Source organism: Vibrio rotiferianus, from assembly GCF_002214395.1.
Taxonomy (GTDB): Bacteria; Pseudomonadota; Gammaproteobacteria; order Enterobacterales; family Vibrionaceae; genus Vibrio; species Vibrio rotiferianus.
Map to the genome: position 1 here is coordinate 921,845 of NZ_CP018312.1, position 230,686 is coordinate 1,152,530.

Consider the following 230,686-nt stretch of genomic DNA (forward strand, 5'->3'; position numbering starts at 1 on the left):
AATGGCTCGTGAAGTCGCTTCTCGTGGTGTAACGGTTAATACAGTCGCTCCTGGTTTCATCGAAACTGACATGACTAAGGCGCTAAATGATGACCAACGTGCAGCAACGTTATCGAACGTGCCTGCAGGTCGTCTAGGTGACCCACGTGAAATTGCATCAGCAGTAGTATTCCTAGCTTCACCTGAGGCAGCTTACATTACTGGTGAAACTTTGCATGTAAATGGCGGCATGTACATGGTTTAATGCACAGTTCGTGCAAAATAAGCTATTTTACTTTATGAAAAATAGCCTATAGTTGCTGTTAACTGTCATTAAGTTGTGATGGTCGTGCACAAGATTTGTGCATGATTTAAGTCAAAAATGTATTGAAATTCGGTTAAATTCGCTAATTTTGTGGTTTGACCAGCAAGGACCCCCTTGCAACTTTCCATAGTTCGAATAAACTACGGAATCATCGCATTAGGCGAAATCTGTAAAGGAAAAGAAAAATGAGCAACATCGAAGAACGCGTAAAGAAAATCATTGTTGAACAGCTAGGTGTAGACGAAGCAGAAGTTAAGAATGAAGCTTCTTTCGTTGACGATCTAGGTGCTGATTCTCTAGACACAGTAGAGCTAGTTATGGCTCTAGAAGAGGAATTCGACACTGAGATTCCTGACGAAGAAGCTGAGAAAATCACTACTGTTCAAGCTGCAATCGACTACGTAAACAGCGCTCAGTAATTATCTCTCCCAGGCGGTCTCCTAGACCGCCTGTGTTCTTTCTAACTTCTTCTATCCTCTCATAGAAACATTCAATTCCCGGAGAATTATATCGTGTCCAAGCGTCGTGTAGTTGTCACAGGCATGGGTATGTTGTCACCGGTAGGCAACACAGTAGAATCATCTTGGAAAGCCCTGCTAGAAGGTCAAAGCGGAATCGTTAACATCGATCATTTCGATGCAACGAACTTCTCAACTCGTTTTGCAGGTCTTGTTAAAGATTTTGATTGCACAGAGTACATGTCTAAAAAAGATGCTCGTAAAATGGATCTATTTATCCAGTACGGCATCGCAGCAGGTATCCAAGCGTTGGATGACTCTGGCTTAGAAATTACCGAAGAAAACGCAGCTCGAGTTGGTGTCGCAATCGGCTCTGGTATTGGCGGTCTAGACCTAATCGAAAAAGGTCACTCAGCACTTGTTGAGAAAGGCCCGCGTAAAGTTAGCCCATTTTTTGTTCCTTCGACCATCGTAAACATGGTTGCAGGTAACCTATCTATCATGCGTGGTCTTCGTGGTCCAAATATCGCGATCTCTACTGCATGTACTACAGGCCTTCACAACATCGGCCACGCAGCTCGTATGATTGCATACGGTGATGCAGAAGCGATGGTAGCAGGTGGTGCCGAGAAAGCATCAACACCGCTAGGCATGGCTGGTTTCGGCGCGGCTAAAGCATTATCGACTCGTAATGATGAGCCTCAAAAAGCGTCTCGTCCATGGGATAAAGGCCGTGACGGCTTCGTTCTTGGTGACGGCGCGGGTATGATGGTTCTTGAAGAGTACGAACACGCAAAAGCTCGTGGCGCTAAGATTTACGCAGAGCTTGTTGGCTTTGGTATGTCTGGTGACGCTTACCACATGACTTCTCCAAGTGAAGATGGTTCAGGTGGCGCACTAGCAATGGAAGCCGCGATGCGTGATGCAAACATCATCGGTACGCAAGTTGGTTACGTGAACGCTCACGGAACATCAACACCAGCTGGTGACGTAGCTGAAATCAAGGGTGTAAAACGTGCTCTTGGTGAAGAAGGCTCAAAACAAGTATTAGTATCTTCGACTAAATCGATGACTGGCCACCTACTGGGTGCTGCAGGTTCTGTTGAAGCTATCATTACGGTTCTTTCTCTGGTTGACCAAATCGTTCCACCAACGATTAACCTAGATGATCCTGAAGAAGGCCTAGATATTGACCTTGTACCGCATACTGCGCGCAAAGTTGATATGGAATACGCGATCTGTAATTCGTTTGGCTTTGGTGGCACAAACGGTTCACTTGTATTCAAAAAATTCGCTGAGTAAGAATCTCTAACACTGTTTTAGAGTAGCGATACTTGTATTCTAACGGCTCGATGCTTAGCATTGAGCCGTTTTGTTTTATTTGTCGATCAGAAATCAAAGGGTATCTGAATGTTCTGGGTAAATGGACTTCCACAAACGCATGTTTCGCTGGGTGATCGCTCATTTCAGTATGGTGATGGCTGTTTCACTACTATTAAGACTAAGTACGGTCAACTGGAGCACTGGCAAGCGCATATTGAACGTATGCAGGCGTGCCTAAAAACATTGCAAATACCTTTCCCAGATTGGAATACGGTTTTTGATTGGGCGATGCTCGCGGTCTTAAATGACGAGGCGGCAGGAATCAAGATTCATATTAGTCGTGGTTGTGGTGGTCGAGGGTACAGCCCAAGCGGTATAGATGGTCCGGTTGTGACTATTTCGAACTTTGCATTTCCTTTTCATTATGCTCTGTGGCAAGAAAATGGTGTGCAGTTAGGTATTTGTGAAACCCGCCTTGGCATCCAACCATTACTTGCAGGTCACAAGCACAACAACCGAATAGAGCAGGTTCTCGCAAAGGCGGAAATTGATGGTTCTGAATTTGCCGATGCTGTGACGTTAAATGTGCAAAATCATGTCATTGAAACTACAATGGCAAACCTTTTTTGGGTTAATGATAAAAGGGTATACACACCGGATTTGAGTTTGTCCGGTGTGGCCGGCGTAATGCGCCGTAAGGTATTGGAATTTCTCCAAGCTGAAGGTTACCCGGTGAAGGTAGCCCAATTCACACTGGCAGATTTGCTTGATGCAGAAGAGGTGTGGATGTGTAACTCACTATTGGGTGTAGCGCCGGTTTGCGGTATTTCAACACCAGAGAACAAGATTGAACTTCCAATTGGAAAACTGACTCGACGACTTCAAGGGAATCTAAATACGTGATTAAAAAACTGTTTGCTTTTGTTGTACTGATTGCCGTTATTGGTGCAGCAGGTGCTTTTTACGTTGTTTCACAGACTAAGCAATACGTTAACTCGCCAATCCTTATAGAACAGCCACAGCTGTTCACCGTTGAAAATGGCACCAGCTTTCACCGAGTCATGCGTGATTTAGCGAAAGATAATATTATTGAAGCTTCTGATTACACCCGCTTAATGCCTCACCTTTACCCAGAGCTTCTTCAAGTGCGAGCAGGCACTTACCAACTAGAGCCAAAGCTTTCGCTTTATCAAACGTTAGAACAGCTCAATACGGGCAAAGAACATCAGTTTGCAATAACATTTGTGGAAGGTAGTCGCTTTTCTGAATGGGTTGAACAACTAAGTTCAGCACCTTATGTAAAACATGACTTAACCGGATTATCTGAAAAAGAGATGGCTGAAAAGCTAGGTATTGAGCGCGAAAAGCTTGAGGGCTTATTCCTTGCCGAGACCTACCATTACACAGCAGGCACGAGTGAAAGTCAGATCTTAGAGCGTGCTCATACTAAGTTGAACAATATTCTTGATGCTCATTGGGAAGGGCGCCAAGAGAAACTGCCGATTAAAGACAAATACGAAGCTCTGATCCTTGCTTCAATTATTGAAAAAGAAACGGCAATCGACTCGGAGCGTGAACGAGTGGCGTCTGTATTTGTCAACCGTCTCAATAAACGCATGCGCCTGCAAACTGACCCGACCGTTATTTACGGAATGGGTGATGCGTACGATGGTAATATTCGTAAAAAAGATTTACGTACTCCAACGCCATACAACACATACACAATCAACGGTTTGCCACCAACACCAATCGCTATGGCAGGCGAAGCGTCGATTGAAGCTGCTTTAAACCCAGAAAACAGCAAATATTTATATTTTGTAGCAAGTGGAAAGGGCGGACATGTATTTTCGAAATCCCTTGCTGAGCACAACCGTGCTGTACGTGCCTATTTAAGAGAACTAAGAAAGAATAAATGATGAAAGCAAACTTTATTGTCGTTGAGGGCCTAGAAGGCGCAGGTAAAAGTACTGCGATTAAAACCGTTTTAGACACGCTGAAAGCGGCGGGTATTGAAAACATCGTCAATACTCGTGAGCCGGGTGGTACACCACTGGCTGAGAAAATGCGCGCGCTGGTTAAAGAAGAGCACGAAGGCGAAGACCTAAAAGACATGACCGAGCTGCTTTTGCTTTACGCCGCGCGTGTTCAGTTAGTTGAGAACGTGATTAAACCAGCACTAGCAAACGACCAATGGGTTGTGGGTGACCGCCATGATTTGTCTTCTCAAGCTTACCAAGGTGGTGGTCGTCAAATCGATGCGTTGCTGATGAAGAACCTGCGCGATACGACTCTAGGAGAGTTTAAGCCTGCTTTCACTTTGTACATGGACATTGATCCGCGCGTTGGCCTTGAGCGTGCACGCGGTCGTGGTGAACTCGATCGCATCGAGAAGATGGACATCAGCTTCTTTGAGCGTACTCGTGAGCGTTACTTGGAACTCGCGAATGCAGATGACTCTATCGTAGTTATCAATGCAGAGCAGTCGATTGAAGAAGTAGCACAAGACATCAAAGCCGCTTTGAACGAATGGCTAGCATCATTGTAAGCAGGATGTGGATTGAGGTGATTCATGCTAAATGACTTTCCATGGTTACAACCCGTTTGGGATAACCTCAAAACAAGTTTGGATTCAGAACGAGTTCCAGGTGCACTGTTATTACAAAGTGAGAAAGGCTTAGCCGTTGAAAAGTTGGTTGAGCTCTTTAGTCATTCACTTTTATGTCAAAACTACACCAGTGAAGCGTGTGGGTTCTGCCATAGCTGCCAGTTGATTCAGTCAAACAGCCACCCTGACTTACACTGGGTCAAACCAGAGAAGGAAGGGAAGTCAATTACGGTTGACCAGATTCGAGGGTGTAACCGTCTTGCTCATGAGTCTTCCCAGCTAAATGGCTACCGTGTGTTTATTATCGAGCCTGCGGATGCGATGAACGAGTCTGCATCAAATGCGTTGTTGAAAACACTCGAAGAACCGGGACAGAAGTGTTTGTTCTTGCTGGTGACGCATAATCAAGAGCGATTGCTTCCAACCATTCAGAGCCGTTGCCAGCAGTGGGTAGTTACGCCGCCTTCAACAGAACAAGCAATGAGTTGGATGAGCGAGCAGGGCACCTCGAAAGTGCCGCCGTACGCACTCAAGCTAAACATGGGGTCCCCCATAAACACACTAGAAGCGGTAAAAAACGGTGAGCTTGATGAGTACCAAGTGTTTGAGCGCTGCTTTATAGATACTTTGTCTTCTCCCGTTTCTGATGTGTTTCAATGTGCGTCTTTAATGGCTAAGAACCCGGACAAAACATTTGATTGGGCTTGGCACTTGTTAGCGGATGCACAAAAAGCGCAATTTGGTGTGGTCGAAGTGGACCAACTTCCGGGGGCTGATAAGTTTCCTCCGAGCAACTACAACGGCTTATACTTAGCAGCACAAAAATTGCTCGAATTAAAGGCTCAAATGCAAACCTTCCCAGGCTTAAACCTTGAGCTACTTTCTATGAATTGGTTAATTGAATCACGAGAGGCATTATGTTCGTAGATTCGCACTGTCATTTAGACAAATTGAATTACGATGATCTTCACATCAACGTTGAAGACGTTATTAATAAAGCAAAGCAAGCGAATGTCACAGAGCTTCTATCGGTTGGCGTAACGCTGGACTCGTTTCCTAAGATGCTGGAGTTGATCACACCTTATGAGAATGTTTATGCTTCTTGTGGTGTTCATCCACTCGACGTGGAAAGTGCGTTTTCATTAGAAACGCTACACCAACATGCGTCGCACGAAAAGGTGGTGGCGATTGGTGAAACGGGCTTGGATTATCACTACAAGCCAGAGATAGCTGCACTGCAAAAAGAACGTTTTGAGCAGCAAGTTGACTTAGCTGTCGAATTGAACAAGCCACTTATCATCCACACTCGTAATGCACGAGAAGATACATTAGAAATTCTTCGTAATGGTGGTGCCGAAAAATGTGGTGGCGTGATCCACTGTTTTACTGAAGATCTAGCATTTGCAGAAGCGGCGCTTGATTTAGGCTTCTACATCTCAATTTCAGGTATTGTGACCTTCCGCCAAGCAACAGAACTAAAAGAAGTTGTGAAAGCTTTACCACTAGAGAAGTTGCTCATTGAGACGGACTCGCCGTATTTGGCTCCTGTTCCTCACCGCGGAAAAGAAAACCAACCAGCTTATGTAGTGGAAGTTGCGGCCTATATTGCGCAGCTAAAAGGGTGTGCTTTATCTGAGGTCGGGCAAAAAACCACCGAAAACTTCCGAAATCTTTTTTTGCGTTAGAAATCATTAAATAGTTTAAAAAAGGGGCGTAAGCCCCTTTTTTGTTGATTAAAGCAACAAAACCACTAATTAATTTAATGTTTACTAAAAATGTTGATTTACTGAAGGCCTAAACCTACAAATGTAATTTTGTTACTAAAAATAACATCGTGGTTTATTTTATTTACGCACTAAAATTAATTTTATAGATATAAAATTAATTAAAAAACAATATCTTAGGTGTGGTGCAAACCTTTTCATTAGCTCGTTTTTCATGTGATCTAAGACTTGTTTTGAAACTAAATTTCGTAACTGTGTGGAAAGTTTGAGGGTCATCAATATATATTTAGAGCCGGAAAATATAATGCAACGTGTGGTTACATTTTCATTGGGTGCTAACATTTAGGCTACGGGGGTGTGCCGTTAGTGCCCAAATAATACTTATAATTTATCAGGAGCATAAACATGTTTAAGAACCTTTTTGCAAACCTGCAAAAAGTTGGTAAAGCTCTGATGCTACCAGTATCAGTGTTACCAGTCGCAGGTATCCTACTAGGTGTTGGTGCTGCCCACCTAAGCTTCATTCCAGAGATCGTTTCGAACCTAATGGAACAAGCTGGTGGCTCAGTATTCGGCCAAATGGCACTTCTATTTGCTGTTGGTGTAGCACTTGGCTTCACAAACAACGACGGTGTAGCAGGTCTTGCTGCAATCGTTGGTTACGGCATCATGACAGCTACACTAGGTGTTATGGCTGGCATCATGGGTGTTGAGAAAATCGATACAGGTGTACTAGGTGGTATCCTTGTCGGTGGTGTTGCTGCTTGGGCATTCAACCGTTTCTTCAAAATCCAACTTCCAGAGTACCTTGGCTTCTTCGCTGGTAAGCGTGCTGTGCCAATCATCACTGGTTTCGCTGCGATTATCCTAGCGGTAGTACTTTCTGTTGTTTGGCCTCCAATCGGCGGTGCAATCTCTGCATTCTCTGACTGGGCTGCGCATCAAAACCCACAACTAGCGTTTGGTATCTACGGCGTTGTTGAGCGTTCTCTAATCCCATTCGGTCTACACCACGTTTGGAACGTACCATTCTTCTTCGAAGCAGGTACTTGTGTGAACGCTGCTGGTGAAACTCAAAACGGCGTACTAACTTGTTACCTAGTTGCTGATGAAGCATCTCGTGCTGCTGGTAATGGCTTCGGTCAGCTAGCGGGTGGTTACATGTTCAAGATGTTCGGTCTACCAGCTGCAGCAATCGCTATTGCTCACTGTGCTAAACCAGAAAACCGCGCGAAAGTAATGGGTATCATGGCGTCAGCTGCACTGACTTCATTCCTAACTGGTATTACAGAGCCAATCGAATTCTCATTCCTATTCGTTGCTCCACTACTATACGGTATCCACGCTCTACTAGCTGGTTCTGCATACGTTGTTGCTAACACTCTAGGCTTCGTACACGGTACTTCATTCTCTCACGGTCTGATCGACTTCCTAGTTCTATCTGGTCACGCTCAGAAGATGGGTCTAATGATTGCTGTAGGTCTAGTTTACGCTGCAATCTACTACGTAGTATTCCGCACTGTAATTACAGCACTTGATCTGAAAACTCCTGGTCGTGAAGATGAATCTGAAGATGCAGTAGCGGCTACTGGTTCTGACATGGCAGGTGAGCTTGTTGCAGCATTCGGCGGCAAAGCTAACATCACAGGCCTAGACGCATGTATCACTCGTCTACGTGTTGCAGTTGCTGACACAGCAGCAGTTGACCAAGACAAGCTAAAACAACTAGGCGCTGCTGGTGTTGTAGTTGTAGCAGGTGGTGTTCAGGCTATCTTCGGTACTAAGTCTGACAACCTGAAAACTGAAATGGATGAGTGGATTCGTAACCACGGCTAATCTCAGTCATTCATAAAAAAGGAGGCTTCGGCCTCCTTTTTTTATTTTTGCTTTTCATTATCCCTTTCTTGTATGTGTCATAGTGGGTCGTTACTTAGCAATTAGCCACGTGATCTTGTTCTCAGACTTACGTTTGTAGCTTTTTTTGCACATCATTCTTACTCATTGCTGACACAATAAAACCGTATAATGTTTGAATTATGTACACTGTTTTTTAAGAGTAATGACGTGTATGAAAAAGAAAATAATGCTGGTCGCGGCACTGTTTCCCAGTGTTAGCATGGCAGCAGATCAACCGAAGAACTTTTCTGTAGGTATGGCAGTGGATCAGCAACTGAGTGTTGTAATTGAAATTGAAGACAAGTACCGCGGTATTATTGGTAATGATGGTATGGCATTTGATTACATCGCCAAGCGTGGCACATTCGACCAAAGCATGCCATTGACGTGGTATGTCGGTGTTGGTGGTTGGTATGAGTGGGATGATGAGTTCGGTGTCCGTGTTCCGCTCGGCTTAAACTGGGATTTATCTAAAGGCTGGGATCTGTACGCCCAAGTTCATCCGGAGATAGATTTTTATAAAGGACCAGATTTACAAATCGGTGGGGCGCTTGGTATCAAATACAATTTCTAATAGAGACAAAAATGCCGGCATTGAGCCGGCATTCGTTGTTGAAACTTATCTGTTCTAAGAATTAACGGCGTTATTGCTGTTTATTCATTGCTCTTTTGATGCATACCGCGGCTCCACCCCAAGTGATGCCAAGACCGATAATCATCATGATGATTGCACTTGTTGTCATTATGCTTTCTCCTTGCTCACGACGTTAATCAATACACCAGACACAAATAGTGCGGCGATCATTGCCCAACCAAGAGTTAGGTCGTAGCCACCGTAACCTTCTGTTAGAAGCGCATATAGCTTTGTTGTTAGGATAACGGCTAGCATGATAGGTGTGATAAAACGTAAACAGACTTCAAACCATTGACCAACCGAGAAATCAGAGCGCTCATTCACATAGCTATGAACTTCAGGGACTCGTTTTAGCAACCAAGTCATCAACACGATTTCAACTAGGCCACCAGCCATGATGCCGATGTTATTGGCAAAGTGGTCGACTAAGTCCAATAGAAGTAAACCGCCGTTGGTTGCAAATGCCATTGAGACAATAAAACCAGTGCCAATGACCACGTTTGCGGCTTTCTTACGGCTCCACTTTAGCTTGTCAATAACCGCAGATGTTACCGCTTCCATAATCGAAATATGTGAACTCAAGCCAGCAATAACCAATGCAAAGAAAAACAGTGGACCAAGAATATAAGGAGCTGGTAGCAGGTTAATTGCCGCAGGTAACGTTACAAACGCTAAGCCTACGCCTGCTGATACCACTTCTGTTAGCGGTTTCCCTTGCTCTTGAGCCATGTAACCCAATACCGAGAAAATCATGATACCAGCAAGGATAGAGAAGCCACAGTTGATCAAAACTGTCATGAAAGCGTTATTGGTGATGTCTGATTTCTCAGGCAAGTAGCTAGAGTAAGCCAGCATAATGGCAAAGCCGATACTCAGTGTGAAGAAGATTTGTCCGTATGCTGCTGCCCAAACTTTCACATCCCAAATCTTGCTGAAGTCCGGTTCGAACATATAGTTCACACCGTCTAGTGCGCCTGGAAGAAAAATCATACGTCCAATTAGGAAGAGCACCATGATGAACAATACTGGCATCATGATCTTAGAGGCGCGTTCGATACCCGACTTAACACCGCTAACGATAGCAATATAGGTAATTGCCCAAGCAATCAGCATAGAGAGTGCGATCTTCCATTGAATGCTGCCCAAGTTCGTCGGTGAGTTATCACCAAGCTTTAGGTATTCACTGAAGAAGAAAGCATTGGTATCGGCCCCCCAACTTTGGGTAAACGACATGCCAAAGTAAGAAATTGCCCAACCAATAACCGCAACATAGTAAACGGCGATGACGGCAGCAACGCCAACTTGGAACCAACCAAGCCATTCAAATTTTGCGTGGATTTTTGCCAATGTTTTTGGTGCAGAACCACGGTATTTTTGACCCATACTGAATTCAAGGATCATGAATGGAATACCTGCGGTGATCATGGCGAAAAGGTAAGGAATAAAAAACGCACCGCCGCCATTCTCATAGGCCATGTAAGGGAAACGCCAGATGTTACCCAAGCCGATGGCTGAGCCGACTGCTGCTAAGATGAATCCCGCGCGGGATCCCCATTGTTCTCGCTTCATATTTGACTCCTGTACAACTCCCTAAGGAATGAAGCTCTTCTCGGCAATGAGCAAAACCAGTAGAACAAAGGACAACTGTTATCCGTCAGCTTTCTGTCCGATATTCGGTGTTGGTATAAAATTCTGGTGTTTTGCTTTGCGTTGCCTAACAAGAAATAGAATTAAATGCTTTAAATTTTGATATGTGTTTGCAAAAGCTGAAATATTCTTCTGCTTTCTGTCTTCAGACTAACTTTTTACATTATTTAGCGCAATAGATTCTAAATGTTAATGACGATATTTTATCTGGTTTAAATATTGTTAATTAATCGTTTTGTAGGCTATTAGATCGAGGGGGAGGGTATCTTGTGAAATAAAATTGTGTTTGCTGGGTGTGATTTTGGTCAAATAATCTGTTTTTTAATATTAGGGCGTATCGCTATGTTCCCTACGCCCAATAGATGATTTTCCGTTAAAAGCCTTAACTAGAAGCGGAAGGTAAAACCAATATTTGATTGGAATTGGTTCATCCAGTCGGTTTCAAACTTGATTACACAGTTGGAACCGTCATCTGGCAGTACACACGCTCCGGACGTATCGTTATCAACAACAGTTCCAAGCCAACGGATTTGTGCTGTTAAGGCAAATTCCGGTGATATCGCGTATTCCATGCCTAAAAAAGCCGTGGCCGAAAACCCATATTTCGTATCAGCCCAATCTACATCGGTATAAGCGGCGCCTAAACCAATACCTAGCTGTGAAGACCAACCTTGGCTGATAGGGTACAAGATGCTGCTCTGAAAATGGAGATAGTGAAAATCAGAATTATTATTGACTCGTTCTAATTCTGTAGACTGGTAAGAGTAGAATAGACCCAATCGTCCATTCTCAAATGGCGTTTCAACAGCAAGTGCGTAGTTTGGCGATGGTTCAATGTCAAATTTTGCGCCATCCTCATCTTCAACATTTCCGCCGCCGGTAAAACCTATATAGGGAGTAATGATAACTTCTGCATGGCTGCTAATACTGCCCAGCAATAATGCACTCCCAATTAGCCACTTGATATTGTTCTTCATCTTGCTATCTCCCTATAGTAACTAGATTAATTGTGATGCCTTAGCCAAAATTGTGCGACTAAATTCGCCATTTCTTGAACATAATTCACACCGGTGTTATTAATTTGTTACAACAACAGGAGGTGTCTATGGAACACGATCTCAAATCTGCCCTACTCATTGTCGTAACAGTCTTTGCTGTCTTACTTACATTCGGCATCATAGCGATTACGACAGCTTAACCTAAGAGGTTGAGCCTATGATACGCAACAGCGGTATTATCACAGACAGCCACATAGAGCTTGAATTCTCAGTTTATGAGCACTATTGGCAAGGGAAAACAGCTTTGGTCGCTCAAGGTGGCGGCCAGAGAGGGATTTTTACCGCTGGTGTGTTGGATGCATTTCTACTCTCCAACTTCGATCCTTTCGATGAATTTTATGGTACTTCCGCGGGTGCTCTCAACTTGTGTGCATTTTTGTGTCGTCAGCATGGGATGGGAAAAGCGTTTATTACCGATCTTACGACTTCAACAGAATTCTTTAACTTATTCGGATATATCCGTAAGAAGCAGTACTTAGGGCTCGAATGGGCGTTAGAACGTATCCAAGAATACCCATATAAACTCGATCTCGATTTGGGACACCGCTCTCTTGGTCACCGAAAGGCATTTGCTGCGGTCACTGATACGCATTCTTTATCTGACCGTTATTTACCTATGCTAGGAAAACGCTGGTTCGAAACCATGATCGCGACTTGTGCGATTCCCAAGTTATATCAAGGAATCGTTAACATTGATGGCTCACAGTATGTGGACGGTGGGGTTTCTGCTTCCATTCCGGTGCAAGAAGCTTGGCGTCAAAATGCTCGCAATATCATTGTGATCAGGACTGAGCCATTCTCTCCGGCTCAAGCTAAAGAGAGTGAAACTGGTCAACATGTTGAGTGGTATCGAGAGTCATTCAATTCAGTTCAAGATACTTGGCAGCAGCGAGTTGAGCAATGGAAAGAAGATTGGAGCAACTTTTTACAGCAGAAAGTGGCGGCTGCTCATCAAACTAAAATGCCGGGGCATAAGTTATTAAACGGTGGGCGTTGGTTGTTTGGTGCAGATAACCTATATCGCCTGAGCCATTTGATTGGTGAACACTTTGACTCTGGCCTCGCAGACATGCTGATGATTCATTATCAGACATACGAATTGACCCAAGAATTTTTAGCGAACCCACCCGATGACACGTTTATTTTGCAAGTGGCTCCAAAAGAGGAATTGAGGGCTTCTTCACTGTTGAGTGAGCCCGAGGATTTGGAGCACGACTATCAACTGGGACTTCAAGCTGGGTTCAACTTAATCAGCCTCTATGATGAACTCAAATCGGATGGTTTGGAAAGGGCTTAAAATAGGCTCAATACTCGCTGAGAATATTGAGCCTAGCGAGAGGTGAGCCCTAAGCCGATAAGATTCGCATACAGTTCGTTGAGCCTACCACGTCCATTACATCGCCTTGGGTAATAATCACTAAATCACCTTCGTGTAATAGGCCTTGCTCTTTGAGAGTCTCAATCGCAGCATGTGCTGTTGTAAGCCCAACATCACCTTTGGAATCAAAGTATACTGGCGTTACCCCTCTGTATAACGCTGCGCGGTTGAGGGTCGATTCATTTCGCGAAAGAGCAAATATCGGCAGACCAGAGCTTAATCGAGACATCATCAATGCTGTTCGGCCAGATTCGGTTAATGCGATCATCGCTTTGATGCCTTCCATATGGTTGGCAGCATACATCGTCGACATTGAAATGGTTTCTTCAGCCGTTTCAAAAGTTCGGTCTAAGCGGTAGCTAGAGTGATTTGCTTCTGACATCTTCTCAGCACCCATGCACACCTCGGCCATGGATTTAACCGTCTCTACCGGGTAGAGGCCTGCTGCTGTCTCTCCCGATAGCATAACGGCATCTGTTCCATCTAACACTGCGTTGGCTACGTCCATGACTTCAGCACGTGTTGGCATTGGGTTTGCCATCATCGATTCCATCATTTGGGTTGCTGTAATGACAAGTCGGTTTAGGCTACGAGCACGGCGAATAAGTTTCTTTTGTACGCCAATCAGTTCTGGGTCCCCGATCTCTACACCGAGGTCACCACGTGCAACCATTACTACATCAGAAGCCTTGATAATGTCATCAATAGAGTCGTTGCTTGCGACAGTTTCGGCGCGCTCGACCTTAGCGACCAATTTTGCTTCCAATCCTGCGTCTCGTGCGAGTCGACGGGCATAGTGCATATCCTCCCCATTACGAGGGAAAGATATTGCTAAGTAATCGACTTTGATCTCCGCAGCCGTCAATATATCGGCTTTGTCTTTATCCGTAAGGGCATCGGCAGATAAGCCACCACCTTTTTTATTAATGCCCTTATTGTTCGAAAGAGGGCCACCTACGGTCACTCGAGTATGGACTTTATTACCTTCAACTTTCGTTACCTGTAGTTGTACACGCCCATCGTCCAATAAAAGAATGTCATTAGTGGTGACATCTTGTGGAAGCTCTTTGTAGTCAAGTCCAACAGCTTCTTGGTTACCTTCGCCTCTTGGGAGATCGCTGTCTAAGGTAAATTTGTCACCCACGGCCAGAGTGATTTTTCCTTCTTTAAACGTGGATACGCGGATTTTGGGGCCTTGAAGATCTCCTAAAATAGCAACTTGTCGCCCGAGTCTTGCCGCTATCGCTCTTACTTTTTCAGCTCTGAGTCTGTGGTCTTCGCTGGTGCCGTGAGAAAAGTTCATACGGACGACGTTTGCGCCAGCTTTGATGATATCCTCAAGGACGTTGTCTTTATCTGTAGAAGGGCCAAGAGTTGTAACGATTTTTGTTCTTCTTAGTGTTGAAGTCATAAATTCTCCGAGGAATGCGATGTAGGGACGAGATAAGTATATGCACAGTCTTTAGCTATTGTTCACTTTTAGCGCAAAGCTCTGTAGAAACACCATGCTTCAGACTTTGGTTCCTAGTTTGAGGAAAAAAATAAGTGTCTTGCCATTCAATTTATCAGCAGTTGATTTTCTGTTATTTGATTGAATACACAAACAAACATGTTTATACGTGACGCTTGTCACGGGGATCTATCAATTCACTTCACAATTACTTCGCAAAGTAAAAAAATTACCGAGTTATAGAATTTCGGAGTGCAAGATGTACATGGCTCAACCGGGCCATATTGATCATATCAAACAGGTCAATGCTGGTCGTGTATACAAACTAATTGACCTAAAGGGTCCAATTTCTCGAATTGATTTATCCAAGCAAAGTGAGCTTGCGCCTGCGAGTATCACAAAGATCACTCGAGAACTAATTGAAGCCCACCTTATCCATGAGACGACGGTGCAAGAAGCTACGAGCCGTGGACGTCCGGCGGTAGGGTTGCAGGTCAATAATGAAGGTTGGCAGTTCTTGTCGATGCGTTTAGGCCGAGGCTATTTGACGATTGCACTTCATGAACTGGGCGGTGATGTTCTTATCGATACCAAAATCGATATCCATGAGCGTGATCAAGACGACGTGCTTGAACGCTTGCTTTACGAAATTGATGAATTTTTTCAAACTTATGCCGATCAGCTTGATCGCGTGACTAGTATTGCGATTACACTTCCTGGCCTCGTGAATTCAGAACAGGGAATTGTATTGCAAATGCCGCATTACAATGTTGAAAACCTAGCGCTTGGTCCTGAAATCTACAAAGCGACGGGGCTACCAGTCTTCATTGCTAACGATACTCGAGCTTGGGCGCTAGCTGAAAAGCTGTTTGGTCACTCACAAGAAAACGATAACTCGGTTCTTATCTCTATCCACCACGGACTCGGAGCAGGCATCATCCTTGATGGACGAGTACTGCAAGGTCGTCACGGAAACATCGGTGAACTCGGGCATATCCAAATCGACCCGAATGGGAAGCGCTGTCATTGCGGTAACATTGGCTGTCTAGAAACGGTAGCAAGTTCGCAAGCTATCCGCGAAGAAGTGGTGAGCCGTATTGCGGATGGTGAGCCGTCTATTCTTGCTGAACAGGAAGAGATGAGTATTGAAAGCATCTGTGAGGCGGCAGCAAACGGAGATCCGCTAGCCGTTGATGTGATTGAAAAGCTTGGTCGTTATTTAGGTTCAGCTATCGCTATCGTAATCAATCTTTTCAACCCTGAAAAGATTCTAATCGGTGGGGTTATCAATCAAGCAAAAGATGTGCTTTATCCTTCGGTTCGTCGCTGTATTGAAGAGCAAAGCCTTCCTGTTTACCACCAAGATCTTGAATTAGTCGAGTCTCGCTTCTACAAACAGGCAACAATGCCTGGTGCTGCGCTAATTAAACAAGCCCTTTATGACGGTCAATTGCTGATGAAGGTGATTGAAGGTTAATCCTTTTTTCGTAGGTTTAGTGAGATAGCTACACCTACGAAACCGTGTTCATTGCTATATTCTCTCCATTCATGTAATTTCCTCTAATTATCAAGGCAACTTAACTTTTTCTCATTTGAGCCGATATTGTAAGAAAGTTGCTTGTCATTTTTTAAGGTAGTAGGAAGTCGTATGTCTGGAGTTTTAAATACCGTTGATCAGCGTACAAATTTAGTAGGTGAGAACCGACTGGAATTATTGTTGTTTACTTTAAACAGTCGACAATTGTTTGCTATTAACGTCTTTAAAGTAAAAGAAGTGATTAAGCTACCTCCGTTAACCAAGCTTCCTGGCTCACATTACAATATTCGTGGTGTTGCTTCTTTACGTGGAGAAGCTGTTCCGGTTATCGATTTACGTCAATCTATTGGTTTTCCTCCTCTGCGTGGTGATGCTGAGGAAGAGAACTTGATTATTACTGAGTACAACCGCTCTATTCAGGGCTTTTTAGTTGGTCCTGTACGCAATATCATCAATACGGCTTGGACCGAAATTCAACCGCCGCCGAAGACTTCAGGGCGTTCAAATTACTTAACTGCGATTACCCAAGTCAAAGAAGGGGATGGTTCGCAGATCGTAGAAATCATAGACGTTGAAAAGGTTTTAGCTGAAATCATTCATTATGATGTGACGATCTCTGAAGGTATTTTGGATCAGAATCTTGTTCAAGAAATGGTGGGTCGTAATATTCTGATTGTGGATGATTCTTCTACAGCTCGAAACCAGGTTAGGGACACCTTGTCTCAGCTTGGTCTAAATATCATCGAATGCTGTGATGGCCTTGAAGCCTTAACTTTGTTAAAGCGTTGGTGTGACGAAGGTAAGGAAGTATCTAAAGAGCTACTTATGATGATTACCGACGCAGAAATGCCAGAGATGGACGGATATAAGTTGACTCACGAAGTTCGTACCGACCCACGCATGTCCGATCTATTTGTTACTCTGAATACGTCATTAAGTGGCAGTTTCAATGAGGCAATGGTGCAAAAAGTAGGTTGTGATCGCTTTATTTCAAAGTTCCAACCCGATTTGTTGGTAGAAGTTGCCCAAGAGCGTTTACGTCAAGTCGTTTATCCTGAGGGATAAAGGACAGTTACAATTTACCGTATAAGCTGTGGTGATTAATCGCCCTGCTTTTGCTATGCTTTAGTTACATATTTTTTACAATGAAATATGTAAGGTATACCACGTCACTTTTCACCTACTAACATAGGGCAGTTCCTTTTAATGATATGGCTAACATCTAAAGTCGTTATGACTTTATCTTTGTTACTGTATAGGGAATACAAGAAAAAGCGTACGGAAGCGGAAGCTGATAATTAATTCAGCGGATTTGAGAAGGGAGGGCTAACCTCCCTTTTTTTGTCTAGCCCTTACTTTAGTGGCACAGCTCTTAAGGTATTATTTCTTAATGGAAATCACGCGATTTACTTTTTAGTTCAGCAAGATTGTGTGTGTAGTCGATGAGCTTCCCTGCGATTACGTGCGTCACTTCCCCTTCTCGTTCTAGAATACCTTTGACCATCAATACTTTTGAGGTGAGATAAGCCTGCTTTTGAGCACGTGCGGTTGCTCGCCATACCACCACATTAATGTTGCCCGTATCGTCTTCTAAAGTGAAAAAGGTCACGCCTGCTGCCGTGCCAGGAGATTGTCTGCCAGTGACGACGCCGACGACCGTTACTAAAGATTTGTGCTCTTTTTCTACCAACTGCTTCATCCGAGTAAAGCGTGGTAACTTGCCTGCCTCTTCCAGCAAAGTAATTGGGTGGCGACTTAGTGATAGTCCGGTACTGGCGTAATCTTCTATCAAGCTCTCGTATTCAGAAGGCTGAGCTTGGTAACTCATCACTGGCTCTTCCACATGAGTGAACAAGGGTAAGTCTGATAACGAATCCATCGCTGCCCAACGTGCGTTATAGCGATTGCCAGAAAGGATCTGAAATGCATTGGCAGAGGCGAGTAATTCAATATCGCGGCGGTTTCTTAAGATTTGTTTTACCTCTTGGATACTGCGATAGCCAGTTTTTGGTCGGCGTTCGACCAGTCGAGAAGCACTCTCTTGGTTAAACCCTTTCACTAATCGAAGCCCCAGTTGAACACCAAATCGACCATTAGGACGCTGAACCAAATGATGCTGATACGAAGAGTGATTAATGCAAACAGGCAGCACTTCCACGCCATGTCGGCGAGCATCTTGCACCAGTTGAGAAGGGCTATAAAACCCCATCGGTTGGCTATTAAGTAGGGCTGTATAGAACTCAGCCGGGTAATAGAACTTTAACCATGCGGAGCAGTAAGCCAGCACCGCGAAAGAGGCGGAGTGACTTTCTGGGAAGCCATACTCACCAAAGCCGCAGATTTGGTCGAAGATGCGCTCTGCAAATTCCAAGTCATAACCGCGCTCAAGCATCCCGTCGATAAGCTTTGGCTTGAACTTGGCGAGATCGCCGTTCTTTTTCCATGATGCCATTGCTCGTCGAAGTTGGTCGGCTTCTCCGCCACTGAACCCTGCTGCTACCATCGCGAGTTTGATCACTTGCTCTTGGAAAATCGGCACGCCCATAGTGCGCTCTAGTACGCTTTTTACTTCTTCCGATGGATAACTGATCGGTTCTTCACCGTTACGCCTTTTTAGAAACGGATGCACCATATCGCCTTGGATTGGGCCAGGACGGACAATGGCAATTTGCACCACCAAGTCATAGTAACGCGCGGGCTTTAAACGCGGCAGCATGCTCATTTGCGCGCGAGATTCAATTTGGAATACGCCAACGGTATCGGCTTTTTGGATCATGCGGTATACGTGTGGGTCATCTTGCAGGCGCGTGATCTCAGCAATCGATAGGGATCGCTGGTGGTGTTTCTCAACCAATTGAAAGCATTTACGGATCGCGTTTAACATGCCCAGTGCCAGTACATCGACTTTCAGTAACTTTAAGCTTTCTAAATCATCTTTATCCCATTGAATAATCGTACGATCTTCCATTGAGGCATTTTCGACAGGCACCAGTTCATACAAAGGGCCTGATGAAATCACAAAGCCGCCCACGTGCTGAGATAAATGGCGCGGAAAGCCGATGATCTCGTTCACCAACTGGATAAACTGCTGGCCTTTTAACGATTCTGGTTGCAGCCCTAATTCGATGATTTGTGCTTGCCAACCTTGGCTGCGATCACGTCGATTAACGTTTTTGATGAAGAAGTCCAATTGCGTTTCTTCTATCCCCAACGCTTTACCTACTTCACGCACGGCGCTTTTAAAGCGATAGCTGATGACGGTGGCTGCCAAAGCGGCACGCTCGCGCCCGTACTTCTTGTAGATATATTGAATGACTTCTTCACGGCGCTCGTGTTCAAAGTCGACATCAATGTCTGGCGGCTCTTTTCGCTCCCGGCTAATAAAGCGTTCGAACAGAACTGAGATTTGTCTAGGATCGACGGCGGTGATTTCTAAGCAGTAACACACCACCGAGTTTGCCGCAGAGCCTCGTCCTTGATAGAGAATGCCTTGCTGCTTAGCGAACATTACAATGTCGTGAATGGTGAGAAAGTAATAGTGATATTGCAGCTCTTCAATAAGGGCTAATTCATTCTCGATGGTTTGATGAATGTCTGCGGGTACGCCTTCAGGAAAGCGCAGTTTTTTACCATGCTCGACCAACATTCGCAGATAAGAGGTAGGGGTGTAACCGTTTGGTATCAGTTCGGTTGGGTATTCGTATTTTAGATCTGAGAGGTTGAAGTCGCACAAGTCCGCAATGTGGGCGCTTTCAACTAACCATTCGGATTTGTAAATTCGAGAGAGTTTGTTCAATGGACGCAATGCTCGTTCGGCATTGGATAAACGGCCAAAGCCCAACTTGTCGACGCTACAACCATGCTTAATTGCTGTCAGGACATGTTGCAATGGTAAACGCTCAACAGCATGCATCAAGACGCCACCACAAGCGGTAATCGGCAATTGAAACTCGCTTGCCAGTAACTCACAGTGTGTGGTGTAGGCGTCATCATCGCCACCTAAATGACGCTGAATCGAGACCCATAAGCGATGAGCGTGATGCTGCTGGAGCCAACGCCCCCAATAATGGTCATTCTCCTGATGAGTCGGAAGCCATAACACAAGGCAGTGACGAATTGACATTAAGTCCCATTCAGATAACTGATAGCTGCCTTTCTCGCTGCGGCGTCTCGCATTGGTGATGATCCGACACAGCTCAGCGTAAGCTTTACGGCAGGGGCAAAGTAGTACCACTTGGCACTCGCCATTGAGCCAAAACATGCTGCCGACAATTTGTTTGATGTCGAGTTTATGTTGCTCGATGGTCGCATGGGCTTTCACTACGCCCGCAACCGAGCACTCATCGGTGATCGCAATGGCTTGATAGCGATAAAATGCCGCCTGCAACACCAACTCTTCTGCATGAGAAGCACCAGTGAGAAAGGAGAAGTTGGACTGACAAAACAGTTCTGCGTAACTCATAACGACCTAACAAAAATAACCATCGATTTAACAAAAATAGCCATGGAGAAACCAATGCTTGTGCTGATCGCGAAATACCCATAACCAGCGGCCTTGTTTGGTGTGCGCGATGTAGTAATCACGCATGATCTCATCGCCATCCCACCACCCAGAGACAATCCGCTCTGGTCCATGCACTAGAGAGACTTGCTCTTGTAGCGCGATAGGGGCGGGTAATTGCATCGCTGGGCGCAGCAGAGCAGGGATGGTGTTAATCGGCACATCCGGCTCGTCAGCTGGGCGATATTGGCTGGCTTTCTCTGGCCTTGGATCGCAGGCAATATTGGGTTTGAGTACCGCGCTTTTGCCCAATTTAGCTTGCAGTAAAGAGAGCAGCTCTAACGCGTTCATTTGTCCTTTTTGCCCGGCAAAGAAATCGCGTGCAGAGCTTAAAGGTTCACCTTGGCGTTTTACTTGTAACGTCAGACCGATTACAGGACCGTTTAACGTGACGGATTCCAGACTCAAACTTGCGAGCTGTTGCCAACGTTGACACAAGTAATCGCCTTGCGCGGATGTGAGTAGAAGGTGCTGTGCTTGTTTGTCTCGCTGGTGGAGGGTTAAGCACAGTTCAAACGCGACTTTATCGCGTAGCTTGAGAAAGGTTTCGAGCTGACGAAGCAACTTAGCCAGTGGCTTTTCAATCCATTGGACGTTTTCGATCTCAAACAGTAGCTCCAAATAAACTTGGAAGGATTCGGTTGGATGATAAAAGTCGACAGGATGCTTGAACTGCCCAGTCAGTCGACCAACGTAATTCACCAAATCAATGTCGAATCGGCGTGCGATGTCTTGTAGCGGCAGTTCAAGCAAGCCTTGCAGTGTGGTAACACCAACACGCTGTAACTTTTCAACGGTAGTACTGGATAAATCCGTCAGTGTTAGGGGCAGTGGCGATAAGGCTTGCCGCATGGCCGATTTGTCTTCGCTGATGAAGTTCGTTCCTGCCAATGCCATCAACTTGGCAGAAAAAGGCGAAAAGCCACACCCGAATTGAAAACTCAGTTTCAGCTCCGATAAATGAGCGCTGACTTTAGTCCAATAGTTTTGTAACCCTTCATACAGATTAAGCATTGGGGTTGCGCGCAGTAAAATCCCTTGGCTTGGTATCAACACAACATCAGACGTGATCAAATACAGCCACTGGGCAATTTCTTGTAACTTGCTTAACTCAGTTTGCGGATGATAAGGGTGTACTTGGATATCTCGGCACAAGGACGCGGCACTGCCTAAACCCATGTTGGTCTTAATACCTTGTTGTTCAGCAATCTCATTGTATTGAATGATCCGACAGCGTTGGCTTTCTACAATTACCACTGCTTGCTCTTGGTTATCACCAAAGAGGGCATCTAACTGTAGGCGAGGGAAGTGCAAGTAAATCCACAAAGCCATATCGCTAACCTTGGCTCGCTAATGGGAAATTGACCACGGTCGATGGAATATGGGTTGTACTTGGCATTACTAATTGCGGGTAGTGGTGCTGGAAGTTGATATCGACGCTGCCTTTGCTCCAACCGCCTTTTCGTTTGAGAACTTCTACACTCACACCTTGCTCATGACCTTGTAGCTTCAGGCTCAATGAAACAGGTAAAGACAAACGATTGGTCATGTTGGGTTTGAGCATAAACAGAGGGCAAGAACCTTGCTCGCTCGCCACTTGCAGGCGTTTTACTTGGTGGATCTCTAGCTCATCTTGCCATAGCAAAACGTTGGTACACACGCCGCTCTTGAGGCATTGCTCTGCTGCCCATAATGCATCACGCTGATGTTCAGGTGTGATCACCCACACCTGGTTGATGTCCAAGCCAATGCTGTGGAGGAACAATGAATTTATCAACGCTGGTGGCTGAATGAATGCTGTTACCCCTCTCGAAAGAGATGCTTTTAAGTAAGGTGCAAGCAAACGCAGCTCACCAATGCTGCCTACGGATTCCATTTCTACCACACCGTGAGGAGGAAAGCCGCCGCAAAGCAGGGCATCTAGCTCAGGAAAACCAGAACTATGGAGGAACTGATGGTCGTCTGCTTTGGTTAAATTTGCTTGCCAAACAAGATGTTGGCTTTTTAAGTGTTGGATGATGTCTTGCATAAATAAAATACCTGTATGTATATACAGTATATTTCTGTAGGGAAAAGTCGCAAGATTTTTATAGGAAGAAATACGAAAAAAGGCAGCGTTTGCTGCCTTTTCAATCGATTATGTGAGGTAACCTGAGTTGGTTACTTACGCTTTGGCTGCGCGTCGATACATTGGCCGTTTACATCAGTGACCGCAGGATCCATTAAATGAAGGTACAGCGGCATGATATCCAGTGGAGTTTTTAGTGTATTCGCATCTTCACCTGGGTAGGCTTTTTCACGCATACGAGTGCGAGTTGCCCCCGGGTTAATTGCATTAACGCGAATTGGCGTGTCGCTCAACTCATCTGCCAATACCTGCATCATGCCTTCTACGGCAAACTTAGAAATAGCGTATGAACCCCAGAAAGCACGACCAGAGTGACCAACGGTTGAAGAGGTAAAAACAATACGCCCCGCGTCTGATTTTCGCATGATAGGTAGCAGAGCTTGGGTCATCAGCACTTCGGCTTTCACGTTAATCTGCATGATGTCATCGAAGTCTTCTTCATTGATTTGCTCAAACGGACACAGCGTGCTGAGAACGCCGGCGTTGTGCAATAGGCCATCCAAGCGACCAAATTGACCTTCGATGGTTTCTGCCATATCGATGTAGTGCTGCTTTGTTGCACCTTTCAAGTCAAGTGGGATGATCGCAGGCTGAGGGTAGCCCGCAGATTCGATTTCATCGTAAATGGATTCAAGGTTTTGAACGTTTCGACCAAGTAGAATCACAGTCGCACCGTGCTGAGCGTAAGAAAGTGCGGCTTGGCGACCGATACCATTGCCTGCACCAGTGACAAGAATGACTTTACCTTTTAGGGCATCTGCTGAAACGGAGTAGTTCACGGTAGTAAATCCTTATTATTGTATCTAGTTCCGACGTACAGGCTTCATGTTCGTTTGTGTAGAAATGCGCCTGTTTCTCAATGGAAAATCTTGGTAATCGTGACAAGTTGGTTACAATACACCAATTCATGTGTTATACCAATTCCAGAACGGTTGTCCGGTATGTTATTTGAACGCTATCAATCAGAACAAGAGGTTACTGATTTTCTTGCCTTCTCTCTGATTTTTCTACGTAATATATTGATGACTATCACTGGTATGAGATAGAGGAACTCTCATTGGAATTTTTATTAGATTACGGTCTGTTTTTAGCCAAGATTATCACCGTCGTAGCGGCAGTTGTTGTGCTGCTGATTATTGCAAAATCAGCAGGTGGTAAATCAGGCGCGGCAAAAGGCGAATTAGAAGTTACGAATCTTTCTGAGCGTCATAAAGATGCGGTAGAACAACTAGAGCATCACTTGCACGATGATGCTTTCATCAAAGCGCGTGATAAAGCGGTTAAGAAAGAAGAAAAAGAAAAGAACAAATCTCGCGAGAAAGAAATCAAACAAGCGAGCAAAGAAGGCTCTCTTGATAGCAAACGTGAACCACATCTGTTCGTTCTGGATTTCAACGGCAGTATCGACGCCAAAGAAGTAGCATCACTGCGTGAAGAGGTGACAGCAGTATTAGCCGTCGCTCGCGAAGGTGACGAAGTTCTGCTTCGTCTAGAGTCTGGTGGTGGCATGGTTCATGGTTATGGCTTGGCATCTTCTCAACTTGATCGAATCAAAGCAGCTGGTCTGCCTCTGACAATTTCTGTCGATAAAGTAGCAGCAAGTGGCGGCTACATGATGGCGTGTGTGGCTGACAAAATTGTGTCAGCACCGTTTGCGATTGTTGGATCTATTGGCGTTATTGCGCAGATCCCTAACTTCAACAAACTGTTGAAAAAGCATGATATCGAATACGAACAGCTGACTGCGGGTGAGTACAAACGTACACTGACCATGTTTGGTGAGAACACCGACAAAGCGCGTGATAAGTTCAAGCAAGAGCTTGAAGAAACGCACGTACTATTCAAAGACTTCATCCGTGAGCGTCGCCCTGCGCTAGAGCTTGAAAAAGTGGCAACAGGTGAGCATTGGTTTGGCACGCAAGCGAAAGAGTTAGGGCTGGTGGATGAAATCAGTACTTCTGACGACCTTGTGGTTGCGGCATGCAAAGAGAAAACAGTGTTGGCCGTTCAATACGTACAGAAGAAAAAACTGGCGGATAAACTTGCTGGCGTTGCTAGCAAAGTGGCTGATAGCGTGGTGCTGAAACTTGCAGAGCGCGGTCAAAAGCCGATTGTTTAATCAATAATACGGCTATTTAAAGTAAAAACGGCGAGGGTGAAAACTCTTGCCGTTTTTATTGGAACTTTCCCCAATAGCGTGAATCCAACTGCGCATTAGGTGTAATGCTTTACAGGACATTTTTCCTCGCCCCAGAGGGCAATTACCCGTATAATACGCGCCTCGAAAACCGAGCAAATTGCTGAAAAAGAAATTATAGGTGGAGAAGAACATGTCCTCTCAAACTCCGGTTGTTACCGTAGATGGACCTAGTGGTGCAGGTAAAGGCACTTTATGTATGTTGCTAGCAAAGAAGTTGGGCTTCCACCTTCTGGATTCTGGCGCGATTTATCGTGTACTTGCACTTGCAGCGATTCACCACGGTGTAGACACTGAGTCAGAAGACGCGCTTGTCCCACTAGCTACTCACCTAGACGTTCAGTTTGTTGCTGAAGGTGACCTAGTAAAAGTGATTCTAGAAGGCGAAGACGTTTCAGGTGAACTTCGTAAAGAAGAAACCGGCATGGCTGCGTCTAAAGTGGCAGCACTGCCACGCGTTCGTGAAGCATTATTGCGTCGTCAGCGTGCATTTGAGACCGCTCCGGGTCTTGTTGCTGATGGTCGTGACATGGGTACGGTTGTATTCACGGGTGCACAAGCGAAAATTTTCCTTGATGCAAGTGCAGAAGAGCGTGCAAATCGACGCCTTAAACAGTTGCAAGATAAAGGGTTAGATGTTAGATTTGCTGACCTTTTGAGCGAGATCCAAGAGCGTGACGACCGAGATCGTAACCGCCCAGTGGCGCCACTACGCCCTGCAGAGGATGCGCTTGTGCTAGATTCTACGTCGATGACTATCGACGAAGTGGTAGAAAAGGCACTACAATATATCGAATCGAAGCTAGCTGAGTAATGATACTCGGCTAGACTAAGAGCGTTGGTCGCAAGGATGATGACTGGCGAATTTAATAACCCCATGCGGTAGGATACCCGTGGACGTTTAATTTATTGAAGATTAAATAAATGACTGAATCTTTTGCTCAACTCTTTGAAGAGTTTCTAAACGAAACAGAATTCCAACAAGGCAGCATCGTTAAAGGTACTGTAGTAGCTATCGAGAACGGTTACGTTCTTGTTGACGCTGGTCTTAAGTCTGAATCTGCTATCCCTGCTGAACAGTTCAAGAACGCTGCTGGCGAACTTGAAGTTGAAGTTGGTGCTGAAGTAGACGTAGCTCTAGACGCTGTTGAAGATGGTTTCGGTGAAACTCAACTTTCTCGTGAGAAAGCTAAGCGTCACGAAGCTTGGATCGTTCTTGAGAAAGCTTACGAAGAAGCTGAAACTGTTGTTGGTATCATCAACGGTAAAGTTAAAGGCGGTTTCACTGTTGAACTAAACGGTATCCGTGCTTTCCTTCCTGGCTCTCTAGTAGACGTACGTCCAATCCGCGACACTGCTCACCTAGAAAACAAAGAGCTAGAGTTCAAAGTTATCAAACTTGACCAAAAACGTAACAACGTAGTTGTTTCACGTCGTGCAGTTATCGAATCTGAGAACAGCGTTGAGCGTGACGAGCTTCTAGAAACTCTACAAGAAGGTTCTGAAGTTAAAGGTATCGTTAAGAACCTTACTGACTACGGTGCGTTCGTTGACCTAGGTGGCGTTGACGGTCTTCTACATATCACTGATATGGCTTGGAAGCGCGTTAAGCACCCATCTGAAATCGTTAACGTTGGTGACGAGATCCAAGTTAAAGTTCTTAAGTTCGACCGTGAGCGTACTCGCGTATCACTAGGTCTTAAGCAACTAGGCGAAGATCCATGGGTAGCAATCGCTAAGCGTTACCCAGAAGGTCACAAACTAACTGGTCGCGTAACTAACCTAACTGACTACGGCTGCTTCGTTGAAATCGAAGAAGGCGTTGAAGGTCTAGTACACGTTTCAGAAATGGATTGGACTAACAAGAACATCCACCCATCTAAAGTTGTTAATGTTGGCGACGAAGTTGAGGTTATGGTTCTTGAGATCGACGAAGAACGTCGTCGTATTTCTCTAGGTCTGAAACAGTGTAAAGCTAACCCATGGCAGTCATTCGCTGAAGCACAAGCTAAAGGCGACAAAGTTACTGGTAAGATCAAGTCTATCACTGACTTCGGTATCTTCATCGGTCTAGAAGGCGGCATCGACGGTCTAGTTCACCTATCTGACATTTCTTGGAATGTTGCTGGCGAAGAAGCTGTACGTGAGTACAAGAAAGGCGACGAGATCTCTGCAGTTGTTCTAGCAGTAGACGCTGAGCGTGAGCGCATCTCTCTAGGCGTTAAGCAAATGGAAAACGACCCATTCAATGCTTACGTTGCTGATAACAAGAAAGGTGTTCTAGTTAACGCTACTGTAACTGCTGTTGACGCTAAAGGCGCTACAGTTGAAATCGCAGAAGGCGTTGAAGGCTACATCCGTGCTTCTGAAGTATCTCGCGATCGCGTAGAAGATGCTTCTCTAATCCTAAGCGCTGGTGATGTTGTTGAAGCGAAGTTCACAGGTGTTGACCGTAAGAACCGCGTAATCAACCTATCTATCAAAGCTAAAGATGAAGCTGATGAGCAAGAAGCAATGGCATCTATCAACAAGCAAGACGAAGCTGCTTTTGGTAATGCAATGGCTGACGCTTTCAAAGCTGCTAAAGGCGAATAATTTACTCGCTTAAGCTAAAAAGGAGCCGCAAGGCTCCTTTTTTATGCTTGTTACAAACTAAGTAGTAATACTAATGTCGATAAACTATCTTGGTAAAAGGCATTTTTTCATTACGCATTTTGCATAAAATTTGTCTAGAATTGATAGCAAGTGTTTGTTGGAATTAGTATTACTTACTATAATGAGTGATAAAAATACTCTAAGAGGGCAACTATGACTAAGTCAGAACTGATTGAAAGACTCTGCGCTGAGCAAACACACTTGTCAGCGAAAGAGGTAGAAGATGCTGTAAAAGATATTTTGGAGCATATGGCCTCTACACTAGAGACCGGTGATCGTATCGAGATCCGTGGCTTTGGTAGTTTTTCTCTTCATTACCGCGAGCCTCGCGTAGGTCGCAACCCTAAAACTGGCGATAAAGTGGAATTAGAAGGTAAGTACGTTCCTCACTTTAAACCAGGTAAAGAATTGCGTGAACGCGTAAATATTGGCAGTTAATTGTCAACTAACGGTTTGAAAAAGCGGCATACTCTACAGTATGCCGCTTTTTTATAGCCAAAAAGTGAGCAAGTAGAGTTGAATCTAGCACCTAGAAGTGACTTCGGTATAATATACGTGGTCTGAAGAAACATTTTCCTGCATAATCTTACCTACTTACTCCTCTAAGGGTGATGTAATATGAAAATTATAAAAATTATCGCTGTACTAGCTCTCTTTTTAATTGCACTGGCTTTAGGTTCTCAAAACCAAGAGATCGTAGCTTTTAACTACTTAATTGCAAAAGGTGACTTCCACCTTTCAACATTGTTAGGTGTTGTATTTGTGGTTGGCTTCGCATTGGCATGGGTAATCTTTGCTAGCATTCAGTTTAAGACGCAGCTTCAAGTTCGTCGTTTGAAAAAGAAACTGAAAAAATACGAGCCGATAGAAGCACAGAAACCTGCAAAACCTGCAGTAGAAAAACAGGCATAAGGATAAGGCCCAACTTTAATGCTTGAACTACTCTTCTTGTTATTGCCGATAGCCGCCGCGTATGGCTGGTACATGGGGCATCGCAGCGCTCAGCAAGACAAGCAGAAGCAATCTCATCAAATATCCCGTCAATACGTGACGGGTTTAAACCTGCTTTTGTCTGACCAGTCAGACAAAGCGGTTGATCACTTTATTGAATTGCTCCAAGTCGATAATGAAACGATAGATACCCATCTAGCGCTGGGTAATCTTTTCCGTTCTCGAGGTGAGGTGGATCGCGCAATTCGTATTCACCAAAATCTCATCTCACGTTCTGGCCTGACCTTGGATCAGAAAAATCTCGCTCTTCAGCAGCTAGCTAAAGATTATATGGCTTCGGGCTTTCTCGATCGTGCTGAAAAGATATTCGAGCAGTTAGTTGAAGAACCCGATCATAAAGAAGGCGCTTTGCAGCAGCTTGTCACCATTTATCAACAGACCCGAGAGTGGGATAAAGCAATTTTCTATGCCAATCAGCTTTCCAAGCTGGGTAAAAAGCGCACTCGAATTCGTGCCAATATCGCCCATTTCTGGTGTGAGCTTGCCATGCTTGATCAAGCTGACGGTAATACCAATAAAGCCATTCAACACTTCAAGAAAGCACTCTCGGAAGATCCGAAATGTGTCCGCGCCAGTATTTCGTTGGGACGACTGTATTTAGAGTCTGAAGACTATAAGCACACTATTAAGTATTTGACTGGCGTACTAGAGCAAGACAAAGACTTCGTCAGTGATGTACTGCCTACCATTGCGGAGTGTTACCATCACCTTGGTCAAGAAGAAGAGTTGGTAGAATTTCTACGTACCTGTATAGGTAAAAAAGCGGGCGTGTCGGCCGAGTTAATGTTGGCTCAGCTTGTTGCTCATCATGACAGTGTTGGTGCTGCTCAAGAACTGTTGACTAAACAGTTATTGAAAAATCCTACCATGAAGGGCTTTTATCGCCTTATCGACTACCATATTGCAGAGGCGGAGGATGGCCGTGCAAAAGACAGTTTGTCGACGCTTCAAGCAATGGTTGGTGAACAGTTAAAAGTTAAACCACATTACCGATGCAGGAAATGTGGTTTCTCCACTCATTCCCTTTACTGGCATTGTCCATCTTGTAAAGGATGGGGGACGATCAAGCCAATCCGAGGATTGGACGGTGAATAATTTTAATGCAGCTGGCAGAGTTTCTGTCCGCTGCATTTTTTTAACCTTTTATTTAATAAGAACCAAAACTAGTTAGGAGATGAAATGATCGACCAAAAAGTTATTGTCGCACTGGATTATGACAACCAAGCAGATGCACTTGCGTTCGTAGATAGAATTGATCCTGCGTCATGTCGCCTAAAAGTAGGCAAGGAAATGTTTACGCTATTTGGTCCTGATTTCGTACGTGAGCTTCATAAACGTGGTTTCTCTGTGTTCCTAGACCTGAAATTTCACGATATCCCGAATACGTGTTCAAAAGCAGTTCGCGCTGCGGCTGAGCTAGGTGTATGGATGGTGAACGTTCACGCGAGTGGTGGTGAACGTATGATGACGGCATCTCGTGAGATTCTTGAACCTTACGGTAAAGACCGTCCACTGCTGATCGGCGTGACTGTGCTTACAAGCATGGAGCAAAGTGATTTGGCAGGTATTGGCTTGAACGTTGCACCTCAAGAGCAAGTGATTCGCCTAGCAACGCTGACAAAGAATTCAGGTCTTGATGGCGTAGTATGTTCTGCGCAAGAATCATCGCTACTGAAGAATGAACTTGGCAAAGAGTTTAAGTTAGTGACTCCGGGTATTCGTCCAGCAGGCTCAGAACAAGGTGATCAACGCCGCATCATGACGCCCTTAGATGCAATCCAAGCGGGTTCTGATTACCTAGTGATTGGTCGTCCTATTACTCAAGCTGCTGACCCTTCAGCAGTACTCGCTACAATTAATGCAAGCTTGTTAAACATGTAAGTTTGAACAACATAAAATTAAGAAGGCGGAGTGGTAACACTTCGCTTTTTTGTTTACTGCTTTCCTCAAAAAGTCGAAAGGCGAGAGTCTTGATATTCACGAAGAAGCTAGGACTTCTAACTATAACGATCACACTTTAGTAACATAATGAGTTGTGATGATGGAAATGTGCAACCATGTGTTATTGATGGGTTGCGTTACAAATACGTAACGAATACTATGCAATAGATGCATTCACTGCGTTGTAAGGTCTAGGATGACCTAGTGAAACTCTCTGATTTTAATACTGAAATAGAATGGAACTTGCTTAGTATTATCTCCTTCATGATTTCTTGAACTGCGTTCACCGCATTCTCTCTGGGGTTCACTTGTTTTTTCCTAGTTTACGACGTAAACACAACAAGGAAGAATACAATGATAAGAAACCTGCCACTTACGGCACTGGCAACCTTGGTCGCTACGAGCTTTCAAATAAACGCTACGGAACTGCCAGCTGATATCGAATGGATTTCAAATAATAACGAACCATTATTTGCTTCAGAAGAAGCAGTAAGAGGCGGGACGCTGCGTACTTATATGCTGAGTTTTCCTCAGACTCTTCGTAGTGTAGGTCCTGATGCTAACTCTGGTCTTCGTCAGTACTTTATGGATGGTGCTCCAAAACTGGCTCAGCGTCACCCAAATACGGGTAAATGGATTCCTCAGCTTGCTAAAGAGTGGGCGTTTGGTGATGACAATAAAACCGTTTACTTCAAGCTTGATGACACAGCGAAATGGTCGGATGGTGAAAAAATCACCGCGGACGATTACGTATTTATGATGAAGTACTACACATCTAAAGACATTATTGACCCTTGGTATAACGACTTCTTCAAAAACAGTATCCTGAGCGTCGAAAAGATCGACGAGTATACCATTAAAGTTGATCTTGCCGTTGCGCAAAGCCATGACTCATTGATGGTAATGATAAACATGCCAAGTAATGGTTTTCAACCTCGTCCAGAGCATTTCTTTGCTAAAGAAAAAGATGAAAATAATGATGGTATGCCGGACAACTTTGTCCGTAAGTTCAACTTTAAGGCTGAACCTACGGCTGCGCCATACTACTTAGATAAAGTTAAGAAAGGTAAGAGCGTAACGTTTAAACATGTTGGTGACGATTGGTGGGGTTACAACAATCGTTATTACAAGAATCGCTACAATGTAGATAAAGTGCGTATTACAGTGATTCGCGATCAAGACATTGCGATGAAGCATTTTGAAAAAGGTAATCTAGATTACTTTGACATGGTATTACCAAACCTTTGGCATGACAAAACAAGCGGTGATGTCTATAAAAATGGTTATGTGCAGAAGTATTGGGGATTCAACCAAGCACCTCAAGGCGCTGGTGGCTTATGGATGAATACTGCTATGCCAATGCTAGACGACTTAGAAGTACGTAAAGGTGTCATGGCTGCAACGGATTATGACGGCATGATTGAAAACATCATGCGTGGTGACTACTCGCGTAAACCTCATGGTCTTGGCTTTGGTCATGGTAACTATGATGATCCTAATAACACACCTCCAAAGTTTGATGCCGCAGCTGCGATTAAGCACTTTGAGAAGGCAGGCTTTGATAAGATTGGCGCTGACGGTGTTCGTATTAATGACAAGGGGCAACGCTTAAGCTTTGCAATTACCTATGGTTACAACTCATGGACTCCACGTATTGCTTACTTAAAAGAGCAAGCAAAACTGGCTGGCTTGGAATACACACTGAATCTTGTTGATGGTTCATCGGCATTTAAGTATATCCTTGAAAAGAAACACCAATTAGCCTTCTTGAATATGGGCTCTGGTGAGATTCCTGCGTACTGGGAGTACTTGCACTCTGATAACGCGAACAAACCACAAACTAACGCGCATACGAATTACAGCAGTCCTGAGCTAGATAAGCTGATTGAAGCGTATGACAATGAGTTTGAGCAGCAGAAACGCTACGACCTATCACGCCAGATCCAAAAGTATGTATCTGAAGCGAATATCATTGTTCCTGGATACATGGTTCCTTACACGCGTGAAGCACACTGGCGTTGGGTTAAAGTACCAAAAGATGGTATGACGAAGAGCACAGAGTGGATGTTCCACCCAATGGATGTTGGTAACTTCTGGATTGATAAGACAGCGAAGAAAGAAACAGAAAAAGCAATGAAAGCGGGGAAAACCTTCCCAGAAGTCACTTTCATTGATGAGCGATACAAGCTGTAATCGAACAGAGAATAAAGAGCCCACCATTAGGTGGGCTTTTTATTTTAAGCAACTTTAGAACTGGGTACGCCGCTATGAAACTTAAAGTCGTCGTCTAGAGTGCTAATTAGTTCCGCTTCGATTTGGCCGAAATAAGTCACACGCTCACTAATATCTTTGCCAGCAATTTGCTCTGCGAGTATCAAGTAATCTTGATAGTGACGCGCTTCTGAACGTAGTAGGGATACGTAGAATTTTGCGATATCGTCATCCATGTGCGGGGCTAGTTTTGCAAAACGTTCACAAGAGCGAGCTTCGATGTACGCACCAATGATGAGCTTATCAATCAACGTTTCTGGCTCGTGTGTTTTCATGTGCGAAATTAGAGTTTTTGCATAGCGACTAGCTGGAATGTTTTTGTATTCCACCCCACGGCTCTCCATGATTTCCAATACTTGGTAGAAATGGTGCAATTCTTCTTTGATCAGCAAAACCATCTTATCAATTAGATCTTGGCTATATGGCGAATCTGATTTTGCAATGATCGCTTTAGAGATATTACTTTTACCCTTCAATGTCGCAAGTGAGCCCGTTTTGCGATAAGCGAAATCTTCGTAGGGTTTGAACCAATCGAGTAAGGTGTGGGCACTAGTTTGGTCTACTGCGTATTTACGGATCAAGAACATCGCTGACTGCCCAGCCTTGAGTTCACACAGTAGGTGATCCAACAAAATAGTTTGAAGGTTTTCTGGCTTTTTTGCTTCCTCAACCCATTCATCTGGGGTGCTGCATTGTAAGAATTGGTTAATTGGAGCAAGAAGATCCTGATAGGCATCGAGATTAATCATTTTAATTTTTAGCACTTTACATTCAAATTTTATCTATTCAGCTTATGCCTATTCAAAACGATAAGACGTAAAAAAGGCTGCAAACGCAGCCTTTAATCGAATAGGGTGGAAAGCTTTTATCGAGTTTACCACTTTTTCTTTTCACCGAAGAGTGCTTCCATATCATTGTCACGCTCTTTATCGGCAATTTGCTGGACCTCGGCATCATTCTTATCTTGACGTTTCTTATCTAAGTCACCAAGCATTTCTTCAAGCTTTTGTTTAGCTTGAACAGAGTAAGCATCATTTTTTGTGCTTAGAGCATCAATACCTTTACGAAGCAATTGTAGTGCAGTGCCAGGCTGACCTCGAGCGATAGAGTCATTCGCTCGTTTGATTACGTTTTCGATGTTGATGCGGATTTGCATTGTTTCTAGACGAGCGTTTTCAGTCACGTACGTCTGAGTATCTAGGCGGCCTTTGTTGTGCTCATTTCGGATAGTGTCACGTAGGCGCTTAACCAGCTTAAGCATAACAATCGCTTGCTTATCACTGGTTGGTAGCTTAAAGCTGGTGCTATCTCCACCTTTATAATTGGCTTTCAACTGGTCGATTTGTTGCTTCATATTTTCGATTCGTTGAACAAGCTGCTTATTCTTTGGATCTAGCTCTCGCATGCTTTCCAGTGCATCGAGAATGCGGTTATTAAGACACACTAAAAGTTCTTTACTGAAAGGAATATGGTGCGCATGTCCGATAAGTTCTTCAGTCCCATCTATGAGTGCTACATATCGAGCTGATTCCTGTCTTCTCGCAGTTTCAACTTTAACTTTATATTGCAGCATGATGTTATAGCCGAGCACCAACACCAATAAGATGGCAACTAAGGCAATGATTAAACCAATATTCATATCTTCTGTGTCTGCTTATATTTTTTTGATGGCTAGCGTTCAAGAATACATGAATCTTATCTTACTCGGCACCCCATTTGTTTGATTATTTTGCATTAGGCACATTTTGATGATGAATTGAACAAAGAATGCGGCCTAAAGAACAAATAAAGCGTTCTACGCGCAAGGATTTATGAACCTAACATCTCGAGGTTACTTGGGTGTATATGGGTATAAGTTAGAAAGATCTGTTAATTTAATGGTTAACACGTTATAACTAAAGATTATATCGTGCCAGCTAAATAGCTTGATGCGCTTATGCGTTCGGCAAGATGACACGATGTCCAATGTTCATCTCCATTTGAGTAAGGGATTACTATGAAACTGCAGCAACTGAAGTACATTGTTGAGGTTGTTAACCATAATTTAAATGTGTCTGCTACCGCAGAAAGTCTATATACGTCCCAACCTGGTATCAGCAAGCAAGTTCGTTTGCTTGAAGATGAGCTTGGTATTCAAATATTTGAGCGTAGCGGAAAACATCTAACTCAAGTGACGCCTGCAGGTGAGGAAATTATTCGAATTTCTCAAGAGATTCTTGCTCGCGTTGAAAGTATCAAGGCGGTCGCAGGTGAACATACACACCCAGAAATGGGCACGCTGAACATCTCTACAACTCATACTCAAGCACGTTATGCATTGCCAGATGTAATCAAAGGCTTTACGGCTCGTTACCCGAAAGTATCGCTGCACATGCACCAAGGTACGCCTTCACAGATGTCTGAAGCGATTGCCAAAGGCACGGCGAACTTTGCGATTGCAACAGAAGCGCTTCATCTCTACCAAGATGCCATCATGTTGCCTTGTTACCACTGGAATCGTTCTATCGTGGTACCTAAAGATCACCCTCTTGCGAAAAAAGAGACGGTAACCATTCATGATTTGGCTGCATATCCTCTAGTTACCTACGTGTTTGGATTTACAGGGCGTTCGGAGCTAGATACCGCATTTAATCGTGAAGGCCTAACGCCACGCGTTGTGTTTACGGCAACGGATGCAGACGTAATCAAAACTTATGTCCGTATGGGTATTGGTGTTGGTGTGATAGCAAGTATGGCTGTCGATGAGGAGCAAGACGGTGATCTGGTTGCGATTGACGCTAGCCACTTATTTGGTGCAAGCACTACGAGTATTGGTTTCCGTCGTGGTACCTTCCTGCGTTCATACATGTTCGACTTCATGGAGCGTTTTGCTCCACATTTAACTCGCCCTGTCGTTGAGCAGGCGATTTCACTGAAGTCGAACGCGGAAATCGAAGAGATGTTTAAAGACATCGAACTTCCGGTTAGATAACACTTCATTGATGTTTCGATTCCCTCTACAATGCGCTCGTTGTAGGGGGAGCTATGAAAACGCAATTTCAATTTATTAATGACTGCTTAATCGAAAACCAATCTTTGTGGCGATTCGAGCCATTTAAAAGCAGCATTCACACATCATTACCATGGCAAGAGCAACATCCCCAGTTGTGCCAGTGGCTAGCGTCTCTTAGTCCCTTTCAAATCGAAGAATACAAAGCAGAGCCCGAACTTGCGTTGAAAGCGCTTAGCCCGTTTTTACCTGAACTTGAGCAACTAGCTGATCTTACCCATTTAGAAACGTTGACTTTAAACGGTTTGGAGCTTGCCCGTGGTTTAGATAACGGCATCCCCGGTCGTAAATTGGAGCAAATTAGCTCTATGGGCGAAGCGGCGATTCAACATCATCACGGTGAAGAATGGCTAGAGTGGTGTTCAGGTAAAGGATACTTGGGACGCATCCTGACAACGCAAACCGATCAGCCTGTTACCAGTTTTGAATACCAACAAGCGCTGTGCGACTCGGGGCAACAAGCGGCGAATGAGCATCATTGGAAGATGACGTTTATTCAAGGTGACGCGTTCGATAGCAAAGCGAAGGCGGTGTTTAAGCCGACGCAACACGCGGTGGCACTGCATGCGTGTGGTGATCTCCATGTTCGTTTGATGCAGTATGGCAGCGAAAACGGTGTGGCAGCAATGACGATCTCACCTTGCTGTTATCATTTGATTCAGTCTGAGCAGTATCAGCCGATGTCGGAGCGGGGCAGAGCGTCTTCTCTCTCGTTGTCTAAGCAAGAGCTACGTATTCCGCTACAGCAAACTGTGACAGGTGGTGAACGTGTACGCCGTCATCGTCAGCAAGAAATGGTATTTAGGCTGGGGTTTGATTTAATCACTCGACAAGGTTTGGGTATGGAAGGGTATCAGCCGGTGCCAAGCATTCGTAAGTCGCAGTTAAGTGATGGTTTTGAGTCTTTGTGCCGCTGGGCGGCGGATCAGAAGGGCATCGATCTTTCTCAACAAATCAACTTCGATTATTTTGAAAAGTTAGGCGAGCAACGCTTTTGGCAAATGGAGCGTTTGAGCCTGGTTCAGTTGGTCTTTCAACGGCCGTTGGAGATTTGGCTTGCTTTGGACAAAGCACTTTATCTTGAAGAACGTGGTTATCGTGTTAGATTGGCAGAGTTTTGCGCTAAATCTGTCACACCTAGAAACATATTAATTTGTGCTTATAAGGTTTAGTTATTTTTTATAATTAAATGCTCTATGCAGAAAAGCCCACTTTAGAGTGGGCTTTTGTAAACAAAACGTGACAATTTATGCGTTATTTTGTCATTAGTTGAACATTGCGATAGCTTGCGCTGGTTCAACATATTCTAGGTCAAAGCTCTCAGCAACTTCTTTACAAGTCACTTTACCGTGGATAACGTTTAGACCTTCAAGGAAGCCGTTGTCTTCTAGAAGTGCTTCACGGTAGCCTTTGTTTGCAAGCTTCACGATGTATGGAAGCGTTGCGTTGTTCAGCGCGAATGTTGAAGTACGAGCAACTGCACCTGGCATGTTTGCAACACAGTAGTGAACCACTTCGTCAACGATGTAAGTTGGGTCTGCGTGCGTTGTTGCGTGAGAAGTCTCGAAACAACCGCCTTGGTCGATTGCTACGTCAACGACCGCCGCGCCTGGCTTCATCTTAGCAATGTGCTCTTTTGTTACCAGTTTAGGTGCTGCTGCACCAGGGATAAGAACCGCACCGATAACTAGGTCTGCTTCTAGAACATGCTTCTCAATAGCGTCTTCTGTAGAATAAACCACTTTAGCGCGACCTTGGAATTCCTCGTCTAGTTTACGTAGTGTGTCTACATTACGGTCTAGGATTGTAACGTCTGCGCGAAGACCAACAGCCATACGAGCTGCGTTTGCGCCAACGACACCACCGCCCACAACAACGACTTTCGCTGGTTCAACACCAGGAACGCCACCTAGAAGTAAACCACGACCCCCGTGTGATTTTTCTAGAGTTTGGGCACCAGCTTGGATAGACATACGACCAGCAACTTCTGACATTGGTGCTAATAGTGGCAAACGACCCATATTATCTGTTACAGTCTCATAGGCTATACAGACAGCTTTGCTCTTGATTAGCTCATCAGTTTGTGGAAAATCTGGTGCTAGGTGTAAATAAGTAAATAAAATCTGCCCTTCGCGGAGCATTGCTCTCTCGATAGCTTGGGGTTCTTTTACTTTGACAATCATGTCTGCTTTCGCAAACACGTCAGCAGCAGTAGGAAGAATGGATGCGCCTACAGCGATGTAGTCATCGTCTGAAAAACCGATGCCGGCACCTGCATTGGTCTCAACAAAAACTTGGTGACCATGTGAGATGAGTTCTCTCACGCTAGCTGGGATCATGCCCACACGGTATTCGTGGTTCTTGATTTCCTTAGGTACGCCAATGATCATCCTGTGTCCTCTTTCTATAATGGTTGTATTAACTGTTTGTAGGGTGTTATTGTCGAATTAATATCTAGTATAGATATTGTTTTACAAAATTTGGCCCTAAATATTAAAAAGTTGTAGTATATTTTTTTGCAAGGAAGTAATAAGGTGGAATAAAAAATGGCAGACAACTATAAAAAGCCGTCCAAGGAACTAGACCGTATCGACCGCAACATTCTTAATGAATTGCAGAAAGACGGTCGTATTTCAAACGTAGAGCTTTCAAAACGTGTAGGACTTTCTCCGACTCCATGTCTGGAGCGTGTACGTCGATTGGAGCGTCAAGGCTACATCACAGGTTACACTGCGTTACTAAACCCGCAGTATCTAGATGCATCTCTACTCGTGTTTGTAGAAATCACTCTAAACCGTGGTGCACCAGATGTGTTTGAGCAGTTTAATGCCGCTGTTCAAAAACTAGACGACATTCAAGAGTGTCATCTAGTATCAGGTGATTTCGACTATCTTCTAAAAACCCGTGTATCTGACATGGGTGCATACCGTCGACTACTAGGCGATACGTTACTGCGTCTTCCAGGCGTAAATGACACTCGTACCTATGTAGTTATGGAAGAAGTGAAACAAACTAACCAGCTAGTGATTAAAACTCGTTAAATTATTGCAAAGAAAGCGGTATATGCTTCCGCTTTCACCATTGAATAATTGGGTTTTTCTCTTTGATATGGTTAAATCAATTTACCGAGCGGCTTTTGCCGCTCGGATTGTTTTGCTTATTTATTACTCATATCGTATTCAAGTTGATTTATGTTCAAAGAGAACGCTAAGAAAGTCGAAACTATTATCAAAACCAGTGAAGAGCCTCAGTCTTCACGACTCAATGGCTTCCAACGCTTAAAAGAATGCTGCCTGATTGTTGGCGTTCTCAGTTCAGTTTTACTCGCCGTCGCACTATTCACTTTTAGTCCTGCCGATCCTTCATGGTCACAAACGGCTTGGGGAGGGGAGATTAATAATGCTGGCGGTGTGTTTGGAGCTTGGCTTGCTGATACCTTATTCTTTACGTTTGGTTCGCTCGCTTATCCTATACCTTTCCTATTGATCATCGGAGCGTGGGTTGCTTTTCGTAAACGCGGGGAGGATGACCCTATAGATCTGATGCTCTGGGGTACCCGCTTGCTTGGCTTGGTTATTTTGATCTTAACCAGTAGCGGCCTTGCGGATATTAACTTCGATGATATTTGGTATTTTTCATCAGGTGGTGTAGTCGGTGATGTTCTGACAAGCTTATCGCTGCCAACTCTAAACGTGCTAGGTACCACTCTGGTTCTATTGTTCTTATGGGGTGCCGGTTTTACCTTGTTTACTGGTATTTCATGGCTTTCGATAGTTGAATGGCTTGGAGATAAATCTCTAAGTTTGCTTTCTGCTATTTTGAACAAGGTTCGCGGAACAGAAAAAGAAACCATCGAGCCTCAGCTAGATGAAGTTGTTGCTGATAGTGTGCCTCAACGTCTCAATGAACAAGAGACTGAAACTGAGGATGAAGTACTTCCGCATCTTACTGCTTATGATATTGATGATAGTAAAGAGCCAGAGCCTGTACATGAATACCCAATCTACATGCCTCAATCGGCAGCAAAACCGTCTCAACCGCCAGAAGAAGCGCCAACTCCTGCTACGCCGGCGGTAATGGTCAATACAGATAATGTTGATCCAGAGGTTGAGCGAACTAAGCAGCTAAATGTCACCATTGAAGAGCTAGAAGCGGCGGCGCAACAAGCCGACGACTGGGCTGACGAAGTGCCACAAGTTCAACAGCCAGTTATTGATACTGTTGTTACTCAGCCTGAAGTCTCACAACCTGTTTCTCAAGATTCAGTTCTACAGCAAGCTGTTCCTCAACAAGCTATTCATAAACAAGCTATTCATCAGCAAGAATTGCCACAAGAACCGTTTGTTCAGCCTGAACCTGCTGTATCAGAACAGTACGATAACGAGCCAAGTTATGACGAATACGCTCAGTTTGCAGCAGAGCAAGCTCAGCAAGAACAGCCTTCAATTCATGCATCGTTTGAGCAAGAAAATACAGAGAAACCTCAACACGAGGAGCCTGTGATTAACGCAACAGCACTGGATAACATTGTTGAACAAACTGAGCCAAGCCAGCACATCGAACCAACTATTTCGAATCTAGATGTTTTAGATGAAGAAGATGAGTACCAAGCGCAGCAGGCTCAACCAACTTATATGGAGCCGCAACAAGCAGCTGTTAACCCACAAGAAGCTATGCAGGCTGTTCAAGAACAACCTGTGCAGCAACACGTTGCGTCTCAACCACAACCTGCATCGCCTTCAGCTACGTTTGAACCTGCACCTCAAGAAGTTGAGGTAGAAGAAGTTCAAGAAGGCGACCAAGATGTGGCCGCGTTCCAAAATATGGTATCGAGCGCTCAGGCGAAAGTGGTTGCTCAGCAAAATCCATTCTTGGTACAGCAAGAGCAAAACTTGCCAGTACCAGCAGAGCCACTACCAACGTTAGAATTGCTTTACCACCCAGAGAAGCGCGACAACTTTATCGATCGTGATGCTTTGGAAGAAGTGGCTCGTCTCGTCGAAACTAAGCTTGCAGACTACAAGATTAAAGCGGACGTGGTCGGCATTTATCCTGGTCCTGTTATCACTCGATTCGAACTTGATTTGGCGCCAGGCGTAAAAGTAAGCCGCATTTCTGGCCTATCTATGGACTTGGCACGTGCGTTGTCTGCAATGGCGGTACGTGTAGTAGAAGTGATTCCGGGCAAACCTTATGTCGGTCTAGAGCTGCCTAACATGAGCCGTCAGACGGTATTCTTGTCTGATGTAATCAGTAGCCCTCAGTTTGAACAAGCAACGTCACCAACAACGGTCGTTCTTGGTCAAGATATCGCCGGTGAAGCGGTGATTGCAGATATCGCGAAAATGCCTCACGTACTGGTAGCGGGTACAACTGGTTCTGGTAAGTCAGTAGGTGTGAACGTGATGATCTTGAGTATGCTTTACAAAGCATCGCCAGAAGATCTGCGTTTCATCATGATCGACCCGAAAATGTTGGAGCTTTCCATCTACGAAGGTATTCCTCATCTTCTTTCAGAAGTTGTAACGGACATGAAAGACGCGTCTAACGCACTGCGTTGGTGTGTGGGCGAGATGGAACGTCGTTACAAACTGATGTCGGCACTGGGTGTACGTAATGTGAAAGGCTTCAACGAGAAGTTGAAGATGGCAGCAGAAGCGGGTCACCCAATTCACGACCCATTCTGGCAAGAAGGCGACAGCATGGACACTGAGCCGCCGCTGCTAGAGAAACTGCCTTACATCGTTGTGGTTGTCGATGAATTTGCCGACCTAATGATGGTGGTAGGTAAGAAGGTTGAAGAACTGATCGCTCGCTTGGCGCAAAAAGCGCGTGCGGCAGGTATTCACTTGATCCTTGCGACGCAGCGTCCATCGGTTGACGTTATTACCGGCCTGATTAAAGCAAACATCCCAACGCGTGTGGCGTTTACTGTATCTACGAAGACGGACTCACGTACTATCCTTGACCAAGGCGGTGCAGAATCGCTATTGGGTATGGGTGATATGCTTTACTTACCACCGGGATCAAGCCATACGACCCGCGTTCACGGTGCGTTTGCATCGGATGATGATGTTCACGCTGTTGTGAACAACTGGAAAGCGCGTGGTAAACCAAACTACATCGATGAAATCATCAGTGGCGACCAAGGCCCAGAAAGCTTACTTCCAGGCGAGCAGATGGACTCGGATGAAGAAGTGGATCCACTGTTCGATCAAGTGGTTGAGCACGTGGTTCAATCGCGTCGTGGTTCGGTTTCTGGCGTACAGCGTCGATTCAAGATCGGCTATAACCGAGCGGCTCGAATTGTTGAGCAGCTTGAAGCACAAGGCATCGTAAGTGCTCCAGGTCATAACGGTAACCGCGAAGTATTGGCTCCTGCGCCACCAAAAGATTAATGAACTTGTGTTACTCACCTAAGTCCAAATGAGGTGAGTAACTTTAGGTCTTTGACCCTCTGATAGGTATTTGAATGAAAAAACTATTTTCAGCGAAACTTTTTTCTACGCTTGTTTTAAGCTTTTCTCTCTTCTCTACTGCAAATGCAGCGACACCTAAAGATGAATTAAACAAACGCCTTTCTATGAACGATGGTTTCAGTGCGGACTTCTCTCAGCAAGTTATCAGCCCTGAAGGCGAAACGGTAATGGAAGGAGAAGGCACGGTGGAGATTGCTCGTCCGAGCTTGTTCCGTTGGAGCACCACATTCCCTGATGAAAACTTGTTGGTTTCTGACGGTAAAACATTGTGGTACTACAGCCCGTTCATTGAACAAGTGAGTATCTACTGGCAAGAGCAAGCAACCGAGCAGACGCCATTTGTTTTGTTAACGCGTAACCGTGCAAGTGATTGGGATAACTACCAGATCTCTCAAAAAGGTGATCAGTTTACTCTTATTCCTACCGCGGTAGACTCCACACAAGGCCAATTCCAGATTAATATTGATGCTAAAGGTGTGGTGAAAGGCTTTAACGTGGTTGAGCAAGACGGTCAGAAAGGCTTGTTCACCTTTAACAATGTGAAGCTTGGTAAACCTAAGGCAGATAGATTCACATTCACAATTCCAGATGGCGTGGAAGTGGATGACCAAAGGAATTAATTGGCAGTGAGCAATTACACATTAGATTTCTCGGGGGACGAAGATTTTCGTCCCCTTGCTGCTCGTATGAGACCGGAAACGATTGAACAGTACATCGGTCAGCAGCATATTTTAGGTCCTGGTAAGCCACTACGCCGTGCGCTAGAGGCTGGTCATATTCACTCTATGATTCTCTGGGGACCACCAGGCACAGGTAAGACGACATTGGCGGAAGTGGCAGCAAACTATGCCAACGCTGAAGTTGAGCGTGTGTCTGCGGTGACGTCTGGCGTGAAAGAAATCCGTGCAGCGATTGAGAAAGCGCGAGAGAACAAAATGGCAGGCCGCCGCACCATCTTATTTGTTGATGAGGTGCATCGCTTCAACAAATCTCAACAAGACGCGTTTTTACCGCATATTGAAGATGGCACCGTTACCTTTATTGGTGCGACGACAGAAAACCCGTCGTTTGAGTTAAACAACGCATTGCTGTCACGTGCGCGTGTATACAAGCTAACGTCTCTCGATAAAGATGAAATCTCGTTGGCACTGAATCAAGCGATCAGTGACAAAGAGCGTGGGCTGGGTAATACGCCTGCACACTTCGTCGACAATGTTTTAGACCGCCTAGCAGAACTGGTAAACGGTGATGCTCGCATGTCTCTCAATTACCTTGAACTGCTTTACGATATGGCAGAGGACAATGCGCAGGGTGAAAAAGAGATTACATTGAAGTTGCTTGCGGAAGTAGCAGGGGAGAAAGTCTCTCGTTTTGATAACAAAGGCGACATTTGGTACGACCTAATTTCTGCAGTCCACAAATCCATTCGTGGCTCAAACCCTGATGCTGCACTTTACTGGGCTGCGCGGATGATTGCTGCAGGTTGTGACCCTTTGTATATTGCCCGTCGATTGCTAGCGATTGCCTCTGAAGATGTGGGTAACGCGGATCCTCGTGCAATGCAAGTGGCACTGTCCGCTTGGGATTGCTTCACCCGTGTTGGTCCGGCAGAAGGTGAACGTGCGATTGCGCAGGCAATTGTGTATTTAGCATGCGCGCCAAAAAGTAATGCGGTGTACGTAGCATGGAAACAAGCCCTCACAGACGCCCATAACTTGCCTGAATATGAAGTGCCGCATCACCTTCGAAATGCGCCAACCAGTTTGATGAAAGACATGGGTTACGGTGCAGAGTATCGTTATGCTCACGATGAGCCTGGCGCTTACGCCGCGGGTGAGCAATATTTGCCACCTGAAATGGACGATCGTAGGTACTATCAGCCTACAAATCGTGGTCTAGAGACCAAAATCGGCGAAAAGTTAGATTACTTGGCTACTTTAGACGCAAATAGCCCACAAAAGCGCTATGAAAAGTAGGCGTTTTTGGATACATTTGTTCAGTAAATTTTTTTAACGCGTACGCTTGGAAAGTGCGCGTGATTTCACAACACAAAGCATAGGATTAACAATGCTGGATTCTAAATTACTTCGTACAGAGCTGGATGAAACAGCTGCTAAACTGGCGCGTCGTGGCTTTAAGCTAGACGTAGATACTATTCGTAAACTTGAAGAACAACGTAAGTCCATTCAAGTAGAAGTAGAAAATTTACAATCCACGCGTAACTCCATCTCCAAGCAAATCGGCCAAAAAATGGCAGCTGGCGACAAAGAAGGCGCAGAAGAGATCAAGAAGCAAATCGGTACTCTAGGTAGCGATCTTGATGCGAAGAAAGTTGAACTTGAGCAAGTAATGGCTCAACTAGACGAATTCACGCTTTCTGTACCAAACATCCCTGATGATGAAGTGCCAGATGGTAAAGATGAAAACGACAACGTTGAAATCTCTCGTTGGGGTGAGCCAAAGTCTTACGACTTCGAACTGAAAGATCACGTTGACCTAGGCGAAATGGGTGACGGTCTAGACTTCGCAAGCGCAGTTAAGATCACTGGCGCGCGTTTCATCGTGATGAAAGGCCAATTTGCTCGTCTACACCGTGCAATCGCTCAGTTCATGCTGGATCTTCACACTGAAGAACACGGCTACACAGAAATGTACGTACCTTACCTAGTAAACTCTGACAGCCTATTCGGTACTGGTCAGCTTCCTAAGTTTGGTAAAGATCTTTTCCACACTGAGCCGCTAGTAGAAAAAGTAAACGATGAAGAGCCACGTAAATTGTCTCTAATCCCAACGGCAGAAGTACCAGTAACGAACCTAGTTCGTGACACGATTTCTGACGAAGCGGATCTACCGCTTAAGATGACAGCTCACACGCCATGTTTCCGTTCAGAAGCAGGTTCTTACGGTCGTGATACTCGTGGTCTGATTCGTATGCACCAGTTCGACAAGGTTGAGCTAGTACAAATCACTAAGCCAGAAGATTCAATGAACGCGCTAGAAGAGCTAACAGGCCACGCTGAGAAAGTTCTACAACTTCTAGAACTTCCTTACCGTAAAGTAGTTCTATGTACAGGTGACATGGGCTTCGGCGCTCGTAAAACTTACGACCTAGAAGTTTGGGTTCCTGCTCAAGAAACTTACCGTGAAATCTCTTCATGTTCTAACATGTGGGACTTCCAAGCTCGTCGTATGCAAGCGCGTTTCCGTCGTAAAGGCGAGAAGAAACCTGAGCTTGTACACACGCTAAACGGTTCTGGTCTAGCTGTAGGTCGTACAATGGTTGCTATCCTAGAAAACAACCAAGAAGCAGACGGCCGCATTGCAATCCCTACAGTACTTCAGAAGTACATGGCGGGCGCAACGCACATCGGTTAATGCATTAACCACTAGAACACCAAAACCCAGCCTTAGCGCTGGGTTTTTTGTTATCTGCGTCGAGTGAAAATACGTTGTTATGTAAATGCTGGATGAGGTACTGCATAGTTGACCTAAATTATTAAAACCAATTCTTAATGATATTTTTCTAATCTTTATTGGGCATGACAAGCTCCTCCAAGATTTAAAAAGGAGGTATTTTGTGGCTTCGATAAGATTAAGTGGCTCTGTTGGCTTAGGTGGTAAAAATTCGGATGTCGATATTCGAACGGTACAAAGGTCTATTAACCAATTGCTTGGTTCTTTAAAGGGAGTAAAGGAGCTTAAAGTGGATGGGAAACTAGGCTCTAGACCGGAAAACTCGAAGACTGTCGCCGCAATTAAAGCTTTTCAGAAAAAACTTGTTGGGATAGCTCGTCCAGATGGAAGGATAGATGTGAGTGGAAGAAGCCATCGCAAGTTGAATGAGTGTTTAAAACGAACACCTGAGACTGCGGCAGCATATACGTTACCTTTGGTTGGCTCAAGAGATGCGTTGACGGACTTGGATTATCGCAAAGTAGCTGAAACTCTTGGATGTGAAGTCGCTGCTATTAAAGCTGTGGCGGAAGTTGAGAGCCGAGGAGAAGCCTACTTTAGCAATGGTAAGCCAAAGATTTTGTTTGAGGCTCATATATTTTCGAGACTTACTTCAAGAGCTTACGATAACAGCCATCCAAGTATTTCAAGTCGGCATTGGAATCGAAGTCTGTATGTCGGTGGTATCTCAGAATACGTACGTTTAAATAAAGCTATTGAACTGAATTCAAATGCAGCAATCCGCTCCGCATCTTGGGGACGTTTCCAAATTATGGGCTTTAATTTCAAGTTGGCTGGTCATGTTACCGCTGAATCCTTTGTTAAAGCTGTATTCGAGTCGGAGAAGAAACAACTTGAGGCTTTTGTTACGTTTATCCAAAAGTCTGGCTTAGGTGAGCATATAAGAGATAAAAATTGGGCTGCCTTTGCTCGTGGTTACAATGGTTCTGAGTATCAGAAAAATCAATACGACGTCAAATTAGAAAAGGCTTACAAAAAATATGCTTCGATTAAAAATGCTGCGTAACATTTCTTTGCTTGGGCTTCTTTTTAGTTCATCTGCTTGTGTTTCCAGTCACACTAATACTGCGCTATTTAAGTGTGATGCTTCACATCCTAACCGTCTAGAAATATCAATAGAAAACATAAACAACCAGGTACTACTGTCGGAGCTTAACTTAGGGGGTAGCAGCATAGAAAGGGCCTTAGTTATAAAGGACTTTAAATTAGACCAGTATCACCGAGCATTGGTAGATGAGAAGTCACTGGAATTTAGTATTGGTGAGCGCGTTATATTAGTCAGTGAGTACTTTAGCGAGGAGTTTAATGAGGTAGAGAAGACACTCAGTGTTACGTTGAAGCAGTCAGGGCAAACGCAATATTATGAGTGTGAGGAAGGGAGTATGAGTAACCTTGCATTGCTTTTTCAAGAGAGTAGCGATTAACCGATGATATAACTATTATTACCAATACGTAATAGTGTTTTCTTATACGCCCTAATTATCTTGTTATTTGTAATCGATATAATCATCCACCTTACCACGGTAAGTAGATTTTCTCATTCAAGTAACGAGGAGGGCTTATGGCCGTAGGTTGGGCAAACGACGATAGCGTCAGCCAACAAATTCAAAACACAATAGACGACGAGATTTCCCGTGTTCGTGGCAGTATCACAAAGGGTGAAAGCGCCCATTACTGCGATGAGTGTGGCGATGAGATTCCGGAAGCGCGTCGTCTTGCGATGAAAGGCGTTCGTTTGTGTATCGAATGTCAGTCAACAATCGAATTGATGTCTCAACGCCAAGCATTATTTAATCGACGAGCCAGTAAAGACAGTCAACTTCGATAGCTTTACTGTTCAGGCAAATAAAGAGACGGTTTGAGCCTCATACTCAAACCGTTTTCGTGTTGAGTTGAACTATGAAGCGAAGCAATCTTCACGTTGCAACGCTGCATCAATCGCGTTAACTAGCTTCTCAATATCTTCCGGCGTGCTGATAAATGGCGGCATCATATAAATCAGTTTGCCAAATGGACGAATCCAAACTCCGTGTTCAACAAACAAGGCTTGGATGGTTTCCATATTCACTGGGCGATGCGTTTCTACTACGCCAATGGCACCCAACCAACGGGTGTTTTTAACCAAGTCGTATTCTTCAAGTTTTGGCAGTAACTCAGAAAACAGCGTTTCGATTTGTTGGGTTTGCTGCTTCCAATCACCTTGTTCGATCAACTCCAAACTTGCAGTAGCTACAGCACAAGCGAGTGGATTCCCCATAAAGGTTGGACCGTGCATAAAACACCCAGCGTCACCACCACAAACAGTATCCGCGACGTGCTTGCTCGCTAGGGTCGCAGAGAGCGTCATGTAGCCGCCGGTGAGTGCTTTACCGACACACAAAATGTCTGGCTGAATATCTGCGTGTTCGCAAGCAAACAGTTTACCGGTACGCCCAAATCCGGTTGCGATTTCATCTGCAATCAATAACAAACCGTGTTTATCACAAAGCTTACGTACGCCTTTGAGAAATTCTGGATGGTAGATACGCATACCGCCTGCTCCTTGAACTATAGGCTCTAGGATCACCGCAGCGAGTTCTTGATGATGCGTTTCAATCTTGTGCTCAAAGTCTGTAAGATCTTCTGGGTTCCATTCATCCCAATAACCACAAGTTGGAGACTCCGCAAAGATATGCTCAGGCAAAAAGCCTTTGTAGAGAGAGTGCATGGAGTTATCAGGATCGGTTACCGACATCGCCGCAAAGGTGTCACCGTGATAACCGTGTCGCAAAGTCAGAAACTTCGGTCGGCGTTCGCCTTTTGCATGCCAATATTGCAGTGCCATTTTTAAGCTGACTTCTACGGCAACGGAACCAGAATCAGCAAGAAAGACATGTTCAAGATTATTTGGTGCAAGGGACAATAGTTTCTTACACAAACTGATTGCTGGCTGGTGGGTAATCCCGCCGAACATTACATGCGACACCTTGTCGATTTGCTGGTGAGCCGCTTGATTTAAGTGCGGGTGGTTATAGCCATGGATAGTTGACCACCAAGAGGACATACCATCGACAAGCTCAGTCCCGTCTTCCAATTTAATGTGTACACCACTTGCTGATACCACTGGGTAGCAGGTCAGAGGTGTCAACGTTGAAGTATAGGGATGCCAGATGTGCTGGCGGTCGAAGGCGAGATCCATGTGCTATTCCAATAGTAATTAAGTTTAAAAAATAAACAGATGTAAACTTTGTTGTATTGCGTTGTGTTGACAGTTTATCGAGACTCAGTAGACTGTCAACACAACAAAAAAAGTGACTAAAGGAATACACGTGGAAGTTCGTCATAACTGGACGCATGCTGAAGTACGCGATCTCATGGAAAAACCATTCATGGATCTCCTATTCGAAGCGCAGCTTGTTCATCGTCAATATCAACAAACCAACCATGTTCAAGTAAGCACGCTTCTATCGATTAAGACAGGTGCTTGTCCGGAAGATTGTAAGTACTGTCCTCAGAGTGCTCGTTACACCACAGACATCGAAAAAGAGCGTCTGATGGAAGTAGAACGCGTACTCGACGCTGCGCAAAAAGCGAAAAACGCGGGTTCTACTCGATTCTGTATGGGCGCAGCGTGGAAGAACCCTAAAGAGCGTGATATGCCGCATTTGACCGACATGATCAAAGGCGTGAAAGGCATGGGTTTAGAAACGTGTATGACATTAGGCATGTTGACACCAGATCAAGCAAAACAACTGGCAACCGCGGGTCTGGATTACTACAACCACAACCTAGATACTTCACCTGAGTTCTACGGCAATATCATTACCACACGTACTTACCAAGATCGTTTAGATACCTTGTCTCACGTTCGTGATGCCGGCATGAAGATTTGTTCCGGTGGCATCATCGGCATGGGTGAAAGTGCCAATGACCGAGCGGGTTTGTTGGTTGAACTGGCTAACTTGCCAGTACACCCTGAAAGCGTGCCAATCAACATGCTGGTTAAGGTGAAGGGTACACCACTGGAAGAAGTGGACGATGTTGAGCCATTCGATTTCATTCGCCTGATTGCGATTGCGCGCATCATGATGCCTCAATCAGCGGTTCGTCTATCGGCTGGCCGTGAAAACATGAATGAACAAATGCAAGCGCTGTGTTTTATGGCGGGTGCAAACTCAGTCTTCTATGGCTGCAAACTTCTGACCACGCCAAACCCTTCTGAAGATAAAGACATGATGCTGTTCAATAAGCTCGGCATTAACAGCCAAGAAGTGTCTCAAAAACCTGATGAAATCGAAGAAAACGAGTTGCTGGATCGCGTTGTAGAGCGTGTTGCTGCTCGTCCAACAAAAGACGACCTTTTCTACGATGCCAGCGTTTAAATCTCGTATCGAGTCCGCCCTTGCCGCCCGTAAAGCGCAGGGGCTGAATCGTTCGATGAATGTGGTGTTTTCTGGCAACCAATCGATTTTGGAATACGAAGGCAGACGCTACATCAACTTCTCAAGTAACGACTACTTAGGCTTGGCCAATGACCAAGCGCTTGTTCGTGCTTGGCAGCAAGGCTTGAGTGTATACGGCAGCGGTAGTGGCGCCTCTCCAATGGTGACAGGCTTTAGTGCAGCGCACAGCAATTTAGAAGCGGCACTGACCGAATGGCTGGGTTACGAGAGGGCAATCCTGTTTGGCTCTGGCTTCAGTGCTAACCAAGCGCTGCTGTTTACTCTGCTAGAAAAATCAGACGTCCTCATTCAAGACCGTTTGAACCATGCTTCTTTGATGGAGGCTGGGATGTTGTCGCCAGCTAAAATGAAGCGCTTCAAGCATAATGACATCGAGCACCTAAAGTCGCTGCTGAATAGCGAAGACAACCATCTAGTTGTGACCGAAGGGGTGTTCAGTATGGACGGTGATTGTGCACCAATTCATGATATTGCCGAAGTTACACGAAGCCACGATACTTGGTTCGCCGTCGATGATGCACACGGTATTGGCGTTCTTGGTGAATCCGGTGGTGGGTCTTGCGAGCTGGCTTCAGTAAAGCCTGAGTTGTTGATCGTTACTTTTGGTAAAGCTTTTGGTATGTCTGGCGCGGCTATCTTATGTGACCACGCAACTGGGGACTTTTTAACTCAGTTTGCTCGTCACCATGTGTATTCCACGGCGATACCGCCAGCACAAGCGTATGCGTTGACGCATGCTGTCTCTATGATTCAAGAGCAGTCTTGGCGACGTGAAAAGCTTGCAGAGCTAAGTGAAGTTTATCGAGATAGCCTCAACGAACTCGACGGTTTTGTTGAAACGAAAACCTCGATTAAGCCATTTATGATTGGTGAATCCGAACTGGCTTTACAGGTTGCAAGCGCTTGTCGTCAAAACGGTATTTGGGTGACAGCGATTCGTCCACCGACGGTACCTAAAGGAACATCTCGTCTTCGAATTACACTCACTGCCAATCACACTAATGAACAAGTTAAAACGCTTTCAGTGGCACTGAAGCAAGCATTAGGAGCGCTGTAATGGGTAATGCAACCACCGCTTTAGCAAAAACGGCCGCATTGGAGAGTTTCTATCAAGACAAAGACGCGATTGCTTCCTCATTTGGCAAAGCAGCTGAAACATACGATAAGCACGCGGCGTTTCAGCGTGACGTTGGGCATCGCTTGCTTGATAAGCTTCCTGAGGACTTAATGGGTAAACGCGTTCTCGATTTGGGCTGTGGTACAGGCTACTTCTCTCACCTGCTCCAACAACGTGGCGCAGAAGTGGTTTGTGGCGATATCTCACAAGCGATGTTAGATAAAGCGCAGCAGCGTTGTGGTACACAGCGAATGCAGTACCAGTTAGCTGATGCCGAAAACTTGCCATTTGATGATGAGAGCTTCGATTACGTTTTTTCAAGTTTAGCTTTGCAATGGTGTGTGGATTTAAGCTACCCACTGCGAGAATTGCGTCGTGTGCTAAAGCGAGGAGGGACGGGATGCTTCTCTACTCTGGCGGATGGCTCGTTGTATGAGTTACGCGAGGCGTGGTCAAAAATTGACACACATCAACACGTGAATAACTTTATTACCCACAATCAGGTAAAAATTGCGTTAGCGCAATCTTGGTGCCACAACCATCATCTAGACTTGACCCCCATCACAGTTTGGTACGACTCAGCGTTTTCTGTCATGCGTGATCTCAAAGGCATTGGTGCAAATCACGTAAGCGGGCGCTCACATGGCTTGACGAGCCGTCGCACTTTGTTGCAAGTTGAGCGTGCGTACCAAGCATTTAGAAACGATCAAGGTCTTCTACCTGCAAGTTATCAGGTTTGTTTTGGAGTCATAGTTAAATGATTGATGCATTTTTTATTGCTGGTACGGATACTGATGTAGGAAAAACGGTAGCGTCTAAAGCTATTTTGCAGGCACTTGGTGCAAAAGGGCTTAACACCATTGGTTATAAACCAGTGGCAGCAGGAAGCGACAAGACGGCGGAAGGTTGGCGCAACTCGGATGCATTGCATCTGCAGAAAGCCGCGACGCTAGATATCGCATACGACGATGTAAACCCATATGCTTTGGAATTACCTTCTTCTCCTCACATCGCCGCTAAGCACGAACACGTAGAGATTAAGTACGAAGTATTGAGCGAAAAACTAGCTCAGCACAAAGAGCAGTCGGATATTGTTCTTGTAGAAGGGGCCGGTGGTTGGCGCGTACCTGTATCTGACACTGATAGCTTGTCAACATGGGTTCAGCAAGAGCAATTACCAGTAGTACTGGTTGTAGGTATTAAACTGGGTTGTTTGAGCCATGCATTGCTCACAGCTGAGATCATCAAAGCGGATGGTCTGAATCTAGTCGGTTGGGTTGCAAACCGCGTTAACCCAGGCACAGAGCACTATGCGGAAATCATCGATATGTTGGAAGATCGTATCGATGCTCCAAAGTTAGGTGAGATTCCGTACATTCCAAGTGCGAAGCGTAAAGAGTTAGGTAAATACATCAATGTTGAGCCACTGCTTAACATATAGACCTACGAATGAGCTGTAAATATCAAAAGGGCTGCACAATGCAGCCCTTTTCTCATGTAAACCTATGTGTCTAATCGTAAGATTCGACGTTTAGTTTATTTCTCTTGGCTAAGCCCCATCAAAGCTTGTTGTGTTTCAGCAACGCGCTTTGACATGTGAGCATCGGTTGAAATACCTAGCTGTTGTTTTGCCTCATCCTCTGAGATACCTAGATGACAACAAAGTAGATCGATAGCCATTTGATAGTCGTTAGTTTCTACCATGATTTTTCCCTCAAGACATGGAAGTTTGGAACTGCTTTTTTGTCCTTAAAGCTCGCCCCGTTTCGTTCATCTAAGCTGAATCTAGCACGTACGGATAGTCGCACAATAAGACCAAAGTCTATACCTAGGCTAAGGCGCTGTTTCTATGGGAGTTAAATTTTGCAGTTTGTGTAAATATTTCAATCTCGAAAACAAATGTTGCAATTTATTGCTTAACCTTGTTTTTATCGAGGATAGACTATATCTATAACGCAACGGAGCACGAAACCAAGCAGAGCGAGCTTTTCAGGCGTTCTGTTACTTAGATATAAATCTTGTTCCATATAATAATCCGTTTTAAAAAAACGATAAGCTTCCTCGGAGAAAAGTAATGAAGCGAATTATGTTATTCCTAGCAACTAACCTAGCAGTCGTGCTAGTGCTTAGTGTTGTTCTGAATATTGTTTACGCTGTAACTGGAATGCAGCCAGGCAGTCTGTCTGGTCTACTACTGATGGCAGCAGTGTTTGGTTTTGGTGGCGCATTCATCTCGCTAATGATGTCTAAGAGCATGGCACTACGCTCGGTAGGCGGCATGGTGATTGAGAGCCCACGTAACGAAACTGAACATTGGCTTCTAGAAACAGTTGGTCGCCAAGCTCAACAAGCGGGCATCGGTATGCCAACCGTCGCTATTTATGATGCGGCAGACATCAACGCATTTGCAACCGGTGCTAAGCGTGATGATTCGCTAGTTGCAGTATCTACCGGTCTTTTGCACAACATGACTCGTGATGAAGCGGAAGCGGTACTTGCGCATGAGGTTAGCCACATCGCTAACGGTGATATGGTGACCATGACGCTAATGCAAGGTGTCGTGAATACCTTCGTTATCTTCCTATCTCGTTTCATTGCTAACATTGTTGCTTCGAATGACGATGAGGAAGGTCAAGGCTCAAACATGATGGTTTATTTCATTGTGTCCATGGTGCTTGAACTGGTATTTGGCTTCCTAGCAAGCTTCCTAACCATGTGGTACAGCCGTCACCGTGAATTCCATGCTGATGCCGGTGCAGCACAACTAGTGGGCAAAGAGAAGATGATCGCGGCGCTAGAACGTCTGAAAATGAGTCACGAATCTCAACTGGATGGCACTATGATGGCGTTTGGTATCAACGGTAAGCGTTCAATGACTGAGCTTCTAATGAGCCACCCACCATTAGATAAACGTATCGCAGCGCTACGTGCTCAACAATACTAATCAATTCTTACGCTAACAGTTCAATTAGCTGTTAGTTAATATTCTGAAAAGGCTTGGTTTTTTAACCAAGCCTTTTTTTGTGTCTATTGATCGCTAGTGGATCTCGTCACGTATCACTTTACAGAAATAAAGTTATACAAAAATATTTTTGTACAACTTTTTACGATTGGTCTATCTTGTACATATAATAATTTTGTACAACTGTTGAAGGTGATATAGGAGCGTAAGAATGGACATTCAGTCAGTTGGCAACATTTATCAAAAGCTGAGCAAGGCAAATTTGCACTTGTTAGAAGAGATTTATCACCAGGATGTAGTGTTTGAAGATGCTGCTCATCGTTTAGAAGGGTGGCCTGCGTTATCCGATTACTTTCAATCACTTTACACCAATGTCATTCGTTGTGACTTTGTCATTCATGACCATCAACAAGTCGGGGAAACTGGCTTCCTTACTTGGACGATGGATTTACAACACCCAAAACTTCAGAAAGGCGCGCCTATTTCGGTGAACGGCGTTTCGCATCTTAAATTCTGCGACGGGCAGGTTATTTATCATCGAGACTATTTTGACTTAGGTGAAATGCTATACGAAAACCTGCCGCTACTTGGCTCTGTGGTTAAAACCATCAAACAGAGGCTAGGGCAATGAGTGGTTCGGTACTGATTACAGGGGCGACTTCGGGGATTGGACGTCAGCTCGCATTGGACTATGCAAACTCAGGCTGGAAAGTGATTGCCTGCGGACGCAATGAGGCCGTGTTGGCAGAGCTTGAGGGCGCGTCGAAGAACATCTCAACCTTACGTTTTGATGTGACGCAGTATGACGAAACGCTCCAAACACTGTCTGAATTGCCTTTTATTCCTGAAAACTGGATTTTCAACGCTGGCGACTGCGAATACATGGACGACGGCGTTGTTGACGCGAAACTCATGGCGCGCGTTATGAACGTGAATGTGGTTGGTGTAGCTAATTGTGTTGAAGCTTGTCAGCCTCGCTTCGAACGAGGTCATCGTGTTGTCATTGTTGGTTCCATTGCATCGGAAGTCGCATTGCCGCGAGCAGAGGCTTACGGCGCATCTAAAGCCGCAGTGAGTTATTTCGCACGCACGCTGGCAGTCGACTTAAAGAAGAAAGGGATCAAAGTCGTCACGGTTTTCCCCGGCTTTGTCGAAACGCCTCTCACCGACAAAAACACTTTTGATATGCCGATGATTGTATCGGTAAAGCAGGCTTCTGATGCCATCCGCAAGCAGTTGGATGCAAACAAAAGCCATATCTATTTCCCAGCGAGATTCACTGGCATTTTGCGCTTTATCTCGCTGCTTCCCTACAGCTGGCAAGCACGGCTAACCGCAAAACTCGTATCATAAGAAGGAAGAAGCATGAACGTTGCAGGAAGAAAGAAAATCGCCATTGTTGGTACCGGGATTTCTGGTCTCACTTGTGGCTATTACTTGCATAAAGAACATGACGTAAAGTTGTTCGAGGCGAACGACTACATAGGTGGGCATACGGCGACTGTTGACGTGAGCGTTGACGGAAAAGAGTACGCGATCGATACCGGCTTTATTGTATACAATGACCGGACTTACCCAAACTTCATCAAAATGATGAACGAAATTGGTGTCGAAGGTTTGCCGACCCAAATGAGCTTCAGCGTCAGAAACGACGGTAATGGTTTGGAGTACAACGGTCACACAGTGTCGACATTGTTTGCTCAAAAACGAAACTGGGCAAACCCAAAATTCTACCGCTTTATCTCAGAGATCCTTCGTTTTAACAAACTGGCGAAAAGCTTTGCTAACGAGAAATCGACAGATTCTCAGACGCTGGGTGAGTTTCTTGACGAACACGACTTCAGTCCATTTTTTACTGATAACTACATATTACCAATGGGTGCTGCAATCTGGTCATCGACCTTGGCAGACATGCGCGCATTCCCGTTAATGTTCTTCTTGCGATTCTTCCTCAATCACGGATTGTTAGATATCACAAACCGCCCGCAATGGTATGTGATAAAAGGCGGCTCACGCTCTTACATTGGACCGTTGACCAAAGGTTTTGCCGATAATATTCGTCTTAACAGCCCAGTCGAAAAAGTCATCCGTACTGATAACGGTGTTGGTATTGAAGTTCATGGTGAGATGCACTGGTTTGATGACGTTATCTTCGCTTGCCACAGTGATCAAGCAATGCGAATGCTGGGCGACATAAGCTCTAACGAGCAAGAAATCTTAGGCGATATGGCGTACCAAGCAAACGAAGTCGTGTTGCATACGGATATTGGCCTGTTGCCAAAACGCAAGGCGGCTTGGGCGGCATGGAATTACCTACTTGATGGCAGTCAAGAACAGCAAGAGCGTCTTCCTTCTCTGACTTATAACATGAACATACTGCAACACATTCAGTCTGAGCATACTTTCTGTGTCACGTTGAACAGTACGAAAAAAATCAACCCAAACAAGATTCTACGTTCATTCACTTACCATCATCCAGTGTTTACCACGGAGTCTATTGCCGCCCAGCAACGTAAAGACGAAGTCCAAGGCAAACAGAGTACATGGTTCTGTGGTGCCTATTGGTACAACGGCTTCCATGAAGATGGTGTTCGTAGCGCGCTTGATGTTGTTCAAGGACTAGAAGAAAAATACCGCGAGCAAAATGTGGTGCCTTTTGAAAAAGGCGCGGCGTGATATGAGTAGCCAGATGAACAGCCGATTGTTTATAGGCAATGTTCGCCACCGTCGATTCACGCCTGTGAGTCATGAGCTGAATTACTCACTATTTATGCCTGCCATCGACGTAGATGAACTCGAGGCGTTGGAGAAAAGAGTGTGGGGTTTTGGTTCTCGTTGGTGGCATTGGGCTCGTTTTAAGCGCAGTGATTACCTCGATGGTAAAGGATGCATTAAGTCAGCCGTGCAAGACAAATTGGAAGCGCTAACTGGCGTTCGTTTGACGGGTAAAGTGGTTGCCGTTTGTCACCTGCGTTACCTAGGGCTTTATTTTAGTCCGGTTAATTTCTACTACGTTTATAACAAGGAGGGCGAGTGGAAGTACCTGCTGGCAGAAGTAAGCAACACCCCTTGGAATGAACGTCATTACTATGCGATAGCGGCAAACGAACAGGATGAAAATTTTGGGTGGGAGCAAGACAAAGCCTTTCATGTCTCGCCTTTTAACCCAATCGACCAACGTTACCATTGGAAGATCAAACCTTTGACAGACAAGTTAAATATCCATCTTGAATGCCACAAAGGTGAAAAACATTTCGATGCCACCATGGCGATGAAAGCGCAGCCACTTTCAAGTAAAACCTTATTGAAGTGCTTGATCGTTACGCCGATTCAAACGGTAAAAGTCATGGTTGGTATTTACTGGCACGCTCTAAAACTTTGGATTAAAGGCGCGCCTTTTTACTCACATCCTAAATACGCTCAACCTGAAACGACAGAACCTGAGCAAGTGAGTAAAGAAGAAAAGAATAATAAGCACAAGGAGAACTCTGCATGTTAAATACGACTTCTATGGCAATGCCGCGTGAATTAACGACGACGCAAAAAGCGGCTCGTGGAGTTCTTTTTCAGTGTCTTCAAAAGATGGAAATCGGCTGCTTAACGGTTATTGAGAGCTTCAAAACAGAAACGACTGAGCGCAGTGAGAGATTCTCAACGCCAAATGGAGAATATAACGGTGAGCCAATTATGGCGACGATTGAGGTCAAGCATCCGGGCTTTTACTCACGCATTTTACAAGGTGGTAGTATTGCAGCAGGTGAAGCTTACATGGACGGCTGGTGGGATAGCCCAGATTTGACGGCATTGATGAAGTTGATGGCTCTCAACATGCGTGCACTGGATAAGCTCGAAGAGCAGGGCAGTTGGCTTACAAGGTTGTTGTATAAGTTCAGTCATTGGACTAACCGCAACTCGCAAGAAAACTCCCGTAAGAATATTCATGCTCACTACGACTTGGGTAATAACTTGTATGAAGCGTTTCTTGATACCAACATGCTGTATTCGTCAGCATTGTACAACGAAGTGGGCGACTCATTAGAACAGGCACAAATCAACAAAATGGATCGACTGTGTCAGCAAGTTGAGCTGAAAGCTAGCGATCATGTCATCGAAATTGGCACCGGCTGGGGTGCAATGGCGATTTACATGGCTGAACAATATGGCTGTCAGGTGACGACGACAACCATTTCTGAAGAGCAGCATGCGTACGCGGAACAGAAGATTAAAGAGCGTGGATTAGAGGGAAAAATTACACTGCTCAAAGAAGATTACCGCAACCTAACCGGAACTTACGACAAGCTTGTTTCTATAGAGATGATTGAAGCGGTGGGTAAGCAGTTTCTGCCTTCTTATATCAAGAAGTGCGAATCCTTGTTAAAGTCGGGAGGCTTGATGGCGATTCAAGCGATTACGATTGCCGACCAGCGCTACGATTACTACAGCAACAATGTCGATTTTATTCAGAAGTACATTTTCCCAGGAGGCTTTTTACCTTCAGTCACATCCCTTACTCAAGCAACGACGAAGTACAGTGACTTGGTTACCCGAGATCTGTTTGATATTGGGCTTGATTACGCCAAAACGCTTAATGAGTGGCATCATCGCTTTAATCAAGCCGAGAGTGAAGTGCGCTCGTTTGGTTACGATGATCGCTTCGTGCGCATGTGGCGTTATTACTTGAGCTACTGTGAGGGTGGCTTCTTAGCTCGCACGATCAGTGCCGTTCACATGACGTTTCAGCGCCCGTAGTTCGTTATGAGAGTGTTTGTTGCATCGACATGGTTCCAACTCTGCTGGTTTGCCGCGGTGCTTGGGACCTATCAATGGCAGTGGCTGACGTTAATACTCACGTTAATTACCTTGGTGTACTGCTGGAGAGCCGAACCCTTCGCTCTCAAGAATATCGCCATGATTGTATCTATTGGCTTGGTCTTAGATACCTTCAATAAGCAATTTTCCCTCTTTATATTCCCAACCCCTTGGTTACCCATATGGCTTGTTTGTCTGTGGGTTCTATTCTCATGGTATGCCTACCAACTCAAATCAATTTTGTACCGTTTTCCAAAAACCTACGTATCTATAGTAGGCGGTATCGGAGGAACAGCGAGTTACTTTGCTGGCTATAAACTCCAAGCCGTTGAATTTGGACTAAGCTCTGGCGCTACACTGGCGATTCTGTTCGTAGAATGGTGCTCAATGATGCTTCTGATACTCAAGGTGTACGGAAATGAAAAGCTTGAAGAGAAATTGGAGACGGAAACTGATTAGTAGTGTTATGGCAGCCTCCTTGTTCTATGCAGTGCCCTTGCAAGCTCAAAATGTGGTTGGTTTGAGTGAGATAATAACCACTAGCAATTGGCAACAATGGCAGACGGTGGGTGAGGCACAACTCACTTGGTTTGTTTTTGATATCTACAAGTCCCGCCTTAAAGCGCCCGATGGTCAGTACTCGGTGTCTAGAGACGTTTCTCCCCATCCTTTTGCTTTAGAGATCAACTACCAGCGCGATATCAGTAAAGAGCAGCTGCTCGATGTGACTGATGAGCAGTGGCAAAAGCTGGGCTTTACGGAGCCTTACCGACAAAAGTGGATCTTGGAGCTGGACACTATGTTTCCCAACATTAAGAAGGGTGATGAGTTGACTTACCTCACTGATGGTACAAATGGTCAGCTTATTTATCGCAAAGCCGGGAGTGAACCGTATCAAACCGTCGGATATGTGAAAGATGAGCGGCTTAATGATGCGTTTCTTTCGATTTGGTTATCACCGAAAACAGAGTTTCCTAAACTTCGTAAACAACTGATAGGGCAGGTAAGGTAGTGAAATTATTAAAACGAATGCTCAAAGCACCAGTGATTGCTGCGGTAACACTTCTTAGCGCATGCTCTGCTGATATTGATAACTATCAAGCGGCATCACCAGCCTTTGACCTGTTTGGCTACTTCGAAGGTGACGTCAAGGCCTGGGGAATGGTGCAGGACTACACTGATAAACAAACTCGCCGATTTGAAGTCGACATTGTCGGGACGGTTGAAGGTAATGAACTAACGCTGGTGGAAGACTTTGTCTTTGATGATGGCGAGCTCGACCAGCGTATATGGGTCATTACTAAACTCGAAGACGGCACCTATAAAGGCAAAGCGGATGACATTATTGGTGTTGCCACCGGTAAAGAGATGGGTAATGCGCTGCAATGGCAATACGACTTCGAGCTGAAAATGGATGATTCAACCATCACGGTGTCGTTCGATGATTGGTTGTACCGCCAGGATGATATGCACGTGTTTAACCTTACCAAGATTAAGAAGTTTGGCGTTGAAGTAGGGACGATTACTCTTTTCTTCCAGAGGCAATAGAAATAAAGAAACGAGATGCGGGAGCGCTTCGCTTTAGGAGTCGAGATTGAGGCGCGGTAAGTTTAGCGAAAGGAAGATGAATTTGGTGTGTGGATAGCAGTTGCATCTGGAATGGCTATAACCGAGCCTTATCCCTTATCCCTTATCCCTTATCCCTTATCCCTTATCCTGAAGCTTAGCGTTCCATAGGGAGAATCCCGTTCCCCCTAAACGAAGAAAGGGTTGACGCTTTCACGTCAACCCTCAAAATTATCCGATTCTCGATTCTCGATTCTCGATTCTCGATTCTCGATTCTCTTACAGCTTATCTGTCAGCTCGATTGCTTGACCGATGTAGTTTGCTGGCGTCATCTCTTTCAGACGTGCTTTCTCGTGTTCAGGAAGCTCAAGACCGTCGATGAAGTTACGCATTGCTTCGCCGTCTACACGCTTACCACGAGTTAGCTCTTTTAGCTTCTCGTATGGCTTCTCGATGCCGTAACGACGCATTACTGTTTGTACTGGCTCAGCTAGTACTTCCCAGTTCTTATCTAGTTCAGCAAGAAGTGCTTCGCGGTTTACTTCTAGCTTGCTGATGCCTTTAAGCGTAGAAGTGTAAGCGATGATTGCGTAGCCAACACCAACACCAAGGTTACGTAGAACTGTTGAGTCAGTTAGGTCACGCTGCCAACGAGAGATAGGCAGTTTCTGTGCTAGGTGGCCGAATACAGCGTTCGCAAGGCCTAGGTTACCTTCTGAGTTTTCAAAGTCGATTGGGTTAACTTTGTGAGGCATGGTTGAAGAACCGATCTCACCAGCAATAGTTTTTTGCTTGAAGTGGCCTAGTGCAATGTAACCCCAAACGTCACGGTCGAAGTCAATCAGGATAGTGTTGAAACGAGCGATAGCGTCGAACAGCTCAGCGATGTAATCGTGTGGCTCGATCTGAGTTGTGTATGGGTTCCAAGTAACGCCTAGAGACTCAGTGATGAACTCTTCAGAGAACTTGTGCCAATCTAGCTCTGGGTAAGCGGAAAGGTGTGCGTTGTAGTTACCAACTGCACCGTTGATTTTCGCTAAGATCTCAACGTTTTCGATTTGCTTGAATTGACGCTCCATACGGTACGCCACGTTTGCCATTTCTTTACCCATAGTAGATGGAGAAGCAGGCTGACCGTGTGTACGAGATAGTAGAGGAATATCGCGGTATTCCACTGCTAGTGCTTTGATAGCGTCGATTAGGTTACGGATTTCTGGAAGAATCACGTTCTCACGCGCTTCTTTAAGCATAAGAGCGTGTGAAGTGTTGTTGATGTCTTCAGAAGTACATGCAAAGTGGAAGAACTCGTTTACTGCGTGCAGTTCAGGAACGTCTGCTACTTTCTCTTTTAGGAAGTATTCAACCGCTTTAACGTCGTGGTTAGTTGTACGCTCGATCTCTTTGATACGGCGTGCATCTTCTTCAGAGAAGTTTGCAGCAAGGTCGTCTAGGAATTGGTTTGCTTCTGCGCTAAACGCTGGCACTTCTGCAATTTCAGCAGTAGCAGCAAGCTTTTGTAGCCAGCGGATTTCAACGATAGTACGGTATTTTAGTAGACCGTATTCACTGAAAATTTCGCGTAACGCAATTGTCTTGCTTCCGTAACGGCCGTCTACTGGTGAAACAGCAGTCAATGCTGACAGTTCCATGATGTTCTCCTGAATTGGGTTTCTAAATTTCGTGAGCTTTATACCAATAACTGTGGCAATTGTCACGAATATTGCGCAAACGTTTGCGCGAGATTTGTTTTGGTCTAAAAAAATGAGCTCGCGATAAACGCGAGCTGCTTACTAGATACCTTATTACATTCGAGCAAGAAGGATTTGCGCTTGCTCTACCATCTTTTTGCGTCCGAAGATTAGGTGGCGACGTTTACCGCCAACTTGACGCCAAAGTACTGCACTACGAATACCCGATAACAACAGCGCACGAACTTTGTGCTGGTTAGAGGTTTGTTGCAGTACCGATGGAGTACCAGTTACTTGAATACGAGGACCAATAGGGCTGACTACATCCAAGTAAATGCTTGCTAGGTTGCTGATCATTTGGTCATCTAGCAATTCAAAATGTTCCGTTTGACGCTGAGCCATTTGGATGCGATCACCAAGTTGTGACATTGCATCGTTACGACCCGATAGCTTGCGCTCTAATGCCATTAGGCTGATGATGTAGCGAGTGACTTCACTTCCCGATGGGGTGCTATCAATCCCTTTCACCAAGCATTCAAGACCCAGCTTAAGATCGGCTTCGCGACCGAAAACACCAATGGTGTTCGCTGGGCTAGTATTCAAAATGGCGTTAATTGACGTTTCAAAGGCATCTTGATCACAATGTCCGTCTCTCGCTACCTGCTGAACTAAAGCAACAGCTTGGCAGATACCTGCAAAAGCGATAGTACGGTCATAAAGTGTATTCGCCACGTAACGACTCCTAAGCTTGAGAATATTTAATGCGTTGCTCGATGATGCCGCCACCTAGGCACACGTCATCTTTATAGAACACAGCTGATTGACCTGGCGTCACAGCAATTTGTGGCTCGTCAAAGATCACTTTAATGTTTTCATCATCGATAGGGATGATTGTACAAGGAATATCTTCCTGACGGTAACGAGTTTTCACTGTGCACTTCATAACATCGCGAATTGGCTCACGATCTACCCAGTGAAGTTGTGATGCAAGTAGACCTTCTGATTTCAGCATTGGGTGGTCTTTACCTTGAACGGCAATCAAAACGTTACGTTTAAGATCTTTCTCGCCAACGAACCATGGGTCTTCGTTACCACCGCCGCCTTTACGGCCACCGATGTGTAGACCTTTACGCTGGCCTAGTGTGTGGTACATAAGGCCTTGGTGCTGACCAATCACTTCGCCCTCAGGTGTTTCAATATTACCTGGTTGAGCCGGAAGATATTTACCAAGGAACTCTGTGAACTTACGTTCTCCGATGAAACAGATACCCGTAGAGTCTTTCTTTTTCGCCGTGATTAGATCTTGTTCTTCCGCGATGCGGCGCACTTCTGGCTTCTCTAGATCACCCACAGGGAATAGGCTACGCGCAACTTGCTCGTGGCTTAGCGTGTATAGGAAGTAGCTTTGGTCTTTATTGCCATCTAGACCACGTAGCATCTGTGGCTTTTCACCGTTTTCTGGGAAAGAGCGACGCACGTAGTGACCCATTGCAATGTAATCAGCATCAAGCACTTCATCAGCGAATTCTAGGAATGCTTTGAACTTGATTTCTTTGTTACAAAGAATGTCTGGGTTTGGTGTACGGCCTGCTTTGTATTCAGCAAGGAAGTACTCAAATACATTATCCCAGTACTCAGCAGCAAAGTTGATGGTGTGTAGGTGAATGCCTAGCTTGTCACATACTGCCTGAGCATCAGCAAGATCTTCTGCTGCTGTACAATATTCTTCGTTGTCATCTTCTTCCCAGTTCTTCATGAACAGGCCTTCTACTTGGTAGCCTTGTTGCTTGAGAAGATACGCAGAAACAGATGAATCAACGCCGCCGGACATACCGACGATGACTTTCTTTTGGCTGTTATCAGACATTACTAAACACCACTTAAATAAACGGGACGCAGATTCTACCAGAATCCACAGGCCGGTGACAGATCCGAGATCGAAATCACACTTCGATTTGCTGCACTTTTCTCCAACAAAATCGCAAGTTGGTAATTTCATAAGTATAGAGATGGTATATATGGCATAGTTGGCAAAAATCCAAGAGGAAAAATCAAATGACCGAAGAAAACCAATTTATGCAAGAAGCTGAGTTGATTGAAATTGTCGAAAATCAACTCGAAGACAGCAACCCACTTAAAGTAAAAGAAACACTCATGCGCCTAATGATGACAGGCACACCACGTGAAGACGCGATTGCAATGATGGCGTGTGCGATGTCGATTGAGATTTTTGACGTGATGAAAAATGAAGGGGAGTTCAACTTAAAGCGTTATAGCGAGCACCTGGAGCAATTACCTGATCTAAGCTTTATGGAAGGTGAATAAGTAGCCTGAAAGAAAAAAATAGACTGCAAACGTTTGCTATAATTGCTTTTATTGCTGCTTTTATAACAGCGGTATAGAATCCGTTCTCCTTTTCATCCCTTATTCAGACAAACAATATGAAATTTCCTGGACAACGCAAATCGAAGCATTATTTTCCTGTTCATGCTCGCGACCCTTTAGTGAGTCAAGCACAAGAAAGCAAGAAAATGACGCGTACTCACATTATCGGTATTGATCAGACGTTGGTAGATATCGAAGCTAAAGTTACCACGGATGTAATCGAAAAATATGGTTTGAGTAAGGGACACTCGCTGGTAATTGATGATGCAACGGCAGAAGCGCTTTACCAGCAGCTAAAAGAAGACAACCTAATTACGAATGAGTATGCGGGCGGTACGATCGGTAACACGCTACATAACTACTCTGTATTGGCAGATGACCGCTCTACACTTCTAGGCGTTATGAGCCAGGATATCAAAATCGGTAGCTACGGTTACCGCTACCTATGTAATACGTCAAGCCGTATGGACTTAAACTACCTACAAGGTGTTGAAGGTGCAATCGGTCGTTGTTTTGCTCTTATTACTGAAGACGGTGAACGTACTTTCGCAATCAGCGAAGGCCAAATGAACCAACTTCACCCAGACAATATTCCTGAGAAAATCTTCAAGAGTGCATCTGCTCTGGTTCTCACAGCGTACCTAGTGCGTTGTAAAGAAGGCGACCCAATGCCTGAAGCAACCATGCGCGCGATTGAATACGCGAAGAAACACGACGTACCAGTGGTATTAACACTAGGTACTAAATTCGTTATTCAAGATGATCCTACATTCTGGCAAGAATTTATTCGCGATAACGTATCGGTTGTGGCAATGAATGAAGATGAAGCAGAGGCACTTACTGGTGAATCTGATCCATTGGCTGCGTCTGATAAAACATTAGAATGGGCTGATCTTGTATTATGTACAGCGGGCCCTGTTGGATTGTTTATGGCGGGTTATACAGAAGATGATGCTAAGCGCGAAACTTCACTTCCATTGCTTCCTGGCTCGATCGCGGAATTTAACCGCTACGAATTTAGCCGTCCAGCGAAAAAGGATGCAAGTGTAAACCCAATTAAAGTTTATTCTCATATTTCTCCTTATATGGGTGGCCCAGAGAAAATTAAAAATACCAATGGTGCTGGTGATGCTGCGTTATCTGCAGTACTTCATGATATGGCCGCAAATAAGTACCACAAAGAAAATGTGCCAAACTCCAGCAAGCATGCGCATCAGTTTTTAACGTATTCTTCGTTTTCGCAAGTATGTAAATACGCGAACCGTGCAAGCTATGAAGTGCTAGTGCAGCATTCTCCTCGTCTATCCCGTGGACTGCCTGAGCGAGAAGATAGCCTAGAAGAGGCGTACTGGGAGCGTTAACCGTTCTTCACCATGACTTTATAAGGCGCATATTTTTATGCGCCTTTTTTGTCTGAGCTTTCTGAGTTTAGTGAAGAATACAAATGTGTAAGAGATAAAAAAAGGCTCCTTAGAGGAGCCTTTTTAGTATGACTGTTGGTCGAGATTAGATTAGGAAATCATCTAGCGATTTACCGGCATCCAATTGCTCTTGAATTGCAGAAGGTGTACGGCCTTGGCCTGTCCAAGTTTTCTCTTCGCCAGTTGTATCTACATATTTGTATTTAGCTGGGCGTGGAGCGCGCTTAGACTTAGTTTTTGTTTTTGTTTCACCTGATAGTGCGCTAATTAGTGCATTAACGTCGATACCATCTTGGGCGATTTGTTCTGCAATTGCTGCTAGTTTTGCTTCTTGCTCTGCTTGTGCAGCGCGATCAGCTTCTTCAGCTTCTTTGCGTTCTTGAACTACGATAGTTAGTTTATCTAGTGCTTCTTCAAGTTGCTCTAGAGTTAGCTCACGTGAAAATGCGCGTAGGCTACGAATATTTAGAAGTGTTTTTGTCAGCTCAGACATAACTGTTCCTATTCTTTAAGTAGGGTGTTTGGTAATAATAATGCTAGTGATTAATTAAAACAAACAAAATAATAGAAATATTAAACTTTAATATTTAACGCCATCTTTCCGTGGTTGGCAAACAATAAATAAATTTTTCTATAAAAGTTCAATATTGGAGCGTACTGTTTAATATAAGTTCAAACTTATTTGGCCTAGTAAGCATTATTGGCTTTAATACTCAGCGGGAATCACTCTAATCATAAAGTTGTTAATCTATTCTTTAGGTGAAAGGCCGCTGTATGACCGATAGAATTTAAATATGCGATATGAGACTTACTCTTATTTGGGGAATTGCTCCTTTTCGAATGTTATGAGCTTAAATGCACAGTGCTAAAGGTAGAGTGTTTACGTCAACTTCTATTTATTTAATTAATGTGATTGCAGTTGCGTAATCCATGTTTCAGTTACATTTCATTTATAAATCATTGTGACGATTATTTATCGATTTAATTTAGTTTGATGTGTTGCATTGGTGGTCCTCATGAGTACAATGGCAAATACCTGATGCAATATTGCAGACAATATGTTGTTAATTTGTACAATTAATGGTTAATTGTTTGTTGTTGCCGTAGAGGCGCAGTCTCGAAGAGTAGCTATTATTGGGGTGATGCCAATGAATAATAGTGGAAGGCGAAGATTGCCGAAGTAAGTGGCCTATCGAAACCACTTGCTGGGGTTGTATCCGAAAGGAGCAACACTGCCATAGTATATAAACATTAAACTATGGAGCGCTACTGTAGGGTTGGGTGGAGTGTTCGCTTCCCTGTCGCTAAGTTCAACATGAGCACGTACCGTATGCTACGTGACTTGTCTGCAGTAGATCTCTAGCCAAACTTTGGTTTTTGAAGATCATGAATTTAATAGATTTTGCACATTCTCCTGTTTCGTTATTACCGCCTATTGTCGCACTGACGCTGGCGATTCTAACTCGACGTGTTTTAGTTTCTCTTGGTGTTGGTATCGTACTGGGTGCGGTGCTACTTAACGATTGGTCTATCGGTAACACGGTAGGTTATGTTAGCTCTCAAGTTTCTTCTGTCTTTATTGAAGACGGTGGTATTAATACTTGGAACATGAGCATTGTTGGCTTCCTAATCCTTTTAGGTATGACAACAGCACTGTTAACACTTTCTGGTGGTACGCGCGCTTTTGCGGAATGGGCGCAAACACGAGTAAAAAGTAAACGCGGCTCTAAACTTCTTGCAGCCTTCCTTGGCGTATTCATTTTTGTCGACGATTACTTTAATAGTCTTGCTGTTGGTGCGATCTCTCGCCCAGTGACCGACCGTTTCTACGTCTCTCGCGCCAAGCTTGCGTACATCCTTGACTCAACCGCTGCACCAATGTGTGTGATCATGCCAGCTTCTAGCTGGGGTGCGTACATTATTACGATTATCGGTGGTATCTTGGTGTCACACGGTATCACGGAGTACTCAGCGCTTGGTGCTTATGTACGCCTTATCCCAATGAACTTCTACGCTGTCTTTGCGCTACTAATGGTATTTGCAGTTGCGTGGTTTGGTCTTGATATTGGCAAGATGCGTGACCATGAAATCGCAGCATCTCAAGGCCGTGGTTTTGACAAAGATAAAGAAAACGATACTCAAGAAGCTCACGAGCTTAACGAAGAGCTAGATATTCGTGAAAGCGAGAAGGGCAAAGTTTCTGACCTAGTGCTTCCAATCGTAACGCTTATCGTTGCTACTATAGCATCTATGCTTTACACCGGTGGTCAAGCACTAGCTGCGGACGGTAAAGAGTTTGCTCTTCTAGGTGCGTTTGAGAACACCGATGTTGGTATGTCTTTAATCTACGGTAGCTTGCTTGGCCTGGCTGTAGCACTGTTTACTGTGTTTAAACAAGGCATTCCAATGGTAGAGATTGGTCGCACACTTTGGATTGGTGCTAAATCGATGTTTGGTGCGATCCTAATTCTTGTCTTCGCATGGACTATCGGCTCTGTTATCGGTGACATGAAGACGGGTTCTTACCTATCGACAATGGCGCAAGGTAACATTAACCCTCATTGGCTGCCGGTTATCCTATTCTTGCTTTCTGGTCTAATGGCATTCTCAACAGGCACCTCATGGGGTACGTTCGGGATCATGCTTCCAATCGCGGGTGATATGGCTGGTGCAACAGACGTAGCACTAATGCTACCAATGTTAAGTGCTGTTCTGGCTGGTGCTGTATTCGGTGACCACTGTTCACCTATCTCAGATACCACAATTCTGTCATCGACTGGCGCACGTTGTAACCACATTGATCACGTATCAACGCAGTTGCCTTATGCGCTTTCGGTAGCACTTGTTTCATGTGTGGGCTTTATTGTTCTGGGTATGACAGCGTCTATTGCGTTCTCGTTTATTGCAGCATCAATTACGTTTGTGATTGTATGTGCAGTACTATCTTGGATCTCTAAGTCTAAAATGGCGTCATGCCAAAACGCTTAGCGCATTGAATGTAGCTTATTAAAAGAGGAAGCTCCGCCGAGGTCAGGCGGAGCTTTTTTTTAACGCGATATATAGGTGAGGGGGGCTATCGCGTTTTTGGGGTAACAGTTAGAGAAAAGTAGTGCTGTAAAATACACCTCAACTTACTTAAACAATATTGGTTATTAAGCAAGGGCTATGCCGGATTTAAGTCTATGATTTTATTATAGCTAGAATGGCAGTTATCTTGGCTTTTTGCTAAGTAACTGAAAGTGTGGATTACGTGTGTTACACAGTGTTACGTTACACTTTATACGTGTAAGTTATATTTCTTGATGAGACGATATAAGGTGGTTCTGGAAATACCAAGTTGCCTTGCAGCAGCGCTCATATTATGTTTGTTATCTTCAATAGCTTGAAGCAGGAACTCTAAGTCAATTTGTTCGCTATTAGGCAGGATTTCTCTATCTTTGCTATTTAATCCCAGATCAGCTTCTAAGATTGTGCCATCTTCACTCATTACAATAGCTCGCTGAATGACATTTCTCAGTTCGCGTACATTACCTGGCCATGAATGCGCCATTAATTTATCTTCAGCTTTTTTTGATATCTCGAATTCTTCTCCATTTTGCAGCTGATTTAAAAAATGCTGTGCTAATAACAAAATGTCATGACCACGACGTCTGACTGGCGGGACGGAGAGCGTAAGGATGTTTAGACGATAAAAGAGATCCTCTCGAAAGTTCCCCCTTACCACTTCACTTTTTAAATCCACGTGGCTAGCAGCGATAATACGACAATCAACGTTTAAGCATTTGTCCCCACCTAACTTTTGAATTTGCTTACTTTCCAAAAAGTGCAATAAATGTATTTGCGAATCAGGTGGCATATCGCCTATTTCGTCTAGAAAAAGCGTTCCCTTATTTGCTCTTTCGACAAATCCAGTGCGATCATGGATTGCGCCAGTGAAGGCGCCTTTCGTGTGTCCGAACAGCTCCGAAGCTACAAGACCTGAAGGTATAGCCCCGCAGTTGACCGAGACAAAAGGGTGTTCGTGTCGTGACGAAAGTTCGTGAATTATGTGCGCACAGAGTCCTTTACCGACGCCTGTCTCACCGTGAATCAGCACCTCAGCATCGCTTTTGGCGTATTTAGCGATGTTGGTGCGTAACTCGTTAATGCATGAGCTTTCTCCGATCAAAAACTGAAGTTGTGGATGCTGGTCAGCAGTGGTCTGCTTAACTCCCACTTTGCGAATTTTCATTAATATTATTTCTTCCGATGCCCCATAAGAAGGATAGTCAGGATTAACTGTCTCAGGGATGATTCGCGCTCTCAAATGTGAGAATGACATGTGGTTCTCTGTGTTCAACCTAACAGACTGACTTTTTGCGAAACGGGTTTACATGGTTTCACCAAGCTAAACATCTACAACACAATTTGATGTGAGGTTAAGATTGATCTAACTTTAATTTGTTTAAAAACAATTGGTTATGTGGTGTTTTGCTAAAAGTTTAATTTTTGTGTTGAAAAACATCAGAAGCTTAGTTAGTGTGGTTGTTAACGAAGCAATTCAATCGAGTTTAAATAAGTATGCGTAATTTTGTAATGAACATTCATCACCATCATCACCCAGCCTAGTCTTTCGGGAGATGTACGCATACCCGGGAGATAGGAAACTCCCGGAGGTGAAAATCAAAGTGAAAACAGATTTCAAACCCTCGGGAGACCAACATCTCTCGAGGGTTTTTTAGTTTTACTGGTTTATAAAATATTCAAATTACCAAATTTTGCACAGGGATAAAGCAATGCAAACACAACGCTTAAGAATCGCAATTCAGAAAAAAGGCCGCCTAAGCAAAGAGAGCCAAGCTCTACTGAAAAAGTGTGGCGTGAAATTCAACGTAATGGGTGAGCGTCTAGTGGTTCACTCAGAGAACATGCCAATTGATTTGCTTTTGGTTCGTGATGACGACATCCCTGGTCTGATTATGGATGGCGTAGTAGACCTTGGCTTTATCGGTGAAAACGAATTAGAAGAAGTTCGTTTAGATCGTAAAGCGTTGGGTGAACCGTATGAATTTGTTCAACTTCGTCGTCTTGATTTCGGTGGCTGCCGTTTATCTATCGCAATCGACAAAGACGAAGAGTACAACGGCCCTCAAGACCTCGCTGGCAAACGTATCGCTACGACATACCCACAACTGCTAAAAGCTTACATGGATGAAGCGGGTGTTCCTTTCTCTGCATGTATGCTGACAGGCTCTGTAGAAGTTGCCCCACGCGCGGGTCTTGCTGATGCCATCGCTGACTTGGTTTCTACAGGTGCAACGCTAGAGGCGAACGGTCTTAAAGAAGCTGAAATTATCTTCAAATCAAAAGCAACGCTCATCCAACGTACTGGTGAGTTCGACGCAGACAAAGTGGCGCTAATCGAAAAGCTCTTGACTCGTATGCAAGGCGTACAGCAAGCGAAAGAGTCTAAGTACATCATGCTACATGCGCCAGCTGAGAAGCTAGACCAAATCAAAGCACTGCTTCCAGGCGCTGAAGACCCAACGGTATTGCCTCTATCTGCTGACAAGCAAAAAGTTGCGGTTCACTTGGTAAGTACTGAAAACCTGTTCTGGGAAACCATGGAACAGCTAAAAGAACTGGGTGCGAGCTCAATTCTAGTACTACCAATTGAAAAAATGATGGAGTAATCGCAATGAGAACAGTCGTATGGCAATCGCTAAGTGAAACGCAGCAAGACTCAATCCTAGAACGTCCTGCAATTACAGAAGGTGCGAACATCACTGCCGCGGTTTCTGAAGTAATCGCAAAAGTTCGCAAAGAAGGTGATGCTGCATTATTGGAGCTGACTGAGAAGTTTGACCGAGTGCAGCCGGAATCCATCCGTGTTTCCGCTCAAGAAATCGATGAAGCGTCAGCGCGTCTTTCTGAAAAGATGAAAAGCGCATTAGAGCAAGCGTATGAAAACATCACTAAGTTTCACAAAGCACAAAAGCCACAGCCAATCAAAGTAGAAACTCAACCGGGTGTACTTTGTGAGCAGGTAACGCGCCCAATTCAAAAAGTAGGTTTGTACATTCCCGGTGGCAGTGCGCCATTGCCATCGACTGTTTTGATGCTTGGGGTTCCTGCAAAAATTGCAGGCTGTCGTAAAGTGGTGCTTTGTTCACCACCACCAATTGCTGACGAGATTCTTTATGTAGCAAAACTGTGTGGCATTGATGAAGTGTACAACGTTGGCGGTGGTCAAGCCGTCGCTGCGATGGCTTACGGTACAGAGACTGTATCCAAAGTCGATAAGATCTTTGGCCCGGGCAACGCCTATGTGACAGAAGCAAAACGTCAGGTAAGTAATGATTTCCGTGGCGCAGCGATTGATATGCCAGCAGGCCCATCAGAAGTGTTAGTGATTGCCGATGAAACCGCAGACCCAGACTTCATTGCTGCAGATCTTCTAAGCCAAGCGGAGCACGGCCCTGACTCTCAAGTGGTACTTGTGACACCTTCACCTGTGATTGCGGATCAAGTGACGGATGCGGTTCAACGTCAGCTTAAGGAGCTATCTCGTGCGGATATCGCTGAACAAGCATTGGCTTCAAGCTTGATCATCATTGCCGAGTCTCTGACTCAATCGGTTTCAATCTCAAATTACTACGGTCCTGAGCACTTAATTGTTCAGACTAAGAACCCACGCGAGCTTCTGCCTCTATTAGACAACGCAGGCTCTATTTTCCTTGGTGATTGGTCGCCTGAATCAGCAGGTGATTACGCATCTGGTACTAACCACGTTCTTCCTACTTACGGTTACACACGTACTTATTCAAGCTTAGGCTTGGCGGACTTCTCTAAGCGTATGACGATTCAAGAGCTGTCTGCTGATGGTCTAAAGAACCTTGCCCCTACAGTAGTCACAATGGCTGAAGCGGAAGGCTTGGATGCACACAAACGTGCAGTGACTATCCGCGTAGAAAAATTGGCAGCGAAGTAAGAGGACAATGAGATGGAAAAGCTAGCGCGTAAACAAGTCCAACAACTTACCCCTTATTTATCGGCTCGCCGAATTGGTGGTACCGGTGACGTGTGGCTAAATGCCAACGAATCACCATTTAACAATGAATACAAAACAGACTTTGCTCGTCTTAATCGTTACAGCGAATGCCAACCGAAAGAACTGATTTCTGCTTACGCAGCGTATGCGGGTGTGAAACCAGAACAAACGCTGACTTCTCGCGGTGCAGATGAAGGCATTGAACTACTGATTCGTGCTTTCTGTGAGCCGGGTGAAGATGCGATTCTTTACTGTCCACCAACTTACGGTATGTATGCCATCAGCGCAGAAACCATTGGTGTCGAGCGAAAAACCGTGCCACTAACGTCAGATTGGCAACTAGACCTTGCAGGTATCGAAGCTAATCTAGATAACGTGAAACTGGTTTTTGTATGTTCGCCAAACAACCCAACGGGTAACTTAGTTAAGCGTGAAGATATTGTCTCTCTGCTTGAGATGACAAAAGACCGTGCAATCGTGGTGATGGATGAAGCGTACATTGATTTTTGCCCTGAAGCATCAACGGTAGATTTACTGGCGCAATACCCGAATCTCGCAATTCTGCGCACTCTGTCGAAAGCTTTTGCGCTTGCAGGTCTGCGTTGTGGATTTACGCTTGCGAACGAAGAGCTGATTAATGTACTTCTTAAAGTTATCGCACCATATCCAGTACCGGTGCCAGTAGCAGAAATTGCCACTCAAGCGCTTTCTGAAGCAGGCCTAGCGCGAGCGAAGTTCCAAGTTCTCGATCTGAATGCAAACCGTGCCTACTTGCAAGTTGGTCTTTCAATGATTCCGGGTTTGGAAGTGTTTGAAGGGTGGGGGAACTACCTATTGGTGAAATTCCCAGATGGTGATGGGCTTTTCAAAGCCGCTTGGGAGACGGGAATTATTTTACGCAACTCGCCAATTGAGAACTGCGTACGTATCAGTGTGGGTAACCGTGACGAGTGCGAAAAAACACTTGGATTTATTAGAAACTACTACTCATAAGTAGAGAAAAAATTTATCGCTCTTGCTCAATAGCGGGAGCGCCAAAAGAATAGCAATAAGGAAGTTCGAGTGAGCAAACAACAAAAAATCCTATTTATCGACCGTGATGGCACCTTAATTGTTGAGCCGCCAGTTGATTTTCAAGTAGACCGTTTAGATAAGCTAAAACTAGAGCCGTTTGTTATCCCAAGCCTGTTGTCGTTGCAGGATGCAGGATACCGCCTAGTGATGGTAACTAACCAAGATGGTTTGGGTACCGACAGCTACCCACAAGCAGACTTTGATGCTCCACACAACATGATGATGGAGATCTTTGAATCTCAAGGTGTAAAGTTTGATGACGTGCTGATTTGTCCGCACTTCGATGAAGATAACTGCTCTTGCCGTAAGCCTAAATTAGGCTTGGTAAAAGAGTATCTTCAAGGTGGCAAAGTTGATTTCCAAAACTCTGTTGTGATTGGCGATCGTCAAACTGATCTTCAGCTTGCAGAAAACATGGCAATTCGTGGCATTCAATACAACTCAGAAACCATGGGTTGGAAACAGATCCTAAAAGATCTAACGGTGAAGGCACGTGTTGCTGAAGTCATTCGTACTACGAAAGAAACAGACATCAAAGTATTCGTTAATCTTGATGAGCAAGGCGGCAATGACATCTCTACAGGTCTTGGTTTCTTCGACCACATGCTGGATCAAATCGCGACGCACGGCGGATTCCAGATGGTGTGTAAAGTAGAAGGTGACCTGCACATTGATGATCACCACACGGTAGAAGATACCGCTCTTGCTTTGGGTCAGGCGTTGAAAGAAGCACTGGGTGACAAACGTGGTATTGGTCGCTTTGGTTTCAGCCTACCAATGGATGAGTGCTTGGCACAATGTGCGCTGGACCTATCTGGTCGTCCTTACCTTAAGTTCGACGCGCAATTCAGCCGTGAGCAAGTGGGTGATCTTTCAACAGAGATGGTAGTTCACTTCTTCCGCTCTCTGACTGACACATTAGCATGTACGTTGCACCTTTCTTCTGCGGGCAACAATGATCACCACATCATTGAAAGTCTATTTAAAGCGTTTGGTCGCACTCTGCGCCAAGCAATCAAAGTAGAAGGCACTGAGCTACCGAGTAGTAAAGGCGTACTTTAAGGCTAACGTTAGCAAGGAGAAAAACAGTGACAGAACAGAAAGTTGTCATTATCGATACTGGCTGTGCCAACGTCTCTTCGGTGAAGTTTGCTATTGAACGCCTAGGTTATGACGTAACGATTTCAAAAGATCCACAAGTTGTATTGGCGGCTGACAAGCTATTCCTACCGGGCGTGGGAACCGCCAGTGAAGCGATGAAAAACCTAGAAGAGCGTGACCTAATCAGCTTGGTAAAACAGGTAGAGAAGCCGCTACTAGGTATCTGTTTAGGCATGCAACTGTTGGGCAAAGTGTCTCAAGAAAAAGGCCAGAAAGCCGACGAGTTAGTCGAGTGTCTTGGCCTTTGTGACGGTGAAGTGAAGTTGCTACAGACTGGCGACTTACCGCTGCCGCATATGGGCTGGAACACTGTGTCTGCAAAAGCAGGTAACCCACTGTTCAAAGGTATTGAAGAAGGTGAGTACTTCTACTTCGTGCACAGCTTTGCAATGCCAGTTGGGGACTACACAATTGCTGAATGTGAATACGGCAACCCGTTCACAGCCGCAGTACAAAGTGGCAACTACTACGGTGTGCAGTTCCACCCTGAGCGTTCTTCAAAAGCGGGCGCGAAGCTTATTCAAAACTTCTTAGAATTATAAAAGGGATTTAGTGTGATTATTCCAGCTCTTGATTTAATTGAAGGACAGGTGGTTCGCCTTTATCAAGGTGATTACGGCCAAGTAACCGAGTACAAAGTCGACCCAGCAGAGCAGTTCAACTTGTACCACCAAGCTGGTGCAAACTGGCTACACTTAGTGGATTTGACTGGCGCGAAAGACACAACAGCGCGTCAGCTTGATTTGATTGCAAAGCTACTAGCAAGCACGCCAGCGAACATCCAAATCGGTGGTGGTGTGCGTACAGAGCAAGACGTGATTGATCTGTTAGAAGCCGGTGCGCAGCGTGTTGTAGTCGGTTCTACAGCAGTAAAACAACCAGAGCTTGTGAAAGGTTGGATGGAAAAATACGGCGCAGAGAAAATCGTTCTCGCGCTAGATATCAACATCGACCAAGACGGCACGCGTAAGGTAGCGATCTCTGGTTGGCAAGAAGATTCAGGCGTGACCATCGAAGCTTTGATCAACGATTATCTGACGGTAGGTCTACAGCATGTGCTTTGCACGGACATTTCTCGTGACGGTACGCTAGAAGGCTCAAACGTTGAGCTTTACGTCGACTTATGTAAACAGTACCCACAAGTGCAGTTCCAATCTTCAGGCGGCATCGGTTCATTAGCGGATATCGATGCACTAAAAGGCAGCGGTGTTGCAGGCGTGATTGTTGGTCGTGCATTGTTAGATGGTAAGTTCACAGCAGAGGAGGCGTTTGCATGTTGGCAAAGCGAATAATTCCATGTCTTGATGTTCGTGATGGACAAGTGGTAAAGGGCGTCCAGTTCCGTAACCACGAAATCATTGGCGACATCGTCCCTCTGGCGCAACGTTATGCAGAAGAAGGGGCTGACGAGCTTGTGTTCTATGATATTACCGCTTCTAGTGATGGTCGTGTCGTCGATAAAAGTTGGGTCGCTCGCGTTGCTGAAGTGATTGATATTCCTTTCTGTGTCGCTGGTGGTATTAAATCAGCAGAAGACGCAGCACGCATTCTTGAATTTGGCGCAGACAAGGTGTCTATCAACTCACCTGCACTGGCGAACCCTCAGTTGATTACTGACCTTGCTGATAAGTTTGGTGTGCAATGTATCGTTGTAGGTATCGATTCATACTACGACAAAGAGACGGGCAAGTATCAGGTTTACCAGTTTACTGGTGATGAAGAACGCACCAAAGCGACCCAATGGGAAACGCGTGATTGGGTGCAAGAAGTACAAAAACGCGGCGCTGGTGAAATCGTGTTGAACATGATGAACCAAGACGGTGTGCGTAACGGCTACGACATTGAACAACTGAATATGGTGCGTGAAGTATGTAATGTACCGCTGATTGCATCGGGTGGCGCGGGTGCTATGGAGCACTTCGCAGAAGCCTACCAAAAAGCCAATGTGGATGGAGCGCTTGCTGCATCGGTATTCCACAAACAAGTCATCAACATTGGTGAACTAAAGCAGTATTTGAAACAACAAGGCATTGAGGTACGACTATGAGTGTAAAAGCCGCCGAAGTAAGTTCGCTAGCTGAGCGAATCAACTGGGAAAAGGTGGATGGTCTGGTACCTGCCATCGTACAAGATTTTCAATCAAGCCAAGTGCTGATGATGGGTTACATGAACCAAGATGCGTTGGCAAAAACGGGCGAAACGGGTCAAGTGACGTTTTTCTCTCGTACCAAGCAGCGTCTTTGGACGAAAGGTGAAACCTCTGGCAACGTATTGCAACTAGTGAACATGCAGCTAGATTGCGACAACGATACGCTACTGGTTAAGGTGAATCCCATTGGTCCTACGTGTCACTTGGGTAATACAACTTGCTGGGATGTGGACCCTCAAGAGGAGTCACAAATGGTGTGGCTTCATCAACTTGAGCAGCTATTGGCTGCCCGCAAGAGTGCCGACCCAGATTCCTCTTATACTGCCAGTCTTTATGCCCGTGGCACCAAGCGTATTTCGCAAAAAGTGGGCGAAGAAGGCGTTGAAGTCGCGCTTGCGGCGACGTCGGGCGATAAGGCGGAGTTAGTGTGTGAATCAGCAGACTTGATTTACCACTTGCTGGTATTGCTTCAAGACCAAGGCTTATCGATGAATGACGTAGTGAACAAACTGAAAGAGCGCCATAAATAAGCCTGCTATAGATAAATGAAAGCCCCTATGCTCTCGAGCCTAGGGGCTTTTTTAATTTAGTGTTCTTGGTTCGGGGTAAACCCCGGCAACAGTGCTAGTGGCGATTGGATTCTGAATCACGCTCGTCCCTCGCTGTTCAGAATGACGGTATATTTTCTAATGGTGCTTGCAGTAGAGTTATCTACTTCAAACAGGTACATATATTCACGTCATTCCAACAAGCCTAAGCGATGTCAAGAATCCAATTAAATCGAGTTTAATAAGCTAGATATGGATGCTTTACCCACAACACTTCTTAAATTTCTTACCGCTTCCACAGATACACGGGTCGTTACGGCCGACCTTTAGACTGCTTACTGTTTGGTTCAAACGTGGATCTTGTTCCGGCTCTTCTTCTGGGAACGTGCCATCAATGTAGTACCAAAGCCCATCTTCTTTCACGAAACGAGAACGTTCTGTCATACAGTAGCGTTTGCCGTCCTCATCAAAGTAAGCGTTGAATTCAACAAAACCTTCATTCTCACTGCTACCCGCTTCAGCTTTTACTACCTCAAGCTTGCACCAATCACTATCGATCGACTGGGCAATGCCTTCGCGTTGCTCTTCTGCGTTACAGCTTGGGTGATAAGTGCTTACCACGTAATCCACTAAACCTAGTACATGTGCACAGTAACGAGAGCGCATCAGTTGCTCTGGTGTGGTGACGTCTGCATGGTTGTTGTGGGCAATTTCACAACACTGTTGGTAGGTGCGGTTAGAGCCGCAAGGACAAGAAGAAGCCATAAAATGAAATCTCGATTAATTAAGCGATAAAAACAAACAACCTCACGTAAAGGTCGAGGTATTCTAGGGCGCATTATAGCGTTCTAAGATGTTTGAGACAGCAGTTCTTGAGCCCAGGCAGTTGATTGATTGAACGCTTTTGCCAGTTGAGGTTCTGTTAGTTTAAGTGCCTGACAGTATTTTTCAGTGGTTTCCCAATCGGCTTTTTCATACGAGATGATCATTGACAACAGGTAACCTAGAACGCCCTTTTTGCTGGTTAATGCCGTTTTGATTTCTTCATCAACAGGAATGTCTTCAATCACATCAGCAAGAGGCTGGTCTAATAACGAGTCCAGCAATGAAAACATACCGGTTAGGAATGCTTGGCCGGGATCGTACTTAGTGTTCATTTGGCTCAGTAGTATCTCACACATGCGCGCGCGTTGAATGGCTAATGAGTATAGGGAATCTGGTTTGTCTTCATGTACAGAAGCGATGGCGACGAGTGATATAAACCGTCTTAAACGATCTTCCCCTAAATATACCAAGGCTTGTCTAAAGGATTTCAACTTTGTCGTCAGTGTGTAGCCTGAGTTTACATAAGTCATTAGCTTATAAGACAAGGTTACATCGATAGAAAACAGTCGCTCTACTTCATTGAAATCAATTGGCTTATCAGCAATCTCTTTACACAGTTGAATGACGGTTAAAAAGGCAGGATTTAAGCGCTTTTTTTGAATCATTTCAGGTTTGCTAAAAAAGTAACCTTGGAAGTAATTGAATCCAGCATCTAGGGCTTGTTCAAATTCTTCATAGGTTTCTACTTTTTCTGCTAGAAATTCAATATCTAGATGACTTAGCGCACGAATAAATATCGACGCTTTTTCAATGGGTACGACCCTGATATCAAACTTAATAATCGAAATAAAAGGCAAGAAGCGCTTCCAAGCTTTCGTCGGCACAAAGTCATCTAATGCCACTCGATACCCAGAAGAATGCAAGTGTTTTATCGCATTGAGCAGTTCATCGCTTGGCTCACAATCTTCCAGAACCTCAACAACTAAAGATTCTTTTGGAAAAAGAGTCGGAACAAGGTTCACTAGGCTTTGATAAGGGAAATTTACGAAGCCAAGCTTGTCGCCCAAAGTACTGTAGTGAGTTGATAAGAAATGATCCGACAGTAAACGACTAGTAGCCAGCTCAGGCTCTACTTCTGGAAAGGTGTTTTTTGGCCCATCGCGGAAGAGAAGTTCATAACCGATAGTTTTCTTTTCTCTATCAAGAATAGGCTGACGAGCTACATACGAATACTTCAATGCGGTACTTTATTCTGTTAAATCTATTAGTAATGATAATAACGAGTTTTCACAAAAGATCTATGGGCTATACGTCAATCTTAAACATCCAAATGATACATTGGTGAAATTACGTTCGAAAAGGTCGATTGTGAAGGTGAAAATCTTCAGAATCTACTTGTAAAACTGAGCCTTGTGTATACCAATCACCTAAGACAATACGAGTAGTTTTAACACCATTTAGCTCAAAAATATGTGTATTTGGGCGGTGTGTGTGACCATGAATCATTAGGTTGACGCAGTTTTGAGACATGACACGCTCAACTTCGCCTTGGTTAACGTCCATGATGTCGAGAGACTTGGTTTTTTTGTCGTCTCGAATATCAGACTGAACTTTGGCGACAATTCTTTTTTTAACGAACCAAGGAATACGGTTAAATAGCCATTGAAGCCAAGGCTTATGAACGGTTTTCCTGAACTCTTGATATTTCTCGTCGTCGATGCAAAGTGTATCGCCATGCAAGATCACGACCTTTTGACCATAAAGATCAATAGTGCAGACATCATCGAGCAATGTCATGCCAGTTTCTTTGCAAAAGCGTTTACCTAGTAAAAAATCTCGATTGCCTTGGATGAAGAAAACAGGGACACCAGAATCCGTCAGGGCTTTAAACTCGGCACGGATTTGGTCTGCGAAAGGGGTGTTATCATCGTCACCAATCCAGAACTCAAATAAATCGCCAAGCACGTAAAGTGCATCGGCATGAATCGCTTCTGTACGCATAAACGTGACAAAGCACTCCGTGATATCCGGACGAGAAGGGGTAAGGTGGAGATCAGATATAAATAATGTCGTCATAGAAATAAGGGGAGGCGACGCCTCCCCACAAACTTATCTCTTGGTAGCAATTCTATAGAATTACTCTTCGATTGTAGTACCAGTGATCAGTACGTCTTCTAGAGGTACGTCTTGGTGCATGCCGTAAGAACCAGTGCTAACGCCTTTGATCTTATTTACGATGTCCATGCCTTCGATTACTTCACCGAATACACAGTAACCCCAACCATCTAGGCTTTCGCTACGGAAATCTAGGAACGTGTTGTTGTTTACGTTGATGAAGAACTGAGAGCTTGCTGAATGCGGCTCCATAGTACGTGCCATAGCAAGTGTACCCACTTTGTTGCTAAGACCGTTGTTTGCTTCGTTCTTGATTGGTGCACGTGATGCTTTCTCACGTAGACCAGACTCCATACCACCGCCTTGGATCATGAAGCCGTCAATAACACGGTGGAAAAGAGTGTTGTCGTAGAAACCGTCGCGGCAGTACTGAAGGAAGTTTGCGCTTGTTTCTGGCGCTTTCTCTTCGTTTAGTTGAATCTTGATGTCACCAAAATTAGTGTGAAGGGTGATCATGCTACTTTCCTTTACTGTGTTGTATTGAAACTGCGATTCTAGCCTAAGTTATTACGCTTTAAAAACTCAGGAAGAACAAATTAATAGTTTTGTGCTTGAAGTTTAGCCGATTATCGTTTTATCCGTGAATTGCTATTACCTAATAAGGTCTGAGTTGTTATACTCGGCGTTCTTGTTATCCATTCACAATCATAGATAGAGATCATGTTAAAGATATATAACACACTCACAAGACAGAAAGAGGAATTCAAACCAATTACAGCCGGCAAAGTTGGCATGTATGTCTGTGGAGTTACCATCTACGATCTCTGTCATATCGGTCACGGTCGTACATTTGTTTCTTTCGATGTAGTGTCTCGCTACCTTCGTTACCTTGGCTATGACCTAACATTTGTACGTAACATCACTGACATCGATGACAAAATCATCAAGCGTGCTGCTGAAAACGGTGAATCTTGTGATTCACTGACTGAACGTCTTATCGGCGAAATGCACGCTGACTTCGATGCTCTGAACATGAAACGTCCTGACGTCGAGCCTCGTGCGACTCAGTTCATTGCTGAAATCATCGAATTGGTTGAAAAGTTAATCGAGCGTGGTTTTGCTTACGTTGCAGACAACGGCGACGTAATGTTTGAAGTCGGTAAGTTCAACGAATACGGCAAGCTGTCTAAGCAAGATCTTGATCAGCTTCAAGCTGGTGCTCGTGTCGATATCGAAACAGCAAAACGCAGCCCACTAGACTTTGTACTTTGGAAGATGTCTAAGCCAGGCGAACCAACATGGGAATCACCTTGGGGTCCTGGTCGTCCAGGTTGGCACATTGAGTGTTCTGCAATGAACTCTTCAATCCTAGGTAACCACTTCGATATTCACGGCGGCGGTTCTGACCTTCAGTTCCCACACCATGAGAACGAAATCGCGCAATCATGCTGTGCACACGACACGCAATACGTGAACACATGGATGCACAGCGGCATGGTAATGGTAGACCGTGAGAAGATGTCTAAGTCTCTAGGTAACTTCTTTACTATCCGTGACGTTCTTGGTCACTACGATGCCGAGACGGTTCGTTACTTCCTGATGTCAGGTCACTACCGTAGCCAGTTAAACTACAGCGAAGATAACCTAAACCAAGCACGCGCTTCTCTTGAGCGTCTATACACGTCTCTACGTGGTCTAGATCTAAATGCAGCGCCAGCGGGTGGTGAAGAGTACGTGTCGCGCTTTACTGCAGCGATGAACGATGACTTCAACACGCCAGAAGCTTACTCAGTACTGTTTGACATGGCGCGTGAAGTAAACCGTCTGAAGACAGAAAACCTAGAGAAAGCAAGCGAGCTAGGTGCGCTAATGCGCGAGCTTGCGGAAGTGATTGGTATTCTCCACCAAGATCCAGAAGCGTTCCTAAAAGGTGACGCAGGTAATGATGATGAAGTGGCTGAAATCGAAGCACTAATCAAGCTACGTAACGACTCTCGTGCAGCAAAAGACTGGGCTAACGCAGATATGGCTCGTGACAAGCTGACTGAAATGGGTATCGTTCTAGAAGACGGGCCGGAAGGCACAACGTGGCGTCGTAAGTAATGGATACTTATGCCATCAACTAACTGTTCATTCTTGCTGGTTAAAATCGCTGATAACTGCGTTATAGATTTGGAAGTTAGAGCCACTAGCTCGCTGCAATCTATGCCTTGTTCTAAGCGATTTTCTCTGCGCAATAAACTGAACATCCAGTCAATGGCATTAGTATAAGAATATTTAAGGGCTGATGATTCAGCCCTTTTCTTTACAAGCTTTTATAAATTCTAAACTTTAACGAAGGTAGTGCTCTGTGGCTCAGATGTATTTCTATTACTCAGCAATGAATGCGGGTAAATCGACAACTCTTCTTCAATCTTCATTTAACTACCAAGAACGTGGCATGACGCCTGTGATTTTCACAGCAGCGTTAGATGACCGTTACGGTGTAGGTAAAGTGAGCTCTCGTATTGGTTTGCAATCAGACGCGCAATTGTTCCGTCCAGATACTAATCTATATCAAGAGATTGCAGCACTGCATGAGGTTGAAAAACGTCACTGTATTCTGATTGATGAGTGTCAGTTCCTATCTAAAGAGCAGGTTTACCAACTCACAGAGGTGGTGGATAAGCTGCATATTCCAGTACTTTGCTATGGTCTTCGCACCGATTTTCTAGGCGAACTTTTTGAAGGCAGTAAGTACCTGCTATCTTGGGCTGACAAGTTGGTTGAACTCAAAACCATCTGTCACTGTGGTCGCAAAGCAAACATGGTTATCCGTACTGATGAGCATGGCGTCGCAATTAAAGAAGGTGATCAAGTCGCAATCGGTGGTAACGATCGTTACGTATCCGTTTGTCGCCAGCACTACAAAGAAGCACTTGGCAAATAAGTGAGTCTAGATAAGAGAAAGCCACCGAATCCGGTGGCTTTTTTGTAGTTTGTTAACTGATAAGCGTATTACGCTAGGCCGAATTCAAACTTTTCTCTTAGTGCCTGATAAGATGACTCAACGTGAGCTGGGATTTCTTGTTCCGTTTGAAAGCCTTTCTCTGGGTATGTTTTCACTCGAGAAAAATCTTCCATTAGTGCCTCAAGTACCATCATTAGTGTCATCTCTTCGTTGATATATTCAAAGAAAGGATGCGCAGTGGACGTGACTTGCAGTTGTGAATAAGGCGATTGCCACTGTTTTTCGAAGGTCGCAATAGCGCGTCGTTCCATAAATGGTTTTTGGACCAAGATAAGAGACTCGCACTTAATCTCTTTTTCTCTCAACAATTGTTCGGTGAAGCGAACATTCTCACCGCTATTGCTCGACGTTGTTTCGACCAATATTGCTTCATTTGGCACGCCTGCAAGCTTGGCGATTTCTGCAAAGGTTTCAGCTTCGCTTTTGTCAAACAAGCCATCCGTAAAACGGCCTTCACCGCCAGAAAATATAATCAGAGGTGCAAGCTTTTGGTGGTATAGCTTTGCGGCGTATTCGGCAACACGTAAATCATTGCTACACATAACAAATATGCAGTCAGCCGGTGTGAGTTCCTGGTTGAGTTGCATGTAATCCCACAAGGTTTCAATGTGTTGATAAAGCTTCATAGTGCATCCAGCGTTGAGTTGAATTGGAACTGGTAGCCAAGCGCAATAAGCTTGTCTGCAAGGATTCGTTTATCGGTGGTTTCAGTGACTGGCGGAAGGGCAATATCCAAATCACTTCTCGTAATGGCCGCTTGGTAAAACTCGGCTTTGCTGACGGTGTTCGGCGTAGTGGCGTTAACCACTTCATTGCTGATTTGATTGAGAGCGAAGGCGGTTGCTGCGACAGCGTCGTTTTGATGCAACATGTTTGCAGGGGCTTTGCGGCTTACTTGTTTTAATCGCAGAGCAAAGCGAGAAGGGTGGCGGTCGGAGCCGATCAAACCACTACAACGTACGATGGCATAGTCGATGCCAGAATCAATCACGTATTGCTCGGCTTGCAGCATAATACGTGCGTTATCCGAGAAATGTGGATTGTCTTGTGCTAAAGCGAATGTGGCGTCTTCCTCTCTCATATCGACGGGCAAATTTGGATAGACCGTCGTTGAACTGACCATCAAAAGCTTTTCCACGCGACTTACTTTTGCAGCTTCAACTAAGCGTTGCCATTGCAGTGCATACTCTTCACCGTTGCCTTTGCGAAAACCTGGCGGAAAAGCTCCCACAACGCGCTCGATATGGTGATGTTTGATAATATCAATGAGGTGCTGCTCGGAGTTGAGTTCATTGAGATCGAGTAGGGCAGTGGAAATGGAGGAGATTGGGAATTCATCAAGCTTTGCTTGGCTTCGGCGAGTGGCTGTAACTCGATGTCCCTGCTCGGATAAGACTTGTGCAAGTGGTGTTCCTAGCCAGCCTGCGCCAACGATCAATGTATTTGCCATCGGTAAGTTCCTACTTTAGACCCCGATTATGATTCAAACAGGGTTTGTAATTCTAATCTGGCTTGTTGGTGTAGGGGATCGGAGTGCCATTTTTGGTGTTGTATCAAGTCGATATTAACTTGCCATGCCAGTTTCGTGAATTCTTCACCAATTTTGGTCAATGTATTGGGCGAGTGTGACACCAAATGATTTGGAAGAAAGCACCAGCCAAATCCCTGATTTGCCAGTTCCAATAAGATGTAATAGTTGTCAGCGTACCAGATATCGGGGCTCAGCGCCTGATTGATTCCGCTAGTATCGGCACTCTTTGAACGAATAACCAATTGTCTATGTTGCTTTAATTCGTCGATATGACGAATTTTTTGCGTCGCTAAAGGATGTTTTGAAGAAATGAAAACATCAAATCCAATATTTCCGAGATTCGAGAAGTCAATATTTTCCGGCATTTGTAGGTCGCTGAGAATGATGCCTGTTGTTGCTCTACCTGATTTTACCAACTCGATGATGTCTGGGCTTGAGCCCGTCAAACATTCAACTTGGATATCTGGGAATTGCTGCTCAAGTTTTTTGAGTGCCTTAGGGAGGTTAGTAAGTGGAATTCCCTCATCGACAGCGAGGATGAACTGTGTCGCTTGTGGTGAAAATAGCTGGCAAGCTTTATTGTTAAGTCGGTTCAACTGGCTGATGGTTGCCAATGCATAAGGTAAAAGCTCTTGGCCTTTTTCAGTTAACTTGGGGTAGCGACCCGAGCGATCGAACAAGTCGACGCCGCAATCGAGTTCCATATTCATTATATGTTGGCTCACCACAGACTGAGCTCGGCCAAGCTTCCTAGCTGCTGCGGAAAAAGAACCGACTTCGGACGTGGCAACAAAAGCCTGTAATTGTTCAATAGTAAACATATCGTTTATACCGATGGTATCTAACTTTTTATCATCTTAATAATAGATAAAATGCGCGTCATTGAGTAGAACTATTTAGGTAAATAATCATGACTCGTAACGAACGTATTTTTCACGCAGTATTATTCGAAATGATTGCGCTAGCGATCATTGTACCAGTGACATCCTTGATCACAGGGAAGGGGTCAAGTGATTTAGCAGTGGTAGGAATCGGCTTGAGCCTGTACACGGTCGTATGGAACTACATTTACAACCTTTACTTCGATAAGTGGTTTGGTTCAAACCGAGAAGAGCGAAGCTTAATGATGCGCATTGGCCATACGATTGGTTTTGAAGGAGGGTTGATCTTTATTACGATTCCGGTCATCGCTTGGTTTTTACAAATCACGCTATTGCAGGCTCTAGCGCTAGAAGCTGGTTTCTTAATCTTCTTCTTGTTTTATGCGACAGGCTTTAACTGGGCGTATGACAGAGTCCAACCATTTGGAAAGTTTAGAAAACTCATTGCTTAGGGTCGATAAATGACGTGATAAAAAAGCCACCAAAATGGTGGCTTTTTCTTGTTAGGAACTCGAGGCTTTGTTTATTGCTATTCGGCAGAAAGCACACGTAGGATTTTGTCGGCATGTTCCGCGATTTCGATGCCTTCATCGGTTAGATAACCACCATCAGGCTGAGTACATAGCTGTTTTGCATACAGACGTGATACTGCTGCGTGCATCTCTTCAGATGCTTCTTTGTGAACTTTAATGCCAGTTGCTGCGCTGCTTAGATCGAATTGAAGAAGCAGGTTCAGTTCAGCGATATGGTCAGCAGAATATTTCATAGGTAATTCCTTCGTACTTTTTTATCCAAGCTAGTCTGAAAATAGAGGTTGGGCAATAGAAATCCGTTAGAAGTGTTAAGTGTAGCGCTATAGGGCTGATATAACGCGGGATTTTTATTCGATGGTAAACATGCGAACAAAAAATACTTGATGGTTAGGGTAAGAACTCATAGTTGAGTTTTATCGATTACCGTCTCAACAACAACAAATATAGTAAACATTAAAAATAGCCCTTGAAAAACTCTGGAAATGGAGCGATTATCCGCGCCTCGTTAATTGTTTCTAAATGTTACACTTCCATGAACTTCAATCAGTTTGACTCACTACTACCGCCTCAGGCTGCTGAACGTGCCGCCGAAGTAGGTGTTGGCAAAGCGACCAAAGCTCCAATGAAATCTTTCCTGCTGGCGATTTCTGCAGGCATTCACATTGGTATTGCTTTTATTTTCTACACAACGGTAACCACAGGTGCAGGCGATATCCCTTGGGGTATTACACGTCTTATTGGTGGCTTGGCGTTTAGCCTTGGCTTGATTTTAGTTGTGGTAACGGGTGGTGAACTGTTCACCAGTTCGGTGCTTACACTCGTTGCGCGCGCAAGTGGCAAGATTTCATGGAAAGCCCTTATGAAGAACTGGCTAGTGGTTTACTTCGGCAACATGGTTGGCGCAGTACTGCTGGTAGTATGTATGTTGATCACTAAGCAATACATGTTCGATGGCGGTCAAGTAGGCTTGAACGCAATGGCTATTTCGCAACATAAGTTACACCACGGTTTCTTCCAAGCCGTCGCATTGGGCATCATGTGTAACGTTTTAGTATGTATCGCTGTTTGGATGACGTTCAGCGGTCGCACTCTAACTGATAAGATCGCCGTAATGATCTTGCCAGTCGCGATGTTTGTTTCTGCTGGTTTTGAGCACTGTATTGCGAACATGTTCCAAGTGCCAATGGCGATTGGTATTAAGTATTTTGCGCCAGAGTCTTTCTGGCAAATGACAGGTGCCAACATCGCTGACTACGCGGATCTAAATATGATCGGTTTCTTGATGAACAACCTGATCCCTGTGACGATCGGTAATATCATCGGTGGTGGTGTCTTCGTTGGCATGTGGTACTGGATGATCTACCTACGTGATGAAGACAAGCATCTGAAATAGTTTTCAACAAAGGCAAGCCCTATGGCTTGCCTTTCTTTTATCTGAATGTTTTCACTGATCCGTTAGACGAGCTCTTCATTGATGCCAAACTCATTTGGGATCCAATGGGACGTCATTTCTACAGGCTCCTGTGTGAGCCAATCTACTATTGCTTCTGACACTAAGTCATCGATCTTTTCGTGGGTGGCCAACCTATCCATGATGCTCTCTCCCTTCGTCGGTTAACTGAACTCTAGGAGGAGTAGATGACGCTTCTATGACCAACTCGTGAACGTTTGATTGATGAGCAGAGATTGATCTTAAAGTTGCACCTATGTTTCTTGTTGCTTATGGGTTTGTGTGGGTTATCCACATTTTCTGTGGATAACCTGTCTCAAAGATCGTGAGTATCTTTTTGGATCGAGAAAAATTCATAAAATGAGATGCTTATGTGATGTCAAAGTGACCAGTTTTACGGTTTTTCCTTGTTGATAAACTTCACTTTTATGAGGCCTTCTTTGGTTTGTACACAGCTCAGGGTCATCTCCAAAGTGATCGCGACAGACACACTCAGCATGACAAAAATCGCCAGCATGATGACCAACTGGTACTTGATCGCAACCATTGGGCTAGCACCACCTAAGATTTGACCAGTCATCATTCCTGGAAGCGTCACCAAGCCAGTCGTTGCCATAGAGGCGAGAATTGGGGCCAGAGATTTACGAAGCGCTTCCTGAAGAAAAGGGAAGGAGGCGTATTTGGGTGATGCACCTAAAGATATAGCGGCTTCATACTCAGATTTTCTTTGTTCGAAAGCAGTGAATAAGTTCTGCAGGGCAACGATGTTGCTGCTCAAGCTGTTGCCTAGCAGCATGCCTGCCAAAGGGATCATATATTGTGCATTGTAGAATGGTTCGGGTTTTACCAAGCCGAAAACAATAGCGGAAAGGATAGGGAGTAAGCTACATGCTAATCCGGTGATTAGGGGCAGCATAAGTGGTTTTTTGGGTAAGTTTGCTTTACCAACAATAGAGCTCGCCCCAACAATAACCATGATTGCTAGCCAAAGAAGATTCACCAGCAAACTGTTTAAATTAAACAGGTATTCCAGATATACACCGACAAGAATCAACTGAATGGTCATGCGGGCGACACTCATTGCGGTATCTGTGGCAATGCCTAGTTTGTACCTAGCGTTGATTGTGAGTGGGACTAAAAGAATTAGGCTGAAAAGTGCTAATTCAAACCAGTTTATATCGACAACGTGCTCCATAAATCCTCTCCATAAATCAACATTGTGATTTTAACGGAGTACGTTTGCTTTATGAATCAAGTTACTCTTCTTTTTCGTAATCTTCCTTCGAGAAAATAACCTTCAAGTAGTGGTTTTTTATTAACATAAACTTCACAAGATGCTGGATTTAGACGGAAAATTAGTAATTCTGTAGCACAAAAAAATCCGCAAAATTGTAAACAAAGTTATGCTGATGTTATATGATTAACAAATTTACAAAAGACTTATTTTTACACATCTATTAATATTTTTTAATAAAGAATATCAATCAAACACATATCCGGATGAGCTCAAAAAAGTATTGAATAACAAGGGTTGAAGTGCCGGATTTAATTGAACCTTACTAATAGTATGGTCTAACATTTTCCAATAGAGATTGTACAAAAACTTAAGCTTGGTAATACAGGCTTTCCATAACACTAGATACAAAATAGGCAAATGTATGAGTGATGTTAACAAAGTTGAGAGTGGTGAAAAACGCTCACTGGAGTGGAAGTCTTTCCTCTTCATTGCAGTTGTTCTCTTCCCAATTCTGAGTGTGGCTTTCGTAGGCGGCTACGGATTTATTGTTTGGGCACTGCAAGTGTTCTTCTTTGGTCCTCCAGGCGCGCACGGCATGTAAGCCGGTGAGCTCATAACCACACTTTTGAAAAGATTTTAAGAGAGCAAATAATGAAATCATTAATCATTAAACTGTGGCGTACGATGACGCGCCCGGCAGTTCATATCAGCCTTGGCGTGCTGACTATGGGCGGTTTCATCGCTGGTGTTATTTTCTGGGGTGGCTTTAACACAGCCCTAGAAGCTACCAACACAGAAGAATTCTGTATCAGTTGTCACACAATGCGTGACAACGTGTACGTTGAACTGCAAGACACAGTTCACTGGAAAAACCACTCTGGTGTTCGTGCTACTTGTCCAGACTGTCACGTTCCACACAACTGGACTGATAAGATCGCTCGCAAGATGCAAGCATCTAAAGAAGTATTTGCACAGGTATTTGGCAACTACGACGAACCGGGTGTTTTCGAAGAGCGTCGTATCGAACTTGCTAAACACGAATGGGATCGTTTCTCTGCGAACAAATCTCTAGAGTGTAAAAACTGTCATAACTACGAGTCTATGGACTTTGAGCAAATGTCTCCAACCGCTCGTATCCAAATGAAACAAGCTGCTGAAAAAGATCAGAGCTGTGTTGACTGTCACAAAGGTATCGCGCACAACCTACCAGCTGGTATGGACAGCATTGGCGGTATCGTTGGTGACCTTGAAGGTATGACTTCAAACACTGACTACGGTGTTGGTCAACAACTTGTAAGTGTTCGTCACCTACCAATCTACTTCGACGACAAAGGTGCTAAAGAAGCTGGTCTTCTAAACCCAGCATCGACTGTTAAAGTACTTGAAGATAAAGGCGACTACGTTGAAATCGAAATCGATGGCTGGCGTAAAGCGAAAGGCTTCGGTCGTGTAATTCAAGAAGACTTCGGTAAGAACATTGCAGTAGCATCACTACTAAAAGAAGCATCAACAGACGCTAACGTTGTGACTGCTGGTGAGAAGAAAGTTGATGAGCTAACTGGTCTTCCTTGGGAGAAAGTCGCTGCGAAGGTATGGATCAAGAAAGAATCTATGCTGAACGATATCAACCCTGTATGGGAAAAATCGAAAGAAGCTTACAAAACTAACTGTTCTGTATGTCACACACAACCTGCTGAAGCGCACTTCGATGCGAACACATGGCCAGGTATGTTCGACGGTATGCTAGCGTTCGTTAACCTAGATACAGACAGTGAAGCACTGATCTTGAAGTACCTACAGAAGCACTCTTCAGATTATGCTGAAGGTCACCACTAATAAGCGTCGGATTGGAGTAAATTAAATGGCTATTACACGAAGAAGTTTTCTTAAAGGTGTAGCAACCACAAGTGCAGCGTCAGTTATCGGTCCAAGCTTATTGGCTTCAGCATCTGTAAACGCAGCTGAGACTACTGGTACTTGGAAAGTAACAGGTTCACACTGGGGCGCGTTCCGCGCCCACATCTACGCGGGTAAAGTTCAAGAGATCAAACCGCTAGAACTAGACCAGAACCCAACAGAAATGTTGAACGGCATCAAGGGCATCATCTACAGCCCATCACGTGTTCGTTACCCAATGGTTCGTCTAGATTGGCTGAAGAAGCACAAATACAGTGCTGAAACGCGCGGTAACAACCGTTTCATCCGTGTAACTTGGGATGAAGCTCTAGACCTGTTCTACCGCGAGCTAGAACGTGTTCAGAAAGAATACGGTCCATGGGCTCTACACGCAGGTCAAACTGGTTGGAACCAAACTGGTGCGTTCAACAACTGTACAGCACACATGCAACGTGCTGTAGGTATGCACGGTAACTTCATCACTAAAGTAGGTGACTACTCTACTGGTGCTGGTCAAACCATCATGCCTTACGTACTTGGTTCAACAGAAGTTTATGCACAAGGTACGTCTTGGTCAGAAATTCTAGAGAACTCAGACAACATCGTTCTTTGGGCAAACGACCCAGTGAAAAACCTACAAGTAGGTTGGAACTGTGAAACGCACGAATCATTCAACTACCTAGCGCAGTTGAAAGAAAAAGTAGCGAAAGGCGAGATCAATGTTCTTTCTGTAGACCCAGTTAAGAACAAGACTCAACGTTACCTAGAGAACGACCACCTGTACATCAACCCGCTAACAGACGTAGCATTCATGCTTGCTGTAGCGCACGTGCTGTACAACGAAGACCTATACGACAAGAAGTTTATTGAAACTTACTGTCTAGGTTTCGAAGACTTCATCAAGTACGTTCAAGGTGAAACGAAAGATAAAGTTGTTAAGACACCTGAGTGGGCAGCACCTATCTGTGGCGTGAAAGCGGACAAGATTCGTGAATTCGCACGCATGCTGGTGAACGGTCGTACACAGATCCTTATGGGTTGGTGTATCCAACGTCAAGAGCACGGTGAGCAACCATACTGGGCAGCAGCAGTAGTTGCAGCAATGGTTGGTCAAATCGGTCTACCTGGCGGTGGTATCTCTTACGGTCACCACTACTCAAGTATCGGTGTACCTTCAACTGGTTTCGCGGGCCCTGGTGGTTTCCCTCGTAACCTAGATACTGGTATGAAGCCGAAGTGGGATAACAACGACTTTAACGGTTACAGCCGTACTATCCCTGTTGCACGTTGGATCGACTGTCTGCTAGAACCAGGCAAAGAGATCAACTACAACGGTGGTAAAGTTAAGCTTCCGGACTTCAAGATGATGGTGATCTCGGGTTGTAACCCATGGCACCACCACCAAGATCGTAACCGCATGAAGCAAGCGTTCCAGAAGCTACAAACAGTAGTAACGGTTGAGTTCGCTTGGACTGCAACGTGTCGTTTCTCTGATATCGTGCTTCCAGCATGTACTCAGTGGGAACGTAACGACATCGACGTGTACGGTTCTTACTCGAACAAAGGTCTGATTGCTATGCATCGTCTAGTGGACCCATTGTTCCAATCTAAGCCAGACTTCCAAATCATGAGCGAACTGACTCAACGCTTTGGTCGTCGCGACGAGTACACTCGTGGCATGAGCGAGATGGAATGGATCCGCAGCCTGTACAACGATTGTAAGAAAGCGAACGACGGTAAGTTCGAAATGCCAGAATTCGATGAGTTCTGGGAGAAGAGCGTACTAGACTTCGGTCAAGGTAAGCCTTGGGTTCGTCACGCTGACTTCCGTCAAGATCCAGAAATCAACCCACTGGGTACGCCTTCTGGCTTCATCGAGATCACTTCTCGTAAGATCGGTCGTTACGGTTACGAACACTGTCAAGAACACCCAATGTGGTTCGAGAAATCAGAACGTTCACACGGTGGTCCTGGCTCTGACAAACACCCGTACTGGCTACAGTCTTGCCACCCAGATAAGCGTCTGCACTCTCAGATGTGTGAATCTGAAGACTTCCGTGCAACTTACGCTGTTCAAGGTCGTGAGCCTGTATACATCAACCCAGTTGATGCAAAAGCGAAAGGCATCAAAGACGGTGACTTGGTACGCGTATTTAACGACCGTGGTCAGCTTCTTGCTGGTGCTGTACTTACTGACAGCTACCCACGTGGTGTTATTCGTATTGAAGAAGGTGCGTGGTACGGTCCTCTAAACGAGAAAGTAGGTGCAATCTGTACTTACGGTGACCCTAACACACTAACTCAAGACATCGGCTCTTCTGAGCTAGCACAGGCGACTTCTGCGAACACATGTATCGTAGACTTCGAGAAGTTCACTGGTAAAGTTCCACCAGTTACTTCATTCGGTGGTCCAATCGAAGTAGCTTAATCAGAGCGCTAAACTTTAAATGAAATGCCAGCCTTCGGGCTGGTATTTTTTTAACCAAAATTTCAGTGAGCATTCTCTCAATACTAATTAGATGAAAGTGAATGGGATTCGGTTTCGTGAGCTTGGTAACGAATTGGGAGAATGAAGCGAAGGATAATGGGGGAAATGACATAATAAAGATCAAGTGAGTAGAGACTCTATGGCACAGACCATTCAATTGGCCAATCACACCGAAATCTCGGTAAGTAACAATGATCTGCAGTTTGAGATTGTTGGCAATCAGGCCCACTTTTCGTTTGCTGGACTTCACAATAAAACTTTCACCGAACGTGAAGTGTTATTCGAAATGCCATTTATGTATGAGCATGGTGCAACAGTCATTGGTGACGGTTTTCAAATGCTTGCGCAAACCTCTGGCACGATTTCTCAACCTGTCGAAGTAGGGCGTTGTCCTGACAACAATAGCTCTTACAGAATTTATCCGGAAAACGCACCTAAACGTTATTACAACTATTTAGTTATTGAAGATTCTGCAGGCTACAGCTTGTTTGGTTTCACCTCTTGTCATCGCTTTGCCGGCTATTTTGAAGTGCAACAGCATGATGAGCGCTGGGTTCTATCAGCGGCCATTGATGGCGAGCACACCCAAGTATCAGACTGGGAGCACAACAATCTTGAATCGGTTGCGGTACTACGAGGAAGTTCATTGTCTGAACTTTACAAAGAGTACAGCGAAATGATTGCTGAGCATCATCCTGTCCGTAATGGTGTTGTGCAAGATGCCCCAATTGGTTGGTGTTCTTGGTATGCCTACTACGCCGATGTCACTGAAAATAACATTTTGGACAACGTTGAATGCATGCAAGATAGTTTGTCTGAACTTGAATGGGTGCTGCTAGATGATGGTTACCAGGCATTTATGGGCGATTGGTTAACGCCATCAGACAAATTCTCTGGTGGGGTGAAAGAGCTGATTCATAACATTCGCGCGAAAGGTAAAAAACCAGCGATTTGGATGGCGCCATTCATTGCACAGCCAGAGTCTGAAATTTTTAAAAATCATCCAGATTGGTTTGTTCGCCACAATGACGGCAGCTTATTGAAAGCCGAAGAGGTAACTTATGGCGGATGGCGCTGCACACCTTGGTATATTCTCGATACCTCCAATCCAGAAGTACAAGATCATTTAACCCACGTTGTTTCAGTCATGCGTCAAGAGTGGGGCGTCGAGCTATTCAAACTAGACGCAAACTATTGGGGCACGTTAAAAGGTAAGCGAAGCCAATCGGGAGTTACTGGTGTAGAAGCCTACCGCATGGGCATGGAGGCAATCGCTAAAGGGGCTGGAGATGCGTGGCTTTTAGGCTGTAACGCACCAATGTGGCCTTCTTTGGGCTTAGTTGATGCAATGCGTGTCTCTGACGATGTAGAGCGCCATAGCCATCGCTTTGAACAAATCGCGAAAGAGACCTTTTTCCGCAGTTGGCAGCATCGTAAGCTGTGGCAAATCGATCCAGATTGCGCGACGTTTACTTCGTTACCAAACCAAGCGGCTTCGCGAGAAGATTATCAATTCCATCGTAATGCTCTACTCGCGTGTGGCGGTTTACTGCTATCTGGTGACCCTTTACCAGAAATCACGTCATTTGCGAGTAAGACGCTAGCAAAGTTGATGCTGCGCCAGCGTCGCAATCAGGAATCTGCTAAGTTTACCGCGCTCGGTTTGAACCATGCTTTCCTACCACTAACATCTAAAAACGATTTGCACTGTTTGTTCAACTACGCGAGCGATGAAGCGACAGAGTTTACGCTAACTGCAGACCAGCCTACCGATTGGTACGATTACTGGACGGGGGAGAAGCTTAACCAAGAGCCTTGTCAGTTATTGCTAGTTAGTTTGGATAAAGGCTTGAATGCTAAAGCGATTGTGACCGCATAATCTGCTTAAGTTGAAAAAGTAAAAGAGCCTCGATTGAGGCTCTTTTTATATCCATTTGCATTAGATTATTAATATTCGAATAGGAAGAAGTATCCGTAGCCGACAATTAACGCAGGGATTGCCGAGTAGACAGTCGCAACTAACGCTGCTTTTGGTGCCATTGCAATAGCGGGGAATAGCGCATCACCATCATTTGAGATTGCATTCGATAATTGTGCTGACAAAGGTACGGCACCAGAAATGTAAAGACTGGTAACGAGGATTTGTGGTCCACAGCCTGGTAGCATGCCAATCGCAAGGCCAATGAGTGGCATCCAAATCCCCCAACCAGAGAAAGTCGTACCTAAATCCAGACCTGAAAAGTACGTAGTGAGCTCAAAAGCGAGGAAAGCCAAAATCACCCATGCGCTAACAAAGTTAGTATCCTGCGCGGCTTTTTGAATTGGGTGAGAGTCTATGATTTTGTCATCTTCCGATACGGTCGACTGGTAGTCGCCAAGTTCCTTGGTCATTGCCCACAGGAACATACTTATCACCGCAAACGTCGCCCCTAACCACTCCATGGTATTGTCTTTCAATCCAAGCATTTGGTTAATGTCGACTTGAAAAGAACCAAGTACTGCAACGATAGTGACAGGCACAAGCAACCATTTCCAAAACGCACCTTGCAAGTTAATCGCGCGCTGCTCCATGGGGGTATGTGTGTCGCCGTGGCTGTTGCAGCACTGTGCTTGAGGTGATTGTTCTTTCTCCTTTGGGCGGAGGAAATCATCTGCATGAAAAGCGTTCACTATCCATCCGGATAGAGTACCAACCACAATACCTAAGGCGATAACACCAAAACCAGTAGCTGGTTTCGCTGCTAGCAACAAGAAAGCTGCATCGCCCATGGTCGAGGTAAGTACGGCCACAATCGCCCCAAATCCCACACGCCCACTAATGAACTGGGTTGTTACGACGATTGCACCACCACAGCCCGGAAGTGCACCAAGGAGTGCTGCAAAGAACACTTGATGACTGCGAGAACGATGATAAAGCGCCGTCAATCGGTTGGTCTTCGACATGAAATTCGACAGGTAGTGGTAAATCGCTAGTGTTGCTGCCACATAACAAGAGACCGCCCAGAATGAATCAGATAGGGTTGCAACGGTGACTTCTCTCGTTGCGTCGCTTGCTAATAGGGCCAGCAGTGCAACAGGAAGCAATAGTCGCTTATAAGCAAGGCGAAATTGAGTGGGTTGCAGCAACTGATGTGCCGAATTAAAAATCTTGGTCGCGTTCATAATTAGCTCAAATGCAAATGGTAATGATTCTCATTATATGAAAGTGAGAATTATTCGCAATAGCCGGTAACAACTTTTCTTCGTGTCAATCTGCCCCAAATCAGGTAAAGTAAGCGCCTTTGTGAGCAAACCCGCTTCCTCGGTGTAATTCGTTATGCAATTCACCCTATTAGGAAGCCATCAAATTGACTTGAATAGGAAGAGACATGATTCTAGTTGTAGGTCATAAGAACCCAGACAGTGACAGTATTTGTAGTGCACTAGTTGCAACTGAACTTCTAAAGGCGCGTGGCGCAGAAGCAATGCCAATTCGCCAGGGCGAAATTAACCGTGAAACTCAGCACATCCTAGAAGTAGCTGGCGCAGAAGTTCCTGAGCTACGTACTTCAGTAGCTGGCGAAACAGTTTGGCTAGTAGACTACTCAGATCTAGCGCAAGCACCAGACGACATCGCAGAAGCTGAAATCGCAGGTATCGTTGACCACCACCGTCTAGGTGACGTGATGACAGTGAACCCAATGGAAGCATGGATCTGGCCTGTTGGCTGTACTAACACAGTACTATTCAACATGTTCAAGATTGAAGGTCACGAGATCAAGCCTCAAATCGCTAAGCTAATGATGTCAGCTATCCTATCTGACACAGTAGGTTTTGCTTCTCCAACTTGTACTCAAAAAGACAAAGATGCTGTTGCTGAACTAGCGGCTATCGCAGACGTGCAAGACGTAGACGCATTCACTAAAGATCTTCTAATTGCTAAAACAAACATCGAAGGTCTATCTGCTGCTGAACTTGTTGAAAAAGACCTTAAAGGTTACCCATTCAACGGTCGTGATGTAGTAGTAGGTCAGGTTGAACTTGCGACTCTAGAGCAAGTTGACGGCATGATCGAAGCTCTAGAAGCGGATCTAGAAGCGCGTTGTGCAAACGACAGCCTAGCATTCGCTGCTGTTATGCTAACAGACATCACTACAGCTCAAACTCGTCTTCTTTACAAAGGTGAGTGGGCTGAGAAGCTTGTTAAGCACGAGAAAGACGGCATGCTAATGATGGAAAACACACTAAGCCGTAAGAAGCAAGGCTGGCCTTGGCTTCAAACTGAGCTTGTGTAATTTCATTATTACCAACGTATACTGTAAATGCCCGCCATTAGGTGGGCATTTTTCTATGGGAATAGGAGACGAACATGTCTGAAGCATTAACCCAAGAGCAAATGGACACCATCAATCGCTACAACGAAGAGCAGCGATTGAAATACTGTGTGAAGGAAATCGTTGCAAACCGCAAGGTGTGGATCCTGAAAGACGAACACGGCTGCGTGATGCTAAACACAGAAGACGACGATTGTGTACCAGTGTGGCCAAACGAAGAGTTTGCACAGCAATGGGCGACAGGCGACTGGGAAGAGTGCGAGCCAGAAGCTATCTCTTTGAATAAATGGCACAGCCGTTGGACTTCAGGTCTAGAAGATGATGAGTTGTCTGTTGTGGTTTTCCCAAACCAGAATGAAGAAGGTGTGGTGCTGTTTCCAGATGAGTTCGATTTCGAACTGCGCAAACAAGCGAGCCGTCGTTAAGCATTATCAATTGCGTTCTGAAATTCAGAGACTAAAAAGCCTGCGTTGATGCAGGCTTTGTTGTTTTTAGAGAAAGGTTTTTTGAGGAAGTGAATACTAGAGACTTACTACTCGCTCAATTTTTAGTGGCTTGGCGCTTTGTAAAAATGACTCTCAACCAGTCGTTGGGTAATCGCATGCTCTGGATTGGTTAGGATTTGGTTTGTATCACCAAATTCCACTACTTCGCCTTCATGCATCACCATCACTTTGTCGGTAATGTGTTTCACGATGCCGATATGTTGAGATACATACACGAACGACAAGCCCATTTCTTCTTGAAGCTCCAAGAAGAGGTTGATGATCTGAGAGCGCATTGCCATATCGAGACCGTTTAACGCTTCATCGGCAACGATGATCGACGGCTGAAGTATCAAAGCACGAGCAAGACATACACGTTGTTTCTGACCCGCTGCGAGCATTTGAGGGTAGAAGTAAGCATGCTCTGGTAACAAGCCTACACGCAACAAGGTGTCTTTCACACGTTTCATACGTGCATCTGGCGGCATGTTAGTATTACGCTTTAGTGGCCCCTCCAAAATACGGCCTATTTGAATACGTGGATTCAAAGACGTGTTTGGGTCCTGAAAAATCATGCGAATCAGCTTACAACGCGTTGAGTAATCCTTATGTTCAAGGCGTTCTCCGTTTACACGAATCTCACCGGAGGTCGGTTCAATCACGCCTGCAAGCATGCGTGCTAGGGTAGATTTTCCTGAGCCGTTTTGTCCGATAAAACCGATGGTTTGCCCCGGTTCTAAACTGAAGCTTACCGGTTTCACTGCCTCTTTGACTGTACGTTTAAACAGACCTGAGCGCGTGACGAACTGTTTCGATAGGTTATCGACTTCAAGCAACGCACTCATGAATTTTTCTCCGTATTCAGTGGGAAATGACAGCTAAATTTATGGTTCTTTATACGTTTAGTATGTGGTATTTCCACACACTGTCTCTGGGCGTAGGGACAACGAGGACCTAAGCGACAGCCAATCGGCAAATGTTGCAAAGGAGGGATAGAACCTGGCAGAGATTGCAGTTTCTGTTTATGCGGTATCCAGTCATTAAAGTCTGGCATCGCTTTCAGCAACGCTGCCGTATATGGATGTTTAGGTGCTTCGATGAGTTTATCTGTATCCGCTGATTCCACCGACTGACCACAGTACATTACGGTAATGCGGTTTGCCCATTGTGTAATGGTCGTCAAATCGTGTCCGATCAATACAATCGTGGTGTTGTTGAGCTGATTCATACGGCTCAACAAACGCAAGATTTGTGATTGCGTAATTGGGTCAAGGTCGTTAGTTGGCTCATCGGCAATTAAGATCTTCGGCTTAGTAGCGATTGCCATTGCGATCATGACTTTTTGACATTCACCATCGGTTAGCTCGTATGGGTAGCTACCCATTAAACGTTTGTGGTCTTTAATACCTACTTTGTGGAGTAGGGCAATAGCTTGCTTTTTACGCCATTTAAAGCGCTCCCACCATTTACCTTCGAAAGAGCGAGATGGGATCGACTCGATCAGCTGACGTCCCACTTCTTCTGAAGGGTCCAAACAAGTTGAAGGCTCTTGGAATATCATCGCGATATCGCGAGCTATCACTCGTCGGCGTTCTTTCGGTGTCAATTGAAGCAAGTCAATATTACCAAGGCGCATTCGGTCCGCAGTGACTTTCCAGTTGTCCTTACAAACGCCTACAATCGCTTTTGCAACCAGACTCTTACCCGAGCCTGATTCACCTACCAAACCACGAATTTCACCTTCATTTAAGGTGATGCTCATGCGGTCGACGGCTTTCACCAACCCCGATGGTGTTTCAATTTCAATGGTTAAATGTCGAATATCTAATAACGGCATTATTCGATCCCTGCATTGAGCGCTTGGCGTACACCTTCACCCACTAAGTTTAGAACAACCACGGTAAACATAATGGTGAGACCTGGTAGCGTCACGGTCCATGGTGCGATGTAAATCAGCTCAACGGAGTCGCCCAGAATTGCACCCCATTCAGTACTTGGTGCTTGAGCACCTAAGCCTAGGAAACCTAGTGCCGTGATATCTAGAATCGCTACAGACAGCGCCAGTGTGATTTCTGCAGCAATAACCGTTAGAACGTTTGGCAAAATTGAGTTCCACAGAAGGTAGAAATCATTAGCGCCATCTAGACGTGCGGCCATGATGTAATCTTTTTCAACTTCGGTATGCACTGCAATGTACACCGAGCGAATAAAACGCGGAATCAAAGCTAAGCAGATTGCGAGAAGGATATTGAACTCACCAAAGCCCAAGAAAGCTACAAAGATAATCGCAAGCAGTAGCGATGGAATCGACATCACCGTGTCGAGTAGGTGATTCAACGTGCTTGAAAGAAGGCCTTTAGTCATGCCTGCCAAAACACCGATAAAGCAGCCGATAAGAGCTGCGATAGCAGTGACAGCGACAGCAGCACCAAACGTTAACTGCGAGCCGATAATCAGGCGCGAAAGAATGTCGCGGCCCAAGTCATCCGTACCTAAGAAGTAATCTACCGTTCCCGCTGGTGCCCAAGATGGTGGAACGAGTAATTCACCTGATTGTGCTTGTGGATCATACGGAGCTAGTAAGGGCGCAAAAATGGTTACCAATACGATGAATACTAAGCACCATAGGCCAAACATTGCGAGACTATTTGCACGATAACTACGCCAGAAGCGCTCAAACTGAGTCGGAATACGCTCTTCCTGATAAACGTTATTTGTTAGCATACCATTCCTTTCTCACTAGAGGGTTGATCATCGCTCCGATCAAGTCTGATAGTATATTCGCGGTCAGAACCAGAGTTGCGAGAACCATAACGCCCGCTTGAATTGATGCATAATCTTGATTTGCAAGTGCATCCAATAACCAGCGACCTATCCCCGGCCAGTTGAAGATAGACTCTGTAATGATCGCCAAAGTGATCATACTGGATAGCTGAACGCCAACTTTTGGGATGATTGGTGGAATTGCGTTGCGAAGTACATGCTGAGTGACAATTTCACGGTTGGATAAACCTTTGATTCGCGCAGCACGGATATAGTTTTGGCTCATGACTTCCGCTACTGAAGAACGCATTAAGCCGATGACTTGAGTGGTAGGTGCAAGTGCTAATACCAAACATGGCAAGATCATGTGTTCGATTACACTTTGCAGTACGTGCGCTCGGTACTCACCTTTTGCCATAAAGGCATCAATAATGGCGAAGCCCGTAACATGATCAATTTCGTAGAGTAAATCGTAACGCCCTGCGACAGGAAAGACGTGATACTGCAACGAAAACATCATGATCAACATCAGTGCGACCCAGAAGATCGGTGCTGAGTAACCAGACATGGCAACAAACGAGATACTGGTATCGAGCCATTTACCTTGTTTCATACCTGCAATGGTACCGAGTGGAATACCAATCAGTAGCGATACCACGAAAGCGAAAAAGCACAGCTCTAGCGTTGCAGGGAATACCACCGCCAGTTCATCGTAGATGGGGTTACCATTTTTGCTAATACCAAAATTGAGTTGAGACAGCTCGACTAAGTAGCTTTGCCAGCCTGACCAAAACTCAACGTTTGCCCAGTGTGAGGTTGGATCTAGGCGTAGCAGAGAAAAGCCCACTAAAGTGAGAATCATCAAAGTGATGACAAAGAGATTAAGGCGTCTTACGGCATACCAAAACATTAATGAATTCTCTCAACTTTATCAAAAGGTTGTGAATTGAAAGGGCTCGATCTAAAGCCTTTCAGCGATTTATCGTGGACACGGAATTGAACGCCATGAGCCAGCGGAATAACCGGAAACTCCTCGTTCAAAATGTTCTGCGCTTGACGGTACAAGTTCAGGCGGTAACGTGGTTGTTGTGTTTCTAGTGCTAAGTCCAGCAAGAAGTCAAAATCATCGTTACACCACATTGATACGTTCAAACCGACACGTTCTGAATCACAAGAAAGTAGAGGCCTGAAGAAGTTATCCGGATCACCAGTGTCACCAATCCAGCCTGTGAGCAACAAGTCGACATTATCGATGGTTTCAAGTTGCGTTCGTTCAAAACGATCATCGGTCAATAACTTCAATTCAACACCAATATCGGCAAAGTTTGCTTGAATTAATTCTGCAGTCTTTCTTGGGCTTGGATTAAATGCACGAGGCTCTAATGGAACCCACATAGTCAGCTTAAGCCCTTTCTTAAACCCAGCATCGCGTAGCAATGCCAAAGCATAATTTCGGTCATAACGTATTTTTACGCTGTCTTTTTGATAAGCCCACGAGTTCGGAGGAAGTAGGGTATAGGCTTGAGTACCCGTACCGTAGTAAACAGAATCCAGAATATTTTGTCGATTGATCGCTAGGTTTAATGCTTGGCGAACTCGAGGATCACTAAGTGCAGAATGACTGGTGTTGATTGCGATAAAAGAAACGTTGTTCGCTGGCGTTGCGGTTAACTCAAGGTGCTCTGTTTCTTGAATGATCGGAATCTGGCTAGAAATTGGCGATGCCAAAACATCACATTCATTTCTTAATAGCTTGGCGAGAGTACCTGTCCCACGATGCGAGATATCAAATACGACTTGTTCCATCTTCGCTGGTGACTTCCAGTATCTAGGGTGACGCTCTAGCCGAATAAGATCGTTAACTTGGTACTCTTTAAGTTGGTACGGACCACTGCCGATAGGCAAAAAGTCAATTTGTGCTTTTTCATCTTTTGCAGCAAGCTGCTGACCATACTCGGCAGATAAAAGTACCGCATGACTAGTAGCGATATTCGCTAGGAATGCAAAGTTAGGTTGAGTAAGAACAAATTTAACTGTGTAGTCATCGAGAGCTATCACATCTTTGACAAGGTTTTGGAAATCTAAGCCCGCAAACCATGGATAAAAACCACCACCAACGTCGTGAAACGGATGGTTTACATCAATGATTCGCTTAAAGCTAAATACGACATCTTGCGCATTTAATGCCCGAGTCGGTGTGAACCAATCAGTACTCTGGAATTGAACACCGCGCTTAAGATTAAACGTGTATTCAGTTCCCGCTTCGTTTACAGACCAACTTTCTGCAATGCTTGCAACGGGTTGATGAGATTTTGGATCGAGCGTAAGCAGTGTATCGTAAAGCTGAGGACTTAAAGCTTCAGCAGTGATACCACTGTCAATGAGCTGAGGGTTAAATGTTGTTGGCTTACCTTGCCCACAAAACACAAATCCATTCTCACGAATCTCATTGTGATCGATTTCGTCACCACATGCGGTGAGTAAGCTAATACCAAGAAGGCTCAGCGATAGTCTTATAAAAGCTTTCATAATATGAAATGGTCATTGGACTTTGCTTGTTCCCTCTGCATTTTGCATTAGGTATAACAAGCGAAAATGATCCCGCTAATTTATCATCTTTACCAACTCGCTCCAAACATAAAATCTTTGAGTCACGGGGTGTTAGATCAAATTACCGTATCATTGTCTGGTTGTTGACCTTCTTTGCCTCTCAAATTGCCCACTATTGATGTAAAACAGCTTGTTTTCCTTCAGTATAGTGAGCCATTTCTAGAGTGAGAGGGCTGGTGAAATTTATCCTTGGCCGACTAAACTGTATTTTCTGACCATACCTCTAAGTTGGTGGTAGCTTAATCCCAATAACTCTGCTGCTTGGCGTTGGTTAAATTTCGCTTCTTCCAGTGCACGGTTGAGCAGTTCAATATCTTGCTCTTCTTGCCACTGTTTATAGTCCAGAGGGAACCGAATTACAGAGGTTTGATTGGTTTCAGTTGTTTCGGCTTCTTCTTGAACTGCGGTATGACCAAGCGAGTTATCCCAACCAGTTTCAAATGGGTTAAAGGTAAGATGCTCGATAGGGTCAGCATTCAAACCGTGGCGATAGATCGCTCTTTCTATAACGTTCTTTAGCTCACGGACGTTACCCGGCCATTCGTAATCGAGCAGCGACTGTTGCGCTTCTTCCGTGAAACCCACAAAGTATTCCAATTGTAATTCACGACACATTTTAATGGCGTAATGCTCTGCAAGAGAAAGAATGTCTTCTTTTCGTTCTCTCAGCGGCGGAAGCATGATGACATCAAACGCCAATCTGTCGAGTAGATCCGCTCGAAAATCGCCTTGTTCGGCTAGTTTCGGTAAATCGGCATTGGTCGCACACACTAGACGCACATCGGCAGTGAGTGCAGTATGCCCACCAACACGCTCATATTCGCCATATTCGATCACACGTAACAGTTTCTCTTGAACCAACAAAGGGGCAGTTGCTAACTCGTCTAGAAACAGAGTGCCGCCTTCAGCACGCTCAAAACGTCCTTTGTGTTTGCCTTTAGAGCCAGTAAATGAACCGGATTCATGGCCAAATAGCTCGGAATCAATTAAACCTTCGCTTAGGGTCGCACAGTTTAAAGAAAGCAGTGGTTTGTCCCAACGCTTTGATAAATAGTGTAAACGTTGCGCGATGAGTTCTTTACCCGTGCCTCGCTCACCAATAATGAGTACAGGGCGTTCGATTGGCGCAAGTTGTGATACTTTATCTAGTACTGCGAGAAAAGCGGGCGATTCACCAATGAGGTTTTGCTTCATAAAGTCCTTCTTATTTTCTATCTGGCCATAAGTTACCGTATTGAAGTTGGTGAAATTTACCAACTATTGGTAAAAAACATCATAGCATATCGGTGCGCCACAACAACAATGTGCTTAACTTATTGTTTATTAAGGTTAATTAAAGTTGGCACGCAACTTGTTATATGTAAAGGGAGACGCAAGGTAAATTAACGCCTTGTCGAGTTTAAATAGGAAAAAAAAGAGGAGTTCCGTTATGGGTATTTTTTCTCGTTTTGCAGATATCGTTAACTCAAACATCAGTGCATTGCTAGACAAGGCGGAAGATCCTGAAAAAATGATCCGTCTTATCATTCAAGAAATGGAAGACACACTCGTAGAAGTACGTACTAACTCGGCTAAAGCAATTGCAGACAAAAAAGAGTTGGCTCGTAAAGTGGAAGCACTAGAAGACCAAATTAATGAATGGAGCCAAAAGGCAAGCCTTGCTTTAGTGAAAGAGCGCGAAGATTTAGCACGTGCTGCACTAATTGAGAAGCAAAAACTTGAGCAAGTGATTAAAGGTCTTCACACTGAACAGACGTTGGTAGAAGAGACCATCGAAAAATTGACAGGTGAAATTGGCAAGTTAGAAGCCAAGATCACTGAGACACGAGCAAAGCAACAAGCGTTAGCGATTCGTAATCAAACCGCATCTAACCGTCGCGATGTACAAAAACAGCTTCACGCAGGTCGTACAAACGAGGCGATGGCAAAGTTCGAGCAGTACTCTCGTAAGATTGACGAAATGGAAGCGGAAGCGGATCTGTACGCGAAAACTGGCAACGCAAAATCTTTAGACCAAGAGTTTGCAGAGCTACAAGCACAAGATGAAATTGAAAAAGAGTTGGCAAAACTGAAAGAACAGATGTCATCGAACGATAAATAAGAAAGGAGCCATTTATGTCGACATTTTTTATTACTGGACCATTGATTGTCTTTTTAATCTTTGTCGCTCCACTATGGCTCTTCTTACACTATCGCAGCAAACGCAAAGCAGATAGTGCACTGTCGAGCCAAGATCTAGAGCGTCTTCAGGTACTGTCTGAAAAAGCGGAGTCGATGCAGTCTCGAGTTGAAACATTGGAGCGTATCTTGGACGCAGAATCCCCAACGTGGAGACGTAAATATGAATAAACGAGAACTGTATCGTGACCCTGTAAATGGAAAAATCTCCGGCGTGTGTGCCGGAGTGGCAAACTACTTTGGTGCGGAAGTTTGGTTAATTCGTATCATTGTGATTTCAGCGGCATTACTAGGTGGTACCTTTCTAGTATTGCTAGCATATGTCGCGATGACCTTTATGTTGGAAAAGCAGCCTGTGACTTACACAGAAAACATTAAGTCACGCCAAGAACATACGCTGAAGAGTAAACCGTGGCAGAAAGGTCAAAGCCCAGACCAGTTGTTGAGTGTGCTAGAAAGCGACTTCAGCCGCCTTGATAGCAAAATTCGCGGTATGGAGGCGTATGTCACATCTGATACTTACCGCGTAAACAGAGAGTTTAATAAGCTCTAGTAATCAGTTCCTAATTTATTGATAAAGCAGACTCAGGTCTGCTTTATTTTTATCTCAAATTACTATTTTTTAAGAAATTTTTTCCTTCCTGCTCTAGAAGAACACCATAAATTCATCTACCTTAAATAGAATGGATGTTAAATGGATGAATTCACATGAGAAAAGCGCTCATTCCCTTAGCGGTCATGACGGTTCTATCTGGATGTGGGAAAGAACTGCCTCCTGTCCCTGAACCCGAATCACGGCCCGCAAAACTCTTCACGGTCTCTGTAGGCAATGCCCAGTTTGAAAGACATTTTCCTGCCACCACAGAAGCCGGCGACCGAGCAGTACTCGCATTCCGAGTGCCTGGCTTACTTCAATCGATAGAAGTGAATGCCGGACAAATGGTTAAAAAAGGCGACGTGCTCGCGGTACTCAACCCTGACGAGTATTCACTCCTCGAAAAACAAGCCCGTGCTAATTACACCTTAGCCGACGTTCAATACGAACGTTCGAAAAAGCTTCGCAAAGAGCAGGTGGTATCTGAACAAGACTTCGATGCGGCAAAAGCCAATCATAATTCCGCAAAAGCACAGTGGGACCAAGCCAAAGCAAACCTAAGATACACAAAACTTGTTGCGCCTTACGATGGCACGATTTCCTATCTGCCAGCCGAAAACCATGAGTTCGTGGCCGCTAAAGAAGGCGTCATGAACATTCAAACTAACCAAGTGATGAAAGTGCTGTTCTTATTGCCTGATCACCTGTTGAGTAAGTTCACTCAAGGTGCCAATGCCTTCGCGACGATGACTTTTGATGCGTTTCCTGAGCGTTCTTTTGAACTCACTTTCCAAGAAATTGATACCGAAGCCGATCCTAAAACCGGCAGCTACAAGGTGACGATGGTCATGGATCGCCCAGAAGGTGTGGGTATCTTACCGGGTATGTCCGGTAACGTTCATTTAGTCTCTGAAAATGCTGGTGTGACCAAGATTCCTGATTCAGCTTTGTTTACTGAAGATGGCAAAACTTGCGTTTGGCGTGTGAATGAACAAGGTATTGTTGAGAAAGTCTCAGTCACGTTGAACGAAAAGCAGCAAATTGAAGAAGGCTTGGATGATGGAGATCAAATCATCATCTCTGGTGTGAACGTGATTGAGTCAGGGATCAAGGTTCGCGAGTGGGTTAAGGAGCGAGGATTGTAATATGAAAGGAATCTTAGCTTTAACGGCTCTCTGTTCCGCCATGTTGTTAGCGGGATGTGGTGACAAGGGCCCAGAGAGAGAGGTTGAAACACCGCGCGTCCGTGTTGCTTCATTAGAAGGAATGAAAGTGGATGATAACCTGTACTTCCCTGCTATCGCTAACGCTGCCGATCGTTCTCACTTGAGTTTTCGTGTTGCAGGAGAGGTGAGCCGTGTCTTAGTCAAAGAAGGTGACAGGGTCGTCAAAGGAGATGTGATCGCGAAGTTGGATCCAACTGACTACCAATTGGATGTTGATAACGCCTCGGCTCGCTTTTCCGTGGTTGATAGCCAATATCGTCGTTCCGCGCCTTTGGTGAAGAAGGGATTATTGGCGAAATCTCAATTTGATGAAATTGCAGCGCAACGACAAATTGCACTTGCAGAGTTAGAACTGGCAAAACTGCGTTTGTCTTTCACCACACTAAAAGCCCCAGTTGATGGCATCATCTCGCGAGTTAATGTCGATCAATTTGAAAACATCAAGGTAGGTCAGTACATCGTAAACATTCACTCAGTGGAGCGAGTTGAAGTCTTAATTCAGCTTCCGGATCGATTGTATGTGAGTCAGCCACCAACAGAAGAGCGGTTGACTACGATTAATGCAGTTGTTCGTGTACCGAGTGGTAATGAATATGAAGCAAGAATCAAAGAATTTACCACAGAACCTGATCCTAATACGGGTACGTTCACGGTTACGCTTTCTTTGCCGATGCCTGAAGATGAGTACATTCTTGATGGTATGGCTGTGGATGTGACATCTAAAGACAAAAATGTTGGTTTGGAACTCAATGTTGGTATCAACGTGCCGATTGAAGCAATTTTCAATGCTGATGGTGATGAGTTAAGCCGAGAAAACAAATTTGTATGGGTATTGAACGACGATAATACCGTCAGTCGCCAAAAGGTACGAGCGGGCAAAGCCTCACAAACGTCGGTCCAGATCCTTGACGGTTTAGAGCTTGATGACAAAGTGGTTGTGGCCGGTTTATCTCGATTGAGAGATGGCATTAAAGTGGAAGTAATCAAGCAGGAGGCAACGCAATGAGTGAGCAAAATAATAGTGCGCCTCAAGACGATGATAATGTAACGGGTATTGCAGCGTATTTTATCCGTAACCGTGTAATCAGTTGGATGGTTTCATTGATCTTTTTGATTGGTGGTACCGCTGCATTCTTTGGTTTAGGCCGTCTTGAAGACCCTGCTTTTACCATCAAAGATGCAATGGTTGTTACGTCGTACCCAGGAGCGACGCCTCAACAAGTGGAAGAGGAAGTAACGTACCCGCTCGAAAAGGCCATTCAGCAGCTAACCTATGTGGATGAGGTTAACTCGATTTCCAGTCGTGGTCTGTCGCAAATCACTGTGACAATGAAGAATAACTACGGTCCAGATGACTTACCTCAGATTTGGGATGAATTACGTCGTAAAGTGAATGATTTGAAGGGGTCTTTGCCTCCGGGCGTAAACGATCCTTCGGTCATTGATGACTTTGGTGATGTTTACGGGATCTTGCTTGCGGTAACTGGTGATGGTTACAGCTACAAAGAGCTACTCGATTACGTTGACTATTTAAGGCGTGAGCTCGAATTAGTTGATGGTGTTAGTAAAGTCTCAGTGTCAGGGCAGCAGCAAGAGCAAGTATTCATTGAGATTTCGATGAAGAAATTAAGCAGTCTCGGCTTGTCACCAAATACAGTCTTCAATCTATTGTCTACGCAGAACGTGGTTTCGGATGCGGGTGCAATCCGAATTGGTAACGAATATATTCGTATCCAACCAACAGGTGAGTTTCAAAGTGTTGATGAGTTAGGGGATTTGTTGCTAACCGAGTCTGGTGCGCAAGGCTTGATCTTTTTGAAAGACGTAGCAGATATCAAGCGTGGGTATGTTGATGTGCCAACGAATATCATCAACTTTAACGGTAACTTAGCTCTGAACGTTGGTGTGTCGTTTGCGCAAGGCGTTAACGTGGTTGAAGTCGGAAAATCATTTGACCGCCGCCTTGCTGAGCTGAAATATCAACAACCTGTTGGTGTTGAAATCTCTGAGATATACAGTCAGCCGAAAGAAGTAGACAAATCAGTGAGCGGGTTCGTTGTCAGCTTAGCGCAAGCGGTTGGTATCGTAATCATCGTATTACTGTTCTTTATGGGGCTTAGATCTGGTCTACTAATTGGTTTGATCTTGTTATTAACGGTTCTGGGTACCTTTATTTTCATGAAGTACCTAGCCATCGACTTGCAGCGTATTTCTCTCGGTGCTTTGGTTATCGCACTGGGTATGCTGGTGGATAACGCCATCGTGGTGGTGGAAGGGATACTGATTGGTACCCAGAAAGGGCGAACGAGGCTACAGGCAGCCACTGATATCGTAACCCAGACCAAATGGCCTTTGTTGGGTGCTACGGTTATCGCAGTGACCGCCTTTGCTCCGATTGGTTTGTCTGAAGACTCAACGGGTGAGTACTGTGGGACCTTATTTACGGTACTGCTCGTTTCTTTAATGCTGAGTTGGTTTACGGCGATATCATTAACCCCATTTTTTGCTGATATCTTTTTTAAAGGTCAGAAAATAAAGAGTGGGGAGGGCGAAGATAATGACCCTTACAACGGCATTATCTTTGTTATGTACAAGAACTTCCTTGAGTTTTGTATGCGCCGAGCTTGGCTAACAGTCATTGTTTTGGTTGCAGGTCTTGCTGCAAGTATTTATGGCTTTACCTTTGTGAAACAAGCATTCTTCCCATCATCAACCACACCTATCTTCCAGGTAGATGTTTGGTTACCAGAAGGGACGGATATTCGTGCTACTAATGCAAAACTAAAAGAGTTAGAGGGCTGGTTAGCAAAACAGGACCATGTCGATCATATTACGACGACAGCCGGTAAGGGCCTGCAACGTTTTATGCTGACGTATGCTCCAGAAAAGAGCTATGCCGCGTACGGTGAAATTACCACACGAATGGATAACTACGAAGCGTTAGCGCCATTGATGGAGCGATTCAGAGCGCATATAAAAGCGAACTATCCAGAGATCAATTATAAGCTGAAGCAAATTGAATTGGGTCCTGGTGGCGGCGCGAAAATTGAAGCTCGTATCATCGGTTCAGATCCTACCGTACTTCGCACTCTTGCCGCTCAAGTTATGGACATAATGTACGCGGATCCGGGTGCAACGAACATTCGTCATGACTGGCGTGAACGTACGCAAGTACTAGAGCCTAAATTCAATGAGAGCCAAGCTCGTCGTTACGGTATCACCAAATCAGATGTAGACGATTTCTTGTCGATGTCATTCTCTGGTATGAACGTTGGTCTATATCGTGATGGTACAACGCTGATGCCAATCGTCGCTCGTCTTCCTGAAGATGAACGCATTGACATCCGTAACATTGAGGGGATGAAAATTTGGAGCCCTGCTCAGAGTGAGTTTATTCCACTACAACAAGTAACCATGGGCTACGACATGCGTTGGGAGGATCCAATCATTGTGCGTAAGAACCGCAAACGTATGCTGACGGTTATGGCAGATCCAGATATTTTGGGTCAAGAGACTGCGGCGACCTTGCAAAAACGTTTACAGACTCAGATTGAAGCAATCGAAATGCCACCAGGTTACTCACTAGAGTGGGGTGGTGAGTACGAGTCATCAGGCGATGCGAAGGCGTCATTGTTCACAACGATGCCAATGGGCTACTTGTTCATGTTCTTGATCACTATCTTCTTGTTTAACTCAATCAAAGAGCCGCTGATTGTTTGGCTGACGGTGCCTCTGGCATTAATCGGTGTTACAACTGGTCTACTTGCCTTGAATACACCGTTTGGGTTTATGGCGCTCCTTGGATTTTTGAGCTTGTCAGGGATGGTACTGAAAAACGGTATCGTACTGCTTGATCAGATTGAGATTGAGATGAAATCGGGTAAAGAAGCGTACGACGCGGTTGTTGATGCGGCAGTAAGCCGTGTCCGTCCAGTATGTATGGCAGCGATTACTACTATTTTGGGGTTGATTCCGCTGCTACCGGATATTTTCTTCAAACCAATGGCGGTAACGATCATGTTTGGTTTAGGTTTTGCGACCATACTGACATTAGTTGTTGTGCCAGTGTTGTATCGTCTATTCCACAAGGTGGCAGTGCCTAAGTAACGGCTTAGTTTAAGTAACGTTCTAAAACGCCTCTGGCTAACGTCAGAGGCGTTTTTATAAGGATTAAATATGGAACAGAATACGTGTGCATGGGCGATGAACCATCCACTTGAACGCGAATATCACGATGCTGAATGGGGTGTGCCTGTACACGACGATACGGTATTGTTTGAATTCATCACGTTAGAAGGTGCTCAAGCCGGCTTAAGTTGGATTACGATTTTGAAAAAGCGCGAAGGTTATCGAGAGGCGTTTGAAAACTATGACTTGGACAAGCTGATCCAACGCGATGAAGTACGGACAGAGTTCATTGTTGAAAATTTCGACGTGGTTAAACATCGAGGCAAAATCAACTCAGTATTTAGCAACGCTAAAGCGGCAAAGCAATTGATAGAAGAATACGGAAGCCTTTCTGCAGCCTTATGGCAATTTGTTGATGGCAAGCCAATTGTGAATCACTGGACAGACATGAGCCAAGTGCCAGCCTCTACAGAGGAGTCCAAAGCGATGAGCAAATTCCTCAAAAAGAAAGGCTTTAAGTTTGTGGGCGAGACGATCTGCTACGCCTTTATGCAAGCAGTCGGCATGGTCGATGACCATATTGTCAGTTGCCCATGTAAAGTAGGCAAGTAGTAAAACGCCCTAAAATTAGGGCGTTTATATCTAGGGTCTGTTGACCTTTTGAGCTGATTTTTACAGCAGTTTGTGGGTTCTTTATACAAGGCAGAGGCTTTGAAATGTAGTTGCCCTACCTGATAAGCCGATAACGCAGTAGAAAGGAGCCACAAACGCTGCCCGAAGGGTTCGGAGGGTTTTGCTTAGAATAACTAGGCTACAAACCTCTCGCCGCGATTAAAACGCTTTTATCTCGAACAAAATTTAACCGCAAAAGGTCAACAGACCCTAATCTGAAGGAACTTAGTAAGACGCTTCTCTTTCTAGTACGAGAGCGTTGTATCGCTCGAAGCCAGCTTCAAGATCGGAAATGAGATCTTCAACATCTTCAAGACCGATGTGCAGACGGACAAGTGTGCCTTCGAAGTTTGGATTCGCCACTGTGCGCAAGCTGTTAAAGCTCTTTGGCTCGTTGGCTAAAATCAAACTCTCAAAGCCACCCCATGAATAACCCATGCTGAAGTGCTTCATACCATCTAACAGCGCAGTGGTTGCTTTCGGGTACGAGCTTTTCAATACGAATGAGAACAGGCCGTTACCACCGCTAAAGTCGCGTTTAAAGAATTCATGACCTGGGCAGCTTTCTAGGGCAGGGTGACGAACGTGATCGACTTCAGGGCGGCTTGCCAACCATTGTGCAACTTTCAGGCTGTTTTCTGCATGCTGGCGCAAACGGACATCTAAAGTTCGAATACCACGCAGACCAAGGTATGCATCATCAGGAGAAACGCACTGACCCATTAGGTAGCTTTGCTCACGTAACTGATCCCAGTACTTCTCAGACGCGACCGCAGTACCCAACATCACATCTGAGTGACCAACAATGTATTTGGTCGCGGCTTGGATCGAGATATCAACGCCGTGCTTAAATGGAGAGAAGTTCACGCCCGCGCCCCAGGTGTTATCCAACATTACGATGATGTCTTGTTCGTGTGCGATGTTTGCCAGAGTAGGAACGTCCATCACTTCCATGGTGATCGAGCCAGGAGATTCAAGGAAAAGGATTTTGGTATTCGGTTGAATAAGTTCACGAATACCATCACCAATCATAGGATCAAAGTAAGTCGTCTCGACGCCCATCTTCTTCATGATGGTGTCACAGAAGTCGCGGGTTGGTTCATAACAGGTATCAACCATTAAAATGTGGTCGCCCGTTTCGACAAAAGACAGGATGGCATTAGAAATCGCTGCTGTACCGCATGGGTAAAGAGCACAACCTGCGCCGCCTTCCACTTCAACCATGGCATCTTGAAAGGCAAAGTGCGTGTTTGTACCACGGCGTCCATAGAACAGGGTCTTGTTTGCACGGTTGATCATCGCTTGATTCTTTTCCGCAACGGTATCAAATACGATGGTAGAAGCTCGCTGTACCGGAGGGTTTACCACGCCATTTGTCCACTTCTTATCGCGGCCAGCGGTGACGAGTTTGGTCTTTTTGCCTTCTGACATAAAAATTCCCTGTCTAAATTACAATTTTCAATATTTAAAACATGGACCAAGGGTGGTTTGCAAGGGAAAAATAGAAATGAAACGACTTGTCCGAGCATCACTCGAAAAACAGTGGTATAGGGCGTAAAAAAGAAAACCGACAGCATGAATCTGTCGGTTTTGTTGAGATTTAGCGGCTTTATCTTATTTATTAAAGTAGCGGGTTAAATAAATAGAAAACACGCTCTAAGAAACGAGAAAAGATACTGCGCTTTTTCCACTCGTCTTTGCAGACAGTGTGTGACTGTTTGATGTAAGTATCTTGCAGCCATGACATCTGTTTTGTGAACTCTTCATCGTCCACCGCAAGCGTAACTTCGAAGTTCAGCCATAAGCTGCGCATATCCATATTGACTGTGCCGACCAAACAGAACTGGTCGTCAATTACCACCGATTTGGTGTGCAGCAGGCCGCCATAGAATTCGTAGATCTTTACTCCTGCCGCCATTAACTCACTGTAGAAAGCTCTTGATGCCCATTGAACCATCATGGAATCATTTTTATGTGGGATGATGAGTTCAACTTCTACACCACGTTGTGCGGTCATTTTAAGCGTTTCAAGAAGATCGGCACTTGGGACAAAATAAGGCGTTGTGATTCTCAGTGAACGGTTCGCTTGGTTGATTGCTAAGGTCAATACCTGATAAATCAGATACTCCGGCATCCCTGGCCCTGATGGAACCACTTGAATCGGATGTTGAAATTCATCGCTATTGTCAATGCGGCATTCAGGGTGTTTAGGTAGCTGACGCTCACCTGTTTCCACTTCCCAATCCCAACAATGAATAGCACTTAACACGTTAACAGTAGGGCCGGTAATACGGACCATGATATCGATCCACTGACCAACGCCGCTACTTTGCTTAAAGAAAGCTGGGTCTACTAGGTTCATCGAACCAGTGTAGGCGATCTCATCATCAATCACGATGATCTTACGATGCTGACGCAAATCCAAACGGCGTAAGAAAATACGCCACATTTTTACTTCTAATGCTTGCACCACATCAATGCCCGCATCTTTCATCATCTTGTACCAATGACTCCGAAAGAAGCGCGGGCTGCCGGCAGAGTCGAGCAACAGCTTTACGTCTACGCCACGTTTTGCGGCCTGGATTAGGGCTGAAGCCACCGAGTCGGCCAATCCGCCAGGGTGCCAAATGTAGAAAACCATTCGAATGCTATGCTGTGCGTTTTCAATATCTTCGATGATGGAGTGAAGAATCTCATCTGGCGACTGTTGAAGTGAGAGAGTGTTGCCACTCAGTGCAGGAAGGCCTAAACGGTTGTTACACAGTTCGTCAATGCGGTAGATATGACGCCCCATTGCTTCAGGAACATGTGCGTTACAATCATTTAACTGAGTAAACCATTGTTGGAACGGTGTGAACATCACTTTGGCACGTTCAGCACGTTTTCGACCAAGGTTGAGCTCACCGAATAGGAAATAACAGGCAACGCCAAGCACAGGCACGATGTAGATAACCATCAGCCATGCAAGAGAAACGCTAACAGCGCGACGTTTTAATACGACACGGATAGTAACACCAGCGACTAGGAACCAATAAAGCCCGATGCTGGCAAGGGTGAGAAAATGATAGAACTTGTCCATAAATGCCAAAAGTAATAAGCCCAATATGGATACTAAGCGCAAAACCAAATTCGGGGAACAATTTTTAATTGGGAAAGTGCAGAGGATTTTGTATCAAGGAGTGAAATTTATAACAGGGCTATCTGTTATTTTTGTGTAAAAAATAAGGCTTTTTCTTAACTTTTGACTAAAAAAGCAGCATTTAACGTGCGTGAAGTTACAATTGTTCGATAAATGTAACTTTTGGGGTTCCAATTCTAATTTGAAACTGCTTTACTTGCCATACATAGAGCGTCACACAAACATCTTATAAAGTGTATACTTTTTTTTACACAACATTTTCGACGCCTATCTCTATGCATACACAACATAACTATTTTGGAGAAGAAGCGTGGCTACAACTAATACAGCAGCACCACGTGATACGTGGGGGTCTAAACTAGGCTTCGTAATGGCAGCAGCGGGTTCCGCTGTCGGTTTAGGCAATATATGGAAATTCCCTTACACAGCAGGTGAGAGTGGCGGCGGTGCGTTCGTTGCAATCTACCTTCTATTTGTTATTTTTATCGGCTTTAGCGTAATGCTTACTGAATTCGCTATTGGTCGTAAGACAGGTCTTTCAGCAGTAGGTGCTTTCAAATCTACTGACCGTCGTTGGACATTTACTGGTGTTATCGGCGTACTAAGTGGTCTACTGATCATGGGTTTCTACCCTGTAGTGGGTGGATGGGCGTTAGCGTACATCTTTAAAGTAGGTGGTGGTCTACTAAGCACTCCTGAAGCAATCGGTGATAGCTTCGGCGGTTTTATTTCTGATCCAGTTCAACCGCTAATGTGGATGGGTATTTACCTATTCCTTAACATTGCTATCGTAATGAAAGGTATATCTGGCGGTATTGAAAAAGCAGGCAAAATTCTAATGCCTCTTCTATTCCTTATCCTGATCGTTGTATCAGTGAAAGGTTTGATGCTACCAGGTGCAATGGCAGGTCTTGAGTTCCTGTTCATGCCAGACTTCTCGAAAGTAGACAGCAATGTGGTTCTAGCGGCGCTAGGTCAGGCATTCTTCTCACTATCTCTCGGTATGGGTTGTATGATGACGTACGGTTCTTACCTGAAGAAGAAAGAGAACCTAGTTCAAACTACCGGTATGGTTACGGCAATGGACACAGGTGTGGCAATCCTTGCTGGTGTTGCAATGTTCCCAGCAATGTTCGCATTCGGTATGGAGCCAGCAGCAGGTCCAGGTCTAGTATTCGTTGTTGTACCTCAGCTGTTTGCTGAAATGGGCGGCGTAATCGGTCTTCTATTCGCTCTGATGTTCTTCATCGGACTAACAGTTGCAGCACTGACGTCTTCAGTATCTCTACTAGAGGTTGTGGTTTCTTACCTAATCGATGAGAAAGGCATGAAGCGTTCAACAGCAGTACTTTCAGCAAGTGTGGTAATGGCGTCACTATGTGTGTTTGCATCACTATCACTTGGCGGTGTTGGTCCTACACTATTTGGTACTGGCGCATTCGATATTTTCGACCTGCTAACGGATAAGATCTTCCTAGCGGTTGGCGGTATGTTGGTATGTATCTTTGCTGGCTGGCGCCTGAACCGTGCTGAGCTTGAGAAAGAAATCACGAACGACGGTCAAGTATCTTTCCCACTATTTGGTCTATGGTACAACCTAGTTAAATACGTAATCCCGGTAGCTATCGCTATCGTAGCCTTCATGGGTATCAAGTCTGGTTTCGACAGCGGTAAAGGCGAAATCATGCTACTAGGTATCGGTATTATTGCACTAGCGGGTATCTTCTCTAAGAAGTTATAACTTACCCAGATCTTTTAAAATTAACAGCGGAAGTCCCTTAGGGGCTTCCGCTTTTTTATTTTCGAAATTTATATATTTGATGTTTTTAATACTAAATTCATAGGTTTATTGTGAAGTTGCTCGCATGGTGATTTAAATCACAAAAAACGTGATTAAAGTTATCGAGTGGCATTCCGATAAGCCTTACAGAATTTGCGTGATTTCTTATGTTTATTGAATAAGCGTAAGGATGTTTATAGGAAAGTAATTAGATGAAAATGTCTGTTCGTAAAAAGCTATATGCGAGCTTTGGTTCAATATTAGCCATTATGCTGGTCATGATTGGAATTATCACATTAGAAGTATTGAGCTCGCACGAAGTGGCTGACGAGGTAAGAACGGACGATGTTCCTGAAACTGTTCAGTACTTAATTTTAATTGATGAAGCCGGAGATGTGTATCGAGATGCATTAGGCGCAATTGTTGACGTGCCGGGAGCCAAAGCGGATTACCAACAAAACAAAGGAGAATTCGCCGCAGCCATAGCAGACGTTAAGCTTTTAGAAACAGTAGGCGGAGAGGACTACCGCAATGTTGAAAAGGCTGAGCGCTATATGAAAACCTTCACACAAGATTTTGAAACTCAGATTCTCACTAATTTGGGCCTTGAAAATGTTGAGCAAAATGTCGCGAAACTCCGTTCACTCTATGATGCAAACTTAGCACCGATTGAGGCAATCTTAGATGCGGCATCAATGGACGGGAGAGAAAGTACCAGTGAAGCGTTGTTAAATCTTTCTGACTCCTTTACCAGTATTGAAAACACGATCTATGTTCTAGGCTCTATCGCGTTAGTTGCCACTGCGGTAATCGCTTACTTGTTGTCGAATTCAATTACCAACCGTCTGAGCAAACTCGATGAGTTGGCGCAGCGTGTTGCAGAAGGTGATCTAACGGTAGAACCGATTGAAGATAAGTCGGGTGATGAACTAGCTAACCTAGCGACGTCACTGAATAAGATGCAAGCGTCTTTGACCAGTCTTATTGGTTCGATTTCGCTCGTGTCAGAAGAAGTGAAATCTGTTACCGGTGAACTGTCTGTTGTGAGCCAAGATATTGTGTCTGGTGCGAGTAGTCAATCTGACAAAGCAAACTTGATTGCGACTGCGGCAGAAGAGTTGAGCTTGACGATTTCTCAAGTTGCAGAGCAAGGTGCAGCAACGTTTGAAGAAGCACGTAAGTCGGAATCAACCGCAGAGCAAGGGCGCACCGTGATCGTGGATATGGTTGAAAGCATTCAGCAAGTATCACAACAAATGTCCGATATGTCGGTTCAGATGAACAGCCTAGGTTCTCATGGAGAGAAGATCGGCGCGGTTATCAAAGTCATTGAAGATATTGCGGAGCAGACGAACCTGCTGGCATTGAACGCAGCGATTGAAGCGGCACGTGCAGGTGAGTTTGGTCGTGGCTTTGCTGTGGTTGCAGATGAAGTTCGTGCTCTGGCTGAACGCACAACAAAGGCAACACAAGAAGTTGGTGAGATCATTCAAGCGATTCAAGTCGGGACTCAAGAGGCAGTGACTTACACCGAAGACGGCTGTCGTCTGGTTGAAATTGGCGTGAGTCAAAGCTCGGGTGCTGTGAACTCACTGGAAGAAATCGTTTCTGGTGCGGCGCACGTTCAAAGCATGGTGAACTCAATCGCAACTGCGGCTGAAGAGCAAACCGCAGTGACGAAAGAAATTGCGGCTGACATTACCTCGATCAGCGATATCTCGAATCGCTCATTACAATTGGCCAATGACAGCTCGCAAAGCGTAGAAGGTCTGAACCGTAAAGTTCAAGAATTGGAAGCGCTGGTGGGTAAGTTTAAGCTCGCCTAATTGCTTAGAATCGGTATACTTCTGGCTCCAAACGTGGAGCCAGTTTTTTATGTTCGACATTCTACACACCCATCCAGATTTTCTGATCATCAATAAACATCCCAACGTCTCAGTGCATAAGGACGATGGTGATACAATGTTGCTGCAAGAAGTAGCAACACAAAGTGGTGATGAGCAGCTGTATCTTATCCACCGCCTCGACAAAATGACGTCTGGAATTTTGCTTTTGGGTCGCAACGCAAAAGCAGCAAGTGCGTTGTCGCAAGCATTTGCAGATCGTGAAGTCGAGAAGTTCTATCTTGCGATTGGTTCGAAAAAGCCTAAGAAGAAGCAAGGGCTGGTAGTGGGTGACATGGAACGCTCGCGTCGTTCTTCATGGAAACTGGTCAACAGCAAAACGAATCCAGCGATTACCCAATTCTTCTCCCTCGCTGCAGAGCCGGGAGAGCGCCTGTTTTTATGCAAGCCGCACACTGGCAAAACGCACCAAATTCGCGTGGCATTGAAATCAGTCGGCTCGGGTATCGTTGGCGATCCTATTTATAACGCGGGCAATGAAGCCGACCGTGGCTACTTGCATGCATTTTCGCTGTGTTTCCCGTATCAAGATGAAACACATTGCTATGTTTGCGACCCGCGTGAACACAAAGCACTTGGCAGCAAATGGCACAATGAAACGGTATCCCAAGGTATCGACACTTGGCTCTCTCCGTGGGAACTAAACTGGCCTACGATCAAATAACCATCACAAAGAAAACGAATAAGAGAATTCGATGCAAGCATCACAACTTCCGCTGTTTTTTCAGCATCTAGAAGCCGAGCTAACACAAGCTCCCAACGAAATCCGCCGACTGTTTCACGGTCGTGGCCGCCGCTTCGAAGGTTTAGAGCAAATTACGTGTGATTGGTTACAAGGTCAGTTGATCATCAATCTATTTAAAGAAGTGGACGAGGCGTTTCTGAGCGAATTGAAAGCAGGATTGAACACGCTTTCTGATTCTGCTCTGTGGGCAGATAAACAAGGTCGCACTATCGTGATTCAGCACCGTTACGCTGACGGCGCACCTTCAGAAATTCTGTTGGGTGAGCTAGATGCTCGACCTGTGGTTGAAGAAAGTGGCTTGAAGTACCAGCTAGACATCGGTCGTAACCAGAACTTCGGTCTGTTCCTTGATATGCGCTACGGTCGTGATTGGGTTCGTGAAAATGCCAAGCACAAAAACGTACTTAACTTGTTTGCTTACACTTGTGGCTTCTCTGTGGCGGCTATTGCTGGTGGCGCAGATAAAGTGGTTAACGTGGATATGGCGAAAGCGTCGCTGTCTAAAGGTCGTGAGAACCATAAGCTGAATGGTCATAACATCAACCAAGTGAGCTTTATGGGGCACGATATTTTTAAATCGTGGGGCAAGATTAAGAAGTCAGGTCAGTACGATATGATCATCATTGATCCGCCGTCATTTCAGAAAGGCAGCTTTGCACTAACCAAAGATTACAAAAAGATTCTACGTCGTTTGCCAGATTTATTGGCAGAAGGTGGTCAGGTGTTAGCGTGTGTTAACTCTCCATCGGTGACCAGCGATTTCTTGATTGAAAGCATGAAGGAAGAAGCGCCACAGCTAACATTCCGTGAGCGTTTGGATAACCCACCAGAGTTTATGGATGTAGATAGCGAAGCTGCACTCAAGGTTTTACTGTTTAGCTGAGTTTAGATAAAGAAACTTCCGAGTTTAATAATACTTTTCCATAAACAAAAAGCGCCTAGCACGGCGCTTTTTTAATGTTCGTATCAAGGGTTTTAACCAATCTGAACTTCAAGATCGGATTCAATCATCGAAGAGCAGGCAAGTACATAGCCTTGCTCAATTTCTTCCGGTGTTAGTGTTTCAAGGCTGGTTGAAGATACGCTGCCTTTTCGGACCTTACACTTACAAGAGCCACAAATGCCGCTTCGACAAGCCACGATCAGCGGTAATCCCGCACCTTCCAACACATCGGCAAGGACTTGACCTTTTTGTGCATCAATCGCTTGAGCAAAATCTGGTACTGACACACAGGCCGTTTCATCTGACGCTTCAGCTGTGTCGCTGGCCGCTGGTGTAAAGCTTTCTTGAAAGAAGTTTGCCATATCAAAGCCAAGCTCACTCAAGTAACTTTGGACATCAAGCATAAACTGGTTTGGTCCGCATAGGTAAACTGTTCGCTGCTTAAAGTCTGGCACCAGTTCTTTTAACCACTCGGCATTCAAGCGACCTTCTGGGTGCTGCGTCTCACCGCGATTTTTCAGTAACAGCTTCAAGTGAAAGTCTGGATAAACTGAGTGGTAAGTTTCTAGCAAATCAAAGTAAATTGTTTCTGGTTGAGAGCGAGCGATATGCAGAAACTCGATATCTACTTCTTGATCATTGTTCAGCCACTGTTTTGCCATCGCGAATACAGGAGTGATGCCACACCCAGCACTGATCAGCAGAGCTTTCTTTTTACCATCGAGTGCGATTGGCGGATGGTCAACACAGTTGAAATCACCCGTTGGAGGAAGGGCTTGAACCGTATCGCCAATCAAAAGTTTATCGATGATGTAGTTTGATACTTTACCACCATCGACGCGTTTGATGGTCAGTTGCAAGCAATCGTCACCGGAAAGGGAACTGAGTGAGTAGGCGCGGAACTCCATCTTGCCATCGATTTCAACGCCAAGGTTGATGAACTGACCCGCTTTAAATTCAAACAAAAGCGACTCTGATAGGTCTGCCAGCTTGAGGCTCACTGCATCGGCAGTCTCATGGTATTTATCTACGCAGCGCAGCGTGACAGGTTGACTGCCTTGCCATTCAAAAAACATATCAATCTCTTTGGTTGTCGAATACTCAATAGATAAAAGCGCCCCCAATTAAGGAGGCGCGTGATAAGCGAGGCGATTACGCTGCTAGGATAGTTTTAAGATCATCCTGAACGTTGCCAATGCTACGCATGTCGAATTTGTCTTGGATAATCTCAATCAAGTTTGGCGTTAGGAATGCAGGAGCAGTTGGACCTGTGTAGATGCCTTTCACACCAAGAGCGAATAGCGTAAGCAGAATTACAATTGCTTTTTGCTCGAACCAAGACAGAACAAGCGTTAGCGGTAGCTCATTGATGTCGCAGTCGAACTCTTTCGCAAGGGCAAGTGCAAGCTGGATTGCTGAGTACGCATCGTTACATTGACCCACATCCAATAGGCGAGGGATGCCGTTGATATCACCAAACGTGTTTTTGTTAAAGCGGTATTTACCACAAGCCAGCGTTAGGATTAGCGTGTCTTCTGGCGCTTCTGCAGTGAAGTCGGTGTAGTAGCTACGTTCAGCTTTGTCACCGTCACAGCCACCTACAAGGAAGAAGTGTTTGATGTTGCCTTGCTTCACTTGGTCGATAACTGCTGGTGCAGCGTTCATTAGTGCGTTGCGACCGAAGCCAACCGTGATGTTGTGTTCGATTTCGTCATGTTGGAAGCCTTCGTGCGCTAATGCACATTCAACGACTTGGCTAAAATCGTCACCTTCAAGGTGAGCCACACCTGGCCAACCTACAATGCTGCGTGTGAATAAACGGTCTGCGTATTGGCCAACGTCCGGGTTCAATAGACAGTTTGATGTCATCACAATCGCGCCAGGGAAGTTAGCGAACTCTTTCTGTTGGTTCTGCCACGCACTGCCGTAGTTACCCACTAGATGAGGGTATTTTTTCAGCTCTGGGTAGCCGTGTGCAGGCAGCATTTCACCATTGGTGTAAACGTTAATGCCTTTGCCTTCGGTCTGTTGCAGGATTTTTTCTAGGTCGTGAAGGTCGTGACCAGAAACAAGAATACATTTGCCTTTCACTGGCTTAACGTTAACAGTGGTTGGCTCTGGGTGACCGAATGTAGCTGTTTCACCATGATCCAGCATTTCCATCACTTTGTAGTTCATAAGACCGATGCGCATTGAGCAGTCTAGCAGCTCGCCTAGATCTTCAGGGTCAGTACCCAACCAAGCCATGATTTCGTGGTATTCTGCGAAGATGTCATTGTTGGTTTGCTCAAGTACGCGTGCGTGCTCCATGTATGCAGCGGCACCTTTTAGACCATATAGACAAAGTAGGCGAAGGCCGATAACGTCTTCGTGTACTTGGTCTTTACCGCGGTTTACAGCCACTTGTGGAGCAAATGCTAGGATTTCTTCTGCGCTATTTGGCAGTTCAAAGTCCGCGACCTTAGGAATGTTCTCTACCACTTTGTCTGCCAGTGTGGCTGCAGACATCACTTGGTCTTTTAGCAGTGCTTTGTAAGTAGCTGCTTGAGAGGTTAGCTCAAGGATACGTTCTGGATCGAAGTTTACGTTAGTCAACGTAGAGAAGAATGCTCTTGGAGCCCATTGGTTGATTTCATCATTAATGATGTTGAATTCAAGCGCGCGTGCTGCCCAAAAAGAAACCCCTTGCAAAGTGTAAACCAACACGTCTTGTAGATCGGATACCTCTGAAGTTTTGCCACACATACCTTGTGCGAAAGAACAGCCTTTTACAGCTGGGGTTTGGATTGTCTGTTCACATTGAATACAGAACATATTGGGTTCTCCAGTGATTGTAGTAATAGTCGTTTTGTTTTCTCCAATAGAGCAGAATGCGTGCCAATTTTTATGTTATTGATTTTAAATGACTTTATTTGTTTTTAGGTACGTGTTTGATGTGATTGTGACAACGCGAATGATGTGCAAATGACAACGGAGTGTTAGATGTGATGATAAAAGCAACGCGCGAGAAACGTTTTAACGGGCGATAGTGGAAGTGCTTGTTAAACAGGAGAAAAGTTAATGCGGTTTTGTGAAGGCAAGAGATTCCCGACTGCGCTCCTTCGTCGGCTCGATCTGCTTCGGGCTAGGAGTCATTCCGGACGAGCCTAAGCGAGCCATCCGGAATCTATCTTTTTAAGACGTAAGTTTCTTCTCTCTCAAGAGAAGAGAGCGAAGTAGAGGCTTCTATTTGCTAATCCCGAGCTTTTTACCCATGCGATACAAGTTGCCTCGATCCATTTGTAAAAACTCTGCTGCTTTTGCCCAAACACCGCCAGTTTGACTTAAAGCGTGTTCAATCAAGTCACGTTGATAACTCTCGACTAACTCTCGCATTGGCTGACTTTCTTTCGGCAAGTAATGTGATGTGTTTTTTACATCATCCAGTACCAATGAAGTATCAAAGTGATTGAGCATGATGGTGCTCGCGCCTTGTTGAATCGCATGTAACGCAGCTCGCGTTAAGGTGTGTTCAAGTTCTCGAACGTTACCGTACCAAGGCAGAGATTCTAGTTGAGTCAGTACCTTAGGGTGAACGTGAAGGTTTGGCGCGTTAAATTGCTGACGTACTTTTTCTAACAAATATCCTGCAAGAACTGGAATGTCACCATCACGCGCACGCAGTGGAGGCACTTTGATTGGGAATACATTTAAACGATGGAACAAATCCGCACGGAATGTGCCATCTTCCACTTCTTTTTCTAACTGTCGGTTGGTGGCTGCGATGATGCGCACGTTAACCATCAAATGCTGATCGCTGCCCACACGTTGCAACTCACCTTGTTGGATAACTCGCAGCAGTTTTGCCTGCAAAATCAAAGGCAATTCACCCACTTCATCTAGGAAGATTGTACCGCCATCAGCCAGTTCAAACTTACCTGCACGATGACTATTGGCTCCGGTAAACGCGCCTTTAACGTGACCAAACAGTTCGCTCTCCGCTAGACCTTCGGGTAGGGCAGCGCAGTTTACGTAAATCATCGGTTTATCGCTTCGATGAGATTGAGCATGAACTGAATGAGCAACAAGCTCTTTACCTGTCCCCGTTTCTCCCGTTACTAATACTGCGTAATCCGACTGAGCAACGGTCGCAATGTTGTTTCGTAGTTGATTGATTTGTGGGCTTAAGCCAACCATGTCACTGTGTTGTGAGCGCGCTTGTTGGATCAGGGTTTGTGTGACGCTCTTTTGCTTCTGGTTCTGCGCTTTAAGGGCTTTTAATTGTGCAATGTTACGCAGTGTCGCCGCCGTTAGTGCCGCGAAGGTTTCGATAGCTACTGGGTCGATATGATCAAACGCGCCAACAGCAAGCGCATCCATGGTTAACGCGCCAACAAGTTGTCCTTCGACGTACAAGCTAAAGCCCATGCAGTCATGGACATCAATGCACTGATCTTCCGTTAAAAGTGTTCCATCAAATGGATCGGGCAGGGCGCAGTCAGCATCAAAGCGAACTGGTTCACGACTGTGGATAATAGCGTCCAAGCGTGGATGAGCTTTAGGAAAGTAACGGCGACCGAGTACTGAGCTCGATAGGCCCTTTACTGCAACTGGCGTTAGGAAGCCATCTTCATCAAAGATAAACAAACAACTTGCATCACAAGGGAATACTTGTGCGACCCCATCAATAAGGCTTTGGTATTGCTGTTCATGAGAGCGATTTGAACTCAGATTGAGTGCGATATTGAGGAGTACATGGTCGACGGTAGGAGTCATAGCAAGTCCAGAGTTATCTTGAATGAGCTCATGCTAGCAATTTGATGTCATTTGAACATCGAAAGGTGTGAGAGATTGATGTTCCATTGACTACGATCAAACTTGATTCAAAAAATGCGTAAGCCCATGAGTAAGTAATGAGTGCTCGCGTGGATTAGCAATCTTGAATTAATAAATGCAAACCAATGGAACGAACGAATAGTGTTCAAATCAGCGAGGAACAACCCTTGCGTCATTACCAGACATGTTGATTTGGACGGCTTGTCCTGGCTGGAAAATCATGTTTGGATTTGCTTCTTGAACGACAGATATGATCTTTCCATCCTCTAGGCGAATGGTCAGGTTCACACCATTTCTTTTCGCGGTTGCTTCGGCGGCTTTACTACCGGCATAACCACCTAACAAACCACCACCAATGGCTGCGATATCTGAGCCAGAGCCTCCTCCAACTTTCGACCCCAGAATACCACCCACGGCAGCACCCGCAATTGTGCCGATGGCGTTGGCTTGGGTAGAGGCATCAATGGTTACTGGTTCAACTTTTTCTACCGTTCCGTAGTAAACCTGCTGAACTTTACGAGTGTCGGACGAGCCGTATGCATCTCCGTACGGGTTAGGTGAGGTACAGCCGCCAAGCAAGACCGCACAAGAAATTGTGAGTAACATGCCTAGCTTGAAGTATTTTTTCATATAGCCTCCGAATAGTTTCTGCACCCAAAGAGTATATACCTCTATTTTGCATGTGCTTTTATGCTTTAGGAAACAATGACTTAGTGGTGTTCTTCCTCAAAAAACGAATATTTTGTGCGGTGTTAGCTATCTTTGAGTGTATGAAATCCAGAGTAAATGCGCGTAAACGTAGTAAACCAACACGCAGCACCAAAGATGTACGCAATCACGGCAAAGTGCTGAGGGAACAAACAGAACAGTACGAAGCAACCTATGGTCTCTGTGCCTTCTGTCAGACCGCTCATGTAGTACAGAGATTTATGCTTGTAGACAGGGTTATCGATACCACGTTTACCCGCCATGATCGCGAAAGCTAAGAAGCTGCTTCCTGTACCAATAAACGAGAAGATCAAGAACGCACCTGCGACGGCGTTCTGTTCTGGGTTTGCTAGTACAAAGCCAAAGGGAATCAGAGAATAGAACAAGAAGTCTAAACTAATATCAAGGAAGCCTCCGGCATCGGTGATGCCTTGAATTCTTGCCAACGCACCATCTAATCCATCACAAATTCGGTTTAGCAGAATAAACGCTAATGCAAGCGTGTATTGCTCTGCCATCAATGCAGGTAAGGCGAAACAACCAAGGGCGAAGCCAAATAAGGTGGTTTGGTTAGCTGTCACGCCACATTTATCAATCAATTTCGCACTCTGTGCCAATGGCCACTTAATGATTTTGATACTCAGGCTATCAAGCATGGCTTGTCTCCCAAGGCCAGTTCAGGCACCGACTGCCTTCTGGAATATCATCCTCATCGTGAGTCACCATTAAAGCAGGAATATTGGCTTGTTGAAGCTGCTCCACGACCCAGTTACGAAACTGTACACGCAGATCTTTATCCAGCTTGCTGTATGGCTCATCGAGCAGGGCAACTTTCGGTTTTGCCAACAACATGCGAGTGAGGGCAATACGCGCGCGCTGGCCGCCTGAGATTTGATCAGGGAAAGACTCTGCAAGTTTAGTTAGCGAGATGTGCTTCAAAGCCTGCATCGCGCGCTCTTTACGCTCAGCCCCTTTGATTGAATTGGGTAGTGCGAACGCAAGGTTTTCCCACACGGTTAGGTGCGGAAAGAGCAAATCGTCTTGGAAAAGAATGCCGACTTGGCGCTTGTGCGCAGGTAAAGCATCCAGCTTTTCATTGTCGAGCGTGATTGAGCCTGAATAGTCGAACTCGGAAGACAGGTGACCAGCAATGGCATCCAACAAGGTGGATTTGCCACAGCCACTTGGGCCCATCAGGGTAACAATTTCCCCTTTCTCTACCGTCATGTTGAACGCAGAGAAAAGTGTGTCGCCATTGGTTTTACGGATGGCGAGGTTTTCGAGACAAAGACTCATTCGGTAGTAAACCTTTAATAGACAGCCGGCGATACTTAACGTGTAAACGGCTAAGTAGAATCGCAAAAGAGAAGAACATTAACGGCAAGAGAGCTTGCCAAATTGCGTAAATCGCGGTGACACGACGGTCGAAGCCACTTGAGAGGGCTACCGCTTCTGTTGTTATGGTGCTGATGCGACCTGCCCCCAGCACCAACGTTGGTAGGTATTGCGCCAAGCTAACACTAATGCCCACCGCCCAAGCAAACGCTATTGCAGGCAGAAGAATCGGCAGTTTGACTTTTAGCCAAGCCTGCATCGGTGATTTACCAAGGCTTAGGGCAACACGAGTTAATCCATTGTCGAAGCTCCGCCAAGGGCCATCCAAGGACAGATAAACAAACGGGAACGCAAAGAACACGTGAGCCCAGCATACCCAGAAGAAGTACGCGTTGCTGTCGAGATACAGCGTGACGACTTGCATACCAAACAACACAGATAGCTGGGGGATCAACATTGGTACGGCAATGATGTATCCCGGCACCTGCCAGCGGTAACGTAATCGGTATTCATGAGCAATCAGCGCCAGTACAAGGGCAATAGACGCACTGATCACCGCAATCAACATGCTTTGCTCGAGCGTGCCGAGAATGCTTTGCCACTCGTATTCCCAAAAACGTAAGCTGTAACGGCTTGGTAATAAATCTGGGAATCGCCAACGTTGAGCGAAGCTCCAGACCACCATAAGTGGCACCATTAACAGTGCTAGCAAGGCAATCATAGAGAACAAGGTTTTACCCGGTAAGCGGAAGCCGCTACGGCCGGAGTATTGCCAGCGTTTGAAGCCTTTGGTAATGCTCCATTCGACGAGTCGTGCAAAACCAATCAAGATGCTCGCAATGGCAAACAACATCACTGCACCTGCCGCCGCTCTTGGTAGCAGGGATAAGTCAGGATCGTTAAACCACTGCCATACCAACACAGCAAATGTAGGAGGGTTGGTTGGGCCAATGATTAGCGCCACATCAACAACCGACAAGCTGTAAGCCAGAACAGCCAACATTGGGAAGCGCAGCTTTGCTAACCATTGTGGGAAAACGCATTTCCACCAAGCTTGTGCTGAGCTGTAACCCATCGAATGGCTGACTTTTTCAATCTTTTCGACTTTTAATTGCTGAAGAATAGGAATGCTCATCAACAATAAAAACGGCACTTCTTTAATGGCAAGCATGGTGATCAAACCCAGTGCGTATGGGTCTTTGATCAGCAGTGCTAAGTCATTCACCGTTTGTGCATTTGGATCGTAATCAAACATTTGGTTGAGTACGCGAACGCCCATGCCCGTTGGCGCAAATAGGAAAGCAAAGCCAATAGCAAACGCCACGTGTGGCATAGCGAGAAGTGGGGAAAGGCTGACTTCAATCTTACGCCAGAATTTACTGCCCCAAGAAGCTTGCAGAATCGCAAAGGTCATTAAGCAAGCAAGGTAACTACTGAAAATGGCGGAATAGAAAGTCAGGCCAATGGAAGTCCACACGCCTTCCCAATTGAAGACGGCACTAAAGCCATCCAGCGAGAAGTGATGTAAACCGATAGGAGGGACATAGCCGAGCGCAGAAACCACCACGCCGAGCAACCCCGGAATGGTTGGCAATATACAAACTGCGATAATAACTAGATACAGCGCTCTTAACATGGATGCTTATTAATTCCCGTAGCGTTTCAACCATTCTTTTTCTAGCGCAGCTTGCCAGCTAGGATGTGGCTCTGCGATAGATTTGAATTGTTGAGTATTTTTAGCCGTGCCCGTTAGGTATTGGCTGCTTAGCACTGAAGGATCTCCCCAGATATTGATATCACCTTTGCGAGATTGCGCTTCAGGGCTTAATAAGAAGTTTATAGCAACTTGTGCGCCTGCACGGGCATTTGCGTTCCAAGGAACTGCTAGGAAGTGAATGTTAGACAGCGCGCCAGCATCCATCGCATACGCTTTGGTGCTCTCTGCAAGGTTGCCGCTTGATTGTGCTGAGTAAACCGCATTCGGGTTGAAGGTGATGGCTAAGTCAATCTGACCGTCATCCAGCAGTTGCACGGTTTCCGCGGTACCACCCGGGAACTGCTTACCGCCGCGCCATGCGACTTTGTGGAATTCATCTAGGTAAGCCCACAGAGGTTGCGTGACGGTTTTAAATGATTCGCCTGTCACTGGCTTTTGCAGTGCAGCGTCGTTATGACTCAACTCGATTAGCAGAGATTTGATGAAGCTGGTGCCATGAAACTCTGGTGGGCGAGGGTAAGTCAGACGATTTGGAAACGCTTTTGCGTAGTTCAGCATTTCTGCGTACGAGCTTGGCGGGTTGTTTAGCGTTTTTTCATCGTAGATAAACACCAGTTGGCCGACACCCCAAGGTGCTTCTAGACCATCTGTTGGTTCAGAGAAATCGATATCTACCGGTAGTGTTTTGTCGACATATTGCCAACTTGGTAGACCGTCAACAAAAGGGCCAAACAGCAGTTGGTTGTCTTTCATTGATTTAAAGTTTTCACCGTTAATCCAAACCATATCAACACTGCCTCCGCTGTTTTTGCCTGCAGCTTTCTCTGCAATAAGACGAGTGGTGGTTTCAGAAATATCAGTGACTTTGACGTGGTTGAGCGTCACGTTATAGCGAGATTTAAGCTCTTTGCCTGCCCATTGGATGTAGCGGTTAATTTCTTGGCTGCCACCCCAAGCATGAAAATAAACGGTTTGACCGTCGGCTTGCTGTTCTATTTTTTGCCATTCTTCTGAATGAGCAGCGGCGAAAGAGGAGGTGGCAAAAGTGGTGGCTAAAATGCCAATGGTGCTAAGTAGCTTTTTCATACGTAATCCGTGTTTCTTATCTTTGTTTTCATTTTGGAGCTCTGTATACCCATGCGATGAAAAATGCGATGAAAATCGTTTGTTTTCAGCACTAAAACTATGGGTATAAACCACGCTGGAAGCTCCGTTCCCTCAAGGTGGATAGTAATCTATCTCGCTTTATTATCAACGCGAATTTGATAATAGATTCAGAGAATTACTCGCCTTGTGAGGTCATACCAATCCACGTCAGTTTTTGGCCTTAAAAGTCACCAATTGAAGGGCAAAGTGTGAGCAAATTAGTAGCAATGAAAAGAGTGCAACTCTCGATAAGTCGCACTCTTTTGGCGTCAATAATGGATAGACCGGATTACTTCGCTAATTCTTCCATGTTGATGCCTTTTTTCTTCGCGATGTATTTTGGAATCAGAGACATGCCAAACAACACAAGGCCTGCAACTGCAAATTTCACTAGCAGCATCGCAGACACGCCGTTTGTCGCAATATCACCCGCCATGTAAGCGAAGATGAATGCACCTGGTGCCATTGTTAGTAGCGAAACCAGAGCGTAAGTACCTAGGTTTAGGCTGGTTAGGCCGTAAGCGTAGTTTTGTAGGCTGAATGGGAACACAGGCACAAGACGAGTCAGGATCAAGAAGCTTGTACCATTTGCTGCTACACCGTCATCGATTTTTTTGAAGATTGGGTTGTCGCCAAACTTCTTCATGATGGTGTTACGCAATAGGAAGCGCGCCACGATGAATGCTGCCACTGCGCCAAGCGTTGCGGAAAACAGCGCCAATACGCCACCTTTGATAGGACCAAATACGATACCTGCCACAATGGTGAACGCACTGCCCGGAAGTAGGAAAACACATGCAAACACGAATGCTGCTACGAATACGGCGTAACCCCACACACCGAAGCTTGCGATCCAATCTTGTAGACTCTTGATGTCAGTGATGATTTCAAGAATGCCAGTTTGTTTTGCCGCGAACAGAGCAATAGCTACAACAGCGACGATAAGAGCGATTTTTACGAATTTCATAAGTTCAACTTCACTTAAACCTAATAATTAAACAGAGATAACGACACCGAGGCAGTTACACAGACATACACTTGATCAGACCTGCTTTTGATTTGTAGCGGTTGAACCAAGCTTTCACAGGGCTTGCAAGTACGTTGACTGGCGGTTCATCGCCTTGCATGATCACAGGGCCAAACATCAGATCCAGAATGTGCCAAGATTTCGTACCAACACCCATCATGGATGCACGACAAGCCGAGCAGTAAACCACAACGTAGTCAGTCTCGAACTCTTCAACTCGGCGCTTGATTACGCGCGTGGCCACGTCTGGGTTTGCTGGCACAACCATGCCGCCGAAGCCACAGCAGCGCGTGTTTTCGCGTGTGTGTTCTGGCTCAGAGGTTTTGTAACCAAGCTCGTTTAAGATCCAACGGATGCCATCTTGCAGTTCTTTCTCGTAGCGAGTTGAACAAGAGTCGTGAATGGTGAATACCACATCACTGTTTTTTGCTTTGCCGCGTAATGCTTCTGGCAGACCAATCTCAGGAAGCAGTTTCCACAATGAAACTGGCTTTTGTGTCCCACCGGATTTTTTGATCATGCCGTAGCAGCTTTGACACGCCACAATGACTTCTTGTGCGTCCAGCTTGTCAAAGTCCGCTTGGAGCTGGCCGTAACGCTCTTTGAACTTCTCTGTTTGACCGATAGCCGCGGTCGGTTTGCCACAGCACTTCTGCACTGCGCCCATCTCAGGGAATACTTCTTTTAGGTAGCTTGCGATTGCCGCTACGCCTTCTGGTGAGTAGGATGGCAAGCTGCATCCTGGCATAAATACTTTATTACTCATTTTGTCGATACCGCTCGTTTTGCCATAGTGAAGATTTTTGAGAAGCCCAGCTTCTGGTGCATGTTGATCGCTTTATGACCCGGCATTGGAGATTCACCGTTGTTTGCCTTAACAAAGTCAGCACGTGCGCCTAGGAACATTTCCTTCATCGGGAAGTCTTTCGGACACACGATGGTACATTGGTCACACGCGTTGCATGAGTAAGCCATCAGTGGGTCCATCGACTTGTTATTCACAAACTCAGAGAAGATGGTCTTCGGACAATCGCTGAAGTCATTCATCATGATGCACTCGGTCATACATAGCTTGCAGCTACATTGCAGACAGCGAGAGGCTTCTAGTTTGATTTGCGCTTCAGTAAAGCCTAAATCCACTTGGGAAAAATCTTGCTTACGCTCTTCAGCGTCACGTAATTCACCGTGTAGGCGAGGGGTATCTACCGTACCTTTTGGTAGTGGTACGTCTAGACGAGATGCGTAGCTGTACTCTTGCTCGAAGTCGCGATCTTCAGTCAGTGGACGAGCCGTTAGGAAGCGCTCAACACTCATTGCTGCTTTACGACCTAATGCCATCGCTTCAATCACGATGTTACCGCCACATGCGTCGCCGGCTACGAATACGTCTTCTAGGCTTGATGCTAGTGTTTGTTTGTCGACAACGTAACGACCGCCGCGAGTTTGCTCTAGTGCACCGTCAGTAATGTCTGCCACGATTTGGCCCGTAGCGAAAACAACCGTATCCACAGAGATGGTTTTGCTTTCTTCGCTGTATTGAGGAGCAAAGTTGCCTTGCTCGTCGAAGATAGACAGTACTTTCTTGATCGTAATGCCTGTAACTTTGCCGTTCTCATGTTCAATAGCAACTGGGCCCCAACCTGCGTTGAACTCGACGCCTTCTTCTAGTGACTCATCGATTTCGACTTGGCTTGCAGGTAGGTTTTCAAGACTCTCAAGTGAGCATTGGTAAACGTCGCTTGCACCAATACGCCATGAAGAACGAGCACAGTCCATTGCAACGTCACCACCACCGATAACCATCACGCGTTTACCTGCACGAGGGAATTGGCGAGTTTCAGAAATCTCTTTTAGGTACTCAACCGCAGAGAACACACCATCGTTGTCATGACCCGGCAGAGGGATGATCGAACCTACGTGTGCACCGTGAGCCAGAATCACAGCATCATGTTCGCTACGTAGAGTGTCGAAGCTAATGTCTTTGCCGATCTCAACGCCAAACTGAGTTTTAATACCCAGCATCGCTAGGTAGCTGTATTCGAAATCGATAACATCGCGTGGTAGACGGTATTCAGGGATACCCACACGCATCATGCCGCCGTATACGTCTAGCTTTTCGTAAATCGTTACTTCGTGGCCTTGACGACGAAGTTCGATCGCTGCTTGAGCACCAGCAGGGCCAGCACCTACGATCGCAATGTGTTTGTTCGTTAGAGGGGCAATGTTGAGATCCCAGTGATCTTGGTTATCCATTTTCTCTGCAACGAAACGTTTGATACCCGCTACGCTGATCGGTTGACCGAACTCTGTGTTACGACGACAAGACGCTTCACAAGGGTGGGCACAAATACGACCAAGAGTTTGAGGAAGGAATAATTTGCTGCGGATCAGATCCAAAGCGCCTTGGAAATTACCTTCGCCTGCCATGCGAACGTACTGCTTTACGTCCGTGTGCATTGGACATGCGGTTTGACATGCCGGATCGGCATCACCCATACAACCATCGACAATCGTTTGAGCGGTGTCGAAGAGCTTTTGGCTAAAAATTACATTGTTCATTCACTGCGGTTCCGTGTTGATTAGCTCTTGCCGTTGATAACGTTCACTTCAGGGTTCTTTTGCTCGTAGTGAGCGTGGCTGTATTCGATCCATGAGCCGTCGTAGTTGTAGACGCCTTCTGCACCGAGGACTTCAGTAAGAATCATGGTGGTGTGGGCAGAGCGAACACCAGATTGGCAGTAAGCGATGACTTTTTTGCCTTTGATGATGTCGCCGTAAAGGGCTTGCAGTTCTTCTGCTGATTTCAGCGTTGTGTCTTCGTTCAGCGCTTTAGTCCAGTTAATGTGAACACTGCTTGGGATTGTGCCAGGGCCGTACGCGCCAGAAACTGCAACCTCACCGTTGAACTCGTCGTTGCCGCGAGTATCTAGGATCACCCAATCAGGGTTGTTTTGCGCAGCAATAACCATGTCTAGCGTGGCTAGGGCATTGTTATCTTGTTGTGCGTTAGGTGCGTTGTATTCAACCGCTGCCACGCTTTGGTTTGCAGAGCCTGTCGGATAACCAGCGCCCATCCAAGCGTTCAAGCCACCGTCAAGGTAACGAACGTCTTGGTGACCAAGATTATGGATTTGCCAGTACAGGCGAGCTGCATCGTGGTGAGAGCCCGCTGCATAAACCACGATTGTGCTGTCTGCTGTCGCGCCGAAGCTGCCTAGAATCGTTTCCATCTCTTCTGTGCTGTTGCTCATACCACCGAAGTCGTAGGCGTCTTCAGCTGCTGAGTAATCGTTACGCCACATAGTGTAAGAGCCAGAAATAGGGCTATCTGGTTTGATAGGATTTAGCGCACCGATCACAACCACGTCTTTGTCACCGTCCATCAGCGACTTCAGTTGTTGTGCAGAAATGAAGTGTTCTGGGTGAGCGTACTGTGTGAACTTCTGCTCTTGAGCAGCAGCATCCACAGTCACAGCCTCAGCCGAAAACATCGTATTGTAAGCTGAGTAGCCAACCGCTGTAACAGCGGCGAACACACCCAACGCAATCGTCGATTTTTTCATGAGTTGCTTCCATATATTAATTTAAAGTTTTACAGCCGAACCTTCGATGGTTCGACAGATAGAATGCTTTTGAAGGGGGAGTACAGGCATGAACGTTTTTTATTCATTTTGGGTGTTCATGATTTAAAACAGGTGAAAATGCGCTCTACCCCTTTATGGGTAAGGCATTCTGAGGAAATCGTTTAAATGGCGATATTGTGGTTTCCCACAATAATGATGTGGGATTGATCTAAAGCAACAAAGTAGCAGGGGGGAATGGTGGTAAAATGCGCCACAGCCGTATTTTGGTAGTATTTTGTAAGTGATTGATAATTATTCTCAAAAGTTTATTCTTTTCATTTTTGCTCTCTCTTTTTTCTTCACCTCTTTTGTTTTTGCTAATGACCAAAAAGTACAGAGAACAGACTACGATGTGGGTGTTTTAGCGCTGCGTGGTCACGCACATGCGCGAGAAGCATGGCAACCGACTTTGGATTGGCTGGAGACTCAGAATCCTGGCTATCAATTCAACCTACATACTTACGATTTCGACCAACTTGAAGATGCATTTTTGCACGGTTGGCTCGACTTCATTCTGACTAGTCCGGGGCAGGCGACCAAACTTGCTCGCGAATACCCAATCAACTGGTTGGCAACGCAGAAAACCGCTTACAGTGATTTACCAAATAAGTCGATTGCCTCGGTGGTGGTTGTACGTGAAGAATCGCCTTTTAAAACACTGAAAGACATCAATAAAGCCAATGTTGCGGCGGTATCGGAAAAAGCGTTTGGTGGTTTTCTCGCGCTGCGTTACGAGCTCGATAAACTGGGCTACTTCAAATCATCATTCTTTGAAAAGATCCACTTTACTGGCCCACCAACGGATCAACTGATTTTGGACGTGATCGAGAACGATCTCGATGTGGCGATCGTACCTGCTTGTACTTTGGAGAACATGGCGAAAGAGGGGCGTATTCAACTGCATAACCTACGTGTATTGAATGAGAAGCGTCCTGCAGATTCAGTTTGCGCGGTGAGTACGCCACTGTACCCAAACTGGACGATGGCGATGACGGAACGAGCGCCAGTCGATGTTGGTCAGATGGTGGCACAAACTCTATTCGCAATGCCAGAAGACCACCCGGCAGCGGTTGCTGCAAACAATGTCGGTTGGATGCTGCCTGCGCCGAGCATCAATGTAGATAAAGTTTACAAGCACTTAGACATGCATCCGCTGCAAAAATCTTGGGGACAAAAAGCGCAAGAGTGGCTGCATAAGAACCAAGCCATTGCGATGGCGTCTTTACTGACTTTACTGTTGTTGACGGGCTATCACTTCTGGCTGGAGTGGAAGTTTCAGCGCAGTCGCGAAACACTAAAAACCACCATGAACGATTTGCGCCGCAAGAGTTCCATGCTTGAGCACGCGCAGCGAATCACCATAGTCGGTGAGCTTGGTAGTAGCCTCGCGCATGAAATAAATCAACCTCTGGCCGCGATAAAGAACTACAGCCAAGGGGCTAAGGTACGTATGGAGCGAGGTGCTACTGCCGAAGAGATGGCACCAATCCTCGATAAAATTCAACAGCAGGTTACTTCTGCAAGTGACATTATTCAGCGCCTTCGCAGCTTGATAAACAAAACGCCAATTGAAAAGAGCTGGGTGGATTTAGCTTCGTTAATTGAAGAAGCAATGAAGCTGGTGGATTACGAGTTTCAACGACACCGAATTCAATTGGGAGTGCTTTACTCTGGCGAGCCACAAAAAGTCTTTGCTGACGCCACTGGTTTGCAGCAAGTCATTCTCAACGTTTTGAATAACGCAAAAGACGCCTGTTTGAGCCATTCGCCGAAACGGAAAGACTTGTACGTGGATCTGCACGTTAGCTTTTGCGATGAGATGGTGATTATCGATGTGATGGACAATGGTATTGGTATCGAAGAGCAAGAGACACCATTAGATCAAGCCTTCTACACCACCAAAGAAAATGGACTGGGCTTAGGTTTGGCCATTTGTCGTGATGTGCTTGATGCCCATCAAGGCAGTATTCAATTTAGGTCAATTGATCCAACAGGGTGTCAGGTGACCATCGTTTTACCGTATCAGGAGGCTTGTCATGAGTCGTAATCTTTGTTCGCTTTATATCGTTGATGATGAAGAACCAGTATTAGAGTCCATGGCATTTCTGTTAGAAAGCTATGGCTATGAGGTTGAGACTTTCTCTAGCGGGATAGATTTTCTCAATGAGGTCAATTTGTCTGCACCTGGCTGTGTTTTGCTCGATAGCCGCATGCCAGACATGCGTGGGCAAGATGTTCACCAAATGATGAACGAGAAACTCAGCCCAATTAGCGTGATTTACCTGACTGGACATGGTGACATTCCAATGGCAGTGGATGCGCTAAAAGATGGCGCACTCGATTTCTTTCAAAAACCAGTCGATGGTAACACTCTTGTGATGGCGGTGGATGATGCGATGGCGCAGTCACTCAAAAATGGTGAGAAGTTGGGCGCTAAGCAGGTTTTACAGAGCCTCACTAAGCGTGAGAGAGAAGTTCTCGGTTTGGTCGTCAAGGGGATGAAAAACCAAGAGATGGCGGACTTATTGTGCGTATCTTTGAGAACGATTGAGGTGCACCGTTCTAACGTGATGAAGAAGCTCGAAGCAGAGAGCTTAGCGGTGTTGATCCATAAAGTGGGGCATTTAATTTAGCTTCAGTGTATTTTGGTATCGATAAATGAAAGTATTTAGGTCGAAATATTTATTGTAACCTAATGATATTTAGGGAAAGGTTTGCTCAATTGATATCAGGAAGATAACATCAGCAACCAGAATAAACCTTAATCTTGGCTAGGGTCTGTTGACCTTTTGAGCTGATTTTTGCAGCAGTTTGTGGGTTCTTTATACAAGGCAGAGGCTTTGAAATGTAGTTGCCCTACCTGATAAGCCGATAACGCAGTAGAAAGGAGCCACAAACGCTGCCCGAAGGGTTCGGCTAAAAGCGTTTTACTCTTTGTTGAGAGGATTTTGCTTAGAATAACTAGGCTACAAGCCTCTCGCCGCGATTAAAACGCTTTTATCTCGAACAAAATTTAACCGCAAAAGGTCAACAGACCCTAGAACCTAACTATGTTTGTCGATACCGTTAAAAGCGCTTTTTCTTCCCTGAGTACTCATAAACAAGCGATCGCAAAAGCAACCGTGTTACCCATTCTCCTCTCAATTATTCTGGATCTTCTCTTAAGCACATCAGAAGGTGACGGTGCTACTGTCTTAGTGCAAATTTTGATGGCATTACTGTCTGCCATTGTGGCTATCAACGTACACAGCATCATTTTGAAAGGCCCTCAATCGGTACCTCAGTGGGGACGTTTCACCTTTGGAAAGATCGAAATGTGGTTTATTGGCCACTACTTGGCAATGACAATCGCAGTTGTCGCGGTTGCGGCGCTTTTCGCAATGATTAATGTGGCACTTGCCGCTATCGCGTTGCTAGTGTTAGGTGTTATTTGTTGTCGACTGGTTCTTGTGTTTCCAGCGATTGCTATTGGTAAAGGTGTCTCTTTCCCTTATGCATGGAATCTGACCAAAGGCCATACTTGGTACATGATGAGCGTGGTTATTTTGGTGCAGCTTCTGTTTGGATTGGCGATGTCGCCATTGGCGTTTTTGCAACTGCCTTTCTTAATGAGTCTACTGAGCTTTGTAGTCACCATCATCGGGATTGCAATTCTGTCTAAAGCGTATGAGCAATTGAGTGGCTTTGACGGGGAGTCTTATTCTCAGCAGTCATTCTGATGATAAAAACCGAAAGCAAAAAAAGCAGCCATTGGCTGCTTTTTTAGAGACTTATTCTGTCAGAGACCGATTGCCTCGAAACGAATATAGGATTAGTTTACCCAATCACGCAATTCGAACGTTAGTTCGTGGTCTGCGTTTTTCAGTACTAGACCTTCGTTAGTCAGAGTAATGTCGCTCCAATCAGAAAGCGTTTCAGACATTACTTTTTCAATCTTCATTTGGTCATCCATACACATCATCATGGTCATACCCATTTTCTCGATGCGTAGTTGGTTGTCTTTCAGTTCAGCTTGACCGAAGAAGTTGTTACAACCAGCGTTGCCGTTTGCCGTCAGGTTTTCGCCAATCTCTAGGCGAGGTGCTTTTTGACGCTCTTTCAGTTCGATGTTATTGCCATCGATTTGAACCAACTGCCAGTTATGGTGCTGTAGATCTTGAGCCGTAATTTCTTTCACATTGTCACCATTGCTAGCGCATGCAGTCATTAGAACTGGAAGTGAGATTGCTGCTACTAACGTTTTTAGGCTAAGCTTCATTTTATTGACTCCGTTTTTAGAAAACGTGGTAAGTATAGGTAATAAAACACTGTTTTTGTCAGCATACGGTTATGGTTTCGTATGTTTTTAAACACGGCGTATTTTATAACAGAGATCCCATTCTCGGTATTGAAATTCACCGAAAACTTCGAAATTTCTTATGGTTATTTGATTATAAACGTGTCGGACTTACATAAGTGAGCGGAAGAACGGGTTGAGCATGGAGCAATTGGAGTTTTTTACCGTCCCAAGTCCTTGTGTCGGAGTTTGTACTTCTGACGAAAAAGGTTACTGCAAGGGATGTATGCGTAAAAGAGAAGAGCGGTTTAATTGGCTGAGCTTTACTCCTGCGCAGCAGTTGCACGTCATTAAGCTGTGTCGACAACGATACAGAAGAAAGGTGTTAGCAGGGAAGGGTAAAAAAGAAGTGCCTCGCGATGATGCATCACCACAACAAGATCTGTTCTAGCTTTTTTATTTCTATTTTGATTGTTCTCATTCCATAACGATTCCCGGCCCAGTCTGAAATTCTTATCCATAAGAGCCGGGAACTTCCTATCCATCTTCTCGCCCAAAGATACGAGCGTTTGGCGTTATTTCAATGACCATTGGTCGCTTACCCAGCCTCCTGCTTGTTCGTCGAAGTGACTACCTGCAAAGCGATGATTTTGTTCCACGTCTAATTTACTGGTTGGCAATTCATCCATTAGTTGATGTATGTATCTCGCCATAGGATCAGTACACGCTTCGCGCTCTCTACGAGTGACCACTTCTTTAATTAATTGCAGTCTATAGCTGTTGCTGGCTCGTTTCATTTTGACCTCCAGAACTCGATGGCAGCAGTTTGAACACATTGGCGTTCAGGTGGCTGCTCGTTTGCGGGAGCGTAGAAGCCCATCGCTTTAGTTTGAAGTCTGAGAGACAAATTGTTTGAGAGCAGTGTTTGTAACGCCATTCGCATCTTTCTTAGAATCATTAGCTATGTGAATCAAAAAGAGTCATAAATCACAGTTAATGAATCTGCATATTTGAAAGACCTTATCAAACATAGAAGTCCTACACAGAGGCGTCAATAACACAAATGAACATTTTTTGAACGATTTTTGAAGGTGGTGTTTTATCAGAGATTTAGCGCTAATAAAAAACCGGAGCCTTTAGGGCTCCGGTTGATCTTAGGGTCAGTCTGACGACCTTTGTTTCAGTTGTTAACTAACTGAGTGGATGTCGACAACAAGTTAAAGCAATTATGCTTGTTTAGTTGCTTGCAGATGGACAGCCTTTAACAGCTTGACCGTTACTGAAGTACTGAATGTTGTCTAAGTTTTTATTGAAGTCTTCAGCTGAGATCTGAGGGTTGTTCACAAAGAACTCACGCAGAACAGAAGCGTCAGTCATCTGTGTAGACTCAACGTCGATGATTGGGTAGTTATCACCACCTGCTGCGCTGAAGCTGATTACAGAGAATGTGTAAGTAGCTGCAAGATCGAAGCCTTTGCCGTTGATGTCAGTGATTGTTACGTCGCTAGCATCACAATCAACAGATAGCGTGATGTTATCTAGTTGAGCGTATGCACCAGAACCTGCAGACTTAGTTGCTACTACGTCTAGGTACTCTTTCACTTCTGCACCAGTCATGGTTGCTTTCGTTACAAAGTTACCGAAAGGCTGTACCGTCAGTACATCGCGGTAAGTGATGTCACCCGTTTGGATTGAATCACGAACGCCACCTGAGTTCATCACACCGAAGTCTGCATTTACTAGGTTGTAAGTACGGTACGCTTCACCCAATAGGTGACCAAGGTTAGTTTGCTGTGAGCGAACTGTAGTACGGTCACCTTCTAGCTTGCCGTCAGTTTCAGACACTTTAACGTCTAGAAGATCTTGGCCTTGCTGTTGGTAAGGAAGAAGAATTGACTTAACTGTTGCGTCAGGCTTGATTTCTTCAGTGATGAACTGGTAATCACCATTTTCATCTTTGGCTTTTAGGTTTACTGGAATTAGCGCGTAATCTGCTAGGTGCAGTTTGCCGTCGTAGTATTCAAAATCTGCGCGGCCAACGTATTTACCCCACTCATGCGCTTGCATGATGTAAGTGCCGTTTTGTTGGTCTGGTGCACAATCGTCGCCTGGTTTAAAGTCAGCGTATTCGTTAGTGCCTGGTTCCATACACACAGGGTTTTGTGAGTGACCACCGATGATTGCATCAAGCTCACCTTCTTTAAGAGAGCGTGCCAGCATTACATCACCCGCCGCTTCACTACCGTGGTTACCGTCTTGGTAGTGACCCATGTGCGTAGTTGCAAATACTAGGTCAACTTTTTCGTTAGCTTCGATTTCTGCAAGTGTTTTTTGGATTTCAACTTGTGGGTCTTCGAAGTAAATGCTTTCTACATTGTCAGGGTTAACCAACTTCGCAGTGTCTTTTGTAGTAAGACCAATTACTGCAACTTTAAGACCGTTGATAGTAAACACTTTGTAAGGAGCAAAGTAACGTTCATCAGTTACTTTTCCGTCAGCATCTTTCTTATAGATGTTTGCTGCTAGCATTGGGAAGTCAGCAAGTTCTGCTTGCATGTCTAGGACATCTAGAGAGTTATCAAACTCGTGGTTACCTACTGCCATTGCGTCGTAGCCAAGAAGGTTCATACCTACGAAGTCTGGCACTGCGTCTTGCATATCTGACTCAGGAACACCAGTGTTGATGTCACCACCTGAAAGTAGGATTGACTCACCGCCATTAGCTGCAACTTCGGCACGAATTGACTCGATAAGAGTTTTACGTGCTGCCATGCCGTACTCACCTTTACTGTTTTCCCAGAAACGACCGTGGTTGTCGTTAGTGTGTAGAACAGTGAATTTAGTACATGAATCTGCTGTTTCACAAGTAACTGGAGAGTTATCGCTGTCTGAGCCACATCCTGCTAGTGCTGCGCCGACTGAAAGCACCAAAAGAGATTTGGAAAACTTCATAGGGGATCCTTTCTGTGTGATTTTGATTTAGTTACGGCGTGAAATATACGGAAAAAATATTAAACTTTAGTGATCAGAGTCTTATTTATACTTCTGTCGACGAAAGGAATTAACGAGGCTGCTACCTAAGTCTACAAATAAACAGAAATGGTATTTTGTGGTTGGGAGTTGAATTTAAGTTTTTATTTTGTGAGTGACTTAATTGAATTCATTTTTCTAATGTGAATCAATACGCATTTTGGTGAGATATGAAGCAAACTTTGGTGATTATTTTATCAGATTAATGTCTTCTTACCCTCTATGAAACAAATAGTTAAGATTTTTCTGTACGCTGTGTTGAGAGGAAGGGATGCTCAAAAAAACAACCACACTTACCGCGGAAATCGATTGCTCATGGCAAAGACTGTTCAATGTGAGCGGCAATTTGTACAACGGCTATTCTTATGACCCGCACTATTGGCAAAAGTTCTCTGAACTTTGCGCTGTATTTCTATACCAATCGGGTAGCGTCACATATATTTCTTGCCCAGAAAGTTTATGGGAAACAATTAAACATGTTCACCCAAATGAGCTGGAGAGAAAGCTCAATGATAAGCAATTGTTCTGTGAATTTGATGATGTCGACTACTATTTATTTAATGATAATAGTAATAACAAAGACGATGGGATAATTCCTCTCTCGATCGAATCTGATCTCGAATTACTTGAATCTTTTGTTAGCCGAATGAGCGAAGAAGATATCCTTAAAGCGGACTTTGACCTCGATAGCCATTTCTTTTACGGCATATTTGACAAAAATGAGCTGGTCGCAGTGTTGGCTTCTTATTGCTATAAAGGGAAAGAACCGTTTGAATCTTTATCCATATTGGTTTCTCCTGAAGCAAGAGGAAAAGGGTATGGAAAACGCCTGCTCAGTCATTTAATCAATGAAGTGAAGTCGAGGCAGCGTAAAATCAGGTATCGAGTAAATATCGAAAATACGCCTTCGATAAAGCTTTGCCAGTCTTTTGGGTTTGAAGCGTACAGTCGTCAAAGGGTGTTTACTCCGGAGTAATGGAAAGTCAAGCAATGGAATATACAGTTAGAAATGCAATTAGAGATGAAGCGGGTCAGATCGCCAAAATACACGTCGATTCATGGCAAGTCGCTTACAAAGGGTTAATGCCTCAAAGCTACATCGACCAATTTACTCGAGAGCGTAGAGAGCGAATGTGGACTCGGGTCATGACGGAGCAACTGGCACATCTCATTGTTGTAGAGAAGCAGAAGGAGATTGTCGGCTTTTTGAGTTATGAGCTGCCTAATCACTCTAGTGAAGATAAAACGGCTATTGTGACTTGCTGCTATGTATCTCCCTTATACTTCGGGCAAGGTGCTGGTAGTGCTCTGATCGATGAATTAGAAACTCGCTTGCTCTCAACGCCAGTGATGCAAATCAGTCTTAAGGCATTGGATAGCAATAAGCAAGGGCTTAATTTCTACAAGAAGTGCGGTTTTGTACGTTCTGGAGAGGAGGAATCGGAAGTCATTGATGAGATGACACTCAACGACGTCACGTTAGTGAAGTACATAGCACGAACGTAATAACTTACTGTTGAAGAATATGCTGCGCAGCGTTTGGTAGAGTAAGCTGCTGGCAATGAAGATAAAATTGAGAAAAGAGGAAGAGAATTTACTTTTCCCTAAATAGTAAAACCCCGGAGGTGGTAAGTCTCCGGGGTTTTGAAATTTTTTAGATGTCTCGGTTGGTAAGTCCGATAATCTTTTATGCAAAAGGTTTGGATTTTATCCGTTAATTCCTTGGTAGGGAATTAGATACGGATGAAGTCCATGTGCTCAACTTTTGGCTTGTAAGCGTGACGTTGAACGTCTTGTGGCTTAACTTTAACTTCAGCGCCGTCGATAACTAGAACGATGCCTTCGTAGAACGCTGGCTTGTCCATTTGGTTAACGATGTCGTCGTGGTTAAGAACGATAGCAACTGCTGCTTCTTCACCGCCGTATACAACTGCAGGGAATTTGCCAGCGTGACGTAGGCGGCGGCTCGCACCTTTACCTAGTTCAGTACGTACTACTGCTTCGAATTTCATAGTATTTACTCTCAAATTAGTAAAAAATAAAACTTCACGACACAATGCGACCTTGTGTTCGTGGTAAAGCTTGAAACAGGAACTGTTCAAGCGAGCGCGGATACTATCATCCTGCTCTGAATTCAGCAACCGAAATTGTACCTAAATCACCAAAAAGCCAGTAATTCTTCTTGCAGAAGAGTGTCGTTTTTGCGGCTCGGGCAAAAGTTTGCTCACATTGCGCTGATTTTAACCGATTTTGCTTTTTTTGTTCGCACGTTTTATTCCTCTTGCAGTCAATTCTCTTTCTGAACGAAATCATTCATTAACAAAATGAACGCAAAATGAATGTTGGCCTCAGTAACCGTTAAGTCACTCGGTTCTATTCTCCATCGTAAATAAACGGATAACCTCAATGGAGCACATTATGGATTCAGTTAGTATCGTTGTAATTACCTTGAATGAAGAAAAACGTATTGGTCGACTACTTGAAGATTTAACCAAGCAAACTCACCAAAAATTTGAAGTGATCGTGGTGGATTCGAACAGCGAAGACTCGACGAGAGAGGTCGCGCAAGCTTACGATGGCTCACTACCAGAACTGACTGTTCATCATATGGAAACGCGTGGTGTCAGCTTAGGACGCAACACGGGAGCAGAACTTGCAAAATATGAACGTATTCTTTTCTTAGATGCGGACGTGCGCTTACCGAGCGATTTTCTGAGCCGAGCAATGGGTAAATTGGAAGGTGCGAAGTTGGAAGTAGCAGGTGTTTATATGGGATCAAACGATCTGCCAATGGCACATAAGTTAGGCTACGGTCTGTTTAACGCAGGTTTGTTTATTACTCAATACACATTTCCAACCGCAGTAGGGGCATGTATTTTCTCTACCAAACGTGCGCATAAAGAGATCAATGGCTTTGATGAGTCCATCACGCTTTGTGAAGATTGCGATTATGTAAAGCGAGCTTCAAAAACATGGCGTTTCCGCTTCTTACCTATGACTTTTGAATTCGATCCGCGCCGCCTTGATCAAGACGGTTTCTTTAAAATGGGCATGACCTATTTCAAAGCTAATATGCGTCGATTCTTCTTTGGTGAGATGCGTAATAACGAAATGGAATACAAATTCGGCCACTACAAAGATCAACACTCATAATTGTCGGGGGCTGCATGCTGGAAGCGATCAGTCTGTTCTTCGGGGCTATGTTAGATGCGACGATTGGACCTAACCTCTTTATCCCGGGCGAGCCGTTTTTGCTCGCTGCGGGCTATCAATTACACCAAGGCGTCATTTGGGGCGTCGTCGCCGTTTTATTGGGCGGTTGGATTGGCGACCAACTCAGTTATTTTATTGGCAAACGTTCTGGCTCTAAAGCGCAGAGGAAGCTTATTCGGTGGCAAGCTAAGACGAAGCGCCCAATAGCCCGTTGCCGTTTGCTGATGAAAAAACGCGGCAATGCCATTTTGATCTTTGCACGCTTACTCGGACCTGTTGCTTGGGTCGTGCCATTTATGGCGGGTTCTGTGAATGTGAGTTGGAAGCGTTTTACGGTCTGTTCATCAATTGGATTGATGCTCGGTGTTGGGCAGTTTGTCGTTGCAGGGTATTTGCTTGCCGCGGGTCTTAACACATGGATTTCAATTGATTCCATTAAGTTCATCCTGTTTGAACACAAGCTTCTTATCGCCTCAGCGCTCATCGCTTCTGTATTCGCCTTTGTGGCTTGGAAGAAAAGCTGGTCACGTAAATGGACCAAATCCCTAACAGCTTTAGTGTTCTGTTTAGTTGCTGCGAATTATGGACACTTTTTCTATCTAGCAGATGACAATATTGAACAAAACGGCGTTGTTGAAAATCAATCGATAGTACTTAATGATATCGGCTTTAAGGTTTATCCGGGGCGCTCGAATGTGTTTGACGCTCAGGCAGTGAACTTGGTGTATGTCGGTGAATCCCCGAGAAGCCTAATGCAAGAGCTAGGCTGGCTAGAAAACCAAACTTTCTCAAGAAACGACATTGAATTGGCCGATTATGTGCGTCTGTTGAAGCAGAAACTGCCGCCCGTTTCTGATCTGTTTTGGAATGGCAAGCCACAGTCGATGGCATTCCAAGAGCCCGGAAGTTTGCTAAAACGTTCTCATATCCGCTGGTGGCAAGCAGGTTTAGAATCAAAGTCTGGTCAGCCGATTTGGGTTGGAGCGATTAGCTACGATGACGGTCTCAAGTTGGCGCATTACTCAGGCATTGTGACGGTGTTGCATCGAATAGATCCTAATGTGGATAGTGAAAGAGACCGTCTAGCGAATCAAATTGAAGTGAGTGATTTAGCGTTAGTGGGGGAGTTATATTCGCTGGCACAGCCTGTTGCAATGGACAGTAAGCATGACTATTACTCTGATGGAAACGTGTTGTTGATTAGCGAGCCGTCGTTAGCTCTAAATTTAAGTGGCCAGAGCTCAATCTAGATACAAAAATGGCACCTAGCGAATAAATCGATAAGTGCCATTTTAAAGCGTTACTGTAAGTGGCTTATGTAAGCGACTTAAGCGCGGCTCTTTTGCAGAATCAATGTGGCTTTTAAACCGCCCATTTTACTCTCTGATAGTTCAAGCTGACCGCGGTAACTGTGCGCCATTTCACTGACAATGTTTAAGCCCAAACCGGATCCTGGCGTTGTTTCATCCAGACGGTAACCACGCTTTATTACTTGGCATAATTGCTGCGCAGGGATCCCCGGGCCGTCGTCTTCAACTATGATATGAATGTTGTCTTTATCTAGCGTTGAGTGAACACGAATGATGCTATTCGCCCATTTGTAGCCATTTTCCAGTAAGTTACCCACCATCTCATCCAGATCGGTTTTCTCTACCGCAACATTCAAATCCGAATCAAGCTCGTTAATCAGTGTGACGTCACGATGTGAGTAGACCTTGTCAAACGCCATTGATATGGCATCAACACGCTCTGAAGGGTTCGATTTCACCGAAAGGATGTTCATTGAACCCGCCATACGAGCACGACCCAAGTGATAATCGATGTGTTGTTGGATCTGTGTGATTGGTGCGTTCAAGCGTTCTTGTTCTTCAGGTGTGAAGTTTTGCACTTCGTTTTTTAAAACCGAAAGTGGTGTTTTTAGCGCGTGAGATAAGTTTCCCGCATGATTTCGTGCACGTTCAAGCAACTCTTGATAGTGAAAGAGCAGAGCATTGAGGTCAGAAATTAAAGGTGAGATTTCTTTTGGGTACTCTTCTTCCAAGCCTTTCTTATTACCTGATTTAAGCTCGGCTAATTCTCTTTGCAGCTTGGTCAGCGGGCTTAAAGACCACGCGATTTGTAGCAAGATAACCGCAAGAACACCGGCAAACAGCAATCCTAAAATGATCCAAAGCTGCCCAGTTAAAGACTGGATTGTGCCTTCAATTGGGTCTTCGTCAATACCGATGATGACATTAATGGGACCATCATAATCTGGCAGATAAAGGGTCTTTTTCAACGTGATTAGCTTTTCATCACGAGCACCAAAGGCGTCTTTATCTAACCCTTTGTACTCGATTTTCTTATCCCATAGGGAACGCGAACGCTCTAGGCTTGTGTCCGTCGATGCGCTCCAGTAAAGACCACTGTATGGACGATTAAATCTAGGATCGGAAAGTTGAGTAGGCAGGGTGAGTTGGCCTTTGCTGTCGACTTCGAGTTGGGCGGCAATCTCGTCCATGTAGACATTCAATTGTGATCGAGTGTCATCCACCATGTAGACGTAGACTTGGGTTGGGATTGTCACCCCAGCGGCGAGGATCATCGCTGTGAGCCAAACGACCGCTGCGAGTACTAAGCGACTTTTGATACTCAGCCGCTTAAGAATGTGCATGGGAAGTTTGTTTTTATTCCGCATTCAATTGATACCCGAGTCCACGAACTGTCTTAATGATTTTCGGTGCAATTTTCTTACGAATACGACCGATGAACACTTCGATGGTGTTTGAATCACGGTCAAAATCTTGTTTGTAGATATGCTCTACCAACTCGGTACGAGAAATGACTTTCTCTGGGTTGTGCATAAAGTAGGCGACAACTTTATATTCCAATGCGGTTAAGCTGACCGCTTGTCCTTGCCACAGTACTTTTGAGGAGCGTGTATCTAAACTCAAATCACCAATCTGCATGACAGGAGAGGCGTTACCTGAAGCGCGGCGTAATTGAGCGCGAAGGCGTGCAGTTAGTTCAACCATTTCAAATGGCTTGGTTAGGTAGTCGTCTGCACCAGCATTCAAACCTTCTACACGCTGAGATAATGTGTCACGGGCACTCAAAATAACAACTGGCGTATTAATGTTTTCGTCTCGAATACCTTTAAGGACCGTTAGACCATCTAGTTTTGGTAAACCTAGATCGAGCACAATTGCATCCCATTCTTCAGAGGTCGCACGGTAAAGCGCATCGATGCCATCTTGGGAAAGTTCTGGTACCCAGCCATTGTTTTCCAACGTTTCTAAAATCTGTTCGCCTAGGCGAGGTTCATCTTCGACAACAAGTATTTTCATATTCTTTCTTCTAATTATGTTTGGATATCGATTACTGCGGCTTAAGAGCTTTATTGAAGTTACGTCCTTTTATCTCGAGCATTTCTAGTGTAGCGGCATCGTATTCCACCTTTATCACACTGTCATTGAACAAGATCTTAAGTTCGTAAACCCATTCGTCATCGTCTTCTTCAAGTTCAACTTTAATAATACGCCCATATAAATCATTCTCCACTGCTGCGTACATATCAGAGAACGGGCGGATATAGCCTTTCTGAACGGCGCGGTAGACTTCGTCCTGATCTTCATCGAACTCAATTCGTGTCCCCGGTTTTTCGACGTCACGAACGATAGCGTGACCATCTTTGTCATCATGATGGTCTTTGTGATCGTGGTGATCAGCAAAGCTTGGTGCAGACAATAAAAGCGGAAATATAGCTAGCAGCACGGAAAGTTTGCGCGGAGTGAAGGAGATAGACATGGCAAAGCCTTTTTCAATGAGTTACGACGATTATATCGTGCTGTACATGAACAGAAAGTGAATTAGTGAGCATTCGCTTATCTTAGTTCGTCGTCAAAGATCTTATCGCGTAACTTCCAGAAACGACCTGATTTACGAGCAATCACAAATTGAGGTAAACGGAAACGATGTTGGTTTGCTACCACTTTCGTTGGTGATGCTTCTTCAAATGGACGATGTTTGTCGGCAAGATGAGGACGCACAAACTGGTCTTTAAAAGTTTGTTTCTGTTTTTTGGTATTCAGTGACCAGAACTCATGCACCAATGCATTGCCTTCGCCTTGATAGGTTTCACCAGAGTACGTCACTTTTAGTTGTGATTTGCCATCACTGGATTTAAACACCGTCAAATCCATTTCTGTACATTCGAAGATCAGCGCATCTTTCAGGTTTAATGCTTCTTTGAGTTTTTTGTCTGGATCGACAAGGGTGGCATCGCATTCATGACAAATACGCGCCGCAATATCATTATCAGCGCCACATTCACCGCAGTATTTCGCTCTAAAGCGATAACCACAGTGTTCGCGCTCTCCGGTTTCATCGTCTTCAAAATACCCTTGGCAGCGGCGACCAAAGTGTTCTAGCAAAAAGCCGTTGCTGTCTAACTTACCCCAGAAGTTGTTATTAAAGCCGCAAGCAGGGCAAGGGATGGTGATGATCTCGCTGGTGGAGTCTGGCTTCGGATCACCGACTTCAGGTTGGTATAAATCGTAGCTGTTACCAGCGTAATCCAGTACTAAACATTCCGATTTTCCCTCCGACAGGCGCAAACCACGCCCGACAATCTGTTGATATAGACTGACGGATTCGGTAGGGCGAAGAATCGCGATTAAATCCACATGTGGCGCATCGAAGCCCGTGGTCAGAACGGACACGTTGACCAAGTACTTTATCTCACGATTCTTGAACGATTGAATGATGGCATCACGTTCGGGTGTTGGCGTATCACCAATGACGATGGCGGTTTCGCCTTCTGGCAACAGGCCGTGGATTTCTTGCGCATGGCGAACTGTGGCAGCAAACACCATCACGCCTTTTCGTTCCTTGGCGTATTGAATGATCTGTTCAACGATCTGTGGTGTTGCACGTTTAGCTTTGTCGATCACCATGTCCATTTCGGCTTCTTTGTAGCGACCCGTATTGGCTGGCTTTAGTTGTGAGAAGTCATAAGATAAGACGGGGGCGTCCATCATACGAGCAGGTGTTAAGAAGTTTTCATCCAGTAAGTAACGAATAGGGAGCTCGAAGATACAGTCATGGAAAAAGCGTAACTCTTCAGTTCGAACCTGTCCACGGGTGTGGTACTGATAAATCCAGCCCATGCCTAAGCGGTATGGGGTCGCGGTTAAGCCCAAAACTTTAATGCCAGGGTTAAGCTCTCTTAGATGAGTGATCACTTTTTGATAGCTACTGGTTTTTTCGTCTGGCACGCGATGGCATTCATCAATGACCAGTAAAGAAAACTGGTTCTTGAAAGAATCCAGATTGCGCACCACGGATTGAACCGAGGCAAAAACCACTTGCTGATCGGTTTCTTTTCTCCCAAGCCCTGCTGAGAATATCGATCCTTTTAGACCATACCCTTCGTACTTGGCGTGGTTCTGTTCCACCAGCTCTTTTACGTGAGCAAGTACCAACACGCGGCCCTTGGCAAGCCTTGCTAACTCTGCAATGACCAAGCTCTTGCCCGCACCTGTAGGCAGCACAATGACCGCTGGTGTGGAGTGTTTACGAAAATAGTGAATCACCGCTTTTACAGAGTCGGCTTGGTATGGTCGAAGGGTGTACATGAAAATCTGTGAAATTGCTCAACTATTCGAATTAGGATCGCTATAATACCCGACCTTAAACATTAGAGGTATTCATGCGTTTAGATAAATATTTGTGTGATGGACTGGGTGCGACTCGCAAGCAGGCAACGAAGATCATCAAAAGTGGCGAAATAACCGTTGATGGTGAAGTACAAAAGAGTGGTGCCTTCAAAGTACCAGAAGGTGGTGTGGTTGAATGGGAAGGGCGCGAAGTTGGTGCTCCTGGTCCTCGTTACATCATGTTGTACAAGCCTGCGGACTTTGTATGTTCGCATGAAGATGGGCACAACCCAACGGCGTTCGTTCTACTGGATGAGCCAAAGGTAGAAAACTTGCACTTTGCTGGTCGTTTGGATGTCGATACCACCGGTCTTGTGTTGATCACTGACGATGGTCAATGGTCTCACCGTATTACGTCACCAAAACACAAATGTGAGAAGACGTACCGAGTATGGCTAGTGGATGCGATTCAACCTGATTACGTTGAGAAGTTTGCCGAGGGTATTGAGCTACGCAACGAACGTGAGCCAACACTGCCAGCACATCTTGAGATCGTTAACGAAGCCGAAAACGAAGTGTTGCTAACGATTGTGGAAGGCAAATACCACCAAGTGAAACGCATGTTTGCTGCGCTCGGTAACAAGGTTGAACATCTTCACCGTGAGCGTATTGGTTCCATTGTGCTGGATGAAGCACTTGAGCCGGGTGATTACCGCTTCTTAACAGAAGAAGAAGTTGAATCAGTTGTGAAATAACTCAATCTGGTTGGAAATAATCACTGTTCTGGGAAATTGTTTAATTCCTGATAGGAACTAGTCTTTTGATGAGAAATTACTCAGAATGGTGTTTCCTACCAAATCAGTCTTAGTGTCTGAGTAAGACGCTTATTCGCCGCTCGTAAACGCAGGCAGAACTGTATTTAGTCTGAGAAATCCTTTTCTCTTGTTGGTTCTTACTGACGATAAGTACAGACGGTGTTCACGTCACCGCCTCTTCGTTTTAGCTCGGTTACTTTGTCGTTCTGCATACTGATCATGCAGGTTTTAGCGTCGAGTTAGTCAAGACCATCTTGGTATACTTTCGTCTTTTATGATCTTCTCAATAGTAAGGAGACTATGCGCTGTAATTCGTGACTGTTGCGGATTCAGGGTAAGGGAAGCGTCAATCATCTATCTCAATCAATGTGGAATGTTGATGGGAGGACACAACAAGAGGTAAGGCAATGACAGAAAAAGCCCAAAGTGCTCCCCAGTCACAAATCAGTTTTTTATTATTCCTTGTACTCGGTGCAATTGGTGCGTTGACGCCACTTGCTATCGATATGTACCTGCCAGCTATGCCAACCATCGCGAAAGATCTTGGTGTAACCCCAGGTGCGGTACAAATTACGTTAACGGCTTATACGGCAGGCTTTGCGATAGGTCAGTTGATTCATGGTCCGTTAGCGGATAGCTACGGTCGCCGACCTGTACTCATTTTAGGTGTGCTCTTTTTTGGTTTGGCAGCAGTAGTCAGTGCAACCACTAACGGTATCGATGCGCTTACTTATGTGCGTACAGCGCAAGGTTTCGCCGGCGCTGCCGCAGCTGTGATTATCCAAGCGGTTGTGCGTGATATGTTTGACCGTGAAGACTTCGCGCGTGCAATGTCATTCGTCACCTTGGTTATCACGATTGCCCCTTTGGTGGCGCCGATGATTGGTGGTCACCTAGCAATTTGGTTCGGCTGGCGCTCTATCTTCTGGGTACTAGCAATCTTTGCCGTTGTGGTCATTTTGCTTGTGCTGTGGATGATCCCAGAAACACTGAAACTAGAAAATCGTCAGCCACTAAGATTCAGAACCACAATTCGCAACTATGCGCGTTTGTGTTCTAATCCTGAAGCTTTGGGCTTAATGCTTTCAGGTGCGTTCTCGTTCTCAGGTATGTTTGCATTCCTGACGGCGGGCTCGTTTGTTTATATCGATCTATACGGTGTTCGACCTGATCAATTTGGTTACCTATTTGGTTTGAACATTGTAGCGATGATCATTATGACCAGCCTTAACGGGCGTATGGTGAAAAAGGTCGGCTCACACTTCATGCTTCGTTTCGGTCTGACCGTACAGCTGATCGCAGGTATTGGCCTGTTTGTCGGCTGGATGCTCGACCTCGGTTTGTGGGGCATGGTGCCTTTTGTTGTGCTGTTTATTGGTACTTTGTCTACGATTGGTAGTAACTCAATGGCTCTGCTGTTGAGTGGATACCCAACCATGGCGGGTACGGCATCTTCACTAGCGGGTACACTGCGATTTGGCACTGGCTCACTGGTTGGTGCGCTCGTTGCTGCAATGCCAGGCGCTGTTGCGTGGCCGATGGTTATCGTTATGTTTGCTTGTTCAGTGCTGTCTGCACTGTTTTATTGGACTTTAGGAAGAAAGGCGTAATGTCTAATTACACCAAAGAAATTCAAAACTTAGTTAACGCTGCTTTGGCAGATTTAGACCAAGAGCACCGCTCAGGTAAATTGGCAAATGCGCCAGTTGCGAACAATCATTACTTGGTTCGTTGGGTAAGCAAGGCGTTGAAATCACAGCGTTTTGGGCGCACTGTGGGTGATGACCTTACTCGTTGGCAAAAAGCAGGTCGTTCGAAGGGCAATGATGCTGGATTAATGTTTATATTCAAACGCATCTCTGCTTTTTACGGGCAGTTTTTTCCAGAAGGTGAAGAACCTAAAGTGATCAAAGATTCTGACATTGAAGCGTTCTTGGATCTTATGGAACAGGCTGGTTGGGAAGTATCTACGTCTGAGCAACTAGTTGGTTGCGGTAAAGTACAAATCTTTACTGAAGGGCAAAACTCATTAGCGTTATGTGCAGACCAATGTGAAAGCTGTTTTGATGGTGAACTATTGGTAAAACCGATGAGTTGGTTTGTTCGTGGTAACCATGCGGAGTTTGTTGAGAAAGCATCGCAAGCAGGCTACATGGTTCATAAGGTGACCGATTACAAATCCATGGTGAAATACCACGGCGAATACCTAATCTTCCCTGCGAATGAAGGTAATCAATTGGCAGAGATTCCTCTGAGCTTCCAAGCCTAAACTTATAGTTGTCAAAGCATCAGGCGATGTATTTAAGAAGTAGAATCTCTACTGTATTCACTTGATGCTTTGCAGCCACGAACGCTAATGTCAAAAGCGATATTTCCAATATATCGAACTATATAGGCCTTCATAACTTTGTAGCACTGTTCCCATATTTGCTGCTTCATTATTAAAGAGGTAGTCTTCCTCTGAATAGTCTTCGTAGCGAATATTGAATTCTACATTTTGGTTCTCTGACACTTCGTAATCCCCAGAAACCTCAAAACGGAATGATGTAGACTCATTGTTTGGATATTGATACCCATCATTTGATACGGAAGATTCCCCTTTGCCTTGGTAATAACTGTAATCAAATGACAGTGACAGTTTATCTTCAAGAAGTTGATCTTTGCTGATACCGAAGCCGACAGTGGTGATATCGTCTTTTTGCTTGATAGAGTAACGCTCCCATCCTGCGATGCTTGCATTCGCGAGTTGCTGTTCTGAACGAATGACCTGCTGATTGTAAAATACATGACCGCTAAGTCCATCAGCAAGATAGAAGTTGATACTGAGATCATAGCCGTAATCATCTCCCTCACTTAAGCCAATATCTGGTTTTGGATAGTCATCATCGGCATACCAAACTTCAGCAATGAGTTGTATATTGTCATTAATGTCGTAGTACCCATCACCTCGGATCTCCAACCGTTCCCTATCTGCTAAATAGTATTGCCTTAAATTCGGGGAGCTGTTATCTGTTGTTCTCCAATCGGAGCCGTCGCGTAGAGAATAAGAAATTTTACCTCCGATATACCATGGAGCGCTTGGTCGATATTGTGAGCCGAGAGAAAAACGATGTTCATCTGTTTGTCTTCTATCGGCATATTCACGTTTATCTTGTTTATAAACATAGCCAGCCATTAACCTGATATCTTTATTGAAATGGTGGTCGAGTTTGGCTTCAAGTTTTGTTTTGGTTCGGTCGTATTCCTCACGCGTGACGCCAATGAGGGTGTGTCTATCGGACTTATCATCTTTGTCCACATAATCTGCAGATAATACGAACGAGTTTTGTCTTGAAAGCTTGTTGTGATAATCCGCACTCAAATGTAAGGCGTTTATCTTACCGTTAAATGTATCTGAATTGACGGGAGATTGAGGGAAAGGGTTAAGACCACCTTCAGAAGAGCTTTGAGACCATAGAATGCGACCGCTCATGGTATGTTGACCGAGTCGATAGTTACCAGACATAGTCAACTGATGGAAGTCGTTATCGGGTTCGAATGCGAGGTGATTAGCGTATGGGTTGTTGACGCTACCGTAATAGAGTGCGGCTTGTTCATTGCGAAAGAATGAACCACGATAAGAGACGTCAACAAGCCAAGCTTCTTCGACGTAGCTAATTCCCACGAGAGTGTTTAGTGTTTCATTGTCTATCGTTTTGGGGATGAAACCTGGTGCATTGAAAAGATTTGGAACAGTTGGTGAATAGAGTAACAGGCCGCCTTCTTTACGCTCATGTTTCATAGAGGCATAAGGTTGCCAAGGAGTATAAGGCGTATATTTGAGATCCAATTCGAGCGATTTTCTCTTTACTTCATTTTTATACTCAGACAGACCGCCTGACGTGAGTGTATGGTTGGTATTGTGATACGCGCTTAATGATGATCGATTCCAAAAGTAGGGGGTTTCCCGGTAGCTTGTCTGAAGCCTAAAGCCGTCAAAATGCCCAATCTGCCATTGAAGCAAAAACCTTTGTAAACCAAGATCTTCGGCTATAACTCGTTGGAAGAAACCATCGTCTTCGTACTGGCTCGTGTCGAGATTTAGACTGCCATTAAGATGTTCATTGTCATTTGATGTGCCATAAAGAGGTGGATTCCAATTATAGAATCGAGAGGATCCCCCATTGTCGAGAAAGCCCAAACCAACGCTAGCACTCCCTTCCCACTCTCCATTGCTGATGCATTCAGTGCACTGCCAACGGCTCATATCAGTAGTTTTACTGTTTTGCAGTGAGTAATCACTGGCTTGTGCTTGCAGGGGAAGAATAATACAAATGGCTATATAGAGTTGCTTACGTTTCATGCTTTTCTCCTAATAGCTTAGCGCTTGACCACGTGGGTGGTTGGTACCGTGTACTTGATTGTGGCAATTTAGACAGCTTCCCCCACGTACCCTTAAATCATTGTTTGGTATAGAGACGTTAGCATGTGGCACTCGATGGCATTCTTGGCAAAGCATAGGTAATCGCCTGTTAAGAAGCGCCTTATTTATCGACCCATGAGGTTTATGACAGGCTGTGCAGTCCTCAGAAACAGGTTCGTGCTCCCACAAAAATGGCCCACGTTTTTCAGCATGACACTCGTAACAAGAGTCATTGATAGACGGCCATTTCAAACTGTATTCGTTAATTGTTTGGTGAGGGTTGTGGCAGCTTGAACATGTCATAACGCCATCGATAATGGGATGGCTAGTACGTTTGTGAATATCTGATTTCGTTTTTGCATGGCAGTTAGTGCAAGTCTCTGCTTGCTGCTCAGCTAACATCATGGGATCGTCTTTTTGGTGTAATTGGTGACAACTAGAGCAGGACAATCCTTCGAATGCATGCTCGCTGCTATGCCAAGTCGTGCGATTTGCATCTTGATGGCAGGATAAACACACGCTATTTTGCTTGTCCGCAGGGACGGGGGAGTCTGGCCCAAATGTGATCATGGGCTCACGAACTTGCCCTTTACGTGGGTTTCTAGCGTGGTTGTTTGCGGGGCCATGGCATGCTTCGCACTGTTTGTCACCCATAGGGCCATGGATGTTGGCAGATTTCCCATGTACGTTGTCAAAAATTCCCGTGGCGGGTTTATCTGAGGCATCATCATGGCAACGTAAACAGCCATCTGCGCCACGGCGAGAGTATTTTCCTTCGGAAAACTTCTTATCCAATATCTGTTCAATATCTTCTTGAGTTAATGTATCGACTTCAGATTTGGCTGTCTCATTTGCATACCCGGTAAAGGTTAATCCAATGCAAAGTATGCCAGTCAAAAACCACCGCTGAATCGTTGTTTTCATAAGAATTCCTTTCCTCATTTTTAATCATTCTTGATTATCAATGCTTTAACTAACGGTAGTCGTAAACACTATGAACGATATCAACTCCTTGTGATTGTCCAATAGCATGGCATGTTGAACATTGCTCTGTTCCCGTCGCTTCAGACGCGGTATCTGCTCCCCAAATCGCACCATGATTTAGCATGTGGTTGAGGGCGGCATCACCGGCGATATTATTGGGATCAGCGTTTGCCAGCGAGGATTCAAGGTGGCACGCACCACAAGTCACTAGTGCGGGACTAAAGTATTTCCCACTGGCTAATGATGGTCGGGTGTTAGTTTGGCTTGGCAAGTTGTATTGCGAGCGGCTATGGCAAGCTTCGCAATTGTTTAGTGCTCCTGGATATTGAGAGCTGTCTGAACGTCTTGAACCGAAAGCATGGAAAGAATGTACGTGGTATTTTAGGTCTGCTGCCATACCAGGATAAAATGCAGAACGCTCTGAGTTGTGACAGTTCTTACATTGCTGAAAGTCAGTAGCTGCATGAGGGTGCTGACCGAGGCGATGTATCGAGAGCTCTTTGTGACAGTCGTTACATAACGTTATCTCCGCTCCTACAGAGAGGCGATGCTGTTGTTCGGTTCCCCCAATATCAAACGATGCAGAAGTGTTGTTCGAGGAAATAACAAAAGGCGAATTGATGAGCTCGATTCCTTCGAAGGTGTGGCAATCTGCGAGTTCACCAATCTTACTTTCCGCGCAAAGTGGTGCATCAGTAAGGTTAACAGTGAGCACCGATGTGGTATTCGGTTGTAGAAGCGAGCTTTCGAAATCCTTGTGACAAAGAAATGCCCCTTCTCCTTGGGCAATACAGCCGTTACCTACTTGGCCATCATCAGCAAGGTTTAAGCTGTTATAAGCGAGTACAGGGCCGTTTCCATTATCCCAATTAAGTAATAGGCTCAGGTGCCCAGGTTCGTTGATGTAAGGAGACAGTTCTGTGATTGATGCTACGCCGACGCCATCTTTTGAAATGTTGAGCTCAACTTCAAAATGATTGTCGATAAAGCGAGCATGTTTCACATCGATCACTAAGGAGTGTCGGGCAGTAGTAAGGTTATCTAAACGGCTAAGGTGGACGGTTTTTGCACTACGGCCGGCATCTTCTCCAATAATGGGGTTCCCATCTTCATCTCGCTCATAGGGGCGATGGCAACCAGTACAAGTATTTTGTGGTTCGCCATTGCGCAGCCACACGTTACCGACTTGATTATCATGGGCTCCACGATCTCGATATAAATGGCAGGTTTCACAGGCCATTTGAGTTGGATGTTCAAACCAATTGTTGGCATCGGATACTTGAGTTAAATCCGTTGAATGACAAGTCGTACAGTTTCGAGCATCTTGAGGGAACGGATTTCCTTCGATGATTAAGCCATTGATGTCGCTGACAAGCATATCGTTTTCGTCGATGGGTTGTTTGTATGTGGTGGGATCACCTCTGTCGCTCCCGAGCTTAAAAACGTTGCCATGATACTGATGAACAACCGCAGCTAAAGGGCGTCGGGCAGGCGCAGCTCCGGGATTGCTGTCATTGTGGCAAGCAGTACACACCGCAATATTGTTGTCAATGGAACGGTAGCCTGGACCATGGAAGAGAGGTTCGGCCATATGACAGCTTTCGCATTTTCCTTCTTCAATGACATTTCGTGAAACTGCTTCATTCTTATTTCCATCAGGAACCCACTCATAGGTGTGAGTAAAACCAAGCTCTTTGTCACCATAGGCCATCACTATTCGGTGCAGCTTATCTTCATCCCATGCAATGTAACCACCGTTATTGACTGAGTCATTCGGGTAGGGATCTTCTACTTTTAAAAGATCAGCGATAGAAAAGGTATATCGATATCCTTCTTCTGTTTCCTGCAAATCCCCCTCCCAAACGTTTTCCATTCGGGCACGGTCATTTGGGGAATTACTCGCATGATGGAAGCTTTTCCAATAGGTGTTGCCATGTCGTCCATTAAAACTGAAAGCAGGGTCACTAGTGTCTTCGATGTCTTTACGAGCAGGCATTGCTTTTAATAAAGCGATGCGAAAATCTTTTGTTTCATCAAAGGCATAAAGTTGGCCGCTTCCATCGTAGACTGAAAACTCGATGACAAGTTTTGTCGCACCGTTGTCAATGGTAACTAAGGTAGGTTGCTGAACAGTAATGTGAAAACTCCCCAAGTTTGGAGGAGGGGTGTTTTGGTCATTCTTACTGTTCGGCTCGCACGCGATGAGTAGCATCGTTAGGATTACGACAACGATCGGCTTTAGACTGTCCATGGTCCCTCTCGATTCTTCCTTAAAGTAAGTCGGATTGAGGTCGATTGAGAATACAACCTACTGATCGGTTTATTATTTATTCTGACTTTGAGGTTTAATATTCCTTCAACGATTAGGAATAGATGTTTACTAATCTGGTAAAAGTATAGACGGTAAGAGAAATATAGAAAATTAATACCTACTTTTTATATGTGTAATGTGGATTGTGGTGATGAATTAATAAGTAAAACATAGATTTAAAAATGTTATTTATCTTGTGGGTAGAGTGAAATAAATAAAAATAATAGACATTTTTTTATTGCCAACAATACTTACCAATAGCTAAGCATTCTGACTTCAGTTGTGAGACTCGCTAAGCACCCGAGCTAATGTTCGTTGCCTCTGAGTGCGGTGACGCCTAGCATACGCTTGGGTGTTACTTGTAGTTCCAAGACTGATATCTGTATGTCGTTAGGTTAACTAAATACAGAGTTCTACGTTATTTTTATAACTCTTTAATCTATAAATAAAAATATTTATAGAGTGGAATGTACTCTGTAGTAGATGGGGCTTAATTAATGTATTTCTTTGTGAATTTGACATCCAAAATATTGATGGTGTCTGCTTTAAATTTGTGGCTTATTTCTTTCTGTTTGGCTTCTACAGAAGATATAATCGCGAATAGTGAATGTGAATCTTGTCATGGCCCAAAAGGCGTAAGCTCTAATACGAATATCCCTTCTATTGCAGGGATACCCGAATTTAATCAAATTGATCAAATGTTGAGATACTTAGAAGGGAGACCTGCAGCCACAGTTCAGTATGTCCATGGTGATACAAGCAAAAAAGGCGATATGGTGAGTATTGTTGAATCCCTAACCGAGATTCAAATAGAGCAAATTGCAAAGTACTACTCTGAGATTGATTTTGTTCGCGCTGAGCAACCATATGATGAAGTGTTGGCTGCGCAAGGGAAGGCGATTCATCTTAAGGGGTGTGAGAGTTGCCACGCCGAAGGGGGGAGTGATCCGTTTGATGAAGCATCTATCTTAGCTGGTCAACAGAAAGGCTATCTATTAACAACCTTGCAGCAGTTTAATCAGGGTAAGCGTTCTGTTGACAAGAAAATGGATGAAGCAATCAAGAGTTTGAGTGCGGATGAGCTACTAGCTCTCAGTGAATATTATGCCAGCTTTCGTTAAATTAACTTGGGGTGCATTGGCATGGGCTTATGGCTAAAACCTAACAAGAAATGGATGTTTGGCATACCCATGGGTGGGTTTCTAGCTTTTGTTATCGGAGCAATCGCCGTGACGAGTTTCCATATTGGTATGGAATATACCAACAGCAATGATTTTTGTTATCGGTGTCATGTTGGTATGGATACGATTGTTGAGGAGTATCAACAATCAGCGCACTTCAAAAATTCCAAAGGTGTGGTGGCTGCCACTTGCAGTGATTGCCATGTTCCGAGAGAGTTTATCGCGAAAATAGAGCTTAAAATTCGTGCGACTGCTGATATCTACCATAAGTGGAAGGGAGACATCACTCTCGAAAACTTTGAGCAAGAGCACCGGCCTCGTTTAGCTAAGGCGGTAACCGAAGAGTTTGTTAGTAACAAATCTAGACAATGTCGTTATTGCCATGCTATCGAACAGATGGATTTAGAAAAACAAAGTCGTACCGTTGCTCGAAGACATCAGATGATGGAAAGCCGAAATCAATCATGTATTGATTGTCATGCTGGGATTGCACACCAACTCCCTATTCAAGATTAGCTGAGTCTTTGGCTTCCTTTGCAATGGCCTTAACCATGCCTTTGAAGATGAATAGATGCGCTGGCATCATCGCAAACCAGTAAAGTAAACCGGGGAAGCCTTGCGGGTGCCACCATGCGGTGATATCGAATTCGCGCTCCTCACCGTCGTCTTTAATGGTGATTTCCAAACGACCAAGCCCTGGCCCTTTCATACCAAAAAATAGCGAGAGGAACTGGTTCTCTTCGCAGCGAATGATTTTCCATGAATCAATGAAATCACCCACCTTGAGCGCTGGCCCCGGTGGTGAAACTCGAATGGGTTTCCCTCCACCAAAGAAGATATCGAGCCATTCACGAGTGCGCCAAAGGATGTTGGCAAAGTAATAGCCTTTTTCAGGGCTCCCGATTTTTTGTGCGACCTGCCAAAGAGATTCTGCGGAGGCTTTTGTTTTAATACTTGCCCCTGCTTGTTTGGGATAATAGCCGTAGCCTGGTTGCCAGCGCTTGAGTGCTGCGGGTTCGAAGCCCCAAACGTTACTACGTACAAACGTCCCTTCCGTTGCGATGGTGTTCTCAACGGATTGCTCGTAGCTAATGAGCTCTTGAGGAAACCGTTCGTGAATCGCTTTGGTATCGGCGATGTAATCGTGCTCTAAACCTGCAAGAAGCGCTTTGCCAATATTTGCTGGAACCGACGTTACAATGGCCAGCCAATGCGATGCCATTTTAGGTGTCAGTAGTGGTGTTGACCAAAGTCGATAAGGCTTCTTGGTGATCTTACAAATGACTTCAAATTGTTCGCGATAACTTAATGTATCCGGACCACCAACTTCATATATTTCACTCTCTGTTGGTTTGGTTTCTGCCAGTTTAAGCAAATAGTGATTGAGGTTGGGTAGGGCAATTGGATTGGCTTTGGAATCTACCCATTTAGGTGCAATCAGAATCGGCAGGTTATAGACGAAGTCGCGCATGATCTCGAACGCAGCAGACCCTGGGCCAATAATTACGCCCGCTCGAAGCTCTGTAACGGGCACACCCGCTTGGCGAATGATCTTACCTGTCGCTTTACGTGCTGCTAGGTGTTGAGAGTTACCAGTTTGCGGTTGAATCGCACTCAAGTAAATAACGTGCTGGATGCGACTTTGCTCAAGTGCTTGCTTGAAGTTTTCAGCGAGGCTTAATTCATATTCAACAAAGTCATGTCCTTGCGCCATACCATGCACGAGGAAAAAGGCCAGATCAAAGTTATTGACCACTTCCAAGGTAAGCTCTCTGTCGGCAAGATCAAGATAGAGCAATTCAAGGTTTGGGTGAGCTTCAACTCTAGAGCTCAAGTAGTCAATATGGCGGGCTGCTGCAGTGACGTGATGTCCTTGAGCAAGTAGCAAAGGGATAAGCTGTGAGCCAACATAACCGGATGCGCCTAGTACCAAAATCTTTTTCATCGAAAGCCCTTTTATTTGCTGGTGGAATAATCACCTACAGGTATAATCATGGAATACTTTTCCCTTTCTATCAATAAGTTGTGAGTGGTTTATCGTGACATTCTTATCTCAAGTTATGGCTCATGCTGATAAAGCATTCTTACGCCGTCTAGTCGCTATCGCGTTACCAATAACATTACAGAGCATCATGTTCTCTAGTCGAGGTTTGGTCGATGTTCTAATGTTAGGGCAACTGGGCGAAGCTGAGATTGCTGCTGTCGGCGTAGCGGCACGTGCCACATTTGTCACTACGATTATGCTTGTGGGTGTTACAACTGGTGGGGCGTTGCTCACCGCACAGTATTGGGGAGCGGGAAATAAAGAGGGGGTAAGGCAAAGTACATCTTTAACTTGGCTCATTTCCATGGTTTTTGCTGCCTTTACGGTATTGCTATTTGTCTTTTTTCCCGAAGCTATTATGGGCTTAACGACTGACTCCCGAGAGGTAATAAGTCTAGGAGCTGAGTACTTAGTTATTACGTCGGTTAGTATGTTTGCGGTTGCCTGTGTTGCAAGTATGGCTGTCGGTTTACGTGCTATGCATCAACCTGGCACCAGTACCTTCTTTAGTGGTATTGGCATCGCTTCAAATATTTTCCTGAACTGGGTGTTGATCTTTGGTCATTTAGGTATGCCAGCGCTCGGCATAAAAGGCGCTGCTATTGCTACGGTTATCAGCGGTGCAATCGAAGTGGCGTTTTTGTTTGGCTACTTGTGGCGCAAGAAACACACGATTGCATTTGGTTTAAGTGATCTTACCGCTATTTTGGTGGTCGACAAGATAATACGCTTTCTTAAGCTCTCTCTACCTACGACGTTTAATTTCCTAGCGTGGGCCGGTGGACTTTTTGCTTATCATGCCATTATGGGACAAGCTGGTGTTCAGGGCTTGGCCGCACTTTCGGTGATGACACCCGTTGAATCAATAGCGTTGGCGATGATGATAGGCATGTCTAATGCGGCAGCAGTACTTGTCGGGAATCAGTTGGGAGCAAAGAACTTCGAACCTGTTTACTATCAGGCATGGGCAACTATAGCTCTTAACTTATTGATTGCTATTGTCGTTGCTATCACGCTTCTGATTACTAATAACCTTATATTGGACGCGTTCAGTGCTTTAACTGTTGAAACAAGGAAGTTAGCTGAGCAATTTATGTTAATCCTAGCATTTGGTGTAATACTTCGTTCGATCCCTATGATGGCTATTGTTGGTGTATTGCGAGCTGGTGGAGATGTTAAGTTTTGCCTTTACCAAGATCTTGTTGCTCAATGGCTGATTAGTATTCCTTTAGCTGCGTTTGCTGCGATCAAATTGGGATTGGAGCCTCAATGGGTGTATTTGTTTTTCCTAACTGAAGAAGTCGTCAAGTGGGTTGGATCGCTTATGCGAATGGCCAGTAAAAAATGGATGAAAAATTTGATCGAATCATGATGCTTAGGTGACTAATTGGTTGTATTTAGATATCCAAAGTGTGACCGAGGAATCAAAATACTTCCTACCAACAAGATTTTAGTGTAGATTCGGAACCCAAATTTCTATACCACCATTCGAGCGGCAAAATCAATGTTGAAACTGTCAGACCTATGCAAAGGCTATGTAGACGGGGGCGAATTTCATCCTGTTTTACAAGGGGCAGAATTAACATTACAGCAAGGTGAGCAAGTTGCATTAATGGGCGAAAGCGGTTCAGGAAAAAGTACCCTTTTGAACTTAATCGCTGGCCTTGATACGGCTGATTCCGGTGAGATCACCTTTCCCAACTTCGCGATGCATGATGCTCCGGAGCATTTGCGTACGCTATATCGCCGCAACAACATTGGTAATATCTTCCAGCAGTTCAACCTGCTTCCTACCTTGAATATCGCTGACAACATCCGTTTCTGCCGCCAATTAAAAGGCTTACCAGAAGACAAAGGTTTGTGGCGTCAAATTCTTTCAGCTCTAGACCTCATGCCGCTTTTAGGTCGTTACCCTGAAGAAGTATCAGGTGGTCAGCAGCAACGTGCAGCGATTGCTAGAGCTTTGTACATGGAACCCAAGCTACTACTTGCTGATGAACCAACGGGGAGTTTGGATGAGCGTAATGCAGAAGCAGTAATGCGTTTGTTGACCTCCTTGGCTCGCCAACTAGAGTGTACTCTGCTGTTGGTAACGCATAGTGAAAAAGTTGCTGAACATATGGAAGGTCGAATTCGCCTGCAAGGGGGACAGCTGCATGTTATGGCCCGTAGTTAAGGCACTACTTGGTCACTACCGCCGTTACCCTCTACAAATTATCTTGGTTTGGCTTGGGCTTACACTTGGTGTGTCCCTTTTGGTTGGTGTTACTTCTATAAACCAGCATGCTAGGCAAAGTTACGAAACAGGTGAAAAGCTATTTTCTAACCCGTTACCTTACCGTATTCGTACAAAGCACTCTGCGAACAAAATTCCTCAAGGATTTTATATCCAACTCCGTCGCGCGGGCTTTAATCAATGTGCGCCGTTTGATGTCCTTCATTTAGATACACAATCTGATCTCAGCTTAATGCTCGTGGGTATTGACCCAGTAGCGATGTTGCCATTGCGCCAAGGTAAATCTTTAGGCGATTTACCAATGCTGAGCCTGATGAAACCACCATACCCGATACTAGTCAGTCAAGACCTTGCTGAGCATATGCAATGGCAAACAGGTGATTTTATTCGCTTGAATGATGGCAGTAAATTAGGGCCAATTAAAGTTGATACCGACCAACTGTTATCGGGTACACGTTTAGTCACTGATATTTCATTGTTACGTATGCTCAAACGTAGCTCTGGTTTATCAGCGATTGCTTGTGGCGAAATGCCAGAGGAGAAAGTTCAAGCGCTCAAGAACATACTTCCGAATGGAATGACTTTAGTTCGTAACAGTCGTTCTGAGCTTGAGTCTTTAACTAAAGCATTTCACATGAATCTGACTGCCATGGGGATGCTGTCATTTTTAGTCGGCTTGTTCATCTTCTATCAAGCAATGTCACTGTCTTTCATCCAACGCCAACGTCTGGTTGGCATTCTACGTCAGACAGGGGTTAATGGTATTCAGTTAGCCCAAGCACTACTTCTTGAGCTAACCTTCCTCATCCTCGTTGCTTGGGCATGTGGCAATTTCTTTGGATTGATTCTAGCGAATGAACTCATTCCTGCGGTATCTGCCAGTTTGAGCGATCTTTACGACGCAAATGTTGGTTTGACCATTGGCTGGTCGTGGGAGTCGAGCCTTTACAGTCTGGCGATGGCTTCAGTGGGGGCATTGATATCCTGTTTATGGCCACTCGTCCGCTTACTTAAATCTCAGCCAATTCGACTTTCATCTCGTTTATCTTTGATGCGATTTGCTGGCAGAGAGTTTTCTTGGCAAGCCTTGGCTGCATGTGCATTCTGTGTGGCTGCCGTGGCTGTTTATCAAGCGCCAAAAACACAAGAATCAGGCTTTACCATCATTGCGCTTATGCTCATTAGTGTGGCGCTATTTACCCCATTTTTGATGTGGCACATGTTCCAAAGCTTTTCTTATTCTTTACGTTGGGTGCGAGTGCGGTGGTTCTTTGCTGATGCAGCTGCGAGCATGAGCTACAGAGGCGTCGCTACGATGGCATTTATGTTGGCATTGGCTGCAAATATTGGCGTAGAAACTATGGTCGGTAGTTTTAGAGATACGACTGATAAATGGTTAAACCAACGACTTGCAGCGGACATCTACATTTACCCGACCAACAACTCAGCAGCAAGAATGAGCTCATGGCTACAAGAGCAGCCAGAAGTCGACGCGGTATGGTGGCGTTGGGAAAAAGATTTGCCTACTGATCGCGGTGCCTTGCAAGTAGTGAGTACGGGGTCATCTGAAGGGGAACTAGACTCACTTACTGTAAAACTGGGTGTTCCAAACTATTGGTATCACTTACACCACTCAAAGAGTTTGATGGTGAGCGAATCCATGGCATTAAAGTTAGGTATACGTCCTGGTGATTATATAGACATGGCTCAGCCTCTGGGGGGCGGATGGCAAGTCGTCGGTATTTACTATGATTATGGCAATCCTTACAACCAAATAATGGTTTCACACCGTAATTGGCTGTATGCGTTTGCAGGCACTGGAAACGTTGCGTTAGGAGTGTTGCTGCAAGATAACGTCAAGAGCGAGGGGCTGAAGCGCCGATTGGAAAATGTATTCCGTCTTTCTCAAGACCGAATCTTTGACAACAACAATATTTATAATCAAGCGATGAGAGTCTTCGACCATACTTTCGCAATTGCCGATACGTTGGGCAACATTACTTTGATTATTGCGGTGTTTGGCTTGTTCTTTGCGACCTTAGCGGGTGAGCTGTCAAGGCAGCGACATTTCTCGTTATTACGTTGTATGGGTGTATCCGGTAAAGAGCTTGTTGCGCTTGGAGGAATGCAGTTGTTTGTCTTTGGTGCAATCTCAGCCATTATCGCGGTACCGTTAGGCCTCGCTTTAGCTCATTTAATCGTTGATATCATTATTAAACAATCTTTTGGTTGGTCTTTAGAGCTCCAATTAATCCCATGGGAGTATGCGCAAACTATTGGTTGGGCGATGATTGCTATTATTGTTGCTGGTGCTTTGCCAGTAATCCGAATGATTAAGAGTACGCCAATGAAGTCATTAAGGGATGCATTGTGATGAAAGAGCAAAATCAAAATCGCACTCGCTCTATAACGGCATTGGTGTTCGTCGCGGCGATACTCGCATTGGGCTTTTTTGTTTACGTGACCTACTGGGCAGTAGCAACAGCAACCGAGGATAACGAACTCAACGCGATGCTCAAGAGAGAAGACAAAACGATCTTCGAACCGGTGTTACCTGACGAGCATGTATCACTTCCTAAAGATTTTCGTTTTCACCCTGAGTATCAGCATGAATGGTGGAACTATTTTGCTCGGCTCCAAGATAAGCATGGCACTGTTTACAATGTCCAATGGAGTTACTTTAGAGTCGCGACTGATGAGCGAGAAATGAGAGGCTGGCAAAGTCCACAGCTTTATATTTCACATATCGTTATTAGCCGGGGTAATAAGGTTTGGCGAGAGCAACGAGTAGCGCGAGGTGGAATTGGTCAAGCAGGAATGACTAACCACCCGTTCCGGCTATGGATTGACAACTGGAATTGGCGCTCTTTAGGGGCGACTCCTTTTCCTGGCAAGCTAGACGTGTCGACAGATACGTTTGGCCTTGAGTTAAATACCACGACAAGTGGGCCTTTTGTGCTTAATGGTGAACGAGGGTTTCAAGTTAAGCATGCGCTGCAATCAGTTGCCTCGTTTAGCTTTAGTGCACCGTTTTTAAATGTAAAAGGAACACTGAAGCTTAATGGCAAAGACGTGGCTGTTTCCGGTGACGCATGGACTCAAAAAGAGTGGGGAAGTGGCTTAATTGGAGATGGGCAGCAAGGTTGGGATTGGTTCATTTTCAACTTGGATGATGGTAGGGCATTAACCGTAAGCCGTTATCGTCATAATGGGCAGTTACCGCATTTATTTGGTACGTTGTCTACTCGATCCGGAAAAGTGATCAATTTGACGGAGAACGACTTTACCATTACACCTCTTCAGGTCACAGGGCTATCAAACGGTCGGCGTTTACCACTACAATGGATTATCAACGTGCCTAAGTATGATATTAACTTGACCACAAGGATTACAAAGTCAGATATGTGGTTGCCATTTGTGATTCCCTACTGGGAGGGGCCAACTCTCGCCTCGGGTTCTAATGAAGCTTGGGGATTTATGCAGTTGACAGGGTACTAGATTCTGAAAAAAAACCACCTATATGGTGGTTTTTTTGTGTCAGAAACACATAGTTTTCATCAAGAAACAGCTTGCGAATCACGAAAATGACTACGATATTTAACCAAGTTAATAGTAATCTATGGAATAACAAGTTTGGATATCAGGCAGGCATGGAAGTAATAACTGAAGAGCATACTTAAGAAAAATACGATGTATCGTATAGTTAACTTCGGAAATTTCGAGGTTTATACTCTGAACAAGCGATTATTCCTAAGTTTTCGATAGCTATACACTCTAATCATTCTTTGTTAATCGTTTATTAAGATAATAAATATAAGGGCGAAACCATGAACGATGTCATTCGTGACTTTTTCAAAATGGAATCCGCAGGCGGTATCCTTCTAGTGATTGCAGCAGCAATCGCAATGACTATTGCAAATTCACCGCTTGGCGAAAGTTATCAAGCTATGCTGCATACTTATGTATTTGGTATGTCAGTGTCTCACTGGATCAATGACGGCCTAATGGCTGTGTTCTTCCTACTAATTGGCCTTGAAGTAAAGCGTGAGTTACTTGAAGGTGCACTAAAGTCTAAAGAAACCGCGATCTTCCCTGCAATCGCAGCGGTAGGCGGTATGTTAGCTCCAGCACTTATCTACGTTGCTTTCAACGCAGGTGATGCAGAAGCGATTTCTGGTTGGGCAATTCCAGCTGCAACCGACATTGCATTTGCGCTTGGTATCATGGCTCTTCTCGGTAAGCGTGTACCAATCAGTTTGAAGGTTTTCCTGCTGGCATTGGCTATCATTGATGACCTTGGTGTAGTGGTTATCATCGCACTGTTCTACACAGGTGACTTATCCACAATGGCGCTTATTGTTGGCTTCATCATGACAGGTGTCCTGTTCATGTTGAATGCAAAAGAGGTGACCAAGTTAACTCCGTACATGATTGTTGGCGCGATCCTCTGGTTCGCAGTACTAAAATCAGGAGTTCACGCAACACTTGCAGGTGTGGTAATTGGCTTTGCTATCCCGCTAAAAGGCAAAAAGGGTGAGCACTCTCCACTTAAACATATGGAGCACGCACTGCACCCATACGTAGCGTTCGGTATTCTTCCTCTGTTTGCTTTTGCAAACGCAGGTATCTCGCTAGAAGGTGTGTCGATGTCGGGTCTGACTTCAATGCTGCCGTTAGGTATTGCAATGGGCCTACTAGTAGGTAAGCCGCTGGGTATCTTTACGTTCAGCTGGGCAGCTGTGAAGTTAGGTATTGCGAAGTTGCCTCAAGGTGTTAACTTCATTCATATCTTTGCGGTATCAGTGTTGTGTGGTATTGGCTTTACCATGTCGATCTTCATTTCGTCACTGGCATTTGGCAATGTGAGCCCAGAGTTTGATACTTACGCTCGACTGGGTATTTTGATGGGCTCGACTACGGCGGCCATCATTGGTTACGCATTACTGCACTTCTCTTTACCTAAGAAATCTGCAGAAGAAGTAACCGCTGAGAAAGCATAGTAGCAAGTCGCTAAAATGATAAAGAAGCCTCCCTATTGGGAGGCTTCTTTGCGTTTAGTCGTGATGTGGTTATACCAATTCCATCAATTATCTGATCATTCTTGCTGGTTAAAATCACTTATAACGGTGTTAAAGATTTTGTAGGTAGAGTAACTAACTAGCTGCAATCTTTGCCTTGTTCTAAATGATTTTACCGATGCAATTTTTTGAACATCTAATTAACGGAACTGGTATTACGTAATCAAGGAAATGCAGACGAAAAAAAGCCCAAGCTAAAAAGCGCTTGGGCGGATACAAACATAGGAGTTAATAAGAAAAAGCAGCAATGTAGCAACTAGAAAGAAACAAGTTTGACGGCCAGAAAAACTTAAAATGCCCTAGTTGTTACAGTAATTAAGACCAACCGCATTCCAAACAGTTCCATTTTTTTTAAGAAATTTTTTCGCAAAACAATATTCGCTTTAAATTCATCCCTTTAACTATTCATTTTGCCGTCTGGTCAGACCAATGGCTGAAAATGTGATGTTAATCATTTGTTAATTCAAGGTTTCGGGAGTATATTTCAAACAGTTGTTTAATACGAGTGATTGAAATGGCACCGAGAAGTACAACAAAAGAAAAGATACTTGATGTAGCAGAAGGACTATTCGCAGAATATGGCTTCAATGACACATCATTAAGAACCATTACTGGTAAAGCAAATGTCAATCTTGCTTCGGTTAACTACCACTTTGGCGATAAAAAAACATTGGTACGAGCGGTATTAGATCGATACCTAGAGGCTTTAATGCCAAGTATCCAAAGCTCGCTGATCGAGTTAAATACGCGCGATGAGTACAACATGGATGAAGTATTTGAATCGTTGCGTTTGCCTTTGAGGGCGTTGAATAGTGTAAGACCAAATGGAACGGCGTTATTTATGCTTCTAATTGGCCGAGGTTATACCGACGTGCAAGGGCACTTGCGTTGGTTTATCAGTACTCGATATGAGGAAGTTCTGAACCTGTTCATGTTCTCTATCTCGAAAGCCAACCCTGAACTGACTGAAGAACAGCTGTTCTGGCGATTGCACTTCACATTAGGCACTTGTGTTTTCACTATGGCATCAAGCCAAGCGTTAACCGAGATTGCAGAAAGTAAGTTTGACAAAGAGGTCGACGCGAAGTCTGTCGTGGACCTGTTAATCCCATACTTGTCGGCAGGTATGTCCGCTAAGTAAACCATATTAAACCAATAAAAAAGATAAGCTAAAGCCGCAAGCGGTGACGTGAACAAAAGGATCTGAACTATGAGCTCTCTACGAAGAAAATGGATTAGTGACCCAGCATTCAAAATGTTTAAAAAAGTACTGCCTCCATTGTCCAGTACTGAAAAAGAAGCAATGGAAGCAGGTAGCGTGTGGTGGGATGCTGAGCTGTTCTCAGGCAAGCCGAACTTTACAACACTACATCATTACCCGAAGCCTGCACTGACGTCTGAAGAGCAAGCTTTCATGGACAATGAGCTAGAGACTTTACTAGCAATGCTGGATGATCAAAAGATCGTAAAAGACGATAGAGATCTTCCACCAGAAGTATGGGAGTTCTTACGTAAGGAGCGCTTCTTCTCGCTGATCATTTCAAAAGAATACGGTGGTCGTGAGTTTTCTGCTCTGGCTAACTCAACCATCGTTTCTCGCATTGCAACGCGTAGTATCAGTGCTGCGGTTTCAGTGATGGTTCCAAACTCTCTTGGTCCGGGTGAGCTGCTTTCTCACTATGGTACTCAAGAGCAAAAAGATTATTGGCTGCCGCGTCTTGCAGACGGTACGGATATTCCATGTTTTGCCCTTACTGGCCCTGAAGCGGGCTCGGACGCTGGTGGTATCCCAGACCAAGGTGTTGTGTGTTATGGCATGCATGAAGGTGAAGAGGTGCTTGGTATCCGACTTAGCTGGGATAAACGTTACATCACACTGGCACCGGTCGCGACTGTACTAGGGTTAGCATTTAAGCTTCAAGATCCAGATGGTTTGCTTGGCGATAAGAAAGATGTGGGTATTACTTGTGCGTTGATTCCTGCTGATCACGAAGGTGTGGAGATTGGAGAACGCCACGACCCACTAGGTTCTGCGTTCATGAACGGTCCAACACGCGGTAACGATGTATTTATACCTATGGATTGGTTGATTGGTGGCTCCGAGTATGCAGGTAAAGGCTGGCGTATGTTGGTAGAATGTCTATCAGCTGGACGAGGTATTTCCCTTCCTGCATTAGGCACCGCGATTGGTCACCTCACAACACGCACAACCGGCGCTTATGCTTATGTTCGTAAGCAGTTTGGTATGTCGATTGGTAAGTTTGAAGGTGTAGCAGAGGCAATGGGGCGTATCGGTGGTTTAACTTACCTACTAGAAGCGACTCGAACGCTAACCACAACTTCTCTGGATATGAAGGAAAAGCCAGGCATTGTGACTGCGATTGCGAAATATCACATGACTGAAATGGCACGTACCATCCTGAACGATTCTTTCGATATCCATGCTGGTCGCGCTATTCAAGACGGCCCAATGAACTACCTAGCGAAACACTACCTAGGTATTCCAGTCGCGATTACGGTTGAAGGTGCAAACATTCTGACTCGTAACCTAATGATCTTTGGTCAGGGTGCGACACGTTGTCATCCATACGTTCTGAAAGAGATGGAAGCGGCGGCAAATCCTGATCCGAAAGAGGGGGCGAAAGAGTTTGATGACCTGTTGTTCAAGCACATCAAACACGCAATGGGTAATACCTTTGGTGCATTAGGTGCAGCACTGACAGGCTCTCGCTTTGTGAAAGCGCATATGAGTGGTCCAACTCAGCAATACTACAAAGACATCACACGCTTAAGTCGCGCGCTGGCAGTGAGCGCAGACTTCGCAATGTTAACCCTAGGCGGTGACTTGAAGCGTAAAGAGATGATCTCAGCTCGCCTAGGCGATGGCTTAAGCTACTTGTACATGGCATCAGCGGCGCTTAAGAAGTACGAAGACGAAGGGCGTCAGCAAGGTGATTTGAACTTTGTTCACTACGCAGTGCAGCACTGTTTGTACAACGCATCGAAGTCACTAAATGAGGCATATTCTAACTTCCCTGTGAAATATGTTGGTGGTGTGCTTAAAGGCTTGCTGTTCCCATTGGGTAACCACTTCAAAGCGCCAAGTGATGAACTTTGTGTTGGTCTTGCTGAAGCTATGATGACACCAGGAGCTCAACGTGATCGATTGACTCACCTGTGCTACATCGGTAAAGAGGAAGACGACAGCGTTGGTCTAATGGAGCAAGCATTTTTAGCAATGTACGATGTAAAGCCGTTGGAGCGTAAGCTAATGAAAGCAGCGAAAGATGGTAAAGTAGCGCGTAAAGGTTTACTACATGACCGCTTGCAACAGGCATTTGAAGCTGAGGTGCTGACAGAGCAAGAAATCGACCAAATCATGGCGGCAGACAAGTTGCGTTACAAAGCAATTCAAGTTGACCACTTTAGTCACGATTTCTCAGAAGTTCGCACTAATGTCACCTCGAAAAAGTCGCGCTTAAACTCAGCAGCATGAAGCGTTTGAGTATAAAATGAGAAAAGCACCTCAATGAGGTGCTTTTTTTTGTGTTTGAGCCTCTAGGTTTTTCTGTTGAGTGCTCCAACCACTTGCATTTTCGCAGCATTTTTACAGAAATTAGGTGCGAAGTAGGGCTGAACCTTTTATCCTAGCAACGTTTTTTAAAGGAAGTTGAATATGATCATCAAACCTAGAATTCGTGGATTTATCTGTACTACTACGCACCCAGTGGGTTGTGAAGCTAACGTAAAAGAACAAATTGCTTACACCAAAGCGCAAGGCCCAATTAAAAACGCGCCAAAACGCGTTCTTGTTGTGGGTGCATCAAGTGGCTATGGCCTATCTTCTCGTATCGCTGCGGCATTTGGTGGCGGTGCTTCGACTATTGGTGTTTTCTTCGAGAAAGAAGGCTCAGAGAAGAAGCCAGGTACAGCAGGTTTTTACAACTCTGTTGCATTTGAAAAGCTAGCTCGTGAAGAGGGTCTATACGCGAAAAGCCTAAACGGTGACGCTTTCTCAAATGAAGCAAAACAGAAAACAATCGATCTGATCAAAGAAGACCTTGGTCAGGTAGACATGGTAGTTTACTCACTGGCTTCTCCAGTACGTAAAATGCCAGAAACGGGTGAACTTATCCGTTCAGCGCTTAAGCCTATCGGTGAGACTTACACGTCGACTGCTGTTGATACCAACAAAGACGTGATTATCGAAGCAAGTGTAGAGCCAGCAACAGAGCAAGAAATCCAAGACACCGTAACCGTAATGGGCGGCGAAGACTGGGAACTTTGGATTAACGCACTATCAGAAGCTGGCGTTCTAGCGGATGGTTGTAAAACAGTTGCATACAGCTACATCGGTACTGAGCTAACTTGGCCTATCTACTGGGACGGCGCGCTGGGTAAAGCGAAAATGGACCTAGACCGTGCAGCAGCAGCACTGAACGAGAAACTGTCTGCAACTGGTGGTAGCGCAAACGTAGCGGTACTTAAGTCTGTTGTGACTCAAGCAAGTTCTGCAATTCCTGTAATGCCTCTATACATCGCAATGGTATTCAAGAAAATGCGTGAAGAAGGCGTACATGAAGGTTGTATGGAGCAGATCTTCCGTATGTTCAGCCAACGTCTTTACAAAGAAGACGGCAGCGCTGCAGAAGTAGATGAAGTGAACCGTCTACGTCTGGATGACTGGGAACTGCGTGAAGACATCCAACAGCACTGTCGTGACCTATGGCCACAAATCACCTCAGAAAACCTTAAAGAGCTAACTGACTACGTTGAGTACAAAGAAGAGTTCTTGAAGCTATTCGGCTTCGGTGTTGACGGTGTGGATTACGAAGCAGACGTGAACCCAGCAGTAGAAACAGATTTTACGCAAATCTAATCGTTTCTTATTGAATTGAAAAAGGCGCTCAATGAGCGCCTTTTTTATGTCCTAAATATTGGTGATGAATAGAGAGCACTTCTTAGTCAGTAATGCTCATTCAAAGGTGTTAACTTAGAATAATCAGGATCGTACCAGCGAGGGTCATCAATATATTAGCGATAGCGTATGTACCAGCATAGCCCAATGCCGGGATAGTTGATTTAGCGTACTCATTTACCACGTCCATAGCAGGAGCACATGTACGAGCTCCAATGATGGCACCAAAGAGTAGAGCTCGGTTCATCTTAAGTACGTATGCACCTACTAGGTATGCTAGAACAACAGGCACCACACTAACGATAAATGCAAGACCAATTACTTGTGGACCAACTTGTGTTAAATGTTCAAACATTTTACCACCAGCGCTTAAGCCGATACCCACCATAAAGAACATCAGACCTAGATCTTTGACCATGTTTAATGCCCCTTGAGGAACATAACCAAAAGTAGGGTGGTTGGCTCGAAGAAATCCTAGGGTAATGCCCGATAGTAACAAGCCTACCGCGTTACCAAGGCTAAAAGATACCTGTCCAAATGTCATGGTTACCAAGCCAAACATAATGCCCAAGATAAAGAAGCTACAGAAAGCCAATAAGTCTGCCATTTGGCTGTGGATAGAGATGAAACCAATTTTTTCTGCTAGGCCATGAACACGGCTCTTCTCACCACTGACTTGTAGTACGTCACCTTTAGCAAGAACAATGTCCAAATCCATCGGCATTTCAATCTGAGCACGTACAACGCGGTTTAGGAAACAGCCATACTCTGATAGGTTGAGATCAGAGAGGCGCTTGCCAGAAATAGCATCACTTTTTACGACGATTTCTTCTTCTACAATTCTAAGGTCAAGTAGGTTACGGTCGAACACCTCTTTACCGTTACGGAAGCTTGGATCAAGACGAGCGTGGCTATCAGGGAAGCCTACCAATGCAATCTCATCTCCTTCTTGAAGAATGGCATCACCATCAGGATGGGCAAGAATGCCATTACGACGAATACGCTCAATGTAGCAACCTGTCTGGCGGTAGATACCGAGTTCACGTAGGTTCTTTCCATCAGTCCAGTCAATCAGTTCTGGACCAACGCGGTAGGCGCGAATAATAGGCAGGTAGACCTTACGTTGACTCGAGTTGCCAAGTCCACGCTCTTGCGCGATTTGTTGTGCTGAATCTGAAAGGTTCTGCTTTTGCAGCTTTGGCAGCAGTTTGGCGAACATAATCATGCTGATCAAACCCACCAGATAAGCCATCGCGTAACCGACAGATAGATTTTCTAATACTAGAGAAAAATCCATATTACGTGGAATCGTGGCAAGACCAGAGTTCAATGCATCTTGAGCGCCCACCAACACGGGCGTAGCAGTAAGAGCCCCTGCCATCATACCGGCAGATAAACCGAAATCGAGTCCCAAGTAATGGCTGCAAAAGTAAGTCAAACTTACTGCCGAAACTAATACTGTCATGCTCAAGATGAAGTAATGTTTTCCGTCGCGGAAAAATATACCAAAGAAGTTTGGACCGGCTTCAATTCCTACACAGTAGATAAACAGCATAAAGCCAATTGTCAAAGCTTCTGCATTGAATGAGAATCCTAAGTGGCCCATTATCAAAGATGTAATAAGAACGCCAATTGAATTCCCTAACTGTAGGTTTCCAAAGCGAATTTTTCCAATTGCAAGGCCAATAGCCAATACAACAAAGATTAGAAGAATAGGGTTTTGATCGAGAAGGTGTACGACGTCTATGTTCACAGCGTGGCTCGGTAAAATGTGTGCCAATGAGAAAGATTAAGAATGGCGAATTGTAACTAAATATAGCAAAAAGATAAGTGAAATTTTTTAGCTTTTTCTATTAGTTGCACTAGGGCTGTAATTGTCATTGTGACATATACCCAAGCAAATAGAGGTTGCTTGGGTATAAAGAAAAAGCCGCAATAAGCGGCTTTTAAAAATTCAGTAATTAAGATTACTCGTCGAATAGACCTAGGTGCTCTTTTGCGTAAGCTTCAAAGTCATCACAGCCACCGATGTGCTCTTGGTCGATGAAGATTTGAGGAACAGTTTCTACTGGTTTGCCAACTGTTTTCTCTAGGTCAGCTTTAGAAATACCTTCAGCGTGGATGTCTACGTAACGGTAGTTGAAGTCATCACGTTTTGCTTTCAGCGTTTCTGCGTGCTCTTTTGCACGAACACAGAATGGACAAGCTGGGCGACCAAAGATAACTACGAACATAATCTCATTTCTCCTAAAATCTATTCTAATTGAAAGTGCAGCTAGACCTCATGTCGGCATACGCTTTCGTTTGTTGGGATAACTATGCCCGATCCAGATACGGAAATAAAGCAGCAATTACCTCTTGTCTCGATAGGTGAAATCTATCGTGTAAAAACTGAACACGAGTTTGGCTTAAAGCCAAGAAAGGTGGGGTTATTTCCTTATTCAACCATAGAATTCAACGCTGTTAAGCGTGTGAAGTGACGCATAAAAACATACTTTTAGAAGGGTTATTAATGGCACAAGGTGCACTTGGTCAATTTATTTTGGTGCAAAGCATAGCACTCTAGTGTGAGTTGTTGTTTTGGGGAGGAAGTGTATGTTTCAGTTTATGACTGCGACACGGATTATCTTCGGCGAGGGGGCGCTCCAATCTTCGCTGTCTGTAATCAATCAATTTGGCTACAGCGTTTTACTGGTGACTGGTAAAGATACGCAGCGTGCCACACCTATTGTTAACTATCTAAAAGCGCAAAATATGCGCTATCAGCATGTCGCCATCAATGGTGAGCCCAACATTACTATGGTTGAAGAAACCGCAGTACTTGGACGCAAGTTCCAGCCTGATATGGTTATCGCGATTGGTGGGGGAAGTGTCATTGATATGGGTAAAGCGCTCGCGGCGATTATTCCTAACCAAGGTGACGTCTACGACTATGTCGAAGTAGTAGGTAGAAATGTTCCTTTAAAAACCAAACCGATTCACTTTATTGCCATTCCAACCACGGCCAGTACCGGCTCGGAAGTGACCAGAAATGCAGTGCTTAAATCGGGGCAAGACCAAGTGAAAGTCAGCTTGAGAAGCCCAGAAATGCTTGCCGACGTTGCGATAGTCGATCCAACCTTAACTTATGGCACTGATCAATATACCTCGGGTCGCGGCGCAATGGATGCGTTTACTCACCTGATGGAAGCTTATGTATGTGGTGACCCGAATCCGCTCACTGACATGGTTTGTGAGGAAGGGTTACGTCGGCTAAGCCGCTCGGTAATAGCAGGGTGTAAACAAGACTGTCACAAAGCTCGTGCAGATCTTTCTTTTGCGGCACTTTTAGGTGGGATGGCCATCACTAACGCTAAGCTTGGTGCGGCACATGGTTTAGCTTCAGCATTGGGAGGCAAGCTCGATGCGCCCCATAGTGTTATTACTGCCCGTTTGGCTCCTCATGTCATGCATGAGAATATAAATGCGGCGAGGAAAGCAGGACGTAGTGATGTGATTAGCCGTTACAAGCGATTGGCACAGCTCGTTACAGACAGAACCAATGCCAATGAGCACGATGGCGTACTTTGGGTGAGAATGGTGCTGGATAAACTTGAGCTACCTCAGTTAGGAAAATTTGGTGTGTGTCAGACGTCGTTTGAGCAAGTCGCCGATGATGCACTGAAATCGGTCGCTATCAAAGGCAACCCATTACCACTTACACAAGATCGATTAGTGTACATTCTTCGCCAAGTGTGTGATTGCAGCGATGCGTGCATAGGGGAGAGTTCGCATCATGTGAGTTCCGTGGAGGTGCTGGAATCTCGCACTGATCTATCGGATGTGAATCAATAGAATTACGCTTGGGTTAGAAACGCAAAGGGGAGCTATTCGGCTCCCCTTTGTTAATTCGTTAGTACTGACTTAGCTTGTCGTAACGGCTGTCTTTCAGTGCGTCTTTTACGCGTTTAAGGTTTTCACGGAAGCCAGTGCCTCGGCGCAGCGTGAAACCGGTTGCTAGAACATCGATGACCGTCATTTGTACTACGCGACTTGCCATTGGCATGTACACGTCTGTGTCTTCAGGTACATCTAGCGTGATAGCCAGTGAACTTGCTTTCTCTAGCGGCGAGTCTTTCGCTGTGATGGCAATCACCGTCGCACCGTTTTCACGAGCAAGATTTGCAATCTCAACTTGGCTCTTAGTACGACCGGTGTGAGAAATCAAAACGATAACGTCATTGTCACTGCAGTTAATGCAGCTCATACGTTGCATTACGATGTCTTCGAAACAAGTAATTGGAATGTTGAAGCGAATAAACTTGTTTTGAGCGTCACGCGCCACAGAAGAGGAAGCACCTAGACCGAAGAATGAAATGCGCTTCGCTTGGGTCAGAAGATCAACTGCGCGGTTAACTTGCATCGCATCAAGGCTGTTTTTCGCGACATCTAAACACGCCATTGTTGATTCGAAAATCTTATGGGTGTAGGCATCTGGGCCGTCGTCTTCTTCAACATTACGGTTTACGTAAGGCGTACCATTAGCAAGGCTTTGTGCAAGGTGAAGCTTAAAATCTGGGAAACCTTTGGTATCCAGACGACGACAGAAACGGTTTACAGTGGGCTCACTTACGTCAGCCATTTTAGCTAACGTTGCAATGCTTGAATGAATCGCAGTTTGTGGTGACGCCATGATTACTTCTGCAACCTTGCGTTCCGACTTACTGAAATTCTCCAGGTTTTTTTGAATTTTTTCTAATGTATTCATAGTGTTCACGAGGGTAAGAGAACAACTCGCTGGCTCTGTTAACGGCAAGAAATACGTCAGTTTCAATCTGTACTGAGGCGTTAACGAAAACTACCAGCGCCATAAAATTAGTATAAACCCGATCCTCAATCTGGCTAAAACAAATACGGTTACTATTTAGTGAGAATTTGACAAGCCTCAAACAAAATTTTGTAAAAACTACAGAATTGAATGTAGAAGGGGTGGTATTCGCCTCAAGTGGCACAATAATGATGTTTGAGTTACATCAAAAAGAAAGAAAATTTCAATTCAATGTAACTCAATCGGAGCCTTATTGATTCAGAATCTTATCGACTAATTCTTGAATCTTTCCAGTAAGGGTTGGGGCTTGTGTCGCGATCTCTCGCTGCTCATCAAGCACCGATGAAAGGATATCCCTGCTTGTAAGAGGGTTAGCAAGAACGACACGAAATACGATGGTATTCATTCGCTGCCATTTTTCTGGGTTCAACCGAGTCCGAGACACGAAAGACTTACCAGTTTCACGCTGGCGCTTCTGAATAAATTGAGTTAGCTGGTTGATAAGCTCATTGAGCTTTTCACGCTGGATGCCATCTGCTTGTGCAAGAGCATCCCGATAACTTTCTGGCAAGTAACGGTAAGTAAGCAGGCAAAGTTCTGGTTCGGAAACAAGCTCAAAGTCTGCCTGTTCTTTGATCAAATCAGCAAAGTAACGCGCTTTCTCAATGCTCTGGTCAATGAGTAACTCATAGCCTGGGCGGCTGATGATATGCATTGCCGCATAGACCAACATCGCCATGCCAGAACGGGAGCCTTCCAGAGTATGACTACCAAGATCCTTTGAACCTTTACGTAGAATATATTGAGCGTGGTGTTCAATAGATTTCATCGCATCAGGGTCTTTAAATAGAACCATACCAGCGCCCATAGGGATATAAAGTTGCTTGTGCGCGTCAATGGTCACAGAATCGGCTAATTCAACGCCAGCAAGTAGCTTGCGGTAGTGGTTTGACATTAATGTCGCGCCGCCCCATGCGGCATCGACATGGAAATGACAATCATGTTGTTTACATACCTGTGCAATTTCTTCAAGAGGGTCAATCGTGCCAGTTTCAGTCGTTCCAGCCACACCGACAACTGCAATTGGTTTAATTTTCTGGGCTTCAAGCTCAGCAATTTTTGCTCTTAAGTCGGACGGAACGATACGATTAGCGCCATCTGTTTTGATTGCAACTAGGCCTTCTTGGCCCAACCCGAGCACATCAGCTGCTTTTTTTAGAGAGTAGTGGCCGCGCTCTGAAACTAAGATTGCTAAACCTTCATAGCCATAATGTTTCATGGCTTTGAAGAGGCCTTCTTTTTCTACGCCTTTGAAAGTGCCGTCTGCTTTTAGCGCTTTATTTCGCGCAACCCAAAGAGCGGTAATATTGGCGATAGTACCACCAGAGCAAAACGCACCAAGAGAGTGTTTCGCGCTGTGCATCCACTTTGCGTAAAACTTATCGTCCTGACCGTATATAAGTCGATGGAGCATACCGAGAACTTGACGTTCAAGTGGAGTGAATGCTTTTGATGTTTCAATTTTCACCAAGTTTTGGTTTAGAGCAATCATGATCTTTGACAGCGGCATTAAAAAATACGGCAGGGCAGAAGTCATGTGTCCAATAAAGCTTGGTGCAGAGGTGTGTACTGAGTGCGAGACGAGCGTATCTAACAAGTGCTCGGTATGATCAGAGACGAACTCTGGCTGCTCAGGAATCTGAGCAGAAGAAAAGTCTTTTTCAATTTCACGCAAAGGCTTTTCTTCTGCCACGATATGCTCGCGTAGAAACTGGTTTAGATTTTGAGACAAGCTCTCTTCGATTTTAGTTAACGTTGAGTCTGGCCCTTCAGGAATAGTGAAGATCTTTAACAAGCTCTCAAAGCTAACATCTGCGGTTTTTTGTTCCTTAACCATGGCAAGAATTATTTGTAATTATATTAGTAAGACGAGCGCAACAATCTAAACCAAAACGGGAGCAAAGTCCCGTTTTAATTGTTGAAAACCAATTTGCTGAAATGAAAAACAGGGAGTGTTTAATCACACTTTTGCTTTTCGATTTTACTAATGGACTGATTGTATTTGTTCAGTGCAGCATCAATTTGCTTTGGATGGCTTAGGAGATCAGCAAATGCTGAGCGAAGATCATAATTCTTCTCATGATTTGCAGACTGTCGGTCAGAAAACGTTTTTTGTGCTGCCTTACCTAGGTCATCATTTCGAGTCGCAAGCTGTTTGACATCATGCTGATCGAGCTTTAGCCAAGCTTCGACTGGCTGACCTGTTGCTACTCTGCTTGGGTCATTTTCTAAAAAATAATGTACGGCTTGTCGGTTTAGTTCGAAGTGATGCTTACGTCCCTCTAAAAACCAATTACTAACCTCATCTAGGTCGGGATATTGAGTCACTGTTAGGTCCACTAAGTCCTGATACCATTGTAGTGAAGCATCGATATAGGAATCGTATTTTTGAGCGAGACATTGCTGATCTGCAGCGAAAGTGTAGCCTGAGCAAGAAGCAAGCAAGGCTGCTACTACAAAGCGTTTCATTCTATTTCCTTTTGGGCTGTTGCATTAAGCAACTTTTAATTGGCATACCTGCCATGAATTCACATTCTTATCTCAGTGAGATACATAGCGGCAAGTATTAGCGTTTTATAATATTTTGCCGCATTGTAATAGATGTTAAAGAAAAAACCTGAGATCTAGCTAGCAAGTGACACAAAGAACAGCATCATGACAGGGACTAATAAGCTGAGAATAAAGCCACTAACAATTGCGATAGGCACACAGCGGACGCCACCTGTCGTTTGAATGACTGGTAGAGTAAAGTCCATAGCGGTTGCACCCGCATATCCGATAGAAGTACATGGATAACTTCTTATAAGAAGAGGTATTGCGACAAGAGCGACGAGTTCTCGCATAAGTTCAATTAGAAAAGATGCGCCACCAAATACAGGGCCAAAAGCATCGCCCATAAGAATCCCTGCCAACGAATACCAACCAAAGCCTGATGACATCGCAAGGGCTTGGTAGAGAGGAATATCTAATAGGAACCCAGCGATAACTCCACCTAACATACATGTCATTATTACCAAAGAAGCAATGGCCATGCCTTGCTTATTAAGCAAAATTTGACGCAAAGTAAGTCCGCTATTACGTAATTGAATACCAATGAAAAATAGTAGAAGGAAAAGAATCCATTCACTAGCGGTATCCACCCACTCAAGTCCAATAGGTAATATAAGGCCTGCTAGCAACCCTCCACCTACAACCAATACCAACTTAACGGACTCCATTGCCATCGATGATAAAGGTAATGCTTTGTGTTGAGCGTCTGTTCTAAGCGGTAGCAGCTTGTCAATCAGAGGAAGAGCAAGAAGGTTACAAGTGCTCAAACAGACAAAAAACGTACCAGCATAGAGCAATATAGACTGCAAGTTGGTGCTGAGGTTATCAAGCGCCGCAAGGCTAAGGCCCATTAGCGCGAGAATGACGTAGATTAGATTTGACGTAGCGGCATTAATTCTAGCGAGCAACGAAGCTTGCGAAATTGGAATCAGATAGCCAACGACAAGAGGGGCAAATATAAACAACATCCCTGAGAACATAAAACCCTCAATTTCCTAGTAATTATGAAGTAGTAAATTGAGCGTATTGTAGTGTGATATGTCTCTAAAGACCACTTGCGTGAAGCACTTCCTTAATCATATTTTGGAAATCGTCATCGCTGGTATTACTTAATTCAAACAGTACCTCTGCTCCAGTCAAATTAAACTCTACTTCATGTTCATCTATACGTTCGTCTTGGTTTCGGAACATTAGAAGGTGATTCGCGATACGGGCAACATCAAGATAGCTGACTTCAGGACGGTGTGGGGTCAGCTTTTCATTGGAAGAAACTTCACTGAAATCGTTATCAAAGCCCCACTTCTCCAGAACTAGTTTGCTGGTGGCAGAACAGCGTGTTTGGAAGATCTGTAGCGCAATATCGCTATCGAGGTAATTGCCTCGGTCCAAGTAAAGGTGGTACTCATTAACTAAACAGAATAAACCAATGTCAGCTAGCAAACCGACAAGTAACGCTTTTTCTTGTTCCAAATAAGCATAGCAATCTGGCTCATGCTTTTTGAAATGCTGCACGACCAGAACCATAGTCGCGCCAAGCTCTCGTGATACAGCCGCGCTTTTTCTTAAGATCGAATTACATTCGTTGGTAAGGTTAACTGAGTGTTTGAGTTGTTCGATGGCTTGCGCGGTGACGATATCACGGACTCGAAGGATCCCTAGTCGAGATACTGCTGTTGTCAGATCATTGCAGGTGATATTGCGTCGGTTGAAAATCACGGAGTTGGCCACTCTTAGAACAACAGCGGCTAATCCAGGATCTTCAATTAAGCAGTTAGCAATATCGGAGATCGCGGTATTTTCTTCGGTACAAAGCTGTTGAATCTTCAGTACCACATCCGGAATAGGGGGAAGTGATATTTTGCCTGTTGAAATCGACTGTTTTACTAAGTGTGAAAAATCGCTTTCAAGGGATTTTATTAGTTTTTCTTTATTTTGTGGTAGCCAGTAAAATGATAAATGTTCCATAAAATGCTGTGCTGGAGAGCTTTCGTACAGTGTACCCTCGACTAAAGTCTATTATCAATTGATTGCGTAATTGGGTGGCGTATTTGGATGCTAAATCACCAACTTGACGGATGTTTGTTGTATTAAGTGTCAAAAAAACATCGTCACAAAAGATGTAGTGTGAAACCAATCACGTATCATGTATTTATACTTTTCTATCTGTGACACAGATCCTAACTTATTTTTCAACGTTAAGTATGATTAGGAAAGTTGGTGAGCACAAATCACAAAATATCGCCAACAAACTGACAATTTTTCGCTATAAGCTGCTGTTTTATCTGGTGACATCGCTAATCGGGGTAATTTATTCAGATTAAGAGGTCAAAGGAAATGACAGACCAAGCTTTTTTTACTTATATAAAAAAATTTAAATCGTTCCAAAAGCGCTCCATGTTCGGTGGTATAGGGCTTTTTAGTGACGATGCCATGTTTGCATTAGTGAGCAATGACTGCTGCTACCTTCGCGGCGGAAAAGAACTAGACCAAATATTTGTCGAATTGGAATGTGAGAAATACAAACACGTTAAAAAGCAAACAACGGCCACAGTAAATTACTACGACGTTACAGAACTGTTTGAATCCCGAGCACCTGAGCTAGATAAGCTCGTTGTTAAGTCAATAGCATATTCTGTTCAAGAGCGAGAGTTTCAAAAATCCTCTGCTAGTAAAAGGTTGCGTGATTTACCGAATATGCAACTTACGCTTGAGCGCATGGTTAAGAAAGCAGGCATTGATGATGTTGAAACATTCTTAGCTTTGGGGCCAGTAGAAGTTTTCAATAAAGTTCGAGCGGCTTACGGCAGTGATGTTGATCTGAAATTGCTTTGGAAATTTGCCGGAGCGGTAGATGGCGTTCATTGGAAGCTTATCCAAGAGCCAAGAAAGAAACAGCTATTGTCTCTTTGTCAATAGATTGATTTTATTGATTTTAAGTGGAGTTAGCGAGTCAATAAAAGGATGAGAGCTGCGTCTTGATAAGGATGTTTAAGTACGTAGTCACTCCACTGCAATAGATCAAAAAAGCCGAGGTAGGATTCACCTCGGCTTTGTTATTTATGATAGAAGCTTAGAACTTAAAGCGAGTAGTGAACATAAACTGGTCACCATAGAAATCATTGATTCTTGCTTCTGCACCTAGAGAGAATAGCTCTGTTGAGTGGAAGCGAGCATAAGCAGAGCCCATCCAATCATCGTCGTTATCGATAGAAACGTAGCCGACTTTACCACCAACCTCTAGCTGAGGGCCTAACCACTGACGAACGCCTAGGTTTAGCTCCATACCAACATCCGCACTGCTTGAAGATGAAGGTTGAACAACTCGCATCAGCATCGCGCCAGTTAAGTCTGCCCAGTTGTTTACTGGAGAGTGGAAGCCGAAGCCCGCTGCTGAATCAAAATCACCGTCAAACTCGGAGTCGATGCGAGCAATAACATGTGCATTTGGGTGGATCGACTTGCTGAAACCTGCACCAAAAGTAACAGGGCTAGCGCCGATACGCGCTTCGAAATAGTCGTAACTAAAGTTGCTCATGGTAGCTGAGCTATCACGATCTTCATAAGCCATTACTTGACTTGATGCTAGCAGAAGTGCTGCTGCTAAAAGTGTTTTACGCATAATCAACGATAAACCTTGTTAGTTGTCATTCCGTTGGTCCAATAAATAATTGAACCTTATCTAGATTGTTCGACATCATAATCAAAACATGGCGCTACGACCAATAAAATTGTGTCGAACATTTGTCATTTTAACGATACTCAAGCAAATAAAGTGCCAGCGGAATAGTGTAACCTCTATCCGAATGTGAGTTTGTTCAAAGTTAATTTACTCTCCGAAACTGGTTCTTCGTTCAGACATGGCATTTAGTATTGCTTCAGAGTCCAATATCGAAACCCAAGAGAGCAAATTATCATCGTGCTGAATCATAAAAGTGGTTAGCTGTTGAACTAATGCAGAACGGAGTTCGTCTCCCCGCCAAGGCTTTGCTACGTAATAGTCAAGGCTTGCATTATTTACTGCTTCAACGGTGTCTTCTAACCCAGCTTGACCAGTGAGCAGTACCTTGCGAGCAACGCGAGTGTCATCTGCTTGATTTAGTTCAATCAAGAAGCTAATACCAGTTTGTTCTGGCATGATATGATCACATAGAATAAGCGCAAGCTTGATACCTTCCCCCTTCATTTCTGCGATCACTTCTTTCGCTTCTGTAACCGATTCTGCTCCTTCAATCACAAAGTTATCTTCAAACACAGCAAGATCTTGAAGTACGCTATCCAAGACCTCTCTTTCATCATCAACACATAAAATTAGATACTTAGACATGTTCTTCTCCTTTTGAATTAATCGGTAACCACACAGTCATCGTGGTGTACTCTCCGAGCTTAGAATCTACTTCTATCCATCCGTGATGAGCAGACACAATTTGCTGGCATATAGACAGGCCAATCCCAAGTCCAAAGTTACCTTCTTTCTTGGTCGTAAAATTGAGCTCAAATATCGCTTGTTGTTGAGACTTAGGTATTCCTGCGCCATTGTCTTGGAAAGACACGACGATATATCGCTTGTTCGCTTTCTCTTTTATTTCTGAGGTAATATTGAGCTCGCCTTTTTCTGGGAAGGCATCGATCGCGTTGGAAATGAGGTTGGTCCAAACTTGTTGCAACGCAATAGGCTGACAAAGAATTTTCGGAACTGGGGTGTAGTCCTTAGTCAAAGTATGCATTTTGAGCTTGTTCTCAAAGATCACCAATGTGTCTTCAATGCCCTCATGAATGTCAACAGAATGCATCACTTCATCATCTGCTCGTGCATATCCTTTTAGGCTTTTAACCATATCTGCTATGCGTGCAGCACAAACGTTTATTGAGCGCAAAGCAGAACCTGTCTGATGATAACTTTCAAATAAGTTGAGCGTGTCGATGGCTTGGCTGGGTGCAGAAGCCAAAGATTCCAACATAGAGCTGTCAGCATCAAGATTTAAGTTCACCATTTTTTTTGCAATATTTCTATCGACGACATGTGGTTTCAGCTGATTCACTCGCGCCCGAAGCTCAGCAGTAGAAGAGGGTTTAGAGGCTTGAGCATCATGCAATATTGCAACCCCTTTGGCTCTTTCTGGTGGAGTTGGTGATTGAGTTAATAGCTTTTCCAGTGTCATCGTGAGATTTTCTACACCCCTTAAAATGGCGGCTATGGGGTTATTAAGCTCGTGAGCGACACCGGCGACAAGTTGCCCCAGCATCGCCATTTTTTCTCTCTCTATGAGTTGCTGGTGTGCTGACTCGAGTGACTCGAGTGTTTTTTGCAGTTCTAATTTTGTGTTGATACTACGTTGAAGTCGACGATTAAAATGCCTCAACAATAGATTTGTAAACAGAGGAAGCAAGTTGGAGTCTGTTTGCATTACTTGTCGAAACTCTTTTCTATCCAGTTTAATAACTTTGGTTGTGGTTAGCGTCAACGCAGTAGAAAAAGAGTTCTCACCCGTCACGAAAGACATGCCACCGACAATGTTACCTTTGCTATGACGGACAACTTCTCTTTGCATTCCTAGCTCATCACGCTTGTAGAGCGCGACCTCTCCACTAGTGATAAACCATAAAAACGTATTCGGCTCCCCCTCTACTGTCAGTAAGTGTTCCGGAGAGTAGGTGCGACAAGCATTTGAGTCCTCTTTCTCAGCGAAAAAGTTTTGTAGAGCGCCAATAACTTGTTCTGCAAGTTCAAAATCAGATAGCGCATGATAATCGTTTAAGAAACCTGCTTGATAACTTTTCATTTGGGTTTCTATGTGCGCGCGGAGCAACTTTTGTTGATCCAGTATTTGGCTGTAACTGAGAAGGTTGTCTCGATCGTGCTTCAATACAAATTGAGTCAGTTCTTTCTGTGCGGTGTTAAAAAGTACTTGGTCTGGCAAAGGTTTGGTCAGACAGTGGTCGAGGCGGCCTTCGTTAACCGCAGTAAGAATAGCGTCGATATCAGAGGAGCAACTGATGAGTATTTTCCTCGCTTTCTCAGTATGTGCTGCACGAGAAAGCCCAATCAAAAACTCAACACCATTTAAGTTTGCGTGGTGACTGGTTATAACCAGAGCGACGCTCTGTTGCCTTTCTTCTAGATACTCTAGAGCACTCTGTGCTTCTTCGATGGACTCTACAGAATGAATATCAAACCTACTCGCCAAAGGAGAGAGCTCTAAGCGAAACTGCTCTGCACTGACAGGGTTGTTATCTAGACAAAGTACGGCGTATCGATTCACAGGGCTAAAGGCTCCAGCTAAGACTTGGCTGTAACACCATATCAAGAAATAATGAATACGGTTGGGAGCTAAGTATGGTTATAGAGCTATCACTGGTACTAAGCCTCAATAGTCTGATTTATCTCAATGTTTCCACTGGCTAGTCTTTGCGTTAGACTGAGTTAAAACACATCAAGTAAAGACACTATGCAAAACTTAAAAAAATTCGGTGCCATTGGTGGCGCTATTTCTTTGGCATTATGTTGGCCATTAGCCGTTGGACAAATCGGCCAATCGATTATTGAAGATGGCATCGCGAACATGAATGATGACATGGTGAAGGGCGAAATCGTGGAATACGATCGTGGTTACCTTTCTTCCGTTGTGCTGACTCGCTATACGGTGGTTGACCCTGAAGTTAAAAGCCAGCTTGAGCGTGATGGCCTACCAACAGCTTTTGATGTTACAAGTGATTTGTCTCATGGCTTAACTAGCCTAACCGCAGACTCAAAGTTAGTTGATGCCGATTTTTTACCGCTAACCATGCACAGTACGACTCAGCTGAATGGGAATACAGATTTCACTCTCAATCTAGCCAGCTGGAGTTATCAAAATGAAGCTCAGGGGATGCACCTTTCTTCTAGCCCGGCGCATATAACCGGTAATGTAACAGTGCTGGGTGATCTGAATTATCAGGTATCAGTTCCTTCTGTTCAGATTGATTTTGAAAATGGTGAAGAAATTCATTTAACAGAGCTATCTGGAGAAGGAAAAGGTAAGCAAGCAAAAGGCTACTGGTTAGGTGAGCAGTCTTTTGCATTAGAGAAGTTAGACGTTGTTGATTCTACGCTTACACCGATGTTTCTCATTGAAAATGCGAACTACAGTGGGAAGACATCACTAAATGAGACTGGCGATAAGCTGAGCACCAATCTTGTTGTGGGTGCACAGAAAATGCGTCTTACTGATGGTACCGACGTGGATAGCTTTAAGCTTGATTTCGCCATTGGTGATGTTGATAGCCAATCATTCGATCAGATCATGTCAATGTATCAGAGTTCACCAATGCTGGATGAGCAAGAAATCCAAAAGCTATTGCCGCATGTAGATACACTATTTAGCAAAGGTTTTAACCTTTCAGTCAATGAGCTATCTCTAGCGTTTGGTGCTGGTAAGTTCCGTAACCAGTGGAAATTATCTATTCCTCAAGGGACAGACAACGTTACGCAAGACCCAATGAAGTTGGTGACAGCGACTACTGGTTCCCTAAACACCTATTTCTCTGATGAACTGGTCAACTTATACCCATTCATTCAAGAAGGTGTTGATGAGTTGATGGTGATGGAGCTTTTAGAGAAGACAGAAAGTGGCTATGAACTAAAAGCAGAAATCTCTGATGGGAAACTGAAGTTCGAAAATGGACAAGAATTTCCTTTAATCGCGCTGCTTATGCCTGCATTGATGCAATAGAGAAGTTTACAAAGTAAGTTTTTAGCTTTTTCAGTTTAAAAAGAGGTCGTAAGACCTCTTTTCTTGTTTTTATCCCTGCAAAAACGTGATATTAATTTCGTAATCTTTACTTAGCAGGAGCAATGAGCATCATGGAACAAAATACGGACAACGTATTTAACTTCAGTGCAGGGCCAGCAGGTCTGCCAAAAGCAGTCATGCAGCAAGCACAAAAGGAGCTAATCAACTGGCAAGGTCTTGGTACTTCAGTGATGGAAATCAGTCACCGAAGTAAAGAGTTCATTAAGGTTGCAGAAGAAGCAGAGCAAGACCTTCGTGATCTTCTGAACATTCCAGACAACTACAAAGTACTGTTTTGCCAAGGTGGTGCTCGTGCTCAATTTGCCGCTGTTCCACTAAACCTACTGGGTAACTCGGAAACTGCGACTTACATTGATGGTGGTTACTGGGCAGAAAGCGCAGTGGCAGAAGCGAAAAAGTACTGTGAACCTGACGTGTTCAACGCGAAAACCACGATTGACGGTAAAGCGGCGGTTCTACCTGCAACAGAATGGAAAATCTCACCAGACGCAGCCTATGTCCACTTTTGTCCGAACGAAACCATCGATGGTGTTGAAATCAATGATTTGCCGGTGACAGATAAGCCAATCGTTGCAGATATGTCTTCGACGATTCTTTCTCGCGAAATCGATATCTCTCAATACGGCGTTATTTATGCTGGGGCGCAAAAAAACATCGGTCCTTCAGGCATCGCAATTGCAATTGTTCGTGATGATCTTCTTGGTTTGGCGAAAGATGTATTGCCAAGCATTCTTGACTACAAAGTGTTGGCAGAAAAAGAATCGATGTTTAATACGCCGCCAACATTTGCTTGGTACTTATCTGGGCTTGTGTTCAAGTGGCTAAAAGCACAGGGCGGTGTAAAAGCGATAGAGCAAGTTAACCGAGAAAAAGCTGCGCTGTTGTACGATTACATCGACCAGTCAGACTTCTATCGTAATGGTGTGTACTCTGCGAACCGCTCTTTGATGAACGTACCATTCCAACTAGCGAAACCAGAACTTGATGGCACATTTTTAGAACTGGCTGATGCGAAGGGGTTGAAAGCGCTTAAGGGGCATCGTGCGGTTGGTGGTATGCGAGCTTCAATATATAACGCAATGCCACTAGAAGGTGTCCAAGCCCTTGTTGACTTTATGCGCGAGTTTGAACAAAAGTACGCTTAACTAAGAGCTGTGATATAATTTTTGAAAGCGTCGCAATTGCGGCGCTTTTTGCTTTTCAGAGATTAGCACCCTCATGGAAGCACTCGCACATTTTTGTGGCGGAACTTTGAACAACCATAATAGGTTCGCTATTTTTGTGGCACCATTTACTTATGAGAACTTTAGTGAAAAATCTCTATCTGACAATCCTGTTCTGTTTATCTTCTATCGCTCATGGACAAGAGATCCAAGTGTGGAGCGGTATTGAATATTCAACGGTCGCTGAAATCAAAGAACGATTTGAAGCGGAGACTGGCAACACGTTGGCAATTCGAGAGTTTGATGTGAATAATATTCGCTCAGAGCTGTTGTTAGCGAAGCAGACCAGTATCACTTTTCCAGATGTTATTTGGGTGCCTTCCGATTTCTTGGGTTTACACGATTATTTTGACCTAGCAAAAGTACCATCTAGTTGGATAGATGAAGATAGCATGGAGCCCAAAGCTTTAGAACTAGTGACTGTTGATGGGGGCGTATATGGCGTGCCTTTAGGCTTAGGTAATCACTTAGTTCTATATGTGAATACTAAGTTGACTCAAGATGTTCAGCCCACTTGGGAGGCATTATTGGAAGAGGCTAAACGAGGCGAGTTTCCATTAGCCATGCAGTACCCAAATATGTATTTCTTGATGGCATTTGTTCCTATGTTTTCCGACTATCGGACGCAGCCAGTCACGGATATCGATGTAGGCGCGTTAGCGGCAGCGTTAAAGTTTTATGGAACACTTGCAACCAATAATATTGTGAAAGACAAGTGCACCCAAGATCAAGCTCGTGAGCAATTTATTAATGGTGAGGTGGCTTATCTCATTGATGGTGATTGGGCTCTTGGTGAGTTGAAGCAGCACTTTAGCAAAGAGCTTAGGGTCAGTAGCTTACCAACTTATAACAACCATCACATGCATTCATTAAGTGGTGGCAAGGTATTGGCTTTCAACACTGAGGCAATGGCTAATCCTGAAAAACGAAAAGCGATGCGCACTCTAGCTACTATTGTTCAAAAGCCAACGTTTATTGAAGATGTAATCATTAATCAGAATCTTATCTCTACCAATCGGTCAATTAATCGCAAATGGTATGACACTGACAGCACTTACTATAGTGATTTATATAAACAATTAAGTCCCGCCTATGCTATGCCAAGTACGGTAGAGATGGCAGTGACTTGGGAAGCGCTAATAAGAGGTTACAAACGCTATACAGCGGGAATGCCAGCCAAAGACGCCGCTCAATTTGTTGTCAAGTTCATTAATGAACACTCTCAACACATACATCAGCGTAGGAAGTCACTGTAATGGTCAGTTTACGAAGTATCTTAACCCTGATTGTGGTGATTGGCTCACTGCTACCAGCCTATTGGGTTGGTACCAGCATGATCGATAAACACCAAGAAGACTTACTAGCACAGAAAGCACTTAAGCTTGAAAATAGCAACCAAGGTATTCGAAAAACCGTCGAGGATGATCTTACCTTTATTGCAAACTTAACACGCTGGTATTCAAAAGATCGGCTTTTAGTTCAAGGTATGGACAATGTCCTGTATTCGAGCATTATTTGGCAAAAAATCCAAACGTTTGAAAAGTTGGCAACCAATGTCAGCGCTACTTACATCATCGACAAAAATTGGCAGCCAATGTATGAAAGTAATGGCTCGGTCTATCACCTAGAAGAGAGTAAGTTACTTCAGAAAATAAGAACTGCCGGAGATGTTTATAAGCAAGGGAAGATGCATCACACCACATACTTCGATGAGAGCTTAGTAATGCAAGGAGGACAAGCGGGAATCGCCTTTGTCAGCCCTCTGCTGCCTTACACTTTATTACCGAATTCGGAATATGAACCCCAAGGGTATTTGGTGGTTCTTATCTCTTATCAAGATCTAATGAAAGTATCGCAACCTTTCTTGTTCTCGCAAGAGAGTGTTGATTTTCATTATGGAAGTCTGAAGAAGGTCAAAGGGGAAGCTAATCGAAATCTCAGCATCATTGAAATAAACAGTGCGGGCTTTATGTCTCCTTTGACGGTAACAATGGTTCATACTTTCTCTGATCTAGCGAGGAACCAGGAGCTAACTAAGTCAAAGCAGCAGCTATTGAATATCATTATTGCCACATTAGTTGTGACCTTATGTATTGCCATACTAGTAAGCCGCTGGTTAACTCAGCCAATTAAAGAAATGGAATTGGTGGTCAGAAGCTTTAAGAACAACCAAAGACCCAATTTAGAATCAAAGCGGTATCAATTTAAAGAGTTCAAACAGCTAATGTCATTATTGGACTCTATGTGGTGCCAGTTAACTTCGAATATGGAAGAACTTGAAGTTCGAAACAAAGCACTTCGCCAAGCGAACCAGCAAGTTCATGACTCCAACGCACAATTGGCTGAGTTCAATCAAGGGCTAGAATTAATAGTTGAAGAAAAAACAGCTGAACTCAGAGAAATGCTGGCAAGAGAAGAAGCTTATCAAACGAAGCTAATGTCGCTAATCAACTTTGCGACTAGCCATGCAGGAATAGGGTACCACGCGATTCCTGGGGTGATTAATACAGGTTTAGATAAGCTATTCCCCAATACTGAAATGCGTTTTAGTTTTTATAAGGTGTCTGGTGAAAGAGTGAAGACCATGCGTTCTTCGACGGGTGCAACGTTAGGGTACTTTAATTATGGGCAAAGTGACCTCAACGAAGATGAGGTGATTTTGATAGAGTTATTTAAGAAACAGCTCTATTCGTGGTTAGAGTTAGAAGACTTCGCTAGACGCGATAAGCTATCTAAATGTTCAAACCGAAAAGCATTTGATGAAGATTTTGAATATGCGTGCCAGTGTGTCGCTCAATCAAAGTGGAAGTCGATGTCGATTCTGGTTGTAGATATTAATGGGTTAAAGAAACTAAATGATAGCTACGGCCATGACAGAGGTGATTTGCTAATTTCAAAGAGTACTCAGCTCATGCGAACCGCGTTAGATGATGAGTCTAAACTTTATCGTATAGGCGGTGATGAGTTTGCTGTGATTGCTAAGAACTGCGGTGTAGAGCAACTTGGCTGCTTAATAAATAAACTGGAGTCGGCTCAAGAAGATAAATGGATCGAGTTATCTGATAATCATCGTCATGCTATTCAGTTTTCTGTCGGTGGGGCTTCAAGCCAAACCGCAGCATTGGATAAATTGGTTTCCATTGCTGATGAAGAGATGTATTGCAAGAAAAGAGAGTTCTACTCAAGTTAAGCTCCTTAATCAATAAGACCTCGCCATCCGCGAGGTCTTTTTATATCCAGACTGCCATTATTCAGATTCAGCAAACAAGCCGAAGCTGACTCGAAGAATCAAGCATCTTGGCATATCCACTAGGGCTTTGCTTCCACTTCATTGAACAGCCAAGAAATAAAAAGCTCGAGCTTTCGAGAATGCTTTTCGTTAGCCGTAACGACATAATATTTCTGTTTGCATTGCAGAGTTTGGTTTTTAAAAGGCGTGATCAGTTCGCCGGATTTAAGTCGTTTTTCCACCAGCGATAATCGACCGATAGCAACGCCCGCATTATGCATTGCGGCACTAACGGCTAAATCGGAACGGTCGAATGAAATGCTTGGAATATCGTCAATGTCTGTTATGCCATTTTCCTTTGCCCACAGCGTCCATTCATCGTGATGGGAGTTGTAGTCCCATGCTTGGTTGTCGTGAAGCAGGGTGGCGTTTACCAAATTCGCTGGCTTTTCAAATAGGTTAAATTGTTCTGCATACGTTTGAGTGCAGACCGGGATGATCTCTTCGCTCATCAATTCTTTCGACCACAACTTTTCCGGCATTTGCTCATCGAAATAGATCGCGGCATCGATGCCATAGCCTTGGAAATTGACGTTCTCATTGCCAGTTAGAATATTCAGCTCTATGGAAGGGTGTTTTTGCTTAAATAGATACAATCTAGGTACAAGCCAACATTGGGCAAAAGAAGGGCGAGAGTAAATCGTCAGCTCTCCGGAGACTTCGCCATTTCTGACTTCCATTACCTCTTGATTTAACTCGTTGAGTGTTCTGTTCAAGGCGAGGTAAATACGTTCCCCTTCTTCTGTGAGCGTGATTTTTCGGTGAGAGCGGGTAAACAAGGCAATGCCAAGTTCTTCTTCGAGCTTGTTGATACGGTGAGAGATGGCGCTGGGCGTCATGGAGAGTTCTTCTGCCGCAAGAGAAAATGAACTGTGTCGTGCTGCCACTTCAAAAGTATGAAGCTTGGAAAGTTGAAAACTATTGATGCGTTGGTTCTTGGCGAAAATATTGTCTCTGGTGTACATGTGCGTTATTGAGTCGAACTTGATAGAACACATAATAACGGCGTTGTTATAGTTGGGCTCACCTATGGGTCGAAAAATTCACTAAACGTCGTGTAAATCACGCTTTTGTTTAAATTCACTTCATCTAAAGGTGAGTTTTGATCGTTTGTCAGGGCTATGGATTCCTCGTTTAATTGCAGTCAATTAAAACAACAACATAGGTCTGAACATGGAATCCAACCTTTGGGTCATTACTACCCTCATAACGAGTATCTTAATGATCGTTTTTGCGATCGTTAAGTTTAAACTCCATCCTTTTTTAGCGCTGTTACTCGCCAGTTTTTACGTTGGCGGGATGATGGGCATGCAACCTTTAGAGATGGTCAGTGCTATCGAAAGTGGCATTGGCGGAACGCTTGGTTTTCTTGCTGTCGTGATTGGTTTAGGCACCATACTTGGCAAGATGATGGAAGTGTCTGGGGCAGCTGAACGAATTGGCCTTACCCTACAAAAGATTCGCTGGCTATCACCTGAAGTCATTATGGTGTTAATCGGTCTTGTTTGCGGAATTACCCTATTCGTAGAAGTTGGCGTGGTGCTGTTAATTCCACTGGCTTTTTCGATTGCGAAAAAAACCAATACCTCACTTTTAAATCTCGCCATTCCGCTTTGTACCGCCTTGATGGCAGTGCACTGTATTGTTCCTCCACACCCTGCCGCATTGTTTGTGACCAATGAGCTTGGTGCTGATATCGGTTCTGTGATTTTCTATGGTTTACTCATAGGTTTGGTTGCGTCTTTAGTTGGCGGTCCGCTGTTCTTGAAGGTGATGGGCGCACGTCTACCTTTCAAAACTGTACCTGAAGAGTTCACCTCACTAGAAGTGAAAGATGAAGCGCAATTGCCATCTTTGGGGGCGACGCTATTCACCGTGATGTTACCCATTGCACTGATGCTGTTAAAAACGGCCGCAGAACTCAATATGGAACATGGCAGTGCGCTGTACACCACTCTGGAATTTATCGGCAACCCAATTACAGCAATGTTTATCGCCGCTTTTGTTGCTTATTACATGTTAGGTATTAAGCAGAACATGGGCATGAGTGTGCTGCTTGAGAAAACGGAAGGTGCATTTTCTTCGATTGCCAACATCTTGCTGATTATTGGCGCTGGTGGTGCATTCAACGGCGTATTAAAGGGCAGTGGCTTGGCGGATGTATTGGCACAGCTACTTTCTAATCTCGATATGCATCCGATCCTTCTTGCATGGCTTGTCGCGATTATTCTGCATGCGGCAGTGGGCTCTGCCACCGTTGCCATGATGGGCGCGACGGCAATTGTGGCCCCGTTACTCCCACTTTATCCGAACGTAAGTCCAGAAATCATTACTCTGGCTATAGGCTCTGGCGCAATTGGTTGTACGATAGTGACCGATTCGCTCTTTTGGTTGGTGAAGCAATATTGTGGAGCCACGATGACAGAAATCTTCAAGTACTACACGACAGCGACATTCATTGCCTCTTTTGTTGCATTAGCAGGCACATTCCTTCTGTCGTACATGATCTAATAAAGGTAAACAATAATGACTACGCATAACGTAAACGCACTAGTAGCAGAATTCCCTTTGGTTGAGCGACTCATTGGGTTAGAAGAGGTGGTTTGGTTCAATCCAAATATCACCACACTTGAAGAAGGTCTACCGTACGTTGGCTTAGGTGCTGCCAACATCAAAGACGCGAGTGAACGACTAAAACGCTTTGCTCCATACTTAATGAAAGCCTTTCCAGAAACGGCGGCTTCTAACGGAATTATTGAATCGAACGTTGTTGAAATCGACAAGATGAAGTCCTGCTTGGAAGCGCAATACGGCACTCAAATTCTTGGACGTTTGATGCTTAAAAAAGACAGTCATCTGCCTATTTCAGGTTCAATAAAGGCGCGTGGTGGCATCTATGAAGTGCTAACACATGCAGAGAAGTTGGCGATTGAAGCTGGGCTTCTAAGTGAAAGTGATGACTACAGCAAATTGTTCAGTGAAGAGTTTCGTCAGTTCTTTCAGCAGTACAGCATTGCCGTAGGTTCGACAGGGAATCTCGGCATGTCTATCGGCATCATGAGTGCAAAACTCGGCTTCTCGGTATCGGTTCATATGTCAGCGGATGCTCGAGAGTGGAAGAAAAACAAGCTGCGTTCTCACGGCGTAAACGTGGTGGAGTACGAGCAAGATTACGGTGTAGCTGTAGAGCAGGGACGCAAAGAAGCAGAGAAAGATCCAACTTGCTTCTTTATTGATGATGAAAACTCTCAGACCTTGTTCTTAGGTTATTCCGTTGCAGGCGAACGCTTGAAGCGACAGTTTGATGATATGGGTATCATCGTTGATGCAGAACACCCTCTGTTTGTTTACCTACCTTGTGGTGTGGGTGGTGGTCCTGGCGGTGTGGCCTTTGGCTTGAAGATGGCGTTTGGTGACCACGTTCATTGTATCTTCGCGGAACCGACACACTCTCCGTGTATGCTGCTTGGGGTACACACTGGCTTGCATGATGACATCGCGGTGCAAGATCTTGGTATCGACAATATTACTGCCGCTGATGGTCTAGCGGTAGGGCGTGCGTCTGGTTTTGTAGGACGAGCAATGGAAAGACTTCTTGATGGTTACTACACCATGACGGATGAGCGCATGTATCATCATCTAGGTGAGCTAAGTGAACAAGAAGACATTCGTTTAGAGCCTTCTGCACTGGCGGGCATGATGGGGGCAGTGCACGTTTCACAAGCCCAAGCTTACCAAGCTCGAATGCAATTTAGTGAAGATAAGATGAAGAACGCCATTCACTTAGTTTGGGCGACCGGTGGCGGCATGGTACCGGAAGAGGAAATGTCGGCTTATCTGGCCAAGTCAGGTCGTTAACGAATTTTGCACTTGTTATGGGAACAGCGAGAGCAAAAGAAAAGGGCTCATCAATTGATGAGCCCTTTGTTTATTTTGAATCCCAGTATTACAGAGATTGTAATAGCTGGTGGTAACGACCTTTCTCAGTTAGTAGCGCTTGGTGGTTACCTTGTTCGATGATCTCGCCTTGCTCCATCAAACAGATGTTGTCCATACTCTCTAGCTCAATCAAACGATGGGTGATAAATACCACGGTTTTGTTCGCAAAGTGCTCTTTGAACAGTTCCATTACCGTTTGCTCGGTGCGCTTGTCTAGACCTTCAGTTGGTTCATCAAGCAGTAGGATTGGGGCATCACGCAATAGAGCGCGCGCAATACCAATTCGACGCTTCTCACCACCAGACAGTTGACGTCCACCATCACCTAACCAAGCATTTAATCCTGGCTCTTCTAAGAGATTCGCCAAGTCCACTTTGGTCAGAATTTCAGCCAGTTTTTCGTCCGTGGCTTCTGGGGCTGCAAGCAGCAGGTTGTCACGCAATGTGCCATTAAGCACATCAACACGTTGGCTCACTACGGTGATTGCAGCGCGCAGATCAGATTCGCTCCAATCTTTTAGAGGCGCGCCACCGATGCTCACTTGCCCCTGGTTTACATCCCAGTAGCGACAAAGCAATTGAATAAGAGTTGATTTACCTGAACCAGTTTGACCAACAATCGCCGTTTTTGAGCCCAGTGGCAGTGATAGCGTGAGATCTTTCAGTACTTTTTGCTGACCATCAGGGTAGGTGAAATCTACCTTGCTGAACTCAATATCTAGCGGCTTATCTTCACGTTTAGATTGTTCTGGGAAGATAACGTCTGGTTCCGCTAAGGTGATTTCGTTCAATCGACGTGCTGATGTCAGTGTTTGACCTAGATATTGGAAAGCACCGGCGATTGGCATCAGAATTTCAAAGCTTGCCATGGTGGCAAATGCGAACAGCGCAATCCAAGGATCTGGCGCACGACCACCAACGCCATCCGCAGCAAACCACAGCATCGCAACGAGCGTTAAACCGTTCGCTAGCATCAGCAGACCAGAAGCCATGCCCGTTAGGTTAGCGTTGACGAACTGGTTGGATAGCAGTTGTTTTTGCTTTTCTAGAATTACATTACGGTAACGCTCTTCTGCACCGAATAGGCTCAGTTCGCTGTAACCTTGAAGCCAGTCCAGTGTCGCCACTCGCAGCTGCGCTTTATTTTGTGTGAGATGTTCGCCGTTATGTTTGCCCAGTTTGTAGAACAATACCGGCCATACCAACAGCATTACCGTCAGGATACCGCCAAGCAGTAGCGCAAGGTGCCAGTCAAAGAAAGCAAGCACTGCGGTTAGCGACAAGATGCCGAATACGCCAACAATAACAGGACTGATAAGACGCAAGTACACGTGGTCCATTGCATCTACGTCTGCCACTAGGCGGTTCAGTAGATCCGCATCACGCATGGTAGAAACGCGGCCAGGGATCAGCGGCGCAAGCTTCTTGAAGAAGAAGATGCGTAGATCAGTCAGTAGCTTGAAGGTTGCATTGTGGCTAACAACACGTTCGCCCCAGCGGCCAGCAGTACGCGCCATCGCAGCACCACGAACACCTGCGCCAGGCAGCATGTAGTTAAAGGTCTCACGAGCAATGGTCAAACCCGCTACAGCGGCTGCAGAGATAAACCAGCCGGACAGCGTTAATAGACCGACAGAAGCGGCCAGCGTTAGAAACGCTAGAAGCATCCCAAGGGACAAACCAAACCAGTGCTTTTTATACAGTTTTAGATAAGGGAGTAAATCACGCATCTAAGTTCCCCTTGTCTGATTCACGTTGAGCTAGGTTGGCAGCCAACATTTCTTTAAATAAACCATCTTGCGATGCCAACGTTGCGTAATCACCACGTTGGACAATTTGTCCTTGCTGCATCACCAAAATCTGAGACACATTTTGCAGTGGTGCCAATTGGTGAGTGATCATCAAGTTAGTGGTGTACTCGGTGTATTTACCGATGCCTTCCATAACCAGTTTTTCGCTTCGAGCATCCAAGCTGGCAGTTGGTTCATCAAGCAACCAAAAACGACCGTTTTGTAGCATCGCACGAGCAAGTGCAAGACGTTGTGCCTGACCAACAGATAAACCACCGGAGCGGTCAGAAATTTGGTAATCCAAGCCATGCATTTCAACAAACTCTGCGGCGTGAGAGTCGTTGAGTACTGAATGGACTTGTTGGTCTTGAATATCTAGCTTACCTAAGGTGACATTGTCACGAATGCTGCCGTGCAGAAGCATTGGGTTTTGTCCAATCCAACTGATGGCTTCTCGCCATGTAGATAAGTCCAGGTCAGACAACTCACAGCCGTTAATTTTCAAGCTGCCCTTGTATGGCATAAAACCAAGGATGGTATTCACTAAGCTGGTTTTACCTGCGCCACTTGGGCCGACTAGTGCTGTGCTTTGGTTGGCATCTAGGGAGAAGGATAGGGGACCGACAAGTTGCTTACCTTCAGGGCTGAAGATAACAAGATCGTTCGCTTCGATATAAATCGCTGCGTTTTGTTCAACAGCTTTGTGACCATCTTTTACTTGGTCAACGTCTAGCTCTAGGAATTCAACGATACTTTCTGCTGCACCTACCGCTTGTTGCTTCGCATGGTAGAAAGTGCCAAGGTCGCGAAGTGGTTGGTAGAACTCAGGCGCAAGGATCAGAATAAACAAACCGGAAAAGAGGGTTACACCAGCACCGTAGTAACCAAAGTTAAGTTCACCGATGTAGCTGAAACCGAAGTAAACCGCCGTAATCGCAATTGAAATCGAAGTGAAGAACTCAAGTACGGCAGAAGATAGAAAGGCAATCTTCAATACATCCATCGTACGTGTACGGAAAACTTCAGATGCTCCTTTCAAAGTTTCGGTTTCTGACTTAGTGCGGTCGAACAGACGAATGGTTGTCATCGCCTGCAAACGGTCATAGAAGTGACCTGAAAGACGCTGTAGCGCTTTAAAGTTCTTACGGTTTGCATCCGCGGCTTTCATGCCGACCAATGCCATAAACATAGGAACAAGAGGTGCAGTGACAAGGAAAATGAGGCCTGCCGCCCAGTTGATTGGGAAAACCACCACTAGGATGATGAAAGGTACCAATACAGACAACGACATTTGTGGAAGGTAGCGAGAGAAGAAATCTTGCATGTCTTCTACTTGTTCCAAAATCAACGTTGCCCAACTACCGGCTGGCTTGCCTTTGATATAAGCAGGACCAAGTTGGTGGACTTTATCGAGAATCAGTTGGCGAATGTAAACGCGGATCTGTTCGCCGCAACGGTAACCGGCAATTTCGCGTCCCCAAGTACAGGCTGCGCGACCGACAACGGTGACACCCAATCCGACGAAGTGCCAAATAAGTTCACTCTTGTCGACATGCTCGATGATTAATTGGTGAAGAATGGAGGCGAGCAGGGCTGCTTGAGCCAATAAAAACACGCTTGATAGTACGCCTAGGCCTATCGCAACCATCAGCCAGCGCTTGGCCAACTTACTCTGTTGCTTAAGCCACTTATTCAAGCTGCTTTGCTTTTTCTTATCCATTGTGAAGGCTTAATGATAATTGTTTTAATGAGGCGGTAGTATACAAAAGAAAACCCAGCGGGAATACCGCTGGGCTTTAAGGATATGACACAAATGTGAAAAGTTATTTGTCAGTAAGCGCGTCTAGGAAGCGTTCTGCATCCAATGCTGCCATACAGCCTGTACCAGCAGAAGTAATCGCTTGGCGGTAGTTATGGTCCATTACGTCACCTGCAGCAAACACACCTTCGATGCTAGTTTGCGTTGCATTACCTTCAAGGCCGGATTGAACGATGATGTAACCATCTTTCATGTCTACTTGGCCTTCGAAGATTTGCGTGTTTGGCTGGTGGCCGATCGCGATGAATGCCCCCATTACTGCCAGATCCTCAGTCGCACCGCTGTTAACATCTTTGATGCGAACACCTGTTACGCCCATGTCGTCGCCTAGTACTTCATCTAGTGTGCGGTCAGTGTGAAGAACGATATTGCCGCTTTCAACCTTATCCATCAGACGCTTTACAAGGATCTTCTCTGCGCGGAATGAATCACGACGGTGGATCAGATGAACTTCTGACGCAATGTTTGATAGGTAAAGCGCTTCTTCGACAGCTGTGTTACCGCCACCGACAACCGCCACTTTTTGGTTGCGGTAGAAGAAACCATCACAAGTGGCACAAGCTGAAACGCCGCGACCTTTGAATGCTTCTTCAGATTCAAGGCCTAGGTATTTCGCTGATGCGCCTGTGGAGATAATTAACGCATCACACGTGTACTCACCAGAGTCACCTTTTAGGCGGAATGGACGTTGAGACAATTCCACTTCGTTGATGTGATCGAACACGATTTCTGTTTCGAATCGTTCTGCGTGCTCTTTCATGCGCTCCATCAAACCAGGACCAGTGAGGCCTTCTGCGTCACCAGGCCAGTTTTCTACTTCAGTTGTGGTCGTTAGCTGACCACCTTGCTGCATTCCCGTTATCAGCACAGGGTTTAAGTTTGCACGCGCTGCGTATACCGCTGCAGTGTAACCAGCTGGGCCAGAACCAAGAATTAATAATTTACAGTGTTTTACGTCGCTCATTATGGCTCCATAGAGGGCTGAACATTTCATCCGATTGTATGGAAAATCGTAGTGCTTTAAAAGCATAAACGGATTGAGCTGATCGAATTATTGGTTATAGGTTAGAACTTGCTGATGTTTACGGAGAACTGTTTTCCGCTAGCATAAAATGCTGTTCATAGTGCAGAGTTCTAGTTTCAAATGCTGCCTGTTATCTAATTTGAATGTTTAAACTGGCATATGGCTACATTATAGATATGTATGTCGTTTTTTTGTTTTTGTTGAAGCTATCAACGTCAAATTCTGGCAATTGCAGAATATTTGCGTATCCTAGAATGTAAATTAAATGTTAATCAAATAAACCAGATGTGCCTCATTAAAGGAGCCAATGATGTTACATTCACGTGAGAACACCCTACATTTAACTCAGCTCAGCATGGCAGCGATTGAGCAGCTTTCTCCTTCCTTCGAAGGTTTACCTCGTACTGAACACGCTGACGGCCAATATCGTCTTCGCCGTTACTCGGTGGTGGGGTTCGAAAACGGTCAGGTCGTCGATTTAAACAAAAACAGCTTTGTACAATCTTCTGATATCAACCGTTTCCAAGGTGATGTCATTCGTCAGTTTGAGCCGATTGAAAAAGGAATTCTTTCCAGTGAAGGTTTCCGAGAAATGTGTGAGCTGTTTGTTAACGCAAACCACTTACCAAACGGCCAGGAAATCGAAATCCACCAAATTCGAATCACTGCAATCTACGATGAAACTCAAGTTGCACCGGAAGGGGTACACCAAGATGGTTTTGATCACATCGCATTAGTTGGTGTCGGGCGTCACAACATCATGGGTGGTGACATCATGCTTTACAGCAGCCACAACCAAGCGCCTTTCTTCCGTAAAGTGCTGGAGAATGGGGAAGTAGCAATGCTGGCAGACAGCAAACTGTGGCACAACGCCGTACCAATTCGCTCAGTGATTAATGATCAAGAAGGTCACATGGATGTATTTGTACTGACAGCGACGGACAAACGAAATGAACTTCAATCTTAATCAAATTCGAGAGCAGTTTCCGGCATTGGTGCAATATCATAACGACCGTCCAGTAACGTTTTTTGATGGCCCTGGAGGCTCTCAAGTTCCGCAGTCGGTGTTGGATAGTATGGTTAGCTACCTTGGACGATTCAACTCCAACCTTGGTGGTCATTATTTCTCAAGTAGAGAGACAGTTGATGTCATGCAATCGGCTCGCGAATCGGCACAAGCTCTGCTAAACGCACCGTCCTCTGGCAATATCGTGTTTGGTGCGAATATGACCTCGCTGACATTCCAGCTAAGTCGCGCTATTAGTCGAGATTGGAAAGAGGGCGATGAGATTATTGTTTCAGCCCTAGACCATTACTCTAACGTGTCGAGTTGGCAACAAGCAGCAGAAGATAAAGGCGTGGTGGTTCATCAAGTCAGAATTAATGAAGAAGATTGCACGCTGGATCTTGCGCATCTTCAGAGCTTGTTGAATGAGAAAACGCGTTTAGTGGCGGTGACTTACGCATCGAACACCACCGGCTCGATCGTCGATATGCACCAAGTGGTCAAAATGGCACACAGTATCGGCGCTCAAGTTTATGTGGATGCTGTGCATTACGCGCCGCACCATCTAGTCGATGTACAAGCATTAGGGTGTGATTTCTTGGCATGTTCTGCGTACAAGTTTTTTGGACCACATGTAGGAATTGCGTACGTAGCAGACCAGTGGTTACACAGTGTTAAGCCCTACAAAGTTGAACCTGCAACCAACATTGGACCGGGACGCTTCGAAACCGGAACACAGAGTTTTGAAGGCTTGGCAGGCGTCACGGCTGCGGTTGAATACTTAGCCCAGTTTGGTGATGAAGATGCATCACTTCGTCAACGCTTAGAGCAAAGTTATGCGTTATACAGCCAACATGAGCAGCAATTGAGTGAGCATTTCTTGCAGCGTTTAGGGGCGCTGGACGGCGTGAACCTGTTTGGTATTAACAACGAAAGCAACCAACTGAGAACGCCAACTTTTGCGCTGACTTTTGATAAATACTCTCCAGAGTTCATCGCTAAGACATTAGGTGAGCACAATATCTGCGTGTGGAATGGGCACTTCTATGCACTAGGACTCGTTCGCCAGTTAGGCTTAGAAGAGTCGGGTGGTGTGGTGCGAATTGGTTGTATGCACTACAACACAACCGCAGAGATCGATATGTTGTTTGATGTGTTAGAGAGCATACTCGACGCGTAATCATCGACGATTCCACAAATCAAAAGCTCGAGCACTTGGCTCGAGCTTTTTTGTTTTTATAGAGTGAAGGTGGGCTTATTCGCTCACTTCAACCTCATAAGAGGTGAACTTACGCACGTTGATCACGCCAGTATCAAAGATCAGGTATTGGCCTTTAATGCCTTGCAGCGTACCCGTAACAACTGGGTTTTTATCGAAGTTGTGCGAAGTAATTTTGGTAGGATGCTGCTGAACAGGGTAGCTTAGAGAAGTGATGCTTTCGCTTAACACTTCAATCGCGTCATCGCCATACTGCTGTTTAATTTCAGCGATTTTGTCTTCCACTAATGGCAAAAGTTCTGCGAAGCGATCTTGCAGTTCAATTGGGTCGCCATCGCCTTTCAGCAACGTTCGCCAGTTTGTCTTATCGGCAATGTGCTTCGCTAGCTCGATTTCAATCAAGCCAGAGATATGGCGAGTTTTCACTTTGAAGATAGGCAGACCTTGTGTCGCGCCTTGATCGATCCAACGGGTTGGAATTTGCGTGTGGCGCGTGATGCCCACTTTTAAACTCGAAGTATTCGATAGGTAAACGAAGTGGTCCACCATGCAGTTCTCTTCACCCCATTGTGGCTCACGGCAGGTGCCTTGTTCGTAGTGGCAAGTTTCTGGCTTCATGATGCACATGTCGCAGCTCGCCAATTTTTTCATACAAACAAAACAGTGGCCCTGCGAATAGCTTTTCTTAGTTTTCTTACCGCAAGAACAACAGTAAATATTGCCAGTATGAGTCAGGGTTAGTGTTTGACCGAGAAATGGGCTTAGGTCCACTTCTTCATCACCCACAGGGAGACGGTAGCTCACGGCACCATCAAGGGAAGCACGCATTTTGTTTAGCGTACCTGTAGCAATTATTGACATGACATTACTCATTATTGTGTTTTTGCACAGTATACCAGAATGGCTTGCTCACTGCTTGTAGCACATGCTTGTGAAGTGTTTCGCAAACTAGTATTTAATTAAGTCCTAATGTTTTATGGAATAAACATCACAAGTTAGGATTGTTATTGTTTCATCGTTGAGAACGTTATTCTTTAGGTGTTTTAGTGGCTTGATAAATATCTTTATTTGAAGTTCAAAAAAAGATTCAGTACATTGCACTATATAATCATCAATTACCCATGGCTTAAAATATGAAGTGGATACATAAACTCATTTTTGCGTTGTCTATATGCACAATCACCCTAGTCGCGCTTTATAGCCTTTTGGGCGATACTCGCAAATTGGTTGTGACTCCAGAGAAATATAAGTTCCATGCTACGAATGATTCCGCTGAGGGTGGGGCTAGTCAGTCGAGTATTAAGTGGGATGAAGGTGACTTGCAGCTAAACTGTGATTTAAAGGAAAGTAGCTATGCTTGGCCTTACTGTGGGATCTCTATATACACAGACGTTAAAGAAGCTACCAAAGGTATTGATCTGTCAAACTACCACACGGTTCGTATCAAGCTTCGTTATGCAGAGTCAGGTCAGGGAACAAAGAAAATAAGGTTGTACCTGAGAAACTTTAATGAAGTCTACTCAAGCCCACAAGATGAATACACAATCAAATACAACGGTATGCAGTTTGACTCCACCGGTCATACTCAAAACATCGAGATTCCAATCCAAAATCTTCAAGTGATGACTTGGTGGTTAGCCGATAATAAAGTACCTATTGAGCATTCTGGGCCGGAGTTTTCAAATATCACGCGAATTGATTTAGCTACGGGGGCGGGTGCTGGACTAGGCCATCACAAAATTATCATCGAGAAAATTGAGTTTGAAGGTGCATATCTAGCCCAAGAAACGCTGTTGTTCACACTACTATTTTCATGGATGGCATTGGGATTAGCGTTCTCTTTAAACGAATTGAGAAAAAGCAAGCAGGCTTTTGATAATGCGCAAAAGCGACACCGTCATTTAGAGAAAACAAACAGCACATTACGCGCACAAAACTACGAGTTTGCGGAGTTGGCACACCGAGATGCGTTGACTGGTGCAATGAACAGACACGCTGTTCGAAACTGGATGGAGCAAAAAGCCCGTCAAGTGAGATGGGGGACTGAGTCGTTCTCTATCTTGTACTTAGATTTAGACCATTTTAAAGCCGTTAACGATAAGTATGGGCACCAAATGGGCGATGATGTTTTACGAGAGTTCGTCATGGTCATTGCCAGCTCAATCCCAGAGGAATATCGCCTCGTTCGCTGGGGAGGTGAAGAGTTTGTGGTTTTCTGCCCAGATTGTTCTGTTCATCAGGCCCAAGAAAGAGCAGAAAAACTTAGAAAGAATGTAGAAAATCACCTTTGGATACATGGCGAAAAGTTAACTTGTAGTATTGGTGTTGCTGAGATGCAAAAGGAGCGAATGACTGAAGCGATGGCGAGGGCTGATGAAGCGCTTTATCAAGCGAAGCATAAGGGCCGCAATCGCGTTGAGGTTAACTTCGGGCTAGTTTCACTGAAGGTGGTGAAGTAAACACTAGATATAAAAAAAGGTGGTCGTACGACCACCAAAAGGGAAACTGCTGAACATGACTAGGGGGTAGTAGTTAGGTACTCACATTGATTACCGAGAACAGCAGCTGTAGTGCTAAATTTTCTAAAGAGAGCCGCGTATGAATGCGGCTCTCTTTGCTTTTACCAGAACAACCAAGCGAATAAAGTAAGAGCGGCAATACAAGCGATGTTGAGCACCATACCGATTCGCATCATCTCTTGCTGCTTGATGTGACCAGTACCAAAAACAATGGCATTTGGTGGCGTCGCTACTGGAAGCATGAAGGCACAAGAAGCAGCAACAGCGATTAGGGCTGATAGAATCACTGGCGATAGACCAAGTGCTTCTGCAATGGTGGCGAAAACGGGTACTAATAGTGCGGCGCTTGCTGTATTACTTGCAAACTCAGTCAAAAATACTACGAAAGCGACGACAGACAGAATCGTAATCAGAATACCTGCTTGCTCTAGGAAACCAGCTAGACCGTTAGCTAAGAATACGCTTGTACCCGTCGCTTTAAGCACGTTACTTAGACAGATACCGCCGCCGAATAAAATCAGTACGCCCCAATCGGTGGTTTTTTCAATGTCTTTCCACTCTACCGCGCGAGAAGCTCCAAGCAAAAGAATCGCGCCAATCGCCACCAAAGTATCGAACTTCGCGAAGCCACCAAGCATTGCGTTAATTGGCTTGCTGAAAATCCAGAATGTAACTGTTAAGAGGAAAATCGCTAGGGTGATCTTCTTACCGTTTGTCCACTCAACAGGTTTGTGGTCAAGCTCGAACTCGTGACTCAAATCCGGCTTCGTCATGGTGTAAAGAATCAAAATTGCAATTGGCATCAGAATGAGTGAAATCGGCAAACCTAACTCCATCCATTCGGTAAAGCTCAGGCCAACTTCCGCAGCCGCGATGGCATTTGGTGGACTACCTACCAAAGTTGCTATACCACCAATAGAAGCACTGTATGCAATGCCTAGGAGTACAAATAGGTAGGTACTGTGGTTCTTTTTCGCATCCAATTTACTCATCACGCCTAAAACCAGCGGTAACATCATTGCGGTAGTCGCTGTGTTAGAAATCCACATTGACAGACCCGCGCTAACGCCGAAAAGCATGAATACTGCGACAGACATTTTTCCGCGCGCAATGAGCAGTACCTTATCGGCAATTGCTTGATCGAGCTTTTGCTTATGCAGAGCGGCTGCTAAAGCAAAACCACCTAAAAATAAAAAGATGATTGAGTTAGAAAAGTTGTTTAGCGCGGTTTGGGTATTAAACACGCCAAGGAACACGGCGAGTAGAGGGACAAGCAACGCTGTGATACTAACGTGGATGGCTTCGGTTAACCAAAGTATCGCGACAAATACTAAGATACTCAAACCCGTTACTACTTTGGGGTCGAAAGGAAGGGTAGTGAGTAAGACTAAAAACAACACGATATTAGCGGTTAAAATCATACTGTTTCGGGTGAAGAACCAGTTCTTCAATGTCACGGCGAGTGCGGTCATATTTGAGCTCCTTGTTCTGCGCCTTATTAATTATTATTTATGGCAAAGTAACTGACTTGTTTTTATTTATTGATTAAATGTTACTTCGCTTGAGGCGTTAAAGTTGGAGAGTTTGGGGGAACTGTTACGGAAATGTGAGGTGAGGATTTAGAAATGGGTAGTAATCTACCCATAAGACATTTTACAACTGGTCTGAAGTGTTTGGTGTTTGGGGCTCTTCTGCCAAATTGGGCGTGTTCTCTAGCTCTTGTTGCTCATCGTGAGGGACGATAGGCTCTTGTGGGCCAAGAAATTTTGGTTGAGTGTTCATCACGTAAAGATCGAGAAATGCTTTAACTCGTGCGAGTAACTCCCTCATGCGCATAGAGGACTTCTGTTTTTGAGTATCCGGCCCTGCTACCGCTAGGCACTGTGCATCAATATTGTAGGCGTTTGCGATAAAGAGGGCGCGTTCACAATGAAATCTTTGAGTTACGATGAGAAAACGCTCAGAGGCAAAGATCTTTTTAGCTCGGACAATAGAGTCTAGAGTACGAAAGCCTGCATAGTCGAGATGAATTGATTCCTCAGGTACACCTGCCTTCAGCAAATCACGCTTCATCGTCCAAGGTTCATTATAAGAGCGATGCGCGTTGTCGCCGCTTAATAAAAACTGTTGCACTTTACCTTGATTGTAAAGGTCTATGGCAGCGTTGATACGATGGATATAGTAAGTATTCAGTATTCTCCCAATATACTTACTTGTGCCAAGGACGACGGCAACTTCATGGGAAGGTACTTGTTCATAAGACGTAAAAATACGATCCTCAGATTGTGTTGCAACCCAGCGATCAATGGCAAAAATTACCGTGATGAAGCTAACTAAAATGATCGACAAAATCAAAGCTATTCGCTTCCATGAAAGCAACAACAAGCACTTTGACTTTATCTGAGATAAAAACAAACCAGAGATATCCTTGAGTAATAAGATGTTTCTCATCATATCCGATAGTCAGGAAATTAGAGAAGTCCATTTATGCCAAAATCTGGTTAGAATGGTAAAAAAAAGCATAAAAAACAAAAGCCCCCGTACTGCGGGGGCTATTTATTGTGCATACTGTCTCAAAAACTAGAAGGCTGTGCGCTTATAGCGACGGTATACAGGCTGCCAGAATGCTTGTTCAATAGCATCATTTAGCGCTTCATCTGTGATTTCTAGCGCAACACCTTGCTCAATTGCTTTCTTCGCAACAGCGAATGCTATCTTCTTCGATACCAAGTGAATTTCTTCCAATGGTGGAAGTAGTGCGCCATTACCGTTGATAGCCAATGGTGAACATGTTGCCAACGCACGGCTTGATTCCATCAGCATTTCATCAGTTACGCGCTTCGCATTTACCGCAAGTACACCTAGCCCAATACCTGGGAAGATGTAGCTGTTGTTACATTGTGCGATAGGGTAAGTGCGGCCTTCATGAACCACCGGCTCAAATGGACTACCTGTTGCAACCAATGCTTCGCCGTTTGTCCAACGAATGATGTCGTTGGGTGTAGCTTCGACACGGCTTGTTGGGTTCGATAGTGGGAATACGATAGGGCGCGCACAGTGCTTGTGCATCTCTTTGATCACTTCCTCACTGAATAGGCCTGGAGCCCCGGAAACACCGACAAGAACGGTTGGTTTGGCATTATGCATTACATCTAGAAGCGAGAAACCAGTTCCTTCATTTTCCCACTTCTTAGTGTTGTCGAATTTCTGAACAAGACGCTGTTGGAAATCGAGAAGGTTAGGCATGCCTTCTTGCAATAGACCCCAGCGGTCAACCATGTACACTTGTGAACGTGCTTTCTCATCAGAAACCCCTTCTGACACCATTTGTGCGATGATCGCTTCTGCGATACCACAACCTGCTGAGCCAGCACCTAAGAAAGTAATACGTTGATCAGACAGCTTAGTGCCTGCCGCTTTACATGCCGCTAGCAGAGAACCTACCGTTACCGCAGCAGTGCCTTGGATGTCATCGTTGAAACAACAAATGCGATCTTTGTAGCGCTCTAGAAGCGGCATCGCGTTTTTCTGTGCAAAGTCTTCGAATTGGATCAGAGCATCTGGCCAACGACGTTGCACTGCTTGGATGAACTCTTCCACAAATGCATCGTAATCAGGGCCCGTGATACGTGGATGACGCCAACCCATGTACATAGGGTCTGCAAGGCGTTGTGGGTTGTTCGTGCCCACATCCAATACGATTGGCAGTGTGTAAGCAGGGCTGATGCCACCACATGCGGTGTACAGAGCAAGCTTCCCGATAGGAATCCCCATGCCGCCGATACCTTGGTCACCCAAGCCCAAGATACGTTCGCCATCGGTTACCACGATAACTTTAACGTTGTGGTTTGCTGCATTGTTTAGCAGGTCATCGATACAGTCGCGGTTTGGGTACGAGATAAATAGGCCACGACCACGACGGTAAATATTAGAGAAGTTCTCACACGCGGCACCAACGGTCGGCGTATAGATGATAGGCATCATCTCAGAAATGTGATTTTGAACTAGGCGGTAGAACAGTGTTTCGTTGGTGTCTTGGATATTACGCAGGTAAATGTGCTTATCCATGTCACTTTCAAAGTTTTTGTATTGTTGGTATGCACGCTCTACCTGCTCTTGGATGGTTTCTGTTGTTTCTGGTAGAAGACCTTCCAAGTTGAATGAACTACGTTCTTCTGCAGAGAACGCACTGCCCTTGTTCAAAAGAGGGGTCGCTAAAAGAGCCGGACCCGCATATGGGATATAGAGTGGGCGCTTGTCGTTGTTCATTAGGTGCCTTAAATGTAGGGTTGAAGGATGCGTGTAAAATTCTAACGGGTTCGCCATTTAGTTGTAAACATTCGTTGATGTACATCAACGTAATGTCGCAAAAAAATCTGCTTCTAGACGAAAATATCGTCACTGAATCGAGCATAGTGAATCTTAGAGCAGGGATTTCTGACTCTGGTATACTCCCTCGCTATCTAATATCACGTTCTAATCTATTATGTCTCAATTACCTATCGATAGCTTACAAGCTGAATTTGACCGACTGGTGAATCAACATCACTTGGTGGTAGAAGCCGAAACAGGTTCAGGTAAATCCACACGCTTGCCGCTTTGGGCTGCCAATCACGGTCGAGTATTGGTGATTGAGCCACGTCGAATTGCTTGTACATCTTTAGCTGAGTTTCTAGCTGAGCAATCCGGTCAACCGTTAGGTAAGCAGATTGGTTACGCGATTAAGCTTCATGCTCACTACGATGAAAACACCAATGTTGTGTTCGTGACACCCGGAGTTGCACTGCGCTGGTTCGCGGAAAATAAACTGGCTAGCTTCGATATCGTGATGGTGGACGAATTTCATGAACGCCGCTGGGACATTGATCTCCTTACGGCGATTTTAAAGCAAGAAAAACAGCACCGTTTGATTGTCACATCTGCAACCTTAGAGGGCGAAAAGCTGGCGAATTATCTGGATGCAAAGCGCTTACGTTCTGAAGGACGATGTTTTCCTGTCACCGTGACTTATCGCTCGGTGGATAGTCGTTATTTGCCGAACAAAAAAGGTTGTGAGAACGATGTCGTTCGAACAGTGAAAGAAGCGCTAGAAGACGAAGAGGGTGATCTTCTTGTTTTCTTACCGGGTCGTAAAGAGATCACTCAATGTTCACAGATGCTGCAAAATCTCGATGATGTGCTGGTGGTAAAGTTACATGCTTCAGTCAGTGATGAAGAGCGCCACCGTGCACTGACAGTGCAAAAGCAACGCAAAGTCGTATTGGTTACTAACGTCGCGGAAACCTCTCTGACTATTCCAAATATTCGCGTCGTGATCGACAGTGGTTTGGAGCGCAGAACCGTACAACGAAATGGACGTACAGCACTGACGTTAACCAACATTTCTAAAGCCAGTGCAGCGCAGCGAATGGGGCGTGCAGGTCGTGTTGCTGAAGGGGCGTGCATTCGTTTGTTTGGTGAACATGCGCCGTTAGAATTAGTTACGCCGCCTGAATTGCATCGTGAAGAACTTGTAGAGCCAATGCTCGCAGCGGCTTGTTGTGGTTATAGACTTTCTGAACTTTCATTCCTTGATTCTGTGCCTGAAAAGTCACTCAACTCAGCACTCCAAATCCTGCAAGGGATGGAAGCGATCGACGAGCAAGGTGATATCACCGAGCATGGTAAAAGAGTTTACCCTCTACCAATTGATGCCTTATTTGCGGATTTAGTGACTCGTATCCAAACCAAATCAGAAAAAGAAGCGATGATCGACTTAGCAGCAGCGCTTTCTGTGCCGGCTCAATTGTATCAATTGCAAGGCGGGGAATCGGCCGAAGCATTAGCAATAGAAGAGCCATTTGGCTGTGATGCCTCGATGATGATTCGCTTGGTGCGTGGGGAGCAACTGCCCGGCGTTAACATTGATCTGAACGTGCTTGAAGAAGCGCAAGGTTTAGCAAAGCAGATGCGAGAAGTATTTGAATTGCCAGAGCTTGAAGTCGCATCTCGATACAAGCGTGATGAGTTAACCAAAGCTATCGCCAAGTTACATCCTGAGCTTGTATTCGTGCGCCGAGAACGACGTCGTGATGCATTGGGTAATGGTTTGATGGAAATGATGGTCGGCCGTAACAGCCGTTTTCCTGATAGTAGCGAAGCAGCATTAGTGCTAGATAGCCATAGCGTTCCCGGAAGAGGTGTAAAGCAGACACTGAACCTTGCCTCTGTGATGCTACCTATTTCACTTAAGTTGCTGCGTGAATTAGAACTTGGTGAGTGGCAACAAGGTGAAACCAACTATGAGGAAGAAGCTCCGCGCGCCACCATGCACTTGATCTATGCAGGACGAACCATTTGCACTGAATACCAAGTGCTTCAAGGTGGTGTCGCTGTTCAATCCATCGTGGAGATGATTGAAGACGAAACACTACTGCCGGGTTTCGCCCCGTTAAGAAAACAACAAATACAACATTGGAAGATTTATAACAAGCTTGGGTTACATCAAGAGCCTATCGATAAAGCCACGCTTGATGATTTGTCTTTTTCAACTTGGCTCGTGGAACAGTTAGAAACGCTTGGCGTGGAAAGCATGGAAGACATTGAACTGTTTGAAGCGGACGACATCCCATTTGAAGGCATACCAGATTGGGAATATCAGGACTTTGCAGAGCAGTTTCCGCTTAAATTGCTGTTGGCTGAGTTAAAACTCGACGTAGAGTACTTTGTGTCTCGTAAGTTGGTTCATGTTATTTACACAGATGGCAATCGAAAGGGCGATCCTAAACGCTGGGAGTTACCTCGTTGGTCAGGTTGGAAAGTGCAGTACAAAAAAGCCAGTCGTGTCATCGATGTGAAGTAGCCTTCAACGAGATAGCGAGATTTTTGTACTGGAACGGTATTTGCTACAGATACCGTTCTTTTTATTTATGGCTCAAGTATATGAGCTTAATAGGAATACAATTGCCGCTCTGTGGGCGGCGAGTATAGGAGAGTAATGAAATTTAAAATCCTTCCGCTTCTTTTGTTTCCAATGTTTGTGCAGAGCAAAAGCCTCACTAACATTGCAACATACGAAGACAACTATGTATTAGGTACGTACACGACAGATATTAATAGAGATGTTTTGAGAGGAAAGGCTGAGGACGTCGATCAACTTCAGCAATTTGAAGTAAAGTTCCAACTCTCCGCATCAGTGCCAGTGTATCGCTTTAACTCGGGTACTGCTGTGCTAGCTTCCTATACCCAAAAATCTTTGTGGCAGTTGGCGAACAACGATATTTCTTCACCTTTTAGAGAAACCAACTACAGGCCTCAAGTCTTTTTGGCACATCAGTCGAACATGTTGCTCTTTAACCATTTAGAGACAGGGTACATGCATGAGTCAAATGGTCAGTCGACGGCCTTATCGCGCAGTTGGGATCGTCTTTACTTATCTTTGGAACGCGTGTCCGGACTGATCGAGTATGGCGTTCAAGGTTGGTGGGTATTTAAGTCTGAACATGATGATATGGAAGACTTTTATGCACCATATAAACTTTGGAGCAAATTCTATACTGGACCTGGCGTAATCGATGCTCGGGGTTTTTATAACTTCTCATCGGATAAAGGTGGGGTTGAACTGGGTTATACGCACTCGATTAACGATATTTTAGGTATCTATCTACAGGGTTATCACGGGTATGGTGAAACCTTGATCGATTACAACCACTCTCAGACTCGGCTTGGGCTTGGTATTAAACTTATGAATTTATAAATGTTTTCCATCTGATTGACTAATGAAGTCGGCTTTTCTTTACTCATTAAAATATTAATCAATTGAATGCTTATATATGGCGAAGCTGTACATCGATTGTTACAAGTCTGGTTCTTATATTTCCTTTTGAATGTAAATTAGGGCATAAAAGACTATTGTCTTATATCCTATTGCTATATCAAAACAGTTGAACGATATTTGGTATATCTAATAAAAAGCGTGTCGAGGCCTATGATGGAACAACAAGGAAAGAGAAGCATTGAATTCGACTACACTAGCTTTCTAGGCGCATCTGGTAGTAAAAAGTGGACCTTTCTAGAAGCGTTTTCCACCATTGCTCCTATTTTTGGCATAATGTGGAAACAGAACATCGCGGAATTAACGCAGCCCGAAGATCGTCTTTGGGAAGCTGCATTGAAATCGATGTCTTCACGTCAGAGTGATGAGTCCAATTTGGTTACTTTAGTGAGGTTAGCGCAAGGTGAAGGTATACATGAGCTGCGCGTGGTTATGCCTTATGCTTTGGAGGCTCAGCAAATTGAGTACATTGAGCAAAGAAGTAAACTCAAAATAGAGAGTAGTGAACCGGATGTTTTGACTGTCAAACTTTAGCCTTTCTTTTTCTTCACTTTAAACATCTAATAACAAGCGACTGATCCGACAGTCGCTTTTTTGTCTCCAAAAGCAACATTTCCCTATTTGTTATTAATGCAGAATTGATAATAAGTGTGATGAATATAGAGTATTTACACTTAATTTAACATTTTTGTAACGTTTTGACATGCAATTGTCATAACGTGCTTCTAAGTTTGTGTTTCACAAACAATGTTTAGACGCTATTTGTGATTGATAACTTATTCGCATTAGGCCGAACAATCGCTCTTAGCGAAAGGAATAAAAAATAACAGGGGAAGTTAATATGTCTTTGTCACGTAGAGATTTTATCAAAGCCATGTCTTCGACAGCAGTTGCAACTGGTCTAGTTGGATGTAATAGCGATGATGATACGTTAGTCGCGAGTGCAGCTTTTGAGCATGGGGTTGCGAGCGGGGATCCAACACAAAGCCAAGTCATTATTTGGACGCGAGTCTCAACCGAGGCAGCAAACGTCGACGTAGAGTGGCAAGTTGCTTCTGATATGAATTTTTCAGATGTCGTTCAGCAAGGCGTGTTTTCAACTGATACCAGTCGAGACTTTACCGTAAAAGTTGATGTGATGAACCTCAACGCCAACACCAAATACTATTATCGCTTCCTGGTTGGAGACGCTTCAAGTGTTATTGGAGAGACGCACACTCTACCGGAGGGCGCTATTGATGAAATATCAATGGCCGTCGTATCGTGTGCGAATTATCCAGCGGGTTATTTCAATGTTTATCGTGAAATCATTAACCAACATAAAAGCAAATTTATCGATGTGGTTTTACATTTGGGGGACTATATCTATGAATATGGTTCAGGTGAATACGCGACTGAGAATGCTACTGCTCTTGGTAGAGAGCCAAGCAAAGGGACAGAATGTGTCACATTAGAAGACTATCGAGCTCGTTACGCACAGTATCGACAAGATTCTGATTTGCAGGAACTGCATGCGACTTTACCAATGATTGCCGTTTGGGATGATCACGAACTCGCGAACGATGCTTGGAAAGAAGGCGCCGAAAACCATCAAGATTCAGAGGGGAGTTTTTATGATCGTCGAGCGGCAGCAGCAGCTGCTTGGGTAGAGTGGCTACCAGTACGTGAAAACCCAATATCAAACATGTTGATATATAGGCAGTTCGCGTTTGGTGACCTTGTTAACCTGATGATGCTTGATACTCGCTTGGTAGGACGTGATAAGCCTTTAGACTACTTTTCCATGTCACCCCCTTCAATGGAGGGTATTGCTCAACTTGTGGCTGAGTCGAGAGCAAGCGACAGAGAGCTTCTTGGGATGGACCAGTTAGGGTGGTTAGTTGAGCAGTTTACAACTAACAACTCAAAGTGGAACGTGTTAGGCCAGCAAGTACTAATGTCGAAGATGGAAATTCCAAGCAGCGTCATGCTAGCGATGTTTCAACTCTTTACCGCCACAGATGAGCAGAAATCGGCAGCGTTATTGGCCGTTAACTCCGCGATGACAGCGTATCTTGCTGACCCAAGCTCAGACCCAGTGACATTACCGTATAACCTTGATGCGTGGGATGGTTACTATGTTGAACGAGAAAAGCTGTACCAGTTAGCACAATCCGTTTCTGGCAATTTCGTTTGTCTAGCAGGGGATACCCATAACGCATGGACAAGCGAGCTGGCAGATATGTCGGGTAATCCCATCGGTGTGGAGTTTGCAACAAGCTCTGTCAGTTCTCCCGGTTTAGAAGCTTATTTAGGGTTGGATCCGGTTGCGATTGCTCAAATGGAGTTTACGCTTCCTCACTTATCTAAAGAGCTTCAATGGACAGATATCAAACAGCGTGGTTTTATGCGAGTAACCTTCACTCCGGACAAAGCAGAATCAACGTGGTACATGGTCTCGACTATTACAGATAAAGAGTATCGAGTTACGACTAAGTCAGCTTCTACTACTGATGGTGTAACGTTAGATATTAACTAGACAGCTAACGTTGATTTTAGTTTGAACAAAAAAGTCCGCATTTTGCGGACTTTTTGTTTGGTGCATTTTAAACGTTCATTTTAGAGATGAAGTTAGTCGATCAAACCGTACTCTTTGCTTAAGATCTCAATGATCTCCGCTTTGGGATTGTCACTTAACGTGATTGGCTGACCAGTGATTTTTTCTGCGATACCGATGTAAGTTCGTGAAATGTCCATCAAAGAGTCAACAGGCAGGTCGTTATCACGAGCGAGCGCTTCGCGCTCTGGCATTCGTTCTTTGTTAAGCAGAATATCAGGGTCAGGGAAGTGGTTTAGCAAGAACTGACGGAAACCTTCTTTCGAGTTTTCTACGATATTGCCCGCTTGGTATTCTTTCGTATCCCAAATGCGTGAAGAGTCTGGCGTGCCTACTTCATCCATGTAAATCAGCTTTTCTTTACCTGCTGCATCGTGCACGTAACCAAATTCAAACTTAGTATCAACGAACGTTTGGTCGATGGTGTTAAGGGCATCACTGATTACATTAAAGCCCTCTTTTAGTAGCTTCTCGTATTGTGCAATGTCTTCTGCACTAGAGAAGTTAAAGGCTTCGAAGTTATCTACGATGTTTTGGCGAGTGATGTTCACGTCATCCGCTTCAGGTACGCCGGGAATGCCTCTCAAGATACCTTTGGTTGAAGGTGTCATTAGTAATTCAGGTAGCGCTTTATCTTTCTCAAGGCCTTCAGGAAGCTGAATACCACAGAACTCGCGCTCGCCATTTGAATAAGCGCGCCACATAGAACCAGTAATGTATTTACGACAGATCGCTTCAATCTTCACTGGCTTCGCTTTTTGCACAATCCAAACGAATGGGTGAGGGATGTCTAAGATATGGCTATCAGCAAGACCGTTGTCTTTAAACAATTTGAACCAGTGGTTAGAAATCGCGTTTAGTGCCGCCCCTTTTCCTGGAACGCCTTTTAGCCCACCTTCGCCGTGCCAGATACAATCGAATGCGGAGATACGGTCACTGATCACCATGATTGCCAGTGGGGCATCAGGAGCAACATCGTATCCTTTTTCTTTGATCAGTCGTGCGCTGTCTTCTTCAGTTAACCAGTATACAGAGCGAACTTTTCCGCTGTGTACAGGCTTGCGGGTGCGAATTGGCAGGTCGTCATTGACGGCAAGTACTTGATTAGCAAGGCTCATTGCGACATTCCTATCATCTTAATCAAACGTCATAAAGAGAAGATATCCAGCGAACAATGTGCGCTGAATAAATCGAATGAGGGCATCATACCAGAACTATTTTAACTCGCCAGAGAAAAAGCAAACGTTTGCCTTAATTTGTTGAAGTACAAAAAAAGCCTCCTTAAAAGGAGGCGAGATGCAGGATGGATAACGTCGATCTTGTTAGTGGTACTTGTTCACTCTGCCTTCGACGAAAAAGACTTCACACTGATAACGTTGGGCAATATCGTGAAGCATTGATTGATTCATTAATGCAATCTTGTTCGATGCGACAACAGCGCTAGCATTACCAGATTGAATAGCTTTAATAACGATTTCCACTTCAGAAAGCTGTTGAGATGGCTTCATTTGAATGATGTTTTGACAGCGAATGTTAGAAGCAGCAAGTTGCTCAAAATCAGGGCGAGGACACTCAGCAGTAAACAGAATCCACTGTTGCTGTTGAGACAATACAGCCAACTTAGAAAGAAGTTGGTCAGACACATCCATAGGTTGTGTTGCTTGTGCCAATACGTTGTAGCGAGAGTATGTATGAGATTGACTTTGTAACTGCATCTTACTGTTCCTTTATACATGCTGTATGTGTATACAGTAGTTTGTTTTTGGTGACAGATCAACCGATTTTTAAAAGTTTAAGTTAATATTTTCCTATGGTTATTTATGTTTGTTTTTGTAACTTATTGAAGTTTAGAGGAATTATTTTTGGTTTTGCTTGTTTTTATGAAAGGGGATAAATGTGAGATAAGTAGTGTTCTTTTTCTATCTACAGGTCATTACAACTGTATATACAGTACTTTTTTTCGTCTATACAGTGCTTTGGATAAAGGAGGGAGCGCTTTGAAGTGCGCTTATCCACTCAAAGGTACAACCTTAGAAAGTGATTTGATTTAGTATTGTCGCAAACTAGAGTGCGTCGTTGTTTGATACAGTTGCTATCATGTTTAGAGATCAAAAAAGCGCCTCTAAAAAGGCGCCTTTGAAAATCAGTTCCATTGATTTGTTCTGATTAGCTCGCTTGGTGTGCCATGCGTTCACGCATTTGCATTTCGCCTTGGTTAAACAGGCGAACGTCGATTTTCGCGATGTCGAAGCAAGATTTGCAAGAGCGATGGTACTTCCCATCAAGGTAATCATGACGAGTTACAAAGCTAGGTTTTTTACACCAGTCACAGGTGCCTTCTTCAGTGAACATTGATTTTCTCCCCACCTAAATTAGTTTTGAGTCGCTAGGTGTTATTTTTCGCCCCGTATTATGGCATACAAACGAACGTTAAGTTAAATGTCTGTTAATTTGTTTGAGAGGGAGATCGATTGCGAGCCTTTGTTTTCTAGGATGAAAAGCTCGCAAGGAAAGGGAGTATTGCTTCAGTTTACTCTTTTGTAACATTTTGTGAGATAATTTTAAACGCTTGATTTAAACGCTTCATCTCATCTTCACTTCCCCTAGAATCAGGGTGATAGAGTTTCGATAATTGTCTGTAGCGCAATTTCACTGCTTTACTGTCGGGAATACGCTGTGGTGTGTAGCCAAATGTGGCACATGCTATTGCGAGTTTTTGATTGTCAGACTGCCCCTTAATTTTCTTAAACTCTTTGAACACCTTTTCGAGTTGGCGTTTAAGTTGTTTATTAGCAAACTGCAGTTCTTTCACCTGAGTCTCTAATTGCAGAGATTGCGATGCTTCATGCGCGATATTGGCTTCAACTTTTTTGTTGTGTCTTCGGTAACCAAAAGCAAAGCCGCCAATCAATACACTCAATCCGAGCGCACCTGAGGCATACCATATATTCGTGGTCTCTGCTTTCTGTTCCTGTTCAAATGCAGCTATATCTTGTGCTTCTTCGTGTGTGGCAGTTTTATCTAGCTCTACAATCTCGGAAACCTGTTTCGCCCTTAGTTGGTTGAAGCGCTCTTCTAAAAACTGATTATAAGCTTCTTCGGCTTGAGGGTTTTTTAGTGCCGCTAATTGGTACCAAGCCTCAAGTAGATCTTCGGTGGTGATGCGATTTTGATGGTGCTGAACAAAGTCTGCAAGGAGGAAGCCTCTATCGGTTGGGTCGTTTAAGGCTACTGAAGTAAACCAATAAGTTGCTTGTGCGAAGTCAACGTTTCCTGTTAATCCTCTGGCGTAGTCTTCAGCTAATTGTTTCTGGGCTGGAATATAGCTTTGTCTTGCCGCTTGCTCTAGCCAATAACGCACGTCAGAAGGAGAGTCTGGGTTGGGTTTTAACGCCAGTTGTTGCGCTAGATCGAATTGAGCTTCAGGCTGCGTAGGACTTTGAGATGCGAATGCAGTGCTTGTAAGGCAGGCACTTAAAGTTAAGGTAAGGGCGATGGTTCTGAAAGACATTGGGTATGTCAGGTCTAGCGGAGTTCGCTAGACCTGCTCCGGTAATCGTTATTATTACCGATATGGTGCAACCAAATTACTTCAGTGGCAAGATCTGGATTTCAACACGGCGGTTGCAAGCACGACCTTCAGAAGTTTGGTTTGAGCATAATGGGCTACGTTCACCATAGCCACGAGCAATTGCACGACCTGGTGCGACGTTTTGCGATACTAGGAATTGACGAACTGATTCTGCACGACGCTCAGATAGCGTTTGGTTGTATGATTCACTACCAGTGCTGTCTGTGTAACCGTCGATTACTAGGCTTGTGTCAGGGTATTCTACAAGAATGCGCGCTACACCACGCAGTGTATTGTGGATACCTGCATCTAGTTGGTATGAGCTAGATGAGAAACCGATGCCATTTTCCATACGAAGTAGCAGCTGGTTCTCACCAACACGCTCTACTTGTACACCCGAGTTAAGTAGTGCACGACGCAGTTCTGCTTCTTGTTGATCAAAGTAGTAACCTACACCAGCACCTGTTGCACCACCTGCAGCTGCACCAATTAGAGCATGCTTACGACGTTCTTTTGCGTTGTCACCTGTTGCTAGACCGATCGCAGCTCCAGCAATAGCGCCAATTAGAGCACCTTGAGTTGTTGAGTTTGTTTCGTACTCGCCTGTAGTAGCATTTTGACGTTGAGTAGCTTGACAGCCAGTAAGAGCAAGCACTAGTGCAAGTGCAATAGACATCTTTTTCAAAGGAATATCTCCATATAAAACAGAGGCGATAAAGTGAGCCTCACATTAGGAATCGAATTATACGTAGGGTGTTATTGATATTTGTTATGTAAAAGTCAGACTGATAATGAACTCAGCCAAAAAGTTATTTGCTATCAAGCATTTTTCTAGCTTGTGCGCCACCAACCCCGCGGTTAACAGATACTTTGCGTCCTTTCTTTAGCCCGACTTCATAATCTGCGGTGAGATTTTTCATCGCTTCTTTTAGCTGTTTCTTGAACGTCTCACGGTCAATGTTTTTGAACTCTTTATCTATGTAGTTATTGATTTTGTTTGCCGACTCTTCATCAGGTGAAATGGTCGGTAGTTTTTCTAACGCACCTTCCACCCAACCAGAGACAAATGAGTTAACTCGACGAGTCACTTCCATGGATGATGTGCCTGAACCAGCAAAACTATTGCGGAACTGTCCGGTGCTTTCGTTCATTTCGCGATAGATAATGTCGAAGGCAAATGCAGCAAAGATCGCTCGATCAGCTTCACCGATAAACTCTACTCGTTTTAGACCTTTATGGTTCAACAGAACTGCTTCAACACCAAACTTGGTATTAATGCCTCGAATCACGCGCAGTATAGTCGAGCTGATGTTAGCAGGTAACAGGTGGGAAGATTGTGTCTTACCCATCTTGATAAACTCAATGTCATCTTTATCTAGACCATATTTGAGCATGAGGCGGTGCGCCATTTTGATAGCGTTTGCAGCCTCGTTTACATTGGCGGAGTTACCTAGTTCTAGACACTTAGCGATTTTCTTAAGAGCTTTTTGCTTATCCATTGACGACCAATAACAAAAACACAAAATTTGAGAAGTCGGATATATTACCTTTTTTGGCGTAAAAACGAAACCAAGGACTTTATGTCCAAAGGTTTAAGCTTGCTAAGCTATGTGCACCACAAAAGAAAAGCACCCATAGAAGGGTGCTTTGAAAAAGAGGGGGGGCTGACATTAAATTAAATGCCAAGCTCGTCAAGTAGGTCATCTGCCGCGCTATTCGCTGTTGTTTCAGGCTTTGACTTTTCTTCCATACTCTTACGGGTTGCTTCCAAGATATCATCTGGCGTTTCATCTTCAGCAACTTCAAACTCTTCTAGCTGGATAAACTCGGTTTTATCCATTGCTAGTTCCAAATAGAAGATGTTGTTATTTGCCGTAGAGAATGTCACGCGACGCGCTTGTGGGCGGTCAAGGTTAGTATCAACTTGCAGAATCACTTGCTTGTTCAGAGCCAGCATCTTAGGTTGGTTTTGCGTGATGTTTGTTTGTAGCTCTTTGCGGATTTTATTCGTGAAGTCACCCACTAGTTGGTTCATCAGCTCACCAAGGACATCACCGACTTCATCAGACGTATGCGAGATTGCAAGTTCTTCTTCCGGCATGCCCATATTACGCATGTAGTCCGTATAAATCTCTAGCGCCGCCTTTGCGGTAAAGTTAATGACAACTAAGCCAGTAAAACCACCGTCAAAAAGGACAAAGCAGCCAAAATCTGGCTTAAGGCTGGTTTTGTTGATCTTTTGCACCATTGCTGAATAGTGAACTTGAGAAGATGTTGCTGAAGTTAAGACGCCAGAAACCGACTGACAAAGTTTTAAAAGGATATCCTCAGTAGTGACTACTTTATTTTTTTTCATTCTAAATGCTCAATATAATGGTCTTAAAAGCGAGTTTTGCATCAATGTAGGTGTGAATAGCTAAAAAAGAAAGCATAAGTTCAATTGTTGCAATGAGAATCTGATTTGATCACTTTTTTAAATGTTGTAAAGTGACGAAATTCAAAGAATATTACTTAACCTATCAACTTCTTCAATTATCGCAATAATTGATTGGAGAGTCGGCCAAGTAAACAAAAACAATACCTATCACTGATCGGAATAGTGTCGTAGGGGCAGGAAGCAATGTTACCAAGATTACACTCTCAAACGGATGTCGATCCTCTTGTATTATCTTTCCTAAAAGAGTTGGAAAATGCAGGATTCACTGGCGACATCGAAAGCCAATATTCAAGCCGCCTAGCAGTAGCGACTGACAACAGTGTTTATCAACAGCTACCTCAAGCGGTAGTCCATCCAAAAAACACACATGACGTCTCTCTCATTGGTAAGCTGGGCAATAAAGAAGAATACGAGCGAATTACCTTCTCGCCGCGTGGCGGAGGGACGGGAACCAACGGTCAGTCGTTGACGAAAGGCATTGTGGTTGATTTATCTCGCCACATGAACAAAGTCTTAGAAATCAACGAAGATGAAGGTTGGGTTCGTGTCCAAACTGGTGTGGTTAAGGACCAACTTAATGACGCTGTTCGCCCTTACGGTTTCTTCTTCTCTCCTGATCTATCGACGAGTAACCGAGCGACTATCGGTGGGATGATCAATACCGATGCGTCTGGTCAGGGGTCTCTGAAATACGGTAAGACATCTGATCACGTGCTATCACTTCAAGCGGTTTTTGCTGACGGCTCGTTGTTAGAGTCGGATCTTTCAAATGGTTTGCCAAGTGAAGGTGAGTTTGCGCACACCGCAATGCGTGTGACCGAGACGGTGTGCCGTGAAAAACGTCCGCAAATCAATGACAAGTTTCCACCTTTAAACCGATTCTTAACGGGTTATGACCTCAAGAATGCGTTTGATGAGGGGGAAGATAGTTTCGATATCACACGTGTGCTGTGTGGTGCAGAAGGTTCACTGGCCTTTATTACTGAAGCCAAGCTTAACCTAACCCGTATTCCTAAGGCGCGCACCTTGGTGAACGTTAAATACAACAGTTTTGATTCTGCATTGCGTAACGCCCCATTTATGGTTGAAGCGAACGCTTTGTCGGTAGAAACCATTGATTCAAAAGTACTTAACCTAGCGAAACAAGACATCGTTTGGCACACAGTGAGCGACTTAATCACCGACGTGCCAGATAAAGAGATGCTTGGCATCAACATGGTGGAATATGCAGGCCAGGATGAAGAAGAAGTTGCTTCTCAAGTCGCCTTCCTGACTGCCAAGCTAGATAGCATGTTGGAGACAGAAGAAGCCGGTATTATCGGTTATCAAGTATGTAGCGACGTCGCGAGTATCGGCCGTATCTACAATATGCGTAAAAAAGCGGTAGGTCTGCTAGGTGCAGCCAAAGGGCGTGCGAAGCCAGTAGCCTTCGCAGAAGATACTTGTGTACCACCGGAAAACCTAGCGGATTTTATTGTTGAGTTCCGTGAGTTACTAGACGCGAAATCACTCAACTACGGTATGTTTGGGCACGTAGATGCAGGTGTACTTCACGTTCGCCCAGCGTTGGATCTGTGCGACCCTCACCAAGAAGCATTGATGCATGAAATCTCAGATGAGGTGGTTAAGCTGGTGGCGAAATACGGCGGCTTAATGTGGGGTGAGCACGGGAAAGGTTTCCGCTCTGAATATGGGCCTGAGTTTTTTGGTGAAGAACTCTTTACTGAGTTACGCCGAGTAAAAGCAGCTTTCGACCCGCACAATAAAATGAATCCGGGTAAGATCTGTACGCCACTAAATAGCGATGCAGAGCTGGTAAAAGTCTCCGACACCAAACGCGGCTACTTCGACCGCCAGATTGACGTTCAAGTCCGTGACAGCTTCAAACAGGCGATGGAGTGTAACGGTAACGGATTGTGCTTTAACTACGACACCAGTTCACCAATGTGTCCTTCAATGAAGGTGACAGCAGACCGTCGCCACTCGCCAAAAGGGCGCGCAGGATTAGTTCGTGAATGGTTACGCCAGCTAACAGAGCAGGGTATCGATATTCTCGATCTGGAGCAGCAAACGCTAGAAAACAAGACATCCATCAAAACCATGATTGATCGTGTCCGTAATTCGATAAATCGCCGTCATGAGTATGATTTCTCTCACGAAGTTTACGAGGCGATGAATGGCTGCTTGGCATGTAAAGCATGCGCGAGCCAGTGCCCTATCAAAGTTGATGTGCCTAGCTTCCGCTCTCGCTTTCTCAATATTTATCACTCACGTTACCAACGTCCAGCAAAAGACTATTTGGTGTCGAACATCGAGTCTATGCTGCCATTAATGGCAAAAGCACCAAGTGTGGTTAATGGTGTGCTTAAGCAGTCTTGGGTTCAGAGCTTAACGGCTTCGACCGTAGGGTATGTTGATGCGCCGCTGCTTTCTGTTCCGACCTTGAAGGAGCGAGTTGAGACGTTAACCACTGCTTATGATCTTCAAGCATTAAGTGGTCTATCAAGCGAAGATAAGCAAAAGCATGTGCTGATTGTTCAAGACCCATTTACCAGCTACTACGACGCTGAAGTCGTGGAAGACTTTGTGAAGCTAGTTAAAAAACTGGGTATGAATCCAGTTCTACTTCCATTCAAACCGAATGGCAAAGCGCAGCATATTAAAGGTTTCTTACGTCAGTTTAAAAATACTGCGCAAGACACTGCGAAGTTCCTTGAAATGGTCGCGGATTTAGATATCCCAATGGTAGGGGTCGATCCTGCGTTAGTGCTTTGTTACCGCGATGAATACGCTGAAGTATTAGGCAGCAAGCGAGGCGAGTTTGATGTTCTTACTGCCCATGAATGGCTTCACCCAAGGCTAGGTGAGTTCGAGGTCCTAGAATCTAATGAGCAAGCGCCTTGGTATTTGTTCGCGCATTGTACAGAGAAAACCAAAATGCCAAACGCTGAGAAAGAGTGGGGGGCTATCTTCGCTCACTTTGGCGCGGTCTTGAATACCGTACCAGTAGGTTGCTGTGGTATGGCGGGTACTTTCGGTCATGAGGTGGATAAGCTATCAATGTCTCGTGATATTTATGATCTGAGTTGGAAGCCAAACTTGGATAAACTCGATAATGAGCGTTGTTTAATTACCGGATACTCCTGCCGAAGCCAAGTCAAACGCTTTGAAGGGGTAAAACCTAAGCACCCGGTTCAAGCTTTGCTAACCTTGATATAATACTTTACGAAAGCCCAGTTTAACTGGGCTTTTTGTCAGTAGTGAAGCGTTACCAATGATGACTATGATTTATTCTCATAAGGATATGAAGATTGAAAAAGCTTGAGCTTAAAGTACCACCCGTTGCTCTTTTTTTGCTGATGGTACTACTGATGTACTGGTTAAAGGGTACGTTGCCAGAGATGAAGATTACGGTGCCTTTTGTTGAGTTTGTTAGCGGAGGGCTAATCGCGCTTGCAGTTGCGGTCGGTATTGCTGGGGTTTACGAGTTTCGTAAAGCCAAGACGACGGTAAACCCCGTTAAGCCAGAAACCGCATCGATGGTGGTTGATACCGGCATTTTTGCATATACGCGTAATCCAATGTACGTCGCTCTACTGTTAGTGATCATTGCGGTTGGCTTATGGTGGCAGCATCTAAGTGTCATTTTGTGTAGCGTATTGTTTGTTGCATATATGAATCGCTTTCAAATCAAACCAGAAGAGCGCGCATTAGAAAGACTGTTTGGTGAAGATTATTTGGATTACAAGAATCAAGTGCGTCGCTGGATCTAAGCCAACACCAAAGGTGTTCTAAATGCTCTACGTTATCGAGCCAACCATTTAATGGTTGGCTTTTTATTGTTTTCCCCACCGCAGCAATACCGCTGAACTGTCCACTTCGATGCACCACGCTAGTGCTGCCTCAACCGATATAACTTAAGACAGTAATACGAATTACCAATCTTTGCTCATTTTGTGCTTGTCCCTATTGTGATGTTTTTTGTCCGAATGTTTGTAACGAGACAGGGCGTCTCATCCTAGTATGGACAGCGAAAACACAAGGAGCAAATTATGCCAAATACACAAAAATTACACATTGATGTTAACGAAACTCACCCTGCATACCAATGGGCCAAGCGCCAATCTGACTCTGTCGAGGCATTTGGACATATCGGGACTCACATTGATTGTTACACTAAAGCGCCGCTGCGAAACTGTTACCACATCGATACGGTTGTTATTGATTGTCGCCAAGGAATGCCTAGTCTTGAGATGGTGCGAGGTTTAGACGTCGGTGGCAAAGGGGTTGTGTTGTATACGGGAAATTTAGAGCATAACGGTTATGGAACTGCGGATTATGGTCAAACACCAACACACCTAGATAGCCAAGTATTAGATCATCTGCTGCGTGAAAAAACAGCGTTTATCTTGATTGATAGCTACGGTATTGGTGCGCATGGTGATGAGCACATTTCATATGATAAGCGTTGCGAAGCGAGTGACTGCTTTGTCATTGAAAACATCATGCTTTCAGAAGTCATCGCAAAACGAATTTGTAGCGTGTCAATCGAGTTTGATCGAGATAGCCAGTCAACGGGCAAGCGCTGTGAAGTCGTCGCGGTGCTCAGCGAATGAAGACATTGACAGTAACTTCTTTACAAAATATTGGACTGACTACGGTAGAGGTCAAATTCAAACCACAATTTGATGCCAGTTATCTTGCAGGTCAATATATTGTAGTCGTCGCTCCCATCTCCAAGGATGTGTACTACTTCTCTATGGCGTCAGCGCCCTCAGACTACGGAGAGATTACAATCCACATAGGTGACGTAAGGAGCACGACTAAGGCTAAGCAGCTCGTAGCAGAGATGAAGGTCGCGGGCTTTGCGTTTTGTGAAGGGATAGGGGGTAATGCCTATTTACGCGATACTCACCGACCAATGATTCTAATCGCTGGTGGTTCGGGTTATTCCTATGCTCGTAGCCTGTTGCTACAAGAGCTCAGTACAGAACGTTCCCGTACGATTACCCTCATTTGGGGAGGTGAGGATGTGGATGCGCTTTATGAGATGGATGAGTTGCAAAGCATAGAGAAAGGTGCACAACGCTTGAATTTTATTCCGGTGCTTTCAAGAGGTGATAAGCCAGTTAATGGGTTTATCGGGAACTTGCTCAAAGT

Annotated in this window: 203 protein-coding genes, 1 riboswitch and 1 other annotated feature (2 of these 205 cut by a window edge); of the genes, 117 read left to right on the forward strand and 86 right to left on the reverse strand. The window is 44.8% G+C overall.

The features are described 5' to 3' along the window. The 10 genes from fabG to BSZ04_RS13395 all read left to right on the forward strand — a co-directional run. On the forward strand, positions 1 to 244 hold the 3' end of the coding sequence (fabG, locus tag BSZ04_RS13350; protein WP_010449297.1) for a 3-oxoacyl-ACP reductase FabG. It extends 491 nt beyond the left edge of the window; 244 of the gene's 735 nt are visible here — the last part of the coding sequence; its start codon lies beyond the left edge, outside the window; the stop codon is at positions 242 to 244. 245 nt (positions 245 to 489) lie between these two features. Further along, the gene (acpP, locus tag BSZ04_RS13355) at positions 490 to 723 is read left to right on the forward strand and encodes an acyl carrier protein (RefSeq protein WP_004406112.1); all 234 of its coding nucleotides are present in this window, start codon (positions 490 to 492) and stop codon (positions 721 to 723) included. Positions 724 to 816: 93 nt separating this feature from the next. Next, on the forward strand, positions 817 to 2,064 hold the full coding sequence (gene fabF / locus BSZ04_RS13360) for a beta-ketoacyl-ACP synthase II (RefSeq protein ID WP_010449277.1): 1,248 nt from the start codon (positions 817 to 819) through the stop codon (positions 2,062 to 2,064). Between the two features lie 108 nt (positions 2,065 to 2,172). Next, positions 2,173 to 2,988, forward strand: coding sequence for an aminodeoxychorismate lyase (gene pabC / locus BSZ04_RS13365; protein WP_088880550.1), 816 nt, complete (start codon positions 2,173 to 2,175; stop codon positions 2,986 to 2,988). After that, complete coding sequence (gene mltG / locus BSZ04_RS13370) at positions 2,985 to 4,001, forward strand: endolytic transglycosylase MltG (protein ID WP_038887077.1); 1,017 nt, start codon at positions 2,985 to 2,987, stop codon at positions 3,999 to 4,001. Before pabC ends, mltG begins: the two co-directional genes overlap by 4 nt. Then, positions 3,998 to 4,630 carry a dTMP kinase gene (gene tmk, locus BSZ04_RS13375; protein ID WP_033009304.1) on the forward strand — a complete coding sequence of 211 codons (633 nt, stop codon included), beginning with the start codon at positions 3,998 to 4,000 and terminating at the stop codon, positions 4,628 to 4,630. The genes mltG and tmk overlap by 4 nt, the downstream gene beginning before the upstream one ends. 24 nt (positions 4,631 to 4,654) lie before the next feature. Continuing rightward, entirely contained in the window at positions 4,655 to 5,617 is a 963-nt protein-coding gene (locus BSZ04_RS13380) for a DNA polymerase III subunit delta' (protein WP_088880551.1), read from the forward strand. Beyond that, entirely contained in the window at positions 5,608 to 6,375 is a 768-nt protein-coding gene (locus BSZ04_RS13385) for a TatD family hydrolase (RefSeq protein WP_088880552.1), read from the forward strand. The genes BSZ04_RS13380 and BSZ04_RS13385 overlap by 10 nt, the downstream gene beginning before the upstream one ends. 444 nt (positions 6,376 to 6,819) lie before the next feature. Beyond that, on the forward strand, positions 6,820 to 8,250 hold the full coding sequence (gene ptsG, locus BSZ04_RS13390; RefSeq protein WP_088880553.1) for a PTS glucose transporter subunit IIBC: 1,431 nt from the start codon (positions 6,820 to 6,822) through the stop codon (positions 8,248 to 8,250). A 232-nt stretch (positions 8,251 to 8,482) separates the two neighbouring features. Further along, positions 8,483 to 8,884: a hypothetical protein gene (locus tag BSZ04_RS13395; RefSeq protein ID WP_029561012.1), complete on the forward strand. Its 402-nt coding sequence runs from the start codon at positions 8,483 to 8,485 to the stop codon at positions 8,882 to 8,884. A gap of 70 nt (positions 8,885 to 8,954) precedes the next feature. Here BSZ04_RS13395 and BSZ04_RS13400 read toward each other — a convergent pair whose 3' ends face one another. The 3 genes from BSZ04_RS13400 to BSZ04_RS13410 all read right to left on the reverse strand — a co-directional run bounded on the left by BSZ04_RS13400 (position 8,955) and on the right by BSZ04_RS13410 (position 11,568). Further along, positions 8,955 to 9,053, reverse strand: a complete 99-nt coding sequence (locus tag BSZ04_RS13400; RefSeq protein WP_010449261.1) for a MetS family NSS transporter small subunit — start codon at positions 9,051 to 9,053, stop codon at positions 8,955 to 8,957. Then, positions 9,053 to 10,513: a sodium-dependent transporter gene (locus BSZ04_RS13405; RefSeq protein WP_088880554.1), complete on the reverse strand. Its 1,461-nt coding sequence runs from the start codon at positions 10,511 to 10,513 to the stop codon at positions 9,053 to 9,055. The genes BSZ04_RS13400 and BSZ04_RS13405 overlap by 1 nt, the downstream gene beginning before the upstream one ends. 464 nt (positions 10,514 to 10,977) lie before the next feature. Next, complete coding sequence (locus tag BSZ04_RS13410) at positions 10,978 to 11,568, reverse strand: porin family protein (RefSeq protein WP_088880555.1); 591 nt, start codon at positions 11,566 to 11,568, stop codon at positions 10,978 to 10,980. Positions 11,569 to 11,696: 128 nt separating this feature from the next. Here BSZ04_RS13410 and cydH point away from each other — a divergent pair, with 128 nt between their 5' ends. Both cydH and BSZ04_RS13420 read left to right on the forward strand, forming a co-directional pair. After that, the gene (cydH, locus tag BSZ04_RS13415) at positions 11,697 to 11,789 is read left to right on the forward strand and encodes a cytochrome bd-I oxidase subunit CydH (RefSeq protein ID WP_010449255.1); all 93 of its coding nucleotides are present in this window, start codon (positions 11,697 to 11,699) and stop codon (positions 11,787 to 11,789) included. A gap of 17 nt (positions 11,790 to 11,806) precedes the next feature. Further along, on the forward strand, positions 11,807 to 12,946 hold the full coding sequence (locus tag BSZ04_RS13420; protein ID WP_071234672.1) for a patatin-like phospholipase family protein: 1,140 nt from the start codon (positions 11,807 to 11,809) through the stop codon (positions 12,944 to 12,946). Positions 12,947 to 12,995: 49 nt separating this feature from the next. Here BSZ04_RS13420 and pyk read toward each other — a convergent pair whose 3' ends face one another. Further along, complete coding sequence (gene pyk, locus BSZ04_RS13425) at positions 12,996 to 14,438, reverse strand: pyruvate kinase (protein ID WP_088880556.1); 1,443 nt, start codon at positions 14,436 to 14,438, stop codon at positions 12,996 to 12,998. Between the two features lie 298 nt (positions 14,439 to 14,736). Here pyk and mlc point away from each other — a divergent pair, with 298 nt between their 5' ends. After that, positions 14,737 to 15,954 carry a sugar metabolism global transcriptional regulator Mlc gene (mlc, locus tag BSZ04_RS13430; protein WP_010449249.1) on the forward strand — a complete coding sequence of 406 codons (1,218 nt, stop codon included), beginning with the start codon at positions 14,737 to 14,739 and terminating at the stop codon, positions 15,952 to 15,954. A gap of 171 nt (positions 15,955 to 16,125) precedes the next feature. Then, entirely contained in the window at positions 16,126 to 17,079 is a 954-nt protein-coding gene (locus BSZ04_RS13435) for a chemotaxis protein CheV (protein WP_010449247.1), read from the forward strand. 322 nt (positions 17,080 to 17,401) lie between these two features. Here the strand turns inward: BSZ04_RS13435 and BSZ04_RS13440 are convergent, their stop codons facing one another. The 4 genes from BSZ04_RS13440 to BSZ04_RS13455 form a co-directional block, all read right to left on the reverse strand. Then, positions 17,402 to 20,476, reverse strand: a complete 3,075-nt coding sequence (locus BSZ04_RS13440; protein WP_088880557.1) for an error-prone DNA polymerase — start codon at positions 20,474 to 20,476, stop codon at positions 17,402 to 17,404. A 27-nt stretch (positions 20,477 to 20,503) separates the two neighbouring features. Beyond that, a complete protein-coding gene (locus BSZ04_RS13445) occupies positions 20,504 to 21,907 on the reverse strand; it encodes a Y-family DNA polymerase (RefSeq protein WP_088880558.1) in 1,404 nt (467 codons plus the stop codon). Positions 21,908 to 21,911: 4 nt separating this feature from the next. Further along, positions 21,912 to 22,604, reverse strand: a complete 693-nt coding sequence (gene imuA, locus BSZ04_RS13450; protein ID WP_088880559.1) for a translesion DNA synthesis-associated protein ImuA — start codon at positions 22,602 to 22,604, stop codon at positions 21,912 to 21,914. 131 nt (positions 22,605 to 22,735) lie between these two features. Next, complete coding sequence (locus BSZ04_RS13455) at positions 22,736 to 23,482, reverse strand: YciK family oxidoreductase (protein ID WP_038882777.1); 747 nt, start codon at positions 23,480 to 23,482, stop codon at positions 22,736 to 22,738. A gap of 278 nt (positions 23,483 to 23,760) precedes the next feature. Here BSZ04_RS13455 and sohB point away from each other — a divergent pair, with 278 nt between their 5' ends. The 8 genes from sohB to BSZ04_RS13495 all read left to right on the forward strand — a co-directional run bounded on the left by sohB (position 23,761) and on the right by BSZ04_RS13495 (position 32,700). Further along, positions 23,761 to 24,822: a protease SohB gene (gene sohB, locus BSZ04_RS13460; RefSeq protein ID WP_010449242.1), complete on the forward strand. Its 1,062-nt coding sequence runs from the start codon at positions 23,761 to 23,763 to the stop codon at positions 24,820 to 24,822. 211 nt (positions 24,823 to 25,033) lie between these two features. Next, complete coding sequence (gene cmk / locus BSZ04_RS13465; RefSeq protein ID WP_010449241.1) at positions 25,034 to 25,714, forward strand: (d)CMP kinase; 681 nt, start codon at positions 25,034 to 25,036, stop codon at positions 25,712 to 25,714. 110 nt (positions 25,715 to 25,824) lie between these two features. Next, positions 25,825 to 27,495 (forward strand): 30S ribosomal protein S1, encoded by a 1,671-nt coding sequence (rpsA, locus tag BSZ04_RS13470; protein WP_010449240.1) that lies wholly within the window; start codon positions 25,825 to 25,827, stop codon positions 27,493 to 27,495. Positions 27,496 to 27,708: 213 nt separating this feature from the next. After that, the gene (gene ihfB / locus BSZ04_RS13475) at positions 27,709 to 27,993 is read left to right on the forward strand and encodes an integration host factor subunit beta (RefSeq protein WP_010449239.1); all 285 of its coding nucleotides are present in this window, start codon (positions 27,709 to 27,711) and stop codon (positions 27,991 to 27,993) included. Between the two features lie 180 nt (positions 27,994 to 28,173). Beyond that, entirely contained in the window at positions 28,174 to 28,467 is a 294-nt protein-coding gene (locus BSZ04_RS13480; RefSeq protein ID WP_010449238.1) for a lipopolysaccharide assembly protein LapA domain-containing protein, read from the forward strand. Between the two features lie 18 nt (positions 28,468 to 28,485). Next, a complete protein-coding gene (lapB, locus tag BSZ04_RS13485) occupies positions 28,486 to 29,661 on the forward strand; it encodes a lipopolysaccharide assembly protein LapB (RefSeq protein WP_010449237.1) in 1,176 nt (391 codons plus the stop codon). A gap of 84 nt (positions 29,662 to 29,745) precedes the next feature. Further along, positions 29,746 to 30,447, forward strand: coding sequence for an orotidine-5'-phosphate decarboxylase (gene pyrF / locus BSZ04_RS13490; RefSeq protein WP_088880560.1), 702 nt, complete (start codon positions 29,746 to 29,748; stop codon positions 30,445 to 30,447). Positions 30,448 to 30,861: 414 nt separating this feature from the next. After that, complete coding sequence (locus BSZ04_RS13495; RefSeq protein WP_088880561.1) at positions 30,862 to 32,700, forward strand: extracellular solute-binding protein; 1,839 nt, start codon at positions 30,862 to 30,864, stop codon at positions 32,698 to 32,700. Between the two features lie 44 nt (positions 32,701 to 32,744). On the opposite strand, the gene miaE is transcribed toward BSZ04_RS13495, so the two are convergent. Together miaE and BSZ04_RS13505 are read right to left on the reverse strand one after the other, a co-directional pair. Beyond that, a complete protein-coding gene (gene miaE / locus BSZ04_RS13500; protein ID WP_010449234.1) occupies positions 32,745 to 33,527 on the reverse strand; it encodes a tRNA isopentenyl-2-thiomethyl-A-37 hydroxylase MiaE in 783 nt (260 codons plus the stop codon). Between the two features lie 125 nt (positions 33,528 to 33,652). Next, positions 33,653 to 34,417 carry a hypothetical protein gene (locus BSZ04_RS13505; protein WP_010449233.1) on the reverse strand — a complete coding sequence of 255 codons (765 nt, stop codon included), beginning with the start codon at positions 34,415 to 34,417 and terminating at the stop codon, positions 33,653 to 33,655. 357 nt (positions 34,418 to 34,774) lie between these two features. Here BSZ04_RS13505 and cysB point away from each other — a divergent pair, with 357 nt between their 5' ends. Beyond that, a complete protein-coding gene (gene cysB, locus BSZ04_RS13510) occupies positions 34,775 to 35,749 on the forward strand; it encodes an HTH-type transcriptional regulator CysB (RefSeq protein WP_010449232.1) in 975 nt (324 codons plus the stop codon). Positions 35,750 to 35,802: 53 nt separating this feature from the next. Next, positions 35,803 to 36,999 (forward strand): methyltransferase, encoded by a 1,197-nt coding sequence (locus BSZ04_RS13515; protein WP_010449230.1) that lies wholly within the window; start codon positions 35,803 to 35,805, stop codon positions 36,997 to 36,999. A 93-nt stretch (positions 37,000 to 37,092) separates the two neighbouring features. On the opposite strand, the gene ald is transcribed toward BSZ04_RS13515, so the two are convergent. Continuing rightward, positions 37,093 to 38,217 carry an alanine dehydrogenase gene (gene ald / locus BSZ04_RS13520; protein ID WP_010449229.1) on the reverse strand — a complete coding sequence of 375 codons (1,125 nt, stop codon included), beginning with the start codon at positions 38,215 to 38,217 and terminating at the stop codon, positions 37,093 to 37,095. A 156-nt stretch (positions 38,218 to 38,373) separates the two neighbouring features. On the opposite strand from ald, the gene lrp reads away from it, so the two are divergent. The 8 genes from lrp to BSZ04_RS13560 all read left to right on the forward strand — a co-directional run bounded on the left by lrp (position 38,374) and on the right by BSZ04_RS13560 (position 47,608). Then, a complete protein-coding gene (gene lrp, locus BSZ04_RS13525; protein WP_038882782.1) occupies positions 38,374 to 38,868 on the forward strand; it encodes a leucine-responsive transcriptional regulator Lrp in 495 nt (164 codons plus the stop codon). A 150-nt stretch (positions 38,869 to 39,018) separates the two neighbouring features. Further along, positions 39,019 to 42,225 carry a DNA translocase FtsK 4TM domain-containing protein gene (locus tag BSZ04_RS13530; protein WP_088880562.1) on the forward strand — a complete coding sequence of 1,069 codons (3,207 nt, stop codon included), beginning with the start codon at positions 39,019 to 39,021 and terminating at the stop codon, positions 42,223 to 42,225. Positions 42,226 to 42,299: 74 nt separating this feature from the next. After that, positions 42,300 to 42,926: an outer membrane lipoprotein periplasmic chaperone LolA gene (gene lolA, locus BSZ04_RS13535; RefSeq protein ID WP_010449221.1), complete on the forward strand. Its 627-nt coding sequence runs from the start codon at positions 42,300 to 42,302 to the stop codon at positions 42,924 to 42,926. Continuing rightward, positions 42,927 to 44,282, forward strand: a complete 1,356-nt coding sequence (locus tag BSZ04_RS13540; protein ID WP_269456898.1) for a replication-associated recombination protein A — start codon at positions 42,927 to 42,929, stop codon at positions 44,280 to 44,282. Positions 44,283 to 44,373: 91 nt separating this feature from the next. Beyond that, positions 44,374 to 45,681 (forward strand): serine--tRNA ligase, encoded by a 1,308-nt coding sequence (gene serS / locus BSZ04_RS13545; protein ID WP_088880563.1) that lies wholly within the window; start codon positions 44,374 to 44,376, stop codon positions 45,679 to 45,681. Between the two features lie 202 nt (positions 45,682 to 45,883). Continuing rightward, a complete protein-coding gene (locus BSZ04_RS13550) occupies positions 45,884 to 46,786 on the forward strand; it encodes an N-acetylmuramidase domain-containing protein (protein ID WP_088880564.1) in 903 nt (300 codons plus the stop codon). Continuing rightward, complete coding sequence (locus tag BSZ04_RS25210) at positions 46,776 to 47,204, forward strand: hypothetical protein (RefSeq protein WP_088881599.1); 429 nt, start codon at positions 46,776 to 46,778, stop codon at positions 47,202 to 47,204. Before BSZ04_RS13550 ends, BSZ04_RS25210 begins: the two co-directional genes overlap by 11 nt. Positions 47,205 to 47,341: 137 nt before the next feature. After that, positions 47,342 to 47,608, forward strand: coding sequence for a DksA/TraR family C4-type zinc finger protein (locus BSZ04_RS13560; RefSeq protein WP_045394326.1), 267 nt, complete (start codon positions 47,342 to 47,344; stop codon positions 47,606 to 47,608). A 69-nt stretch (positions 47,609 to 47,677) separates the two neighbouring features. Here BSZ04_RS13560 and bioA read toward each other — a convergent pair whose 3' ends face one another. Next, entirely contained in the window at positions 47,678 to 48,958 is a 1,281-nt protein-coding gene (bioA, locus tag BSZ04_RS13565) for an adenosylmethionine--8-amino-7-oxononanoate transaminase (RefSeq protein ID WP_088880565.1), read from the reverse strand. 130 nt (positions 48,959 to 49,088) lie between these two features. Here bioA and bioB point away from each other — a divergent pair, with 130 nt between their 5' ends. From bioB to bioD, 4 genes are read left to right on the forward strand one after another with little or no spacing between them, the layout of a single operon-like run. Next, entirely contained in the window at positions 49,089 to 50,141 is a 1,053-nt protein-coding gene (bioB, locus tag BSZ04_RS13570; RefSeq protein WP_005378222.1) for a biotin synthase BioB, read from the forward strand. Next, positions 50,128 to 51,279 carry an 8-amino-7-oxononanoate synthase gene (gene bioF / locus BSZ04_RS13575; protein ID WP_162531058.1) on the forward strand — a complete coding sequence of 384 codons (1,152 nt, stop codon included), beginning with the start codon at positions 50,128 to 50,130 and terminating at the stop codon, positions 51,277 to 51,279. Before bioB ends, bioF begins: the two co-directional genes overlap by 14 nt. After that, complete coding sequence (bioC, locus tag BSZ04_RS13580; protein WP_088880566.1) at positions 51,279 to 52,100, forward strand: malonyl-ACP O-methyltransferase BioC; 822 nt, start codon at positions 51,279 to 51,281, stop codon at positions 52,098 to 52,100. Before bioF ends, bioC begins: the two co-directional genes overlap by 1 nt. Next, a complete protein-coding gene (bioD, locus tag BSZ04_RS13585; protein WP_010449200.1) occupies positions 52,097 to 52,780 on the forward strand; it encodes a dethiobiotin synthase in 684 nt (227 codons plus the stop codon). Before bioC ends, bioD begins: the two co-directional genes overlap by 4 nt. Positions 52,781 to 52,875: 95 nt before the next feature. Here the strand turns inward: bioD and BSZ04_RS25045 are convergent, their stop codons facing one another. Next, entirely contained in the window at positions 52,876 to 53,043 is a 168-nt protein-coding gene (locus BSZ04_RS25045) for a hypothetical protein (protein WP_010449198.1), read from the reverse strand. Positions 53,044 to 53,413: 370 nt separating this feature from the next. Here BSZ04_RS25045 and htpX point away from each other — a divergent pair, with 370 nt between their 5' ends. The 9 genes from htpX (at position 53,414) to BSZ04_RS13635 (ending at position 60,658) form a co-directional block, all read left to right on the forward strand. Beyond that, complete coding sequence (htpX, locus tag BSZ04_RS13595; RefSeq protein ID WP_010449196.1) at positions 53,414 to 54,283, forward strand: protease HtpX; 870 nt, start codon at positions 53,414 to 53,416, stop codon at positions 54,281 to 54,283. A 229-nt stretch (positions 54,284 to 54,512) separates the two neighbouring features. Further along, positions 54,513 to 54,932 carry a nuclear transport factor 2 family protein gene (locus BSZ04_RS13600; RefSeq protein ID WP_088880567.1) on the forward strand — a complete coding sequence of 140 codons (420 nt, stop codon included), beginning with the start codon at positions 54,513 to 54,515 and terminating at the stop codon, positions 54,930 to 54,932. Then, positions 54,929 to 55,654 (forward strand): SDR family oxidoreductase, encoded by a 726-nt coding sequence (locus BSZ04_RS13605; RefSeq protein ID WP_088880568.1) that lies wholly within the window; start codon positions 54,929 to 54,931, stop codon positions 55,652 to 55,654. The genes BSZ04_RS13600 and BSZ04_RS13605 overlap by 4 nt, the downstream gene beginning before the upstream one ends. 12 nt (positions 55,655 to 55,666) lie before the next feature. Then, the gene (locus BSZ04_RS13610) at positions 55,667 to 56,977 is read left to right on the forward strand and encodes an NAD(P)/FAD-dependent oxidoreductase (RefSeq protein WP_088880569.1); all 1,311 of its coding nucleotides are present in this window, start codon (positions 55,667 to 55,669) and stop codon (positions 56,975 to 56,977) included. 1 nt (position 56,978) lies between these two features. After that, a complete protein-coding gene (locus tag BSZ04_RS13615; protein WP_162531059.1) occupies positions 56,979 to 57,800 on the forward strand; it encodes a DUF1365 domain-containing protein in 822 nt (273 codons plus the stop codon). Beyond that, the gene (locus BSZ04_RS13620) at positions 57,794 to 59,050 is read left to right on the forward strand and encodes an SAM-dependent methyltransferase (protein ID WP_088880571.1); all 1,257 of its coding nucleotides are present in this window, start codon (positions 57,794 to 57,796) and stop codon (positions 59,048 to 59,050) included. Before BSZ04_RS13615 ends, BSZ04_RS13620 begins: the two co-directional genes overlap by 7 nt. A gap of 6 nt (positions 59,051 to 59,056) precedes the next feature. Next, the gene (locus BSZ04_RS13625) at positions 59,057 to 59,569 is read left to right on the forward strand and encodes a DUF2878 domain-containing protein (RefSeq protein ID WP_088880572.1); all 513 of its coding nucleotides are present in this window, start codon (positions 59,057 to 59,059) and stop codon (positions 59,567 to 59,569) included. Then, entirely contained in the window at positions 59,529 to 60,122 is a 594-nt protein-coding gene (locus BSZ04_RS13630; RefSeq protein WP_088880573.1) for a chalcone isomerase family protein, read from the forward strand. Before BSZ04_RS13625 ends, BSZ04_RS13630 begins: the two co-directional genes overlap by 41 nt. Before the next feature lie 17 nt (positions 60,123 to 60,139). After that, on the forward strand, positions 60,140 to 60,658 hold the full coding sequence (locus tag BSZ04_RS13635) for a DUF3833 domain-containing protein (protein ID WP_088880574.1): 519 nt from the start codon (positions 60,140 to 60,142) through the stop codon (positions 60,656 to 60,658). Positions 60,659 to 60,955: 297 nt separating this feature from the next. Here BSZ04_RS13635 and purB read toward each other — a convergent pair whose 3' ends face one another. The 3 genes from purB to mnmA all read right to left on the reverse strand — a co-directional run bounded on the left by purB (position 60,956) and on the right by mnmA (position 64,232). Then, the gene (gene purB, locus BSZ04_RS13640; protein WP_005378198.1) at positions 60,956 to 62,326 is read right to left on the reverse strand and encodes an adenylosuccinate lyase; all 1,371 of its coding nucleotides are present in this window, start codon (positions 62,324 to 62,326) and stop codon (positions 60,956 to 60,958) included. 153 nt (positions 62,327 to 62,479) lie between these two features. Continuing rightward, entirely contained in the window at positions 62,480 to 63,097 is a 618-nt protein-coding gene (hflD, locus tag BSZ04_RS13645; protein WP_005427511.1) for a high frequency lysogenization protein HflD, read from the reverse strand. Between the two features lie 10 nt (positions 63,098 to 63,107). Continuing rightward, positions 63,108 to 64,232, reverse strand: a complete 1,125-nt coding sequence (gene mnmA / locus BSZ04_RS13650; protein WP_088880575.1) for a tRNA 2-thiouridine(34) synthase MnmA — start codon at positions 64,230 to 64,232, stop codon at positions 63,108 to 63,110. 188 nt (positions 64,233 to 64,420) lie between these two features. Between mnmA and BSZ04_RS13655 the strand changes: the two genes are divergently transcribed. Together BSZ04_RS13655 and BSZ04_RS13660 are read left to right on the forward strand one after the other, a co-directional pair. After that, entirely contained in the window at positions 64,421 to 64,690 is a 270-nt protein-coding gene (locus BSZ04_RS13655; RefSeq protein WP_010449173.1) for a hypothetical protein, read from the forward strand. Between the two features lie 116 nt (positions 64,691 to 64,806). Beyond that, the gene (locus tag BSZ04_RS13660) at positions 64,807 to 66,111 is read left to right on the forward strand and encodes an inosine/guanosine kinase (protein WP_010449171.1); all 1,305 of its coding nucleotides are present in this window, start codon (positions 64,807 to 64,809) and stop codon (positions 66,109 to 66,111) included. Positions 66,112 to 66,256: 145 nt separating this feature from the next. Here BSZ04_RS13660 and BSZ04_RS13665 read toward each other — a convergent pair whose 3' ends face one another. Beyond that, positions 66,257 to 66,664, reverse strand: a complete 408-nt coding sequence (locus BSZ04_RS13665; RefSeq protein WP_010449168.1) for an H-NS family histone-like protein — start codon at positions 66,662 to 66,664, stop codon at positions 66,257 to 66,259. Between the two features lie 603 nt (positions 66,665 to 67,267). Continuing rightward, a riboswitch (Lysine riboswitch) is annotated at positions 67,268 to 67,448 on the forward strand. A gap of 109 nt (positions 67,449 to 67,557) precedes the next feature. Here BSZ04_RS13665 and tet(35) point away from each other — a divergent pair. Further along, the gene (gene tet(35), locus BSZ04_RS13670) at positions 67,558 to 69,159 is read left to right on the forward strand and encodes a tetracycline efflux Na+/H+ antiporter family transporter Tet(35) (RefSeq protein WP_088880576.1); all 1,602 of its coding nucleotides are present in this window, start codon (positions 67,558 to 67,560) and stop codon (positions 69,157 to 69,159) included. Positions 69,160 to 69,448: 289 nt separating this feature from the next. Here tet(35) and BSZ04_RS13675 read toward each other — a convergent pair whose 3' ends face one another. After that, on the reverse strand, positions 69,449 to 70,402 hold the full coding sequence (locus tag BSZ04_RS13675) for a sigma-54 interaction domain-containing protein (RefSeq protein ID WP_088881601.1): 954 nt from the start codon (positions 70,400 to 70,402) through the stop codon (positions 69,449 to 69,451). 352 nt (positions 70,403 to 70,754) lie between these two features. Next, positions 70,755 to 70,893, forward strand: a sequence feature (His leader region). Between the two features lie 53 nt (positions 70,894 to 70,946). On the opposite strand from BSZ04_RS13675, the gene hisG reads away from it, so the two are divergent. The 8 genes from hisG to hisIE all read left to right on the forward strand — a co-directional run bounded on the left by hisG (position 70,947) and on the right by hisIE (position 78,115). After that, positions 70,947 to 71,843, forward strand: a complete 897-nt coding sequence (gene hisG / locus BSZ04_RS13680) for an ATP phosphoribosyltransferase (RefSeq protein WP_010449163.1) — start codon at positions 70,947 to 70,949, stop codon at positions 71,841 to 71,843. A 5-nt stretch (positions 71,844 to 71,848) separates the two neighbouring features. After that, a complete protein-coding gene (hisD, locus tag BSZ04_RS13685; RefSeq protein WP_088880577.1) occupies positions 71,849 to 73,141 on the forward strand; it encodes a histidinol dehydrogenase in 1,293 nt (430 codons plus the stop codon). A 12-nt stretch (positions 73,142 to 73,153) separates the two neighbouring features. Then, on the forward strand, positions 73,154 to 74,194 hold the full coding sequence (gene hisC / locus BSZ04_RS13690) for a histidinol-phosphate transaminase (protein WP_088880578.1): 1,041 nt from the start codon (positions 73,154 to 73,156) through the stop codon (positions 74,192 to 74,194). Between the two features lie 69 nt (positions 74,195 to 74,263). Continuing rightward, on the forward strand, positions 74,264 to 75,337 hold the full coding sequence (gene hisB, locus BSZ04_RS13695; RefSeq protein WP_088880579.1) for a bifunctional histidinol-phosphatase/imidazoleglycerol-phosphate dehydratase HisB: 1,074 nt from the start codon (positions 74,264 to 74,266) through the stop codon (positions 75,335 to 75,337). A 26-nt stretch (positions 75,338 to 75,363) separates the two neighbouring features. Then, entirely contained in the window at positions 75,364 to 75,978 is a 615-nt protein-coding gene (gene hisH / locus BSZ04_RS13700) for an imidazole glycerol phosphate synthase subunit HisH (RefSeq protein WP_005450758.1), read from the forward strand. 12 nt (positions 75,979 to 75,990) lie between these two features. Further along, positions 75,991 to 76,728 (forward strand): 1-(5-phosphoribosyl)-5-[(5-phosphoribosylamino)methylideneamino]imidazole-4-carboxamide isomerase, encoded by a 738-nt coding sequence (gene hisA, locus BSZ04_RS13705; protein ID WP_021453298.1) that lies wholly within the window; start codon positions 75,991 to 75,993, stop codon positions 76,726 to 76,728. Beyond that, positions 76,710 to 77,483 (forward strand): imidazole glycerol phosphate synthase subunit HisF, encoded by a 774-nt coding sequence (hisF, locus tag BSZ04_RS13710; RefSeq protein ID WP_004749837.1) that lies wholly within the window; start codon positions 76,710 to 76,712, stop codon positions 77,481 to 77,483. The genes hisA and hisF overlap by 19 nt, the downstream gene beginning before the upstream one ends. Continuing rightward, positions 77,480 to 78,115, forward strand: coding sequence for a bifunctional phosphoribosyl-AMP cyclohydrolase/phosphoribosyl-ATP diphosphatase HisIE (hisIE, locus tag BSZ04_RS13715; RefSeq protein ID WP_005389826.1), 636 nt, complete (start codon positions 77,480 to 77,482; stop codon positions 78,113 to 78,115). The genes hisF and hisIE overlap by 4 nt, the downstream gene beginning before the upstream one ends. Before the next feature lie 279 nt (positions 78,116 to 78,394). On the opposite strand, the gene BSZ04_RS13720 is transcribed toward hisIE, so the two are convergent. From BSZ04_RS13720 to BSZ04_RS13735, 4 genes are all read right to left on the reverse strand, one after another. Next, complete coding sequence (locus BSZ04_RS13720; RefSeq protein ID WP_088880580.1) at positions 78,395 to 78,898, reverse strand: YchJ family protein; 504 nt, start codon at positions 78,896 to 78,898, stop codon at positions 78,395 to 78,397. An 83-nt stretch (positions 78,899 to 78,981) separates the two neighbouring features. Then, a complete protein-coding gene (locus tag BSZ04_RS13725) occupies positions 78,982 to 80,196 on the reverse strand; it encodes an EAL and HDOD domain-containing protein (protein ID WP_010449139.1) in 1,215 nt (404 codons plus the stop codon). A gap of 109 nt (positions 80,197 to 80,305) precedes the next feature. Further along, entirely contained in the window at positions 80,306 to 81,034 is a 729-nt protein-coding gene (gene lpxH, locus BSZ04_RS13730) for a UDP-2,3-diacylglucosamine diphosphatase (protein WP_010449137.1), read from the reverse strand. 60 nt (positions 81,035 to 81,094) lie between these two features. Beyond that, complete coding sequence (locus tag BSZ04_RS13735) at positions 81,095 to 81,589, reverse strand: peptidylprolyl isomerase (RefSeq protein ID WP_010449136.1); 495 nt, start codon at positions 81,587 to 81,589, stop codon at positions 81,095 to 81,097. A gap of 204 nt (positions 81,590 to 81,793) precedes the next feature. On the opposite strand from BSZ04_RS13735, the gene cysS reads away from it, so the two are divergent. Together cysS and BSZ04_RS13745 are read left to right on the forward strand one after the other, a co-directional pair. Then, complete coding sequence (gene cysS, locus BSZ04_RS13740; RefSeq protein WP_071234710.1) at positions 81,794 to 83,176, forward strand: cysteine--tRNA ligase; 1,383 nt, start codon at positions 81,794 to 81,796, stop codon at positions 83,174 to 83,176. Positions 83,177 to 83,423: 247 nt separating this feature from the next. Continuing rightward, the gene (locus BSZ04_RS13745) at positions 83,424 to 84,002 is read left to right on the forward strand and encodes a thymidine kinase (protein WP_010449131.1); all 579 of its coding nucleotides are present in this window, start codon (positions 83,424 to 83,426) and stop codon (positions 84,000 to 84,002) included. 68 nt (positions 84,003 to 84,070) lie between these two features. On the opposite strand, the gene BSZ04_RS13750 is transcribed toward BSZ04_RS13745, so the two are convergent. The 3 genes from BSZ04_RS13750 to BSZ04_RS13760 are packed head-to-tail and all read right to left on the reverse strand — an operon-like array spanning position 84,071 to position 86,435. Continuing rightward, positions 84,071 to 84,709 carry a YdcF family protein gene (locus BSZ04_RS13750; RefSeq protein ID WP_088880581.1) on the reverse strand — a complete coding sequence of 213 codons (639 nt, stop codon included), beginning with the start codon at positions 84,707 to 84,709 and terminating at the stop codon, positions 84,071 to 84,073. Further along, positions 84,706 to 85,533 (reverse strand): NAD(P)H-binding protein, encoded by an 828-nt coding sequence (locus BSZ04_RS13755; RefSeq protein ID WP_088880582.1) that lies wholly within the window; start codon positions 85,531 to 85,533, stop codon positions 84,706 to 84,708. The genes BSZ04_RS13750 and BSZ04_RS13755 overlap by 4 nt, the downstream gene beginning before the upstream one ends. 26 nt (positions 85,534 to 85,559) lie before the next feature. Beyond that, a complete protein-coding gene (locus tag BSZ04_RS13760) occupies positions 85,560 to 86,435 on the reverse strand; it encodes a LysR family transcriptional regulator (protein ID WP_010449127.1) in 876 nt (291 codons plus the stop codon). An 89-nt stretch (positions 86,436 to 86,524) separates the two neighbouring features. Between BSZ04_RS13760 and BSZ04_RS13765 the strand changes: the two genes are divergently transcribed. Next, positions 86,525 to 86,947, forward strand: coding sequence for a PACE efflux transporter (locus tag BSZ04_RS13765; RefSeq protein WP_088880583.1), 423 nt, complete (start codon positions 86,525 to 86,527; stop codon positions 86,945 to 86,947). A gap of 77 nt (positions 86,948 to 87,024) precedes the next feature. Here BSZ04_RS13765 and BSZ04_RS13770 read toward each other — a convergent pair whose 3' ends face one another. After that, positions 87,025 to 87,261 carry a TIGR02647 family protein gene (locus BSZ04_RS13770; protein WP_010449124.1) on the reverse strand — a complete coding sequence of 79 codons (237 nt, stop codon included), beginning with the start codon at positions 87,259 to 87,261 and terminating at the stop codon, positions 87,025 to 87,027. Between the two features lie 299 nt (positions 87,262 to 87,560). Here BSZ04_RS13770 and focA point away from each other — a divergent pair, with 299 nt between their 5' ends. Beyond that, on the forward strand, positions 87,561 to 88,421 hold the full coding sequence (gene focA, locus BSZ04_RS13775; protein WP_010449123.1) for a formate transporter FocA: 861 nt from the start codon (positions 87,561 to 87,563) through the stop codon (positions 88,419 to 88,421). A gap of 62 nt (positions 88,422 to 88,483) precedes the next feature. On the opposite strand, the gene BSZ04_RS25050 is transcribed toward focA, so the two are convergent. Both BSZ04_RS25050 and BSZ04_RS13785 read right to left on the reverse strand, forming a co-directional pair. After that, positions 88,484 to 88,621, reverse strand: a complete 138-nt coding sequence (locus BSZ04_RS25050) for a hypothetical protein (protein WP_010449122.1) — start codon at positions 88,619 to 88,621, stop codon at positions 88,484 to 88,486. A gap of 251 nt (positions 88,622 to 88,872) precedes the next feature. Beyond that, positions 88,873 to 89,673, reverse strand: a complete 801-nt coding sequence (locus BSZ04_RS13785) for an ABC transporter permease (RefSeq protein WP_071234713.1) — start codon at positions 89,671 to 89,673, stop codon at positions 88,873 to 88,875. 463 nt (positions 89,674 to 90,136) lie between these two features. On the opposite strand from BSZ04_RS13785, the gene torE reads away from it, so the two are divergent. The 4 genes from torE (at position 90,137) to BSZ04_RS13805 (ending at position 95,978) form a co-directional block, all read left to right on the forward strand. Next, positions 90,137 to 90,316 (forward strand): trimethylamine N-oxide reductase system protein TorE, encoded by a 180-nt coding sequence (gene torE / locus BSZ04_RS13790; RefSeq protein WP_010449120.1) that lies wholly within the window; start codon positions 90,137 to 90,139, stop codon positions 90,314 to 90,316. 50 nt (positions 90,317 to 90,366) lie between these two features. Further along, on the forward strand, positions 90,367 to 91,551 hold the full coding sequence (gene torC, locus BSZ04_RS13795) for a pentaheme c-type cytochrome TorC (protein ID WP_038884502.1): 1,185 nt from the start codon (positions 90,367 to 90,369) through the stop codon (positions 91,549 to 91,551). Between the two features lie 25 nt (positions 91,552 to 91,576). After that, a complete protein-coding gene (torA, locus tag BSZ04_RS13800; RefSeq protein ID WP_088880584.1) occupies positions 91,577 to 94,039 on the forward strand; it encodes a trimethylamine-N-oxide reductase TorA in 2,463 nt (820 codons plus the stop codon). Positions 94,040 to 94,238: 199 nt separating this feature from the next. Then, positions 94,239 to 95,978, forward strand: a complete 1,740-nt coding sequence (locus BSZ04_RS13805; protein WP_088880585.1) for a glycoside hydrolase family 36 protein — start codon at positions 94,239 to 94,241, stop codon at positions 95,976 to 95,978. 68 nt (positions 95,979 to 96,046) lie between these two features. Here BSZ04_RS13805 and BSZ04_RS13810 read toward each other — a convergent pair whose 3' ends face one another. Continuing rightward, complete coding sequence (locus BSZ04_RS13810) at positions 96,047 to 97,261, reverse strand: putative manganese transporter (protein ID WP_088880586.1); 1,215 nt, start codon at positions 97,259 to 97,261, stop codon at positions 96,047 to 96,049. Between the two features lie 206 nt (positions 97,262 to 97,467). Between BSZ04_RS13810 and BSZ04_RS13815 the strand changes: the two genes are divergently transcribed. Together BSZ04_RS13815 and BSZ04_RS13820 are read left to right on the forward strand one after the other, a co-directional pair. Beyond that, the gene (locus BSZ04_RS13815) at positions 97,468 to 98,373 is read left to right on the forward strand and encodes a manganese-dependent inorganic pyrophosphatase (RefSeq protein WP_088880587.1); all 906 of its coding nucleotides are present in this window, start codon (positions 97,468 to 97,470) and stop codon (positions 98,371 to 98,373) included. A gap of 74 nt (positions 98,374 to 98,447) precedes the next feature. After that, positions 98,448 to 98,837: a DUF2750 domain-containing protein gene (locus BSZ04_RS13820; protein ID WP_005425781.1), complete on the forward strand. Its 390-nt coding sequence runs from the start codon at positions 98,448 to 98,450 to the stop codon at positions 98,835 to 98,837. Positions 98,838 to 98,959: 122 nt separating this feature from the next. Here the strand turns inward: BSZ04_RS13820 and BSZ04_RS13825 are convergent, their stop codons facing one another. From BSZ04_RS13825 to pspF, 6 genes are all read right to left on the reverse strand, one after another. Then, positions 98,960 to 99,742 carry a peptide ABC transporter ATP-binding protein gene (locus tag BSZ04_RS13825; RefSeq protein WP_010449113.1) on the reverse strand — a complete coding sequence of 261 codons (783 nt, stop codon included), beginning with the start codon at positions 99,740 to 99,742 and terminating at the stop codon, positions 98,960 to 98,962. Next, on the reverse strand, positions 99,739 to 100,734 hold the full coding sequence (locus BSZ04_RS13830) for a peptide ABC transporter ATP-binding protein (protein ID WP_010449111.1): 996 nt from the start codon (positions 100,732 to 100,734) through the stop codon (positions 99,739 to 99,741). Before BSZ04_RS13830 ends, BSZ04_RS13825 begins: the two co-directional genes overlap by 4 nt. Then, positions 100,734 to 101,621 (reverse strand): putrescine export ABC transporter permease SapC, encoded by an 888-nt coding sequence (gene sapC, locus BSZ04_RS13835; RefSeq protein WP_010449109.1) that lies wholly within the window; start codon positions 101,619 to 101,621, stop codon positions 100,734 to 100,736. The genes BSZ04_RS13830 and sapC overlap by 1 nt, the downstream gene beginning before the upstream one ends. Continuing rightward, positions 101,608 to 102,570 (reverse strand): ABC transporter permease, encoded by a 963-nt coding sequence (locus BSZ04_RS13840; protein ID WP_088880588.1) that lies wholly within the window; start codon positions 102,568 to 102,570, stop codon positions 101,608 to 101,610. Before BSZ04_RS13840 ends, sapC begins: the two co-directional genes overlap by 14 nt. Then, entirely contained in the window at positions 102,570 to 104,189 is a 1,620-nt protein-coding gene (sapA, locus tag BSZ04_RS13845) for an ABC transporter substrate-binding protein SapA (protein WP_088880589.1), read from the reverse strand. The genes BSZ04_RS13840 and sapA overlap by 1 nt, the downstream gene beginning before the upstream one ends. Before the next feature lie 264 nt (positions 104,190 to 104,453). Further along, a complete protein-coding gene (gene pspF, locus BSZ04_RS13850) occupies positions 104,454 to 105,464 on the reverse strand; it encodes a phage shock protein operon transcriptional activator (RefSeq protein ID WP_038884493.1) in 1,011 nt (336 codons plus the stop codon). Between the two features lie 235 nt (positions 105,465 to 105,699). On the opposite strand from pspF, the gene pspA reads away from it, so the two are divergent. The 7 genes from pspA to BSZ04_RS13885 all read left to right on the forward strand — a co-directional run bounded on the left by pspA (position 105,700) and on the right by BSZ04_RS13885 (position 113,009). Beyond that, complete coding sequence (gene pspA / locus BSZ04_RS13855) at positions 105,700 to 106,371, forward strand: phage shock protein PspA (RefSeq protein ID WP_010449102.1); 672 nt, start codon at positions 105,700 to 105,702, stop codon at positions 106,369 to 106,371. Positions 106,372 to 106,385: 14 nt separating this feature from the next. Further along, positions 106,386 to 106,619, forward strand: a complete 234-nt coding sequence (gene pspB, locus BSZ04_RS13860) for an envelope stress response membrane protein PspB (RefSeq protein WP_038884492.1) — start codon at positions 106,386 to 106,388, stop codon at positions 106,617 to 106,619. Continuing rightward, positions 106,612 to 107,001, forward strand: a complete 390-nt coding sequence (gene pspC, locus BSZ04_RS13865) for an envelope stress response membrane protein PspC (RefSeq protein WP_088880590.1) — start codon at positions 106,612 to 106,614, stop codon at positions 106,999 to 107,001. Before pspB ends, pspC begins: the two co-directional genes overlap by 8 nt. A gap of 155 nt (positions 107,002 to 107,156) precedes the next feature. Next, positions 107,157 to 108,188: an efflux RND transporter periplasmic adaptor subunit gene (locus BSZ04_RS13870; protein ID WP_088880591.1), complete on the forward strand. Its 1,032-nt coding sequence runs from the start codon at positions 107,157 to 107,159 to the stop codon at positions 108,186 to 108,188. 1 nt (position 108,189) lies between these two features. After that, positions 108,190 to 109,275, forward strand: a complete 1,086-nt coding sequence (locus BSZ04_RS13875) for an efflux RND transporter periplasmic adaptor subunit (RefSeq protein WP_088880592.1) — start codon at positions 108,190 to 108,192, stop codon at positions 109,273 to 109,275. Next, entirely contained in the window at positions 109,272 to 112,376 is a 3,105-nt protein-coding gene (gene vmeI / locus BSZ04_RS13880; protein WP_045388363.1) for an efflux RND transporter permease subunit VmeI, read from the forward strand. Before BSZ04_RS13875 ends, vmeI begins: the two co-directional genes overlap by 4 nt. A gap of 69 nt (positions 112,377 to 112,445) precedes the next feature. After that, on the forward strand, positions 112,446 to 113,009 hold the full coding sequence (locus BSZ04_RS13885) for a DNA-3-methyladenine glycosylase I (RefSeq protein WP_088880593.1): 564 nt from the start codon (positions 112,446 to 112,448) through the stop codon (positions 113,007 to 113,009). A gap of 285 nt (positions 113,010 to 113,294) precedes the next feature. On the opposite strand, the gene BSZ04_RS13895 is transcribed toward BSZ04_RS13885, so the two are convergent. Together BSZ04_RS13895 and cls are read right to left on the reverse strand one after the other, a co-directional pair. Next, positions 113,295 to 114,500, reverse strand: coding sequence for a cystathionine beta-lyase (locus BSZ04_RS13895; protein ID WP_088880595.1), 1,206 nt, complete (start codon positions 114,498 to 114,500; stop codon positions 113,295 to 113,297). Positions 114,501 to 114,690: 190 nt separating this feature from the next. Further along, on the reverse strand, positions 114,691 to 116,148 hold the full coding sequence (cls, locus tag BSZ04_RS13900; RefSeq protein WP_010449085.1) for a cardiolipin synthase: 1,458 nt from the start codon (positions 116,146 to 116,148) through the stop codon (positions 114,691 to 114,693). Positions 116,149 to 116,578: 430 nt separating this feature from the next. Between cls and BSZ04_RS13905 the strand changes: the two genes are divergently transcribed. The 4 genes from BSZ04_RS13905 (at position 116,579) to BSZ04_RS13920 (ending at position 121,520) form a co-directional block, all read left to right on the forward strand. Further along, a complete protein-coding gene (locus BSZ04_RS13905; protein ID WP_045418787.1) occupies positions 116,579 to 117,949 on the forward strand; it encodes a sodium-dependent transporter in 1,371 nt (456 codons plus the stop codon). Positions 117,950 to 118,200: 251 nt separating this feature from the next. Further along, a complete protein-coding gene (locus BSZ04_RS13910; protein ID WP_045418246.1) occupies positions 118,201 to 119,814 on the forward strand; it encodes a methyl-accepting chemotaxis protein in 1,614 nt (537 codons plus the stop codon). A 49-nt stretch (positions 119,815 to 119,863) separates the two neighbouring features. After that, positions 119,864 to 120,556, forward strand: a complete 693-nt coding sequence (locus tag BSZ04_RS13915; protein WP_088880596.1) for a TIGR01621 family pseudouridine synthase — start codon at positions 119,864 to 119,866, stop codon at positions 120,554 to 120,556. Positions 120,557 to 120,587: 31 nt separating this feature from the next. Then, on the forward strand, positions 120,588 to 121,520 hold the full coding sequence (locus BSZ04_RS13920) for a class I SAM-dependent methyltransferase (RefSeq protein WP_088880597.1): 933 nt from the start codon (positions 120,588 to 120,590) through the stop codon (positions 121,518 to 121,520). Between the two features lie 92 nt (positions 121,521 to 121,612). Here BSZ04_RS13920 and BSZ04_RS13925 read toward each other — a convergent pair whose 3' ends face one another. The 12 genes from BSZ04_RS13925 to BSZ04_RS13980 all read right to left on the reverse strand — a co-directional run bounded on the left by BSZ04_RS13925 (position 121,613) and on the right by BSZ04_RS13980 (position 135,891). Then, positions 121,613 to 122,656, reverse strand: coding sequence for an FAD-binding oxidoreductase (locus BSZ04_RS13925; RefSeq protein ID WP_088880598.1), 1,044 nt, complete (start codon positions 122,654 to 122,656; stop codon positions 121,613 to 121,615). A 76-nt stretch (positions 122,657 to 122,732) separates the two neighbouring features. Continuing rightward, the gene (hcp, locus tag BSZ04_RS13930) at positions 122,733 to 124,394 is read right to left on the reverse strand and encodes a hydroxylamine reductase (protein WP_088880599.1); all 1,662 of its coding nucleotides are present in this window, start codon (positions 124,392 to 124,394) and stop codon (positions 122,733 to 122,735) included. Between the two features lie 411 nt (positions 124,395 to 124,805). Then, positions 124,806 to 126,335 carry a nitric oxide reductase transcriptional regulator NorR gene (gene norR / locus BSZ04_RS13935; protein WP_088880600.1) on the reverse strand — a complete coding sequence of 510 codons (1,530 nt, stop codon included), beginning with the start codon at positions 126,333 to 126,335 and terminating at the stop codon, positions 124,806 to 124,808. Positions 126,336 to 126,545: 210 nt separating this feature from the next. After that, the gene (locus BSZ04_RS13940) at positions 126,546 to 127,025 is read right to left on the reverse strand and encodes an outer membrane lipoprotein (protein ID WP_010449072.1); all 480 of its coding nucleotides are present in this window, start codon (positions 127,023 to 127,025) and stop codon (positions 126,546 to 126,548) included. A 122-nt stretch (positions 127,026 to 127,147) separates the two neighbouring features. After that, a complete protein-coding gene (locus BSZ04_RS13945; protein ID WP_088880601.1) occupies positions 127,148 to 127,759 on the reverse strand; it encodes a CDP-alcohol phosphatidyltransferase family protein in 612 nt (203 codons plus the stop codon). Next, a complete protein-coding gene (locus BSZ04_RS13950; RefSeq protein WP_005425724.1) occupies positions 127,752 to 128,399 on the reverse strand; it encodes an ATP-binding cassette domain-containing protein in 648 nt (215 codons plus the stop codon). The genes BSZ04_RS13945 and BSZ04_RS13950 overlap by 8 nt, the downstream gene beginning before the upstream one ends. Further along, the gene (locus BSZ04_RS13955; RefSeq protein WP_088880602.1) at positions 128,365 to 130,074 is read right to left on the reverse strand and encodes an ABC transporter permease; all 1,710 of its coding nucleotides are present in this window, start codon (positions 130,072 to 130,074) and stop codon (positions 128,365 to 128,367) included. The genes BSZ04_RS13950 and BSZ04_RS13955 overlap by 35 nt, the downstream gene beginning before the upstream one ends. Positions 130,075 to 130,083: 9 nt before the next feature. Further along, complete coding sequence (locus BSZ04_RS13960) at positions 130,084 to 131,241, reverse strand: ABC transporter substrate-binding protein (RefSeq protein ID WP_088880603.1); 1,158 nt, start codon at positions 131,239 to 131,241, stop codon at positions 130,084 to 130,086. Between the two features lie 349 nt (positions 131,242 to 131,590). Continuing rightward, positions 131,591 to 132,268: a TVP38/TMEM64 family protein gene (locus tag BSZ04_RS13965; RefSeq protein ID WP_010449063.1), complete on the reverse strand. Its 678-nt coding sequence runs from the start codon at positions 132,266 to 132,268 to the stop codon at positions 131,591 to 131,593. 55 nt (positions 132,269 to 132,323) lie between these two features. Beyond that, a complete protein-coding gene (locus tag BSZ04_RS13970) occupies positions 132,324 to 133,094 on the reverse strand; it encodes a heterodisulfide reductase-related iron-sulfur binding cluster (RefSeq protein ID WP_005478886.1) in 771 nt (256 codons plus the stop codon). Next, the gene (locus tag BSZ04_RS13975; RefSeq protein ID WP_088880604.1) at positions 133,091 to 134,887 is read right to left on the reverse strand and encodes an FAD-dependent oxidoreductase; all 1,797 of its coding nucleotides are present in this window, start codon (positions 134,885 to 134,887) and stop codon (positions 133,091 to 133,093) included. Before BSZ04_RS13975 ends, BSZ04_RS13970 begins: the two co-directional genes overlap by 4 nt. Before the next feature lie 20 nt (positions 134,888 to 134,907). Further along, on the reverse strand, positions 134,908 to 135,891 hold the full coding sequence (locus BSZ04_RS13980) for a sulfurtransferase (protein ID WP_005425726.1): 984 nt from the start codon (positions 135,889 to 135,891) through the stop codon (positions 134,908 to 134,910). Positions 135,892 to 136,192: 301 nt separating this feature from the next. Here BSZ04_RS13980 and BSZ04_RS13985 point away from each other — a divergent pair, with 301 nt between their 5' ends. The 3 genes from BSZ04_RS13985 (at position 136,193) to BSZ04_RS13995 (ending at position 139,670) form a co-directional block, all read left to right on the forward strand. Next, on the forward strand, positions 136,193 to 137,998 hold the full coding sequence (locus BSZ04_RS13985; protein ID WP_162531060.1) for a sensor histidine kinase: 1,806 nt from the start codon (positions 136,193 to 136,195) through the stop codon (positions 137,996 to 137,998). Then, on the forward strand, positions 137,988 to 138,584 hold the full coding sequence (locus BSZ04_RS13990; protein WP_088880605.1) for a response regulator transcription factor: 597 nt from the start codon (positions 137,988 to 137,990) through the stop codon (positions 138,582 to 138,584). Before BSZ04_RS13985 ends, BSZ04_RS13990 begins: the two co-directional genes overlap by 11 nt. A gap of 417 nt (positions 138,585 to 139,001) precedes the next feature. After that, positions 139,002 to 139,670 (forward strand): hypothetical protein, encoded by a 669-nt coding sequence (locus tag BSZ04_RS13995; protein WP_088880606.1) that lies wholly within the window; start codon positions 139,002 to 139,004, stop codon positions 139,668 to 139,670. Between the two features lie 92 nt (positions 139,671 to 139,762). On the opposite strand, the gene BSZ04_RS14000 is transcribed toward BSZ04_RS13995, so the two are convergent. Then, positions 139,763 to 140,209 (reverse strand): META domain-containing protein, encoded by a 447-nt coding sequence (locus BSZ04_RS14000; protein ID WP_010449054.1) that lies wholly within the window; start codon positions 140,207 to 140,209, stop codon positions 139,763 to 139,765. A 220-nt stretch (positions 140,210 to 140,429) separates the two neighbouring features. Here BSZ04_RS14000 and BSZ04_RS14005 point away from each other — a divergent pair, with 220 nt between their 5' ends. Beyond that, positions 140,430 to 140,678 (forward strand): DUF1289 domain-containing protein, encoded by a 249-nt coding sequence (locus BSZ04_RS14005; protein WP_010449053.1) that lies wholly within the window; start codon positions 140,430 to 140,432, stop codon positions 140,676 to 140,678. 124 nt (positions 140,679 to 140,802) lie between these two features. Here the strand turns inward: BSZ04_RS14005 and BSZ04_RS14010 are convergent, their stop codons facing one another. Further along, on the reverse strand, positions 140,803 to 141,024 hold the full coding sequence (locus BSZ04_RS14010; RefSeq protein WP_010449052.1) for a hypothetical protein: 222 nt from the start codon (positions 141,022 to 141,024) through the stop codon (positions 140,803 to 140,805). A 439-nt stretch (positions 141,025 to 141,463) separates the two neighbouring features. Then, entirely contained in the window at positions 141,464 to 143,179 is a 1,716-nt protein-coding gene (gene ushA, locus BSZ04_RS14015; protein WP_088880607.1) for a bifunctional UDP-sugar hydrolase/5'-nucleotidase UshA, read from the reverse strand. Positions 143,180 to 143,528: 349 nt separating this feature from the next. Here ushA and BSZ04_RS14020 point away from each other — a divergent pair, with 349 nt between their 5' ends. Continuing rightward, on the forward strand, positions 143,529 to 144,233 hold the full coding sequence (locus BSZ04_RS14020; RefSeq protein ID WP_088880608.1) for a GNAT family N-acetyltransferase: 705 nt from the start codon (positions 143,529 to 143,531) through the stop codon (positions 144,231 to 144,233). Positions 144,234 to 144,247: 14 nt separating this feature from the next. After that, complete coding sequence (locus BSZ04_RS14025) at positions 144,248 to 144,763, forward strand: GNAT family N-acetyltransferase (protein ID WP_029561008.1); 516 nt, start codon at positions 144,248 to 144,250, stop codon at positions 144,761 to 144,763. A 227-nt stretch (positions 144,764 to 144,990) separates the two neighbouring features. On the opposite strand, the gene rplY is transcribed toward BSZ04_RS14025, so the two are convergent. Beyond that, on the reverse strand, positions 144,991 to 145,269 hold the full coding sequence (gene rplY / locus BSZ04_RS14030; RefSeq protein WP_010449038.1) for a 50S ribosomal protein L25: 279 nt from the start codon (positions 145,267 to 145,269) through the stop codon (positions 144,991 to 144,993). A gap of 406 nt (positions 145,270 to 145,675) precedes the next feature. Here rplY and BSZ04_RS14035 point away from each other — a divergent pair, with 406 nt between their 5' ends. Next, complete coding sequence (locus BSZ04_RS14035; RefSeq protein WP_088880609.1) at positions 145,676 to 146,410, forward strand: glycosyltransferase family 2 protein; 735 nt, start codon at positions 145,676 to 145,678, stop codon at positions 146,408 to 146,410. Between the two features lie 14 nt (positions 146,411 to 146,424). After that, positions 146,425 to 147,720 carry an LssY C-terminal domain-containing protein gene (locus BSZ04_RS14040; RefSeq protein WP_088880610.1) on the forward strand — a complete coding sequence of 432 codons (1,296 nt, stop codon included), beginning with the start codon at positions 146,425 to 146,427 and terminating at the stop codon, positions 147,718 to 147,720. A gap of 77 nt (positions 147,721 to 147,797) precedes the next feature. On the opposite strand, the gene BSZ04_RS14045 is transcribed toward BSZ04_RS14040, so the two are convergent. From BSZ04_RS14045 to radD, 4 genes are all read right to left on the reverse strand, one after another. Then, the gene (locus tag BSZ04_RS14045) at positions 147,798 to 149,147 is read right to left on the reverse strand and encodes an ATP-binding protein (protein ID WP_088880611.1); all 1,350 of its coding nucleotides are present in this window, start codon (positions 149,145 to 149,147) and stop codon (positions 147,798 to 147,800) included. Then, complete coding sequence (locus tag BSZ04_RS14050) at positions 149,137 to 149,796, reverse strand: response regulator transcription factor (protein WP_005442273.1); 660 nt, start codon at positions 149,794 to 149,796, stop codon at positions 149,137 to 149,139. The genes BSZ04_RS14045 and BSZ04_RS14050 overlap by 11 nt, the downstream gene beginning before the upstream one ends. A 31-nt stretch (positions 149,797 to 149,827) precedes the next feature. Continuing rightward, positions 149,828 to 150,256: a PepSY domain-containing protein gene (locus tag BSZ04_RS14055; protein ID WP_038886169.1), complete on the reverse strand. Its 429-nt coding sequence runs from the start codon at positions 150,254 to 150,256 to the stop codon at positions 149,828 to 149,830. A 77-nt stretch (positions 150,257 to 150,333) separates the two neighbouring features. After that, the gene (gene radD / locus BSZ04_RS14060) at positions 150,334 to 152,085 is read right to left on the reverse strand and encodes a DNA repair helicase RadD (RefSeq protein ID WP_088880612.1); all 1,752 of its coding nucleotides are present in this window, start codon (positions 152,083 to 152,085) and stop codon (positions 150,334 to 150,336) included. A 74-nt stretch (positions 152,086 to 152,159) separates the two neighbouring features. Between radD and rsuA the strand changes: the two genes are divergently transcribed. The 3 genes from rsuA to BSZ04_RS14075 all read left to right on the forward strand — a co-directional run bounded on the left by rsuA (position 152,160) and on the right by BSZ04_RS14075 (position 155,190). After that, the gene (gene rsuA / locus BSZ04_RS14065; RefSeq protein WP_005529225.1) at positions 152,160 to 152,861 is read left to right on the forward strand and encodes a 16S rRNA pseudouridine(516) synthase RsuA; all 702 of its coding nucleotides are present in this window, start codon (positions 152,160 to 152,162) and stop codon (positions 152,859 to 152,861) included. A 467-nt stretch (positions 152,862 to 153,328) separates the two neighbouring features. Further along, a complete protein-coding gene (locus BSZ04_RS14070; RefSeq protein WP_088880613.1) occupies positions 153,329 to 154,531 on the forward strand; it encodes a Bcr/CflA family multidrug efflux MFS transporter in 1,203 nt (400 codons plus the stop codon). Beyond that, the gene (locus BSZ04_RS14075) at positions 154,531 to 155,190 is read left to right on the forward strand and encodes a DUF2913 family protein (RefSeq protein ID WP_071234763.1); all 660 of its coding nucleotides are present in this window, start codon (positions 154,531 to 154,533) and stop codon (positions 155,188 to 155,190) included. Before BSZ04_RS14070 ends, BSZ04_RS14075 begins: the two co-directional genes overlap by 1 nt. 90 nt (positions 155,191 to 155,280) lie before the next feature. On the opposite strand, the gene BSZ04_RS14080 is transcribed toward BSZ04_RS14075, so the two are convergent. From BSZ04_RS14080 to BSZ04_RS14090, 3 genes are read right to left on the reverse strand one after another with little or no spacing between them, the layout of a single operon-like run. Further along, on the reverse strand, positions 155,281 to 157,263 hold the full coding sequence (locus BSZ04_RS14080) for an MtrB/PioB family decaheme-associated outer membrane protein (protein ID WP_088880614.1): 1,983 nt from the start codon (positions 157,261 to 157,263) through the stop codon (positions 155,281 to 155,283). Between the two features lie 9 nt (positions 157,264 to 157,272). Beyond that, the gene (locus BSZ04_RS14085; protein ID WP_071234765.1) at positions 157,273 to 158,247 is read right to left on the reverse strand and encodes a DmsE family decaheme c-type cytochrome; all 975 of its coding nucleotides are present in this window, start codon (positions 158,245 to 158,247) and stop codon (positions 157,273 to 157,275) included. A gap of 49 nt (positions 158,248 to 158,296) precedes the next feature. Then, complete coding sequence (locus BSZ04_RS14090; RefSeq protein ID WP_088880615.1) at positions 158,297 to 160,558, reverse strand: OmcA/MtrC family decaheme c-type cytochrome; 2,262 nt, start codon at positions 160,556 to 160,558, stop codon at positions 158,297 to 158,299. A 557-nt stretch (positions 160,559 to 161,115) separates the two neighbouring features. Between BSZ04_RS14090 and BSZ04_RS14095 the strand changes: the two genes are divergently transcribed. Next, the gene (locus tag BSZ04_RS14095) at positions 161,116 to 161,739 is read left to right on the forward strand and encodes a c-type cytochrome (RefSeq protein ID WP_071234806.1); all 624 of its coding nucleotides are present in this window, start codon (positions 161,116 to 161,118) and stop codon (positions 161,737 to 161,739) included. A 21-nt stretch (positions 161,740 to 161,760) separates the two neighbouring features. Then, positions 161,761 to 162,315: a NapC/NirT family cytochrome c gene (locus tag BSZ04_RS14100; RefSeq protein ID WP_071234766.1), complete on the forward strand. Its 555-nt coding sequence runs from the start codon at positions 161,761 to 161,763 to the stop codon at positions 162,313 to 162,315. Here BSZ04_RS14100 and BSZ04_RS14105 read toward each other — a convergent pair. Then, positions 162,302 to 163,744, reverse strand: a complete 1,443-nt coding sequence (locus BSZ04_RS14105) for a DUF2867 domain-containing protein (protein ID WP_088880616.1) — start codon at positions 163,742 to 163,744, stop codon at positions 162,302 to 162,304. The genes BSZ04_RS14100 and BSZ04_RS14105 overlap by 14 nt on opposite strands. 94 nt (positions 163,745 to 163,838) lie before the next feature. Here BSZ04_RS14105 and BSZ04_RS14110 point away from each other — a divergent pair, with 94 nt between their 5' ends. From BSZ04_RS14110 to fabV, 8 genes are all read left to right on the forward strand, one after another. After that, on the forward strand, positions 163,839 to 165,215 hold the full coding sequence (locus BSZ04_RS14110; RefSeq protein ID WP_088880617.1) for an MATE family efflux transporter: 1,377 nt from the start codon (positions 163,839 to 163,841) through the stop codon (positions 165,213 to 165,215). A gap of 132 nt (positions 165,216 to 165,347) precedes the next feature. Continuing rightward, positions 165,348 to 166,019 carry an ABC transporter ATP-binding protein gene (locus BSZ04_RS14115; RefSeq protein ID WP_010448552.1) on the forward strand — a complete coding sequence of 224 codons (672 nt, stop codon included), beginning with the start codon at positions 165,348 to 165,350 and terminating at the stop codon, positions 166,017 to 166,019. Next, complete coding sequence (locus tag BSZ04_RS14120; protein ID WP_038886157.1) at positions 166,000 to 168,453, forward strand: ABC transporter permease; 2,454 nt, start codon at positions 166,000 to 166,002, stop codon at positions 168,451 to 168,453. The genes BSZ04_RS14115 and BSZ04_RS14120 overlap by 20 nt, the downstream gene beginning before the upstream one ends. Continuing rightward, the gene (locus tag BSZ04_RS14125; protein WP_010448554.1) at positions 168,453 to 169,577 is read left to right on the forward strand and encodes a lipocalin-like domain-containing protein; all 1,125 of its coding nucleotides are present in this window, start codon (positions 168,453 to 168,455) and stop codon (positions 169,575 to 169,577) included. The genes BSZ04_RS14120 and BSZ04_RS14125 overlap by 1 nt, the downstream gene beginning before the upstream one ends. 329 nt (positions 169,578 to 169,906) lie before the next feature. Then, entirely contained in the window at positions 169,907 to 171,079 is a 1,173-nt protein-coding gene (gene nhaA, locus BSZ04_RS14130) for a Na+/H+ antiporter NhaA (RefSeq protein WP_010448555.1), read from the forward strand. A gap of 592 nt (positions 171,080 to 171,671) precedes the next feature. Then, positions 171,672 to 172,298, forward strand: coding sequence for a TetR family transcriptional repressor PsrA (gene psrA, locus BSZ04_RS14135; protein WP_010448556.1), 627 nt, complete (start codon positions 171,672 to 171,674; stop codon positions 172,296 to 172,298). Between the two features lie 69 nt (positions 172,299 to 172,367). Next, positions 172,368 to 174,653 (forward strand): acyl-CoA dehydrogenase, encoded by a 2,286-nt coding sequence (locus BSZ04_RS14140; RefSeq protein ID WP_071234772.1) that lies wholly within the window; start codon positions 172,368 to 172,370, stop codon positions 174,651 to 174,653. A gap of 180 nt (positions 174,654 to 174,833) precedes the next feature. Next, positions 174,834 to 176,036 (forward strand): enoyl-ACP reductase FabV, encoded by a 1,203-nt coding sequence (gene fabV / locus BSZ04_RS14145; RefSeq protein WP_010448559.1) that lies wholly within the window; start codon positions 174,834 to 174,836, stop codon positions 176,034 to 176,036. Between the two features lie 109 nt (positions 176,037 to 176,145). Here fabV and BSZ04_RS14150 read toward each other — a convergent pair whose 3' ends face one another. After that, the gene (locus tag BSZ04_RS14150) at positions 176,146 to 177,828 is read right to left on the reverse strand and encodes an aspartate:alanine antiporter (RefSeq protein WP_010448561.1); all 1,683 of its coding nucleotides are present in this window, start codon (positions 177,826 to 177,828) and stop codon (positions 176,146 to 176,148) included. A gap of 214 nt (positions 177,829 to 178,042) precedes the next feature. Further along, positions 178,043 to 178,309, reverse strand: a complete 267-nt coding sequence (locus BSZ04_RS14155) for a GrxA family glutaredoxin (RefSeq protein ID WP_010448562.1) — start codon at positions 178,307 to 178,309, stop codon at positions 178,043 to 178,045. Between the two features lie 361 nt (positions 178,310 to 178,670). On the opposite strand from BSZ04_RS14155, the gene BSZ04_RS14160 reads away from it, so the two are divergent. After that, positions 178,671 to 179,909 (forward strand): iron-containing alcohol dehydrogenase, encoded by a 1,239-nt coding sequence (locus tag BSZ04_RS14160; protein ID WP_088880619.1) that lies wholly within the window; start codon positions 178,671 to 178,673, stop codon positions 179,907 to 179,909. A gap of 58 nt (positions 179,910 to 179,967) precedes the next feature. On the opposite strand, the gene BSZ04_RS14165 is transcribed toward BSZ04_RS14160, so the two are convergent. The 5 genes from BSZ04_RS14165 to BSZ04_RS14185 form a co-directional block, all read right to left on the reverse strand. Continuing rightward, positions 179,968 to 180,822: a MurR/RpiR family transcriptional regulator gene (locus tag BSZ04_RS14165; RefSeq protein WP_005444542.1), complete on the reverse strand. Its 855-nt coding sequence runs from the start codon at positions 180,820 to 180,822 to the stop codon at positions 179,968 to 179,970. A gap of 310 nt (positions 180,823 to 181,132) precedes the next feature. Beyond that, on the reverse strand, positions 181,133 to 182,779 hold the full coding sequence (gene panP / locus BSZ04_RS14170; protein WP_045388461.1) for a pyridoxal-dependent aspartate 1-decarboxylase PanP: 1,647 nt from the start codon (positions 182,777 to 182,779) through the stop codon (positions 181,133 to 181,135). 119 nt (positions 182,780 to 182,898) lie between these two features. Then, on the reverse strand, positions 182,899 to 183,411 hold the full coding sequence (locus tag BSZ04_RS14175) for a hypothetical protein (RefSeq protein ID WP_038884533.1): 513 nt from the start codon (positions 183,409 to 183,411) through the stop codon (positions 182,899 to 182,901). Between the two features lie 155 nt (positions 183,412 to 183,566). Continuing rightward, entirely contained in the window at positions 183,567 to 184,472 is a 906-nt protein-coding gene (locus BSZ04_RS14180) for a LysO family transporter (RefSeq protein WP_088880620.1), read from the reverse strand. Between the two features lie 64 nt (positions 184,473 to 184,536). Further along, positions 184,537 to 185,457, reverse strand: a complete 921-nt coding sequence (locus BSZ04_RS14185; protein WP_088880621.1) for an HDOD domain-containing protein — start codon at positions 185,455 to 185,457, stop codon at positions 184,537 to 184,539. A 369-nt stretch (positions 185,458 to 185,826) separates the two neighbouring features. On the opposite strand from BSZ04_RS14185, the gene BSZ04_RS14190 reads away from it, so the two are divergent. Next, complete coding sequence (locus tag BSZ04_RS14190; protein WP_088880622.1) at positions 185,827 to 186,408, forward strand: TfoX/Sxy family DNA transformation protein; 582 nt, start codon at positions 185,827 to 185,829, stop codon at positions 186,406 to 186,408. Between the two features lie 154 nt (positions 186,409 to 186,562). Here the strand turns inward: BSZ04_RS14190 and BSZ04_RS14195 are convergent, their stop codons facing one another. The 3 genes from BSZ04_RS14195 to BSZ04_RS14205 form a co-directional block, all read right to left on the reverse strand. Then, on the reverse strand, positions 186,563 to 187,111 hold the full coding sequence (locus BSZ04_RS14195) for a hypothetical protein (protein ID WP_088880623.1): 549 nt from the start codon (positions 187,109 to 187,111) through the stop codon (positions 186,563 to 186,565). Positions 187,112 to 187,318: 207 nt separating this feature from the next. Continuing rightward, positions 187,319 to 187,816, reverse strand: coding sequence for a response regulator (locus tag BSZ04_RS14200; RefSeq protein ID WP_010448586.1), 498 nt, complete (start codon positions 187,814 to 187,816; stop codon positions 187,319 to 187,321). After that, complete coding sequence (locus BSZ04_RS14205) at positions 187,809 to 189,752, reverse strand: ATP-binding protein (RefSeq protein WP_088880624.1); 1,944 nt, start codon at positions 189,750 to 189,752, stop codon at positions 187,809 to 187,811. Before BSZ04_RS14205 ends, BSZ04_RS14200 begins: the two co-directional genes overlap by 8 nt. 186 nt (positions 189,753 to 189,938) lie before the next feature. Here BSZ04_RS14205 and BSZ04_RS14210 point away from each other — a divergent pair, with 186 nt between their 5' ends. The 4 genes from BSZ04_RS14210 (at position 189,939) to BSZ04_RS14225 (ending at position 195,695) form a co-directional block, all read left to right on the forward strand. Continuing rightward, positions 189,939 to 191,201 carry a DUF945 family protein gene (locus tag BSZ04_RS14210; RefSeq protein ID WP_010448589.1) on the forward strand — a complete coding sequence of 421 codons (1,263 nt, stop codon included), beginning with the start codon at positions 189,939 to 189,941 and terminating at the stop codon, positions 191,199 to 191,201. A gap of 131 nt (positions 191,202 to 191,332) precedes the next feature. Further along, positions 191,333 to 192,427 carry a 3-phosphoserine/phosphohydroxythreonine transaminase gene (gene serC, locus BSZ04_RS14215; RefSeq protein WP_162531061.1) on the forward strand — a complete coding sequence of 365 codons (1,095 nt, stop codon included), beginning with the start codon at positions 191,333 to 191,335 and terminating at the stop codon, positions 192,425 to 192,427. A 164-nt stretch (positions 192,428 to 192,591) separates the two neighbouring features. Further along, positions 192,592 to 193,761 carry a sugar ABC transporter substrate-binding protein gene (locus BSZ04_RS14220; RefSeq protein WP_231896316.1) on the forward strand — a complete coding sequence of 390 codons (1,170 nt, stop codon included), beginning with the start codon at positions 192,592 to 192,594 and terminating at the stop codon, positions 193,759 to 193,761. Beyond that, entirely contained in the window at positions 193,761 to 195,695 is a 1,935-nt protein-coding gene (locus tag BSZ04_RS14225) for a sensor domain-containing diguanylate cyclase (protein WP_088880626.1), read from the forward strand. The genes BSZ04_RS14220 and BSZ04_RS14225 overlap by 1 nt, the downstream gene beginning before the upstream one ends. A gap of 119 nt (positions 195,696 to 195,814) precedes the next feature. On the opposite strand, the gene dsdC is transcribed toward BSZ04_RS14225, so the two are convergent. Then, positions 195,815 to 196,759, reverse strand: coding sequence for a DNA-binding transcriptional regulator DsdC (gene dsdC / locus BSZ04_RS14230; protein WP_088881605.1), 945 nt, complete (start codon positions 196,757 to 196,759; stop codon positions 195,815 to 195,817). Positions 196,760 to 196,967: 208 nt separating this feature from the next. Here dsdC and dsdX point away from each other — a divergent pair, with 208 nt between their 5' ends. Further along, a complete protein-coding gene (gene dsdX / locus BSZ04_RS14235; protein WP_038887587.1) occupies positions 196,968 to 198,305 on the forward strand; it encodes a D-serine transporter DsdX in 1,338 nt (445 codons plus the stop codon). Positions 198,306 to 198,320: 15 nt separating this feature from the next. Beyond that, on the forward strand, positions 198,321 to 199,652 hold the full coding sequence (locus BSZ04_RS14240; protein ID WP_088880627.1) for a D-serine ammonia-lyase: 1,332 nt from the start codon (positions 198,321 to 198,323) through the stop codon (positions 199,650 to 199,652). Positions 199,653 to 199,740: 88 nt separating this feature from the next. Here the strand turns inward: BSZ04_RS14240 and cydC are convergent, their stop codons facing one another. The 3 genes from cydC to trxB form a co-directional block, all read right to left on the reverse strand. Next, a complete protein-coding gene (cydC, locus tag BSZ04_RS14245; protein WP_088880628.1) occupies positions 199,741 to 201,462 on the reverse strand; it encodes a heme ABC transporter ATP-binding protein/permease CydC in 1,722 nt (573 codons plus the stop codon). Beyond that, positions 201,455 to 203,242 carry a heme ABC transporter permease/ATP-binding protein CydD gene (cydD, locus tag BSZ04_RS14250; RefSeq protein ID WP_088880629.1) on the reverse strand — a complete coding sequence of 596 codons (1,788 nt, stop codon included), beginning with the start codon at positions 203,240 to 203,242 and terminating at the stop codon, positions 201,455 to 201,457. The genes cydC and cydD overlap by 8 nt, the downstream gene beginning before the upstream one ends. A gap of 103 nt (positions 203,243 to 203,345) precedes the next feature. After that, the gene (gene trxB / locus BSZ04_RS14255; protein ID WP_088880630.1) at positions 203,346 to 204,305 is read right to left on the reverse strand and encodes a thioredoxin-disulfide reductase; all 960 of its coding nucleotides are present in this window, start codon (positions 204,303 to 204,305) and stop codon (positions 203,346 to 203,348) included. Positions 204,306 to 204,672: 367 nt separating this feature from the next. Here trxB and BSZ04_RS14260 point away from each other — a divergent pair, with 367 nt between their 5' ends. Further along, on the forward strand, positions 204,673 to 205,332 hold the full coding sequence (locus tag BSZ04_RS14260) for a 2OG-Fe dioxygenase family protein (protein WP_010448603.1): 660 nt from the start codon (positions 204,673 to 204,675) through the stop codon (positions 205,330 to 205,332). Beyond that, on the forward strand, positions 205,316 to 206,551 hold the full coding sequence (locus BSZ04_RS14265) for a cysteine desulfurase-like protein (protein ID WP_088880631.1): 1,236 nt from the start codon (positions 205,316 to 205,318) through the stop codon (positions 206,549 to 206,551). Before BSZ04_RS14260 ends, BSZ04_RS14265 begins: the two co-directional genes overlap by 17 nt. A 75-nt stretch (positions 206,552 to 206,626) precedes the next feature. Here BSZ04_RS14265 and BSZ04_RS14270 read toward each other — a convergent pair whose 3' ends face one another. Then, entirely contained in the window at positions 206,627 to 207,451 is an 825-nt protein-coding gene (locus BSZ04_RS14270) for a DUF2797 domain-containing protein (protein WP_088880632.1), read from the reverse strand. 272 nt (positions 207,452 to 207,723) lie between these two features. On the opposite strand from BSZ04_RS14270, the gene BSZ04_RS14275 reads away from it, so the two are divergent. Beyond that, the gene (locus BSZ04_RS14275; protein WP_088880633.1) at positions 207,724 to 209,049 is read left to right on the forward strand and encodes a GGDEF domain-containing protein; all 1,326 of its coding nucleotides are present in this window, start codon (positions 207,724 to 207,726) and stop codon (positions 209,047 to 209,049) included. 161 nt (positions 209,050 to 209,210) lie between these two features. On the opposite strand, the gene BSZ04_RS14280 is transcribed toward BSZ04_RS14275, so the two are convergent. From BSZ04_RS14280 to BSZ04_RS14290, 3 genes are all read right to left on the reverse strand, one after another. Then, positions 209,211 to 210,581 carry an SLC13 family permease gene (locus BSZ04_RS14280; protein ID WP_010448608.1) on the reverse strand — a complete coding sequence of 457 codons (1,371 nt, stop codon included), beginning with the start codon at positions 210,579 to 210,581 and terminating at the stop codon, positions 209,211 to 209,213. Positions 210,582 to 210,762: 181 nt separating this feature from the next. Continuing rightward, on the reverse strand, positions 210,763 to 211,524 hold the full coding sequence (locus tag BSZ04_RS14285; RefSeq protein WP_088881606.1) for a SanA/YdcF family protein: 762 nt from the start codon (positions 211,522 to 211,524) through the stop codon (positions 210,763 to 210,765). 165 nt (positions 211,525 to 211,689) lie between these two features. Next, entirely contained in the window at positions 211,690 to 213,378 is a 1,689-nt protein-coding gene (locus tag BSZ04_RS14290; protein WP_088880634.1) for an NAD-dependent malic enzyme, read from the reverse strand. Between the two features lie 217 nt (positions 213,379 to 213,595). On the opposite strand from BSZ04_RS14290, the gene BSZ04_RS14295 reads away from it, so the two are divergent. The 4 genes from BSZ04_RS14295 (at position 213,596) to BSZ04_RS14310 (ending at position 219,440) form a co-directional block, all read left to right on the forward strand. After that, positions 213,596 to 215,950, forward strand: coding sequence for a helicase-related protein (locus BSZ04_RS14295; RefSeq protein WP_088880635.1), 2,355 nt, complete (start codon positions 213,596 to 213,598; stop codon positions 215,948 to 215,950). A gap of 135 nt (positions 215,951 to 216,085) precedes the next feature. Continuing rightward, positions 216,086 to 216,844, forward strand: a complete 759-nt coding sequence (locus BSZ04_RS14300) for a phospholipase A (protein WP_088880636.1) — start codon at positions 216,086 to 216,088, stop codon at positions 216,842 to 216,844. A 234-nt stretch (positions 216,845 to 217,078) separates the two neighbouring features. Continuing rightward, positions 217,079 to 217,456 carry a hypothetical protein gene (locus BSZ04_RS14305; RefSeq protein ID WP_029560994.1) on the forward strand — a complete coding sequence of 126 codons (378 nt, stop codon included), beginning with the start codon at positions 217,079 to 217,081 and terminating at the stop codon, positions 217,454 to 217,456. Positions 217,457 to 217,763: 307 nt separating this feature from the next. Then, a complete protein-coding gene (locus BSZ04_RS14310) occupies positions 217,764 to 219,440 on the forward strand; it encodes an alkaline phosphatase D family protein (protein WP_088880637.1) in 1,677 nt (558 codons plus the stop codon). Positions 219,441 to 219,532: 92 nt separating this feature from the next. Here BSZ04_RS14310 and BSZ04_RS14315 read toward each other — a convergent pair whose 3' ends face one another. The 7 genes from BSZ04_RS14315 to BSZ04_RS14345 form a co-directional block, all read right to left on the reverse strand. Beyond that, positions 219,533 to 220,636: a phosphoribosylaminoimidazolesuccinocarboxamide synthase gene (locus BSZ04_RS14315; protein WP_088880638.1), complete on the reverse strand. Its 1,104-nt coding sequence runs from the start codon at positions 220,634 to 220,636 to the stop codon at positions 219,533 to 219,535. Between the two features lie 204 nt (positions 220,637 to 220,840). After that, positions 220,841 to 221,233, reverse strand: coding sequence for a SulA-like leucine-rich domain-containing protein (locus BSZ04_RS14320; RefSeq protein WP_088880639.1), 393 nt, complete (start codon positions 221,231 to 221,233; stop codon positions 220,841 to 220,843). Positions 221,234 to 221,684: 451 nt separating this feature from the next. Further along, positions 221,685 to 221,870, reverse strand: coding sequence for a hypothetical protein (locus tag BSZ04_RS14325; RefSeq protein ID WP_010448626.1), 186 nt, complete (start codon positions 221,868 to 221,870; stop codon positions 221,685 to 221,687). Between the two features lie 178 nt (positions 221,871 to 222,048). Then, the gene (locus tag BSZ04_RS14330; RefSeq protein WP_088880640.1) at positions 222,049 to 223,029 is read right to left on the reverse strand and encodes a J domain-containing protein; all 981 of its coding nucleotides are present in this window, start codon (positions 223,027 to 223,029) and stop codon (positions 222,049 to 222,051) included. A 76-nt stretch (positions 223,030 to 223,105) separates the two neighbouring features. Then, complete coding sequence (locus BSZ04_RS14335) at positions 223,106 to 223,774, reverse strand: YiaD family glycine zipper/OmpA-like lipoprotein (RefSeq protein ID WP_029560995.1); 669 nt, start codon at positions 223,772 to 223,774, stop codon at positions 223,106 to 223,108. Positions 223,775 to 223,898: 124 nt separating this feature from the next. Further along, the gene (locus BSZ04_RS14340; RefSeq protein ID WP_010448629.1) at positions 223,899 to 224,588 is read right to left on the reverse strand and encodes a DUF2786 domain-containing protein; all 690 of its coding nucleotides are present in this window, start codon (positions 224,586 to 224,588) and stop codon (positions 223,899 to 223,901) included. A gap of 176 nt (positions 224,589 to 224,764) precedes the next feature. Further along, complete coding sequence (locus tag BSZ04_RS14345; protein ID WP_088880641.1) at positions 224,765 to 225,445, reverse strand: DUF3334 family protein; 681 nt, start codon at positions 225,443 to 225,445, stop codon at positions 224,765 to 224,767. 264 nt (positions 225,446 to 225,709) lie between these two features. On the opposite strand from BSZ04_RS14345, the gene ydiJ reads away from it, so the two are divergent. The 4 genes from ydiJ to BSZ04_RS14365 all read left to right on the forward strand — a co-directional run. Further along, entirely contained in the window at positions 225,710 to 228,745 is a 3,036-nt protein-coding gene (gene ydiJ, locus BSZ04_RS14350) for a D-2-hydroxyglutarate dehydrogenase YdiJ (RefSeq protein ID WP_088880642.1), read from the forward strand. 92 nt (positions 228,746 to 228,837) lie between these two features. Continuing rightward, complete coding sequence (locus BSZ04_RS14355; protein ID WP_088880643.1) at positions 228,838 to 229,299, forward strand: methyltransferase family protein; 462 nt, start codon at positions 228,838 to 228,840, stop codon at positions 229,297 to 229,299. 279 nt (positions 229,300 to 229,578) lie between these two features. Further along, the gene (locus BSZ04_RS14360) at positions 229,579 to 230,142 is read left to right on the forward strand and encodes a cyclase family protein (protein ID WP_088880644.1); all 564 of its coding nucleotides are present in this window, start codon (positions 229,579 to 229,581) and stop codon (positions 230,140 to 230,142) included. Further along, positions 230,139 to 230,686 carry the 5' portion of a ferredoxin reductase domain-containing protein gene (locus BSZ04_RS14365; protein ID WP_088880645.1) on the forward strand. The gene runs 139 nt beyond the window's last position, so the window shows 548 of its 687 coding nt (coding positions 1-548); the start codon lies at positions 230,139 to 230,141; the stop codon falls past the right edge of the window. The genes BSZ04_RS14360 and BSZ04_RS14365 overlap by 4 nt, the downstream gene beginning before the upstream one ends.

Excerpts from the sequence above, each read along its gene's own strand:
- rpsA (WP_010449240.1), top strand. The coding sequence starts at position 25,825 with ATGACTGAATCTTTTGCTCAACTCTTTGAAGAGTTTCTAAACGAAACA.
- serS (WP_088880563.1), top strand. The coding sequence starts at position 44,374 with ATGCTGGATTCTAAATTACTTCGTACAGAGCTGGATGAAACAGCTGCT.
- bioD (WP_010449200.1), top strand. The coding sequence starts at position 52,097 with ATGATTGATGCATTTTTTATTGCTGGTACGGATACTGATGTAGGAAAA.
- pspA (WP_010449102.1), top strand. The coding sequence starts at position 105,700 with ATGGGTATTTTTTCTCGTTTTGCAGATATCGTTAACTCAAACATCAGT.
- BSZ04_RS14300 (WP_088880636.1), top strand. The coding sequence starts at position 216,086 with ATGAAATTTAAAATCCTTCCGCTTCTTTTGTTTCCAATGTTTGTGCAG.
- BSZ04_RS13980 (WP_005425726.1), bottom strand. The coding sequence starts at position 135,891 with ATGAAAAAATCGACGATTGCGTTGGGTGTGTTCGCCGCTGTTACAGCG.
- BSZ04_RS13990 (WP_088880605.1), top strand. The coding sequence starts at position 137,988 with ATGAGTCGTAATCTTTGTTCGCTTTATATCGTTGATGATGAAGAACCA.
- BSZ04_RS13665 (WP_010449168.1), bottom strand. The coding sequence starts at position 66,664 with ATGTCTGAGCTGACAAAAACACTTCTAAATATTCGTAGCCTACGCGCA.
- BSZ04_RS13410 (WP_088880555.1), bottom strand. The coding sequence starts at position 11,568 with ATGAAGAACAATATCAAGTGGCTAATTGGGAGTGCATTATTGCTGGGC.
- BSZ04_RS13805 (WP_088880585.1), top strand. The coding sequence starts at position 94,239 with ATGGCACAGACCATTCAATTGGCCAATCACACCGAAATCTCGGTAAGT.
- bioF (WP_162531058.1), top strand. The coding sequence starts at position 50,128 with ATGCCAGCGTTTAAATCTCGTATCGAGTCCGCCCTTGCCGCCCGTAAA.
- BSZ04_RS14020 (WP_088880608.1), top strand. The coding sequence starts at position 143,529 with ATGCTCAAAAAAACAACCACACTTACCGCGGAAATCGATTGCTCATGG.
- BSZ04_RS14310 (WP_088880637.1), top strand. The coding sequence starts at position 217,764 with ATGTCTTTGTCACGTAGAGATTTTATCAAAGCCATGTCTTCGACAGCA.
- BSZ04_RS13915 (WP_088880596.1), top strand. The coding sequence starts at position 119,864 with ATGTTCGACATTCTACACACCCATCCAGATTTTCTGATCATCAATAAA.
- bioC (WP_088880566.1), top strand. The coding sequence starts at position 51,279 with ATGGGTAATGCAACCACCGCTTTAGCAAAAACGGCCGCATTGGAGAGT.
- pabC (WP_088880550.1), top strand. The coding sequence starts at position 2,173 with ATGTTCTGGGTAAATGGACTTCCACAAACGCATGTTTCGCTGGGTGAT.
- BSZ04_RS13630 (WP_088880573.1), top strand. The coding sequence starts at position 59,529 with ATGAAAAGCTTGAAGAGAAATTGGAGACGGAAACTGATTAGTAGTGTT.
- ydiJ (WP_088880642.1), top strand. The coding sequence starts at position 225,710 with ATGTTACCAAGATTACACTCTCAAACGGATGTCGATCCTCTTGTATTA.
- BSZ04_RS14295 (WP_088880635.1), top strand. The coding sequence starts at position 213,596 with ATGTCTCAATTACCTATCGATAGCTTACAAGCTGAATTTGACCGACTG.
- BSZ04_RS14340 (WP_010448629.1), bottom strand. The coding sequence starts at position 224,588 with ATGGATAAGCAAAAAGCTCTTAAGAAAATCGCTAAGTGTCTAGAACTA.
- BSZ04_RS25210 (WP_088881599.1), top strand. The coding sequence starts at position 46,776 with ATGCTGCGTAACATTTCTTTGCTTGGGCTTCTTTTTAGTTCATCTGCT.
- BSZ04_RS13820 (WP_005425781.1), top strand. The coding sequence starts at position 98,448 with ATGTCTGAAGCATTAACCCAAGAGCAAATGGACACCATCAATCGCTAC.
- BSZ04_RS13440 (WP_088880557.1), bottom strand. The coding sequence starts at position 20,476 with ATGAGTTACGCAGAACTGTTTTGTCAGTCCAACTTCTCCTTTCTCACT.
- acpP (WP_004406112.1), top strand. The coding sequence starts at position 490 with ATGAGCAACATCGAAGAACGCGTAAAGAAAATCATTGTTGAACAGCTA.
- BSZ04_RS13765 (WP_088880583.1), top strand. The coding sequence starts at position 86,525 with ATGACTCGTAACGAACGTATTTTTCACGCAGTATTATTCGAAATGATT.
- sapC (WP_010449109.1), bottom strand. The coding sequence starts at position 101,621 with ATGCTAACAAATAACGTTTATCAGGAAGAGCGTATTCCGACTCAGTTT.
- BSZ04_RS13910 (WP_045418246.1), top strand. The coding sequence starts at position 118,201 with ATGAAAATGTCTGTTCGTAAAAAGCTATATGCGAGCTTTGGTTCAATA.
- BSZ04_RS13920 (WP_088880597.1), top strand. The coding sequence starts at position 120,588 with ATGCAAGCATCACAACTTCCGCTGTTTTTTCAGCATCTAGAAGCCGAG.
- BSZ04_RS14325 (WP_010448626.1), bottom strand. The coding sequence starts at position 221,870 with ATGTTCACTGAAGAAGGCACCTGTGACTGGTGTAAAAAACCTAGCTTT.
- dsdX (WP_038887587.1), top strand. The coding sequence starts at position 196,968 with ATGGAATCCAACCTTTGGGTCATTACTACCCTCATAACGAGTATCTTA.
- imuA (WP_088880559.1), bottom strand. The coding sequence starts at position 22,604 with ATGCAAGACATCATCCAACACTTAAAAAGCCAACATCTTGTTTGGCAA.
- BSZ04_RS14265 (WP_088880631.1), top strand. The coding sequence starts at position 205,316 with ATGAACTTCAATCTTAATCAAATTCGAGAGCAGTTTCCGGCATTGGTG.
- BSZ04_RS14345 (WP_088880641.1), bottom strand. The coding sequence starts at position 225,445 with ATGAAAAAAAATAAAGTAGTCACTACTGAGGATATCCTTTTAAAACTT.
- nhaA (WP_010448555.1), top strand. The coding sequence starts at position 169,907 with ATGAACGATGTCATTCGTGACTTTTTCAAAATGGAATCCGCAGGCGGT.
- BSZ04_RS14180 (WP_088880620.1), bottom strand. The coding sequence starts at position 184,472 with ATGTTCTCAGGGATGTTGTTTATATTTGCCCCTCTTGTCGTTGGCTAT.
- BSZ04_RS14055 (WP_038886169.1), bottom strand. The coding sequence starts at position 150,256 with ATGTCTATCTCCTTCACTCCGCGCAAACTTTCCGTGCTGCTAGCTATA.
- BSZ04_RS13530 (WP_088880562.1), top strand. The coding sequence starts at position 39,019 with ATGTTCAAAGAGAACGCTAAGAAAGTCGAAACTATTATCAAAACCAGT.
- BSZ04_RS13635 (WP_088880574.1), top strand. The coding sequence starts at position 60,140 with ATGCTCAAAGCACCAGTGATTGCTGCGGTAACACTTCTTAGCGCATGC.
- BSZ04_RS13965 (WP_010449063.1), bottom strand. The coding sequence starts at position 132,268 with ATGAAATTCGTAAAAATCGCTCTTATCGTCGCTGTTGTAGCTATTGCT.
- BSZ04_RS14125 (WP_010448554.1), top strand. The coding sequence starts at position 168,453 with ATGAAAGAGCAAAATCAAAATCGCACTCGCTCTATAACGGCATTGGTG.
- BSZ04_RS13735 (WP_010449136.1), bottom strand. The coding sequence starts at position 81,589 with ATGATCACCCTTCACACTAATTTTGGTGACATCAAGATTCAACTAAAC.
- miaE (WP_010449234.1), bottom strand. The coding sequence starts at position 33,527 with ATGATTAATCTCGATGCCTATCAGGATCTTCTTGCTCCAATTAACCAA.
- hisD (WP_088880577.1), top strand. The coding sequence starts at position 71,849 with ATGAGAACAGTCGTATGGCAATCGCTAAGTGAAACGCAGCAAGACTCA.
- BSZ04_RS14270 (WP_088880632.1), bottom strand. The coding sequence starts at position 207,451 with ATGTCAATAATTGCTACAGGTACGCTAAACAAAATGCGTGCTTCCCTT.
- BSZ04_RS14085 (WP_071234765.1), bottom strand. The coding sequence starts at position 158,247 with ATGAAAACAACGATTCAGCGGTGGTTTTTGACTGGCATACTTTGCATT.
- BSZ04_RS13760 (WP_010449127.1), bottom strand. The coding sequence starts at position 86,435 with ATGTTTACTATTGAACAATTACAGGCTTTTGTTGCCACGTCCGAAGTC.
- BSZ04_RS14115 (WP_010448552.1), top strand. The coding sequence starts at position 165,348 with ATGTTGAAACTGTCAGACCTATGCAAAGGCTATGTAGACGGGGGCGAA.
- BSZ04_RS14040 (WP_088880610.1), top strand. The coding sequence starts at position 146,425 with ATGCTGGAAGCGATCAGTCTGTTCTTCGGGGCTATGTTAGATGCGACG.
- BSZ04_RS13940 (WP_010449072.1), bottom strand. The coding sequence starts at position 127,025 with ATGAAAAAATACTTCAAGCTAGGCATGTTACTCACAATTTCTTGTGCG.
- pspC (WP_088880590.1), top strand. The coding sequence starts at position 106,612 with ATGAATAAACGAGAACTGTATCGTGACCCTGTAAATGGAAAAATCTCC.
- BSZ04_RS13885 (WP_088880593.1), top strand. The coding sequence starts at position 112,446 with ATGGAACAGAATACGTGTGCATGGGCGATGAACCATCCACTTGAACGC.
- BSZ04_RS13830 (WP_010449111.1), bottom strand. The coding sequence starts at position 100,734 with ATGCCGTTATTAGATATTCGACATTTAACCATTGAAATTGAAACACCA.
- BSZ04_RS14035 (WP_088880609.1), top strand. The coding sequence starts at position 145,676 with ATGGATTCAGTTAGTATCGTTGTAATTACCTTGAATGAAGAAAAACGT.
- cysS (WP_071234710.1), top strand. The coding sequence starts at position 81,794 with ATGTTAAAGATATATAACACACTCACAAGACAGAAAGAGGAATTCAAA.
- psrA (WP_010448556.1), top strand. The coding sequence starts at position 171,672 with ATGGCACCGAGAAGTACAACAAAAGAAAAGATACTTGATGTAGCAGAA.
- BSZ04_RS13420 (WP_071234672.1), top strand. The coding sequence starts at position 11,807 with ATGATACGCAACAGCGGTATTATCACAGACAGCCACATAGAGCTTGAA.
- BSZ04_RS14260 (WP_010448603.1), top strand. The coding sequence starts at position 204,673 with ATGATGTTACATTCACGTGAGAACACCCTACATTTAACTCAGCTCAGC.
- lolA (WP_010449221.1), top strand. The coding sequence starts at position 42,300 with ATGAAAAAACTATTTTCAGCGAAACTTTTTTCTACGCTTGTTTTAAGC.
- BSZ04_RS25045 (WP_010449198.1), bottom strand. The coding sequence starts at position 53,043 with ATGGTAGAAACTAACGACTATCAAATGGCTATCGATCTACTTTGTTGT.
- BSZ04_RS14090 (WP_088880615.1), bottom strand. The coding sequence starts at position 160,558 with ATGGACAGTCTAAAGCCGATCGTTGTCGTAATCCTAACGATGCTACTC.
- serC (WP_162531061.1), top strand. The coding sequence starts at position 191,333 with ATGGAACAAAATACGGACAACGTATTTAACTTCAGTGCAGGGCCAGCA.
- cydD (WP_088880629.1), bottom strand. The coding sequence starts at position 203,242 with ATGGATAAGAAAAAGCAAAGCAGCTTGAATAAGTGGCTTAAGCAACAG.
- BSZ04_RS13750 (WP_088880581.1), bottom strand. The coding sequence starts at position 84,709 with ATGAAGCTTTATCAACACATTGAAACCTTGTGGGATTACATGCAACTC.
- fabV (WP_010448559.1), top strand. The coding sequence starts at position 174,834 with ATGATCATCAAACCTAGAATTCGTGGATTTATCTGTACTACTACGCAC.
- norR (WP_088880600.1), bottom strand. The coding sequence starts at position 126,335 with ATGACTCCTACCGTCGACCATGTACTCCTCAATATCGCACTCAATCTG.
- BSZ04_RS13975 (WP_088880604.1), bottom strand. The coding sequence starts at position 134,887 with ATGAACAATGTAATTTTTAGCCAAAAGCTCTTCGACACCGCTCAAACG.
- torE (WP_010449120.1), top strand. The coding sequence starts at position 90,137 with ATGAGTGATGTTAACAAAGTTGAGAGTGGTGAAAAACGCTCACTGGAG.
- BSZ04_RS14120 (WP_038886157.1), top strand. The coding sequence starts at position 166,000 with ATGTTATGGCCCGTAGTTAAGGCACTACTTGGTCACTACCGCCGTTAC.
- focA (WP_010449123.1), top strand. The coding sequence starts at position 87,561 with ATGAACTTCAATCAGTTTGACTCACTACTACCGCCTCAGGCTGCTGAA.
- BSZ04_RS14305 (WP_029560994.1), top strand. The coding sequence starts at position 217,079 with ATGGAACAACAAGGAAAGAGAAGCATTGAATTCGACTACACTAGCTTT.
- BSZ04_RS13600 (WP_088880567.1), top strand. The coding sequence starts at position 54,513 with ATGGACATTCAGTCAGTTGGCAACATTTATCAAAAGCTGAGCAAGGCA.
- lpxH (WP_010449137.1), bottom strand. The coding sequence starts at position 81,034 with ATGACGACATTATTTATATCTGATCTCCACCTTACCCCTTCTCGTCCG.
- BSZ04_RS14315 (WP_088880638.1), bottom strand. The coding sequence starts at position 220,636 with ATGAGCCTTGCTAATCAAGTACTTGCCGTCAATGACGACCTGCCAATT.
- torC (WP_038884502.1), top strand. The coding sequence starts at position 90,367 with ATGAAATCATTAATCATTAAACTGTGGCGTACGATGACGCGCCCGGCA.
- BSZ04_RS13970 (WP_005478886.1), bottom strand. The coding sequence starts at position 133,094 with ATGAGTAATAAAGTATTTATGCCAGGATGCAGCTTGCCATCCTACTCA.
- BSZ04_RS14005 (WP_010449053.1), top strand. The coding sequence starts at position 140,430 with ATGGAGCAATTGGAGTTTTTTACCGTCCCAAGTCCTTGTGTCGGAGTT.
- BSZ04_RS14050 (WP_005442273.1), bottom strand. The coding sequence starts at position 149,796 with ATGAAAATACTTGTTGTCGAAGATGAACCTCGCCTAGGCGAACAGATT.
- htpX (WP_010449196.1), top strand. The coding sequence starts at position 53,414 with ATGAAGCGAATTATGTTATTCCTAGCAACTAACCTAGCAGTCGTGCTA.
- BSZ04_RS14200 (WP_010448586.1), bottom strand. The coding sequence starts at position 187,816 with ATGTCTAAGTATCTAATTTTATGTGTTGATGATGAAAGAGAGGTCTTG.
- BSZ04_RS14105 (WP_088880616.1), bottom strand. The coding sequence starts at position 163,744 with ATGAAAAAGATTTTGGTACTAGGCGCATCCGGTTATGTTGGCTCACAG.
- BSZ04_RS13445 (WP_088880558.1), bottom strand. The coding sequence starts at position 21,907 with ATGGCTTTGTGGATTTACTTGCACTTCCCTCGCCTACAGTTAGATGCC.
- BSZ04_RS14175 (WP_038884533.1), bottom strand. The coding sequence starts at position 183,411 with ATGAAACGCTTTGTAGTAGCAGCCTTGCTTGCTTCTTGCTCAGGCTAC.
- BSZ04_RS14155 (WP_010448562.1), bottom strand. The coding sequence starts at position 178,309 with ATGTTCGTAGTTATCTTTGGTCGCCCAGCTTGTCCATTCTGTGTTCGT.
- BSZ04_RS13675 (WP_088881601.1), bottom strand. The coding sequence starts at position 70,402 with ATGAAAATTCGCAAAGTGGGAGTTAAGCAGACCACTGCTGACCAGCAT.
- BSZ04_RS13615 (WP_162531059.1), top strand. The coding sequence starts at position 56,979 with ATGAGTAGCCAGATGAACAGCCGATTGTTTATAGGCAATGTTCGCCAC.
- purB (WP_005378198.1), bottom strand. The coding sequence starts at position 62,326 with ATGGAACTGTCAGCATTGACTGCTGTTTCACCAGTAGACGGCCGTTAC.
- BSZ04_RS13435 (WP_010449247.1), top strand. The coding sequence starts at position 16,126 with ATGTCTGGAGTTTTAAATACCGTTGATCAGCGTACAAATTTAGTAGGT.
- BSZ04_RS13660 (WP_010449171.1), top strand. The coding sequence starts at position 64,807 with ATGAAATTTCCTGGACAACGCAAATCGAAGCATTATTTTCCTGTTCAT.
- BSZ04_RS13815 (WP_088880587.1), top strand. The coding sequence starts at position 97,468 with ATGATTCTAGTTGTAGGTCATAAGAACCCAGACAGTGACAGTATTTGT.
- BSZ04_RS13770 (WP_010449124.1), bottom strand. The coding sequence starts at position 87,261 with ATGAAATATTCTGCTGACCATATCGCTGAACTGAACCTGCTTCTTCAA.
- cydH (WP_010449255.1), top strand. The coding sequence starts at position 11,697 with ATGGAACACGATCTCAAATCTGCCCTACTCATTGTCGTAACAGTCTTT.
- BSZ04_RS13945 (WP_088880601.1), bottom strand. The coding sequence starts at position 127,759 with ATGCTTGATAGCCTGAGTATCAAAATCATTAAGTGGCCATTGGCACAG.
- lapB (WP_010449237.1), top strand. The coding sequence starts at position 28,486 with ATGCTTGAACTACTCTTCTTGTTATTGCCGATAGCCGCCGCGTATGGC.
- BSZ04_RS13605 (WP_088880568.1), top strand. The coding sequence starts at position 54,929 with ATGAGTGGTTCGGTACTGATTACAGGGGCGACTTCGGGGATTGGACGT.
- BSZ04_RS14075 (WP_071234763.1), top strand. The coding sequence starts at position 154,531 with ATGTCTAATTACACCAAAGAAATTCAAAACTTAGTTAACGCTGCTTTG.
- ushA (WP_088880607.1), bottom strand. The coding sequence starts at position 143,179 with ATGAAGTTTTCCAAATCTCTTTTGGTGCTTTCAGTCGGCGCAGCACTA.
- BSZ04_RS13905 (WP_045418787.1), top strand. The coding sequence starts at position 116,579 with ATGGCAGCAGCGGGTTCCGCTGTCGGTTTAGGCAATATATGGAAATTC.
- rplY (WP_010449038.1), bottom strand. The coding sequence starts at position 145,269 with ATGAAATTCGAAGCAGTAGTACGTACTGAACTAGGTAAAGGTGCGAGC.
- mlc (WP_010449249.1), top strand. The coding sequence starts at position 14,737 with ATGTACATGGCTCAACCGGGCCATATTGATCATATCAAACAGGTCAAT.
- vmeI (WP_045388363.1), top strand. The coding sequence starts at position 109,272 with ATGAGTGAGCAAAATAATAGTGCGCCTCAAGACGATGATAATGTAACG.
- BSZ04_RS14330 (WP_088880640.1), bottom strand. The coding sequence starts at position 223,029 with ATGTCTTTCAGAACCATCGCCCTTACCTTAACTTTAAGTGCCTGCCTT.
- BSZ04_RS13925 (WP_088880598.1), bottom strand. The coding sequence starts at position 122,656 with ATGTTTTTTGAATGGCAAGGCAGTCAACCTGTCACGCTGCGCTGCGTA.
- cmk (WP_010449241.1), top strand. The coding sequence starts at position 25,034 with ATGTCCTCTCAAACTCCGGTTGTTACCGTAGATGGACCTAGTGGTGCA.
- BSZ04_RS13495 (WP_088880561.1), top strand. The coding sequence starts at position 30,862 with ATGATAAGAAACCTGCCACTTACGGCACTGGCAACCTTGGTCGCTACG.
- BSZ04_RS13825 (WP_010449113.1), bottom strand. The coding sequence starts at position 99,742 with ATGAGTGCGTTGCTTGAAGTCGATAACCTATCGAAACAGTTCGTCACG.
- BSZ04_RS13480 (WP_010449238.1), top strand. The coding sequence starts at position 28,174 with ATGAAAATTATAAAAATTATCGCTGTACTAGCTCTCTTTTTAATTGCA.
- hisIE (WP_005389826.1), top strand. The coding sequence starts at position 77,480 with ATGAGTGTAAAAGCCGCCGAAGTAAGTTCGCTAGCTGAGCGAATCAAC.
- BSZ04_RS13840 (WP_088880588.1), bottom strand. The coding sequence starts at position 102,570 with ATGTTTTGGTATGCCGTAAGACGCCTTAATCTCTTTGTCATCACTTTG.
- BSZ04_RS14210 (WP_010448589.1), top strand. The coding sequence starts at position 189,939 with ATGCAAAACTTAAAAAAATTCGGTGCCATTGGTGGCGCTATTTCTTTG.
- ptsG (WP_088880553.1), top strand. The coding sequence starts at position 6,820 with ATGTTTAAGAACCTTTTTGCAAACCTGCAAAAAGTTGGTAAAGCTCTG.
- BSZ04_RS14100 (WP_071234766.1), top strand. The coding sequence starts at position 161,761 with ATGGGCTTATGGCTAAAACCTAACAAGAAATGGATGTTTGGCATACCC.
- ihfB (WP_010449239.1), top strand. The coding sequence starts at position 27,709 with ATGACTAAGTCAGAACTGATTGAAAGACTCTGCGCTGAGCAAACACAC.
- BSZ04_RS13955 (WP_088880602.1), bottom strand. The coding sequence starts at position 130,074 with ATGTTAAGAGCGCTGTATCTAGTTATTATCGCAGTTTGTATATTGCCA.
- BSZ04_RS14140 (WP_071234772.1), top strand. The coding sequence starts at position 172,368 with ATGAGCTCTCTACGAAGAAAATGGATTAGTGACCCAGCATTCAAAATG.
- torA (WP_088880584.1), top strand. The coding sequence starts at position 91,577 with ATGGCTATTACACGAAGAAGTTTTCTTAAAGGTGTAGCAACCACAAGT.
- hisF (WP_004749837.1), top strand. The coding sequence starts at position 76,710 with ATGTTGGCAAAGCGAATAATTCCATGTCTTGATGTTCGTGATGGACAA.
- mnmA (WP_088880575.1), bottom strand. The coding sequence starts at position 64,232 with ATGTCTGATAACAGCCAAAAGAAAGTCATCGTCGGTATGTCCGGCGGC.
- BSZ04_RS14185 (WP_088880621.1), bottom strand. The coding sequence starts at position 185,457 with ATGGAACATTTATCATTTTACTGGCTACCACAAAATAAAGAAAAACTA.
- rsuA (WP_005529225.1), top strand. The coding sequence starts at position 152,160 with ATGCGTTTAGATAAATATTTGTGTGATGGACTGGGTGCGACTCGCAAG.
- BSZ04_RS14240 (WP_088880627.1), top strand. The coding sequence starts at position 198,321 with ATGACTACGCATAACGTAAACGCACTAGTAGCAGAATTCCCTTTGGTT.
- BSZ04_RS13755 (WP_088880582.1), bottom strand. The coding sequence starts at position 85,533 with ATGGCAAATACATTGATCGTTGGCGCAGGCTGGCTAGGAACACCACTT.
- BSZ04_RS14160 (WP_088880619.1), top strand. The coding sequence starts at position 178,671 with ATGTTTCAGTTTATGACTGCGACACGGATTATCTTCGGCGAGGGGGCG.
- hcp (WP_088880599.1), bottom strand. The coding sequence starts at position 124,394 with ATGTTCTGTATTCAATGTGAACAGACAATCCAAACCCCAGCTGTAAAA.
- BSZ04_RS14080 (WP_088880614.1), bottom strand. The coding sequence starts at position 157,263 with ATGAAACGTAAGCAACTCTATATAGCCATTTGTATTATTCTTCCCCTG.
- BSZ04_RS14280 (WP_010448608.1), bottom strand. The coding sequence starts at position 210,581 with ATGACCGCACTCGCCGTGACATTGAAGAACTGGTTCTTCACCCGAAAC.
- BSZ04_RS13400 (WP_010449261.1), bottom strand. The coding sequence starts at position 9,053 with ATGACAACAAGTGCAATCATCATGATGATTATCGGTCTTGGCATCACT.
- pspF (WP_038884493.1), bottom strand. The coding sequence starts at position 105,464 with ATGAAGCAAAACCTCATTGGTGAATCGCCCGCTTTTCTCGCAGTACTA.
- BSZ04_RS13785 (WP_071234713.1), bottom strand. The coding sequence starts at position 89,673 with ATGGAGCACGTTGTCGATATAAACTGGTTTGAATTAGCACTTTTCAGC.
- BSZ04_RS25050 (WP_010449122.1), bottom strand. The coding sequence starts at position 88,621 with ATGGATAGGTTGGCCACCCACGAAAAGATCGATGACTTAGTGTCAGAA.
- sapA (WP_088880589.1), bottom strand. The coding sequence starts at position 104,189 with ATGAAAGCTTTTATAAGACTATCGCTGAGCCTTCTTGGTATTAGCTTA.
- BSZ04_RS13875 (WP_088880592.1), top strand. The coding sequence starts at position 108,190 with ATGAAAGGAATCTTAGCTTTAACGGCTCTCTGTTCCGCCATGTTGTTA.
- BSZ04_RS13960 (WP_088880603.1), bottom strand. The coding sequence starts at position 131,241 with ATGAAAAAGCTACTTAGCACCATTGGCATTTTAGCCACCACTTTTGCC.
- BSZ04_RS14045 (WP_088880611.1), bottom strand. The coding sequence starts at position 149,147 with ATGCGGAATAAAAACAAACTTCCCATGCACATTCTTAAGCGGCTGAGT.
- BSZ04_RS14320 (WP_088880639.1), bottom strand. The coding sequence starts at position 221,233 with ATGCAGTTACAAAGTCAATCTCATACATACTCTCGCTACAACGTATTG.
- BSZ04_RS13995 (WP_088880606.1), top strand. The coding sequence starts at position 139,002 with ATGTTTGTCGATACCGTTAAAAGCGCTTTTTCTTCCCTGAGTACTCAT.
- BSZ04_RS14165 (WP_005444542.1), bottom strand. The coding sequence starts at position 180,822 with ATGAATACATTAGAAAAAATTCAAAAAAACCTGGAGAATTTCAGTAAG.
- pspB (WP_038884492.1), top strand. The coding sequence starts at position 106,386 with ATGTCGACATTTTTTATTACTGGACCATTGATTGTCTTTTTAATCTTT.
- BSZ04_RS13405 (WP_088880554.1), bottom strand. The coding sequence starts at position 10,513 with ATGAAGCGAGAACAATGGGGATCCCGCGCGGGATTCATCTTAGCAGCA.
- pyrF (WP_088880560.1), top strand. The coding sequence starts at position 29,746 with ATGATCGACCAAAAAGTTATTGTCGCACTGGATTATGACAACCAAGCA.
- BSZ04_RS13625 (WP_088880572.1), top strand. The coding sequence starts at position 59,057 with ATGAGAGTGTTTGTTGCATCGACATGGTTCCAACTCTGCTGGTTTGCC.
- BSZ04_RS13505 (WP_010449233.1), bottom strand. The coding sequence starts at position 34,417 with ATGAATATTGGTTTAATCATTGCCTTAGTTGCCATCTTATTGGTGTTG.
- cydC (WP_088880628.1), bottom strand. The coding sequence starts at position 201,462 with ATGCGTGATTTACTCCCTTATCTAAAACTGTATAAAAAGCACTGGTTT.
- BSZ04_RS13895 (WP_088880595.1), bottom strand. The coding sequence starts at position 114,500 with ATGTCAGAAGGCAAAAAGACCAAACTCGTCACCGCTGGCCGCGATAAG.
- BSZ04_RS14000 (WP_010449054.1), bottom strand. The coding sequence starts at position 140,209 with ATGAAGCTTAGCCTAAAAACGTTAGTAGCAGCAATCTCACTTCCAGTT.
- cls (WP_010449085.1), bottom strand. The coding sequence starts at position 116,148 with ATGGACAAGTTCTATCATTTTCTCACCCTTGCCAGCATCGGGCTTTAT.
- hisC (WP_088880578.1), top strand. The coding sequence starts at position 73,154 with ATGGAAAAGCTAGCGCGTAAACAAGTCCAACAACTTACCCCTTATTTA.
- BSZ04_RS14190 (WP_088880622.1), top strand. The coding sequence starts at position 185,827 with ATGACAGACCAAGCTTTTTTTACTTATATAAAAAAATTTAAATCGTTC.
- BSZ04_RS13810 (WP_088880586.1), bottom strand. The coding sequence starts at position 97,261 with ATGAACGCGACCAAGATTTTTAATTCGGCACATCAGTTGCTGCAACCC.
- BSZ04_RS13515 (WP_010449230.1), top strand. The coding sequence starts at position 35,803 with ATGAAAACGCAATTTCAATTTATTAATGACTGCTTAATCGAAAACCAA.
- BSZ04_RS14025 (WP_029561008.1), top strand. The coding sequence starts at position 144,248 with ATGGAATATACAGTTAGAAATGCAATTAGAGATGAAGCGGGTCAGATC.
- ald (WP_010449229.1), bottom strand. The coding sequence starts at position 38,217 with ATGATCATTGGCGTACCTAAGGAAATCAAGAACCACGAATACCGTGTG.
- BSZ04_RS14225 (WP_088880626.1), top strand. The coding sequence starts at position 193,761 with ATGGTCAGTTTACGAAGTATCTTAACCCTGATTGTGGTGATTGGCTCA.
- BSZ04_RS14275 (WP_088880633.1), top strand. The coding sequence starts at position 207,724 with ATGAAGTGGATACATAAACTCATTTTTGCGTTGTCTATATGCACAATC.
- bioA (WP_088880565.1), bottom strand. The coding sequence starts at position 48,958 with ATGGATCTCGCCTTCGACCGCCAGCACATCTGGCATCCCTATACTTCA.
- tmk (WP_033009304.1), top strand. The coding sequence starts at position 3,998 with ATGATGAAAGCAAACTTTATTGTCGTTGAGGGCCTAGAAGGCGCAGGT.
- BSZ04_RS14195 (WP_088880623.1), bottom strand. The coding sequence starts at position 187,111 with ATGCGTAAAACACTTTTAGCAGCAGCACTTCTGCTAGCATCAAGTCAA.
- BSZ04_RS13720 (WP_088880580.1), bottom strand. The coding sequence starts at position 78,898 with ATGGCTTCTTCTTGTCCTTGCGGCTCTAACCGCACCTACCAACAGTGT.
- BSZ04_RS13385 (WP_088880552.1), top strand. The coding sequence starts at position 5,608 with ATGTTCGTAGATTCGCACTGTCATTTAGACAAATTGAATTACGATGAT.
- BSZ04_RS14290 (WP_088880634.1), bottom strand. The coding sequence starts at position 213,378 with ATGAACAACGACAAGCGCCCACTCTATATCCCATATGCGGGTCCGGCT.
- BSZ04_RS13870 (WP_088880591.1), top strand. The coding sequence starts at position 107,157 with ATGAGAAAAGCGCTCATTCCCTTAGCGGTCATGACGGTTCTATCTGGA.
- lrp (WP_038882782.1), top strand. The coding sequence starts at position 38,374 with ATGGCAGACAACTATAAAAAGCCGTCCAAGGAACTAGACCGTATCGAC.
- hisG (WP_010449163.1), top strand. The coding sequence starts at position 70,947 with ATGCAAACACAACGCTTAAGAATCGCAATTCAGAAAAAAGGCCGCCTA.
- pyk (WP_088880556.1), bottom strand. The coding sequence starts at position 14,438 with ATGACTTCAACACTAAGAAGAACAAAAATCGTTACAACTCTTGGCCCT.
- cysB (WP_010449232.1), top strand. The coding sequence starts at position 34,775 with ATGAAACTGCAGCAACTGAAGTACATTGTTGAGGTTGTTAACCATAAT.
- BSZ04_RS14095 (WP_071234806.1), top strand. The coding sequence starts at position 161,116 with ATGTATTTCTTTGTGAATTTGACATCCAAAATATTGATGGTGTCTGCT.
- BSZ04_RS13560 (WP_045394326.1), top strand. The coding sequence starts at position 47,342 with ATGGCCGTAGGTTGGGCAAACGACGATAGCGTCAGCCAACAAATTCAA.
- trxB (WP_088880630.1), bottom strand. The coding sequence starts at position 204,305 with ATGAGCGACGTAAAACACTGTAAATTATTAATTCTTGGTTCTGGCCCA.
- BSZ04_RS13380 (WP_088880551.1), top strand. The coding sequence starts at position 4,655 with ATGCTAAATGACTTTCCATGGTTACAACCCGTTTGGGATAACCTCAAA.
- BSZ04_RS14360 (WP_088880644.1), top strand. The coding sequence starts at position 229,579 with ATGCCAAATACACAAAAATTACACATTGATGTTAACGAAACTCACCCT.
- BSZ04_RS13950 (WP_005425724.1), bottom strand. The coding sequence starts at position 128,399 with ATGAGTCTTTGTCTCGAAAACCTCGCCATCCGTAAAACCAATGGCGAC.
- BSZ04_RS14010 (WP_010449052.1), bottom strand. The coding sequence starts at position 141,024 with ATGAAACGAGCCAGCAACAGCTATAGACTGCAATTAATTAAAGAAGTG.
- panP (WP_045388461.1), bottom strand. The coding sequence starts at position 182,779 with ATGGTTAAGGAACAAAAAACCGCAGATGTTAGCTTTGAGAGCTTGTTA.
- dsdC (WP_088881605.1), bottom strand. The coding sequence starts at position 196,759 with ATGTACACCAGAGACAATATTTTCGCCAAGAACCAACGCATCAATAGT.
- radD (WP_088880612.1), bottom strand. The coding sequence starts at position 152,085 with ATGTACACCCTTCGACCATACCAAGCCGACTCTGTAAAAGCGGTGATT.
- BSZ04_RS13620 (WP_088880571.1), top strand. The coding sequence starts at position 57,794 with ATGTTAAATACGACTTCTATGGCAATGCCGCGTGAATTAACGACGACG.
- BSZ04_RS13610 (WP_088880569.1), top strand. The coding sequence starts at position 55,667 with ATGAACGTTGCAGGAAGAAAGAAAATCGCCATTGTTGGTACCGGGATT.
- BSZ04_RS14070 (WP_088880613.1), top strand. The coding sequence starts at position 153,329 with ATGACAGAAAAAGCCCAAAGTGCTCCCCAGTCACAAATCAGTTTTTTA.
- BSZ04_RS13395 (WP_029561012.1), top strand. The coding sequence starts at position 8,483 with ATGAAAAAGAAAATAATGCTGGTCGCGGCACTGTTTCCCAGTGTTAGC.
- BSZ04_RS13655 (WP_010449173.1), top strand. The coding sequence starts at position 64,421 with ATGACCGAAGAAAACCAATTTATGCAAGAAGCTGAGTTGATTGAAATT.